Raw genomic sequence first — 194,939 nt, 5'->3', positions numbered from 1 at the left:
TCCAGGATGCACATCCTGTCGGACGCGAACGGACTGCCCTTGGTCGTCGGCGTCTCGGCGGGGAACACCCACGACAGCCAAGGGCTGAAGCCGATGGCCGAGGGCCACCAAACGAGACACGACCCTCACCGCGGCCGCTACTTCAAACCCGAGCGCCCAGCGAACGGTAAGGGCGGCGTAGATGGTGGTCGAGCGCACCATGTCGTGGCTGTCGGGCTACCGCAGACTCAGCCCCCGCTACGAACGCGACCACCGCAACTACCTGGCCTTTCCCGGACTCGCCGCCGCCATCTGCTGCTACAAGCGATACGTACGCCTCACCACATAGGACACGGTCCAAGGGCTGTCCCGGATGGCCTCCGGTGTGATGGTGGCCAGGGCGGCTCCTCGACGCGAGCACGGACTTTCCGGTGGGAGATGTTGTGGTCCTCTTTCCAGGCTGGGAGTTCGGTCTGGCCGGGTTCGCGTCGGTGCGGGATGACCAGTCCAGCGCCCCGGTAACCACCGTCGGCGATCACCGTGGTGTGACCGACAGCGGCTTTTGCGCCGGAGATTTCCCATGCCTTGCAGTCGTTGCGGTTGCCCGGGACAGGCCCGCCGACGGCGGCAACGAACCGGCTGTAGGCGTCGATGACGACCTGGTGGTTGGCCGAGTAGCGGTAGCTTTTCGACTGCTCGGCGGCGGTGTGATCGCGGGTGGGGACCAAGGTGCCGTCCGCGATCAACACGGTGCCGTCGCGGAACCGCTTACGGGTCTGGAGAGCGAGTAATGGCCCGAGGTGGTCGATGATGCGGCCAGCGGCCGACTTCGACACCCCGAACAGCGACGCCAACTGACGAAAGGTCAGGTTTGTCCGCCAATACGCGACGCCAACAGGACCCGGTCCTCCGGCGGCAAGCTTCACGGCAGGCCCCTGCATGCCTGGTCGGTGCTTTCACGCCGCAAGGCTGTGATCAGCTTGCCGAACTGCTGTGGGCTCAGCCGGTGAACGGGGCTATCCAGGATGACTTCGACGCCGTGATCACACCAGACACGTGGGAATGATCCCGGAGGTGAACAGCCACCTGACGCTGACCAGCCCGTCTCCGCCGGCAGGACCCACCGAGGCGTCCATCAGCCACCGCTACTCGGCATCCTGGTAATGATCCGCGACGCCCGACCATGCCAAGCCACGACCTGCCGGATGTGGACGGTGACGGCCGGAGCGACTTCGCGGGACGGCACCACAGCTCACCAGCCAGTGCGCACAGCGGTCTGCGCCAGCGGGCCCCGATCTCGGTGCGGCCGGATATCCCCAGTCCAGGCGTGATGCCGTTGAGTATCCCAGAATCAACGTGGCGAAGGTGAAAATTGACACCGTGTAGAATTTCTGGGCGGGGAGCAGTCGGGCTCCCCGCGAGACCTTCCTGGAGGAGCAATGCAGAGGCAGAACTGGCTCATCACCGGCGTCAGCACGGGCCTGGGGCGTGCCTTCGCCCAGGCCGCCCTGGCTGCCGGTCACACCGTTGTCGGCACGGTCCGCTCGGAGGGGGACCTGCGGGCCTTCGAGGGGCTCAATCCCGGTTACGCTCGCGGCCGCATCCTGGACGTGACGGACGACCACGCCGTCTCGGATGTGATCACGGAGGTGGAGCGAGGCGTCGGCCCCTTGGATGTCGTCATCGCCAACGCCGGCTACGGCCTGGAGGGCACCTTCGAGGAAACCCCGCTGGCCGAGGTGCGGCGGCAATTCGAGATCAACGTATTCGGGGCAGTGGCCACCCTGCAGGCAGCACTGCCCCACATGCGCCGACGCCGCCGCGGACACCTGATGGCCGTCACCTCCATGGGCGGCCTCATGGCCGTGCCCGGCATGTCCGCCTACTGCGGCAGCAAGTTCGCCCTGGAAGGCATCCTCGAAGCACTGGGCAAGGAGGTCGCACAGTTCGGGATCCACGTGACGGCGATCGAGCCCGGCTCCTTCCGCACCGACTGGGCCGGACGGTCCATGACACGCGCCGCGCGGACCATCGACGACTACGACGAGCTGTTCGATCCCATCCGTGAAGCGCGCCAGAAGGCAAGCGGGAACCAGCTCGGCAACCCGGCCAAGGCCGGAGAAGCCGTCGTGCGCATCGCCTCGGTCGACCAGCCGCCGGCCCACCTCGTCCTGGGCTCGGACGCGCTGCGGCTGGTCACCACTGCGCGCACTGCCGTGGACGAGGACATCCGCGCATGGGAGACGCTCTCCCGCACGACCGACTTCGACGAGGGTGCTCAGCTCTGATGTCCAGCCACCACCCCGCGCGGAGCCGACGCAGCACCGAACGCAAGGGCGATCTGCGGGAGCGGGCCATCCTGGACACCTGCGAAGCCCTGCTCGCGCACAAGGGCTACAACGCCATGACCGTCGGCGACATCGCCCAGGGCGCCGGCATCACACGCGGCGCCCTGTACTTCTACTTCGGCTCCAAGCAAGAAGTAGTTGTGGCACTCGTGGCGCGTACCGTCGAGCATCTGTGGGAGCGGTCCCGGACCACCGCGCAGACCGACGAGCCCCGCCAGGCCATCGCAGAAGCCATGCAGCGCACGGTAGAGCTGTGGAACGAGCACGGCCTGGTCATGCGCACGGCGATCGACCTGTCGTTGACCGTGCCGGAGATCGGCGAGCTGTGGAGCCATACAGCGGACTTGTTCATCACGGCCATCACCGCCGTCCTGGAACGGGCCGGCATCCAGGACGGCACCGAACCAGAACAAGCCTCAGCGATGGCACGCGCCCTGTGCTGGATGATCGAGCGGACGTTCTACCACGCCTCACAAGAGTCCCGCGAGACGCTGCAAGGGGCATCCGCGACCTGCGAACACATCTGGCTGACCAGTGCCGGTCTGACCACCTGACGGACGGCCGTTCGGTGCAGCGGTGGCGGCAGGTGTGGGACGAAGGCTGTCCGCGGGATCTTGGGGCGCAGGGGCCGGCGTCGCTGCCGAGGCTGAGTGAGAGGCAGTTCGTTCGGGTGGAGGCGGCTGCATCCTGTCACCGAACAGGACCGGTAGGCTCTCGCTTCCGCGGATCTGGGTTGCTGCCCTCGCGGTGGACTTCCCCTTGTGCGGCCGCCCTGCGCCATTCACCGCTGATGGTGTGCGCTGCACATTCCGTGCGGACGAGCAGCCCGCAGGCAGGAGACGCTGCCGAAGACGGGGCCGGGTTCGAAGACCAATACCGCGCCCGGTAGTCGGGGTGGACGGCAGCCAGCAACTTCTTGCACAGATCCGCCTGCTCAGCCGGCGGCGCCTTGTGGAACTGGGTGGTCTCCGAGATCTGCTGTGTCACAGCCTCACCTCCCGGCTTGCGAACCAGCCTGTGTCCTCCAGGACTCAGCGGGCGTCCTCGGTGGTGAGGTGTCCATACGTGTCAGTCGTGGTGCTGATGCAGCAGGTCCCAGGACCGGAGACCATCTCGACGGGGGCGCCGTCCGGAGCATCCTGGTGGCCGCCCCGTGTCGGAACCAGTGTGGAGCGAAGTCCAACCCCCGATGCGGATGCGTAGCACCAGGTCGGCCTCACCGTCGGGGGCACTGCGTTTTCGATCACGACGCACTTCGACCTATGGGAGTCACAGGTCCTGGAGGCGGCTATCACTCACGGCTGTTCATGATCGCGGTTCGGTGGCCCTCCGTGGCTCCGAGCGCGGAAGTGATCCAGAACCACGGTTCGGCCGACGCCGACAGGCAGCCGGGCACGAGCCGCAGAAGTGAAGGGGTGCCGGGCAGGGCGGCTGGTCACGATCCGCCCCGCCCGGCATTCCTCTCTTACCAGCCTATGGCCGTGAGGATGGGGGCGATGGCACCGAGCAGGCCGGTGGCCAGGCCCAGGATGCCGCCCGCACCGGGAAAGGTCGGAGCGTCAAGGGCCTCCAGCTCCTCCACGTCCAGAAGCAGTGCGTTAGCGCTGTTGTGGTTTTCCATCTGATTCATCTCCTTGGTATCTGACACCAGGTGCGCTGTCAGTTCGCGGCGCCGAGCTGTGCTGCTGTCGGCGACAGAGAAGAGGACATCAGGAGGCGCGGTGGGCCCGCTTCACCCGCAGCGGGTGAGATCCACCTCGAGCCACGGCAGGGGGTGTTGGCGGGTGGGCTCGCATGCAAAGTACGGCGCATTCGCGATGGAATATCGTGGTCGCCTTGAGTGGTCCCGAAGGGGCCGTCGGTTTCGGCGGTCAGTTGGGTGGCCTCCAACGCGCTGCCCGGAGACCGGAAAACGCGAGGCCTGTTTTCTGCAGGGCGAGTGCATCACTCACCCGGAGCATGATGCGTTCCCCATCGTGCTCTTCTCATTGGCAGCCGCGTGGACGGCACGGCTGCGGGACTGAGAGCGCCTGACAGCCACCGGCCACTGCGCCGTCGTCCGGCACAAGAAATCGGCGCGGATGCCATGGTCAAGGTTTGATTGAGATGTGGTCACAGGGCTTGGCGTTTCAGGGCCGGCTGGATGATTGTTCGTAGCAGAGGGCGAGTCGTGAGTACCTGGCCGTGATGCCTCGGCCTATTTCAGCAGCCCGATGCGCTTCTCGACCGTGTGTCTGGCCCTGTATTTCTCACGGTCGAAGCTGGGCGGGCGTCCGTGGGCGGACGCTGACGGGGCGAGGCACCCGGAACGGTCCACAGGCTCGGTGACCGGCTGGCCGGCGGTGACGGCGGCGGCCAGGACAGGAAAGGAGGCGTCGATGGTGAGGCGGATCTTCGCGGTCAGGTCGCCGCAGGAGCGGGAATTTGACAAGTCCGCAATCGGCCCGGAACACGTCGGCGCTCTCCTGGCGCGAGCGCGGCATTCACGCCCGGACGGTCCGGGGCGGAAACGCCACGCTATGGTACTTGTACTTCACCGTTGTCCCGTCCGCCCCCACATTCATGGACAGTCGTAGTTTCAACTCGTGCCTCCGAACGAACTGACCGGCAGCAAGACCACTGCCCGGCGCAGCGACCACGACTGGTCGTCGGATGCGACAGTCGCCCAGGCGCGCGGTCGCGCCCACTCGTGAACGACACGCGTCCTCGCTGTCCCACTGGTTGAAGCCATGACCCGATGCTGCGCATCGACCCCGGAGACGTCCACCCCGAAGGGGGCTGGTCGATATTCCGAGGCTTTCGCCTGTGGGCCAGCGGGCCACGACGGTAGCGACGGACTTCAGAAGGCGTGAAGAACTGCCGGGCGTCACCGGCATTGAGATTGGTGGTGATCATCGTGACGGTGTTGGAGCGTGCCGCGGAGCTCGATGCCTTGGCCTCGATGGTCAGGGAGTCGCTCGGTGGCGGACGGGCGGTGGCGGTGGTGGAGGGGCCTGCCGGCGTGGGGAAAAGCGCTTTGCTGGCGTGGGCAGCTCAGCACGGTCATGACCAGGGGCTGACGGTGTTGCAGGCGAGTTGCTGCGCTGAGGAGCGGGGCCTTCCGTTCGGAGCCGTCCGTCAGCTTCTTGAACCTGCTGTCCTGGCGGCCGGGCCCGATGAGCGTGCATCGCTGCTGTCCGGTGTTGCCGAGTGTTGTCGGCGGGTTTTCGAGCCGGATGCCGACCACGTGCGAATCAGCACTGATCCCTCCCCAACCTCCTTTCCACAAATTCATGCTCTGTTCATGCTGGCACTGCGGCTGGCCGAGCGTGCACCGTTGTTGCTGCTGATCGACGATGTGCACGATGCAGATCCGCTGTCGCGGCAATGGCTGACATACCTTGCACGCCGTTTGCCCAGCAGCCGCATATCGCTGGGTGTCGCCCATCGCATGGGCGCGAACAGTGCAGAAGACACTTTGGTGGCAGAGCTCAGAACTCAACCGGGGTGCCGGTGGCTGCGTCCCTCGCCGCTCTCGCCACGCGGCGCCGCCGACTGGCTCGAAGACGCACTGGGCACCGAACTCGAACCAGAGGTGCATTCCCTGTGCCGACGGGCCACCGGCGGAAACCCCTATGTTCTGGGCGCACTTGCTGATGATCTTCTACGTAGTGGCATACCCGTAGTCAGGGCCGAGTTGCTTCGGCTGGAGGCCTTGATCGCCCGTAGCTTGATGCACCACCTGCCGGTTCTGATGCGGCGGCACTCACCCTCGGTTCTCAAGGTCGCCGCCACGGTGGCCGTACTGAAACGCGTCCGCGATATGGCGCTGTTGAGTGACGTCGTCCGCCTCGATCAGGTCGCTGTGGCCGGTGCGGTCACCGTCCTCGAACATGCGGGCCTGTTCGAGCCGGGACCGCCATGGCAGTTGCCCCACCCACTGGTGGCAGAGGCCCTGTTGGCACAAGTCGGCGAGGCGGTGGGCAAGCAACTGCGAGCCCAAGCGGCGAGTTCACTCGTGGCCCTGGGCGGAAGCGATACGGAGGTTGGCGACCTGCTGCTCGCCACCGAACCGGAGGGCCTTCCGTGGCGGGTTCAGGTGCTGCGGGCAGCTGCCCAACAGGCGATGGACCGGTTCGATATGCGCACGGCCAGGGAGTATCTGGCCCGGGCTTTGCGGGAGCCGCCCGCCGAGGCCGACAGGGCGCAGATCCTCGCCCGGCTACGCATTACCGAGGTCCACACCAATCCGGCGGCTGCGGACAGGCTACGCACGGCGGTGGCAGAGGAGGCGGAACCGGCAGAGCGTGCCCGCCTGGTCCCGCACCTGGCTGGGGCTCTGACCCGCACCGGTCATGCGGAGGAGGCCATCGGCCTGCTCGACGCGTTCGCCGCCGAGATCCCTGAAGCCGATCAGGAGTCGCTCTACCGGCTGTGGGCACAAGGCATCCTGCTGCTGCTGGAGCAGAGCCCGATGCTGGCAGACATGTGGATCACTCGGGGCAGCATCGGCCAGGGCCTCAATGGGCACACCCCCGGGCAGCGCTTCCTGCTGGCCACGCTCGCGTTGCAGACGACCCTCACCGGCCGGGGTTCGCACACCGCCGTCATCCTGGCCGAACACGCCCTGGGTCGGTTCGACCCGCCTACCGACCCCATGCTCACCGGGGCCTTCGCCATCATGGCCCTGCTCCATGCCGACCGGTTGAAGGAGGCAGCGCGCTGGTACAAGGAGCTGATCGCCAATGGGCTGGAAAGGCAGCCTCCGCTGCTGCGGTCGTTGGTCCTGTCGCAGCGAGCGAAGTTGGCGTTCCGGCTCGGAGACCTCCACTCTGCGCTGGAGCTGGGCAGAGAGGCAGTCACCCTGGCGTCGGCCGATCAGCGCTACCGGCCCTACGCCGCGGCCCAAGTCGTCCATGCCCTGCTCGAACTCGGGGACATCCCGGAGGCGACGCGGGTGTGCCGCTCCGCCTTCGAGGAGCCCGTCGGCAACCACTGGAGCTGGACACCGCTGCTGGCTTCACGAGCTCAGCTACGGCTGGTTCAAGGCCAGCACGAAGCCGCCCTGGGCGACCTGGAGGAGTGCGGCCGCCGCCAGGTGGCCGGCGGCTACGACAATCCTGCGATGGCCCCTTGGCGCTCTCAGGCCGCCCTGATCCACGGTCACTTCGGTGATCTTGCAACCGGAACACGACTGGCCCGGGAAGAGCTGGAACTCGCGCGTAAGTGGGGTAGCCCGCGCACGATGGCTGCAAGCTTGCGGGTCCTCGGTATGCTCACCACAGGTCCGTCTGCCCTCGAAGCCCTCTCCGAGGCGGTCACCCTGCTGGAAACGACGCAGGCACGCACCGATCTCGCCCACGCTGTCACGGATCTGGGGCAAGCCTTGTACGAGGCCGGCCAGACCGAGCCAGCCCGTGCCCGGCTCCGACAAGCCCTCGCCCTGGCCGAGGCGTCCTGTGCCCAACCCCTGGCCGAACGTGCATTTCAAGCATTGCTCGCCACAGGAGCACGTCCACGCCGGAAACGGCAGTCAGGAATCCACGCACTGACGGACAGAGAGCGCCGCATCGCTGTGCTCGCCGCCGAGGGAATGACCAACCAGCAAATTGCTGCTGAGCTATTCATCGCCCGCCGGACCGTGGAGTTCCACCTCACCCGCGTCTATCGCAAACTCGGCGTCGATGGAAGAGCCAACCTTGCCGAAACGATGACCGAGCCCGAACAACCACTCCCACAGAACTCACCCGCGCCTCTTCTCCCATAGTGAAAGTAGACGGAACGGCCAGGTGAGCATCGAGGGGGAGCGCGGCGCACAGTGCGACCGGGGCGAGGCGGCACCGCCCGCTATACGTCATCCGCTACAACAGCCCGAGCTGTTGCGCAACGCGAACCCCCGACCGTCGATCGCCGACACCCAGTTTTCGGTAGATGCTTTTCAGATGCGTCTTGACGGTGTTGATCGACACATGCTCGCTCCCCGCCATTTCGTCCACCGTCATCATCTCTGGGAGCAAGCGAAGGAAATCAAGCTCGCGGCGGGTAAACGGCACCTCGCGCGTGCCGGACTCTGTCTTTTGCTCCGGGTGTCCAGGCTTCTCACCCATCAGGGCCAGCAGCTCCCGCACGTATTCGTTGCGGCCGAGCCGTTCACCCGCGTAGGCCAGCACCAGCTCCCGGCACCAGTGCTGACTGTCGACGAAGAGGCATCGGAGTCCGTGGGGGGCAGCCAGCAGCGCTTCCCGTAGCGCACGCAACGCATCGTCGGTGGCTTGCCGCCGCCAGTACCAGTGGGCTATCTCCAGCCACACCGTTGCCTGAAGTGTTCGCGAGATCTCCGCATCTGGCCACGGGAGCGCTTCCAAGTCGGCCAGCGCGTAGCCGACTGCACCGGACAGCAGACCCATGCGGGCCATCGCGAGCTTCGGCGCGGGGTCGAGACTCGGCCCCACTGGACCAGCGGCAAGGGCCGGGGCCGGCGTTTGAAGCCAGTCCGGTCCGGAGCCGTCGCGTGAGCTTCCATCTCCATACTCCATGAAGCGCCTTTGACTTTGTACGAGTTCTCATTTCGTGCCGTTGAGAAGTCAACGTGGCGTGCGCGCTGACCGAAAGGGCTCTTTCCTCTTCCTTCGGAAAGTCCGGTAAGGCGTTGCAGACAGCCAGGGGGGCAGCGGCAAATACCTACGGACATGTCGCGTGCATGCCATCGCCTGTGCATGCGCCACCCACGCCGAAGCTGACAGGTGGCGATGCACGACCGTTCATTTCACCCGCTGCGGGTGAGGCGAGGCTCCCCGGATCGCTGATGTGCTGTTCCCGTCGCCGACAACACAGTTCTGCGCGGTCACCAACGTCGCACCCGTGACGGCTGCCACGCCCAAGACGAGGAGTTGCCACAGATGGGTGCTGCGCACACCACGGCCCCGAACCAGCACTGGTAAGTCGAGGAATCGGAGGCGCTTGACGCCCCGACCTTCTCCGGTGCGGGGAGCCCCTCACACTTCCCGCCGGCCTGCGCGGAGGCACCCCCTCCTCAGCTTCACGGCTGGTAGGGAAGCGGCCGGGTGGGGTGGACCGTGGCCCGTCCATGTGGGGTGGATCGAGCCCCGTCCGCCCCACCTGGCATTCGCCTTCGTCCCTTTACCCCCTGCGAGAGAGCCTTTCCATGCCAGCGAGCACTTCCCCACACGAGCGCGGGACCACTGCTTCCGCGGTTGAGCAACTGCCCGCCCACCCTGCCCGGCGGGAGGGCGTGGAGATCGGCCGGGACGACGCTGAGGGAGCCGTGCTCGCGCACCTGCCCGACGGCCGTCACCTGCGGCTCGGCCGCGATGCCGCGGCGCTCCTGGCCGGCCTCGACGGTTCACGGACACGCGAGGAAGTGCTCGTGCAATGGGCCGCCGTGGTGGGCGAGCAGAGGGCTTTGGAGCTGCTGACGCGGTTCGATGCCCTGGGACTGCTTGATCTCCCCGGCCTGCCGATGTCCGCCTCAGACCGGCGGGTCAGCTACCGCAAGCCGATGTCGTTGCAGCTCACGTTGCTACGGCCGGAACGCTTCACAGGCCGCCTGCAGGCCTTGGGAAGGGTGCTGACCCGACAGCCGGTTCCGCTCCTCTACGCCGTGCTGCTCGCCGGCGGAGCGGGCGCCGGACTCGTGGGGAGGGGGAGCCTGGTCCGCGCGGTATCCGAGCCGGTCCCCCTGCACATCACCGTCATCCTGTCCGCAGCCGTCATCGCCGTCAGCGTGCTGCACGAATTCGGCCATGCGATCGCGCTGGCGTATTTCGGCGGCCGGCCGCGGCGTATGGGGGTGATGCTCTTCTACCTGGCCCCCGCCTTCTTCTGCGATGTCTCGGACGGCTGGCGGCTGGCCGCACCTAGACACCGGGCGCTGGTGGCGCTCTCCGGTGTGATCGTGAACGTCGGGGTGGCGGCGGCCTCCGCGATCGCGGGGGTGCTGAGCACCGGGGACGCGGCGACGTTCTGGTGGCTGCTGACCGTGGCCAACCTGCTCGTCACGGCGTTCAACCTGGTGCCCTTCGTCAAGCTCGATGGCTATCTCGCCCTGATGGCCATGGTGGACGTACCGTTCCTGCGCCAGCGGGCGATGGCCGACGCCCGGGGGTGGCTGGGCCGCGTGTTCTTCGGCTCGGCGTGTCCTGCGAAGAGACTCGATCGGGCGTGGTCGGTGCCGTTCGGGCTGTGTGCACTGGCTTTCCCGGTGCTGCTGGTGGGCGCTGTTCTGGCGCAGGTGTTGACGGCGGTTCTGCCGTGGGGAGCGGTCGGTGCGGTGCTCTCGCTCGTGGTTGTGCTGCTGGGCGCGGGCTGCCTGCTCTACGGCGCGGGCCGGTTCGCCGGATCTGCCATGTGCTCCCGATCGCCGAGGGCCGGCACGCCACGCCGGCTGCTCGGGGTGATTGTCCTGGTCGCGGCCGTGGTCGTGCCGCTGGCCGCGGTCCAGGTGGAAGTCTCGGCGACGGGCGGCTATATCGCGACGAAGGGAAGGACCGTGCTGGTGCTGCCCGACGAGGGGCGTGCACGCGGACTCCGGCCGGGTGACCACGTGCTCTTGAAGTCGGTCGGCCTCTTCCGCAGCCCGGTTGTCGCGACCGCCACCGTGGACAGCGGACCCTCCGGCCGGGCCACTGTCGCCACAGCCGCGCTCGGCCCGATCAAGGATCTGCCCGGTCGCACCGAAGGCACCCGTTATCCGCTGCGCAACATCAGCGACAGCAGCGGAATGCCTCTGTCCGGCACGGGCTATGCCACGGTCGCCACCGGCCGTACCAGTCTTGCCGAATGGCTCTTTCGCACCCACCTGCTGGCGCCGTTGCGCACCCTGTCGGACTGAGGCCGGAACAAATCCCGCCTCCTCAATGCGGCTCTCGCCCGCGAATCACGTAGAACCTGCCGGCGATTCCCCCCCGGCTTCGGTCGGCGATGAACCCTCCATCCCCTCTCTTCGGAATCATCCGAGCCACGTCAACTGCGAAGGAGAACACCGCATCATGGGCAACAAAGGACGACACCGCAAAGACACCAAGGTGGACCGCGTCCGAGTCCGCTCCACACTTGGCCTGGCGACTCTCGCTGTTGTCGGCGGCGGGGCCCTCGCCCCGTCCGCTCAGGCCGCTGAAGGAACATCCGCCCCGGTCAGCCAGCCCGACGGCGCCCAGCAGGCCCCTGAGGCCGCGCAGAGTCAGCAGCCGGCCGATGCGCCGGTCAATCCTGCGAGCGAGGACGGCCAGGTCGCCACGGTGAGCGAGATCCGCCCCGGCAAGTTCGGCACAGGTGGGGCCGTCGGCCAACTTGGTGAAGGCGTGGAGTTCGGCTCGAAGGAATTCATCGAGGCTGTACGCAAAGATCAAGAAACCTACGCAGAGGGACCGGAGCTCAAGCAGGCGGATCAGCTGTCCTTCGAACTGAACAACAACCAGGGTCATCCGTTCGCGGGAGGTGACCTTCCGGTGACCCAGGAATCCCTGGAGAGGGCCTGCGGAACCATGACCGTGCCGGAAACCGGGTGCAGGTTCGACATCACCAGCACCCAGCCCGCGCCGCCGGTGGACGCCATAATCCCGAAGACTGACGGCAGCGTTAACAACTCTAAAGACGGGAGACCTTACAAGTACACCAAGACTGAAGGAGAGACCACAACCAAGGGATGGGAAGTATCTGCGAGCGCGAACATCGGCGGCGAAGTCCCGGGGGCGCCCGCAACGTCTACCACACCCGCGGGCGTGAAGACGGCCATCCAAGCGGGAGTGACAGCCAAGTACGGCGAATCTACTGCGACATCAACAACCGAGGCCACTGAGCACACGTTCCAGATACCCGGCTATAGCGAGGCCCAGCTCATCCGAAGGCAGCCTCGGGTGCAGGTGGATGGGAACCTCGTGCTCCAATTCGCTGAACCTTTCCGCGGGCAGACCGAGTACTCCGTTCCCGTACAGCGCACCATGAACGATCCCAAGTCCGGGCCGCAGGTCGTCATGCAGACGCGTCCGGTCGGCTCTCAAGATCAGTGGAGCAACGGATAGATCCGGCCAGCGACTCTCACTACCTGCGCCCCGAAGCCACTCGCCATCGGGTCAGGGCACTGCCCTTGACCCCGCGGCGTGACTCCGGTTCGGCCTGACGTGGTCTTGAGAACCTGTTCCTGCGCCCGTCGTCCGTTTACAGGGGCGCAGCCGGTAACCGGCAGCGGCAGACAGGAACGCGGAAGTGCCTTCCGACCTGGGAGGCACTTTCTGCGTGCACACCACCAGGTCGCTTCCCGAGCTCGTCGTCTCGGTAGACGATCAGGGGGTGGTCTATGTCGGCACGCTGTTCAAGACATGGGGCACGTCGGCCTCTTCCCCGCGTACGTGGACGTGCTGTGCCTGGTCTCCTCCGCCGTCTACTTTCGACTGCCGGAGACTGCCCACAGCCGCCACCAGCTCGCGTAGCTCGGTGGCCGTCCGCGGCCGGTCGCCTGGGTTTCCACAGCGTCTGCGGACGGGACGCACAACCTCGCGCCTGCGAAGTTCTGTCTTCGTCTGGTGGCGCGCAGGTAGCGCAGCGCTGACCCGCGCACGCCTCGGCCCTCAGCCTGTTCCTTGTCCGTCGGTGTCACAAGTGCGCTGCGCGTCCCGGGCGCCGGTCAGCGAGGGGCCCGCCGTGTCGTCCGCGGTCAGTGCCTGGCTCAGGGCGCTGCGTCGCCGGATGCCCAACTTGCGGTAGCTGTGGGTCAGATGGGTCTCCACGGTGCGGCGGGCGAGATGCAGCAGGTCCGCGATCTCCGCGTTGGTGCGGCCTCCTGCGGCCAGTTCGGCGATGCGGCGTTCGCTGTCGGTGAGCGAGGCGGCACCGGTTCGGGTCGCCGGACGGCGGGCGCCGCTCGCGCGCAGCGCCTCCTCCGCCAGGTCCCGCAGCCGTATCGCGCCCAGCCGTTCGGCGATCTCGGCCGCCTCCCGCAGGATGTCGCGGGCGCGGGACGACTCGCCCGAGGCGGTCAGCTGACGGCCCAGGGCCAGCAGCGCCGCCACGAGCTCCAGGCCTGCCGGGCCGCCTCGCAGCAGCCCCACCGCCTCCTGCGCCAGGTCCAGGCCCTGGCGCCCGCCGATCGCGGTGCCGAGGACACGCAGAGCCCGGCCCACCGTGCGGGGGGTGTCCCACACCCGGGCCAGGCGCAGTTCCGCCTCGACCAGGGCGACCGCCTCCCGTGGGTCGCCCAGCGCCAGATGGCACTCGGCGGCGGCCGTGCGCCACGGGGTGACGACCGGGCTGAACACCTCCCGGGCCGACTGGCGGCGCCCGCACTCCAGGAAGTCGTGCAGTGCTCCCGCCGGGTCACCGGTCGCGGCACGCAGCTCCCCGCGCGCGTACAGGAACCGGATCAGCTCCCATGACCCCGGCGCCGTCCGCAAGTCGAAGGCGTCGGCGAGGCGTTCGGCTTCGGCGACGCGGCCCGTCTGGACGAGCGCCGACAGCGCGTGGGCGTGGGCGTTGGTCGGGTTGGCGGCGGCGGGCGGCGGATCGGCCAGCAGCCGCGCGTAGTCGGCCCGTGCCGCGACGATGTCCATACGGGTGTTGACCAGCGCTTCCTGCATGGGGTGCAGGACGTCGGGGCGCTGCCCGGCCAGACCGCGCTCCACCAGCCCTTCGGCCTCGTCGAGTTCGTCGGCCCATTGGGCGACCGCGGCGGCCGTCCCCAGCAGGTACGGCTCGGACAACAGGTCGGCAGGTTCCGCCAGCAGGGCGCGCAGGCGCAGCATCGCCTCCTCCGCCGAGCTCTGCCCCGCGGTGACCGCGTACTTCACCAGGAACGCGTGACCTGCCGTGCTGACCGACTCCGGCGCGCGGTCGGCCGCCTCGGCCAGCCGCTTGTACGCCTCCTGCCGCACCGCCTGGTCGGTCTCCGACAGTTGCAGAAAGGCCTGCCGTAGGACGCTCACCAGGTCGGGACGCTCGGCGAGTGCGTCGTACAGCGAGCGCAGCATCTCGACCCCCGCGCGGGTCCTGCCGCGGCCGGTCAGCGCCGTCCCCAGGGCGACCGCGGCGCGCACCCGTTCCTGCGGCGGCCCCGGCAGCCGCATCGCCTCGGTGAGCGTCAGGATCGCGGCCGAGGAGCCGGGCACCGCGTACTCCAGCGAGCCCAGTTCGGTCAGCAGGCGTTGTCTGCCCTCGTCGGAGAGGGGTTCGGCCAGAGCGCGGCGCAGGAACGCCACCGCGTCCTCGATGTGCCCCTCACGCAACGCCAGGCAAGCGGCGTCCTGAAGGACCGGCGCTGCCCAGGGCACGTCCACCACGTCGGTGAGCAGCAGTTGACGGGCGACGAGCTCGCTGGAGGCACCGAGGTGCAGCATCGCCTCGGCGGTCTTCCGGTGCGCGGCGCGCCGCCGGTCCGCGGGGACGCCGGCGAGCACCGCGTCCCGCAGCAGCGGGTGGGCGTAGCGGGCGCGGCCCATGTCGTCGGGGCGCAGCAGTCCGAGGCCGGTCATCGCGGTGATCCAGCCCGCGACCCTGGCCGGGTCGGCGCCGGAGAGTTCGGCGAGGAGGGAGGGGATGTGGAGGGCGGGGAACCCCGCGCCGGCGGAGGGCTCGTGGTCCCAGCCCTCGTCCAGGATCGCCAGGGTCCGCGCCACCTCCGCGGTGGCCGGCCCGGCGCAGTCCAGCCACCACTGTACGGCCGCCGGGAAGGCTCCCGGGTACAGCGCCGCGGAGGTGCGCGGCACGACCGGGTGGCTGCCGTCGGAGAGGTCGTCCAGCAGGGCGCGCAGCAGCAGGGGGCTGCCCGCGCCGGCCCGTACGCAGTCCTCGATCCAGGCGTCGTGAGCGTCCGGGAAGACCGAACGGGCCGCCGTCGCGGCCGCGGCGTCGGACAGCGGGGGCAGGGTGTGGGTGGTGACCAGGGCGGGGGAGAGGCTGTGGGCGAGGCCCTGTGCGGGCGGGTCGACGTCGTACTGGCTGCGCTCGGTGACCGCGAGGACGATCGGCAGCCGGTCCATGAGCCGGGCGGCCTCCGCCAGCCAGCGGCGGGACGCCGCGTCGGCCAGGTGCACATCGTCCACGGTGATCAGCAGCGGCGGCTGCTCGGCGTACGACCGCAGCACCCGCCACAGTCCGGCGGTGGTCGCCTGCTCGTCGCCGCCCGATACCAGATCGGCGAACAGGGGTACCGGGCCCTGGAGTTGCAGGAGTGCGGCGAAGGGAACCGCGGAGTCGCCGGCGGAGCAGCGGACGCGCAGCACCCGCATGCCGTGGGCGGCGGCCTCCTCGGCGGCGGCCTCCAGGACCGTGGTGCGGCCCGTTCCGGTGGCACCGCGCAGCAGGACCAGACGACCGGTGCCCGCACGAGCGCGCTCGGCCGCGGTGGCCAGCAGTCGTGCCGCATCCCGCGGTGCACCTGCCGGTCCGGACATCCCTGCCTCCTTGTGTGGACGTGAGCGTCCTCATTTACGAGGACGGATCGCGCCGGAAATGGATGCGTGATCCAGACCGTGAGAAGAACCACCAGGATCGCTCACCTGTGCGACGGAACCGGGAGGTCGCTTCCGCCATCACGTGCCCAGTGTCGTGGTGGTGGCCGGCCGATCTCGTGGTCCGTGTCGTGGTGCTCCACGATTGCCCTGGTCACAAGCGTGACATGAGTGTGAAGAGCCTCCGCCCCCTCTGGCACCACAGACGTGGCGGGCTCGCACAAAGGAGGCAGGGTGCTCAACTCGTTCCGAAGGACACACGTCGGTACAGCAGCAGGCCCCGCCACGCCGCCGGTCCGGTTTCCCATGGCGGTGCGCGCCCGGTTGGTGAAACAGCGTCAGTCTGCTTGCTCGTTACGCCCCTCGTGCCGTGTGGCAGCGGGCGAGAAGCGACCCGAGGGCGAACGCCGTGTCGCTTCTGCGGTGTTGGCCGGTCCGAGTGCCGGAGCGGTTTTTACCGTCACCACCTCCCGTCCCCAAGTGCCGTGCCCGCCGCGCCGCCTGGCGCCGTACCCGCCCGAGACGGCGCCCGGCGCCGGGCACTTGGCGGAGATCGTCATGTTTGTGTCCTTGCCGCCAAATGGTGCGGCGGGCCATGATGACCAGGTGACACAACGGCGCGTCGTCTTCCTCCTCTATCCGCAGTTCCAGGTACTGGACCTGGCAGGACCGCATGAGGTGTTCGCGCAGACCGAACAGTGGGTGCCCGAGGGGGAGGGCTACGCCGTCGAGATCGTCGCGGGCGGCGCCGGAGCGGTGCGGGCCTGTCACGGGATCGACATCGCGGCCGGCAGCGGCGTCCAGCAGTGCCAGGGCCCGCTGGACACCCTGGTGGTCGTCGGCGGACCGGGTGATCGGGAGGCGGTGGACGACGAACTGCTGGTCGGCTGGCTCAAGGAGGCGGCCGGCCGGGCCCGGCGGGTCGCCTCCGTGTGTACGGGCGCGTTCCTGCTCGCACGGGCCGGACTGCTCGACGGGCGGCGCGCGGTGACGCACTGGGCGGCCTGTGAGCGGCTGGCCCGGGAGCACCCGGACGTCACGGTCACCCCGGACCAGATCTTCGTGCACGACGGGGCGGTGTGGACCTCCGCCGGCATCACGGCGGGGATGGACCTTGCGCTCGCCATGGTCGAGGAGGACCACGGGCCCGAGGTCTCCCGGGCCGTCGCGCGGATGCTGGTGATGTTCGTCCAACGCCCGGGCGGGCAAGCGCAGTTCAGCACCCAGCTCGCCGCGCAGCGGCCCACGCGTCAACCGCTGCGGGACGTGCAGGCCTGGGTCACCGACCACCTCGCCGAGGATCTGACCGTCCGGGTGCTGGCCGAACGGGCCGGTATGAGCGAGCGCAACTTCACCCGGGTCTTCCGCGCCGAGACCGGACTCACCCCCGCCGCCTACGTGGAGACCGTCCGGGTCGAGGCCGCCAGGGCCCTGCTGGAGACGACGGACACCACCATCGACGCGATCGCCCGGTCCTGCGGCTTCGGCCACGCCGAGACCCTGCACCGCTGCTTCAAGCGGACCCTGGGTGTCACACCGGGCCAGTACCGTCACCACTTCTCCCGGGCAGGTTGAAGGAGCGCCCGGATCCTCCACCGCGGCGAGAAGCCCGCGCACCACCAGTACGTCCCGTCGGGCGCCCCCGCGCACCGCGAGACGCGGAGCACCCTCGGCCCTCGGCAGCCCCGGACGCCGTCATGACCGTGTGACGGCGTCGCGCCGGCCGCACCCGGCACGCACAGCACAGGGAGCGCGCGTGCCGGGTCGGCGCACCCGCACACCACGGCCTCGCTCTCCTCCAGGCGCGCCGCACCCTTCCTTCCGTCTCCCCTTCCGCTACACCGCTGATCGGAGCAGTCTCGATGAACGACACCACCTCGGTGGGGATCTCCCCGCCCCGGAAGACCGCGGCGGGTGGGCAGCCGTGGGACGGCGCGCCGACGTCGGCCGCGCCCGCGCCGGGCCCGGCCCCGGCCGCCCTGGTACGGCTACGCCTGTCGCGTGGGCGGGTGGAGGTCACCGGGCGGCGGTCGGCGGCGGCCGGGCTGCTGAAGGCGCTCGGCCACGCGGCCGACGGTTACGACTTATGAGACAGGTCGGTATGCGTTCCGCCCAACTTGCAAGCCGGACCACCTCGCCTGGCTGATACCCCACAGAAGCAGGTCATGCATGGCAGTCTCATCAGGTTTCGACGGCAATGGCGCAGCAGCGGCTCCCATCCGGGTGCTCGGGCCGCTCGAAGTGTGCGGCGAGCGGGGGCCGGTATCCGTGGCGCCCGGGCGTCAGGAGATCGTCCTCGGGGCGCTGGTGCTCGAACTGAACCGGGTGGTGGAGACGACCCGTCTGGTGGACGCCCTCTGGGCTCACGACCCGCCGAAGACCGCACGCGCCCAGGTGCAGATCTGCATCTCCCGCCTCCGCAAGGCACTTTCGGACGGGGGAGTGGACGCCATCATCGAGACCCGCGCGCGCGGGTACATCCTGAGGGCGGCGGAGGACGCGACCGACATCGGCACCTTCCGTCGCCTGGTGGCAGAGGCGCACGCCCTGGCCCGTGACGGCCGGAAGATGCCGGCGGTGGAGAGGCTGCGCTCGGCGACGGGCCTGTGGCGGGGCCGGTGCCTGGCCGGGCTGCCCAGCGAGGCCCTGGCCGGTACGGCGGCGCAGTGGGACGAGCGGCGCCTGGAGGCGGTGGAGACCTGCATGCGGCTGCTGCTGGAGCTGGGCCGGCACGAGCACCTGGTCGGTGAGCTGATGCAGCTCGTCGGCTGCCATCCACTGCGGGAGCGGCTGCGGGGCCACCTCATGGTGGCGCTGTACCGATCGGGCCGGCAGGCGGAGGCGCTGGACGCCTACCATCGGGGCCGCGCGATGCTCGCCGAGGAACTGGGCCTGGAGCCAGGAAGGGAACTGCGCGATCTGGCGCAGGCGATCCTGACCGACGACCCCGGCCTGGCACTGGAACCTGCCGCACCGCGGGCTGTCGCGCCGGCGCTGTGCTCCGAGGCCGCGCAGGAGCGCGGTGCCGACCGCGACCCGGTCGTCACCCCCAGGCAGCTCCCCGCGGACATCGGCGACTTCGTGGCCGACGGCACACTCGTCTCGGCGGTCGGCGACGCCGTCACCGAGGGGCAGGACAAGGGGCAGCTGAACGTGGTCCTGGTGCTCGGCGGACCCGGTGTCGGCAAGAGCACGCTGGCCAGGCATGTGGCGCACCGGCTCGCCACCGAGCACTTCCCGGACGGACAGCTCTACTGCGACCTGCGGGAGGCGGGCGGACAACTGGTGGGTCCGGCACAGGTGTTGGGGCGGTTCCTGCGCGCGCTGGGTGTCCCGGGCCAGGCCATACCCGAGGCGCTCGACGAGCGCGCGGAGATGTACCGCAGTCTGCTCGCCGGGCGCCGCATCCTGGTGCTGCTGGACGACGCGGTCAGCGAGTCCCAGGTGATGCCGCTGCTGCCCGGAACCGGCAGCAGCGGCGTGCTGGTCACCAGCCGCGGCCAGCTCACGGCGCTGCCGGGCACCCGCAGGTTCGACGTGGAGCCGCTCGGTCAGGTGCAGGCCGTCCAGCTTCTGGGGCGGATCATCGGAGAGCAGCGTGTGGAGAGCGAGCGGGAGGCGGCGGGGGACCTCATCCGCCTGGTGGGCGGGCTGCCCCTCGCGCTGCGCATCATCGGCGCGCGCCTGGTCGCGCGCCCGCACTGGTCGCTGACCTCCATGTGGCACCGGCTGGAGAACGAGCAGCGCAGGCTGGACGAGCTGGCGCACGGCGAGCTGTCGATCCGGGCGAGCCTCTCGCTCAGTTACGACGGCCTGGCGGCGGCCGACCGTCGGCTGTTGTGCCTGCTCAGCCTCGCCGAGGGGACGGAGATTCCGAGCTGGCTGGGTGCCGCCCTGCTCGACGACACCACGCCGCACCCCACCGACCTGCTGGAACCACTCATCGACATGCGGCTCCTCGACATCACCGCGACGGACCGGGACGGGGAGTTCCGGTGCGGAATGTGGCACATCGTGCGGATGTTCGCGCGCGAGCGGCTGTCCGAGGAGAGCACCGAGGCGGAACGCGCCGGAGCGGTGCGGCGCATGGTCGGTGGCTGGATGGCCCTCGTGGAACGGGCGCACAAGGAGATCTACGGCGGTACGTACACCCTCGTGGCCGGCCGGGGCGAGCGGTGGTATCCGCCGGAGGACCACGTCCGCAGCTGCCTCCGCGACCCCCTCGGGTGGCTGGAGAGCGAGCAGGGCAACCTGCTGAACGCGGTCGAGCTGGCGGCCCGGTCCGGGCTGGACGAGTTGTGCTGGGAGCTGGCCACGGCCCTGGTGACGCTCTTCGAGGCCCGCGGCTACCCGGAGCTCTGGGAGCGCACCCACCGGGTGGCGCTGGCCGCCGTGCAGCGGACCGGCAACGAACGGGGCCAGGCGGCGGTGCTCGGCTCGCTGGGGACCCTGCACCTGTACCGCGGCGAGCACGAGGCGGCGGGCCCGTACCTCAGCGCCGCTCTGGAGATCTTCGAACGGGTCGGCGAGGTGCGCGGCCAGGCGCTGTGCCTGCGCGACCTGGCCCGCATCGAGCGCCACCACGGTGACGACGACCGGGCACTGGCCCTCTACGAGAGCGCCGAGCGCCACTTCGTGCGGGCGCAGGACGTGATCGGCCGGGCGTACGTGCTCGGCGAGATGGCCCACATCACCATGCGGCGGGCGGACTTCACGCGCACCCGCTCCGCTCTCGACGAGGCCCTGGGCATCTGCCGGTCGGCCGGCTTCGGCCGGGGCCAGGCCCTCGCACTGCGGCGGCTGGGCCAGATGCTGATGTACCAGGAGCGGTACGAGGAGGCGGAGCGGACCCTGCTCGAAGTCCTCGCCATGGTGGGGGCGAGCGGCGACCTCGTCGGAGAGGGATATGTGCTGCACGACCTCGGCCGGGTCAACGCCCATCTGCGTCGCACGGACCAGGCCGTCCGGTACTACTCGCGATCGGCCAGGATCCGGGAGCGGATCCTCGATCACAGTGGGGCCGCCGCCGTCCGGGCCGACATCGTTGCCATCCTGGGCAGGCCGATGACGCCGGTCTGCTGAGGCCGAAAGGAGTGCCGGCCGGTCACGTCCACGGCGTGTTGCCGAAGGGCGTGTCGCCGGCCGGCACGGCCACCTGGCCCTGCGCCACGCCGTGCCCATGTCCTGGTGCGCCCAACACCGGTACGACAGCGGCCTCCGTGGCAGCCGGCAACTTCGTCATGGCCCTCTCCGTTCTTTTCGCCGCGCGACCCGGTTCGCGATCCGACCGGGCGTTGCTGTCATCAGCGTGCACCCGCCGCCCATCGCAGCCGCATGCTCGCGCTATCACCGCCTTATCCCGGCCCGGCCCCGCCGTGGATGCGCCGTGATGCCGGGCCGATAGGGCGGCGCCGGAGAGTGGGTCCTGCCGACCTCGGCGCCCCTTCAGGGGACGGCCTCAAGGAGTAGTGCAATGACCGTAGTGACCCGGGACGCGGTGAAGTCCGCCGCGTCCGGCGTCCCGGAAACCGAAGCGCAGCGCAGTACAGCGTCCCCCGCGACAGCGGCGACGGACCTGGTCAGGGAGTTCCCACGGAGAAGCGGGCAACCGGTGCGTGCGCACCGGGGCCGTACCTCGACCGTGGCTCAGCGGAAGGTGCACGGCCGATGACGATGGACGCGGAGTTCTACTCCCGAGTGGCCGAGCGGTTCGGCGGCTACTTCAGCGACGCGCGGAGCACCGACGTGTTCCCCGACGGCCGCCCGGACACCGCCTTCGACGAACTGGCGACCGCACTGGGAACGCCGCACGCCCGGCTGCTGGATGTCGGCTGTGCCGACGGACGCAGTCTGCTGCGCGTCGCTCCCGCGTACGGAGCCGTGACCGGGATGGACCTGTCGCCGTCGATGCTGGAATGCGCCGAACGGTACCGGGCGGAGGCGGGCCTGTCGCACGTCACCTTCTCGCTGTGCGACGCCGCCGACACGGGACTGCCCGACGGATACGCCGATGTCGTCACCTCCCGCCGCGGTCCGCTGATCGTCCGTGAGATCGAGCGGGTGCTGCGGCCCGGCGGGGTCGTGATGTACATGGGGATCGGGGAGCAGGACGCCCGCGAGCTGAAGGAGACGTTCGGCCGCGGCCAGGACTTCGACAGCTGGAAGGGCACGCCCCTGTCGGAGCGGATCGCCCAAGAACTGTCCGACGAGGGATTCGTCGTGACCCGCAACCAGGCTTTCCGGTTCGAGGAGTTCTACCACTCGCCGGAGGACCTGGACACCTTTCTGCATCAGGTGCCGATCGTCGACAACTACGACTCGGCGGCGGACAAGGAAGCGTTCGACCGCTATGTCGCCGCGGTCTCCGTCGAGCAGGGTGTCCGGCTGAGCCGGCACTGGTTCATCGTCCGGGCGCAGAAGCCGGCGGCCGTCGAGCCGTCCCCCTCCTAGGAAACGGTGCGCCATGGAACAGGAACTCGTGGTCAACGAAGTCTTCGGCCCCACCGTCCAGGGCGAGGGCCGGTCCCTGGGACGCAGGTGCTCCTTCCTGCGGCTCGGCGGGTGCAATCTGTCGTGCACGTGGTGCGATACGCCCTACACATGGGACTGGACCGGCGTCGCCGAGAGCGGGGTCGCCCACGATCCGCGCAAGGAACTGCACCGCCGCCGGGTCGACGACGTCGTCGCGGAGTTGCTCGCCTTCGACACCGACCTGATAGTGATCTCCGGCGGTGAGCCCCTGGGGCAGCAGGAGCGCCTGATTCCGCTGGTGGCGGCACTGACCGGACGTGGCAAAGAGATCGAGATCGAGACCAACGGGACGCACGCCGCGCACCCCGAACTCGTCGCCGCCGGCGTCAGGTTCAACGTCTCGCCGAAGCTGTCGCACTCGGGTGACCCCCGGCACCGCAGGATCGTGCCCGACGCGCTCACCAGCCTTTCGGCGCTGCCGGGAAGCACGTTCAAGTTCGTCTGCCAGAACACCCGCGATCTCGACGAAGTGGCCGAGCTGGTCGCCGCCTTCGACCTGTCCTCGGTGTGGATCATGCCGATCGGGCGCAGCGCCGACGACGTCACCAAGCACATGAGCGAGTTGGCCGACGCGGTGGTGGAGCGCGGCTGGAACCTCACGACCAGACTTCACACCTTGGTGTGGGACGACAAACGCGGCGTGTGAGCACGGCACGCGCGAAGCGGAAGGAAAACCGGATCGATGGCATTTCGCATCACGAAGAAATTTGAGTTCTCGGCCAGTCATCGGCTTGCCGGCCTTGCCCCTGAGCACCAGTGTGCCCGGATGCACGGGCACAACTACATGATCGAGTTGGAGCTCGGAGCCGCTGACGCGGACCTGCTGCCCGTGGGATTCGTCCGGGACTACGGAGAGCTGTCCGCGTTCAAGACCTGGCTGGACGACACTCTCGACCACCGCCATCTGAACGAGGTGATGGACGAGAACCCGACGGCCGAGAACATGGCGGCCTGGATCTACCGCACGTGGTCGGTGACGTTTCCCGAGTTGACCTGCGTGCGTATCTCGGAGACCCCCAAGACGTGGGCCGAATACCGGCCGTGACGCCGGAATTCCCGAAGCCCAGAAGAAAGGTGCCAGCATGTCGGTGACAAAATTGGACCTCAACGGTGACGCGACGGCGTCGCGGACGACCGAGGACCCACTGGTCGGTATCGCCCGCCAGCTGTTGGAGGAGATCGGCGAGGACCCGACTCGCGACGGGCTGCGCGACACGCCCGCGCGGTTCGCTCGCTGGTGGCGAGAGTTCATCAACTACGACCCGGGTTCGCTGGGCACGCTCTTCGAGTCCATCGGCACAAGCCAGCTCGTCGTCGTCTCGGGCATCCAGGTCTGGTCGCTGTGCGAGCACCACCTCCTGCCGTTCAACTGCTCCGTGACGATCGCGTACCGCCCGACCGGGCAGCTGCTCGGCCTGTCGAAGTTCGCCAGGGTCGCCCATCAGTACGCGCACCGGCTGCAGGTGCAGGAGCGCCTCGTGGACCAGATCGCGCTGGAGATCAGCAATCTGAGCGGCACCCCGGACGTCGCGGTCATCGCGAAGGGCGAGCACCTCTGCATGTCGATGCGCGGCATCAAGGCTCCCGCGCAGATGACATCGACCGCCTACCGCGGCGATTTCAGCACGGACCCGGGACTCCGGGGCGAGCTGTTCGACCTGCTCCGGGTGTGACGAGCCGCCGACCGACGCGAGCAGCGGCCCCGCCGGCTCATCCGGAGCGGGGCCGACCGCCCGCGCGTCACCGGGCCGCCGGTCGCGGCACCGGCGCCCCGGCCCGGTCGACATGAAAGGACAACGATGAACGTGGACGATTCCATGACGCCCGCGGGAGCGGCCCGGCTGCTCCCCGCGCTGGACGCCGACCGGCTGCTGGCCGACCTCATGACGGCGCGCGACCACCTGTGGGACGAGCAGAGCTCGCACGAGAACGGGCGGGTGTCCCGGTGGGCCGGGCAGGACTGGCGCTGCCTCCCGGTGCGCAGCCCTGGTGGTGACAAGACGCGCACCGACCCGGGGGGCCCCGGGAGCGCGGAATACGCCGACACCGAGTGGCTGGACCACATGCCGTACGTGCGGGAGGTCCTGCGCTCGATCCCCGCCCCCCTCTACGCGGTCCGGTTCCTCGATCTCGGACCCGGCGTCGTCGGATACCGCCACAACGACGCCAAGTTCGCCCCGGACTGGGGCGTGGCCCGGCTGCACATCCCGGTCACCACCCACGAGGAAGCCTCGCTGGACCTCGACGGAGAGATCCACCGCTGGCAGCCCGGTGAGTTCTGGTTCGGCGACTTCAGCCGCAAGCACCAGATCCAGAACCTCGGTCCCGAGCATCGGGTGCACCTCGTCGTGGACGTGCTCGTCACCCCGGAGCTCGCACGGCTCTTTCCGGCTGACTGGGCCGGCTACTTCGACGGTCCGGAGGTGCTCTACAACCGTCCGGCCGTGGCCACCACCGACCGGGAGCGGGAAGCCGCACGGTGCTCGTTCGACGCGCCGGCGCACCTGCTGGAGATAGAGGTGTTCGGGTCGCTCACCGGCCCGCAGCCGCAGGTCACCTTCCACCTCGTCGACACCGGCACCGGCCTTGCCATCCGGTCTCCCCAGGACCACCTCTTCCCGCTGGTGGCGCTCGGCGACAACGAGTACCGCCTGGTCGGCTGGAGCGAGGAGCGCACCGTCACCACGAGGCTGGACGGTCCGCGGCCCGAGGTCGAACTGACCTACCGCAAGGGCCGCCGGGCGACCCGGCTGCGCGTCCCGGCCACGCCGGCGGCGTGACGGACGCCCGGACGTCCACCGCCCGCCTGCGTGCACAGCGCACCGCTGTCCTGGCCCCTTGAGTACTGCTCTTCCCCTTCTTTCCTTCAGCCGGAAGGCGACGCATGCCGAAAACTGTTGCCATCGTGTCCGGAGGCCTGGACTCGGTCACCATGGCCTACCACCTCCGGGCACAAGGGCACACCCTCCACCTGCTGTCCGTGAACTACGGACAGCGCCATCTCGTCGAGCACGAGTTCGCCGCGAAGGCGGCCGGCGCGCTCGGGGCGTCGCACGACATCGTCGATCTCAGCCCCGTCGGCAGGCTCCTGAGCGGCTCCTCGCTCACGGACCCGGCCGTCGACGTACCGGATCACAAGAAGCCGGACCACGCGGACGGGGCGTCCGGCACGAGCCCGAACGTCGTCCCCAACCGCAATGCCCTGCTGCTGTCGGTCGCCTTCGCGGTCGCCGTCGCCCAGCAGGCGGAGGCGGTGGCCGTCGGGGTGGTCGACGACCTGCAGGCCGCGCCCGACAGCAACGCCGCGTTCATCGACTCCTTCCTCGCCATGGAGCGGATCGCGACCCGCGGCTACGCCCATCCCGACCTGAACCTGACGGCGCCGCTGGTCAGGCTGCGCAAGAGCGATGTGGTGTCGCTGGGCGAGGAACTCGGCGTCCCCTGGACCGACACCTGGAGCTGCTTCCGCGGCGGCACCCTGCAGTGCGGCCGATGCGCCGCCTGCACGGAGCGGCAGGAAGCCTTCCGGGACGCCGGTGTGACCGATCCGACGACCTACCGGACCAGCGACTCGAAGGAACTTCCATGACCGACACCTTTCCCGTGCTCGACCTCCGCGACGCCGCCGGTACGGACGAAGCCCGGGCAGAGTTCCTGAACCGGCTGCGCGAGGCCGTGCACGAGATCGGCTTCTTCCAGCTCGTCGGCCACGGCATCGAGGACGCCGACGACATGCTCGAACTCACCCGCAGGTTCTTCGCCCTGCCCGAGGCCGACCGGCTCGCGCTGAACATCCTCGACTCGCCGCTGTTCCGGGGCTACTCCGAACTCGGCCGCGAACACACCAAGGGCATTCCCGACCAGCGCCTGCAGCTGGACATCGGACCGGAGCAGCCCGCGAGCCCGCCGGCGCCCGGCGATCCCGCCTACCGGTGCCTGATCGGCCCGAACGAGTGGCCCGAGGCGATGCCCGAGCTGCGTCCGGCCATCGAGTCGTGGATCACCCGGCTGACCGACCTGTCGCATCGGCTGCTGCGGCTGATGCTGGAGGCGCTGGACGCCCCCGCCGGGTTCCTGGACGACGTGGTCGCTCCGGATCCGCAGATCCACCTCAAGCTCCTGCACTACCCCGGCCCCGCGGAGCAGAGCGATGACGACGGCTCCGGCCAGGGCACCGGCATCCACAACGACCTCGGCCTCCTCACCCTGCTCGTCCAGGACGACAACGGCGGCCTCCAGGTCGCCGTCGAGGACGACCGGTTCGCCGACGTGCCGGTGATCCCGGGGGCGTTCGTGGTCAACCTGGGAGAGCTGCTGGAGGTGGCGACGCGCGGCTACCTGCGCGCCACCAAGCACCGGGTGATCCGGCCCGCCCCGGGCGTCGACCGCTACTCCATCCCCTTCTTCTACAACCCCCGGCTGGACGCCACGATGCAGCCCCTGCCCAGCCCCTATGTCGAGGGCGCCGGCGGAGTCATCGACGTGGCCGGAAACCCGTTGTTCGCCCTCTACGGCGACAACGTCATGAAGGGGCTGATCCGCTCCTTCCCCGACATCGTGGCCCGCCACCACCCGACGCTGGCCGCGGGAGCCGGGTCCGGGAGTTCCTGACACCGGGCGGCCGGGCGCCTTCGCACCGCCCGGATCCGGTGGCCGGGTCCGGGCGGTGGCTTCGCCGGCCGGTGCGACGAGGACCGAACGAACATGAGACAGGGCGAATTTCATGAGAATCAACCTTCTCGGGCCGCTCCAGGCCTACGGGGACGATGACCGCGTCGACCTGGCGCCGGCCGCCCAGAAAGTACGTCAGACCCTGGCAATGCTCGTGCTGAACGCGGGCCGGGTGGTGCCCTTCGAGCAACTCATGGACGAGCTGTGGAACGACTCCCCGCCGGCCAGCGCGCACACCGCGTTGCAGACGTATGTGTACCAGCTCAGGAAGCGCTTCTCGCTCGGCAATCCGAGGAGCGGCGGCGCGGTGCGGGCGGCCGGGCCGCTGCTGGGCACGGTCGACGGCGGCTACCAGCTGTCGCTGCCCGCCGACCACGTGGACGTCTTCCGGTGCGAGCCGCTGCTCGACCGGGCCCGGGCCGAGTTCCGTGACGAGGACTTCGCCCGCGCCCGCGACACGGCCGCCGCGGCACTGCGGCTGTGGCGGGACGACGCCCTGGTCGACGTACGCAAGGGACCCGCCCTGCGGGCCGAGGCGCTGCGCCTGAAGGAGTTGCGCACCAGCGCACACCACCTGCGGATCGAATCCGACCTGCACCTCGGCCGGCACCACGAGGTACTCGCCGAACTCACCTCGATGGCCGGGCGGGAGCCGACGGACGAGCGGACCCAGGGCAATCTGATGACGGCCCTCTACCGCATGGACCGGCGGGCGGAGGCGCTCCAGGTCTACCGGCGGGCCCGCGAGCGGATCGCCGCCGAGCTCGGTCTCGACCCCTCGCCCCAGCTCCAGTCCCTGCACACGGCCGTACTCACCTCGAACGAGGCGCTGCTGCGTCCCGCCGGGCGGCTCACGGCCGTGACCGCCGCCACCCGGGCGCCCTGCCACCTGCCCGCCCCGCGCGAGCGGCTGGCCGGACGCGCCGGCCAGCTGGCGCGCCTGACCGCCGCGCTGGCCGGCCCGGCGCGCGAGGACCGGCCGCTCGTGATCGTCGGCGGCGCCCCCGGCACCGGGAAGAGCGAGCTGTGCCTGCACGCCGCGCATCAGGTGAGCGGCCACTACCCCGACGGACGGCTCTACGCGCGGCTGCGGGACGGCGCCGGCCGGCGGGTGCGGTCCGCCGAGATCCTCCGCTCGTTCCTGCGCGGGCTCGGCGCGACGGAGGAGCAGCTGCGCCTGGGCACGAACGACCTGAGCCTGCTGTTCCGTACCTGGACGGCCGAGCTGCGCGTCCTGGTGGTGCTCGACGACGTGTGCGACGTACGGGACGTGACGCCGCTGCTGCCGTCCGGCACCGGCTGCGGCGTGGTGATCGGCAGCCGACGGCGGCTGTTCGTCTCCTCGTCCGCGGTCCACGTCGAACTGGCCGGACTGCCCTTCGATGACTGTCTGCACCTGCTGGCGTCCTCCGTGCCGAGCCACTGGAGCACCATGGACCCGGAGGGGCTGCGACGGCTGGCCCGGTTGTGCCGGGGGCTGCCGGGCGTGCTCTTCGCGGTCGCCGCGCAGCTGCGCCGCCGCCCGCACTGGACGGCCCGGCAGGCCACCGCCTGGGTCCTCGCGTCCGGGGGCGCCGACGGCGACGCGCTGGGCGTGCGGGCCGGGTTCGACCGGACGTTCGCGGCGCTGCCCGCCGAGATGCGGCCCCTGGCGCACGCGCTGCTGTCTCCCGGGGTCCCCGACCGGCTCACCCCGGCGCTGGTCGCGACGACCCTCGGGATCAGCGGCCAGCGGGCCGAGGACCTCCTGGAGGAGCTGGCGGAGAGCTACCTGCTGCGCGCGCAGCACCCGTGCGTGGACGGCCGGTTCTCCTACGCATGGGAGCTGGGGACCCGCCCGTTCGCGGTGCGGCCGAGCAGCGCGCCCGTCATGTGCTCCGCCTGACGGTCGAGGCGCCAGGACCATCATGCCCGCCGTGCCGCGCGTCGCCGGCGCGTCGCGCGGGCCGCCGCCCCGCCGGATCGGGGCCCAACGCCCAGCTCAGCGGCGAGGCGTTCCGCAGTGCAGACCCCCTACGCAGCCGAAATCTTGGAGAACCGCATGTCACCACGCCCGAAGCTCGTCCTCGTCGGCCAACTGTCCACGTTCCCCTGGGTGTTCGAGGCCGCCGAGCGGGCCGGCATCGACGTGATCCTCGTCCCCCGGGGGGACGACACGGAGGAGTCCGCCCGGCGGGCCGCCGCGGTGGTCGAAGTGCTGCCGCTGGACATCGAGGGCAACGCGGAGGCCGCGCTGGCCGCGCTCGCCGACCGCTACCGGCAGGAGCCCTTCGACGGGATCATGGCGGGCAACGAGCAGGCCGTGCCGTTCGTGGCGCGCGCCGCCGGGGAGCTGGGCCTGCCCGGCCTGACCGAGGAGGCGGCGACCGCGGTGCGCGACAAGCGCAGCATGCGCCGGCACCTGCGGGAGGCCGGGCTGGGGGCGCCCGGCTTCGTGGTCGTCGAGGAACTGGACGACTGGACCGAGGCGCTGAGCCTGCGGTTCCCCGTCGTGGTCAAGCCGGCGAACGGCCACTCCAGCTTCGGCGTGATCCGGGTGGACGACAAGGACGCCCTCGAACAGGCCGTGGCCCACACCTGGAAGCTCGTCGAGGCCCATGTGGGCGCCGACGACGGCCTGGCCCCGGAAGCCGGCGTGCTGGTCGAGGAGTACCTCGACGGTCCGGAGATCTCCGCCGAATCCCTCGTGTACCACGGGCAGGTACGGGTCTGCGCGGTCAGCTGGAAGGGCGAGCTGACGGGGCCCTACTTCCAGGAGACCACGCTGCGGGCGCCCGCCCAGCTGCCCGCCGAGATACTCGCCGCGGTCGAGGCGGAGGTGATCGGCGCCCACCACGCCTTCGGTGTCACGGAAGGCACCACGCACACCGAGCTGCGGCTGGTCGGCGGGGTGCGCCCGGTGCTGCTGGAGATGGGCGCGCGCATCGGCGGCGGGGGCTACATGGCCCACCTCGCCCACGTCGGCAGCGGGATCGACATGGCCGTCGACGCGCTGCGCATCCACCTCGGCCGGGAACCGCTGTGCTGGGGTCAGGAGCCGGTGCCGGCCGGTCACGCGGCGGCCTTTCAGGTGCCGGTCGGAAGCGGCGGACGGATCAAGCAGATACACGGCCTGGACTCGGTGCGCGCCGACCCGCGGGTGGACTACCTGGTGCAGACCACGGGCCCCGGCGCGGTGTTGCGCCCCTACCCGGACTTCTCCGGATACCCGGTGATCGTCCTCTCCCGCCACGGGTCGGACGCCGAGGCCGAGGCGTACCGCGAGCACCTGGCCCGGACGCTGTACGTCGAGTACGAGGAGCAGGACTGAGCACACGCCACGGCGCACCGCACCGTGGCGACCCGGCCCTGCTCGTGGGCCTGAAGGCTGTTCGACCGTCCACGGCCGTGGACGGTCGAACAGCCCTTTTCTTTTGCCCGACAATCCTGTGCGTCGCACTTGAGCCGCGATTGAGCCGCCCCGGCCGCATGCGTGCCAGACTCGGCGCATGCTCCACAGGCACGCTGATACGTCCCTCGAAAGGGCAGAGCACCTCCGCGAGAGACTCGCGAGAAACCCGCTGATTCCCCTGGCGGAAGCGCAGTGCGACCTCGTGGCCGCGCTCGCATTCTGATATCCCGCCGCAGGTGGCACAGACCGCTCGGCACCATGGATCGTCGGAACCCGGCCCCATGGATTCCGGAAAAGGAATTCGGTCGAGGGAGTTCCGCCGGGCCGGCCAGTATGCCTCTCCGGACGGCCGTGACGCGCAGAAGTGCGTCACCACCGGCGAGTTGCGCGTTCGGGAGCCCGGCCTGTTTTGCGCCGCACTCCGCGTCCGGGGCCCGGGGGAAAGAGCCGCCGGCCTTCTCCCCGCCCCGGGCCCCGTGAGAGCAGTGGTGTACAAGTGAAAGAGAGAGAAGAGATGCAGCAGAGCACGACGCGGTTGAGCGGACAGCAGGCCGATCCGGAGTTCTTCCGCTTCGAGGAGCGTAGCGAACTGGACTACGAGCTCGTTCTGGACGTCCTGCACGGCCGCAGGCTGGGAGTGATCTTCCGGGACGTCATACCTCCGGCGGCGCGCAAGAGCCTGACCGAGCGCTTCTGGGCCAGCCCGGCCCGGCAGCACCGCGAGGGCGAGCCCTCGCACTACGTCGGCGCCTACCACTGGAACAAGGACGTCGACACCTACCTCGACGAGTCCGCCGCGGTCGCCGAGCACGTCCAGGAAGTGATCGACGCCCCGGACTCGCCCTGGCACGTGTTCCGTGACGGCGTGGACGAGGCCCTGCGGCGGGAGGGCGCGGCCCTGCGGGTGGCGCGGATGAACGGCCGTTCGGCGTGCGCCGCGCTGATCCGCGCGTGGGACAAGGCGGGCGACTTCTCCCTCGACCCGCACGAGGACGAGGCGCAGTGCAAGGACCCGCGTCAGCACGACTTCGAGATCCAGCGGGTCCTGGACCACCAGATCTGCGCGGTGAACATGTGCACCGAGCACACGGCCGGGGGACGGCTGGTGATCTGGAACCTCCGCCCCGACGACGCGACCCGGCGCTCGCTCGGCATCGAGCTGACGGGACTGCCCTATCAGGCCGAAGACCTGGCGGACTTCGACGAACTGCGCCTGGACATCCGGGAGGGCGACGTCTACGCCTTCAACGGTGCCTTCGTCCACGCGGTGGACGCCAACGCCGGCAACCGCACGACGGTGTCCTTCATCATGGGATTCACCGATCCCCAAACGGTCGTGAGTTGGACCTGAGGCCGGCCGGGCCGGCGGTGTGAGCGGCCGCCGCAGACCTCCAGGGCCCGCCTCTCCGCGAGCGTGTGCCGGCTTCGTACGAGGCCGGGGAAGCTCGACGGGGGAGGCGGGCCCTGGCGATGCCCACGGTGCGGTGCCCGAGGACCGAGGGGACGCACCCGCCCCGGCCACCGGGTGGACGGCGGTGGGGCCGGCCGGACACCGGCCGGCCCCGCGGACCCCGTCCCGCGACGGCGGCCGGCCTCAGCAGTACGGTCCCCAGAGCTCGCCGTCCAGGGCGGCGGACACCACGGGCGAGGAGTCGCGCAGGCCGGCGAGCAGGGCGCGGTTGTGCGCGCGGATCTCCTCGTCGTACCCGGTCAGCGGGCTGTCCTCGGACAGGTCCAGCAGCCACAGCGGCCGGAGCGACGCGCCGCGCAGCGCCTTTCCCTCCGCGGTCCCGGCGCCCGCGTGCAGCCGGCGCACCCCCGGGAGCCGCGCCGCCATGTAGTAGGTGACGTTGAAGTACTCGGCGGCTGAGACGAGCCGGTCGTGATCAAGGCCGTGCGCCCGCAGGTACACGGTGTCACCGACCCGGTAGTACAGGCAGAAGCCGACGGGCGGTTCGCCGGGGCGCGCACACAGCACCACTTGGGCCCGCGGGCCGGCGAGCTCACCCTGGATGCGGAACGACTCGGCCATCGGGGCCACCTCGACCGTCCTGCCGTAGCGGAGGAGCGAACGCGCCAGCAGCCGGGCGACGTCCTGCCAGGACTCGGTGAGCGTCCGGTGCTCCAGCTCGTATCCGGCCTTCTCGAACCTCCGCACCTCGCTGCGGACACTGCGGGCCCGACGCCCCGACAGCGATTCCAGCCAGGCGGGGTAGCCCCCGGGCGGGACCTCGATCCAGGCGTCGGTCGTCAGCGCGACCGGCGCGGTCCGCACCCCCGCCGCGCGCAGCGCCCCCACGTCCTGGGTGGTCAGGTACATCGCCACGCGGGAGATGCTGGTCTCCTCGTGCAGGGGGGAGCGCAGCGCGCGGACCGCGTCGAGCACCTCGGCGGCGGCCTCGGTGCGATCCGTTCCCGCACCGGTCAGCAGGTGCGCCAGGTAGCCGCGGCGCTGGCCGACGAGCAGGCCGCCCGGCTCGGGCGCCGGCAGGCCGCGCGCGGTCAGCAGCTCGTGCCACCGCAGGTCGGGGGTGGGCTCGTCGGTCACCGCCGCCACCGGGATCGCGGCCCGGCCGCCGCCCGGGGTGGCCACGTGCAGTCCGCCGGAGACCGCCCCGGGCTCGAGGGCGCACACCCGCAGCCACAGCGCCGACGAGTAGAACCTGTCGCCGGCGAGCCGGTCCCACTCGGCGTCCCCGAGCCCGCCGAGCGCGTCGGCGAAAGTATCCGTGGTGACCGTCATGGCGCCTCCCCTTGTCTCCGCCCGACCGTGCCCGCGAGTTCGCCGCGCGGTCGGACGCTGAGTGTGCCGAACAACTTGTGCCGGTGATGACCGACCGAAGAACAGAAGACCCCATGGCTGTGGAGCCATTTCTTTTCCGGGTGTTCGGACACTCTAGTGTCCACGAGGATGTCCGGTGTCCACAGCGGGAGTTGACGGAGAATTGCGGCGCAGAATTGAGCCGCAATTGAGTCGCGGCGGAGAGCGGGGTGAAAGCGTGGTGGCGGCGGGCCGAGGGGCCCGGTCAGCACCGAGCGGGAGCGGAGACTGCATGTCGGCGGAGTGGGTAACGGCCCAGTACAACGAGGAGTTCCGCACGCCGGGCAGCGGCTTGCCCAGGGTCGCCCAGTACGTCAAGGACTATCCGACGCTCGCACCGTGGCGTGGCGAGTATGTGGCCCGGCCCATCTTCTTCGCGGAGCGTGAGATGCGCGAGTTCGCCGACGATCTGCGGCATCTCCTCGAAATGATCTTCTCCTTGCCGGACCGGATGTTCGGCGGCGACCTGGAGGCATTCCGGTCGGTGCTCGGCATCGACGACGGCCAATGGGAAGTGATACGGCAGTTCGGTGACCTGACGCCACCCTGTTTCGGCCGGGCCGACATGTACCACGACGGCACGTCGTTCAAGCTCCTCGAAACCAATCTGGGGAGCGAGTCCGGCGGCTGGGGCCTGGTGAGTGAGATCTCCGAGGCGATGATGGAGGTCGACGCCTTCGCCGACTTCGCGCGCCGGAACCGGCTCGGCTACGTGCATCCCATTCGCGCCGTGGTGGAGGCGGTGCGCCGCTTCGGTGCCCGGGTGGCGCCGGGCCGCGAGCCGGTGGTGGCCCTGCTCGAATGGCGCGGCGGTATGAAGGACTACGGCGACCTCTGGCGCAACTTCCGGTCCGCGCTGCGCTCGGCGGGCTTCGACATCCTGCTGGCCGAGGTCTCCGACGTGCGCGAACGCGGCGGGGCGCTCTACCTCGGGGACGCGAAGATCGACGTGGTCTGCCGCGCCTTCGTCCCGGACCAGATCGCCGGGGAGCCCGACGGCTGGGACCTGGTCGCGCCCCTGCTGCGTGCGCACCAGGCGGGCGGGACGCTGCTGTGGACCCCGTTCTCCAGCAACATGTTCGCCAACAAGGCCTGCATGGCGCTGCTTTCGGACCCGGCGCGACGGCGCTGCCTCGGCGAGGACGAGCGCCGTCTCATCGACCGGGTGCTGCCCTGGACCCGGCTGATCAGCGCGGATGTGCTCCGGACCGACACCGGTCTGGTCGACGAATGCCTGGAGCGGCGCGAGCAGTTGATCCTGAAGGCCAACGCGCGCGGCGGCGGATCCGGCATCGTGGTGGGCTGGGAGACGGACGACGCGACGTGGCGGCGGGCTCTGGAGAACGCCGCCGCCGAAGGGTGCGTCGTACAGCAGCGCGTGCGGCCGCGGTCGGAGCTCGTGGTGGACCCGCTGTCCGGGGAGACCGAGGAATGGCATGCGTCCTACGGCATGTTCTACACCCCGCAGGGTGGTGCGGGAGCCTTGGCCAGGATGGTGCCGGCAGGTTCGGGCAGCGTCATCTCCCTCATGGCGCATGCCAGTGCGCGCAGCGCGGCCGTCTTCCACCAGAGCGAGCTGCCTGTCTGGGGCGAAGTGCCCGTCCTGAGCGCATCGCCCGCCGAGTCGGCGAAGTAGAGAGACAGAGAGACATGATGATGCCGCGGAACTCCTCCGAGCTTTCGGCATGGCGGCGGATTCAGACGGCCTGGGGCCTGCCGGACCTCGCGGGAAACGGCCGGTTCGTCACGGCCAACCTGATCGACAGCCTGGGCAACGGGCTGGTGATGGCGTTCACCGTCGTCTTCTTCGTGAAGACGACGGCGCTGTCACTGGTCGCCGTCGGCACCGCGCTGACCGTCGGCCAGCTGCTCGTCCTGCCCGTACCGCTCTTCGTCGGGCGCCTGTTGGACAGCTGCGGTCCGCGCACGGTGGTCGCCGCGGGCAACTGGATTTCGGCGGCCGGATTCGTCGGCTTCCTGTTCTCGCACGCGGTCTGGCAGATCGTGCTGTGGCAGTTCGTGGTGCAACTGGGTGCCACCGCCTTCTGGATGGGCAACAGCCCGCTCACCGTGCTGGTGGCCCGGGGCGCCGAGCGGGCCCGCTGGTTCGGCTTCGTCCGTGCCCTGCGCAACGTCGGCGTCGGCTTCGGCGGCGCCGCGTCCGCGGTGGCGCTGAGCATCGGCACCGTCGCCGGGCTGCGGGCGGTCATGGCGACCAACGTGGTCACCTTCGCCGTCGCGGGCTGGCTCGTGATCACCCTGCGGGGCGCGGACCCCCACGAGCCGGCCGGCGCCGTCCCCGCGGAGCCGGAGCCCGCCGGGCTTCAGCAGGCGCCGGGCCACACCACCGCACCGGCCCCGGTCGGCTATCGCGCCGTGCTCAAGGACACCCGGTATCTGCGGCTGGTCGCCACGAATCTCTCCTTCGTCTTCGCCTCCACCGTGATCGCGGTGCTGCTCGCCGTCTACGCGGTGGACACCCTCCACGTCGGCGCCTGGATCGTCGGCGTGATCGTGGTGCTGAACGCGGTCATGGTCGCGCTGCTCCAGACGCTCGCCAGCCGGTGGATCGAGGCCCGCCGTCCGGTGACGGTGCTGGTGCTGGCCCTGCTGCTGAACGCGGCGGCGTTCACCGTCTTCGGCGTGCTGCTCGTGCTGCCCGGCTGGGCCGTGATCGCCGGCTTGCTGGTCGCGGTGGTGCTCTACACCGTGGCCGAGATGCTCAGCTCGCCGCCGACCAGTGAACTGAGCGTGGTGATGGCCCCGGAGCATCTGCGGGGCCGCTATCTGGGCGTCTACCAGCTGTCCTGGTCGGTCGGCGGTGCCGTCGCCCCGGCGCTGCTCACCGCGCTGCTGGAGGGCGGGGCGGCGCTGCCGTGGGTGTTCCTCGCCGCGATCAGCGTGCTGGCCGTACCGCTGGCGCTCGGGCTCGACCGGCGGCCCCCGGCCACGGGCGAGGCCGCGCCGGCCGGGGACGTCGCCCCCGCGGGGCAGCTCGACGGCGGCTCCGCCGGCTGAGCCCGCCCGCGCCGGTCGCATGCGCACCGCGCCCGACGCCGCCCGCCGTTCGCCGCCCGTCCGCACACCGGGCGGCGAACGGCGTTTCCCGTGTCCGCGGTCCGTCGGCCCGCGGCCCCTACGACCCGCGGCCCTGCCCCGCGACCTTGCGCTGTTCCCCGCCCGCCGTCCCGGCCTCACCGGCGCCGCCGCCGGTGAGGCCGTACGCGCCGGACGCCGGACCGGCCACGGCCGGCACGACGCTCTCGCGCCGGTGCCGCGGCTCATGGCCGGGTGTCCGCCTCCAGCGCCTCGGCGAGGCCCGCGAGGGTGGGATGGGTGAAGACCAGGACCGGCGGGACCCGGCGTCCGAGCCGCTCGCCGAGCCGGCCCGCGACCGCGGTGATGGTCAACGAGGTGCCGCCGACGCCGAAGAAGTCGTCCCCCGGGCCGAAGTCCTCCTCGACGCCCAGGCACTCCCGCCACACTTCGGCGACGAGGAGCTGCTCCTTGGTGAGGGCCCGGCGGGCGGCGGGGCCGGGGTCGGGCGCCGGGCGCGGGTCGGGCAGGGCATCCCGGTCGACCTTGCCGTTCGGGGTGAGGGGGATGTCGTCGATCACGGTGTAGCTCTGCGGCAGCATGTACGGCGGCAGTTGCTCCGCCAGGTGGGCGCGCAGTGCCGCCGGGTCCGGAGCCGCCCTGCCGGGGTGCTCGGGGATCAGGTAGGCCGCCAGCTGGTCCACGCCGGTGCGGGTGCGGCGCACGGCCACCACGCAGTCGGCCAGGGCGGGGTGGCTCTGGAGCGCGGACTCGATCTCGCCGAGCTCGATGCGGAAGCCGCGCACCTTGACCTGGTGGTCGTTGCGGCCGAGGAAGACCAGATTCCCGTCGGGCAGCAGCCGGACCACGTCGCCCGTGGCGTACATGCGGGCGCCGGGGCGCGCGGCGTACGGGTCGGGCAGGTACGCCCCGGCCGTGCGGGCCGGCTTGCCGAGATAGCCGCGGCCGACCGCGCTGCCGCCGACGTACAGCTCACCGCGACAGCCCGGGGCGACCGGGCGCAGCTGCGGGTCCAGCACGTAGAGGTGCGCGTTGTCGGTCGCCCGGCCGAACGGGACGCTCGGGCGGTGGCTGTGCCGGTCGAGCAGTTCCTCGGTGATCGGGCAGAACGCGGAGGTGACGGTCGCCTCGGTGGGCCCGTACTCGTTGAAGACCTGGCAGCCCGGCGCGGTGGCGGCCAGGACGCGGCGGGCCACTTCGTGGGGCACGGCCTCGGCGCCGGTGAACACCAGGCGTACGGAGGCGAGTCGCGGAGCGGGGTCCGCCCCGGACTCCAGCAGGATCCGCATCTGCGAGGGCGTCGCGTTGAGCGTGGTGATGCCGCGCTCGGCGACCTCGCGCAGGAACTCCTCGGGGTCGTAGGCGGCGGTGGGGCCCGCCAGGTGGAGTTCGGCGCCGGACACCAGGCACTGGAAGATCTCCCAGACCGAGTTGTCGAACGCCACCGAGTGGTTGAGCAGGGCCCGGTCCCGCCCGGTGAGCCGGCACAGCCGCTGGTTCCACTCCAGGAACCCGGTGATGTTGGCGTGGGTGATCGCGACGCCCTTGGGGTTGCCGGTCGAGCCGGACGTGTAGATCACGTAGGCGAGGTGGTGCGGCTGTGCCTCCTCGGCGGGCCCGGGGTCCGCCCCGGGCTCCTGGTCCACCGGCACCAGCCGCACGCCGTCACCGAACAGGGCCGAGGTGGGGTGTCCCGGGTCCGCGACGACCAGGCGCACACCCGAATCGGCCAGCAGATACCGCAGCCGGTCCGACGGATAGCCGGGATCGAGCGGGACGTACGCGCCGCCCGCCTTCAGTACGCCCAGCAGGGCGACCACCAGCTCCACCGAGCGCTCCAGGCAGACGCCGACCAGGCTCTCGGGGCGCACGCCCCCGGCCCGCAGCTCCCGGGCCAGGGCCGAGGCCCGCGCGTCGGTCTCGGCGAACGACAGCGACCGGCCGTCGCCCACGACACAGGTGGCGTCCGGGGTGGTCCGCACCTGGCGGTCCCACAGGCGGACCAGCGTGGTCGGCTCGGGCAGCGGCTCGGCCGGGCCGCCGAGGGAGAGGGCGCGCAGCTCCTCGGCCGGGACGAGCTCCAGCTCCGACAGCTGCGCCGTCGCGCCCGACACCATCTGCTCGACCACCCGCACGAAGTGCCGGCCGAGGCCCCGGACGAAGTCCGCGTCGAACAGGTCGGTGGCGTACTCGACGGAGACGCTGAGGTCACCGGCTCCGGCGGCGTGGTCCGTCACGTCGAGGGCGAGGTCGAAGCGGGCGGTGCCGAGCCGCCCCTCCAGCTCCTTGCGGTCGTACAGCTCGGTGAGGTGACCGGGCGCCGGCTCCTCGTGCAGGGCGAACAGCACCTGGAAGAGCGGATTGCGGCTCAGGTCCCGCTCCGGGCTCAGCTCCGCCACCAGCTTCTCGAAGGGCAGCTCCTGGTGCGCGTACGCCTGCCGCGCGACCTCGCGGACCCGGCCCAGCAGCTCACGCCAGGTCGGATCGCCGGACAGGTCGGTGCGCAGCACGACGGTGTTCACGAAGTAGCCGACGACCTCGTCGAGTTCCGGACGCGGTCGCCCGCCCGTCAGGGTGCCGACGGCGACATCGCTCTCGTCGGCGTACCGGCCGAGCAGCACCTGCAACGGAGCCAGCAGGCCCATGAACAGGGTGACGCCCTCCGCCCGGCACAGCGCGCGCAGCCGGTGCGCCAGATCGGCCGGGACGCGCAGCAGTTCGCGGCGCCCACGGTGGCTCGCGACGGCCGGCCGGGGCCGGCTCGTCGGCAGCTCCAGGGCGGGGACGCCGGACAGCCGGGTGCGCCAGTGATCGAGCAGCCGCTCCAGCGCGGCGCCGGTCAGCCGGTCGCGCTGCCAGGCCGCGTAGTCGGCATACGTCACGGGCAGCGGGGCCGGGGCGGGGCGGCGGCCGGCGGCGAGAGACGCGTAGAGCTCGCCGAGCTCCCGCACCATCAGATCGACCGACGCACCGTCACACGCGATGTGATGGATCGTCAGCAGCAGGAGGTCGCGGCTCGGGGTGCTCAGCACGTCCGCGCGCAGCAGCGGTGGGCGGTCGAGGGCGAAGGGGGCGCGGATCCGCTCGGTCATCAGCGCGTCCAGGTCCTCCTCGGCGACCTCGGTGCGGCGCAGCGGCACCGGTCCCGGCTCGCGAAGCTCGGGACGGCACCGGCCGGCGACGTCGACGAGGGCCGTGCGCAGCGCCGGGTGCCGTCGCACCAGCGCGGACAGGCAGTCCCGCAGCAGCGTCAGGTCGACGCGCCCGCCGGGCACACCCAGGACGACCGGCAGGTGGTAGGCGGGCACGGAGTCGTTGAGCTGCTCGAAGAGCCAGATCCGCTCCTGGCCGAAGGAGAGTTCGGCGGTCGCGGCCGCGGGGATCGGCGCGTCGTCCGCCGGCGCCGCACCGTCCAGGGCCGCGGCGAGCGCGGCGGGCGTCGGATGGGCGAAGACCGCCTGGGCGTCGACCGGCACGCCGAGTTCCGCACGCAGCCGGGCCACGGCCCGTACCGCGGTGAGCGACTGGCCGCCCAGGCCGAAGAAGTCGTCGAACGGTGCTACGTCGTCGAGCCCGAGCACCTCGGCCCACACGCGGCACACCGCCGCGGTGCGCGGCGGCAGCGGGGCGTCGTCGGGCACCGGCTCGGCCGCCCGGACCGGGTGGTAGGGGATCCGCAGCGCGGCGCCGCGGTCGGCCTTGCCCGCGGGGGTGCGGGGCAGGGCGTCGAGCACGGCGTAGCCCTGGGGCACCATATGGGCGGGCAGCCGCCGCGCGAGGTGGTCACGGACCTGGCGGGGCAGATCCTCGGAGGCGCTCCGCGCGTCGTACGCGGGTACGAGGCAGGCCACCAGCTGGTCGCCGCCGGGGGCCTCGCGGTCGACGACCACCACCGCGTCCGCGACGAGGGGGTGGCTGCGCACACATGCCTCGATCTCCCCCAGCTCGATGCGGAAGCCGCGCACCTTGACCTGGTGGTCGTCGCGTCCCAGCACCTCCAGCGTGCCGTCGGCGGACCACCGGGCGAGGTCGCCGGTCCGGTACAGGCGCCCGGAGGCGCCCCCGAACGGGTCGGGCACGAACCGGTCGGCGGTCAGCGCGGGCCGGCCGAGGTAGCCGCGCGCCACGCCCGCGCCGCCGATCCACAGCTCACCGGTGACTCCGGGGCCGGCCTCCCGCCCCTCCTCGTCGACGACGTGGAGCCGGGTGTTGGACAGGGCCGTACCGACGGTGACCCGGTCGGCCACGGCGTCGATGCGGGCGGCGGTGGCCCACACCGTCGCCTCGGTCGGCCCGTAGAGGTTCCACAGGGTGCCGCCGGTGGCGAGCAGGTCGCGGGCCAGCTGCGGATCGAGCGGCTCACCGCCCGACAGCAGCACCCGGCCGTGCCCGTCCGTCCAGCCGGACGCCAGCAGCATCCGCCAGGTGGTGGGGGTGGCCTGGACGACGCTCACCCGCGCCTCGGTCAGGGTGGCGGCCAGCAGCTCGGGGTCGGTGTTGGCGGCGGCCGGGGCCATCACCACCGTCGCGCCCCGGGTCAGCGGCAGGAACAGCTCCAGTACCGAGATGTCGAACGACAGCGGGGTCAGCGCGAGGACCCGGTCGTCCGCCCCGAGGCCGGGACGTTCGGCCACACTCCGCAGGAACGAGGCGACCGCCGCGTGGTCCACGGCCACGCCCTTGGGCAGGCCGGTCGAACCGGAGGTGTAGATGACGTAGGCCAGGTGGTGCGGGTCCACCACCGAAGCCACCGGCGCGGCGGGCTCCGCGGGGAGGTCGTCGACCAGCAGGACGTCGGCCGCGCCGGACTCCAGGGCCCGCGCGCGGTGCTCCGCGTCGCACAGCCACAGCCCGGCCCCCGAGTCGGTGGTCATGTGCCGCAGCCGGTCGGCCGGGTAGCTCGGGTCGAGGGGCAGGTACGCGGCGCCCGACTTCAGGATGCCGAGCAGGGCCACCACCATCTCGACCGAGCGGCCGAGACACACGCCGACCAGGTCCTCCGGTCCGATACCGCGTGCCCGCAGCGCGGCGGCGAGCGCCGTGGCCCGGCGGTCCACGTCGGCGTAGTCGGCGCGGTGTGCGCCCGCGACGACGGCGACCGCGTCGGGTGTCGCGGCCGCCTGCTGCTCCCACAGTGCGACGAGGGTGGTCGGCGCCATGAACGGTCCTTTCTCAGCCCCGTGCGGGGAAGGTGCGCGTGATCATCTCTGCCAGCTCCCGTTCCGCGCCGCGCACGTACAGGTGCGGGGCGTCCGAGAACAGGTGCAGGGCGAAGGCGGCCGTGGTGTGTCCGCGCCACTCGGCGAGCTCCGACCCGTCGACGCTGTCGTCGTCCGAGCCGGCCAGGACGGTCAGGGGACAGGGCAGGGGTGCCTCGGCCCGGTGCGTGTACGTCTCGCACAGCGTCAGGTCCGCGCGCAGCAACGGCAGCAGCATCGTCTGCAACTGGGCGTCCAGGCCGTCGAATTCGGCCGTGGCGAGCAGCTCGTCGTCCGGCAGCGCGTGCCGGGGGGCGCGGTCCGGCAGGCCGGGGGCGCGCATGCCCGACAGGAACAGGTGCTCGGGCAGTCGACTGCCGAGGGCCCGGAGCCGCCGGGCGGTCTCGAAGGCGATCAGGGAGCCCATGCTGTGCCCGAAGAAGGCGTACGGCAGGTCGGTGCGGTCCGCGAGAAGCGGCGCGAGCGCGGCCACGGCCTCGTCCAGGGACGTCAGGGCCGGTTCGGTGAACCGGGTCTCCCGGCCGGGCAACTGGACCGTACAGACCTCGACGGTGTCCGGCAGGTGCGCCGCCAGTTGGTAGGCGGACGCGCCGGCCCCGGCGTGCGGGAAGACGAACAGCCGCCGCCGCGCGGTGCGCGCGCGGCTGCCGAGCCCGCGCAGCCAGGCCGCCGCGAGGCCGTCGGCCGCCCTCGTCGACGCGCGCACGGAGCGCGGGGTCAGGTCGGTCCACACCTCCTCGATGTGGTCCAGGCACTCCTGGCGGGTGCCCTGCGCGCCGGTGGCGGTCCAGCCGGCGGGCAGGGCACGATCGGCGAACCAGACCGAGTACTGCTCCTCGTCGTTCACCACGACGACGTACCGGTCCCCGGTGGGGCGCAGGGCGGGCGAGGCGCTCATGCGTCAGACCCCCACGCCGGTGAAGAAGTCGTTCTCGCGGCGGCCGCGGCCCGCGGCGACGACCCGGTCGTGCACCCACTTGCCGACGGCGAGGTCGAGCACGCCGAGCCCGAACGGCGAGAAGACCGCCGGGCGCGCGAGGTCCCGCTGCAGCCGCCCGCGCAGCAGGTCGCCGAGGGTGCCGTCGACGAAGTCCCGGTTCCCGGTGCGCTGTTCGGTCAGGTGCAGCGAGGTGCGCTCGCGTACGGCGTGGTCGACATCGTCCGTGAAGTTCTGGGCGGCGAGGATCATCTCGGGGGCGAGGTCGCGCAGGGACAGGTGCAGGACCACCGGGTTGTGCGCCAGCAGCCGGGGGTCGTGCAAATGCGGTTCGCCGGCCACGGTGGCCAGCAGCACCAGGTCGCAGTCGGTGAACGCGTCCTCCACCGTGCCGGCGACCTCGATCTCGGCGTCGGTGTGCTCGGCCATGACCGCGCCGAAGCGGCCCGCCGCCGCCGGATCGAGGTCGAAGAGCCGGAAGCCGTCGATCTCCCAGTCGAGATCACGCAGGAACCGCCATACGTGCTGGGCGATCAGACCCGTGCCCACGATGCCGACCCGGCGGGCCCGGCGCGCGCCGAGCAGCGTCTGCGCGCCGAGCACCGCGGACGCCGCGGTCCGCGTCGCCGAGACGATCGAGGACTCCATGCAGGCGAACGGATACCCGGTGGCGCAGTCGTTGAGGATCAGCGTCGCCGAGGCGCGGGGGATTCCGTGCCGCGTGTTGTCCGGAAAACTGGCGATCCACTTGTTGCCGGCGACCTCGAACTCCCCTCCCAGATAGGCGGGCAGGGAGATGATGCGCGACCGGCTCTGATGCGGGAAGCGCAGGAACGAGCTGTGCGGGTTCGCGCTCTGACCGGCGTCGTGCGTGAGGTAGGCGGCACGGACGACCTCGACGAGCTCCGGACGGTGGCGGTCCGTCTCGGCGGCGATCTCGCCCGCGCCGATCACGGTCATGGGCGGTGGAGCCAGGGGGGACACGGTTCTCCTTCAGTTGGCGGCCAGGGCTTCGACGCCGGCGGGCGATGCCGCCTCCGCGCGCAGCTGCTGGACCCAGGTGGGGTCGTAGACGGTCCGGGCGTAGGCATGGCCGCGGTCGGCGGCGAGGAAGGCGACCCGGGGGCGGTGTGCGCCGGGGCGGTGACGGGCGAAGTAGTCCTGGACGGCGGCGTAGGAGCTGCCGGTCGAACCGCCCGCGTACACGCCGTACTTGGCAAAGAGGGCGCCGCAGGCCTCGACCGCGCGCACCTCGGAGACGATCTCGACCTGGTCGATCAGCGCCTGACCGCACAGCGGCGGCACGATGCTGGAGCCGATGCCGGGGATCCGCCGCTTCTTCGGCGGGCCTCCGAAGATCACCGAGCCTTCGGTGTCGACGGCGACGACCACGCAGCCCGGGTACGTCTCCTTGATCCGGTGGGAGAGCCCGGCGATCGTGCCGCCGGTGCCTACGCCGACGAAGAGATAGTCCAGCGGGCCGGCCTGCGCGATGAGTTCGCCCGCGGTGAAGCGGTAATGCGCGTCGCGGGCATCCGGATTGGCGTACTGATTGGGCCAATAGGCCGAGTCGAGTTCGACCAGCAATTCCTGCACCCGGGACAGCCGGGTCTTGAGGTAACTGCCCGCCGAATCACGGACGGACACCTTCTCCACCCGCGCGCACAGCTGCCGGAGTTGCGCCTCGGTCGCCTCGTTGCAGTTCGGATCGATGACCGGGACGAACGAGATGCCGAGCAGGCGGCAGTAGAAAGCCAGGGCCAGCGCAAAATTGCCGGACGACGACTCGACCACCGTGGTGTCCTGCGTTATCTCCCCGCGACCGATCGCCTGTTCCAGAATCCACAATGCCGAACGGTCCTTGGTACTTCCGGCGGGATTGCAGAATTCCAGCTTGACGACGAGGTCGCACCGCTCGTCCGCCAGGGGAATCAGCGGTGTTTCCGTGAGGCCCCTGCGTATTTGCCTTGCCCGTTCGATCACGAATTGATCAGCACGCCTGTGGAGCATGGGCCGAGTGTGGCACGGGCCCTGCCGGGGCGGCTCAACCGCGACTCAAGTGCACTGCGAGGAAAGCCTGTCGGAGGAGGAAAAGGGGCCGTGGCACGTTTCGGCCGGCATTCGACCACCGTGCCGCGCGGGCCTTCAGGGGGCGGGCAGACCGCCCGGGCGGGCCGGCCGTCCGAAGCGCACCGGCACGCCGGGGGAGTACCGCACGCTCCCCGGCGGACCGGCCGGCGACGGCAGCCCGGCGGCGGTCACCAACTCGTTTGCCCGGTCGCCAGTGAGGCCTCCTGCACCGCACCACCGGTGAAACAGCCGTGCGCCCGGAGCGCCAGGAACTGCCGAGCGGGACTTCGGTGGTGATGATGTCGCCGAAGGAGTGGCCGCATAGGGACTGCCCGACAGGCCGGTGATCAGTGGCTGGTGGGGCTCGGTAAATTGGCATCCCATGGAACTTTGGGGAGCACGTCTCTATGGAAACCCCTGCCGGGATTGCGGCTTCGACTGGTCGTTGACTCCGCGCGAAGCCCTTGGGCAGGTCGAGGACCTGCCTGCGCGGTACGGGGCCTTGGTGAAGGGGCGCCGGGGCGATGAACGGCATCCGGACCTGGCGTGGAATGTCGCGGCTTACGTCAGCCACGTCACGGACAACCTGCGCAACTGGGCCGAGCGGCTGGCCGGGGCGAGGCTGGCCGGCACACGCCAAGTCCCCGGCTATGACCAAGACCTTCTGGCGCAGGCCCGCTTCTACAACGACGTTTCTCTGGCTGGTGCTTTGTGGTCGCTGAGGTGGGCGGCCGACGCCTGGGTGACCTCGGTGTCCGCCGCGCTGGAGGAGGGTGTGGCCCTTGAGCACGCGGATCGTGGGGTGCAGCGGGCCGAGGACGTGGCGCGCAACAATGCCCACGATGCCGCCCACCATGCCTGGGACATCGAGCGGATCTTGGCTCACGCTGCTCGGACGAGGGGCATGCACGGTTCTGAGGTGGTGCGGCGCAGTAACGCGCCGCACCTACCCGACCCCTCCGGCGACTAAGGAAACGCCAGATGTCAGGGCGTCCGGCGCGGCCCCGTACGGGATCTGCGACGTCTCCGCGAACACCGGGGGCGGGGGGTAGGTGTCGGCGCGGACCACGACACCGCCGCATTCGCGGTCGCCTCCATCCTCCGCTGACGGTAGGTGCGTTGCCCGTGCGACTCCCCGCGCGCCGGCCGGCTGCTGGCCGCGGCCGACGTGGGTGGCTCGAACGGTTGCCGCGCCGGCGTCTGGAGCGCATGTCGTGGCGCTTTGAAGTGAGGGGGTGGTGGATCGCTGTGGTGTGTTCATCTGCTGGACCATTTGGATGAACCGCTGTCAGGTCCATTGCCTGCGTTGGCGCTGCGGTGGGCTACAGGGGGCGAACCGGTGGGCTGCCCATCCCTCCCCAGAGATGGGTGGCCCATGGCGTGCGCTCGCGCGTGCCCGGCGGTGTGCCCTTTTCGGGAAGAGAGAGCCACAAGGCCGTGTTCCGCCCCATGTCGCGGCGCGGAACCACGGGTGGCCCCGCTCGTCTCGTGAAGGGGTTCTCATGAGTGTGAACGATCTGCCGTGGCCGCCGCAGGGGGCCTCGTCCGCCCTCCCGCCAGCAGTCGGTGCGATGCCCCAACTGTCAGGCCAGTCACCCGCTGTGGCCAGCGCCGCCATGGCGGGTGCGATGCCCAGCACGTTGCTCGCGCTGGCGTGCACCACCGTCGCTGCCGGCACCACCCCGTACGCGGTGGGGGTGGCGCCCAACGGCAACGTCTACGTCACCAACTTCGGGTCGGCCAATGTGTCGGTGATCAACAGCGCCACCAACACGGTCATCGCCACCATCCCCGTTGGCAGCCAGCCGTCCTGGGTGGCGGTGGCGCCCAACGGCAACGTCTACATCACCAACGAGAGTTCGAACAATGTGTCGGTGATCAACAGCACCACCAACGCTGTCATCGCCACCATCCCCGTCGGCACCACCCCGATCGATGTGGAGGTGGCGCCCAACGGGAACGTCTACGTCGCCAGCTTCAACTCGTCCAACGTGAGGGTGATCGACAGCACCACCAACACCGTCACCGCCATGGTTCTCGCCGGCGGTAGCCCGTACTCGCTGGACGTGGCGCCCAACGGCAACATCTACGTCGCCAACCGCGGGACGGCCAATGTGTCGGTGATCAACGGTGCCACCAACACCGTCATCGCCACCATCCCGGTCGGCACCCAGCCGACCGGGGCGGCGGTGGCACCCAACGGCAACGTCTACATCACCAACTCCACCTCGGCCAACGTGACGGCGATCAACAGCACTACCAACACCGTCATCACCACCCTCCCCGCCGGCACCAACCCGTACGAGACGGTAGCGGCGCCCACCGGCAAGATCTACGTCCCCGTCAGGCAACGTGACGGTGATCGACAGCGTCACCAACACCGTCGTCGCCACCCTCCCCGCCGGCACCAACCCGCAATATGCAGCGGTGGCACCCAACGGCAACATCTACGTCACCAACTCCAATTCGGGCAACGTCAGTGTCTTCCCGCCCTTCCCCACGCTGACCGGCATCACCCCGGCGTGCGGGCCGACCGCGGGCGGCACGGTGGTGACGATCTCCGGCACCAGCCTGGCCGGCGCCGACGTCACGATCGGCGGCGTCCCCGCTACGGGTGTCTCGGTCAACCCCGGTGGTACGCAGATCACCGCCACCACCCCCGCCGGAGTCGCCGGAGCGGCCACCGTCGCCGTCGCCACCTGTGGTGGCACCGTCAGCCTGCCGGCCGCGTTCACCTACACCGCGGTTCCCACGCTGACCGGGATCAGCCCGGCGTGCGGGCCACTGGCGGGCGGCACGATGGTGACCATCACCGGCACCAACCTGACCGGTGCCATCGTCACCATCGGCGGCAACCCCGCCACGGGTGTCTCGGTCAATCCGGGCGGGACGCAGATCACCGCCACCACCCCGGCCGGTGTTGCCGGGGCAGCCACGGTCACCGTCACGGCCTGTGGTGGCACCGTGAGCCTGCCGGCCGCGTTCACCTACACCGCGGTTCCCACGCTGACCGGGATCAGCCCGGCGTGCGGGCCGACCGCGGGCGGCACGATGGTGACCATCTCCGGGACCAACCTGACCGGCGCCACCGTCACGATCGGAGGCGTCCCCGCCACCAACGTCTTCTACAACCTCGCCGGGACCCAGATCACCGCCACCACCCCCGCCGGAGTCGCCGGAGCGGCCACCGTCGCCGTCACACCTGTGGTGGCTCCGCGAGTCTGCCGGCCGCGTTCACCTACACCGCCGTCCCCACGCTCAGCGGGATCAGCCCGGCGTGCGGGCCGACCGCGGGCGGCACGATGGTGACCATCTCCGGCACCAACCTGGCCGGCGCCGCAGTCACCATCGGCGGCAACCCCACCACGGTCCTCAGCATCAATCCCGGCGGGACCCAGATCACCGCTTTCACCCCACCCGGTGTTGCCGGGGCGGCCACCGTCACCGTCACCACCCCCTGCGGCGGCACCGCCAGCCTGCCCGCCGCTTTCACCTACACCGCGGCCCCCACGCTCACCGGGATCAGCCCCACCTGCGGGCCGACCACCGGCGGCACGGTGGTGAGCATCTCCGGCACCAACCTGGCCGGGGCCACCGTCACCATCGGCGGCAACCCCACCACGTCCGTCTCGGTCAATCCGGGCGGGACCCAGATCACCGCCACCACCCCGGCCGGAGTCGCCGGGGCGGCGACGGTCACCGTCACCACCCCCTGTGGTGGCACCGCCAGCCTGCCCGCCGCCTTCACCTACACCGCCGTCCCCACGCTGACCGGCATCAGCCCGGCGTGCGGGCCGACGACCGGTGGCACGGTCGTGACGATCACCGGCACCAACCTGGCCGGCGCCACCGTCACCATCGGCGGCAACCCCGCTACGGGTGTTGCCGTCAATCCGGGCGGGACCCAGATCACCGCCACCACCCCGGCCGGAGTCGTCGGGGCGGCGACGGTCACCGTCACCACCGCCTGCGGCGGCACCGCGAGCCTGCCCGCCGCCTTCACCTACACCGCCGCGCCCACGCTGACCGGCATCAGTCCCACCCAGGGCCCGACGACCGGCGGCACGGTCGTGACGATCACCGGCACCAACCTGGCCGGCGCCACCGTCACCATCGGCGGCAACCCCGCTACGGGTGTTGCCGTCAATCCGGGCGGGACCCAGATCACTGCCACCACCCCCGCCGGAGCTGCCGGAGCGGCCACGGTCACCGTCACCACCCCCTGCGGCGGAACCGCGAGCCTGCCCGCCGCGTTCACCTACACCAACCCCGTCCATCCCACCCAACTGACCGCCACCCCCGCCCTGATCCAGCTCTTCCCCCTCCAGCTGCACTTCCCGTTCCTGTCCGCCACGCTGATCGACAGCGTCACCGGGCTGCCCGTCCCGGGCCAGACCATCACCTTCAGCACCGGAGGCCATGTCCTGGGCACCGCGGTCACCGACGCCACCGGCACCGCCCGACACCTCGAAGTGCTCAGCCTCGCCCTGATCATCCTCAACGGCGGCTACGACGCCACCTTCGCCGGCACCCGCACCCTCCAACCCTCCACCGCCCACGCCGGCGTCCTCACCTTCTGACCACCCCCTCCCCAACACGCGGCGTCAACGCCACCGGCCGCGCCCTGAAGGAGCACCGTGCCGGAGCCAAGGCAGACGAGAAGCCGGGCCCTTCCGACTCCACCGACCCTGCCTGCGCCGCCCCCGCTGCTCCTTCTGCCCGCAGGGAACGGAAGGAGCAGCACCTGCATGATCTGCCGCATTGCATCTCGGATTCGGGTGTCGGTCCGGTTCGGGGCGACGAGCGCTAGCTTCGGCTGTGCATCATCGACATCAGCAGCCCGTGAGTCTCGTGGTCGGCGGCGACGACGAGCCCACGACCTGTCTCACCTATCGGGGCGCCGTCGATGCCGGTGACGACGCAGCCGGCATCCCGGCACAATGCGATGCCGGCCGCGAAATGCACGCTCCTGGAGAGATCGTGGCCGTCGGTGATATACGCGGCGCGCTTGCCGGCGGCCACCCAGGCCAGCGCCAGTGTCGTGGAAACGAAGCGCGGCCGAAAACGTTCGATGAACTCAGGGTGGGCCAGCAGGTCCACGGCCCGGAATCCCGGCGCACTCGGGAACGGCGGATCCAGGTTGACGTCCACCAATCGGGTAGCGGGCGTGGGCGTCAGCTGTACGTCGTAGGCCCCGTCACGCCGCACCCAGGCGATCTCCCCGTCGGTGAAGAAGACCTCGCCGCTGAACGGGTCGGCCACCGCCGCCGCCCCATCGCGCAGCGCCACGTTGACGGCCACCAGCATGTTGCCGACGGCGTAGTTCAAAGTGCCGCACAGGGGATCCACCAACCACTGGCGCACCGCTTCAGCGGCGCCCTGGTGCCCGCCTTCCTCGCCGAGCACCGCGTCATCGGGCCGTGCGGCACTGATGATGCCGAGGATCGTCTTCTCGGCCGCCACATCGGCGGCGGTGGCAAAGTCCCCGGCACCCTTGTCAATGTGGTTGAGCCGCTGGCCGTACATCCTGCGGACCACGTCCGCGCCGGCCCGCGCTCCGGCTATCGCGACTGCAACATCGCCGGAGCCCGCGTATGAGTCGATCATGCCGCGCAGGCTATCGAGGCGGTGTGCCAGGCGGACTGTGCTTGGAGGAAATGAACCGGGAGGTCGATCTCCCGGCGCGGTCGGCCGCTGTCCTCTGACAAGTGATCTTGACCGATTGCCAGGCGATCTTGACCGTTTCTAGTCACGACCGTTGGTGGTCCGCGTCATGCTCCGGCGCTCGCGTCGGCGTCGGCGTTTCTCGGAGCGACGCACCAGCTCGCTCGCGGCGAGCGTCACGGTCGCCACGCGGCGGACCCAGCGGGGTCCGCCGCGCTCCGCCCACAGCACGCATGCACACCCGCCGACGGCGAGCAGCACGACGCCGAGCAGCAGCAGATTGATCATGGTCTTCCCCCTGCGTTCAGTTGTACGGCCCTGCTGGTGGTCTCGGACCAGGAAGGGCCCCAACGGGATGTCCGACCGAAACGACATCTGACCCACTTTCTCTGAACTACGAGTGGACGCGCGCCAGCACGCTCCTGCATATGGTCGACAATGAGCGCATGGACGTCCCTGAGCTGCTCGAATCAGCCTCCCTACTGGTCCCGGAAGAGACCGCCACCGAGAACGACATCACGGTGCGAGACGTCTGGGACTACCTCGCCCATGACGAGTGGGAGATCGCTCTGGGTCTGCTGGAGGAACTCGGGGACGGTCGCTCGATCCCTCTGGCGTTTTGGGAGAAGCTCGCCGAAGCGGCTGAGCAACTCCGACTGGAGCGGAGCACGGCCTGGTGCCATTGGCGGTGCTCCGAGATCCACAACGGCGTGATCCGAGCAGATCTGAAGCTCCGCCCTGCTGGCGAGGGCCGACGCACGACATCAATCTCCGGCACCGGGGTTCTGCGCCCCATGTGGGACATCGGACACCTCTTGCCCACCGGTGAACGTGCGGTCAGCATCGCCGCGCTCTGGGTTGAGAGCATGCCCATTCTGGAGCCCGGCGGGCAGGCCACGGTTCGCCTCGTGCCCCTCACCCCCTCCCATTGGACGCACGTTCAACCCGGCCAGCAGATCACCATGCACGAGGACCGGACCGTGGCCGGGACCGCAGTCGTTTCGGAGGTTCATCGCCCCTCAGCCGTGCCCAGAGAGTGACATGGCCGGGCACTCGCGGCAGGGCGCCGATAGGTGTCCACCCCGAGCCCCAGGGGCGGCTACTTGCTGGCTTCGCTGGTGCGCGCGGTGAGCTGGGAGAGGCTGGGTGGGCCCAGGAAGATGTTGGTTCAGTCAACACGCCGCCTCTCCCCTGTACGCTGGAGAACCATCGGTCAAGCTCAAGTGGCAGTGGACTGCTGGTCGTCAAAATCTCCCGGCAAACGGCCAAGATCTCGTGTCAGAGGACAGCCAGGCGGGCCAAGGCGTCCGCCGGGTAGCTGTCCGGACTTCGACCGCAGCAACTCATCCGGGCTGCTGCCGGAGCACGATCCGTCGACTGTCGGCCAGCCTGGGGCGACCGCTGGTCGGCGGGTGTCGTGGCTTCGCGTGGGCCAGTCCCACCGGTTGCAGCGCCCCCGGGCCGGGTCATTTTCAGTGGTCGGTGAGCATGCCCTTGCGGAGCTTGGTCAGGGTGCGGGTGAGCAGGCGGGAGACGTGCATCTGGGAGACGCCGAGTTCGGCGCCGATCTGGGACTGGGTCATCTCCTGCCCGAAGCGCAGCTCGACCAGCTGACGCTCGCGGTCGTCGAGCTGGTGCAGCAGCGGGGCAAGGGTGCTCAGGTTCTCGACGGTCTCCATCGCCGGGTCATCCTCGCCCATGACATCGGCAAGCGTGCGGCTCTGTGCCGAGGAGTCGGAGTCGGTGGGCATGTCGAGCGAGCCGGCGTTGTAGCCGTTGGCCGCGACGAGCCCCTCGATGACCTCTTCCTCGGAAAGAGCAAGGTGGGCGGCGAGCTCGCGGACGGTGGGGTCGCGGTCGAGTTCGACGTGCAGCTGCTCCTTGGCCTTGGCCAAGTCGCTGCGCAGCTCCTGGAGGCGGCGGGGCACGTGGACGGCCCAGCCGGTGTCGCGGAAGAACCGCTTGATCTCGCCGAGGATGTACGGGACGGCGAAGGTGGAGAACTCCACCTCGCGCGCGAGGTCGAACCGGTCGATGGCCTTGATCAGGCCGATGGTGCCGACCTGGATGATGTCTTCCATGTCGTCGCCGCGATTGCGGTAGCGGCGGGCGACGTAGCGCACCATCGACATGTTCATCTCGATGAGGGTGTTGCGCGCGTACTGGTACTCGTGCGTGCCCTCGTCCAGGTCCTGAAGCCGGTCGAAGAACCGCTTCGACAGCTCCCGCGCGTCCCGGGGGGCCACCGCGCTCGGGCACTCGACTGCCGGCAGCTCCGTGCCCACCTCGATGGTGCGCTCGTGGGTAGCGGTGTCGTTCACGGCGGTGATCATGGTGCCCTCCCAGACGACCGTAGGGAGCGGACGTCTCGCCGCCGCCTACCCCGGCCCACACAAAGCATGCATGTGATCTGGACGCACGCTGGCGTCTGGGTAGTTCGGACAGCACCCTCAGCCTCCAACTCAGGGACTGCGGCCTGGGATTGCCCGACACGACCACACGACCACACGATCGCGAGAACGCCGCGCGGCCGTCCGTCTGCCGAGCCGGCGCCCCTGTGGCAAGTCGGACGCCAGTCCGGGGCCGCTGCTGACTCAGCAGGCTGTTAGGTGGGCACGATCACGTCAGGGATTCCTGGATGGGGTGGGAGGATGGCCGGCATGGACATCCTCCGCAGGAACAACGTGACGGTCACCGGTTCCGCGGACGGGCCGGTGGTGATGCTGGCGCACGGTTTCGGGTGCGACCAGAACATGTGGCGCCTGATCGTCCCGGCCCTGGCGGAGCGGTACCGGGTGGTGCTGTTCGACTACGTCGGATCGGGCAGCTCGGACCTGACGGCCTGGAGCCCGGAGCGGTACTCCTCACTTCAGGGCTACGCCCAGGACGTGATCGAGGTCTGCGAGGCCCTGGGGCACGAGCAGGTGGTGTTCGTCGGGCATTCGGTGAGCGCCATGGTCGGCGTGCTGGCCGCCGAGGCCGCGCCGGAGCGGATCGGGACGCTGGTGATGGTGGCTCCCTCGCCGTGCTACCTCGATGACGAGGGATACCGCGGCGGCTTCAGCGCCGAGGACATCGACGAGCTGCTGGCCTCCTTGGAGTCGAACTATCTGGGCTGGTCCTCCGCGATGGCCCCGGTGATCATGGGGAATCCGGAGCGACCGGAGCTGGGGCAGGAGCTGACCAACAGCTTCTGCGCCACCGACCCCGACATCGCACGCGTCTTCGCCCGCACCACCTTCCTGACCGACAGCCGCGAGGACCTGAAGAAGGTGAGTGTGCCGACGCTGGTGCTGGAGTGCTCCCAGGACGCCATCGCGCCGCGCGAGGTCGGCGCCTACGTGCACGCAGCGATCCCCTCGTCCCGCCTGGTCACCCTGGACGCGACCGGCCACTGCCCGCAGCTGAGCGCCCCCGAAGCCACCGCCCAGGCCCTCCTCGACTTCCTGGGTGCGCAGCGTTGATGAGCCGGGTCGACGAGGAACCGGAGCCGACCGGAACCGGTGACGAGGCGGGCACCACTGCAGCGTTCACCGCGCTGCTGGAGGACAGCGCCGAGGAACTGTACGAGTCGGCGCCCTGCGGCTATCTCTCCACGCTGATGGACGGCACCATCGCCAAGGTCAACGCCACGCTTCTTAGCTGGCTCGGCCTGGAGTGCGCGGCCGTGGTGGGCCGGGTGCGCTTCACCGACCTGCTCAGCATCGGCGGGAAGCTGTATCACGAGACGCACTTCGCGCCCCTTTTGCAGATGCAGGGCGAACTGCGCGGCATCGCACTGGAGATGAAGACCGCCGGCGGCGGCCGGCTGCCCGTCCTGGTCTCCTCCGTCGTCAAATACACCAGCGGAGGCGAGCCGCTTCTGATCCGCACCACCGTCTTCGACGCCTCCGACCGCCGCGCATACGAGCAGGAACTCCTGCGCCGTCGCCAGGAAGCCGAACAGGCCCGCGCCGAGGCCGAACAAGCGCGCATGGAAGCGGAGCAGGCCCGGCAACAGGCCGAGGCGGACCGGGGACGGCTGGCCGACGCGCTCGCCGTGCTGCAGAAGTCCCTCCTGCCCGACGCCCTGCCCGCACTGCCCGGCCTGGAGGCGGCCGGGTACTACCACACGGCCTCTCCCTACCAACTCGGCGGCGACTTCTACGACCTGTTCCCCCTGGACGAAGACCGGTGGGCGTTCTTCCTCGGCGACGTGTGCGGCAAAGGGCCGCAGGCCGCTTCCCTTACCTCACTGAGCCGCTACACCCTGCGCTCCGCCGCCCACCACGCCCCCGAGCCCATCGCCGCCCTGACCACGCTGAACACCGTCCTGCACGAACGCTTCACCAACGGCGGCGACCCCCGCTACTGCACCGTCATCTTCGGCCAGCTCGAACCCCAACCAGGCGGCCACGTGACCGTCCGCCTCGCCTCGGGCGGACACCCCTCGGCCCTCGTCCTGCGCGCCGACGGCACCGCCGAATTCCTCCCCACCCCCGGGGGGCTCCTCGTCGGCATCCTGCCCACCGCGCCGTTCGCCACCGCCGAAACCACCCTGGCCCCCGGCGACACGCTCCTGCTCTACACCGACGGGCTCACCGAAGCCCGCACCGGACCCGCCCGCGACAGCCTCTTCGGAGAGGACGCCCTACGCACCTTCGCCGCCTGCCAGGCCCCCGCCACCGCCCAGGAACTGATTACCGCGCTGAGCGGACTGCTGGAGAGCTTCGGAGACGGCCTGGACGACGACACCGCGCTGCTCGCCCTCGGCGTTCCCACCCATCCCCCCACCCGCCCCGCGACGAATCGCCCAGGATGAGCCTCCTGAAGATCACCCGTCGCGACGCCGCCACCGGGCCCGTCCTGCACGTGGCCGGCGCACTCGACTACGACCAGGCACCCGCGCTGCGGCAACAGACCGCACACCTCGCCCTGAAACCCGGGCAATGCCTGGTGATAGACCTGTCCGGCCTGGAATTCTGCGACTCCACCGGCATCACCGTCCTCCTTGCCGCCCGCCAGCAAGCCCTCGCCGCCGGCGCCGACATCGCCCTGGTGGCCGTTCCCCCCAACACCATGCGCATCCTCACCGTCGTCGGACTCGACCAGGTCTTCACCATCCGCCCCCACGCCGACAGCAACTGACCCACGGCCTTCTCCGTTCGCCCGGTCTCCGTCAAACGACACCGGCATGGGCGGCATTGCTGCCCCAACTGCCTGACATACGGGTGTGGCGCCCACACACTGCGGCCCGAGCGCGGGACTCTTAGGCGGGTGCGATCCGTTCTGTGCCCTGTCCCGGCCACCCTCACCGGCCGGCGGCCCTGTGCCCACCCCCACTCCCCGGGGGCCCGACGGGCACAGGGCCGACGACAACCCCAACGGACGCCTCCGCTCCTCGAAGTAGCAGGCTCACAGGCCACAGGTCCGGCGCACCGTGACGTGGGCCCTTCGTCAGAACGTCCGCATGCCGGAAAGTGCCCACCGTGATCGACTGAGAGCACGGCGCTTCATCGCTGCCACCACCGCCGAATGCGACATCACAGAGGAGAGGGAATGCACCACACGGGGGCAGAGCATCCCTCCCGCACCCATCATTCCCCGGCTTTTCCCCGGGGCCAGCAGCAGCCGGACCCTCCGGGCCCCGCCCGTGCCCGCGGCCCCAGGTACCGCCGCCAGATCACGTGGCGAGGAGCAGCATCCGTCGACCGGGACGTGCCGGCTGCCGTCGGTTCCGTGCTCGGTGACATCTTGCGTGACAGAACGGCTTCAGCCTCCGCCCTGGACGAGGTCTTCGGACGTGATGTCGCCGAGCGCATCGCCCGATTCACGCTCGACGGCGGCAAACGCCTGCGGTCACAGTTCCTGTGGTGGGCCTTGCGGGCCTGCGGGGGAGGCCAAGACCACGATCAGGTCCACCGCGCTCTGCGCATCGCTGCCGCACTCGAACTCATCCAGACCTGCGCACTCGTGCACGACGACCTGATGGACGCCTCCCGACTACGACGCGGCAGACCCACCCTGCATGCCGACATCACCCACCAGTACGCCGACGCTCGTCGGCCGGGAGCGAGCGAGCCTCTGGGCGCCGCTGCAGCCCTCCTGGGGGGTGACCTCGCGCTGGCCTGGGCGGACGACACCGTCGCCCACCTCGAACTGCCACCAGAGGTCGGCCGCCGGGTCCAAGACATCTGGACCGCTATGCGGACCGAGATGGCCGCAGGCCAATACCTCGACCTGCGCGCTCAAGCCACCGGAGCGACGTCCCTGTCCGAGGCGATCCGCATCGCCTACCTGAAGAGCGGCTTGTATTCGGTGGAGCGGCCCCTCGCGCTCGGCGCCGCCCTGGCCGGCGCCGACGAAACCGCCACCCGGGCGCTGCGCGCGGCCGGCCGCAGCGCCGGAGTCGCCTTTCAGCTGCGCGACGATCTCCACGGCGTCTTCGGTGACCCCGGGCAGACCGGAAAGCCCTCGGGCGACGACATCCGGGAAGGCAAGCTGACCACGCTCGTCGCCGTCGCCCGCACACGCGCCGTGGCCAACGACGACAAGGCATCCGTGGCCGTGCTGGACGGCTGTGTCGGCTCCGCCGAGCTGACGCCCGCAGACCTCGCCGAGGTACGGCACGTACTCGTCGTCACTGGTGCCCGGTCCGCGGTCGAGACGAAGATCGCCCGGCTGGTCACGCAGAGCATCCACCACCTGACCGCGGCCGGTTTGGAACCCCGTGCACGCCGCCGGCTCCACGGACTGGTGTGTACGGCGGCCGGCACATCCACCATCAGCTCGTCCACCTCGCGGCCGCCGGAAGAGCCGGGCCCGCCACCGCCCTCGTCAGACGACACCGCCGACGTCGACCGCTGGTGAACGGCAGCACACGAGGGAGCGGCTCCCTTGGTGCCGGTCCCCCCTCTCCAGTCTGCCTAGGGCCATAGCGCTCCGGAGGGGAGGAGCGGTGCGCGCTCTCGTTCTTCTGCTGGTGATCCGAACCTGAAGCTCTCGCGTCGCGCGCAAGGTGCTGACGAAGGCGCCCGGTGGTGCCTGCGAGCGGATGGGTGCAGCCTGAGAGCAGGGCTTTCGGGTGATTATCAGGAGCTCGTCATGATTGTGATTCTCGGAGTCATCCTCTTGATCGCTGCGGTAGTCGTCGGCGTCGCCGCCGTTGTGACCAACCTCGGTAGCGCACACGAGCTGACGGCAGCGTTCAAGGTTTTCGGATTCCACATGACCGGATCCACCGGCATGTTGTTCCTCTTGGGTGCCATCATCGGCGCGGTGGCCATGCTCGGGCTGAGTCTGCTGCTCGGTGGCATGCGCCGAACCACGCGCAAGAAGCACGCAATGCGCCGCGCGCTCAAGGGGGAGCGCCACGATGCAGCCGCTGCAGGCAGCACGGAGAACGAGGGCCGCGTCGACCACCCGGACACGAGGAACGATCTGGGAACGGCGGCACGGCAGGACGGCAGCTCTCCTCGGGGTGGCCGACCCGACGGTGACGGACACCGTCACAAGCGACACCTCTTCGGACATCGACCTGCCCACCGGTAGGTCATGAGCCGAGCCAGTCGTCGGGCATCATCGCGCACGAGCCGGGAGCCATTCGCTTTGATCTCACCCTGGATGTAAAAGATGGCGAGCGTGCTGAACTCCACGCCGCGCGGGGTGCCGTAGCGGTCGATGGCCTTGATCAGACCGATCGTGCCGACCCGCAACATGTCCTCGGCGGACTCCAGGCGGCCGGAGAAGCGGCGGGCGACGTAGCGCACCAGGGTCAGGTTTATCTCGATGAGGGTGTTGCGTACGTACTGGTACTCGTGGGTCATTTCCTCCAGCGCCTCGAGCCGAAGCAGGAACACCTTCGTGAGGTCGCGCGCGTCGGCGGGAGCCATGTGCTGAGGATCCTCGATCCGCGGCAGTACCGTCGGGGCCGGCACGGCAGCCACCGAACGCCCATGAGGAGGTGAGAGGCGCCGATGGTGCGCGGGGTCCGGAGAAGAGCCCGCGGTACTGCTTGGCGCTCGACAAGGTCATGGTCATGGCGCCCCCGCTCGGGTGGTCGGTGCACGGGACTTCCAGCACGCTGGACATACGGATGCACGAGTGCCCGGGAGAGCACTCTCGCCTTTCGGGCCGGAGGTGTCGATGAGCATGGGAACGATCTCGCTCACCCGGCCGTATACGCGGATGACGTTGCCCGGTGTCTATCGGCCGCAAGAGGACACGCGGCTCTTGTTGCGCGCCCTGTACCGCGAGGGTGTGGGTGCGGGGACTGAACTTCTGGACCTGGGGTCTGGTAGCGGGGCTCTCGCGGTGGGAGCGGCACGGCGTGGCGCCCGGGTCACCGCGGTCGACATCTGCTGGCAGGCGGTGCTGACCACGCGGGTCAATGCGTGGCTTGCGAGGCAGCGGCTCACTGTGTGCCGCAGCGATCTGACGGCGGCGGTCCGCGGCCGCTCCTTCGACGTGCTCGTCAGTAATCCGCCTTACGTCCCTGCCCCCGGCACCCGGATGCCCCGCGGTCCGGCACGTGCCTGGGACGCGGGGCGCGACGGGCGACTGCTCGTCGATCGCATCTGTGACGTCGCGCCCCGCGCGTTGCGCCCTGGGGGTGTGCTGCTCATGGTCCATTCCGGCCTGTGCGGCACCGAGGACACCTTGGAGCGGCTGACCTCGGCGGGGCTGCGGGCATCGGTGAGCGACCGCGCGGTTATACCGTTCGGCCCGGTCATGCGCTCCCGGCGGGCCTGGCTGCGGTGGCAGGGCCTGCTGGACGAGGTCCAGGACACAGAGGAATTGGTGATCATCCGTGCCGAGAACTTCTGAGCGGCCACGCCGCGTCACCCTCGTCCGAAACGGCCCGCTCCTGGTGGAGGGGCCGGTGGAAGTGGTGGGTGACGACGGTGCGGTAGCTGTTTCCCGCCGTTTCACTGTCGCGATCTGCATGTGCCGGCGTAGTCGCAGCTACCCCTGGTGCGACACCAGCCACCGCAATCGTTCGAAGCCCTCAGACCCCGCAGACGGTGTCGGCTGCCCGGCAGCTGGCCGGTCAAGCTGAGGAGACCGGCGATGAAGGCGAGAGTCGAAGCCGCCCGGTCCGGCCGACCGCAGCTTCCGCGGGCGCGCGGCGATCTGTCCGACTCGGTGATCTCGTGGCTCCGGGCGGGGGAGGGGCCGTTGCCGACGCGGGAGGAAGTCCGGTGCGAGGCTCCGTATGGGGCAGATCTCCAGCTCGCCCTGTACGTGCTGTACGAACTGCACTATCAGGGATTCGAGGGCGTGGACGACGACCGCGAATGGGCTCCTGCACCGCTGTCGGCGCGACGCCACCTGGAGGAGGCGTTCCTCACGGCACTCCGTTACGACGTCCCGGCGCTCGGTGCGCAGGAGGCGATGGCGGGCCTGCTCACAGAGCCCGCCGCCGACGACGGCAGCAACGTCAGCCACTACCTCAAACGCGAAGGCCGGCTGTGGCAGCTGAGGGAGTACGCTGCCCTCCGCTCGCTGTACCACCTCAAGGAAGCCGACCCGCACGCCTGGGTCCTGCCCCGACTGCGGGGGCGCCCCAAGGCCGGGATGGCCGCTATCGAATTCGACGAGTTCGGTGCCGGACGCGCCGAGGACATCCATGCCCAGCTCTTCGCCGATCTCATGGCAGACCTCGCATTGGAAACCGCCTACGGTCACTACCTCGACCTGGCGCCGGCCGAAACGCTAGCTGTCGTCAATCTCATGTCCCTGCTGGGGCTGCACCGGTCCTTGCGCGGGGCTCTGATCGGTCACTTCGCCACGGTCGAAGTGACCTCGCCGCCAGGCTCACGACGTCTCGCGGAAGCCATGCGCCGCACGGGTGCCGGCTCCGCTGCGGAGAGGTTCTACGACGAGCACGTCGAAGCCGATGCCGTGCATGAACAGGTCGTCCGCACAGAAGTGGTCGACGGTCTGCTGAAGGACGAGCCGGATCTGGAACCCGATGTTGCCTTCGGAATCGGTGCCACCACCCTTCTCGAAGGCCGACTTGCCGCATATCTCCTTGCCGCCTGGCGCGAGGACCGCAGCGCGCTGCCGGCACCGTTGCCGTACGTCCGCGCCCGCGGGCTCGCACGGAGCAGGGCCTGACAGGGCGCAGACCAGATACTGATGGACGGTGGAGGCTTGATTTCCTTCGGCGTTGAAGGTCCTGGGCGATGCTGTAGTCCAATTTCCCCGATATGAAGTCCTGGAAGATCCGGACGACGACGTCGGTCTCGTCCGGGACAAGCTGTCCCATGTGCTCGCCCTTGTGGACCCAGCCGTTGGCGATGCGGCCCTGGGCGACTCCGTTTTGGGTGGCGGAGAGATGCTGATGGGCGACGCGGCGGGCAGTGTCCTCGGAGCGTTTGAGCACCATCACGCACATCATGCGGGCTATGTGACGGTCGCTGTCGTTGATGTGGTTCATGCGGCCGCCGGTTGCGCCGGTGACCGGCCGCTTGTCGTACTCGACGATGTCGATGAGATCTTCGAGATCCCGGGGCTGGCGGACAAGCCGGTCGAGGTCTAGGCGCCGGGGCGTTTGGGTGCGTATGCCGCGAGGTGGTCATGGAGGTTGAGGGTGACTTGGCCGCCGCGGGCAGGGGCGGGGACCTCGAATTCCTCCCAGATGGTGGGGGAGTCCTCCCGGACGGTGGGGGCTGCTGTGGGTACGGTGTCGGCTCCTGGTGCTCGGTGGCTCCGATGCCGGGCACTCTCTGTCGAGCTCAGGGTTGGTGATGCCGTGGATCCGCTATGGGGTCCGTGGCCGCCTGCTGGATACTGATCAGCATGCGCACTGATTTTGATCCTGCTGAGATGTCCCGCAATGAGTTCTACCGGCTGCTGACCGCCACCGTGGTGCCGCGGCCGATTGCCTGGGTGTCCACCACGTCGGCGGACGGGACGCACAACCTCGCCCCGCACTCCTTTTTCACGATCGCCAGTGTCGCGCCGCCCGTGGTGCAGTTCAGCTCCGTGGGACGCAAGGACACGCTGCGCAACGTCGAGGCGACCGGGCAGTTCGTGGTGAACCTGGCGCCGGAGGGGCTCTTCGAGCAGATCAATGACACCGGGACCGACTTTCCGCACGGGGTGAGCGAGTTCGAGGCGGCCGGCATCGCGTCCGAGCCGAGTCTGCGGGTCAAGCCGCTGCGGGTGGCGGCCTCGCCGGTGGCGCTGGAGTGCGAGGTGCACAGCACGCTGCGGATTGGCGATGGCACCGTGGTGTTCGGACGCGTGCTGCATGCGGCGGTGTCCCAGGACGTGCTCGTCGACGGGCACCCCGAGATCTCCCGGCTGAACCCGCTGTCACGACTGGGGAAGGACGAGTGGGCCACGGTCGCCGGGGTGCGCGAGATCTCCCGTATTCGGCATGCGGACTGGAGCGGGCCGGCGGGCGACCGCTAGCGAGCGGCAGGAAGAACGGGGAGGGAAGCCAGTCGGATGGCGGCGGGCCGTCCTTTGGCCAACTGCCCGGATGGCTGTGGTGTCGGCACGTCATGGGTAATGAGTAGTTCGCGCACGGGCAGTATTCGAGCGATCACCTGCCGGTTCAGGTGCTGCTCGGCCGTGACGAGGCCGGGCCGGCCCTAATGGGTCTCCGCGTGTGGACCGCGGCGGGCGGGGGCGGAGCCGCGGATCTGGAGGCCGTCGAGGAGTTCTTGGGTCGCGGCTGTCACGGCGTCGACGGCTTGGTCGAACACCTCGCGGTTGTGGGCGGCGGGGGCGCGGAAGCCGGAGACCTTGCGGACGTACTGCAAGGCCGCCGCCCGGATGTCCTCGTCGGTGACCTCGGGGGTGGCGGGTGGACGGAGCGTCTTAATGCTGCGGCACATGTGTCCAGTGTGCCGCGTGCGTCCGGCGATGTGGGGTGGTCTCCGGAGGACGTGTCTCCCGCCGGGGGGAGGGGGACACGGCCCCCACCAGTGGGTGCCACCGGTGGGGGCGCTGGCCGGTTCCCTTCACCGCACCACGGCTGACGCCCCTATCCGTCGAGCCCGGTCACCCGCATCGTGATGTTGAGACGTCCGCTGGTCAGGCCGCAGGCCGGGTCGCCGGTGCCCGGTCGGACCTTGGTCACGCCGTGGTACGCGAAGCGGGACGGGCCGCCGAAGACGAAGAGATCGCCGGAGGCCAGCTCGACGTCGGTGTAGGGCTTGGTGCGTGTCTCGGTGTTGCCGAATCGGAAGACGCAGGTGTCGCCGATGCTGAGGGAGACGACCGGCGCGGGGGAGCGTTCTTCCTTGTCCTGGTGCATGCCGAGTTTGGCCTGGCCGTCATAGAAGTTGATCAGCGCGGTGTCCGGTGTGTAGCCGTGGCCGGCGGTGGCGTCCTGGTAGGCCGCGGCGAGTGCGTGACGGCCCAACTCGACCATCCAGTCAGGGAACGCGGCCACCCGCGCGCCGTTCACGTCGTCGGCGGTGCGGGTGTACGAGTACGGCTGCCAGTGCCAGCCGATGCACACGGTCTGGACGGACATCACGCCGCCGCGCGGGAGCTTGGTATGACGGATCGGAGCCGGGCCCTGGGCCCAGCCGCGGCAGGCGGTGACGAGCTCGCGCTGCCGCGCCAGGGGCAGCCAGCCGGGGAGATGGATGGCGCCGGGCGCGATTTCCCGGCGGGGTGCACCGGCGGCGGCGCCAGGCTGACGAGGCCCCTGGGAGGCATGGGGCGCGCGGGATCCGTGGCCGTTGCCGTGCTCGGCGCCCTCGGTCCTGTCAGCCCTGCCAGTCCTGTCGGCGCCGTCGGTGCCCCCGGGGCCCTCGATGTTCTCGAAGCCGGGAAGTGGGGTGCTCATGTGCTCCTGCCTCATCGCTGACTGCTTACAGCGTGCCACGACAGGGCCTCGTCGCCCGAGGGACCAGTGGTGGTGACAGATGGACGACCCAGCCGCGGTCGATCGACCAGATGCCGCCTTCCACGTCGGCGCCGCGCAGGCCCTGGAGCGTGCCGGGGCCGGCGAGGGCGGGGAGGCGCGAGTCGCCGAGCGCCGCGAAACCGTAGGTACGGGCCGGGTCCCAGTCGGTGCTGTGGCGCAGCCGGCGGCTCATCTGTGCCCAGCCGAGCGGGGCGGCGGCCACCACCCAGGCATCGGGGTCCCCGGCGGCGAAGCGGCCGGCCGCCCGTAGCCAGGAGGCGGCGGACTCCGGCCAGTCGACCACGGCCAGGACCGGCGGCCTGCCTTGCGCCCGCCACCCCTCGATGAAGGCCGCGGCGGCCGTACGCGACGCGTCATCCCGGCTGTGCCCGACCACCACGGTGGAGATGCGGGGCCGGGAGGAGGCCGTGAGGTCCAGCAGGGCGGCGAGTTCGGCGTCGGTGTGCGGGGCGGGGGAGGGAAGTGGGCCGTATGCGGCCGCCTCCGCCGGAGGGAGGAGGGGTGAGGTCATCGGCTGACCAGCGGCAGTGGGCTTCTGGGACTGCGGGGGCCTCGGTGGTGTGTGTGGTGCTCTCACGCTTCAAGTCTGCGGGTGCGGGCGCTGCTCGGCTGGCGGAAATCGGACGTCGTGATTCGGGTATCCGGGGGTGGCGGATAGCCCGGGGCAGGCACCCGGGGTCGAAGGGCGGCCGGGTGCGTCGGGAGGGCGTGCCTGCCCGGCGCTCATGGGTGGTAGTGCTCGGCGATCCGAGTCGCGACGCCGTCCTCGACGGTGACCCGGACCTCGACGAAGCCCATCTTGGCTGCCGTCTCCAGCTGCGCCGTGGTGCACGGGGAGGTGCCGTAGCCGCTGCTGTCCATGGTCACGTTGTCGTTGGACGCGCAGATCGTGGCCGCGCCGAGGGTCTTGGTCCCCGAGCCCACGAAGAACGCCTGCTCGGTGCCGGACTCCGGCGTCACGGTCAGTTTGCCGGGCGCCAGGTACGCGAGGACGCCGGTCCAAGTGCCGTTCGCGGCCTTGCTCCGAGGCGCCGATCCGGAACCGGCCGCAGCGCTGGAACCCGCATCGGAGCCCGCGTCGGAACCGGCTCCCTTGGCGGCGCCGGACGTGGAGCTGCCACCGTCGGCCTTGCCGCCGCTCGCCTTGGCGCTTCCCCCGCCGCCCTTCGCGGGCTCCCGGGTCTTCTGGCCCATTGCCGCGTCCTCCTTGGCCGCGGTGTCGCCGAGCGACGCCGCCTCCTTGGACGCGTCCACGGGGTCGGGGCTTGTCGAGACCTTGGTGCTCGGCTTGTGGGCGTCCTGGCCGGTGCCGCAGGCGGTCAAGGAGAACGCGGCGACGGCGATCAGCGACGCGGCGACGAGCGTGCGCCCACGGCGGAACGCGGGGGCCGAGCCGGTGCCGAGGCCGGCTGTGGCGGGCGTGGCGGTGCCGGTGGAGTCGACGTCGGTCTCGGGGTCCTTGTGCCAGGACATGAGAATCCCCTTTGTGTGCACGCTGCGGCTCCGCATTCCGGTGGAATCGCGGAGTCGTCGCCGCGCTGGCTTCGGCATTGGCTGCGCCGATGGTCGTCGGCGTTCGCTCCGCTTCGGTGCACGGAGCATGTCTCAGCTTGATGCCGGTGGCTGCCGCTCCACTAACGCTCGGCTAACGCGGCGCCGCAGCCGCCCCTTCACCCGAACGGAGATCCCTGAGGCGACGGCGATAGTCACCGATCCGGCTCCGGGGCTCGTCATCGATGCCGCTACCGACCCGGCCGTCGATCGCGTACCGCCCCCGGACGGCCGTCAGGGCTACGCGGCCTCGACGACCTGCGTCATCTCCGCGCGCACCGCCAACGTCCAGACCTCCAGCAGCACCGCATACTCCGCCATGTCCTGCGCCGACCACGCCAATCCTCGCCGGGCGCGGACGAATTGACGAATCGATTCGTTGGCCTCAGCGGCGGGAACGGGGACGTCGGTGTGGGCAGAAGGAGTTGGGGACATATGAGCCATGCTAGGGGCAGACACTGACAACGAGATTCCACGCACACCGGCCCGCCGCCCGCAGATACGGTCCGCGCCGCTGTTCTTACGCCCCCTCAACTTCCTGACCAGCAGGGACCGTCGAGCCCAAGATCGGCTCTCGCTGGCTGCATGTGTCCATTCCCACACGCTCAGCGATCATGGGGGAGGTCGAGGGAGGCGCGGGACGGGGCCTGGTGGCGTCGGTCCTCGCCCCTCAGCTCAAAGCCGAGGTTTCCCGGGCAGGGGCACTTCGTTCGCTCGACACGGCAACTACGGGGGTTGGCCCTCCGTCGGGCCGTCGTCCGGCCGTCTGCGGGTCGGCCGTCCGCCGGTCGGCCGTTGTCAGTGGTGACCCGTAGCGTGTCACCCGTAACTATCCGAGCTGCTGGCGCTTCTCGGATCCGCCCCGCTCCCGTGACAGCGCGCGGGGGCGGGGCACACCTCCGGAGCCGCCGCGGCAAGGGCGCGGCTTGCTCTCCGTAGCTCGCTCTTCCTGTGAGGCGCGCTTCCTGTGAGGCGCGGTGGGCGGGAGTGAGTGACGATGGAGAGGCCGAGGTGCAGCGGCGCATGTCCAGCGGCGTGGGGAGCGCCGCCCACAGCACCTGCCGAACGTATTCGGGAGGCCACTATGGATTACCCGGAAAGCTATGAGCTGGTATTTCAAGCGCCCGCTGTGGAGGACGACGTGGTGATCGTCCGGCGTACCGAGCGGGCGGGAGCCGGCGGATATCCGGTCTACGAGGATGAATCGGGGATCGTGCGCGCAGAGATCAGTGACCGCGGCGAGGTGCGCATGCAGGCCAGCGGCGGGCATCAGATGCTCAAGACACCCCTGCTGGCGCGGCCCCTCACCCCGTGAGCCGCTGACCTCCGGCCCCCTCCGGCGGCTGGGACCGCCCGTCGACCGTTCACCCTGCGTGGAGGGTCGGCAGCAGCATGTCCGGAGCCGGAGCCGGGGATACGGGCAGAGGATCGGCCATGACCCTCGGTGGGGAGTGGTGGCTGTTCGTGTCGCTTCCACCGGCGGTCCGTCATCGCGCCGGGGCGCGCTCAGAGCCCGCGGAGATGACCTCGCCGCGGGGGAGTGCGCTGCTCGTCCCGCCTGAGCGTGTGCTCGCTGCCGTCGACGGCCTCAGCGGAATCCGCTGCATCTGCGGACGGGGCGGCCTCGCCAGCCTCGTGGTCTCCGGCGGCGTCGGCACCGGTGTCGGCCGCGGTGCCGAGCCCGGTATGGGATTCAGAGGGTGAAGCGTGTCCTTCGAGTACGGCCATGGCGCGTTCCAGCGTCTCACCGGTGATGTGCATCCGGATCCTGGCCAGTCGCTCTAACTCGGTATTCGACACCACGTCAGCGTACCTGCCGCGGCTTCAAACCTGCTCCTGGCCAAGCACCCGAAAGCGGCGGTCAGTTGGCGATTCCGCAGCCTTCAACTCGGAAAGGGTGCGGAATGCCGGATCTGTCGGACTATTCGAACCGCCGGATCACGAGGTGCCGGCGAGCGCGCGGGTGACGGCGGCTTCGGCATGCAGTCGTGTGGTGGGAAATACCGGCACCGAGCTGTGCTCCGCCTTGATGAGCAGCTCGATCTCGGTGCAGCCCAGCACGATGCCCTCGGCCCCGGCGGCGACGAGATCCCTGATGACGGTCATGAACGACTGCCGGGACTCCTCGCGGACGATGCCCTGGCACAGCTCCTCGTAGATCGTGCGGTGGACGATGCTGCGTCCGGCGTCGTCCGGGACCAGCACCTCCAGCCCGTGACTCTCCAGCCGGCCGCGGTAGAAGTCCTGCTCCATCGTGAAGGCGGTGCCCAGCAGCCCGATGCGGCGCAGGCCGCCGTCGCGGACCGCATCCGCCGTGGTGTCGGCGAGGTGCAGCAGCGGGACGGTGACGGCCGCGGCCACCGGGTCGGCGACCTTGTGCATGGTGTTGGTGCAGATCAGCAGTATGTCGGCGCCGGCAGCCTCCAGCGCTCTGGCGGCTTCGGCGAGCGCCTCGGCGGCCTGCTCCCACTGGCCATCGGTCTGGAGCCGTTCGATCTCCGCGAAGTCCATGGAGTAGAGCACGAGGCGCGAGGAGTGCAGGCCGCCCAGACGCTCCCGCGTCAGTTCATTCAGCAGCCGGTAGTACTCCGCCGTCGACTCCCAGCTCATGCCTCCGAGCAGCCCGATCGTCTTCATGCGGGCACTATGGCACGGGGCGGAACCCGCTCCGGACTGTCGCCGGACGGGGCTGGAACGCTTCTCGGCACTGACAGGGACCGGCCAGGTCAGGGGCGCTGAAGCGGCGAAGCATCGGGCGCAATCTCAACTACTGCCCTGTGCAAGGGCTTTAGCCCCATGTGGTGGCCGGGCCGCGATCCTTCCGTACTGCCGGTCCAAGGCCCGTTGCTGCATCCCAGTTGCGCCGCGGACCGCCGTGCGCCGTCTCACCCCTTGGGCTCGGCGGCGCGCCCTCCCCGCCACGCGCCCCCGAGCCATTCACCCGAAAGTGCAGCGCGCGAAGGAGACGTACCCCTGCGCGCTCACCCCTCGGCGAGACCTTCCGCAGCATCATTGACGTCCCCGCTTGTGCCGACGGCGGCCGTGGGCTGAGCGGCACGGTCGAGGAAGGCGCCGACGGTCCGGGTGAAGTGAACGGGGTCGTCGAGCCATGGGTAGTGGCCGCCGCCCGGCTGGACGGAGAGTTCGGCGCCGGGGAGCAGTCGTGCCGCCGCGGCGGCGACATGGGGACGTGGACCGCCGTCCAGTTCGCCGGCCAGCAGCAGCACCGGCGCACTCAGAGCGGCGAGCGCGGCGCGCGTGGCGGACGGATCGAAGGCACCGGAAGCCGCGTAGACCTCGGCGGCCTCGTCGTTGGTCTGCGCCACCTCGGCGGCGGCGTGTTCCTGTGCGGTCGCGTCCCACCGGCCGTAGAAGAAGGGGGTGCCGGCGTCCCACTCGGCATCGGTCGCGGTGCCCGCCCAGATGGCCTTGTAGGCCTCGTGCGCGGAGTCGAACCACGGCTCGGACGTGCGCAGGGCGGCCGCCTCCATGCGGTGCTCATGGGTGAAGTCGATGCCGAGGGCGCGGGCCCGGGCCGTGACCAGGGTCAACGTCCGGATGTGTGCGGGGTGTCGGGCCGCGTGAAGGAGAGCGAGATCGCCGGCCGCCGAGTGGGCGAGGACATCGACGCGGTCCAGGCCGAGGTGCCGGCGCAGGGCCTCGACATCGGTGACCTGCCGGTCGCAGCGGTAGCCGGCCGGGTCGGTGGGGACGCCGGAGTCGCCGGTGCCCCGCAGATCGAGCAGGATCAACTGCCGTTGCCGCGACAGTCCACCGAGGTCTCCGAGGTACGAGGAGGCACGCATGGGTCCGCCGGGCAGGCAGAGCAGCGGCTTGCCCGTGCCGACGACATGAAAGGCGAGATCGGTGCCGTCGGGGGCGGAGAAGGTGGGCATGCGTCATCCTCACGGCCACTGGACGATCATGGCAAGGGGTTTACGGCCCCTGGGAATGTGCTGGCCGGTGCGGTCCGGCCGATGACATGCTGTGCGGCGTGAACGGTCCTGAGATCCCCTTCGTCTTCGCCCCTGAGCTGCACGTTTTCCTCTCTTCGGCGCACACCGTCGCCGGCACGCCGGTGCTGACCGACGGCTCCTCGACGCTCGGGCATGTCGTCGAGTCGCTGGGCGTCCCGCTCACCGAGGTCGGGCGGCTCGTCGTGAACGGCGCCGAGGTTCCCGTCTCCCGTGTCCCGCGGGCGGGCGAGAGCGTCGAGGTGTCCGCCGTCGAGCGGCCCCAGCGGATCCCGGGTGCGCCGCTGCGGTTTCTGCTCGACGTACACCTCGGCACCCTGGCGCGCAGGCTGCGACTGCTCGGGGTCGACGCGGCGTACACGAACGAGGACCCCGGCGACCCCGCGCTGGCGGCGCTCTCGGCGCAGGAGCAGCGGGTACTGCTCTCCCGGGACCGAGGGCTGCTGCGACGGCGGGAGATCTGGGCGGGCGCGTTCCTCTACAGCGATCAGCCCGACGAACAACTTCAGGACGTACTGGGCCGGTTCGCGCCCACCCTCGCGCCCTGGACGCGCTGCACGGCATGCAACGGCCGGCTGACCGACGCCGACAAGGAATCGGTCCGTGAGCGACTTGAGCACGGCACCCAGCGGACGTATGACGTCTTCGCCCAGTGCACCGCATGCGGTCGCGTCTACTGGAGAGGGGCCCACCACTCCCGACTGGAAGCGATCGTCGAAAAGGCCCTCCGCGACAGCGCCACCTGAGCGGGCACGCGACAGGTAGTGGATGTTTCACGTGGAACATCAGACCGCCGGTCGGAGGACCCCGTTGGGCGTATGAATTCCTCAATCCGAGTGAGAATCCTCCGCCCTTTGTGTCCGAGGGGCGGGGCCTGGAGTGCCGACCCGGGCGGGCGCTATCGGCGGTGCTTCGCCCGCCGGGGGAACGGGCCTGGGTACCCGTTGTCGCGGCAGAGCGTGGGGGCGCGCGGCCGGTGACCCGAGAGAGGCCCTGGTCGCACTCCGCCGCACGAATCACCTGATCCTGGAAGGGTGTTACGCAAACAACCAGACCAATTGCCGCCCAGTGCAAAGCACTTGCCGGCAGCTGAGTTCATCGTGGGGCAGCCCGGCTTGCCATGTGTGACTTGGCGATGACGACTCTGCCGGGCGGATGTGGACCAGGGGTGCGCTCAAGGGTGTGGGCGCAGGCGTAGGTGTGTCGCACTCGGGTACGGGCTTCCTCGTGGCTGTGCATCCGCCCGGAACATCAGGGGCGCCGGGGCGATGCCCGGTGCGCCCGGCACCCGGCCCCGAGGCGTCGCCCCCCGCCGGAGGCCGTCGACGTCTCGCCGGAGCCCCCGCTCGCAGCCGCTCCCACCCCTGCGTTCGGCCCGGAAAATCCCCGCTCTGACGGGCCGTCGAAGGCCCTTTAGCCCACTCGTTACGCGACACGCCGACGACGCGCGCCGTCCAACGGGTGAATCCACCCCCCAGGGCCACCCGAAGAGCCCAGGGCGTACCTCGAATGCGAGGTTCTCCGGTGGTGCGGGGCCGCGATCCGGCTGACGGTGATCACGTCGCCACTGCGATCCGATGAGCCGACAAAGAGTCGACCTTCGCAGTCGCGCCGAAAGGAACATGTTCCCATGCGCACTGCTCGCACCTTGTTCGCTTCGGCCGCCATTACGGCGGTGCTCGCCATCTCTGCCCCTGCTGCGAACGCAATGATCTCGGAGGACAGTGCCGCGAACAGTGGTACCACCTCCGCCAGCAATGACCACGACCGGAACGGCCGTGACCGTGACCACGGCCGTGGCGGCGACCGCGACGGCCGCGGCGGACGCGGCGACCGCGACCACTGCCGTGACCACGGCCGTGGCGGCGACCGTGACGGCCGCGGTGGACGCGGCGACCGTGACCGTGGCGGCGACCGCGACCGTGACCGCGGTGGCGACCGCGATGGCCGCGGTGGACGCGGCGACCGTGACCGTGGCGGCGACCGCGACCGGGGCCGCGGTGGCGACCGTGACGGCCGCGGCGGCTACGGCGGCTACGGCCGTGGTCACTGGGACGACTGCCGTGACGGGCGGATGCCCAGCGGTGGTGTGCACACCGGTGGTGGCGCCCTCGCCAAGGCCGTCGTGAACGACTGGGACCAGGGCAGTGGCTACGGCGACGACCACGGCCGCGGCGGCCGTGACGGCGGTCGTGACGGCGGTCGTGACGGTGGCCGCGGCGGGCGTGACGGTGGCCGTGACGGCGGTCGCGACGGTGGCCACGGCCGCGGCGGCGACCGCGACCACGGCCGCGGTGGCTACGGCGACCGTGACGGCGGTCGTGGTGGCTACGGCGACCGTGACGGCGGCTACGGTGACCACCAGCGGCCGCACGGTGGCATCCACACCGGCGGTGGCGGCATGGCGACCGGTGGCGGCATGGCTGCCGGCTCCGTGCTGATGCTCGGTGGCCTCGGCGCCGGCGCGTACATGCTGCGTCGCCGTAACGCCTCGGGCGCCTCTGCGGCCTGATCCGGCCCCTCCTCACGGAGGCCGCTCTGCTGTCGCGGCCACCGCTCCTCGTGGACGGTGGCCGCGGCGCTTTCGTTACCGCCCCTGCGTCACTCGCCGTCGCCCCGTTCATGAAAGGCACCGTCACATGACCGCCCCGCAGTCGCCCCAGCCGAATTCCCGTCCACCCCGGACCGCCTCCGCGTCCCGCCCTGTGGGCCGCGGCCTGCTGTGGTCTGCGGGAACATTCCTGCTGGGCTCTCTCCTCGTCTACAACTCCGTGGACACCTCGGCGGACCCCAAGCCGCTGACCCGCCCCGCCGTGGCCTCCTCGGCCACCCCGGGCGGTCGTACGGCCGCCGCGCCGGTCCCCGATCTGTCCCTGCCCCGCTCCGCGCCGAAGCGGGTGTCGATCCCGAACATCGCCGTCGACGCGCCCTTCACGCAGCTGACCCTCGGCCCGACCGGCCAGCTCAACGCGCCGCCCCCGGGGGACAGGAACCTCGTCGGCTGGTACAAGGACGGCGCGTCACCGGGTGAGCGCGGCTCCGCGATCATCGCCGGTCACGTGGACACCAAGACCGGACCGGCGGTGTTCCTGCAGCTCGAATCCCTCAAGCCGGGCGCCCTGGTCAACATCACCCGCGAGGACGGAATCATCGCGACGTTCAAGGTCGACTCCGTGGAGACGTTCAGCAAGTCGAACTTCCCCAACGACCGGGTCTACGCCGACGCGCCCACCGCCCAGCTGCGCGTGATCACCTGCGGTGGTGCCTATGACCGGAAGGTCAGGGACTACGTCGACAACATCGTGGTGTTCGCGCACCTCTCCTCGTACAGACGTGCCTGAGCGGTTTTCTTCGCACACCGGAGACCACCCGGGCACCGCGTGACAAGCCCAGGCCGACCCCGTCGTCGGCCTGGGCTCCGTCATGCCCGCGGGACGTGCGACGACGCCCGGGGGTGCACCCGCCGCGGACACCTCGGCGGGCGGGGGCCAACCGGGGCCAGGGTGCGTCGACGCCGGGCGGTGGATCCCTCGAGAGGCGGTGGAGCCGGGCCGGTGGGTGGCCGTGGCGCGGTTCTGACGGTCTATCGTGGGCGCATGTCCGCCCCTGAACTGATCCGTATCGTCTCGCGCGACTCGCCCATGGCACTGGCCCAGGTGGAGCGCGTCCGTGTCGAACTCGGCACGCTGCACCCCGGCATCGCCACGGAGGTCGTCCCGGTCAAGACGACCGGCGACCGCTGGATGGGCGCGCTGTCCCAGGTCGAGGGGAAGGGGGCGTTCACCAAGGAAGTCGACGCCGCCCTGCTCGCCGGTGAGGCGGACCTCGCGGTGCACTGCGTCAAGGACATCCCGGGCGACCGCCCGTTGCCGGCCGGTACGACGTTCGCCGCGTTCCTGGAGCGCGATGACGTCCGGGACGCGCTGATCCACCCCGGCGGGCTCACCCTGGACGAGCTGCCCGACGGCACCCGGATCGGGACCTCCTCGGTCCGCCGGATCGCGCAGCTCGCGGCCTCCCATCCGCACCTGCAGTGTGTGCCGATGCGTGGTAATGCCAACCGTCGCATGGAAAAGCTCGCGGCCGGGGAGGCCGACGCCCTGCTGCTGGCCGTCTCCGGACTCGAGCGCATCGGCCGCACGGACGTGATCAGCCAGATCCTGTCGGTGGACGAGATGTGCCCGCCCATCGGAGCCGGTGTCCTCGCCCTCCAGTGCCGCGCGGGCGACACCGAGACCATCGAGGCCGTCAGCGGTCTGGGCCACCCCCGGACGTTCCAGGAGACCACCGCCGAACGCATGCTCCTGCACGTCCTCCAGGGCCACTGCAACAGCCCGATCGCCGGCTACGCCAGGACCGACCGCCGCGGCGAACTGTCCCTGCGTGCCTGCGTCTTCACCCCGGACGGCAAGACGGTCCTCAACGCCCACGAATGGGCCGGCCCGCTCACCCCGGAGACGCTCGGCACGTCCGTGGCCGTCGCGCTGCTGCGCCAGGGCGCCCGCGAGCTGATCGACTCCATCGCGCACTGAAGGCCTGACGGCCTGACGGCCCGAAGGGGAGTGGCTCAGGAGTCGTCCGGCTGCACGGCCGCGCGCCGGGGCCGCAGGCTGTCGTGCTCCCACGGCACGACGACGACCTGCTCGGCGTCCTCGTAAATGATCTTTCCGGGGTCGGCGGACTCCACCCGCACGCAGCCCACGTCGTGCGCGGCCAGAAGGTCCAGGTAGCCGTCCACCCGCTCGATGAGCCGCACGGCGGAGGTCTTGAACCAGGCCACCGCTCCGGGGTGCAGTTCGTGGTCGTAGACGGTGGGATCCGTGTCGGAGGGGTTGGGGTAGTTGGCGTCGTACCAGTCGTTCCCGGCGCGCCAGAAGCGGTACTGCTCCTCGCTCAGCCTGCCGTCCCGTGCCAGGCCGTTGGCGAGGGCGAAGACGCCGGGGAAGTGCCCCCGGGGGCTGCGCCGGGTCGCCTGAAACCTCACGTACAGCGCCTCACCCACGGGATTCCCCTCAGTTGCTGTGTCGACAAGCGGCAGGGCAAGACCGGGTCCGATGGTGGCGGGCCTGACCTTGGCACGGGCCCATCTTCATTGAAGACGCTCCGGCGGGGGCAGGTTCTCGCCCATTCCGGAGGCGGGGACGCGGTCGGGCGTACGCACGCGCGGAAGAGGGCGGATCCGGCCGCACGGTCGATCGCCCCGCGCGGGCGGGAGGTTCCTCCGGATTCTCCGCAGGACCGGATTCTCCCGAGGAGTCCGACGGGAACTGTTATCTGTTTCACTTGTGTCGGCGGCCGCACCCGGATCTGGCGTCTTCACCCCGGCGCTATGCAGGCATTACCCGCCTAAACCGTGCAATGGTCAACGGTCTCAGGGGCTGAGCTGATCTTTGCGTGCTCGCCACGGTCATGACACGATGTCCAGCGCCGCACGGGGGAGCGGCGCACGTGGGGAAAACCTCCCTTTGCGCACCAGGTATTCACCGTGGTGTTCCCTAGTTCCCAGGGCGGCAAGAACCTACTGAGCCGCAGTCGAATCACAAGGGAATGGGATCGAGATGACGACCTCCACGCACACCGCCAGCCACACCCCCATCTACGAAGAACTCGTCGAGGAGCACGGCGATATCCTCGCCGAAGCCCGTGAGGCCGCGGAGCATTCGCAGCTCACCGCGTCCCAGGCGCTGGACTGGAGCGATCTCCGACGTCGCGAGTGATGCACCTCTCGCCCTCCGGGGCCGACTGCTGCCTAGTCATTTCCGGGGGAGGCGTCCAGGAGTCGCGTCGGGGCCGCTTGCTTCCATGAGTCCACGAGGATGTCCCGCAGTTCGTCCAGATCCTCCAGCGCGGACAGCCGTACCCGCACCCAATGGGAACCGGCCTCATGGGGCGGCACCCAGAACTTTTCCGGTTCCGCCGCGATCAATTCCTGCCGCTCATGAATGGGGCACCGCACGGCGAACGAGGTCTCGTCGTCGGGGACGGTGACGAACATCTTCCCGGCGACCCGGAACGTGGGCATTTCCCAGGCCACTTTCTCCACCGTCTCGGGGAGGGCGAGGGCGATACGACGGACATCGGCGGAATTGATCACGCGCACCAGCTTAAAGGTGGCGGCGTGGTCCCGGGCGGCCGTTCGCCGGCCGGACCGTTCCCGGCGGCGGCCGCCGGAGAGCAGCGGCCTCGCCGACGCGGGGCGCAGCCCCCGTGCCGCTACCGTCGGCGCAGCACGGTGATCCCGTCCTCCTCCGCCACCCGGACGTAGCCGTGTGCACGATAGAGCCGCAGCATGCGCTCCGTCTGCGCCACCGGGCACGGAGTCTTGACGGTCGGATCCTGACGGTCCGACACCACCCAGCGCGGGGGATCGGCCGGCAGGGCGGTCGGCGACGCGGGATCGGGACCGGTGCCGAAGCAGACGAGGCTGACGGTGGCCCGTCCGGTCAGCATCGGTGCCAGCCGGTTCGACGAGGCGACGGTGTCCCCGTCGGGTATGCGCGCCAGCAGCCGCTCCGCCGTACGGACATGGGCGGGGGTGCGCCATGCCGAGGGAAGCACCAGGTCGTGGAGCGGATACACGGCCGCGGTGACCGCGGTGAAGGCGGCGGAGAAGGTGAGGAGCCGGCGGCGCCGGGCCGGCGGCACCAGGTCCGTCCGCCGGTGCAGCACATCGATGAAACCGGCGAACACCAGGGGCATCAGGATCGCGTTGTAGTGGAAATTCGGCTGCCAGTAGTGCTCGTTGCCGGCCAGCAGACGCCAGGCGAGGGTGGGCACGCACAGCAGCGTCAGGGGCGAGCGCAGGCCGACGAAGGCGGTCGGCGCGGCGAGCATGAACAGCAGCAGCCACTTCATGGGCGGCCAGAACAGATGGAGCCCGAGCGAGGCGAGCCCTACGGCGCCGGATGCCGTCGAGGCCTCGCCCGGCATCTGCTGCCAGTAGTCGAAACCGCCTCTGGGGTTCATGGCGGGCAGCAGGACCAGGACCTCCAGCGCCGTCCCGGCCGCGCCGAGGCAGACGACGCCGAGGCCGAGCAGAAGCGGGGAGTTCCGCCGCGGCGCTTCCGGCCCGCGGCGCTCGCGCAGCCCCTGCCAGGCGATATAGGCACCAATGGCGGCGAGCGTCAGCCCGAGGTCCTCCTTCACCAGCAGCAGCGGCAGCGCCCAGGCAGCCGCCGCCCGCCAGCGCCGGTGTCCGAGCGCGGTCACGCTGAAGGCGAGCAGCGGGACCGCGAAGCAGATCTCGTGGAAGTCCTTGGTGACTCCCGTGACGAGCCCCCAGGAGGCCCCCAGTCCGCAGCCCACGACCAGACCGGTGACCGGCCCGACGGCCCGGTGCGCCCAGCGGGTGAGGGGATAGCAGGCCAGCGCCATCAGAGCGGCCTGCACTACCAGCAGCGTGACCGAGCCGGGGAACAGCCGGTACAGCGGGGCGACGAGCACCAGGATGGGATGGAAGTGATCCCCGAGAAGATTGAAACCCGGGCCCTTGAGTTCCACGACCGGTGCCTGACCGTGTGCGTAGGTGCGGATGGCCTGCTCGAATATCCCCAGGTCGTACCCGGCGTTGAGCATGCGGTCGTTCCGGAGCAGCGACACCAGGGTGTACACAGCAAAAAACACCGCGGTCACGGACCAGCCCAATGCCCGTGGGCCGGGGAGGTGTTTTCCGAGCGCGGTGCCACAGTCCGACAACGTCCGGTCCGAGGATATTCGCCCGAACCACGGGCCCCTGAACCGCTGCACCGTCTCCACCCTCGCACCCACCGTCGTCGACTCGGAAGATGCCCCGGCAATCCGTCCATGGATTCCGGGGCTGTCCTCGGATTCTCCGGGCTCCGGAAACCCGCCGGAACACCGCAGGTGAGTGTAACCCTGCGTCCCTCGGGGCCAGTTCGGCGAGGTAAGGGGGAGGGGGAGGCGGAGGGCGCGGGAATTGCGGCCGGATTCCGGAGCGGCGGAAAACGGCGGGTGCGGCCGTGCTTGCCGGATGCCGCGGCGGGCGGTCAGGTGGTGGAGCGCGGTCCCTTGTCCCGGATCAGGTTCTCGACGTGGTCGAAGCGCGCGTGCAGGGTGTGCAGCTCCGTGCGGAGCGCCTCCGCGTCGTCCCGCGCATGGCTCCCCACGGTCTTGCCCAGGCGGACCAGGTCCTGCTCCGCGCGGCCGACGAACCAGGTCGCCAGGGCGGCCGTGATGACGCCGAAGGCCGTAATGGCGCTGAGCATGAGAAGGGAAGCGATGATGCGGCCCCACAGCGTGACGGGATAGAAATCCCCGTAGCCCACGGTCGTGGCCGTCTCGATCGCCCACCACAATCCCTTGGGAAAGGACGTGATATTGGCGTGCGGCGCACCGGATTCGGCGACCACGACCAGAGCGGCACCCCCGAGCAGCACCGCGGTCATGACCAGCGTCACCCAGAGCGCCGCCTGTGCATGAAGCCGGCGCCACGCCTCATTACCGAAGAGGCGATTCAGTACGGACAAGAGAAACGATGGCACCAACGGGCGTCACCTTCCACCGCGGACTGAGGAAACCGGCTTTCCGCCACCGCTGACATTAACAGGAGCCGTCGCCATACTCGGATATGTCGCTCCCGGCACCGTGTTGGCCAGTTCACCCCGACGTCCCGCCTCTCCGTGCCCCCACTACCCGATATCGGGCGGTCTCCCGGCCGTGCGGCATTTCGAGCGTGCGCAGTTCGGGGCGCTCAGTTCGGGCGTCTTCCGCAGATGATTACTTCGGCTGACGGTCTTGGCTGGGCGTGGCCGGCGGATCGCCGTCGACTGCGTGTACATAGAGCGCCAGGGTGTCGATGGTGAAGTACGAACTGTAGGAGACATCCGGGAAGTCGCCGCCGGTGTGGTAGCCGCCGATGACGCCGATCAGGGCGTATCCGCTGAAGTCCCTTACTAGGAAAGGGCCGCCGGATGTGCCGCCGATGTAGCCGGCGCAGGCAATTTCCAGGAAGTCGCCGGGGGCGGCCGGGTCCGTACTGGTGTAGCGGTGCGTGGAAGAGGCGCAGTCCAGCGGTTTGGGGTGGGTGGTGTCGCTGTTACCGGGATATCCGATGAGGCGCACGTTGCGGTGGTCGTACCCCGGATAGGGGAGGAGGGTGAAGCCGCCGGTGACGTCCTCCACCTCGGCCCCGTCCTCGCGTGCGCCGAGCCGTACGACGGCAAAGTCCCAGCGCGCCCCGCCGCTCGTGCCGAGGTCGTAATACCGCTGGTCGAGGTAGATGCGGTCGACGGGGTAGATACCGTGCGGCTTGAGCCCGTCGTGGTACTGCGGCACGAACGACAGCCGGCGCTTCGGGTCGGGCGAGCGCAGGCAGTGCGCGGCGGTGACCACGAGGTCGTGGTGCGGGCTGCGGACGACCGTTCCGCCGCAGAACCGGCCGGTGTTGCTCCCGTCCGTCCAGAAGAAGGTCCCCACCTGGGGGAGGCCGTCGAACGGGTGGCTCGGCGGGGGCGGGTCCGCCGCCGGGCGCGCGGCCCCGGCAGCCCTGGTGACGATCGCGGGCTGTGCCGCCCGCATCCGCTGGGGCGTCCAGTAGGTGTCGGCGGCGGCAGCCGCGGGCGACGGGCCGTCCGGCGGATTCGCCGCGTGCGCCGCCGTCCCGGGCGGCACGGCGAGCGACAACCCGAGCAGCAGCGCGGTGAGCACGGTCTTGAGCAGCAGAGTCATGTGCGGCGGGGCGAAGCGGCCACGTACAGCGAGCGGTCTGCTCATGGTCCGGGTCCTCCAGAGGGCACGGCGTACGGAACGGGGCGTGCGCGCGAGGCGGCGTGCCATGGTCCTACGCTGGGCAGGCACCTGGCGAGAGGCGGGGCCGGAATTCATACCGGTGGGGTGGGTCGCGGGTGATCGGGTTGATGACGTGATACCTCGTCACCCGACTCACTGGCCAGGACGATGACTGCCTGTCACCCGGTGGACCGCGAACGGCCTGCGGTCAGCGCGGTGCGGGCAGATGCCGGACGAAGAACGAGTACACCTCGCTGCGCACCAGGGGCACCGATACCGCCGGATCGATCGTGCCGACCAGCGAGTTCCGCCCGGCTGCCGTCATCAGCCCGGCGGCCTGGAGCTGGGGCGCGAAGGCGGCGTAGTCGGTGAACACCCCGTGCGTGGCGTGGGCGAGCTGCCGTCTGCGAACCTGCTCGTGCCGATGGGCGAGCACGGCCGACCACACACCACCGGTCGGCTCGCCCGGCGACTGGCCGTCAGCGACGCCACCGCATCCGCCCACGCCGCCGCACTGCGCGGGGCGGGCCTGATCACCACGATCCGCGCGGGACGGTCCGTACTGCACCGGCGCACCGAGCTGGGGAGCCTGCTGGTGCGGCGGCACGGGTGAGAGCGGCCGGGCGACCGAAATGGATGCCCTGCGCGACGGGTCGTAACGCACCGCATTCGGGTCTCGTCGAGGCACACCCCTTCCTTGAGCCGAGGCCCGCCCCTCCGTGACCGGACTCGGATCCCCGGACGCCGGCACCGTCGGCGGCACCCGGATCCGCCCGGCAGTCGCTCGCTCGCCGCCCGCAACCACCCGGAGGTAACCTGAATCCACTGTTTCCGCTCCTCAGTGCCGGGGAGGTCAGATGACCGCCGGTGTGAGTCTCCGCCCCAGCAGGGCCGATGCGCTGCGGTATACGCCCATCGCCGAACACGGGCTGATCGGCGACATGCGGACCGCTGCGCTGGTCGGCACCAACGGCACCATCGACTGGTACTGCTGCACGCGCTTCGACGCCCCCAGCGTCTTCGCCGCGATCCTGGACGCCGACCGCGGCGGGGCCTTCGAGCTGGCCCCGGACGTGCCCGCCCGGACGAAGCAGTTCTACTTCCCGGACACCAACATCCTGATCACGCGCTTCTTCGCGGACAACGGTGTGGGTGAGGTCCAGGATTTCATGCCGATCGTCGACGACTCCGGTGAGGCGGACCGGCACCGGCTGATCCGGCGGGTGCTGTGTGTCCGCGGCTCGCTGCCGTTCAGCGCCCGGGTCGCGCCGCGCTTCGACTACGGGCGCAGTGAGCACACCGTGCACGACCGGCAGGGGCACACCGTATTCGAGTCGCCGGGGCTCTCCCTCGCGCTGACGTCCAGCGTTCCGGTCGTGATCGACGGCCCCGACGCCCGTTCCTCGTTCACGCTGAACGAGGGGGACACCGCGGTGTTCGCGCTCGACCGGATCGGCAACGGTGTGGAGCTGCGGGGCTGCCCGCTCATGGAGGCGGAGGAGCTGTTCAACGCGACGGTGCACTACTGGCGTGGCTGGCTGTCGAAGTCCCGCTACCGGGGGCGCTGGCGGGAGATGGTGCACCGCTCCGCGCTCACCCTCAAACTCCTCACCTACGCGCCGACCGGCGCCATCGTGGCCGCCCCCACGACGAGCCTGCCGGAGCAGGTCGGCGGCGAGCGCAACTGGGACTACCGCTACGCCTGGGTGCGGGACTCCGCGTTCTGCATCTACGCACTGCTCAGACTGGGCTTCACCGACGAGGCCAAGTCCTTTGTGCACTTCCTGTCCGAGAACATCTGCCCCCGCGGCGGACCCGAGGCCCCCTTGCAGATCATGTACGGCATCGACGGCCGCAGCGATCTGCCCGAGGTCGAACTCCGCCACCTGGAGGGCCACTTGGGCTCCTCGCCCGTGCGGATCGGCAACAACGCCGTCAACCAGCTCCAGCTGGATATCTACGGTGCCCTCATCGACTCGCTCTACCTCTACGACAAGTGGGGAGAGCCGCTGTCCAGCGACCACTGGGACACCGTCGGCACGCTCGTTGACTGGGTCTGTGACAACTGGGATCAGCCGGACGAAGGCATCTGGGAGACCCGGGGAAAGATCCAGAACTTCCTCTACTCGCAGCTGATGTGCTGGGTCGCCATCGAACGGGCGATCCGGCTCGCCACCCACCGGGGCCTGCCGGCGGACATGCTCCGCTGGTCGCAGGCCCGTGACGCGATCTACCGGCGCATCATGGAGCGTGGCTGGTCGCCCGAGCGGAAGGCGTTTGTGCAGCACGAGGGCGACGATGTGCTCGACGCCTCGGTGCTGATGATGCCGCTGGCCAAGTTCATCTCTCCCACGGACCCGAAGTGGCTCTCGACGCTGGACGCCCTGGGCGAGGAACTGGTCTCCGACTCCCTGGTCTACCGCTATGACCCGAGCAACAGTCCCGACGGGCTGCGGGGCGAGGAGGGGACGTTCTCCATCTGCTCGTTCTGGTACGTCGAGGCGCTCTCCCGCGCCGGCCGGGTGGACGAGGCCCGCCTCGCCTTCGAGAAGATGCTCACCTACGGCAACCACCTCGGGCTGTTCGCCGAGGAAATCGGCCACACCGGCGAGCAGATCGGAAACTTCCCGCAGGCCTTTACGCACCTGGCTCTGATCAGCGCCGCATTCAACCTGGATCGCGCCCTGGGCTGACGGGGACGCTTCAGGCACCACAGGTGCCCCGCACGCCGCGCCGCAGGCCCGTTGCCTGCTCCGTCCCCGCACTGCCGCGGCAGGGCCCCCTGCCGGACGCTCCGGGCGGCCCGCTTACCGTAGGGCGCATCTGTTGACGCCTGGAGAGTCATGACCTTCGAAGAATCCGCCTTCGCCGGGCGGATGCCCGCCCGGGCCGGCGACCTGGCGGTCGAGCGGCACGGGATCGAGCCGGTGCCCGAAAACAACCGCTACGGAAAGCCTGCCCGCCTTTTCACCGTATGGTTCGCGCCCAATCTGACCATGACCGGGGTGTTCTCCGGCACGGTCGGTGTGACCCTGGGGCTGGACTTCTGGACGGCGTTCACGGCCATGGTCCTCGGCACGCTCATCGGCGCGGTGCCGGCCGCGTACCTCGGCACCTGGGGCAGCCGGACCGGGGCGGGACAGCTGCCGCTGTCGCGGCTGGCCTTCGGGCGAGGCGTGGCGCTGCCCGGGATCATGCAGTGGCTCTCCTCGGTCGCCTGGGACGCGCTGATCGGCCTCTTCGGGGGTGAGGCACTGGCCCAGCTGCTCGGCTGGCCGTTCTGGCTCGGTGCGCTGGTGATCCTGCTGCTCCAGGGAGCGGTCGGCGTCTTCGGCTACGAAGCCCTCCACCGGCTCCAGACGGTGATGACCTTCGTGCTGGGCGCCGCGTTCCTGGTCCTCGGTGCCAAGCTGCTGTCCGGTGTGCCGCTGCCCCTGCACGGGTCCGTGCACGGTGCCGACCGCCTCGGCGCCTTCGTCCTGACCAGCACCATCGCCCTGAGCCTGGCCATCTCGTGGGCCCCCTACGCCTCGGACTTCAGCCGCTATCTGCCCCGTACGACGTCGGGGCCGCGGATGTTCTGGTACTCCCTGCTCGGCATGGTGCTGTCCTTCGCCTGGGTGCAGGCGCTCGGCCTGTGGGGTGCGGCGCTGTTCACCGACCAGACCGCCGCCGGGGTGCACAAGCTGCTGGGCGGCGGCGCGCTCGGCGCCTTCGGTCTGCTGGCCATCGCGGCCGCGGCGGTGTGCAGCAACGCCATGAACGACTACAGCGGCTCGCTGGCACTCCAGACGGCCGGCATCCGGGTGCCCCGGCCGCTCGCCGCGGCGGCCGCGGCCGTACTCGGTTTTCTGCTGGTGCTGTGGCTGCACGACGCGGACACCACGGTGCGCTTCCAGAACCTGCTGCTGTTCGTGGGCTACTGGATCCCCGGATTCGTGGGCATCGTGCTGGTCGACGCGCGACTGAGGGCCCGGGACCGGCAGGGTGCGCCGATCGATGTCGCGGCCGAGTTCGCCCGCCCGCAGCCGTGGTGGCCGGCCTGTGTGGCCTTTGTGGCCGCCTTCGCCGCGGCGGTGCCGTTCATGGACACCACCCTGTTCGTCGGCCCGGTCGCGGCCGCCTTGCACGGCGCCGATATCGCCTACTACGTGGCCTTCCTGGTCTCCGTCGCGGTCTATCTGCCGCTGCGGCTCCTGCTGCCCGCCCGTGCGGCCGAGCCTGCTCTGACCAGGGATGTACGGCCGGTGGACCGAAGGATGTAGCGCGTGAGCGCGGGAGATCGTGCTGCGGGACGGTTTCCCTGACCACCCGTTCCCCGGGTGCCGGAGTGCGGCTTTCATGGCCGGAGACCGAGGCACACGGAGGCCTCGACGGCCTTGGGGGGGCGGGGATGGCTGCGGGCTCGGTTGCGGGGACGGAAGCGGCGGCGCGGGGATCGGCGGTGCGGGCCTGGGGGAGGGCGCTGGGCGGCGGTGCGGTGATGGCGGGCGCGCTGGGCGCGGGGAACGTCCTGGGCGGGGCACTCGCCCGCGCGGTCGGCGCCGAGGGGTATCCGCGGCAGCTGCTGTGCGCCGTGGTGGTGAGCGCGCTGGCCGTCCCGGTGGTGCTGTGGCTGCGGGCCGGACGGCAGGCGGGACGGCGTCCACTGGGGCTCGGTCCGCCGGCCGCGGCGCCGCGCGGGTTCTTCCGCGGCGTGGCCGTCACCCTGTCCTGTGCCGTCGCCGTCCTCGGTGCCGGGACCGCGGTCGGGTGGCTGCGCTGGTCCGAGCCGGACCCCGCGGCCCTTACATCGTTCCTGGCCGGCAATGCCGTGGTGGCCGTGCTGCTGGAGGCGTTCCCGGAGGAGGTGACGCTGCGGGGGCACGCCTGGGCCTCGTTGCGCGACCGGTTCGGCGGGGCGTTCTCGGCCCTCGGCACGACGGCGGTGTTCCTGCTGGTGCCCGGGGCGTCCACGGTGGTGCAGGCCGCGGTGTCCCGGGCCATGGGCGTGGCCGCCCCGCCGGTGGGCTTCGCCCCCGCGGGCCAGGACCCCGTCGCCTACGCGGTCCTGCTCCTCGTCTTCGGGCTGACGCTGGTGGCCGCACGGACGGCACCGGGCCCCGCGCCGTTGTGGATGGCGATCGGCACGCATCTGGTCTTCCTGAGCGTCAACCGCGTCGTCTTCGAGGGCGCGGCACGCGGCGCGGGCTGGTCGGCGGAGGCCACGGCGGACCACACCGCGGTCCTGGTCCTCGGGTACCTGGCGGCCACGGCGATGATCTTCGTGGGGATGCGGGTGGTGCCGGGCCGGGGGCGACCGAGGGCTAGGAGGGCACAGGCCGCTGTCCGGAATGGCGAGTTATGACCCCTATGGGCTTTTTGTTCATGGGTGGTTTCCGCCGAGACGGCGCCCCCCGGTGCGAGCGGCCCGAAGGCCGTTGCCGTCGGCGTCCGCATCCAGCCCCGCGGAGGTCGTCCGCGGGGCTGCGGTGCGCCTCCGGGGGCGGTGGGGCGCCGTGCGGAAGACTTTCCCGGGCTGTGGGGCGGCTGGAATTGCGGCGCTCATACCCGACGCCCCGGGAAGCAAACTAGGGGATTTCCCGATTGCTGAGGGTGGAATCGGGCACGCGAATGTCCGGAGGATGATGACAGTGGCTCCCTTCTTCCGGTGCTGCCTCTGGCGCCCGCCCATTAGGCGCCTGCTTCACCAGGAAGGGTTCGGGAGGAAGGCCTCGGGGTCGTCACGGTGAGCTGAGGCGCCGTACGGCTTCCGCCCCCTCGGGGTGTTCCGTGGCGCCGTGGCTGTCCTTGTCCGCCCGGACGAGACCGGGTTCGAACTGATCTTTCCGAACCCTCGCGACGAGCGCGCTATTTCGTCCGACATCAAAGATATGTGGTTGATACCCCGGGAAGAGGGCACGCTTTCCGGTCTGAAGGAAACCCGACGCGATGAGGTGAGCTTTATCATGAGCACCGCCGAGGCTCCGCGTACGGTCACCGCGTCTTCGGTGCTGGAGCTTCAACTGGACTGCCATTCCGAAGCAGTCGGCCCCGCGCGACACCTCGTGGGCGAGTATCTGGCGCGCCTGGAGCCCTCCGTGGAACGGGATGCCCGGGAGGCCGTGATCCTGGTCGTCTCCGAGCTGGTCACCAATGCGGTGCGGCATGCCGGCGGCAAGAGCTGCACGCTGCGGCTGCTGGCCGATCCAGAAACGATCATGGTGTCCGTTGGGGATGCCAGCCCGGTGCTGCCCCGTCCGCGCACTCCCGACGTCACCGGGGAAGGCGGCGGATTCGGCTGGTCGATGGTCTGTCGGATCGCGGAGACCGTCGAGGTCAGCAGGGGGTCGAGCGGGAAGACCGTGACCGCGACCATCCCCCGCCAGGTGGGGCGGCCGGGCTCCGGCGGGTCCGCGGACGCCGCCCCGCGGCCCTCCAGTACCGCAGTCCGGCGCGGCGGCCGCCGCGGCTGACCGAGAGACATTCGCCGGCTGATCAGCCGGCCGGACAGGTGACGATGTGGCCCCTTCGACGGAGCGCCCGCCCTGTCCTTCTCGGCCCCGCACGCGGGCCCGGCCGCCTGAGGGCCAGTCGGATATACACCCGTCCCGGTCTCCCATTGCCCGCCTCTTCTCTCCCGTGTCCCGCTGTCCGGGAGACCTCCTTCGGTACCGGGTTTCACGAGGGCGCGAAACCCGCATGAGGGACGGCGGCGCCCGGTCGTCCGAATTCCCTGACGAGGAAATCGACCGCGGACCGAACGAATCGCGGGCCGGCCGAATCGCGCGACCGGTTACCCGGAGCAGGTAATTGCTTACCCGGCAAGCCGGTTGATGTAATTCCCACGCATTGACTGAGATTGGCCGAGTGCGTCGTTGCCGTCGCCGTCACCGTAGCCATCACCGGGAACTCGCCTCGTAAGTTCGGTCTGCCCCGGGAGTTCAGGAAGTGGTGTCCGGCCAGGGGATCTGAGTGTCCGTCGGGGCGGTGTAGTCGACGCCGGGCACCGCGAAACCGTAGAGCCGCTGTACCTCGGCGTGGAACCATTCGAGGTCGGCGAGATGGTTGATGGTCTCGGTGGTGGCCGTCTCCCAGCGCTCGGTGACGGCGGCCTGGACCGCGCTGTTGAGCTCCCAGGAATCGAGCCGCACCCGCCCGTCCTCGTCGACATCGAGCGGCCGCACGCCCGTGAGCTGATCCCACAGATCGGCCAGCTGGGCGATCGGCGGGACCATGCCCTCGCCGAGGGCGCCGCGCAGCAGCCCCACATAGAGCGCGATGCCCGGGATGGCGGTGGAGGACTGGGTGACCGCGGCACCGTTGACGGAGGTCACCGCGCGGCCGCCGACCAGCTTGTGCAGGCGCTCGTCGAGCGTACGGGCGGTCGCCTCCAGGTGGGACTTGGCGGCGCCGATGGTGCCCTGGCGGTAGATGCCGTCCGTCAGCGGGGACCCGATGTAGGACAGGGCGGCAGTGGTGAAACCGTCGGCGAGCAGACCGCGGTCGGCGAGGTGGTCGATCCACCGCTCCCAGTCCGCGCCGCCCATCACCGCGACCGTCTGCTCGACGTCGTCGCCCTCGGCCGGCGCGGTCTCCACCACCTTGACCTCCGGCGTTCCCGCCCCGTCAAAGACGAGCGTCTTGGTGCGGTACGCCTCGCCGATGGGCTTGAGGACGGAGGTGTGGGCCGCACCGGTGTCCGGGTCGGTGCGCCGGGGTGCGGCCACCGAGTAGACCAGATGGTCCAGGCGGCCGAAGCGCTCCCGGAGGACATCTGCGACCTGCTCCTTCATCGCGTCGGAGAAGGCGTCGCCGTTGAGGAACACCATCTCCTGACCGTGCCGGAGGGCGAGTTCCGCGATGGCGGCGGTGCGGTACCAGCCGGCGGTGGCGGTGCGCCGCTCGGTGGGGGCCTTCTCGAAGCAGACGCCGATGCCGCGGATCCCCGCCCGGGCGAGGCCGGCGATCGTCGCGGCCAGCCCGTAGCCGGCCGAGGAGCCCACGACGAGCGCCACCGGAGCGGTGTCCGGGACGTGCTCGGGGGCGGGGACGGCCCGCCACATCTCCTCCACCAGGCGCGCGCAGCCGGCCGGGTGGGAGTCGAGGAAGAGAAAGCCGCGGCTGCGCGGGGTGATGACTCGTTCGCTCATGACGCACGTCCTTCGGGTCGTCGTGGGGGAAGCGGCGGCCAGCACCGGAGCAGGTACCGCACCCGGCAAGTCTGCGACCCGGCAACTCTGGAGGACCGGCTCGGCGGGCACAGTAATGCGGGGGTGGTTTTGGAGGGTTTCCCTCGGTTCGGCCGCCCGAAGGACCCCGGAGTGGGGCGTGCGGACGCTACCGGCCGGTGTAGGTGAACTCGTCGTCCGGGCTGGTGGGAGAGGTGGCCTTGCCGACCGTCACGGTGATGTTCACCGTCTGCTGGACATCGAGCTGACCGGGCGCTGTCGCGGTGATCTGGTTGGCCGAGACGAACGTGACCGAGTCGGATGGCTTGTCCTTGAAGTGCACGGTGGCACCCGCGGCGAAGCCCGAGCCGTTGACGGTGACCGGGGTGCTGACCTTTCCGCTGGTCGGGCTGACCGAACTGACCACCACAGGTGCGGGTCCGCCGTAGGCGAACTGACTCATGGCGACAGCCGGGGAGGTGCCGAGGGTGTTGGTGACACGGACGTGGACGACACCTGATCCGTTGGGCACCTGAGCGGTGATCTTGGTACCGGAGGGGTCGACGGTGCGCTCGGTGCAGGCGAAGGTGCCGAAGTCGACCATGCTGTCCTGGCTGAAATCCTTGCCGTTGATGGTCACCCGGTCGCCCGCCGCGCCGAAGGTGGGGGTCATGCTGGTCACCACCGGCGGGGAAGGGACGTCAGGCGCCCCCACCAGCTCCAGGTAGGTGGAGTTGGCGTGCTGGTAGGCGATCTGGCCGAGGAAGTCCTGCGTGGTCTTGTTGACCAGCTTCTCGGCAAGGCTCGTGTACCCGGTGTTCATCAGGCAGAGCGAGCCGGGCTGGACGTAGACGTTGCCCTTGGTGCGCTTGGCGATCGTCTCGATGAGCAGCTTCACTTCTTCGGTCGCCAGCGGCCCCGGGCTCGGGTACCAGCCGGTGGTGATGTCGAGAGCGGCCCACGCGTGCGGGACCAGGTCGTAGGCGTTGTTCTGGCGCTCGTTGATGACCCACGGCACGGAGTCGAAGTAGTCGACGAAGCTCTGCACGCCGGCGGTGGGAGCGGCATAGGTCATCACCGCGAACTTCGGCTGCTTCGGCAAGGTCTGCGCCTGCAGGTACGGCGCGAGCATGCTGACGATGCAACCGCCCAGGCTGTGACCGGTCAGATAGACGGTCGGCTGCGGCGAGGAGGGCGCCGCCTTGAGCGCGACGCCGAGCGCCTGGGCGAGCGTGGCGTTCGGGGTGGGAGATGCGATCGAGCGGGCGGTGACCACGCGGGTGAACGCATCCTTCGCCCCCTTGGACACGGCGATGGCCGTCGGCGATCCGCTTTCGGGGAACGGGACGACGGTGCCGACATCGAGGTCCTCGAGGATGTCGGTCACATCGGCATCCGTTCCGCGCGCGACCACGGCGAACTCGTTCGAACCGTTGGTGCTGCGTACGAGGAAGGCCATATTGGCGTTGGCGTCGCTCAGCGCGAGCCACACCAGCTCCCACGCGCCTTGCGTCGCAAGGCCGGGGTCCTTCAGCTGCGCGTGGATGCCGGTAATGATGCGTGTGGTCTGCTGCTGCAGGGTTTCCCCGGACGGGCGCGGAGTGGCCCCGGTGGCCGCGAAGGCCGCCAGGGTCATGGTCACCTGGGCGATTGTCGAGTCGGATGCCATCGTCGTTCCTGCTCCTCGGATGTCGTGCCGGTGCGGAGGCGGGAGCGCCTGTCGGCAGCATCAGGGCAGATCGGTGCCGGACCGGCCGTCAGATCGGATCGCCCACCATCAGACCTCTCCGCTGCGTGGCCCGGTGCCATTCCCGGCTCCCGGCGGACCAGGTTCACCTTGTTGGCCCTCCGCCGTGCGCGTGTCCGGCTCGCCGAGCCATGTGAGGGCGCCGCACCTCCGTGTGGGCTCTCGGCCCCTGGCCGGCCCGTGCACCTCCCCGTGGTGCACCGGGCCCGGGGCACCGCTCACCCCGTTCTTCTCACCCCGCACTTCCTGGAGGAACCGTCACCGCCGCGGGTCGGGCTCGCCCTCCTTTGAGCACCGGGGCGCCGCTGTTGTCGTCGTGTGCGTGCCAGGACACCGGGGCGTCCTCGCACGGGTGCGAGTGGCTGGGGATCTGCCGCTCCGATGCGGCCTGTGCGGGGACGGTTCCGAGCAGGCCGAGGACGAGTCCGGCGCTCGCCCCCGCGATCAGCGACCTCAGCTTGTCGTTGCGATGCCTCATCTGCGTTCTCCCCCTTGCGGATTCCTCTGCGTCCTGGTCAGCGGACAGCGGCGGCGCGCGTGCTCCTCGCGGGCCCGGGCACGTCTGCCCGAGCGCCGTGTGGTCGCGCCGGTCGTCGTCGGCCGGGAGGCGGGAGCACCGCACCCTCGGCCGAGTACCGCTCAACTCAGCAAAGGTGCCGGTGATCAACGAGCGATAAACGTGGCGGCGGGGGACGGCGGTATTCGGCCGTCGTCGGTGCCGGGGCACTTCGGTGAAGGGATCTACGTGAATGCGGAGATGAGGAGGGGTAGTTGGAGACCGGTCGGAGGGGCCGCCACCCCTTCCGGGGCACGGCGGCATGCCCTCAGTGGTCTCCCCTCCCGGTCGTCGTTGCGGAACGGGTCGCGGCGTCGAAGCGGCCCGCCGCCGCACCGCACCGGTTGAACACTTTCCGCCCCACCTGCGACGCGCCCTGGAGAGCTGCTTGGTCCTGCTCGTGCTCATCGGCCGGAACTGGCTGTCGCAGTGCGCAGAGCTGGCGGAGCGACGGTTCGTGCACCCGGGAGATCACCAGCGGCGCCCCCCTCTCACGGGACTCGGCCTCTTACCAGAGCCGGTCGATCTCGCCCGGGTACAGCTCGATACGGGAGTGTGCGAAGGAGGAGCGGTGCCGACGGGCGAGGGGCGTAAAGAAGTGGGCCAGGGTGACCTTGTCGAAGCCGGGCCGGTCGCTGGGGAACGGGCCCGCCGGCGTACCGCCGATCAGCACCGCATCGGGGAGCCGCCGCCAGCCCGCGCGCTCGTAGAAGGCCAGCAGCGGCCGGTCGCAGGTGAACAGGCCGATGTCCAGATCCATGGCGCTCATCTCCGCCCGGGCGGCCGTCACCAGGCGGTGGCCGTGGCCCTGGCCGCGCGCGGCCCGTCGGGTCACCACCGTGCTCAGCCCCGCGGCCCGGAACCGCCGTCCGTCGTGGACGAGGTCCTTGCGGAGGATGTCGAGCGCGGCGAGCACCGTGGGCCCCTCGACGAGCAGCATCGACACCGGCCGCAGCGCGGGGTCGTGGGCGAACGTGCCGGGCGCCGACGCGGAGTCCGGCGGCCAGGCCTCGTCCCTGAGCGCCGACACCTGATCGTGCAGCGCGGGCGGGACATCGGCTTCCGGGAATGTCATGATCGGCACACGCCCATTGTGGCGGCCCACGGCGGAGCGACCAAGGCGTATGCGCTCCCGCGGGCCACGCCCGTCGGCTCCGGCCCGGGCCCCGGCGCCGACCGGTCCGCCGCCGGGCCCGGTGCGATCGCGGAGCAGCATCCCTGCATGTCCATGGCATCCATCGGGCAGGCGACCGTCATGGGAATGCTGAGGCGTATGGAACGTGCCGTGGAGGACTGCGAGAGCGCGCTGCTGGCCAAGATCTTCCGCACCGACCCGGTCCAGTTGTTCGATGACCTGCGGCAGGAGTGCGATGAGCACGCCGTCGTGTGCAGCAGGCATCGGGTGCTGGTACCCAACGACTACACCGTCGAACTCGCACCGGACGTGCATGACGCGCTCGCCGCGCGCGGGGGAGAGGTGGGGCGGCAGCTGACCGATGTGCTGGCCCGGCACGCGATCGAGCGGGATTACGAATGGGCGGGCCCACTGACCGTCCACGTCACCGCCGCCGAGGTGCCGAACGGGCGGTACCGCGTGTCGAGTGCCGCCCTCGCGCACGTCCCCGCTGTTGCCGCCGGCCCCCAACAGCCCGCACCCGCGGTGGGTTTCACCTGATCCGTCCGGCGCCGCCGGGGCAGGCTGGGGCAACTGTCGCACAGACCCAGGGGGGACCTGAATGGACCGGACCGCACGCCCTCAGCCCGATGAGATCACCCTGCGGCCCATCGGCCGGGTGGTGAGCCCGCGGGGTGAACTGACCGACGACCAGTGGGGCGAGGTGCCGGCCGTGATCCGGCTGGACGGCGCGGCCTACGGGGAGGAGTCGCTGGCCGGGCTGGCGGACTTCTCCCACCTGGAGGTCGTCTTCCACTTCGACCGGGTACCCGAGGACGCGATCGAGACCGGCGCCCGGCACCCGCGCGGCAACCCCGACTGGCCGCTGGTCGGCATCTTCGCGCAGCGCGGCAAGGACCGCCCCAACCGGCTGGGCGTCTCGCGCTGCCCGCTGGTGAAGGTCGACGGCCTGGACCTCCACGTCCTCGGCCTGGACGCGGTGGACGCCACCCCGGTCCTCGACATCAAGCCCTACCTCGACGAGTTCGGACCCCGCGGCCCGCGCCGGCAGCCCCAGTGGGCGACGGAACTGATGGCCCGCTACTACTGACGGACCGGCGGGTCCGGCCGGCCGACGGGTTCGATCCAGGGCGGCCGGCCGACGGTCCGGTCCAGGGGCGACCGCCCCCGTACGTTCGGGGACGTACGGGGGCGGCCGCATCCCCGACGCCGCACCCCGTGACCACCGGTGTGGCCGGGAGGTGTGCGCTGCCGGGAGGTGCCGGCGATTTACAGCGGACGGGCCCACAGGTCGTACTGGAGACCCCCGCCGTCGCAGAACGGGTCGGCCCACTTGCCGCTGCTGACCAGGTCGGTCCCGGCGGCCTGGCAGCCGCTGAGGGTCCAGAACTTCTTGCCGGTCCACACCGTTCCGGGCGGGCCGTCCATCGGCGTGACGCGGTGCTGCACCCGGGCCACCGGCGCGGCGGCGGGGGCCGCGTGGGCCTGAGCGGCACCGCCCAGTCCGAGGACCGTGAGCGTGGCGGCGGCGAGTGCGGTGGTGAGAATGCGCCTGTTTCGCATCTGATTTCCTTCCCCGTGGTTCCGGGCCCCCTGCGGGCCCGTCACCCTGCACACGGATGCGGGCCCTTCGACGTATGACACCTCCTGGTGTGAGGTGGGTCACATTGGGGGTTGTGTCGCGATGGGCGCCCCGTCCGGGTCTCGCCGTAGCCGTCGACGCGAGTGCGGCAGGCGGCGCCTGCCTTACCCGCTCCCTCATGAAGTCCATTGACTCAAAAGGTATTTGACGACGCGTCACCTCATCGCTTTCCGTGGATCCGGTCGGCTCGGTGGCCGTGGGGCCGGGCGGGCGCGCGGACGGGCGGCCGGCGGTCGGGGGTGGCCGTGCGAACTGTGCCAACTTGCCGGTTTGCCGGTTCTTTTCGGGGTGTTCGCCGGAGACGCTTGCCTTGGAAGTGTGTGGGTGGATAGCGTAACCAGCGCCTAAAGCTTTCTGGACAGCTTTAGTGAAAGCTAAAACACTGAATCGTCCCGGGTGGGGGAGAAGTATGCAGATCAAGGTTGCGGTGGCGTATTACAGCGGCTACGGCCACACCGCAAAGCAGGCGGCGGCCGTCGCGGCCGGCGCCGAGAAGGTTCCCGACACCCAGGTACGCCTGGTCTCCCTTGCCGAGCTGAACGACGAACTGTGGGAGGTGCTGCAGGAGTCCGATGCGCTGATCTTCGGCACGCCGACCTACATGGGCGGCAGCAGCGCCGTCTTCCGTGCCTTCGTCGAAGCCACCAGTGCGGTCTGGGGCGACAACATGCGCTGGAAGAACAAGATCGCCGGCGGCTTCACCAACAGCGGCAACATGGCCGGTGACAAGCTCAACGCGCTGATCGACATCGCGCTGTTCGCCGCCCAGCACGGCATGGTCTGGGTCGGCCTCGCGGAGTACGGCGGCTGGAACACCTCCACCGGAAGCCCCGAGGACCTCAACCGGCTCGGCAGCTGGCTGGGCGCCATGTCCCAGTCGAACAATGACGAGGGGGCCGATGTCACCCCCTGCGCCAGCGACCTGCGCACCGCCGAGGCGCTCGGCCGCCGGATCGCCGAGACGGCGCACATCCACCGCGCCGGCCGCGCGGCCGTCACGTTCGACGAGGTGGCCGGCTGACCATCCGCGGATCTCATTGAGGCAGCTGCGACGGGAGGGGGGCCCGATGAACAGCCGTCAGAGGCCGGTGCGCTCTGCGGACATCTCCACCACGGAGGTCCGCAGTGGCGCGCCGGTGCACCGGATACGCGACACGGCAACCGCCGTGCGGAAGAGGGCCGTTGACGGCTCGCCCGTGCGACTGTCGATCGGCCACACGCCCCGGGAGCGGGCGTGGACTCGCGTACGCCCCTCCGGCCGGACCCGGGTGCCCCCGGTCCGTGTCCGCCGCTCCCCGTGTGCGGGGCACCGTCACCTCGCAGCCGCCGCCACAGCGGCCCCCTCCTGTCCTTGCCGCCCGGCCTCCCCGGGCCCTCCCCTGCCTGCCGCCCTGCCGGCCGCACCGGAGGCGTGAGGCCTCATGCGCCACGACGCCCGGGGGGCCGTATCTCACGTGGCCTCCTGGAGCGCGGCATCGGCGCCGGTCACCGGCGCGCACCCCATCAGCTGACCCTCACCCGACGGGCCCGCCCCACCGGGTGAAGCACCACGGCACCAGGCACCACGGCGCGGAACACCCTCCGCTGCGTCTTCCCGGCGCGGCCGGAGCCGGCCCGCCCCGGTGGCGCACCCTTCCCGGCACGACCGGCACGGCGTGCGTCCCCGAACGGCGGTCCCACCACTTCCCGTGCCCGCGGGCCCCCGCGGGCACACCTGCCCTGCCGCGTACCGTCTGCGCGGCTCTCCCCTGCCATCCCGAGGAGCTCAGCCATGTTCAACACCACCACCGATGCCGAGCTGACCGGCAATCCGATCGACGAGGTGATCGGGTCGACCATCCACTACGCGGCGCTCACCTCCGCCGCCAAGCTCGGCATCTTCACGGCTCTGGAGGAGGGCCCCAAGACCCTCGACGAACTCGCCGCGTCGATCGGCGCGAGCACCGACGGCACCCGCGCGGTGGCCGACGTCGTCGCCGTCCTCGGCTGGCTCGCCCTGGAGGACGGGCGCTACCGCAACGGCCCGCTCGCCGAACGCTGGCTCGGCAAGGGCGCCGAGTACGACTTCACCCCGGCGCTGCTGTGGGCGTACGAACTCACCAACGTCATGTGGGATCTGCCGCAGGCCGTACGCGACGGCAAGCCCGCCCAGTCCCTGTGGGAGCGCTGGGCCGACAAGCCCGAGGCCGGGCGGGACTTCTCCGCCTACATGCGGATCAAGTCCCGGCTGACCGTGCAGTCCATCGTCGACGCGGTACCGGTACCCGACGGGGCCCGGCGCCTGCTGGACCTGGGAGGTTCGCACGGGCTGCACTCCATGGCCATGTGCGAGCGCCACCCCGAGCTGTCCGCGACCATCGTCGACCTGCCCGAGGCGCTCGCCGACACCGGCTCCGCGATCGAGAAGGCGGGCCTGGCCGACCGGATCAGCCTGCAGCGCGGCAGCTTCCTCAGCGGCGACCTCGGCACCGGCTACGACATCGTCTTCCTCTTCGAGATCGTGCACAACCACACCGACGAGGAGAACCGGGACCTGATCGCGCGGGCCGCCCAGGCGCTGCGGCCCGGCGGCCGGATCGTGGTCCTCGAAGACGTCCGCGGGGAGCAGCTCGACGCGCACAACGCCGCCTTCTCCCTGGCGATGTACGCCTGCTCCGGCGACCGCACCTACAGCCTGCCGGAGATCTCCGGCTGGCTGAACGACGCAGGTCTGTCGGGCGTCGAGCGCATCGCGCTGCCCTCTTCCGTCTCCCTGGTCGTCGGCACCAAGTAGAGCCGGCAGCCGGGGAAGGGGGAGCACCGTGCAGATCGATCTGGCACACCGGTCCACCAGCTCATGGCTGGACGCCGCGGACCTCGCTCGCGAGGTGTACGCCCAGGCATACGGCGCCGATGTGGCGCCCCGGCCCGACTCATTCATCGTCGCCCGCCCGGCCTGCGGCGGGACGGAGGAACCCGCGGCGCCACTGGCCTGCGCGGGGCTCACCTTCGGCAGCGACCAGGAACTGTTCTCCGAGCGGTACCTCGACACCGGTGTCGAGGAAGCCGCGCTGGCCCGTCTCGGGGTCACGGTGGACCGCAGGCGGGTGGTGGAAGTGGGGGCGCTGGCCACCCGCCGCTCCTCGGTCGGCCGCGAACTGATCAGAGCCACCCCGATCATCGCCTGGTGCCTGGGCATGGAGTACATCCTGTGCACCGTGACCAGGAGCCTGATCACGACGCTGGGCCGGACCGGCATCTGCTTCGTGCCGTTCGGCCCCGCCGACCCCCGCCGGCTGTCGCCCGAGGAGGCGGCGCGCTGGGGCTCGTACTACGACCACGAGCCCCAGGTCGGCGTCATCGCCCTGAACGCCCTGGACCGGCTCTTCTCCGACGCCACCGGGCGCTACTCCGTCACCGACCTCCAGCTGAGCATCAGCGCGATGGAGGTGGCCGGCCATGCTGGGCATTGAGCAGAGCCTGACCGGCTTCGGTGAGTCGGAGCGGCCACTGATCGAGGTGCTGGGGAACGACGGTGCCCCGGCGCGCACACTCACCTACCGGGAAGTGACGCGCCGGGCCGCGGACCTCGCCGAACGGATCGGCCCCGGGGACGGCCGGCCGCCACGAGTCGGCGTGGTCTGCGGCAACACCCCCGCCTTCGTGGTCGCCGACCTCGCCCTGATCGCCGCGCACGCCATCGAGGTGCCGGTCCCGCTCGCCTTCTCCGCCGAGCAGGCCGCCGGTCTGCTGGCGGAGACCGATCTGTGCGTGGTGGACGACGCCGGGCAGGAGCGCCTCACCCAGTGGGGCAGGGACCGGGTCCTGCCCGCGCACTGCACGGTGCTGCCGCTGTCCACCGACGGGCCCGTGCCGTCCGCGCCGCTGGTGTTGCGCGAGGCCGGGGCCGACGGCGCGGACTGGGAATGCAAGGTCATCCACACCTCCGGGACCACCTCCCGACCCAAGGGGGTACGGATCCGGGCGGGGGCTCTGAACGAACTGCTGGGCTCGCTGCGGTCGGTGATGCCCCGAGGGGCCTTCGCCCGCTATCTGTCCGTCGTCCCGTTCAGTCTGCTCATCGAGCAGGTCACCGGCCTGTACATGGTCCTGCTCGACGGCGGCACGCTCGTCCTGACGCCGCCGGGCAAGGCCCTGGTCGGCACCGCCGCGGCGGCGGCCGCCGACATGCTGCCGTATGTGGCGGCGGCCCGTCCGACCGCGCTGGTCGCCACGCCCGCACTGGTCGACGCCTTCGCCACCGCGGCGGACGAGGCCGACAAGAGCGGACAGGCGGTCGCCCGGGCCCTGTTCGGCGGCGACGAGGCGCCGCTGCTGTGCTGCGGCGGGGCGCCCGTCCACCCCGAGCTGCTGCGCCGCCTGGAGGACCACGGCCTGCCGGTCCACGAGGGGTACGGGCTGTCCGAGAACAGCTCCGTGGTCAGCTGGAACACCCCGGCCGCGCGCCGCCCCGGAACCGTCGGCCGGCCGCTGCCGCACGTCCGGGTGCGGATCGCCGACGACGGCGAACTCCTCATCCGGAGCACCTCGTTGTTCGCCGGGTACACCCGCGACGATCCCTCCAGCCTGCTCTTCGATGCCGACGGCTGGCTCCGGACCGGCGACCTGGCGCGGATCGACGAGGACGGCTTCATCAGCATCACCGGACGCAAGAAGAACGTCATCATCACCGCGGCCGGCCGCAATGTGGCACCCGAGTGGGTCGAGGCGCAGTACGCCCAACTGCCCTTCGTCCGCGCGGTCGCGGTGTTCGGAGATGGGCTGGACGCGCTCCACGGCCTCTTCCTGGTCGAGGAGTCCACCGACCTCGCGGCGGCCGAGGCGGCCGTCCGGGAGTTCGGCGCCGCGCAGCTGTCGGAGGTGGAGCAGGTCGCCGTGCCGCACCTCACCGTCGCCGACGAGCGCCTCTACCGCAGGTTCTTCACCGTCACCGGCCGGCCCATGCGGGCCGCCATCCGCACCGCCTTGTCCAACGGCACACTGTTCGACCACCAAGGAGCAGACGCATGACCACCAACGCTGACGTCCGGCCCTACGGTGCCGCCACCGGACGGCTCGTCCTGCCCACCGGGGACCGGTCGCTCGGTGCACTGGACCCCGCGTGGGTCACCGGGCTGCTCGCCGACGCCGGATTCCTGCTCTTCCGGGGCTTCGACACCGACCTGGAGGCGTTCAGCTCGTTCGTGAAGGCGCACTCCAGCCGGATCACCCTCGACCCGGCGCGCACCTTCCACGGCGGCGAGGTCGCCCAGAAGGTGGACGCGGGCACCGGAGCCGTCGGCCTCCATCTGGAGAACGGCAACAGCCCCTTCGGCCCCGACCTCACCTGGTTCCTGTGCGAGAAGGCCGCGGCCAGCGGCTCGCAGACCACCGTCTGCGACGGCTACCGCGTCTGGGACGCGGCGAGCGACACCGCCCACGCGGTCTTCGGCGTCAAGGACATCATGTACAGCCGCCGGGTGGAGGAGCCCAAGTGGAAGGCGTTCGTCTGCCACCAGTCCGACGGCCGTAAGGACCCCGAGCGCGTCACCTTCGACGACATGAAGGCGCTGGTGGGCGGCAATGTGTCCACCACCCTCCAGCTCAACGACGACGGCTCGATCCACTACGCCTACCGCACCGGCGCCGCCCACCCCACCCTCTTCGGCAGCCGGCTCGCCTGGGCCAACAGCGTCTTCGGCCCCTCGTACAACTACGAGGCCCCGCGGATCACCTTCGCCGACGGCACCGAGATACCCGAGGAGCTGCTCGCCGAGTTCCGCCGCCTGACCGCCACGCTGACCGAGGAACTCGACTGGCAGGACGGCGACGTGGCGCTGATCGACAACACCCGGGTGATGCACGGCCGGCGCGAGATCCTCGACACCGACCGGACCATCTACAACGCCCAGAGCTACCTCGACCCGGCGCTGCTGACCGCCGCCCGGCAAGGAAGGGCACAGGCATGACCACCGGACTCGACGACCCCCGCGTGACCGCCGTCCTGGACGAGATCGCCCGGACGGCCGAGAAGAGCGACCGGGCCGTGATGGAGCGCGCCTACGCCACCACGGCCGACTGGCCGCAGCCGCCGACCGCCCAGGAGGCCGCCGAGCTGTGCGCCCAGGCCGCGCTGCCGGTGCACCCGCAGGTCGGCACCTTCCTCTACCAGCTGGTACGCGGCATGCGCCCGTCCCTCGTGGTGGAGTTCGGTACGTCCTTCGGCGCCTCGACGATCTATGCGGCGGCCGCCCTGCGCGACAACGGGCACGGCCGCATCATCGGCTCGGAGCTGCACCCCGGCAAGGCGGGCCGCGCCCACGAACATCTGGAGCGCGCGGGGCTCGACGCCTGGACCGAGATCAGGATCGGCGACGCCCGCGAACAGCTCGCCGATCTCCCCGGCAGCATCGATCTGCTGCTGCTCGACGGGTGGAAGGAGCTGTACCTCCCGGTCCTCAAGGTCCTCGAACCCGCCCTGCGGGCCGGCACCCTGATCGTCTCCGACAACCTGCCGATGCTGCCGGCCGAGTTCACCGACCACGTCCGCACCGCCGGCAACGGCTACCTCTCCCAGCAGCTTCCGCTCGGAGACGGTGTCGAACTCTCCCTCCGCCTCCAGTAAACGGGACACTGCTCCCGGGCCGGCGCGCGCACCCGCCGGCCCCCGCGCCACCGTCTCTCCACGGAAAGGGCACCGAACACCTGTGAACTCCCGCACCCACCGCCGCACCCTGCTCCGGGCCGGCATGGCCGCACTGCCCCTGGCGGCGGTGACCTCGGCCGCCCGGGCCGCCGAGCCGTCCGGCCGGCTGACCACCGCCGATGTGTCCCGCTGGACCGACGCCTACCTGGAGGCCTGGCGGACCAAGAACGACGCCGCCGCGGTCCGGCTGTTCACCCCCGACGCCGTGTACGAGGCGGTGCCGGGCGTGGCCGCGCAGACCTTCCGCGGCCGCGACGCCATCGGGCGCTACTGGCGCGACATCACCTCCGGCCAGAGCGACATGACGGGCCGTCACGGCACCCCGGTCGTCACCGGCAACCGGGCCGCCGTCGAACTCTGGGTCACCCTGCGGGCCCCCGCCATCAACCCCGACGGCGACCACTGGGTGACGTTCCTGGAGAGCAACGTCCTGCTCTTCGCCCCGGACGGCCGCTGCCGCCGCAACACCGAGTACTGGAACCTGCAGATGGGCCGCCTCGACCCGCCGCAGGGATGGGGAGCCGCGTGACCACAGCTCGTACGCTGATCACCGGTGGCCGGGTCCTCACCATGGACCCGGCCACCGGTGAGCTGCCCCGCGCCGACATCCTGGTCGAGGACGACCGGATCACCGCCGTCCGCCCCGACCTCGACGTGGCGGAGGTGAGCGAACGGATCGACGCGCGCGGCTGCCTGGTGCTCCCCGGCTTCGTCGACACCCACCGGCACATGTGGCAGGCGGCGCTGCGCGGCAGCGGCGCCGACCAGACCCTCGACCAGTATTTCGCGGTCGTGCTGAACACCCTGGGACCGCGGCTCACCGCCGACGAGCTGCACCTCGGCAATCTGCTGAGCGCGCTGGGCGCCCTGGACGCGGGGGTGACCACCGTCCAGGACATCTCCAACGTCGACAAGCCAACCGAGGAACACACCGACGCCCTGCTCGACGCGCTCACCTCGTCCGGACTGCGCGGCGTCTTCGCCTACGGACACGGCACACCGGACGACGCCCGGCGGGTCCGCGAGCGGCTGCACCGCAAGGACGGCCTGGTGACGATGGCGCTCAACGCCGAGGCCGGCAGCGACGAGAGCACCAGGCGCGGCTGGGCCCTGGCCCGGGAACTCGACGTGCCGACCGCCCTGCACATCCGCGGCGGCCGCCCGGTCTCCCGGCTGCGCCGTCTCGGGGTGCTGCGCCCGGGCACGGTGTTCATCCACGGCACCGGCATGGAGCCGGGCGAGATGGGCCTCATCCACGACAGCGGCGGCGCGCTGTCGGTCGCGCCCGCCATCGAAATGATGATGGGCCACGGGCTGCCGCCGTTCGCCGCGGCGGCGGCCGCCGGTCTGCGGCCCAGCCTCAGCGTGGACGTCGAAGTGGCCGCGCCGAGCGATATGTTCACGCAGATGCGGGCGGCTTTCCAGGTCGGCCGCTTCGCCGCGCTGCACGGCCATGCGGGCCCCGAGGCGCCGTTGCTCACGGCGCGCGACGTCCTGGAGTTCGCCACCCTTGGCGGCGCGGAGGCGCTCGGCATGGCGGACCGGATCGGCTCCCTCACCCCGGGCAAGCAGGCCGATCTGCTGATGCTGCGCACCGACCGTCCGGGTGTGGCGCCGGTGCACGACGCGATCGCGGCCGTGGTGTCGTCGATGGACCGCGCCGATGTCGACACGGTCCTGGTCGCCGGGCGGACCGTCAAGCGCGGGGGAGTGCTGAACCACCCCGGGCTGCCCCGGCTGCTGGCACAGGCGGACGACCTGCGCGAGCGGCTCGCCGTCCGCTGAACCGTCCGCCGCTGACGCCTCGCGTCAGCGGCGGATCAGCACGCCCTCCTCGATGGCGGCGAGCGCGATACGCAGTTGTTCGCTGAGCGCCTTCGCCGTCTGCTCCGGAATCCGGTCGACGAGCCGCGCGTGCACGGCGGTGGTGGCGCGCACCGCCGCCTCGGCGGTCTCCACCCCGCTCGGTGTCAGCTGCACCCAGCTGCTGCGCGCATCGTCCTCGGCCGCCGCGCGGGTGACATGGCCGGCCGCCACCAGGCGCTTGATGACATTGCTGGTGCCGCCGGAGGACAGCAGCAGGGCGTGTGTCAGGTCGGTCGGCTTGAGGCGGTACGGGGCGCCGATCCGCCGGAGGGTGGCCAGCACGCCGTACTCGGCCTGGGTCAGGCCCAGCTTCTCCAGCTCGGCGCCCGCGGCGATGTCGAAGGCCGAGACCAGGAGAGCGGTCCGTTTGGCCAGTTCCAGCGGGAGACCGGCGATTTCGGGCAGCTCGTGTCCCCAGGCGGAGATGATCTCGTCTACGTGGTCAGGCTCCATGGTGAGCCGCCTTCCCTCTGCCCGATTGCTCAGTACAAAGATATCTCACTGTCCGCACAGGCTGGTTCTGACCTGGGGGGACAGTGTGCGTACCCGATGTGGACGCGGTGAAAAGCTTTCCAGCTATCTTTCAATATAGCTTTTCACAATGCTTTCTCTCTATGCTTCTCTCATGTCCCTACGTGAGTCGAGGCGTCCCCTGGTCATGGCGGCAATCCTGGCCCTGGCCCTGACCTGTGCCTCCGCCTGTACCGGCCGCGCCCCGGACACGGCCGCACAGGGGAGCGCGATGGCGGAAAACCACCGCTCCACCGAGGAAGGAACCGCCGGAATGCCAGAGTTCACCGCCGCCCCCGACCGGCTGCCGTCCTGCTTCGACGGCGTCCGGCAGGCCGGCGCCTACCGACTGCCCGGCGCCCCGGGCAAGGGCCGCCTGGTCACCCTGGGCGCCGGCCCGCGCGGCGTGGTCTTCGCCCCCATCTCCTGGGGCGACGCCTGCGAATGGGCGGCCGAGGCCAAGCGGCTCGCCGCCGGCGGCTACCACGTCGTCACCTTCGACTGGGGTCCGGACCGCCGCCGGACCGTCGCCGACGCGACCCGCCTGCTGCGCTCGCGCGGTGCCACCGACGTGGCCTGGGTGGGTGGTTGCATGGGCGGCACGGTGATGCTGGGCATGCTGGCGGACCGCGCCCAGCGCCCGTCCGGGGTCGCGGGCATCAGCCCGCTCGCCTCGCTGGGCGGCTACTCCTCGGGAAACGGCTCGTCCTACGACGGTGAACTGCTCCTGCTGGGGACCGCCGACGACCCGCTCTCCGACGAGAAGCATCTGCGCGACGTCGCCCACGGCTTCCCCGCGGCCGAGGTCACGGTCCTGCCCGGCACCCTGCACGCCGCCGAGATCTTCGCCGGCCCGCACGCCGCCGCCGCCCGCCGCAGCCTGGACGGCTTCCTCGGCCGCACCTTCACCACGGCGGGCGGCTGACCCGTCCGGTGCCGCGGACCCCGGCGGCCCGGATCCACTCCGGACCGCCGGGTGGGACCGCGGTGGCAGATCAGCGGTGGGGGATCAGGCGTCGCGGATCAGGAGTGGGCAGGTCAGGAGTGGGTGGCGAAGTCCTGCGTCCACCACGGGCCGTTGGCGCTGAGGTTGACGCCCACTCCGGTGGACTTGTAGGAGCAGTTGAGGATGTTGTCGCGGTGGCCCGGGCTCTTCATCCAGCCGTCCATCGCGGTGGCCGGGTCCTTCGGGCTCTTGAAGATGTTCTCTGCCCAACTGCTCCACGGGAAACCGGCGTTGGTCATCCGGGTGCCGGGGTCGACGCCCTCGGGCGTGTTGTGCTCGTAGTAGTTGCGGGCGGCCATGTCGTCGGAGTGCTTCTGCGCGGCGGTCGTCAGATGCGAGTCGACCTTCAACGGACCGCAACCGTGCTGCGCCCGCTGTGCGTTGACCATCTGCACGATCTTCTGCGCGAAGCGGGCGGCGGTCCCGGTCGCCGTCTGCGTGCCGCCGGGCGTGCCGGTCCCCGGCCCGGACTCGACACGGGGCGTGGTGGACGACGTGCTCGGCTCGTGGCTGGAGCGGGTCGGCTGCGGCCGGGGAGCCTTGTGCTGCTTGGTGTGCCGCGCGGCCTTCGACGGCTTGGCGGAGGGCTTGTGGGTCTTGGGGGAGTGCGAGGGGCTCGGCGCCGTGGACGGGGCGTCGGTCGGCGCGGGCGCCTCCGGTGCGGACTGGTTCGCGGCGAGCGCCTGGTCGGCTCCGGAGCCGGGCCGTATCAGCAGCACACAGGCCCCGCCCACGACGAGCACGGCCGCCGCGGCCACCAGCGTGGTGTTCCGCCGGGGGTGGGCGCCGCCGCGGTGCAGACCGCTGCGGCGTCCGTGCCGCCCGCCCGGACGGCCGGCACCCGGGGCGTCGGAACGCCGGTGCCCGGCGGGCTCCTTCGCCCGGCGGCCCTCCCCGGTCGCGGTGAGGTCGTGCGGCTCCGTCTGACGGTGGTCGTTGTTCATGGTTCCGTTTCCTGTGGGGGTCGGGGATGCGCCGGACCGCCGGGGCGCGCCGGATCCCTGCAGCCGGCGGGCCGCTGAGATCCGTCGTCCCTGTGGTCCGACACAAGGGAGAGTGGGGGCGCAGTCCCCGATAACGGAAACCTCGAAAAGATTTTCCCGGAGGCCTGCGGGGGTGCTCGTGACCGGAGGGCGTGGCCGGGGATCGAGCCGCGGGGGTGGGCGGGTGCGCACAGATTTCCGGATCCACGTAGGTTTTTCTGTTGTCGGGGTGCGCCCACCGGGTCACCTGAGTGCGGGGGCCATGGGTACGCACGGATGAACAGGAACGAAAAGGCGTGAAGCAGGAAAACGGGACGGCGGCCGTCGAGGCCGCCCAGGCCGGCGACGAACAGGCCCGCGAGCAGCTGGTCGCCGCATACCTGCCGCTGATCTACAACGTCGTGGGCCGGGCACTGGACGGCCACGCGGACGTGGACGACGTGGTGCAGGAGACCATGCTGCGCGTCCTGGAGTCGCTGACGGACCTGCGGGAGCCGGCGTCGTTCCGCTCCTGGCTGGTGGCGATCGCCATGAACCAGGTCCGCCGGCGGTGGAACACCGCCCGGCAGGCGCCCGCCGTCGGGCTCGACCAGGCGCCGGAACGGGCCGACCGCTCCGCCGACTTCGTGGACCTCACGATTCTTCGGCTGGGGCTCTCCGGTCAGCGCCGCGAGGTGGCCGCGGCCACCCGGTGGCTGGACGAGGGCGACCGCTCGCTGCTCTCCCTGTGGTGGCTGGAGGCCGCCGGCGAGATCAGCCGACCGGAGCTGGTCGCCGCCGTCGGGATCGACTCCCGCCACGCGGCCGTCCGCGTACAGCGCATGAAGCAGCAGCTGGAGGCGGGACGTGTCGTGGTCCGCGCCCTCGCGGCCGACCCGCCCTGCCCCGACCTGACCGAGCTGACGGCCACCTGGGACCACGAGCCCTGTGCCCTGTGGCGCAAGCGAATAGCCCGCCACGCCCGCCAGTGCGCCACCTGCTCCGGCCACTGGAACGACCTGCTGCCCGCCGAGGGCCTGCTGGCCGGCCTCGCCATGCTGCCGCTGCCCGCCCATCTCACCCCGCCCTCGGTCCTGACGGCCCCGACCGCCGCGACGGCGCAGGCCGTGGCCGCCCCGCCCCACGGGTCCGGCGGAGCGGGCACGCAGCACGCGCCGCCCACCCGGCCGACGGGCCCGCGCCGGATCACCAAGGGCACGGCCGTCACGGGCACCGCCACCCTCGCCGCGGCCGTCCTCGCCGCCGTGTGGTGGTCCGGCGGCACGCCCCAGGACGCGCGGAAGGACAAGCCGAAGGCGGCACGGACCGTGGTCACCCACCGCCCGTCCCCGAGCCCCACGCCGACCCCCACCCGCAAGCCGTCACACTCCCCGTCGCCGTCCCCCACCCCGACCGTCCCGCGCACCCCCACCCCGTCGGCCACCCCGCCCGACCTGGAGGAGCAGGTCACCGCCCTGGTCAACGCCCGGCGGACCCGGGCCGGTTGCCGGCCGCTGCGCATCGACCGCCGACTCCACACCGCGGCGCAGCGGCACTCCGCCGACATGGCCGCCCGCGACTACTACGAGCACGACACCCCGGACGGCACCGGCCCCGATGCCCGGATCAGCGCCGCCGGCTTCCGCTGGAGCAGCTGGGGCGAGAACCTCCACCGCGGCCCGCGCACCGCCGCCGCCGTGGTGAACGACTGGATGGGCGACCCCATGCACCGCGACAACCTGCTCGACTGCAAGTTCACGGCCGTAGGCGTCGGAGTTGTCCAGGGCGCGGGCGGACCCTGGTGGACCCAGGACCTCGCCGCACCGCTCTGACCAACGTCCCGCGCCCGAACGGCTCCGCTCACATCCCCGTTGTCCCGTCGAGCCGCTCACGCAGCAGATCCGCATGGCCGTTGTGCCGCGCGTACTCGGCGATCATGTCGATCAGGATGCGGCGCAACGAGACCGGCTCACCGGTCCGTCTGCGGATCCCCGTCTCCTCCAGCGACCCGGCCTGCGCCGTGATCCGCCGGGAGTGCGCGCACTCCGCCCGCCAGACGGCGAAGGCCTCGTCCACATCGCCGTCGAGGACGCCGAAGTCCTGGTCTGGATCCTCGTCGGAGTAGTGGAGCAGGGGGAGGTCCTCACCGGCGAACTGGATGCGGAACCACCATCGCTCCACGCCCGCGAGGTGCCGCACCAGCCCGTGCAGGGACAGGCCGGACGGCGGTATCGCCTGCCGCGAGAGGAGGGCCGGTGGCAGTCCGGCGCACTTGAGCGCGAAGGTGTCCCGGTGCCAGTCCAGGACCGCGCCCAGCGTCTCGCGCTCGCCGCCCACCGCGGGCACCGGGTCGCGGGTATCGCCCTCCCACCGCGGTGCGAAATGGCTTGGAGCGTCCTGTCCGGTCATGATCCGCCCTCCTGACCGTGCCTGATAGTGCCTGATCGTGAGGGAGCCGAGTCTGCCAGGCACCACTGACAACGGCTGGGGAATGAACCGGCGCCCGGCCGCGCTGCCGGAAGGGAAGAGTGGCCCGACGACCTCAACAGGAGAACGGCGCATGACCGGAACCGTGCAGGAGTGGCACCTGACCGCCCGCCCCGTGGGGCGCCCGACACCGGACGATTTCCGCCTCGTGGAGAGGGAGTTACCCGCACCGGGGCCGGGAGAGGTGGCGGTCCGCCACACCTACCTCTCCGTCGACCCCTACATGCGGTCCTTGATGAGCCCCGCCCAGACCGGCGCGTCGGCCTACCGGCTGGATGCGCCGATGACGGGCGGCGCCGTCGGCGAGGTGGTGGAGTCGCGGGCGGCCGGCCTCTCTCCGGGGGACCTGGTGCTCAGCGCGCTCGGCTGGCGCACCGGCGCGGTCGCCCCGGCCGACCGCTTCACACTCCTGCGGCGCGTCGAAGGCGTCGCCGACTCGGCGTTCCTCGGCGTGCTGGGCATGCCGGGTCTGAGCGCCTACGTCGGGCTGACCGAGATCGCGGGACTCCGCGCGGGGGAGACGGTCTTCGTCTCCGGCGCGGCCGGGGCGGTGGGCAGCCTGGCCGGCCAGATCGCACGGCTGCGCGGAGCGAAAGCGGTCATCGGCAGCGCCGGATCCGACGCCAAGGTCGCCTACCTGACCGACGAACTCGGCTTCACCGACGCCTTCAACTACAAGACCGCACCGGTACGCACACAACTCGCGAAGGCGGCTCCGGACGGCATCGACGTGTACTTCGACAACGTCGGAGGAGACCACCTCGAGGCCGCCATCGACGCCCTGAACCACTACGGCCGGGCCGCGCTGTGCGGCGCCATCTCCGGCTACCACGCCACCGAGCCCCCGCCCGGCCCGTGCAACATGGTCGAACTGGTCAAGAAGCGCATCACCCTGCGCGGATTCGAGGTGATCGACCACACCGACCTCCAGCCCCGCTTCGCCGACGAGATGGGCGGCTGGCTGGCCAACGGGCAGATCCGCTTCCGCGAGACCGTCGAGGACGGCATCGACCGCGCCGTGGAAGCCTTCCTCGGCCTGATGGACGGCCGCAACTCCGGAAAAATGGTGGTCCGACTCTGACCACGGCCCTCCTCCCGGCTCATCCGGCGGCGAACACCCCGCGCAGCTGCCTGCCGTTGACGAGCAGCACAACGCCGATCAAAAGAAGCCCGCAGGCGCCCTGCTCCCACTTCAGCCACACCGGAAAGGCACCGGGGACCGCGATGATGACCACGATGGCCCCCACCATCACGCCCGAGATGACCCGCAACCTGCGCCAGGCCCCGCGCGAACCCCGGGCCGCGTGGACCGCGCAACCGAACATCACCGAGGCGCTGGCGACGACGATGCTTCCCCGCACCCGAACGGCATCGTTCACCAGAGCCGGGTGGTCTCGAAACAGCACGATGGCCACCAGGGCGAGCACGCTCAGGGCGAGATAGCCCCCGACGAGCAGTTTGGTGCCACGAAACGCCGCGAGGCTGCGCGGGTAGTGCAGGTTCTCCGGCGATGTGGCGACGGGGTGCGGTCTCCGGGACATGGTGACGCTCCTCTTCCTTCGTGCACCGGTAGCCTGCGTGCCGAGACAACACGGCGCGAGGTGCCGGCCGGTGCGGTGTGACCCACTCCGACGGGTACGGGGCGGCAAAGGCAGTGCGAGTCATCCGGAGACCGCCGCAGCGGCTCCCCCTCGCGGACTGCCGCCACCAGGATCCGTCCCACCCGCCGCCAATTTCTCGCCCGCCAGGACGAGACACCACCCACGCACCGTCAGGGTCCGCCCCGTAGTGGACCTGGCCCCGTCCCACACCGCCCCGCGCCCGAAGGGGCACCAGACCGGGCGCCCGCCCACGTGAAGGGGCTTGCTGCTCAGGCCTGGCCTCACCTGAGCGATGCGTACCGTCATAGCGATCCGGCTCTGGCTCCGGGGGTAGGTCCATTCTCCCTTCGCGTAGAGGTGCCTGTCACCGTTCTTCGGAATGTTCTTTATGCCTGATAGGCGCGCTTAAGGTTGCCCACGACCAAAACAACACACCTTTCCATCCCGGGGAGTTGAGAGTGGACCACGGCGTTGCCGCGCTTGCGGTGGAGCTCACGGACATGGCTGCGGTCGATCACCGATCCGCCCCGCACGCGAACAGCCAGGATCCGGCTGAGCAGTTGGCGTGGCGCCGACTGACGGCACGGCACGGTGACCGACTCGGCGCGATCATGGATGAGTAGGGCTGGCCGACGGCAGAGCTGGTCGGTGAGGAGGTGGCACGCGCCGCGTGGCTGATCGCCCAGCACGCCGACCGTCAGCTCGACGTGCAGCGGCGCGCTCTCCAGCTCATGCAGCAGGCGGTGTTCGCAGGCGTGGCCCGCCCCCGAGATCTGGCCTTTCTGCGGGACCGCGTACTGGTCAATCAGGGCCACAAGCAGATCTACGGCACGCAGATCGCCGGTGTGCAGGACGGGGCGCCCGTTCCGTGGCCCTGTGAAGAGCCCGGGTGCATGGACGAACTCCGTGCGGAAGTCGGCATCGAGCCCTTCGACGCATACGTTGCCAAGTTCTCGGTGTCCTGACTGTCGGCCACCAGCCGTCCGTGCCCACCAGTACGCGGCCGGATACAGCTCGCACCCTCGCCTCTCCTAGGAACGCGGGCGTGAACTGTGACGGCAGTTCCTAGGCGGTGTCCGCAAAGTGGTTTGTGCTGTTGGTAAGTCGTGGTGCGTCGTCATGAGTTGACCGATGAGTCGTGGGCTGTCGTGGAGCCGTTGCTGCCTCGATCGCGGATGGGGCGGCCGGTCCGTGACCGGCGGCAGGTGAGGAACGGGATCCTGTGGAAGCTGTCGACCGGGGCGGCTTGGCGAGATCTCCCGGAGCGGTACGGGCCGTGGAAGACGGTGTACGAACGATTCCGCCGCTGGTCCGCGGACGGCACGTGGGACAGGCACCGCCTAGGTGCTCAGGCCAGGACCGCCGGCTTCAGGACCTCTTCACACCATTCGCGGAAGGTTGTCGGGCTCGCAGTCCTTGGGGTGCGCTGTACGTCGTCGTCGAGGCCCTCGTCCTTGGCGCGCATCATGTCCACGTAACCTTCGACGATCGCGTTCCCGATTCCGCGTCCGGTGAGTGCGGTGCGGAAGTCGTCGAGCGACTGCCGCTCGTAGCGGACCGGGCGGCCGAGCACGTCGGAGATGGTGCGCGCCATGTCGTTCGCCGAAAGGTCCTCGGGGCCCAGTACCGGGACCTCGCCCGTCCCCGTCCACGTGCGGTCGAGTAGCAGGCCGGCAGCGGCCGCGGCGATGTCCCGGGTCGCGGCCATCGGTGCTTTGCGGTCAGCGGTGACGGTGTCGGTGAACACGCCGTGGTCGCGGATCGGCGCCACCTGTCGTAGCAGGTTGTCCATGAAGGTCGGGTTCGCGAGCGCCCGATAGGCCACGCCTGTACTCGCGATGAGGTCGTCCATGGCCAGCGACGCTGTGACATGCCCGGCGCGGTCGGCGAGGGGGGTACCGCGGCCGAGCGCCGAGACGCCGACGACGTGTCCCACGCCGTGGGTCTTGAACGCCTCTGCGGCGGCACGAGTGAACCCGGAGTACACAGCGTCCAGGCTCGGTGCCCGCGGGTTTGACGGGACGAGCCAGAAGACGGCGTCCGCGCCGGTGAAAGCCCGGTCGACGACCGCTGCGTCGCCGTGGGAGCCGGTGACCACGTCGACGCGAGCGCGGGCCGCGGCGGGGAGTTTTCCGGGGTCGCGCATGATGACGCGCAGCTCTTCATCGCGAGTGGGGGCCTCGTGGAGCAGGATGTCCAGGAGCCGGCTGCCGATCTGGCCGGTGGGAGTCATGATGACGATCATGTTTTGAGTCTCGGCGCGGGCCACCTGTGGCGTCCAATACCTCTTCCCGGCAATTGATACCTCGATGGCATGGATCTCGACCTGCGTAAGCTCCGACGCGGCCGGCGCCCGTACCGACCCGCCGCCGGAGGCATACAGCAACGGGCCACGTCGTGAGTGCCTGCGGCGCCGCGGCATCCGGCACACGATTCCGGAGAAGACCGGCAGCCAGGCCGCCCGCCTACGCAGTCGTTCACGCGGCGGACGGCCCCCCGGCTTCGACGAGGAGCGGTACAAGAAACACAGCACCATCGAACGGGCCCTCAACCGACTCAAGCAACACCGGGCCGTGGCCACCCGCTATGACAAGCACCCGCTACGTCCACCTCGGGACCGCCACCGCCGCAGCCCTCACCGTCTGGCTCCGAACATGATCGCCCGGACAAATCCCAGGCGGTGTCCGCAAAGTCATGGGAGCCAGAGTTGTAGGCAGGCGAGGGTGACCATGGCCTGGTAGTGGGTGGCTCGTTTGTCGTAGCGGGTGGCGAGGGCCCGGTGTTGTGTGAGGCGGCCGAAGCAGCGTTCGATGACGTTGCGACGCCGGTAGATCGTGCGGTCGAGGCGGCACAGGCTTTCGCCGCGTCTGAGTCGGCCGTTGATCTGGTCGATGCGTTCAGGGATCGTGCAGGCGATCCCGCGTTTACGCAGGTAGGCGCGGATCTTCCGGGACGAGTACCCCTTGTCGGCGGCTACCCGGTCGGGCCGGGTCCGGGGCCTTCCCGGGCCCGGCCGGGCCACACGGATCCCATCCATGACGGGTTCGAACTGGGCGCAGTCGTTGGTGTTGCCGCCGGTCAGGGTGAAGGCCAGAGGCCGGTCCTGTCCGTCGCAGGCAAGGTGGATCTTTGTGGTCAGTCCGCCGCGGGACCGGCCGAGCGCCTCACCCGCCCAGGGCCCCCTTTTCGGGCCCCGGCCGCATGCTGATGGGCGCGCACCGTCGTGGAATCGACACAGACGAGGGACCAGTCGACCTGGCCGACCGCATCGGAGTGCTGCTGGACGTGGGCCAGGATCCTGTCCCACGTGCCGTCCGCCGACCAGCGGCGGAACCGTTCGTACACCGTCTTCCACGGCCCGTACCGCTCCGGGAGATCTCGCCAAGCCGCCCCGGTCGACAGCTTCCACAGGATCCCGTTCATCACCTGCCGCCGGTCACGGACCGGCCGCCCCATCCGCGATCGAGGCAGCAACGGCTCCACGACAGCCCACGACTCATCGGTCAACTCATGACGACGCACCACGACTTACCAACAGCACAAACCACTTTGCGGACACGCCCTAGTAGGAGGAGCCAACCCGCCAGGTCAACGAGCGGGACATCAGTTTGCGTATCGCGGGGTCGCGGACCGCGTGTGTGTGGTCGGTGGCTCGGGCGGTGATGTGGTGGGTGCGGCTGTCGGCGGGTACGCCGAGGGCTCGGGGGGTGATGGTGTGTCGGCCGCGGGCGGCTCGGCGTTCGTGGCCGTCGACGTACCACCTGACGCGTGCGGAGGCGGGCACGGTGATGCGGATGGGGGCGCCACGAGGCACTGCTCGGTCGGTGGTTGTCGGGCTGCTCAGCACGCTGGCGCAGCGGTAGAAGCCGGCGATCATCGCCTCGCGGCCGGGCAGGTTGAACTGTCGGCCGAGCGACCGCATGATCGAGTTTTCGGTGGGGCGGTTGAGCCCGTGCGGGTAGTAGCCGCCGCCTTCGAACGCGCCGACCGTGCCGCCGTCCGGTGACTCCTGGCCCATCCAGCGGTACCACTTCTGTTGCTGGGCGGTCATCTGGTCGGCGGACAGGGTGCTGAGATTGGCCTGGGCGGGCTCGGGGCCCGAGTACGTCCCGGACTCGCCTTCGTCGTACTCGTCGGCGAGCTTGCCGAGTGAGTGACCCGTCTCGTGCACCGCGATCTGGTCGGACCGGTCGTTGTCGGAGGAGGCGGTGGCTATGCCGTCGTAGCCGACCTGCGAGGAGATGTCGTTGTAGCCCGCGCCGCCGTATTTGGTGGAGTTCGAGAGTACGACGACGAGGTCGGCGGCCGGAGCCTTGGCGGCGTACGACTCGACCTTGTTGGTGTCCACGCACAGCAGCCGCTCGGTGCCGTCGCAGAAGAAGGCCGAGTTCAGGGCGGTGTCCCGCACCACGTCCTGCGTCGGGTCCCCGGAGACACCCGAGTCTTGGGAGACGGCGTCAACGGCCCAGACGTTGAACAGGCCGGTGTACGAGGCGTAGGGCTCGACGGCGCTCATCTTGGCCCACTTGGTGCGGACGTCCGCGTGGAAGTCCTCCTGCTGGGCCGCGGTGTAGCCGTCGCCGATGAAGACGACGTCGAGCTTGCTGCCGACCGGGCCGTTCTGCACGATCGGGGTGACGTCGCCGTCGGCGGCGATCGCGGTCCGCTCGGAGGGGGAGAGGGGCTCGGCGACGGGGACCCCGGTATGGCGGGGGTGTGCGGAGGATCCTCCGGTGAAGTACTCGACCTGCTGGGTGCGTTGTCCGTGCGGGGGTACTGCCGGGGTGGTGCTACGGGCGGTGGCGCCGGCGGCTCCCGTGACCGTGCCGGCGGTCACTGCCAGCGCGAGGATGCCGACGGACACCGCGCCGCGTAGGGGACTGCGTCTGGAGGTGTGGGTGCGCATGGGGGTTCCTCCCGGGTCCCGCCGCACGGGCGGCGGGTCGAAGCCGAATGCAGGCGCGCTCAACGTAGAGGCTCCGGGGGCATGGGGCAACGGATGGTGCCCAAGTGGCTCGGTGGAGGTGGGTTGTTCGTCGTGGCCGGGTGTGTGTTCTGCCGGCCGTCGGCCGGGCTCGTGCCGTCGTGTCAGTCGTGGCGGGAGAAGCGGAAGCCGATCAGCAGGATCGCCGCCCAGACCGGAGCCACGTACAGCGCGATCCTGCTCTCGGAGTCGAAGCCGAGCAGCACCAGAACGAGGGCGAGGAAAGCGAGGACGCAGTAGTTCGACACGGGGGCCAGCGGCATCCGGAAGGCGACCTGCCGCAGCCGTCCGGCGCGGACCGCGGCCCGGTAGCGCAGGTGCGCCCAGACGATGATGCCCCAGGTGAAGACCGCGGCGATGGTCGCGACACTGGTGACGTAGACGAACGCCTCCTTCGGCACGAAGTAGTTCGCGGCCACCCCCAGCAGCATGACGGTCATGGACGCGACGATGCCCGCGGCGGGTACGCCCTGCCGGCTGACCTTGCCGAAGACGGCCGGCGCATGCCGGTCCCGGGAGAGGGTCAGCAGCATCCGGCCGGTGGAGAACACCCCGCTGTTGCAGGAGGACAGCGCCGCGGTGAGCACCACCATGTTCACCACTCCGGCCGCCGCGGGAATCCCGACTTTCGCGAAGACGAGGACGAACGGGCTCACGTCCGGGTCCAGTTGGTTCCACGGGACCAGTGCCATGACCGCGGTGAGGGCGCCGAGGTAGAACAGCGCGATCCGCCAGATCACCCGGCGCACGGCGCTGGGCAGCGTCTTCTCCGGGTCCTTGCTCTCCCCGGCGGTCACCCCGAGCAGCTCGACCCCGACGAAGGCGAACACGACCACCTGCATCGCGAGCAGCGGGCCTGCGATGCCGTGCGGGAAGAAGCCGCCGTGCGTCCACAGGTTGCTGAGCGCGGCGGTCTTCCCCAGCGGGCCGAAGCCGAAGAGGAGGACGGCCGCCGCCATGAGCAGCAGTACGACGATGGTCAGCACCTTGATGAGCGCGAACCAGAACTCGAACTCCCCGAACAGCCGGACCGCCAGCAGATTGGCCAGCCCGAGGACCGCCAGGGCGATCAGTCCGGGCAGCCACTGGGGTACCCCGGGCCACCAGTAGCGGACGTAGATCCCGGCCGCGGTCAGCTCCGCGGTGCCGGTGACCACCCACATCAGCCAGTAGCTCCAGCCGGTGGCGAACCCGGCCCAGTCGCCGATGAACTCCTCAGCGTAGGTCGCGAACGAACCGGTCACCGGCCGGTACACCAGCAGCTCACCCAGGGCGCGCATCACGAAGAAGATGGCCACTCCGGCGACCGCGTAGCTGAGCAGCAGCCCTGGCCCGGCCTCGTGGATCGCCGCGGCGGAGCCGAGGAACAGCCCGACCCCGATCGTCCCGCCGATGGCGATCATCTGGACATGGCGGGGCCGCAGCCCCCGGCGGAGGTGTGCGGGTCCGGAGGCGTCAGGGACAGGGGAGTCGGGGTCGGGGGTGTGGTGGCCGGTGGGCTGGGGTGAGGAGGGCGGAGGCAACTGCGTCACGGAGGGTCTCTCTCGTCGGGGCCGAAGTGATCCCAGCGTGCGCGGACGTCCTCGGTGCGGGCCGTCCGACGCGCCCGCGTACGCCAGTGCGGACCGCACGACGCACCCGTGCGGGGCAGCGCCACTCCGATCCACCCCCTCCGCCCCGGCCCACCTCTCCTCCACCGCGATGACGAGTTCCGCGCGCTCCCGTTTGTCCAAGGTCATCTACGGGAACCCGAACAGACTCGGCCGCGGTCCGCGGGATGAGGCATGCCGGCGGATCGAGATGATCAAGAAAGAGGCTTTGATGAAGCAGCAAGTGGCGCGCCTGGCATACCTGTTGAAGAGGACGTTATGGGGTGGCGGCTCGCGGCTCGATCACCCCGAGTCGCACCGCACGCAGCCCCGGGGCGACGCGAATCTGATCAACCACTATGTGCCGTCGGGGCCCTCTGGGCCGTCGGCGCCGAGGGGGCAGTGACCGTCCGGCTGATCAGGACCCGGTAGCCCACTCAGGGGCCCGGCGGTCGACTCGTCGGGGCCGACCGCCGGCCGGCAACGGCTGGTCAGGCCGCTGAACGGTCACCGGAGTACGAATACTTGACGCGGGGGAGTCCTCTCCCGCTTTTGCCTTCTCGTGACAGGTATTGAACGGTGCCGGGTGTGCCTCCGTATCTTTCGGTGTCCGTGCCCCACAGGCGCTGATCCACGATGCGAGGAGGACACCATGACTCACCCCGGTATCCCGCCGATCCAGGCCCTGCCGGACGGAGACGCCGAGCTCTCCTTGGTGGTTCGCCTGCAGTGGGAGGACGTCGCCGCGCTCGGTCAGGACGCCGCCCGGCTCGCGGCCCGGTGGAAGCGCCCGGTAACCCTGGACGAGGCCGCCAGCCAGCGGCTGCGGATACGTCCGCCGGCCGCCCAGCCCAACCATGCCAAGACGGTCGCCCAGGAGCGGGCCCAGCCCGCCATGACCTCCACGACGGTCTCGCCCCTGCCCACCCGCTCGCCCCAGGAGCAGGCCCGGCAGGCGATCGAGAAGATCAACGGAACCCATGCGCACGAGACGGCGTAGCGCCGTGACGGGCTGAGGCGCGACAGAGTTCGGCGGTTCCACCGGTGGTCCGGGGGCGGCAGTCAGGGATTGCCGCCCCCGGGCCGTTGTGCGTGCGGCGGTGGCGCGAGGGCGCCCGCAACCAGCGGGTTCGCCTCGTCGAGTGGCTCACTTGACAACATGGTGCCAGAATGTAAATCTGTTGTCATGAGAGGCGGGTCCTCACCCCCCGCGCACACGCCCCCTGAACCTGCGGAGATCACCATGAGCGCTGCCCTGACCACCCTGCGGACGGCCCTGGAGCGGGCGGCCGCCGTACGGCCGAAGGTCGGCGGCTTCCCCTACCTCGCCGAAGTGCTGCGCCAGGCCGGCATCAGCCGCTGCCGGATGGCCGTCCCGTCGAACGCCATGCTCTACCTCACCGCCTCCGGACCCGTCGTGGTCCAGGAGGAGCCGCTGTGCACCGGCCCGGTCGAGGCCCCGCCGTTCGACCGTGCCGCGCTGATCGCCGCGCTGCGTGCCGACCAGGCAGGCGAGACCGAGTTCCCCGAGTTCGTCCGGGGGTGCTGGCAGGCCGGTGTGCTCTGGTACGACGTCGATCTCCACGCCCGCACCTGCACCTACTACGGAGCCGAGGGCGAGAGCTACACGGAGAACTACGCGGCGGTCTCCCTCTGAGGCGCGCCCCCACCGGGCCGAGCGCCCATGGGCCGGGCACCGCACAACGACCGCACAACCACCGCACACGCACCGGACCACCCGCCCTCCGGGAGCCCGGCTCCGCCGCCCGGGGGAAGATGCTCGGCCCAACGGCGCAACGCGGGCCCTCGGTACGTGCGCTCCCGTGCCCGGCGGTGATGCTGTGACGAGCCGGGCGCGACCGGCCGATTCGCCGTAGTCGCCGTCGCAAGGCAATGGCCCCGAGGTGCGTGGCCCGTGCTACCCGGCGTCCCGGGCAGCAACGGCACGGAGGCACGCACACACCATGGTCCCACTGCTGGCGGACGCTCCGGCTCAACTGCTCCCGGCCAGGGAGCTGATGGCCTTCACCCTGGCCTGCCACATCATCCTGGTGCCGTTCGGAGTGGCGCTGCCGCTGATCACGCTGGTGATGCACCGCCGCGGTCTGCGCCGCAACGACCCCGTCGCCCTGCTGCTCGCCCGGCGCTGGTCGGCGGTCATGGCCGTGCAGTTCGCCGTCGGTGTGGTCACCGGCACCGTGCTGTCCTTCGAGTTCGGGCTGCTCTGGCCGGGGCTGATGGGCAAGTGGGGCGGCGTCTTCGGCATCGGATTCGGGGTCGAGGCCTGGGCCTTCTTCCTCGAAGCAGTACTGATCGCCATCTACCTCTACGGCTGGCGGCGGCTGAAACCCCGCACCCACTTCCTGCTCGGGCTGCCGCTGCCGGCCGCCGCCCTGCTCGGCGCGTTCGGCATCCTGGCGGCCAACTCGTGGATGAACACTCCCCAGGGATTCACCCTCGACGCCCAGGGCAAGCCCGTGAACGTCCAGGTCTGGGCGGCGATCTTCACCCCGATGTTCGGGCCGCAGTTCTGGCACTTCGTGGTGGCGATGCTGATCACCGCGGGATACACCGTCGCCGGCGTCTACGCGGTGGGGTGGCTGCGCGGCCGCCGCGACCGCTACCACCGGCTCGGCTTCACGGTCCCCTTCACCCTCGCCGCGGTGTTCACGCCCGTGCAGTTCCTGCTGGGGGACTCCCTCGCCCGGTCGGTCTTCCACAAGCAGCCGGTGAAGTTCGCCGCGACGGAGATCGTCTGGCGGACCGACACCCGCGTACCGGAGTACATCTTCGGCCGGCTGCACCCGGACGGCAGTGTCTCCGGCGGTATCAAGATCCCCCAATTCGACTCCATCCTGGCGGGGTTCACCACCGACACCAAGGTGACCGGACTGTCCTCCGTTCCGGCGAGCGACCGGCCGACGGCCACCCAGGCGACCATCGCCCACTGGGCCTTCGACCTGATGGTCGTCATCGGCTCTCTGCTGATCCTGCTCGCGCTCTGGTACGGCTGGTGCCGGCTGCGGCGGCACCGGCTGCCCGCCTCCCCGTGGTTCTTCCGCGGCGCGGCCTGCGCGGGCGTCGCCTCCGTGGTCACCGTCGAATGCGGATGGATCACTGCCGAAGTGGGGCGCCAGCCCTGGATCGTCTACGGGCACATGCGGACCGGCGAGGCGGTGACGGCGACCCGGCCCGTCAGCCTGTGGATCATGCTGGGCCTGGTGGTCGTGGTGTATCTGTTCATCTTCGGGTCGCTGCTCACCGTGCTGCTCAAGATGCGCGCGGGCTGGCGGCTCGCCGACGGGCAGGCGGCGGACCGAGGCAGGGAGCCGGAGACCGACACCCCCTACGGGCCCCGTTCCCGCGTACCCGCCGGCCCCGCGGGCACCGATGACGTGCCGCCACCCGACGGTCCGGCGCCGCCCGGTGACACCGGATCAGGGCCGGGCGGGGGCGGGCGGCGATGATGCCCGCGGTCCTCGCCGTGGTGCTGCTGCTCGCCGTCGCCGCCTACGCTTGCGCCGGCGGCACCGATTACGGTGCCGGGTTCTGGGACCTGACCGCCGGCGGCGCCGCGCGCGGCCGGCGCCCCCGCTGGCTGATCGACCACGCCATGGCCCCCGTATGGGAGGTCAACAACGTCTGGCTCGTCTTCGTCCTCGTCCTCATGTGGACCGGCTTCCCGGTCTTCTTCCAGACGGTGTTCTCCGCGATGTGGCTGCCGCTGGCCCTGGCCGCCATCGGTCTGGTGCTCCGCGGCGCCGGCTTCGCCCTGCGCAAGCCCCTGCGCCGACTCGCCGGGCGACGCCTCTACGGCGCCGTCTTCGCCGTCTCCTCGCTGCTCACCCCGTTCTTCTTCGGCGCGGCGGTCGGCGGGATCGCCTCCGGCCGGGCGGTTCCCGGCACGGAGGCCTCGGCCCACGCCTGGGCCAACCCGACGTCCGTCCTCTTCGGGCTGATCGCCATCGTCTCGACCGCCTTCCTCGGCGCGGTCTTCCTGGCGCGCGACGCCGTCCGCTTCGAGGCCCCCGACCTGGTCGGCTACTTCCGGTGGCGGGCCCTGGGCAGTCTGGTCGCGCTCGCCGTCCTCGCGGCGATCATGCTGACCGTCACCCGGACCGACGCCCCGCACGTCTGGCACGGACTCACCCACGGCGTCGGCCTCGGCCTCGTCATCCTGGCCGGAGTCTGCTCCCTCGCCACCGGCCTGCTCCTGCTGCTGCGGTCCGGCGCCTGGTCCCGGGTCACCGCCGTCGGCGTGGTCGCGGCGGCCGTCCTCGCCTGGGGTGCCGCCCAGCGCCCGTACCTCATCCCCACCTCGCTGACCGTGGCCGACGCCGCCGCGGGTGCCAGCAGTCTGCGCTGGCTCGGCGTGGTCACCCTCGTGGCCGTGCTGCTCGTCTGCCCGGCCGTGGTCCTGCTGTACTGGCTGGACACCCACGGCGAACTGGAGCCGCTCTCCGACGCCGACCTGCACACCGCACCCGACCACGAGGATCCGGACGGGCACCGCTGACCGGGTGGGGGAGCGGTCAGCGGCGGCTCGTCCCGGTCGGAGGTGCCTCCCGGCCCACGGGGGAGTCGGGAGGCACCGCGGCCGATGGGCGATCGCGCCGCCCCTGCCGGACGTGCGACGCCGCGCGTCCGGTCAGCCGCTTGCCTGCCTCGTGGTCAGTGCTTCACCACGAACGCGAGCCCGTTCCTCGCACCCGACGAGCAGGACTTCTTCTCCGCGGCCGTCATCTTGCGGGTCTTGACGGTCACGGCGTTGCTGCGACCGTCCGTCCCGTTGGCCGCCGGGCCGGTGACCTTGTCCGGCACGAACCAGTAGTAGTGGCCCCACTTGGGGTCGTCGTAGTGCGTCTGCCAGGTGCCGGAGACGGTCTGCATCACCTGTGCGCGGGATATCCAGCCCACCTCGCCCGGCTTGACCGTCATGTTCAGGGAGCTGTTCTCGGTGTGCGAGCTCGACCAGGTGTGGTTGTAGGTCGCGGTGACGCTCAGGTCGATCAGACCGGCGATGTTTCCGCCGGCCGTGACGGACACACCGGCGGAGTCCGTGGAGCCGACGGTGTCCGACCAGCCCATCGACTGCGTGGCATCCGAGGTGCTGCAGTTGTAGAGCGAGTTGGAGACCTGGCGGAAGTCTCCGAGAAACGCCTTGCCGAGCACCGGCTCGTTGAAGCTGCACTTGCCCGCACCGGAAGCGCAGTCCGCCTTGAGCTGCTCCCGGGAGGGACCGTCATCCGCGGCGGCCGGCCCGGCCATCGCCGCGACCAGCCCCAGTGACACCGCGGTCAGCGCCATCAGCCGGCCTCCGCGACGGGTCACTCTGTTGTACGTCATCTTGCTGTTTGCCTCTCGCCCAGCCTTGTGGAAGCGACGAGCCCGTACATAGGGGGAGTTCGTCGCTGTTGTCTCCGAGCCTGGAGTGAAATCTGCGTCAACTACACCAATAATTGGCAAAGTTGTAGTTGATGATCGAACAGATGCTTTATAGAGGCGTACCGGAGGTAACGTCAGGTTGTGTGGGTGGGGTGCGATGGGCCTCCGGTGGCGCCTCGGTGGGACGTTTCGAGCCCGTCTTGGTCCGGGAGATGACTTCCCCGGTGTCGCGCCGTTCGGGGATCATGCACCATGCGCCCGGACGACTGGCACCTCACCGAAGACATCGACGACTACCACGCCCGAGCCGGAGACTTCCTGCGCTCGCGCCCCGCCCTGCACACCACACCGCTGACCGTGCTCGAAAGGCTGCTCACCCACGGAGCGGACGCGTATGGGCGGGCCCCCGTCCTCGGCCGGCTGGAGCGAGCGGGCGAGGTGCACGCCACCTTCCACCTCCTCCGCGGCCTGAGTCTCACCCGCCTCACCCCCGAGCAGGCCGACGCCCTCGCCGCCCAGCTGGCCGCCCTCGGCTACGCCTTTCCCCATGTCAGCGCGGACCACGGCACCGCCACCGCTTTCGCCGAGGCCTGGCGACGGCGCACCGGCGCCACCCCCACTCTGCGCGCCCGACTCCGCCTCTACCGCCTCGCCGCCCTCGCCCCGCCCGCGCCCCACCCGGAGGGCCGGGGCCGACTCGTGGGCGAGCGGGACCGTGAGCACCTCATGCGCTGGGTCCGCGAGTTCACCACGGACGTCGGGGAAGTCGTCACCGTGGACGCCGACTCCTGGGCCGGCACCCGCTTCGCCGACAAGCACTTCACCTTCTGGGAGACCCCGGACGGTACTCCGGTCTCCATGGCGGGCTCGACGTCGCTGGTCGGCGGCATGATCCGGGTGGATCCCGTCTACACCCCGGCCCACCTCCGGGGCCGCGGCTACGCGGGCGCCGTGACGGTCGAGGTCAGCCGGGCCGCGCTGGCCGCCGGCGCCACGGAGGTCGTGCTGTACGCGGACCCGGCCAACCCCACCAGCAACGCCCTCTACCGGCGCCTCGGATACCGCCCGATCGCCGACTGGGCGGTGTACGACTTCGGGCCTGCCGCATCGGAAGCCGGTTAGGGGTGGCGACGGGCGCGGTCGACGTCACGCCATCAGGGGGGCGACGGCGGCGTTCCTCACCGTGCGGAACGCCCGTTCAGCCGGTGCCGCGCGCTCCTTCCAGGACGGTGCGCACGGTGCGCGGCACGAAGTCCTCGTCCAACGGGAGTCGGCGGAGTACCACGCGAACCCAAGCGGCCCCGGCCAGCAGGTCCACCAGGAGCATCGGGTCTGTGTCCGCCGGGAGTTCGCCGCGCGCCACGGCCCGGGTGAAGACGGGCTGTTCGCGGGCCAGCCGGTCGGCGAAGAACTCCTGTACGTGGGCGGCGAGTTCGGTGCTGTGCGTGGCGGCGCCCAGGACGGAGACCGCGATGCCGGAGGACGGGGGTGTGGTGAGGAGCGTGGTGATCATGTGCAGCAGGGCCTCCAGGTCCCCTTGGAGGCTGCCGGTGTCGGGCGGTGCGAGGTCGAGTCGGCGGGCGCCGAGGAGCGCGGCGCCCAGCAGTGCCCCCTTGGACGGCCACCAGCGGTAGATCGTCGTCTTGTTGACGCCGGAACGCTGGGCGACGCCCTCGATGGTCAGGCCCTCGTAGCCCTTCTCCGCGAGCAGTTCCAGGGCGGCGTCGAAGATCTCCTCCGCCTTCCGTGGGCCGCTGCTCCGCCGCGTATTTCCCTGCCGCTCCTCGCTCATGAGGTAGACGCTAGCATCAAAAACAACGCAACGTTGCGTTGCATTGTCCTGTAGCGTGCCGGCCATGGAGTCCTCTGAAGCCGGGCTGCCCATCGTCTTCGTGCACGGTCTGCGTGTGAGCGGCACGATGTGGCGACCCGTGATCCACGCCATCGGACCGGACCATCCCACCGCCGCACCCGACCTGCCCGGGCACGGCAGCCGGAGCGGCGAACCGTTCAGCATGGCCGGCGACGTGGCGGCGGTCGCCGACGCGATCGACCAACTGGGCGGCCGGGCGCTGCTGGTGGGGCTGTCCCTGGGCGGGTTCGTCGCCACGGCGACCGCCGGGGCGCACCCGGAACGGGTCCGCGGCTTGGTCGCGATGGGCTGTTCCACCCGGCCGAGCGGGCTGTTCGCCGCCGCCTACCGGGGAGCGAGCCGGCTGGCGGCGAGGCACCCCCAAGGGGCCGACCGGCTGAGCGCCTTCGCCTTCCGTCGCGCACTCCCCGGACCGGCGGGCGAGGCCCTGGTCGCCGGGGGCCTCAGCTCCCGGAACGCGTCGAGCGTCCTCACCGCCGTGTGCGAGACGGACACCCTCGCGTCGCTCGCCGTGTATCCGGGCCCGGTCTGGCTGGTCAACGGCGAGCGCGACCATTTCCGCCGCGACGAGCGGCAGTTCCTCGCGGCCTGCCGCGACGGCCGGCTGCTCCTGCTGCCCCGGTGCGGACACCTCACCGGCCTCGCCGATACCAAGGCCCTCGCCGGGCTGGTCCGCGATGCCGCCGCGGTCGTCACCGCCGGCACCTCCACCGCCGCGGCGCCGGGAGGCCTGCGGTGAGCCCCCGCGAGTGGAGCGTGCAGCAGTCCCTGGAGATCCCCCTCCCGCCGCGGACCGTCTACGCGGCCCTGGCGGACGTCCGGCGGATGCCGGAGTGGAGCCCGGAGGTCATCGGGGTGTGGTCGCGCGGCGCGCGCTTCGTCGGCTTCAACCGCAAGGCCTGCTGGGTCTGGTTCACCACGTGCCGGATCGTCGTCGCCGACCCGGAGCGGGAGTTCGCCTTCGACGTCACGACCTTCGGCCTGCCGGTGGCGCGCTGGGGCTACCGCCTGACCCCGGCGGGGGAGGGGACCCTGGTCACCGAATACTGGGTTGATCACCGCCGCGGCGGAGCGCGCGGCCGGGTCGCCGAGCTGCTCGGGCTGGTCTTCACCGGCACTCCGGCGGCCCGGCGCGCCGCACGCAATCGCGCCGCCATGCGGACGACCCTCCACCGGCTCTCCGCCGCGCTCCGGGCGGCCGCCTGAACCGTCCGGGACCCGGCCCCGCCGTGCGACGACGGTGGGGCCGACCCCTGTACAGCGCCCCGCACCACGGTCCGATCACCCGGCCGAGAGAGGCGCTCCGTCCCCAAAACGCAAGATCCGCCCGGTCTTCCCCTTTCCGCCCACGGCGGGGTACTCCTGAAGACGGCACACTTCGGGCGCCCACCCCCTGCCACCGACCGGGAGGACCCCCATGACGAACGACCTGTTACCCGACACCGCACCGGACGAGGAGACCGGCGAGGGCTGGTACGTCGACGCGCGCTGCACCAACTGCGATGTCGCCCGGCAACTCGCCCCCGACGTGATCATCGAGAGCAACGGACGCGCGGAAGTGACCCGGCAGCCGCGGAACGACGCGGAGGCCCGGCAACTGGCGGCGGCCGCCTTCGCCTGCCACACCCGCTCGATCCGGCACGGAGCGCGGCCCCTCACCCCCGACCTCGACCCCTTTCCGCTCGCCTTGGACGACACCGTCCAGCTGTGCGGCCACAATTCCCGCCAGACGGCAGGCGCCAACGCCTTTCTGCTGCGCCGCGGCGCCGGCACCACGATGATGATCGACACCCCCCGCTGGAGCGAGCAACTGGCCGCCCGGTACGAGGCGTCGGGCCCGGTCACCGATGTCCTGCTCACCCACCGGGACCACGCCGCCCACGGCCGGCGCTACGCCGACCGGTTCGGCGCCCGGCTGTGGATCCACGAGGGCGATCTCGACGCGGCACCGGACGCGGACCGCGTCCTGCGGGGCACCGACCCGGTCGAGATCGGCCCGGGCGTCACGGCGTACCCGCTCCCCGGCCATACCCGCGGCAGCGTGCTCTACCTCGCCGATGAGCGGTACTGCTTCAGCGGGGACAGCTTCTACTGGTCGCGCACCACCGGGGACCTCGAAGTCGCCGCCTCCGTCACCTGGTACTCGATCGTGGAACTGGCCGCCTCCCTGGCCCGGACGGCCCCTGAGCTGCGCTTCGAGTGGGTGCTGCCCGGCCACGGTGACCGCAAGCGCCTCCCCGCGGCCGACATGGCCCGCCGCCTCACCCGGCTGGCGGCCCGTACCGCGCAATTGCGGCCGCAGCCCGTCGACTTCACCGCGGTGCGCTGGTGACGCCACGAGCCCGGCCGCCGGGGCTCGGATGCTGCGGTCACCGGGTGCGGGTGGCCACCACCAGGCGGCAGCGCGGGCTGCCGTCGGGGCGCCGGCCCAGCTCCGGCAGCGCCTGCAGCTCGACGTCGAACCCGGCCCGGGCCAGCTCCGTGCGCACCTCGGCGAGCCGGAACGTCCGGTAGTACATGACGAAGCTCGGGTGCCACAGGGCGTTGCGGACCCGCATCGCGGCGTCGAAGGCCAGCAGCGACCAGTAGGCCCGTGACCCCGGCCGGGCGGGCGCCACGATCGGGAAGACGAACCGGCCGCCCGGGCGCAGGACGGAGTGGACCTGCGTGAACAGCTGCGGCCGCTCCCGGGGCAGGAAGTGCCCGAACGCGCCGAAGCTCACCGCGAGGTCGAAGTCCGGCCCGAAGGGCAGGGCCAGGGCGTCGGCGCGCACCCACTCGACCCGTGGCGCGGTGGCCGCTGTCCCCGCGGCGGCCCGGCCGGCGGCGAGCATGCCCGCACTGCGGTCGACACCGGTGACCCGCTCGCGGCAGACCTGACGGAGTACGTCCATCCCGGCGCCGGTACCGCAGCACACGTCGAGACCGCTGTCGAACGGGCCGAGCGCGCGCACCGCGCGGGTGACCGGGCCGAGCACCGCGTCCGGGGTCCGGAACGGGGTGCGGTCGAACTTCGGGGCGAGCAGGTCGTATCCCCGCTCGACGGAGGACAGCGCCTGAACGGCGAGTTCACGGAGTGTGGGGCCCTGGGGTGCGAACATCGCCCCCAGCATAGAGGCGGACCGGCCCAGCGACGGCCGGTCATGACCTGGCCCCCGGTGACGTCACCGGGGGCCAGGTCCTCTTCGGACGGCACGGTGCCGGGGCCGGCCAGGGCCCCGGCCGACGCCTGTCCGCCGGGCGTCAGCCGCCGAAGCAGGGAGTACCGAAAGCGGGGTTGAGCGCTCCGATGACGCTGATGGTGTTGTTGCAGAGGTTGACGGGGATATGGATGGGGATCTGGATGGTGTTGCCGGCCACGATGCCCGGTGAGTCGGACGCCGTCCCCGCGGCGCCGCTGTCGGCGGTGGCCAGACCGGCACCGCCGAGGACGAGGCCGCAGGCGCCCGCAGTGACGAGGACGTTCTTGATCCGCTGAGCCATCGATCCGTCTCCCTACTGGTGGAGGAGAGGCGGCCCCTGGCGCCGGGCCCCTGGAGGCACCGGCGCCACGGCTGTGCGCCGCCCTGACAAGGCTGTCGTTCCCCGCCGGCTCCCGGTCCACGGACGACACGCCCGAAGAGCAGACCTTCAGGTGAGAGGGCCGGCCGTGTTGACGATCAGGCGGACAACGGCGCACAACGGGCGGGCCGTCGGAGGGAGTCGACGTCAGGCCGGTGCCGCGGGCAGCATGTGGGTGCCGGTCCGGTCGGTGCTCAGGCACAGGGAGCAGACGACCTGGTCATGGCGCTGGCAGGCGGTGACGTCCGGGCGCTCGAACTCCTGCCGGCACACATGGCAGGTGTACGTGACCGCGCTGGGATTGCCGTCCGCGTCCAGCAGCGGGGCATCGATCCCGTCCGTGGTGCGCCGCAGGTAGAAGCGGCCCTTGGTCAGCACGGCCATCAGCGGGGTCAGCACGAAGGCGATCAGCGCGGCCGCGACCGGTGAGTACGGCTGGAGCGCGTCTCCCAGCGCATGGAAGTACAGGGCGATCGACAGGCCCGAAGCGGCGGTGAACGACACCACGCCGACGGGGTTGACCGCATGCAGCATGCCGCGGCGGAACTCGGGGACCTTCGGGGAGAGTTTGAGCAGGTACTTGTTGACCATGATGTCGGTGGCGACGGTCACGATCCAGGCGATGGCGCAGTTGGAGTAGAACCCGAGGACGGCGTTGAGGAAGCGGAACATGTCCGCCTCCATCAGCACCAGCGCACAGGCCAGGTTGGCGAGGACGAACACCATGCGGCCCGGGTAGCGCCTGGTGACCCGGGTGAACGAGTTCGTCCAGGCCAGCGAGCCCGAGTAGGCGTTGGTCACGTTGATCTTGATCTGGCTGATCACGACCAGGACCACCGCCAGCGGGATGACCAGCCAGGAGGGCATCATGGCCGCGAAGGCGCCGGTGAACTGGTGGATCGGCTCGGTGGCCGCGGCCGGTCCCGCGGCGGCGAGCAGGTAGACGGCGAGGAAGACCCCGATGGCCTGCTTGAGCGCGCCGAACACCACCCACCCGGGGCCCGCCAGCACCACCGCCGTCCACCAGGCGCGCCGGTTCTGCTCCGTCCTGGGCGGCATGAAGCGCAGATAGTCGACCTGTTCGCCGATCTGCGCGATCAGGGACAGGCAGACGCCCGCACCCAGCAGCACCGAGGCGGCGTTGATGCCGCTGCCGCCGCGGGAGCCCGTATACGACAGGAAGGTGTGCACGGTGCCGGGGTCGGTGATGACGAGATACAGCAGCGGCCCGACCATCAGCAGCAACCACAGGGGCGTCGTCCAGACCTGAAGCTTGCTCAGCGCCTTCATGCCGTAGACGACCAGCGGGATCACCATGCAGGTCGAGACCAGGTACCCCAGCCACAACGGCAGGCCGAGGCCCAGCTTCAGGCCCTGCGCCATGATCGAGCCTTCGAGGGCGAAGAAGATGAAGGTGAAGCTGGCGAAGATGACGCTGGTCAGGACCGATCCGTAATAGCCGAAGCCGGAGCCCCGGGTGATCAGGTCCAGATCGATGTTGTAGCGCGCTCCGTAGTAGGCGAGCGGGAAGCCGGTGACGAAGATGACCACGGCGGCGACCAGGATCGAGGTCAGCGCGTTCGCGGTGCCGTGGGTCAGCCCGATGCCGGCGCCGATCGAGAAGTCGGCCAGGTACGCGATGCCGCCGAGCGCGGTGGTCGCCACCACCATCGGTGTCCAGCGGCGGTAACTGCGCGGCGCGAACCGGAGGGTGTAGTCCTCCAGGGTTTCGTTGACGGCTCTGTCGGCGGGTGCCGCGGCCTCCGGAGGCTGTCGGCTGCTGTCGGGGAGTGTCACCGCATCCGGTCCTGAGTTCATGGCCGGGACAGTAGGCAGGTCGTGTTTCCCGTGAGGTCATCGCAGATGAAGCGGGTGTTTCCGCCGGGACGCGGAACGTCCCGGCCCCGGAGACGTCAGCGGTGCGGTGGCTCCGTCTTTCCCGCCTCCGAGTGGGTAACGATGGGATCCAGCGGCACATACGACGGGGTGCACCCGGCCGGCACCCCGGATGGATCCCCCGTACCCCACCCGCAGGAGTCAGGATGACAGCGGACCGACACGGACACCCGATGAGCCACACCGGCGCCGAGGCCGTGGCCCCTTACGAACAGGCCCTGGACGACCTGCTGTTCTTCCGGCCCCGGGTGGCGGAGTCGGCACGGTCGGTGCTGGACGCCGCGCCGCGGTCGGTGATGGGTCAGGTGCTGGCGGCGTATCTGGGCGTGTTGGGGACCGAGGAGAAGGACGCGGTCGCGGCCCGGGGCGGCTTCGGCCGCTTCCGCTCCGGTCTGGACACCGAGGACCTCACGCCCCGGGAGCGGATGCACCTCGCCGCCGCGACGGCATGGCTGGACGGCGATCTGCGCGGCGCCGGCCGCCTCCTCGGCGAGATCGGCATCGCCTTCCCGCGCGATGCGCTGGCGCTCTTCGCCGGACACCAGCACGACTTCCTCACCGGGGACGCCCAGCGCCTGCGCGACCGCATCGGCGGCGCACTGGACGCCTGGCCGCAGGACGATCCGCACCTCGGGCCGCTGCTGGGCATGTACGCGTTCGGCCTGGAGGAGTCCGGCCACTACGCGCACGCCGAGGAGGTCGGCCTGGCGGCCCTCGACCGGCATCCGGGCGATGTGTGGGGCATCCACGGCGTGGTGCACACCTACGAGATGCGGGGACGCTTCACGGACGGCATCCGCTTTCTCGACGCCCGCCAACAGGACTGGGCGAGCGGCAGCCTGCTCACCGTCCACAACTGGTGGCACTACGCCCTCTACAGCCTGGAGTCCGGCGACACCGCCCGGGTGCTGGAGATCTACGACGCCGCCCTGCACCACGAGGCCTCGGCTGGGGTGGCGATGGAACTGCTCGACGCCGCGGCCCTGTTGTGGCGCCTGTATCTGGCCGAGGACGAACAGAGCGCACGGTGGGCCCGCCTCGCGGACGCCTGGGAGAGTCGTGACGACGGCCCCTACTACGCCTTCAACGACGCCCATGCGGTCATGGCCTATGTGGGGGCGGGCCGGATCGCCCGTGCCGAACGCCTGGTCCAGGAGCGGGAGGACTGGCTCGTGGGGGAGCCGGCTGTCGACAACCGGGCCATGACGGCCGTGATCGGCCTGCCCGTGTGCCGCGCCCTGATCGCGTACGGGCGGCGGGACCACGCCCGGGCCGTCGATCTGCTGCTGCCCGTCCGCCACCGGCTGCACGAGTTCGGCGGCAGCCACGCCCAGCGGGACGCGATCCAGCGGACGCTGGTCGAGGCCGCCCTGTGCGCCGGCCGTGCCGAGTTGGCCCGGACCCTGCTCAGCGAACGGAGCCGGCTGCGTCCGCTCTGCCCGTACAACTGGTCCGCCAAGGCCCGTCTGGAGGAGCGGTTCGGCGACCCGGCGCGGGCCGCGGCCGCCCGGGAGCGTGCCGCGGCGCAGGCGTCGGGCCGGGCGTGAGCGGATGCCCGGGGGCGGCCGCGGCGGGGCCGGTTCGCCCGCGCCGGGGCCGTCGGCCGTCGACGGTCAGAGCCGACCCGCCGAAAGGCCCGCCCCGCCGGTCTCCGGTACGGCGGCCGGTGCCGCCGGCGGCTCGTCCGCGAGTTCGTCGGCCGGTGCGGTGAACTCCGGGTCGGGCTCCAGGAACCGGATGGCGACCGCGGTGGCGAGGTGGAGGAGGGCGAAGATCCAGACGATGCCCGCGACACCGACCGGTCCGAGGGCGAGGGCGACGATGGCCGGTCCGGCGAAGGTGCTGGCCCCGGCGCCCAGGTTCAGGGCCGACATGGCCTGGCCCTTGTGGCGCGGTGCCAGCGCCGGGACCAGCGCGGAGATCGGTACGTAGCCGGCGAGGGCGATGCCGTACAGGGCGGCGGCCACCGCGGCGGGCAGGAAGTGCGGACCGGCCACGACGGGGACGTAGTACAGCCCGAGGCAGGTGACCGCGCAGGCCACGGCGCCGAACCAGGTCATGGTGCGCTGCCAGCCGAGCCGGTCGCCGACGGCGCCGAAGAACAGGTTGGCGAAGATGTTCGCGGCGAACATCACGCTGAGCAGCCGCAGCCAGCCCGAGGTGCTGAACCCGACCGTCTCGGTGAAGAAGAACGGCAGGCAGACCAGGAAGCCGAACTGGGAGCCGGTGCTGAAGACGCGCACCGCGGCGCCGACGGCCACCCGCGGCCGGCGCCGCATGATCGAGACGCTGCCCGCCAGGGTCGCCAGCGGACGCTCGCCGTGCGGGGCGAGCGGGGAGCGCCCGGTGGGTTCGCGCACCAGCAGCAGGGCGAGCAGCCCGCCGAGCGTCACCAGCCCGAGCGCGCACCACAGGGTGCGGTACGAGCCGATCGCGGGGATCGTGGCGCTGGCCACCAGTGAGCCGAGGGTCGGCAGCCCGCCGGTGAAGGCGAACCAGTACCAGCCGACGGCGGTTCCCATCCGCCGGGGCTCGGTCGCCGCGGTGACCCACACCAGGAACCCGTAGGCGAACAAGGGGTAGCCGAAGCCGCGCAGCCCGTAGACGAGCAGCAGCAGCGGGTAGTTCATGGCCGGCAGCGCCACGGTCAGCAGGAGCACCTGGAAGACCAGCCAGATGGCGAAGCCGGCGGTCATCACCCGCCGTGGCCCCCACAGGTCCGACAGGGCGCCCGAGAGCCAGGCCCCGATGGCGACGGTGACGCCGTAGACGGCGATGACCACCGCCGCGTCGGCCTTGCCCATGCCCTGGTCGGCCAGGTACTTCGAGAAGAAGCCGGTCTCCACGCCGTCGCCGGTCATGAACAGCAGAACTCCCACGAAACCCCAGGTCAGGGCCGGGGGTATGCCCATGCGTGCGGGCAGCGAGCGGAGCCGGCCCGGCTGCGGTGCGCCGGCGGCCGGGGTCCGTACGGGCGGGAGGTGGGCGGAGCTGCGCATGGGCTCTCCAGAGGGGGAGTCGGGCGGGGGAGCGGCGAGGTGGGCGCGGGTGGGGGAAGGGGCGCGCCCTCACCGCTCGGTGCAGGGGAAGTCCGCGCAAAGTCTTCTCGTATTTTGTGCGAAGTCAAGGGTTCACTGATAGAAAAAGAAGAGGTAGCGTGCGGAAACCGGGAGCGCCGCGCCGGCCCGCCGGCCTCGGCACCGGACCCCGCGACACCCCTCCTCTCTCCACACCCCCAGGGAGCCGTGAGCCCGCCATGACCGTCACCTCCGCGATTCCCGCCACCATGCGAGCCGCCGTCCTGCACGGGCCCGAGCAGCTGCGCATCGAGGAACGCCCCGTCCCCACCCCCGGCCCCGGGGAGGTACTGGTACGCGTCGAGGCGGTCGGGACCTGCGGCTCGGACGTGCACTACTACCGGCACGGACGCATCGGCGACTTCGTCGTCCGCGCACCGCTCGTCCTCGGGCACGAGGCGGCCGGCACCGTGGTCGCCGCCGGCCCGGGAGTCGAGGCGGAACGGATCGGCCGGCGCGTCTCCATCGAGCCCGGCACCCCCTGCGGCAGCTGCGCGGAGTGCCGCGCGGGCCGCTACAACCTGTGCCTCGACATGCGCTTCCTCGCCACCCCGCCGATCGACGGCGCCTTCTGCGCATACCTGGCCGTGCACCAGGACTTCGCCCACGAGGTCCCCGACTCCCTCACCATCGAGGAAGCCGCCCTGCTGGAACCGCTGTCCGTGGCCGTCTGGGCCTGCCGCAAGGCCCGGGTGGCCCCCGGCGACCGCGTACTGATCACCGGCGCGGGACCGATCGGCCTGGTCGCCGCCCAGACGGCACAGGCCTTCGGCGCGCGGGAGGTGCTGGTCACCGATGTCGTCCCGCACCGGCTCGCACTCGCCCGGGCCACCGGCGCCACCGTCCTCGACGTCTCCGACATCCCGCTGAGCCAGGCGGAGTTCACCCCCTCCGTCCTGCTGGAGTGCTCCGGCGTCCCCGCCGTCAGCGGCGAGGCGATCCGCACCGTCGGCCGGGCCGGCCGGGTGGTGCTCATCGGCATGGGCGGCGACGAGGTACCGCTGCCGGTCAGCCGGGTGCAGCACCACGAACTGGAGGTGACCGGCACCTTCCGCTACGCCCACACCTGGCCCACCGCCATCGCCCTGGTGCAGTCGGGCGCGGTCCGGCTCGACTCGCTGGTCTCGCACAGTTACGGTCTTGCCGAGGCCGAGGACGCACTGGCCGTCGCCACCCGCGACGCGACAGCCGTGAAGGCCGTGATTCACCCCCAGCGGTAGGCGCGCTGCCGCTGTCCGACCGGGAAGGGGCGGCCCCGATGGCTTCCACACGGTCGTCGCTGGCCGAGGTCGACCGGCGACGGCAGGACGTACTGGCCCATGTCGTCGAGCACGGCGAAGTGCGCATCGACGAACTCGCCAGACGCTTCGGGGTCAGCCTCGCGACCATGCACCGCGATCTGGACCAGCTCGCCGAACGCCGGCTGCTGCGCAAGGAACGTGGGCGGGCCGCGCCCTTCCCGACCCTCACCATGGAGACCGCCACCCGCTTCCGGCTCGGGGTGAACCTCCCGGTGAAGGAGGCACTGTGCGCCGCCGTGGCCGACGAGGTGCGGCCCGGCAGCACGGTGGTGCTGGACGACTCCACCACGGTCTTCCCGCTCGCGGCCCGCATCGCCCGGACCGAGGCGGTCACCGTGCTCACCAACTCCCTCGGCGTGGCGCGGCTGTTCGACGACACGCCCGGCGCCGATGTCACGCTGCTCGGCGGCCGCTACCGCGGGGAGTTCGGCTCCTGCGTCGGCCCCGAGGTGCTGCGCGCCCTCGGCCGCATCCACGCCGATCTCACCGTGATGTCGGCGGTGTCGGTGCTCGGCGGCCGGCTCTTCCACCCGATCCGCGACTACGCCGAGATCAAGGAAGCCATGCTGGACTGTGCGCAGCGCTCGCTGCTGCTGGTGGACCACACCAAGTTCGGCAAGGCCGCCACGCACGCCTACGGCGACATCGGCCACTACGACCGCGTCGTCACGGACCGCGGCACACCGGCCGGGGAGCTGGCCGAACTGCGGCGCAGGGGCGTGCCCGTGGACGTGGTCGACGTCTGACCGCCGCCCCCGACCGGCCCGGGCACCCCGCCCGCACCTGCCGTTTTCACGACACCGTGGCCCTTCTTCGGCCACATGCCGGCCCGCGTACAACCCCGCCACCGCCGCGCCCGTCCTACCGCACGATGCTGTGCTCGGATCTTCTCTGGAGGTAGGACATGCGACGGTGGAGGACAGTGGCGGCCGCACTCGTGCTGGCGGGCGCCGGGGTGGCGGGCACGGCCGGCGCGGCCGAGGCCGCGACCGGTCCGGTGGGCAACGCCGCGCCGACCGCGGCCTGTTCGGCCGTCTGGGGCAGCGGCGACAAGTCAGCCACGGACGCGGGCGCCGCGCCGCTCACCGGCATCAGGACCGGCCGGCACGCGTGCTACGACCGCATGGTGTTCGACACCGGCGCCGCTGGCCCGCTCGGCTACCACGTCGGCTATGTCGACGCGTTCCATCAGGACGGCTCGGGCGCGCGGATCCCGGTCAAGGGCGGCGCCATTTTGCAGATCTATGTCTCCGCGCCCAGTTATGACCCGGCGACCGGTCAGCAGACCTACGCCGGGGCCGCCGGCAAGTCGCTGCCGGGCGTGGACATCAGCGGATACCGGACATTCACCGACACCAAGTTCGGGGCGAGCTTCGAAGGGCAGACCCAGGTCGGCCTGGGCCTCCGCGCCAAGCTCCCCTTCCGGGTGCTCCAGTCCGGCCACCAGCTGATCGTGGACGTCGCCCACGCCTGGTGACCTGCCCGGTCCCCGGTGGCCCACCGCTCGGACGCACAAAGAGAAATACCCCGGACTGAATTGACAGCCGGGGTATTTCTCTGCGTATATTGAGGGCTTCTGTGTCTGCCTGAATTCAAGACCTGAGCCCAACTTCATTCCGAACCATATCCGAGCGGAGCTGAATTGTCAAACGAGGAATTGCGGCACGAGCAGGAATTCATCGACCTGCTCTATGCACGCCTCGCGGAAATGCGGACCGGGGCGGCGGCGACGGTCACCGAAGCCCTGCCGCGGGAAGGGAACAACGCCCAGGCACGCCTGGAGCGCGATGTACTGGTCGCCGAACAGTCCGGACTGCTGGCCGCGTTCGACGCCGGCGAACACGGCCTCTGCTTCGGCCGGCTGCTCTTCCGCGACGGCCGCGACCACCACATCGGCCGCATCGGCATCCGGCGCGACGACGCCGAGCGCACCCCGCTCGTCATCGACTGGCGGGCCGACGTCGCCCGGCCGTTCTACCTCGCCACCGGGCACACCCCCATGGGCCTGCGCCGCCGGCGCCACCTCACCACAGAGGGCCGCAGGGTCACCGCCCTGCACGACGAGATCCTGGACCTCGCCGACGCCGTCCGCACCGGGCACGAGGGCAGCGACGCGGACGCCGTGCTGCTGGCCGCCCTCGACGCGGCGCGCACCGGGCGGATGCACGACATCGTGCAGACCATCCAGGCGGAGCAGGACGCCATCATCCGCGCCCCGCACGACGGCATCCTCGTCGTGGAGGGCGGGCCCGGCACCGGCAAGACCGTCGTCGCACTGCACCGCGCGGCCTACCTGCTCTACGCGCACCGGGAGCAACTGGCCCGCCGCGCCGTGCTGATCGTCGGACCGAACCCGGCCTTCCTCGGCTACATCGGAGAGGTACTGCCCTCGCTGGGCGAGACGGGCGTGCTGCTCGCCACGCCCGCCGAACTCTTCCCGGGCGTGACCGCCACCGGCACCGAGACCGCCGAGGCCGCCGAGATCAAGGGCCGCGCGGCGATGGCGGACGCCCTGGCGCACTTCGTACAGGACCGCCAGACCCTGCCCGACCCGGCCATCGTCATCGACCACGACGACGGCGAACTCCGCCTGGACGCGGACCTCGCACGCGCGGCACGCCGGCACGCCCGCGCCGCGGACCTGCCGCACAACCTCGCCCGCCCGCACTTCGCCTTCCACGTCATCGACGCGCTCACCGCGCAGCTCACCGAACGCCTCGGCGCTGACCCCTACGGCGGGCCGAACCTCCTGGGCCCCGACGACATCGCCCAGCTCGGCAAGGCCATCGCCCTCAGCCCCGACGTGCACGGCGCCATCGAGGAGCTGTGGCCGGCCCTCACCCCGCAGCAACTGGTCGCCGACTACCTCGCCGAGCCCGTCCACCTCCCCGACGCCGACGCGGACGCGATCCGGCGCACCGCGGGCGGCTGGACCCCCGCGGACATCCCCCTGCTGGACGAGGCCGCCGAACTCCTCGGCGAGGACGACGCGGCCGCCCGCGCCGCCGCCGAGGCGCGGCGCCAGGAGCAGATCGCCTACGCCCAGGGCGTGCTCGACCTCTCCTACGGCTCGCGCACCCAGGAGTTCGAGGACCGCGACGACGAGGAGTCGGAGGTACTGGCCGCACGCGACCTGATGGACGCCGAACGGCTCGCCGACCGGCAGGAGGAGGCCGACCACCGCACCGCCGCCGAACGCGCCGCGGCCGACCGCACCTGGGCCTTCGGCCACATCATCGTCGACGAGGCGCAGGAGCTGTCCGAGATGGCCTGGCGGCTGCTGATGCGCCGCTGCCCGATGCGCTCGATGACGCTGGTCGGCGACCCGACGCAGACCGCCGAACCGGGCGGCTGCGGCACCTGGGAGTCGATCCTCGCGCCCTACGCCGGCGACCGCTGGCACCATGTCCGACTCGGCGTCAACTACCGTACGCCGACCGAGATCATGGAGCTCGCCGCGCGGGTGCCCCGGTCTGCGGACCCCGCCTTCGCGCCGCCGCGCTCGATCCGGTCCACCGGCGTCCGTCCCTGGGCGCGGCGCACCGACGACCTGGCCGGTGCGGTGGCCGAGGCCGTCGCACACGAGGCGTCCGAGGCGGGGCGGCTCGCGGTGATCGCCCCGCACTCCCACTGCGCAGCCCTGTCCGCGGCCCTCCCGGACGCCTCCGCCGGGGCCGCCCCGGACCTGACCAGCCCGGTGGTGGTGATCGACCCGCGCCAGGCCAAGGGGCTGGAGTTCGACACCGTGCTGGTGGTGGAACCGGCGGAGTTCGGGGCCAGCGACCTCTATGTCGCGCTTACCCGGGCGACCCAGCGGCTGGGCGTGCTCCACACCGAGCCGTTGCCCGCGGCACTGTCGGAGCTGTCGGAGCCGGGGACCGGGGCGTCCGACCGGTGACCTACGGGCCGAGGGGCGCCGCACGACGACCTGCGGTGCCCCTCAGCTACTCCCTAACTCCTGTTCGGCGTCGGGGTGTTGCTCTGGTGAGCCGCGGCGGAGATCCGGTACACCACACTCGGGCGCCGCGGGCCGTCGGCGGCCTCGGGATCGTCGAAGTCATCGGCCGGATCGCGGGTCATCCCCAGGCGGCGCATCACCGCCTGGGAGCGGAGGTTGGTGGCGGTGGTCACGGCGAGGATCTGCGGCAGCCGGAGGGTGGCGAAGCCGTAGTCCAGGACGGCGCGGCCGGCCTCGGTGGCGTAGCCGTGCCCCCAGGCCGAACGCTGCAGCCGCCAGCCGGCCTCCACCCCCGTGAACGGCATGCCGTCGTTCACCGGATCCAGCCCGGCCATGCCGATGAACTCCCCGGTCGCACGCACCTCGACGGCCCACCACCCCCAGCCGCGCCGTGCGAGATCGGCCTGGAAGGCGGCGGCGGACGCCTCGCTCCGCTCGCGGGTGAGCACCTCGGGGAAATGGGCCCGGACCTCGGGGTCGGCGTTCATCGCCGCCCAGGGCCCGAGGTCGGACGCCCGCCATTCCCGGAGGGTCAGTCGCTCGGTACGCAGTTCGGACATCGCGCCAACGTAACCGGCTCCCGGCCGCGGGGCGAGCGATATATGGCCCCGGGCCGCGCGCTCCCGGATGCCGTCCGCACGCGGTGTCCAGGAGCGCCCGGCCGGATCGGCGGCCGGGGCCGCTACTTGACCGAACCGGCCATGATGCCCTGCACGAAGTGCCGCTGGAAGGCGAAGAACACGATCAGCGGCACGATCAGGGACAGGAAGGCGCCGGGCGCCAGCACCCCGATGTTGCTGCCGAACTGCCGCATCTGCGACTGGAGGGCCACCGTCAGCGGCTGCGAGGCGTTGTCGGCGAAGAGCAGGGCGACCAGCATGTCGTTCCACACCCACAGGAACTGGAAGATGGCCAGGCTCGCGATCGCGGGGCGGCCCAGCGGCAGGACCAGCTGGGAGAAGATCCGCCACTCGCCGCCGCCGTCCATCCGGGCGGCCTCCAGCATCTCCTTGGGGATCTCCGCGAAGTAGTTGCGCAGCAGGAAGATGGCGAACGGCAGCCCGTAGGCGGTGTGGAACAGCACGACGCCGGGGATGGAGCCGAACAGCCCGAGCGCGCCGAACAGCTTGGCCACCGGCAGCAGGCCGATCTGCACCGGCACCACCAGCATGGCGACCACCACCAGGAAGATCCAGTCGCGGCCGGGGAAGTCCATCCAGGCGAAGGCGTACCCGGCCAGCGCGGCGATCACCACGACGGCCAGGGTGGTGGGCACCGAGATCAGCACGGTGTTCCAGAACGCCTGGACGATGCCCGAGTCCTTCAGCAGCGCCGCGTAGTTGTCCAGCGAGAGCTGCCCGGGCGAGGTGAACGCGGTCCACCAGCCGCTGCCGGCGTTGGCCTCCTCCGTCCGCAGGGACGAGAGGAAGAGCCCGGCCGCGGGGGTGAGCCAAATCAGACCGATGACCAGCAGGAACAGCTGGATCACGCCGCGGCTGAGCCACTTCGCCGGCCGTGCGGCCACCCGCTTGCGGGGCGCGGCGGTTCCCTGAGCGGTGGTCATGACTGGCTCCTGCGGAAGCGTCGGATGTTGAGGGCCATGGCCGGGAGCACCAGCAGGAGCAGCAGGACCCCGAGGGCGCTGCCGAGCCCCTGGTTGTTGCCGCCGCCGAAGGAGACCAGCCACATCTGCAGGGCCAGGACGTTGGCGTCCTGCTGCACGGGGCCGGGAGCGATGATGTAGACGAGGTCGAAGACCTTCATCACGTTGATCACCATCGTCACGAACACCACCCCCAGGACGGGGCTCAGCAGCGGCACGGTGATCCGGCGGAAGACCTGCCACTCGCCCGCGCCGTCCATCCGGGCGGCCTCGAGCACGTCCCGGGGCATCGAGGAGAGCCCCGCGCCGATCAGGACGAGGGCGAAGCCGGTCCAGATCCACATGTAGGCGCCGATGATGGCGGGGGTGATGAGCGCCGGGCCGAGCCAGGAGATTCCGCCGTAGGGAGCGGCGAAGTCCTTGGCGGGGAGGTGCACGGTGTAGGACCCCGGGGCCAGGTGCGGCAGCCGGTAGGAGCCGTCCGGGCCGGTGGTGGCCGTGGCCGCCACCTTGCCATGGGCGTCGAGAGCCTCGACGGAGAGCTTCGGCAGCCCGCGCTCACCGCGGTCCACGGCGCCGGGGGTGCCGTGCCCGCCGGGGGTGAAGTCGAGGTAGACCACGCCGCGCAACTCACCCGGTGCGGCAGGGGACTTGGCGGCCGGCGCGGCGGGGCGTGCCTGGCGCGGCATGTCCTTGGGGGCGACGCCGACCAGGCCGAGGTCGGCGGTGTGTCCCGGGCTCGCGCGGTGCGCCGTGCGGTAGGAACCGTCGTGGCCCTTGGTGAGCTGCCTGTTGCCCAGGCGTGCCTTGGCGGTCGGGAAGGAGGCGGACTCCCCCTGGAACCGGTCGTGGACGCCGACGGCGACCGCGTTGAGCACGCCGCGCTGCGGATCCTGCTCGTAGGTGAGCCGGAAGATGATGCCCGCGGCGAGGAAGGAGATCGCCATCGGCATGAACATCAGCAGCTTGAACGCCGTCCGCCAGCGGATCTTCTCGGTCAGCACGGCGAGCACCAGGCCGAGCCCGGTCAGCAGCGCGGGGGCGAAGACGACCCAGATCGCACTGTTGCGGATGGCCCGGAGGGTGGCCGGGTCCTGGAACATCGCGGTGTAGTTGTCCGCCCCGACGAAGGTGTCACCGGAGGCGTCGTACATGCTGCGGACGACCGAGAACACGATGGGGTAGGCGACGAGGGCACCCAGCAGCACCAGCGCCGGGAGCAGGAAGAGCACGGCGATCCGCCGCCGGCGCCGGACGGCCTGCCGCACGGCGGCACCGGGCTTGCCGGGTGTGCCGCACGGGGGGAGGGACGCGGTGCCGCGCGCCGGGGCGGGCGGCACCGCGGGAGAGGTGACAGGCATCGATCGGGCCTCGGTCCTTACTTTCCGTACGCCTTGGCCGCGGCGGCCTCGAGCTTGCGGGCGGTGGCCGCGGGGTCGGAGGGGTCGCGCAGGAAGTCCTGCAGCAGCTTCCACTCGCCGGCTCCCTGGGTGCCGCCGAAGGCAGCGGGGGCCTGATCCGACATGTCGAAGCGCACCGAGTTCCCGGCGTCGGTCAGCGACTGCGCGGCCTTGCGGGTGACCTCGTCGTGGTACGCGCTCGCCGGGACCTTCTTGTTGGGCGAGATGTAGCCGCCGGCCTTGGCCCAGACGCCGGCCGCCTCCGGGCTCGCCAGGTACTTCACCAGTTCCATGGCGGCCTTCTTGTTCTTTCCTGCCTTCAGCACCACGGCGGCGTCACCGCCGCTGACCACCGGCGCCTTGCCGCCGCCGACCGCGGGGAAGGGGTAGAACTTGGCGTCCTTGCCGACCTGTTTGTGGAGCTCGTCGGTGACCAGGGCGCTGACGAAGTCACCCTCGTAGACCGAGGCGGCCTTCGGGTCCGGGCCGAAGACCTGCTGGACGGACTCGGGGAAGTCGGTGCGCAGCGCGCCCGATCCGCCGCCGGCCACCAGGTTCTTGTCGCCGAACAGCTTGCCGAGCGCGGTGAGCGCCTTGACCACGCTGGGGTCCGTCCACGGGATCTGGTGGGCGGCGAGCTTGTCGTACTTGTCCTGGCCGGCCTGGGAGAGGTAGATGTTCTCGAACCAGTCGGTGAGCGGCCAGCCGGCCTCACCCGCGACGGCGAACGCGGGGACGCCCGAGTCGGAGAGCGTGCGGCCGGACTTCAGCATCTCGTCGTAGGTCTTCGCGGGCTTGACCCCGGCCTGCGCGTAGGCCTCCGGGCTGTACCAGACCGTCGACTTGTGCGAGGCCTTGAAGTACAGGCCGTAGTAGGTCTTGCCGACCGTGCCGTAGTCCTTCCACACCTGCGCGTAGTTCTTCTGGGCCGCGGCGGCGACCGCCGGGGACAGGGGGGTCAGCCAGCCCTTCTTGGCGAACTGCTGGAGCACGCCGACCTGCGGGACCATCACCACGTCCGGGGCGTTGCCGCCCTCGACCTGGCTGCCGATGACCGTGGAGACGTTGTCGCCGGTGGAGGAGAAGCTCACCTTCGCGCCGGTCTTGCGGGAGAACGCGTCCAGCACCTTCTTGAAGTTCTGCTGCTCCACGCCGGTCCAGACGCCGGCCACGGTCACGTTCTGGCCGCTGAGTTCCTGCTTGCCGCCCCCGGCGGACGCGCCGCCGCCGCACGCGGTCGCGGAGAGGGCCAGGCCCAGCACGGCCGCGCCGGAGAGGGCGGCACGGGTGTGTCGTACTGCGGGTCGTCTCATGGTGGGTGTTCCCTTCGGGAGGACTGCGGAGGTCGGGGGAGGGGTGGGGGTGGGGCTATCGGGCGTCGGGAGCGTGCATCCACCAGGCGGCGGTGGAACCGGGGAGCGTGCCCGCCGGGCAGTCGCCGCTCGCGAGCAGGGGGAGTCCCGGTGCGGGGGCGGCGACCGGCTCGGTGCCGAAGTTGACGGCGCAGACCAGGCCGTCGCCGCGGACGAACGCCAACACCTGGGGCGGGGAGTCCAGCCAGCGCAGGGTGCCCTCGCCGAGCTGGGGGAGGCTGCGGCGCAGGTGCAGTCCCTCGCGGTAGAGGTGCCAGAACGAGCGGGTGTCGGCCAGCGCCCGGTCGGTGGCGTGCTCGGCGAACCAGTCGGGCTGCGGCAGCCATGGCCGGGCCGCGTCCGTACCGCTGGTGAAGCCGAACGGTGAGGCCAGGCCCGACCACGGCAGTGGCACCCGGCAGCCGTCGCGGATGTGCTCCCGGCTGCCGGTGCGGTGGAAGATCGGGTCGGTGAGGGCCTCGTCCGGCAGGTCGACGACCTCCGGCAGGCCCAGCTCCTCGCCCTGGTAGACGTAGGCCGCGCCGGGCAGCGCCAGCATGAGCAGGGCGGCGGCCCGGGCACGGGCCGGGCCCAGTCCGCTGCCCAGGCCCTCGGTGGTGTGGCCGGGGTCGGTCGCGTAGCGGGTGACGGTCCGGACCTGGTCGTGGTTGTTGAGCACCCAGGTGACCGTGGAGCCGGTGTCCGCGATGTCGGTCAGTGCCTCGCTGATCACCCGGCGGAAGGTGGCCACGTCCCAGCGCGCGGTCAGCAGATGGAAGAAGAACGCCTGGTGGAGTTCGTCGGGCCGGACGTACGCGGCCTGTTCGGCCGGGGTCCGTACGGACACCTCGCCGACCAGCAGCCGGTCGCGGCCGTCGCGGGCCGTGTACTCCTCGCACAGCGCGCGCCACTCCCGCCACACCCCGTGGACCTCGGGCTGGTTCCAGGCCAGCGGGTTGACCGAGTCGCGGGTGCGCTCATCGGCCGCCGGGTCGGGGGAGTCGGGCAGCTCGGGGTGCTTGAACAGCCCGGCGGCCACGTCGATCCGGAAGCCGTCGACGCCGCGGTCCAGCCAGAAGCGCAGCACGTCCTCGAAGTCGGCGGCCACGGCCGGGTTGCGCCAGTTCAGATCGGGCTGCTCGGGCGTGAACATGTGGAGGTACCACTGGCCCGCCGCGGCCCCCTCCTCCTCGACGCGGGACCAGGCGGGGCCGCCGAACATCGCCCGCCAGTTGTTGGGCGGCAGCTCCCCGTCCGGCCCGCGCCCGTCGGCGAAGTGGAACAGCGACCGCGCCGGGCTGCCGGGGCCGTCCTTGAGGGCGGCGCGGAACCACGGGTGCTCGCTGGAGCAGTGGTTGGGGACGATGTCCAGGAGCACCTTCAGGCCCAGCCGGTGGGCGTCGGCCACCAGGCGGTCGAACTCGGCGAGGTCGCCGTAGACGGGGTCGACATCGCGGTAGTCGGCGACGTCGTAGCCGTGGTCGTGCTGCGGGGAGGGGTAGAATGGGCTGAGCCAGATGCCGTCCACGCCGAGCTTCTTGAGATACGGCAGTCCCGTGCGCACACCGGCCAGATCGCCGATCCCGTCGCCGGTGGTGTCCAGGAAGCTGCGGACGTAGACCTGGTAGATCACCGCGTCGCGCCACCAGTGCCGGGCGGCTTCCCCGGACCGCGGCGCGGGGACGGCCGAGGGCGCGGTGGAAGCCGGACCGGGGAGCGAGGGGGAGGGCGCGGAGTCGGCCGAGGAGCCGTTCCCTGCCGTGGCTATGAGCATCTGCCGTGATCCCGTTCTTGCCTGGGCATGCCGTGCGGCTGCGATCGCTGTTATGCATGCATGTTAAGTAGGGATGACTTTTCGATGTCAACGAAATGGTCGAAACTCGCTGCGAGATGCCCCGATTTATGGGATATTGGAACGGCAGGCTGTACCTAACAAGTAAGTATGAGTGAGGTGGCCGTGGCCGGACGCGACGTGAAGAGATCAGCCGCGGTGGACGAGGGCGCCCAGCTCGCGCGTCAGCCGCGCGACGGTGGCCGAGGTGCTCCGGTGGTGCAGCAGCGCCTCGTGCATGACGGCCTGCACCGCCAGGCTCACCTGGTCGTACTGCGGGCTCTTCAGCCGCGGCTTGGCCGCCAGCACCGCGCGCCGGAGCGTCGGCAGATACGGGAAGCGCCGCACCAGCGCCGGGTCCGTGTACAGACCGGCCCACACCGGCGGCAGCGCGCCCTTGGTGAGCACCCGGCGCTGGACGGGCTCGGACGTCAGATACGAGATCAGGTCCGCGGCCGTCCGCTGATGCCGGGAGTGCGCATTGATGGCCAGGTTGGAGCCGCCCAGCACGCTGGAGCCCGGCCCGTCGGGACCCGGCAGCGGCACCGCGCCGAACTTCCCCGCCACCTTCGAGGACGGGGCGTTGCCCAGTGCGTACGCGTACGGCCAGTTCCGCAGGAACAGCAGTCGGCCGTCCTGGAAGGCCTGGCGGGACTCCTCCTCCTTGAAGGACAGCGCCCGCCGCGGAATCCAGCCCTCGCGCACCCCGTCCAGCAGGAACGACAGGCCCCGGCGGGCCGCGGGGGAGTCCACCGTCACCCGCGAGCCCTCGCCCGCGAGCACCGTGCCGCCCGCCGACTGGACGGCCTCGGTGACATTGGCGGTCAGCCCCTCGTACGGCAGGAACTGCCCCGCATAGCCGTCCAGCCCGTACTCGGGCGCGACCGTCTTCGCCAGCTGCTCCAACTCGGCCCAGGTGCGCGGCGGCCGCGCCCCCGCACGGTCGAGCACGTCCTTGCGGTAGTAGAGCAGCCCCGCGTTCGTCACGTACGGGACCGCGTAGAGCCGGCCGCGGAAGGTGGCGGTGTCCACGACGGGAGGAAGGAAGTGCTGCATTGGGAACCGCGTGCCGTCCACCGGCTTGATCCAGCCCGCGGCCGCGAACTCCGACGTCCAGGCCACATCGATGTTGAGCACGTCGAAGCGGTCACTGCGGGAGCGCAGCTCGGTGACCATCTGGGCGCGCACCTCGTCGGCCGCGTCCGGCAGTTCGACCAGGGTCACCTTCTCGTGCGGATGCCGGTCGTTCCAGCCGCGCAGGACACCGCGCAGATAGCCCGTGAGGTCTCCGCCCGTCACCAGGGTGAGGGGGCCGCGCCCGTCCGAGCCGTCGCCCGGCTCGCCGGCCCGGGCGCCGGCACTGCCCGCGAACAACAGGCAGCAGACCAGCAGGGCCCGTCCCGCGGCATGCTTCCACCGCATGGGCTCCTCCTCCACCAGGCGTCGACGGGACACGGGCCGACAGCCCGCCCCATGTATACCTGTTAGCCATGCGGGATACTAGATGCCGCAGGAAGATGCGAAAGCGACCCGGCTCACAGCCGGACGAGCCCAGATGACAGGCAAGTAGGGCGGGGAGGGAGAGCGAGAGCGTGCGGCTGCCACTCCTGGCTCTGCTGGTCGGCGGACCCGCCCACGGCTACGAACTCAAGCAAGCCCTTGAGAACCTCCTGGGCGCGGCATACCCTCAGCCGAACGTCGGCCAGATCTACGTCACTCTCGGCAGGCTGGAGAAGGCGGGCCTGATCGAGGGAGAGGACGTCGAGCAGTCGGACCGTCCGAACAAGCGCATCTACCGGATCACCGCGGCGGGACGCGAGACGGTCGACGCCTGGTTCGAGGAGTCCACCGCCGAACCGCGGGTACGGGACGAGTTCTTCATGAAGCTCGCCCTGGCCCCCCACACCGGGGCCGCCCACCGCATCGCCCTGATCAACAAACAGCGCCGCCACTACCTCAACACCATGCGTGACCTCTCGAAGCTCGCCGCCGGCGAGGACCGGGACAACCGGGTCGCGCAGCTGCTGATAGAAGGCGCGATGCTGCATCTCCAGGCGGATCTCGACTGGCTGGAGCGCTGTCAAGAGGAGTGGGAATGAACCGGGACGAGGCGTCCGGCCCGATAGTCCGGGCAGCCGGCCTGGTCAAGACCTACCGGCCGGAGGGCGCCGCGCCCGTCCACGCCGTACGGGGCGTCGACCTGACCGTCGAACCCGGCGAATTCGTCGCCGTCACCGGCCCCTCGGGAGCCGGCAAATCCACCCTCCTCCACCTCCTCGGCGGCCTGGACCGCCCCGACAGCGGCTCCCTGTGGCTCGACGGACGGCAGGTCGACGGCTACCGCGAGGCCCGCTGGGCCGAACTGCGCCGCAACCACATCGGGATCGTCTTCCAGTTCTTCAACCTGGTCTCCAACCTCTCCGTCGCCGACAACGTCGAACTCCCCGCCCTGCTGGCCGGCCGGTCCCCCCGGCAGGCCCGGGCCGCCCGCGGCGAGCTGCTCGACGAGCTGGGCCTGACCGGCAAGGAGAACAGCACACCGGGCGAGCTGTCCGGCGGTGAGCAGCAGCGCGTCGCCCTGGCCCGCGCCCTGGTCAACACCCCCAGCCTGCTGCTCGCCGACGAACCCGCCGGCAGCCTCGACAGCAAGGGCACCAGGGAGGTGCTGCGGCTGCTCGCCCGCTTCCACCGGCGCGGCCAGACCATCGTGCTGGTCACCCACGACGCCCGGATGGCCAGCGCCGCGGACCGCGTGATCAGCTTCTTCGACGGCCGGGTGGTCGACGACGCGCACCTCGGCGGCGGCACGCAGCGCCCCGGGGCCGGGGTCGCCGACGTCCTCAAGCTCAAGGGCTGACCGGCGTGCGAGCGGCGGCCCGCTGGACCCAGGCGCATCTGCGCGCACACCGCCCCGCGGCGGTACTCATCGTGCTGGCCACCGCCGGGATCACCATCTCGCTGCTGCTGGCCACCGCCCTGTTCGCCTACGCCACCGACCCCTGGCAGCGGGTCTTCACCCAGTCCTCCGGCGCCCACGTCTGGATCCACACCCGTGCCGGCGCCCCGGCCGGATCGCTCGCCGGCCTCGACGAGGTCCGCGCCACCTCCGGACCCTTCCGCACGGTCCGCAGCACCGCGAGCCTGCAGCCCGGCGGCGCCAGGGCGACGCTGGAGCTGCGCGGCACCGACCGGAAGCCCACCACTGCGGCGCCCCGGATCGTGGCCGGCCGCTGGCTCGACCCGGCGGCCGACGCGGGCACCGCCAAGGGCATCGTCCTGGACAGCTCGGTGGCCCGCGCGATGTGGGCCAAGCCCGGCGACTCCCTGGTGCTGAGCGGATTCCCGGCACAGCTGCGCGTGGTGGGCGTCGCCGACACCGCCGAGGTCGGCTTCCGGGCCGGCGAGTCCCCGGGCGTGGCCTGGGTGCTGCCCAGGACCCTCGCGGCCTCGACCGCGGGCCAGGACCAGCGCGGGCGCACCATCGGACTGCGCCTGGCCGACCCCGCGGACACCGATTACGTGGTCCAGCGGGCCGTCACCCGGCTCGGCGCCGAGCAGATCACCGACGTCTCCACCTGGCGGCAGGCCAGGGCCGAGGCCGAGGGCGACAACCAGCTGCTCGGCCGGCTGCTCGGCGGATTCGGACTGGGTGCGCTGCTCGCCGCCGCGCTGGCCGTGGGCGGCGCCATCAGCACCCGGATCCGCGGGCACCTCCGGGACATCTCGATCCTCAAGGCCATCGGGTTCACCCCCGGCCAGGTCGTCCGGATGTTCCTCGCCCTGCATCTCCTCTTCGCCCTGCTCGGCGTCGCCCTCGGGGCCCTGGTCACCCAGCTCCTCGGCGGTCTCGTGCCCGGCCGGATCGGGGAGGCGATGGCCGTGTGGCGGCAACTGCCCGGGCACGCCTGGCTGACCCTGGTGATCTCCGGGGGTGTGGTGGTCTTCATCGGCTCGGCGACCTGCCTGGCCGCCTGGCGGGCCGGCCGGGTACCGCCGGTGCCCGTCGCCCGGGCCGCCGCGGCCACCGGCGCCCGCGGTCCCGGCCTCACCCGGCGGGCGCTCGGCCTGCGCGTCCCGCCGGCCCTGGTGCTCGGCTGGCGCGGCGCCTTCCACCATCCGCTGCGCTCCTCGGCGGCCGTGGCGCGACTGGCCGTCCCGCTGCTGCTCATCACCGTGGCACTGGGCGCCTGGACCACCCTGGACCGCTTCTCCGCACACCCCGAGAACGTCGGCCTGCCCGCGGCCCTCACCGCGCGCACCGACGCCCTCGGCGACCGGGAGCTGCGCCAACTCCTGCGTAACCAGGGGGACTTGACCGCCTACCCCGGTTCCGAGGTCCAGGCCCTGGTACCGGGACAGACCGGGACGATCACCCTGCGGGGAGTGGGGACGGACGCCCGGCCCTACCCCTTCGCCGTCGTGGAAGGGCGCGCGGCCCGCGGCCCCGACGAAGCGGTCGCCGGACAAGGGCTGCTGGACCTTCTGGACGCCCGGGTCGGCGACTGGGTCCGGATGACCGTTGCCGGCCGCCCGTACGTGCTGCACATCGTCGGCCGCACCATCGAGACGGCGGACAGCGGCCGGGTCGTCTCGACCTCGCTGGACACCCTGCGCGACGGCGCGAGCGGCGCCGGCACACCCGGGGCGCTCCCGTCCCGCCCGGACTTCTACCACCTGGTCCTGCACCACGGCGCCGACCCCGCCACCGTGCGGAACGCCCTGACCAAGGCCTCCGCCGGCCGGCTGGAGGTACGGCAGACGCCCAACCCGGCCGACCAGCTGTCGGTGGTCCGCGCCGTCGCCGTCGGCCTGATCGCCGTACTGATCCTGATCGGCCTGGCGGAACTGGCGACCACGGTCGGCGCCGGCGTCCGCGACCGCAGCCGCGATCTGCTCGCGCTGCGGGCGGTCGGCCTGACGCCCCGGCAGATCACCGCCGTGATCGTCTCGGCCACGGCCTTCGTCACCCTGGCCGCCGCGCTGGCCGGCACGGGGCTGGGCGTCCTCGCCTCCCAGTGGCTGATCAACCTCCAGGGAAGTGCCAGCGGCTGGGGGGCCGGCATCGCCCAGCGCCCGGCCGTCCCCGTACTGCTGCTGGTCGTCGCCGTCGCCGTGCTCATCGCCGCGACGGCGTCGGCCCTGCCCGCCGCCCGTGCCGCCCGCCGCCGCCTCGCGGACTCGGCCACGGACCTGCTCTAGGGATCTGCACCAGGGTTCTGCTCGGCGGAGGGCACGGGACGGCCGGGGGAGTCCCGGCCGTCCCGTGCCCGCCATCGGGCTGTGCCCGCCATCGGGCCGTGCCCCCGCTATCGGGCCGTGCCGAAGTCCTGCGTCCAGTAGTCGCCGGGCTGTGCGTGGCCGACGCCGATCTCCTTGAAGGAGCAGTCGAGGATGTTGCGCTTGTGGCCGGGGCTGTTCATCCAGCCCTTCATCACGCTCTCGGGGGAGCTGTAGCCGTAGGCGACGTTCTCGCCGTAGGCGCCCCAGCTGTAGCCGGCGCGGGTGATCCGGTCGCCGGGGGACGAGCCGTCGGAGCCCGTGTGGGACATGTTCTTGTGGCCGGCCATGTCCTTGCTGTGGTCCTGGGCGGCCTTGGTCAGCTCGGCGTTTACCTTCAGCGGTGCGCAGCCGGCCTTGCCGCGCTCGTCATTGACGAGCTTCACGACCTGGGCGGTGTCCCCGGAGGCCGAGGCGGAGGCTTTCGCGGTGCTCTTGCTCGGGGAGGCGGCGGCCGCCTTCGCGGCTCCCGCGGTCGGCTTTCCGCTCCCGTCGCTCTCTCCGGACCAGTGGTGGTGGCGGTACGCCGCATTCTGCCAATGGCCCTGGTGGCCACCGCCTGCCTGTCCGGGATCGTTGATACAGGCCATGGCCGCGGAGGGCACCGCCACGGCGCCGACGGCGAATGCGGCGACGGCTGCCTTCCGGTAGCGCCGCGTCCTGCGATGTTTCGTCATGCGTGACCTCACTCGGTAATTGCGGAGCGCCCTTCGTGACGCGGGCGAGCTCCCTGCAATCCCGCGTCTGAACTGCAAGGACGCCGTGCGGTTCGCATTCTTGGGAAGCCGTGAACACAAGGCAACAAAGGCTGGCTACTATCGCGCTTCGTAGGCTTGCGCGACCCTTGTCATAGGTGGGTGCGCATGCTGATTCGCTCGCCGGTGCCACCGGCTTCTCCTGTCGCCCCGTCAGAATTCGTCATGCGCGCGATACGAGGGCGGAAAGGGCGGACGGATCGCATACCCCCGCGCCGGGTGCGGGATATGCGGGGGCCAAGGCGGACAAATCTCTTATGTCCCCGCGGCGTGCACTACTACTCGGCTTAGTAAGAGTGTGGACGCGCTATGACGGATGTCACGGGAGTGTGAAACCGGGTCGCTATGGGCGGAGAGTCCGCGCTCGCGCCCCGCCCGCGCCTCGCGCTCGCACCGCGGGCAGGAGCGGGTGCGGCCGCTCCTGCCCCGGAATCCGTGAGGTCAGCCGGCCCCGTTGCCGGAGCACCCGGCCGGGGTCGACGCCGCACCCTGCGAGTACTTCCACTCCGGGTCGAGCAGCTCGGTCTTGAGCTGCTTCGCCGCGGTCGGGCTCTCCACGATGTAGCCGAAGTCCTGCAGCCACGCCGGGTAGAGGTTCTTCGACCCGATGTAGAACGCCGAGTCGTCCACCGACACCAGCTTGTGGTGCAGCGCGTACGGCTTGCCGTCGGCCCAGGTGGGGCTGTCGGAGCTGCGGAACGAGGCGAGCTGGAGGTTGCTGCACATCGCCCGCGACGCCTTCTCGTTGTCGCCGGTGCGGGCCACCAGGCGCTTGCGGAGGGTGTCGCTGATCTCGTCCAGGGACTTGATCTGCGAGTAGCCGCCGCTGCCGACGGCTCCGCGGTTGGCGGGGTCGCTGACGACGATGCGGACCTTCACCCCCGCGGCCAGCTTCGCCGCGAGCGTGTCGTACGTCCGGATGTCATAGCGCGGCAGCGGCGGACAGGTCGCGTTCATGTCCTGCTGCGAGATCTCGACATGGTTGCGCGCACTCGCGATGAGCGAACGCAGCGCGGTCTCCTCGGGGTTGACCGTGTCGTAGTCGCGATCGGCGTTGGTGTTGTCGTGCAGCCCCACGGTGCACTTGGTGTCCGGTGCCGTGGGCAGCTCCGGGTGGTACCCCGAGGAGGGGTCGGATTCCTTGATGCCCACGCCGAGCCCGCCCACCGCGAGGACCGGTACATCGCCGGCCGGTGCGGCCGGGGTGGAGTCCTCCTCCTTCTCCAGCGACGGCATGCAGGAGGCGCCGTTCGAGGTGGCGAGCCAGACCTTGGCCGGGTTGGACGAGTTCTGACAGGTCCAGCCCCACAGCGTGTCGAGGTACTTCCCCGCGGAGCGGGCGGCCGGCCCGGTGAGCGCCATGTCCACATCCGACACCGGGTGGGCGGTGTCGAGGTAGTCGTCCTTCCAGCCGTTGATCCCGCCCGTGACGGCCGTCGTCCCGTCGACCACGAGGAGCTTGGAGTGGTTCCAGGAGAAGGACGTCTTGGACGTGGTCATCGACGCCACGTTCAGCGTGACCTTCCCGGCCGCCGAGCCGAGCTTGCCGAGCAGTTCGTCGCGGTAGCGGGAGGGGATCACATTGAGGTGATAGAGCGGTGCGGCCCCGACCAGGATGCGTACCCGGGGCGAGTGCCCCGCCGCGACGGACGCCTTCAGACCGGCGACGATGGCGTCCTCGAACCCCCCGTTGGGGAAGGGGGCCAGCGAGGAGATGTCCACCGTGCGCTTGGCGTCGGCGATGTTGCGGGTCATCTTGTCGAGCAGCCGCCGGGACCCCGCGCGGTCCTTGCAGGCGGGGTCGCCCCAGCAGCCGGGGGTCTGCAGCAGCCAGCCGGCCGGGTCGTCCCCCGGGGCGTCCAGCCGGTTGCCGTTGGTGCGCTGCCACACCGAACCCTCAAGTCCGGGCGAGGTCTCGCGCAGCGAGCGCTCGATGGAGTCCAGATGAGGGGTGGGCGGGGTGTCCGCCGCGTATGCCGACGAGGTCGGTAAGGCCGCGCACACGGTCGTCAGGGCGACGGACGCCGGTATGAGGCGGCGGAGGCGGTGAGGAGCCAAGAGCTTTCCTTCTCACGGTGATGAGGAGAGCCGGGCGCTGACCAGCAGCCCGGCTCCGGTTGCCACCAGAAGGTATCGGCTCCCGCCGTTCTCCTCCGCGCAGGAGACGATCTTCGCTACAACTCCTGTGCCGGGCATGACGTGGCGGAAGCCGGGTACCGGGCCTGGACACCCGATCCACACGCCAGCGAGGAGGCGCGCCCACTGATGGCCCGTAACGACACGACCGGCGACGACAACGCCCCGCTGCCCCACGACCTGCCGAGTCAGCAGGCCGATGCCGACAGCCAGGTCCCCGACCCGTGGGACCCCGAACTGTCGGAGCACGAGTCCGACGGTCCGGACGCGACGATGCCCGACACCGACCAGGCCGGAACCGGGCGGGTCGGCGAGACCAAGGCCCCGGGCGTCCACCCCGACCAGCCGATCCCGCATGAGCCGGTCGACTGACGGCGCACCGGCCACCCCGTCCTGATTCCGCTTCCGTCTCCGGCTGCCCCCGAGCGCTCCCGCTCGGGGGCAGCCGTGCGTGGTGAGCCTCTCCACGGATCGTCGTCGTGGCGCGGCCAGGTGAGTCCGCCCCGACCCGGCACTGTGCTTCCGGTTCCGTCCCGCACCGCGTCGTACATTGCCGCTGAGGCCCGCGCCGGCCCTTCCCACGAGATCGGAATGCGCATGAACTGCTACGACTGTGTGCCGGACAGCGGCACCGCCGCGGTGGCGATCTGCCGCAACTGCGGCGCCGCGTTGTGCCAGGAGCACGCCTTCTCCGCACCGCAGACGGTGGTGCAGGTGCACGGTGTCGGCAAGACCACCATGCCGGAGATGGCCCGCCGCATCGTGTGTCTGATCTGCCGGGGAGCGACCCAGCTGGAGTGAGACGGCGGCGGTCCGGGGGCGGGAGATGCCTGCGGCCACCCCCCCCCGCGTGCCGCCGCGCGGCCCACCGCACCCGTACGTGCGGTGGGCCGCGGTGCTCAACTCACCCGGGCGGAAGCCGCGTTCGGGAAGGGGAGCCGGGCCAGTGCGGCGATCAGCGGCACCGGCAGATACGCGGGCCAGTGCGGCCGGGTCGCCAGGTACGTGACGTAGCCGAGTGCCCCGGCGGCCTGCACCTCGTCCTTCGTCTCGGCCTGGTAGACCACCCGGCAGGGGCCCGCGGCCTTTTTGGCGCGTTCCCACAGTGCGGGTGCGGGCTTGCGCTCCGCCTCGGTCCGCGGGGTGAAGATCCGGTCCCCGAAGTCGGACCAGGCGAACGGACGCTTGTCGGCCCAGTCCTTGTCGATCACTTCCTTCAGCTTCGCCGCACGCTCCGCGTCCGTCGTGCCCCAGGAGGAGGGCACGTTGGTGATCAGGCCGACCGGAATGTGCCGGGCGCGCAGCGCGCGCAGGTGCTCCGCGGCTCCCGGCATGTAGCGCACGCTCTCGTCCTTGGCCGTGTGCACCAGCGTCTCGCCGAGGTCGAAGTACACCATGACGCACCCTCGTGCGCGTCCGGTGTCGACGGTGGTGCGCGGTATGCGCGTGGCCGCACTCGCGGTCGGCACGCTTAACGCCGCCAGGCTGCCCAGGGCGAGCAGCAGGAGCCAGCTGGTTCTGCGACCGGTGGTCTTGTTCATGGGGGATGGCCTTCCCGTAGGGGGGACATCCGATCGTATATGCGCCATGTGCACGTCACCGGGAACACCGCGACAGTCAAGCCAGTGTTTCCGGCCGTTGTGGCGGGTCGGGCTGACGGGGCGAGGTGTGTACGGAGACGGCGGGCCCGGCGCCGCGGGAACGAGCCGCGGGGCGCCGGGCCTCAGCCGGTCAGGACTGCCGGGCGCGGGCGGTCAGGACTCCAGGAGCTTCCGCTTCTCCGCCTCGAATTCGGCGTCGGTGAGCACTCCCTGCGTCTTGAGCTCGGTCAGCTTCTTGAGCTGCGCGATCTTGGCGCTCATGTCGTCGGCGGGGTCTGTGGCGGACGGCCCGGCACCGGAGCCGCCGTCCTGCCTCTCCTGCTCGTAGTCCTGGTCACTCACGGGGACACCTCGCTCACTCTCCGGCCTCGCTCACTCATCGGTGCGCACCATCTGCCCTGGCGGGCGCACCGGGCCGGCAGCCGCGGCCCACGGTCTCCATTGCACCGCCCCGCGCAGTCGGCCGCACGTCGGTGGCGGGAGGAAGAGGGGAAAGGCCCTACGGGGATCGCTCCGGAAAAGGGGAAAACAGTTCTCGCGGGACAGCGGAGATTCCCCCGGACGGCCGGATGGCGCATATCGCTTTTCCTCCTCGCCCGGTCGCCCCGGTGTGCGGGACCCCTTGCCCGACCCCTGTTCATAGCCGCGTGTGAGCCCGGCCCGACCCGCCCGATGAGATGCGCCGCGCACCTGCCCGTGGAACCTTGGAAGGGTTCTCAGCGCACCGGGCAGGTCGCCGGTCCACAGCTACTCTTCCTCGACGAGGCGGGCCATGACCAAAAGGAAAGCCGTCACCAGGTGGACGCAGTTCGCCGCGGTGCTGCTGGTATTCGGTGGCGCCATGACGATTCTCGCGGGCATTTCCGCCATCGCCAACGACCGGATTTTCTTCACCACCCGGCACTACGTGTTCAGCTTCGATGTCATCGGCTGGGGATGGGCCCATCTCATCCTGGGAATCGTCATCCTGCTGGCCGGCCTCTCGCTCTTCAAGGGGGCGACCTGGGCCCGCATCGTCGGTGTGATCCTGGCGGGCCTCGGCGCGGTCGCGAATTTCCTCTGGATTCCGCACTACCCGCTCTGGGCCCTCACCCTCCTGGCCATCGACATCGTCATCATCTGGGCGCTGTGCGCGGGCGACCGGCGCTCCCTCACCTGAGCCGCGCACCCCGGACGGAGCCTGGCACGCGGGCCGCGGCCGACGGCTGATGCCCCGACGGAGGCAGCCGGGAAGATCACGAAGGCCGGGAACGACGGAATTGCCGGACGGTCACCGTCGCGCCGCGCACCTTCACACCCCCCGGCACGGAACTGAGTAGCGGTACTCATGACACCCTCCGGCCCGCGCCGGAGGGTGAAACGCATGAGTGCGCGGCGGAGGGTTCGGTCCCGTACGGGGCGCTGCGCGACGGCCGCCGGCCCTCGCGTGTGCCGTACGGGGGCACCGGACTGCCCGCTCATCCCTGGGCCGAGCCGCGCCGAACCGCCCCCCACGTTTCGAGGCTTAGCCATGAAGGCCCTGACCGTTTCCCGCATGCTGCCGCCGGTGCTGGCCGCGGCCGTCCTCCTCGCCCTGGCCCTGTCGGGCATCGGCCCGCACGACCGTCCCACCTGGCTGATGGAGACCTGCTGGGTGATCGTCGGCCTGCCGCTGCTGGTCGTGCTCTGGCGGCGCTTTCCGCTCAGCCCGCTGCTGTGCTGCCTGCTGGCCGTGCACGCGCTGATTTTGATCGTCGGCGGCTACTACACCTACTCCGAGGTGCCGCTGGGCCACTGGCTGGAGGAGGTCCTCGGCCTCTCCCGCAACCCGTACGACCGCATCGGGCACCTGGCCCAGGGCTTCGTGCCGGCCATCCTGGTCCGCGAGATCCTGGTCCGCACCTCGCCCCTGCGCAACAGCTCCTGGCTGGCGCCGCTGACCGTCTGCGCCTGCCTGGCGTTCAGCGCGTTCTTCGAGCTGATCGAGTGGTGGGCGGCGCTGGTGCGCGGGGCCGCGGCCGATGCCTACCTCGCGACGCAGGGGGACCGCTGGGACACCCAGTGGGACATGGCCTGCGCACTCCTCGGGGCGATCGTCTCGCTCCTGCTGCTCAGCCGGCTCCACGACCGCCAGCTCGCCCGCCAGGGCGTGCTGCGGGCGGCGACCGCCTGACGGGCGCCACGGTCACCGGTCGCTGCCGGGCCCGGCAGCGACCCGGCGGGCCGGGCCGATCGGGGCGGGCCGTACGTCACGCGGAGCAGGCGGCTCAGACCCGGGCGGAGAACGGACACGCCCAGTCGGCCGGCTTGGGACGGCCCGAGTAGCGGCGGGCCTCGGAGAGCTTCTCGTACTCCAGGAGGTTGGGGTTGATGTCGCCCTGGAGCTCGATGTCCTGCTTGCGTATCTTCTCCTGCAGCCGGTCCCACAGGCCGGCGGCCTTGATCCGGTTGAACTGGTCGTGCGAGTTGAAGGCCAGCATCGGGAAGGGCGGACGGCGCCCGATGCGGCGGTGGGTCTCGTGCAGCCCGATCACGAAGAACGGGTGCCCGGCGACGCTGTAGGCGAAGGCGCCGGACGACGGGTCGGGGTCGTAGCCCTCCGCCCAGGTGTGCAGCCGGCTGTCATGGTCGTGCACCGCCTGGAGGTGCTGCCACAGCAGCGCCTCGAACTCCGTCTCCTCCAGCTGCAGCGGTCCCGAGAAGGTGGCCACGAAGCTGGTGAAGGGCTTGGCGGCCCAGTCCACCGACGCCACATACGCCTGGAGATCGGCCGCCATCTCCGCGGCCGCCGCGTCATCCCCGAACCAGGTGTAATGGCGGTGCGTGATGCCCCCCTGCCGCCAGGCCGAGCGGCCGGCAAGGCAGGCAAAGGAATCGCCGAGCAGGAACTGCCCGACTTCGGTGGCGGCGGTGGCGGCCGGAGTGGCGATGGCGTCAACCGTCATGTTCGTGACCTTCGGTGAGAGGGGCGATACCCGTGGTGGGGCCCGGCGGGGAGGGACCCTGGCAGTCAAGATCGGTCGAGGCCGGTTCGTCAAGATACTTCCTCCGAGCCCCCGGGAAGTACCCCCGCCGACGGGGCCGGCAACCCGGCCGCGGCGGTCTGATCGCCCTGGTCACACCACGCCCCGGACCCGCCCCGCACCCCGTGGGGCACCGCGCGTCCGGAGCCGTCGGCACGCGGTCTTCGGGGCCGCGCCGCCGGGCCGTACTCCGCAGTGTGCCACCCCGGCACACCCCGCTCGTCCACGCGATTGCCGGGGCCCGCACGCCCCGGTCATCGGTCGGTCGGTCCGAGCCCTGCGCCGGTGACTCGGACGGTCGGCTGCCGCTTCCCGTCCGCCTGCCGCGGGCGGCCGGTGAGGGCCGCGGGCGACGAGGCCGCAGACGGGAGCGAGGGCGGGTCAGACCGAGGCGGGCGCGGCTTCCTCGGCGGCCTGCTCGGTGTCGTTCGCCTTGGCCGCGGTCGCGGACCCGGCGGCGGGACGCGAGTAGAACACGCTCCGGCCCTGCTTGCTGCGGTGGGCCAGTCCCCTGGAGACGAGCGAGGTCTCCAAGGTGTTGCGCACGGCGGTCTCCGGTGCGGTGTGCTCCGGGTGCTCCCGCGTCAGCAGCTTCGTCATCTCCGCCACCGTGCGCGGCTGCTCGTCGAGCAGGGCGAGCACGCGGTCGGCGCGCGTGGTGTTCTTCTGCCGCGCCTTGACCCGGGCCGTCGTGGCCTTGCGCGTCTTCTTGCTGCTGCCTGCCACCTTGGCCGGGGGCTTCTTGGCGCTCCGGGCTGCCTTGGCCGGGGCCTTCTTCGCGGGCTTCTTCGCCGCCCGGTCCGCCGCCTTCTTCGCGGGCTTGGCCTTCGGCGCGGCGGGAGCCGGCCGGCGCGCCGCGGGCACGGTCACCGGAGTTGCCGCGGCCTTGTCGGCCTCAGCGGGCTGCGGTGCGGCGGTTTCCTCCGGTGCCTGGCTGTCGAGAAGCTGGATGTCCTCCAGCTTCGCCTTGAGTTTCTGCAGTTCGTTGATCTGTTGTGTGACGCGCTCCAGCTTGGCGGCCACCTGCGCAGTGAACTCCGAGTCTGACATGACAACAGCCTGCTCTCTCTCGCCTGATCGATCTGCGGTTGGCTGGATGTTACTCATCTCTCTCAGCAATTAACCCCAGGTCTCTTGTCCTTGTCCTGGGAAGTGTGCCGCAGGGGAGTATGGTGGCCGCCGAACGTGCCTTCGTCCATGGGGAGTTGGGCTCTTCTTCGGCCTGTCCGGGCAGAGAAGAAAAGAGTCAGTAATGAGCCATCCGAGAGACGGCCGGGGTCCGTGACGGCTGCCGCTCGGATCCGAACTCCATCCGTTTTTCACTCCTTTGAGGCTTATGCTCGGCGCCCGGTGATGGTGTGGTGGAGTGTGGGCGAGCGGCCCGGGTGACGGTAACGACATCGGTGGTGCGTGAGTGTGGCCGTCGGAGGTGGTGCGGGTGTGCGCGTCGGCGTCCAGGTTCCCGCGCGCGCCTGTGCTCGTGTCCGTGCCGTGTGGGAGTGAGTGCCGGTGCGGGGGAGAGGATCGGCCACCCCGGTCCACGGGCCGCTTTCGCCGGTCACCACCCTGCGCAACCCCCCGAATGGCCCAGCGCTCACTGCGTCGCACCGGGAGCGGCGATAGACAGGGGGGACGGGTATGGCGCGGCACCGGTAGTGGGAGGAGCGGCTCGGGATGCATATCGTCGTCGATCTCAATCGGTGTCAGGGCTATGCGCAGTGCGCGTTCCTCGCCCCCGGTGTGTTCACGATGCACGGCGAGGAGAGTCTGCTGTACACCCCGGTCGTTCCGGAGGAGCAGCGGGAACGGGTGAGGCGGGCGGTGGCCGCCTGCCCGGTGCAGGCGATCCTCGTGGGCGAGGAGGCGGGCACCGGTGCTCGGTGAACCGCGTGCCGACCGGATCGTCATCGTCGGAGCCTCGCTCGCCGGGCTGCGGGCGGCCGAGACGCTGCGCGCGGAGGGGTTCACCGGCTCGCTGACCCTGATCGGGGACGAGACGCATCCCCCTTACGACAGACCGCCGTTGTCCAAACAGGTCCTGCTCGGGAAGGTGGCCGCGGACCGGACCGGACTCCCGCAGCGCCGCCGGCTCGACGCGGACTGGAGACTCGGGGTGCGGGCCGGCGGGCTCGACCCGGTCGGGAAGCGGGTGCTCCTCGACGACGGTGCGGATGTCCCCTTCGACCGGCTGCTGATCGCCACCGGAACCCGTGCCCGGCCCTGGCCCCACCCGGACGAGGCCGCCCTGGACGGGGTGTTCACCCTGCGCACCAGCGGCGACGCGGCCGCGCTCGCGGCGCGCCTGGACGCCGGACCGCGCCGGGTGCTCGTCATCGGCGCCGGGTTCACCGGCTCGGAGATCGCCTCCGCCTGCCGGGAGCGCGGACTCGAGGTGACGGTCGCGGAGCGCGGGCCGGCGCCGCTGGTCGGCGCGCTCGGCGGGACGCTGGGCGAGCTGGCGGCGAAGTTGCAGCGGGCGCACGGGGTCGACCTGCGCTGCGGAGTGACGGTCACCGCCCTGGAGGGCGACGGCCGGCTCACCGGCGCGCAGTTCTCCGACGGGACGCGGATCGACGCCGACATCGCGGTGATCGCCCTGGGCGCGGTCCGCAACACCGAGTGGCTCGCCGAGTCGGGGCTCGCCGCCGGGCCGAGGGGCGTGACCTGCGACGCGGGGTGCCGCGCCTTCGACATGTACGGCATCGTCACCGACGACATCTTCGCCGCCGGTGATGTGGCCAGGTTCCCGCACCCGCTCTTCGAGTACCAGCTGCTGTCCCTGGAGCACTGGGGCAACGCCGTGGCGCAGGCGGAGGTGGCGGCCCACAACATGGTCAGCCCCGGGCCGCGCCGACGCCCGCACCTGACCGTGCCGGCGTTCTGGTCCAGCCAGTTCGGCCTCAACATCAAGTCCGTCGGGGTGCCCACGTTCTCCGACCAGGTGGTCATCGCGCAGGGGTCGCTCAAGGACGCCCGGCTGGTCGCCGTCTACGGCTACCGCGGTCGGGTCACCGCGGCGGTGAGCGTGAACCAGGCCAGATCGCTGGACTACTACCGGCACCTGATCGAGACGGCGGCGCCCTTCCCGCCCGCGCCGGGAGCCGCCGACCAGAGAGAGTCCCCGGTGCCCGTCCCCTCCGACGTACCGGACCCCAAGCTGCTCTCGCACGGTCCGACGGTCGCCCTGACCGGTCATCTGCCCGACCGGCGCCTGACCGTGGTGCAGCCGGCCCGCTGAGACCACCGCCACTCCCTAGCGACGAGGAGCTCCCGAGCATGGCTGCGGACACCCTGTTCCAGCGGATCACCGACTACGCGAACCGCGCCGACCCCTATCCGCTCTACGCCGAACTCCGCGAGAACGGGGTGGCGCGTCAGGACGACGGCAGCTACCTGGTCGGCACGTACCACGAGATCGCGGCGCTGCTGCACGACCCGCGGATCTCCTCGGACCGGCGGCAGCGCACCGTGCCGGACGGGGCCGCGGGCACGGACGAGGGGGTGCCGCCGTCCTTCATCGGACTCGACGACCCCGAACACCACCGGCTGCGCGGCATGGCGATGCGCTCCTTCGGCCCGCCCCACACCCCCGACCGGATCGACGGGATGCACGAGGACATCACCCGCATCGTGCGGGACCTCCTCGCCGGCCTCGCGGACAAGGAACGGATCGATGTCGTCGACGACTTCGCCTATCCGCTGCCCGTCACCGTGATCTGCCGGCTGCTGGGCGTACCGGCCGAGGACGAGCCGCGCTTCCGTGAGTGGTCGGACGCGATCGTCGCGGGGTTCGACCCCACGCCCGACGAGGACCCCGCGGAGCGGCAGCGCGCGGGCACCGAGGCGCGGAAGACGATGGCGCTGTACCTGGGCGATCTCGCCGAGCGGCGCCGCGGCCACCCCTCCGGCGACATGCTCTCCGCCTTCGTCAACGACGCGGGCCCCGAGGGGCAGCTCACCCCGCTGGAGACCATGGCCACCGGGGTCCTGCTGCTCATCGCCGGCCACGAGACGACCGTCAACCTGATCACCAACGGCATGCTCACGCTGCTGCGCCACCCCGACGCGCTGGCGCGCCTGCGCAGGGAACCCGAGCTGATGCCGCTGGCGGTGGAGGAGTTGCTGCGCTTCGAGCCACCCGTCCAGATGCTTCCGCAGCGCACCCCGCTGGCCGACATCGAGGTCGCGGGCCGCACGATTCCCAAGGGTTCGCCTCTCATCCTGATGCTGGCAGCCGGGAACCGCGATCCCCAGCGGTTCGCGGACGCCGACCGCTTCGACCCCGCACGCGAGGACAACCAGCACCTCGGATTCGGCAGCGGGGTGCACAGTTGCTTCGGCGCGCCACTGGCCCGTCTGGAGACGCAGATCGCCCTGCACGAACTCATCCGGCACCTCGACACGCCCCGCCTGATCGAGGACCCGCCCGAGTACCGCCGCAGCCCGGTGCTGCGCGGCCCGCGGCATCTGCTCATCGGGCGCGGCTGACGAGTGACGCCATGTCTGCCGCGGATGCGGCGAGGGCCCTGTCCGGCTTGAGTAGTCTCACCGTTGTCATCGCCCGCACAGGAGGAACACGTGGCTCAGCTCCTGAGAGTCCAGAACTTCAGCGTCTCGAGTGACGGCATCGGTGCCGGCGAGGACCAGACCCTGGAGCGGCCCTTCGGCCATGTCGATCCCGGGAGGCTGTTCGCCTGGGCCGGGGCCACGGCGAGTTGGCCCATGCGCACCGACTCCGGGGGGAGCCGGGGCCTGGACGACTACCTCACGCGGGACTACGCACGCAACATCGGCGCCGAGATCATGGGCCGCAACAAGTTCGGGCCCCAGCGCGGCCCCTGGAAGGACCATGAGTGGCAGGGCTGGTGGGGCGACGAGCCGCCGTTCCACACTCCGGTTTTCGTGCTGACCCACCATCCGCGTCCGTCGTTCACGCTCTCCGACACCACGTTCCACTTCGTCGCCGGCGACCCGGCCGCCGTCCTCGCGCAGGCGCGGGAAGCGGCGCAGGGCAAGGACGTGCGGCTCGGCGGCGGAGTCAGCACCATCCGGCAGTTCCTGGACGCCGACCTCGTCGACACCCTGCATGTGGCGGTCTCGCCGGTGGCGCTCGGGTCCGGGCTGCGCCTGTGGGAGTCCCCCGACGAGCTGCTCGACCGGTTCCACCTCGATGTGGTGCCCAGTTCGAGCGGCGTGACGCACCACCTGTTCTGGCGGCGGTGACCGGCCCTCAGCCCGTGGCGGGCGCCGGCCGGCAGGAGCCGGTGCGGGTCAGGGCGTAGGGAGTCCCGGCCCCGCGCAGTGCACATCCGAGTGCGGCACCCTGCCGTCGACCAGATAGGCCGCGGCCGCCTCGTCCACGCAGCGGTTGCCCCGGCTGGCGAACACCCCGTGGGAGTAGTCGTGGTGCAGGGTGACCAGACGGGATACGGGCAGCCGCCGCTGGAATGCGCGGGCGCCGGCGAGGGGCGTGACGGGGTCGTGCGCGGAGGCGATCAGCAGGACCGGCGGGGTGCGGGGGCCGCCGAGCGGGGTGCGGTGGGCGGGGCGGTGGTGCCAGTAGGCGCATACCGAGGCCTCCATCCCGGTGAGGACGGGATGCGGGGTGAGCCGCCGCATCCGCCGCAGGTCGGCCAGGACACGGGAGGGCGCGGGCGGCGGGCCGTCGGCGCACTTGACGGTGCGGTTGGCGGCTTCGTACGTGCGTGACGCGGCGCCGTCGAAGGGCTCCGCCGGGCGCAGCGGCCCCACACTGCCGTCGCGCAGCCAGGCACGCAGGCCCTCGGCGAGACCGGCCCAGCGTTCGGTGCGGCCCAGCGCCCGGTACACGGCGCGGTCGAACTCCGCCGGGCCGAAGCCGTCCACGGGGTGGCGCGCGAGGCCGGCCCGCACCCGCAGATACGCGGCCCGGACCGCGGCCCGGTCGGTGCCGAGCCCGAAACGGTCCGAGCCGCGGGCCGCCCACGCGAAGAACACCGCCCGCTGGCGCACCATCGCCCGGGCCTGGCGGAGGTCGAAGTCGTACCAGTCCCAGGGGCCGACGACGCTGTCCAGCACCATCCGGCCGGTCCGGTGGGGGAAGCGGGCGGCGTAGGCGGCCCCGAGGTAGCTGCCGTAGGAGACGCCGAGGAAGCCGATGCGGCGTTCGCCGAGCGCCGCCCGGATCGCGTCCATGTCGCGGGCGGTCTCCGTGGTCGACAGAAACGGCAGGGCGTCCTCGACGCCCCGGGCGCAGTCGTCCGCGGTCCGCCGCAGCCCGTCGAGCGCGGCCCGCTCCGCCGCCCGCCCCACCGGCACGGGATCCGGCCCCGGACTCTGGAAGAGGCCGCCCATCGGCCCGCAGTCCGCCGGTGCGCTGCCGCCCGTGCCGCGGGGGTCAAAGCCGATCACGTCGTACGAACGGCGCACCCGCTCGGGCAGTTTGGCGCGCTTGGTCACGGCGTAGGCCAGGCCCGGGCCGCCGGGCCCGCCGGGGTTGACCAGCAGGACGCCGCGGTGTTCGGACGCCGGTCCCGAGGCGCGGACGCGGGATATCGCGAGCCGGAGCTGCTTGCCGTCCGGGTGGCTCCGGTCCAACGGGACGTGCAGGTGGGCGCATTCGACGCGGTCGGGGGCCGGCGGGGCGGGGACGGAGTGCGGGCAGGCGCCGAAGTGGAGGGCGGGGGCCGGGGGAGTGGCATGGGCCGGGGCGGCGGGCAGGACGGCGGCGGTGGCCGCGAGGGCGCAGAGCAGGGCGGTGCGGCGCGGTGAGGGCATCACGGATCTCGCATTCGGAGGGCGGAAGGGGAGGGAGGGCGCTGCGGAGGTTGGTGTTGAAAATGATTATCGTTTACAGTGTGGCTCGGTCAAGCCCGCCGGTCCCCACCCGGGCTCCACCGCCCCCTGGGCGACCGCCACCACCACGCCCGCACACCGCCCGCGACGAAGGGACACCGTGGCTCATCTGCTGATGGTCGAGAGCTGGGTCGGAGCGATGAGCAGACTGCTCCCGCGCGCGATCCGGGAAGCCGGACACGAGTTCACCTTCCTCACCCGCGACCTGCACCACTACCTGCGCGCCGCGCCCGAGGGCACCGCCCACCCGCTGCTCGGCGCCCGCCACGTACTGACCGCCGACACCAACACCCCCGACACCCTGCTGCCGTACATCGAGCAGCTGCAGCCCGTCCTCGGCTTCGACGGGGTGCTCACGTCCTGCGACTACTACCTCCCGACGGCCGCGCGCATAGCGGACCGCCTCCGGCTGCCGGGGCCCGCGCCCACCGCGGTCGAGCACGCCTGCCGCAAGGACACCACCCGGCAACTGCTCGCCGCCGCCGGGCTGCCCGGCCCGCGCTTCGCCCGCTGCGCGGACCGCTCCGAGGCCGCCGCCGCGGCGGCCTCGATCGGATACCCACTGGTGCTCAAGCCCGTCGACCTGTGCGCGGGCATGTTCGTCCGGCGCATCGACGACGAGGCGGAGCTGGTCAGCGCCTGCCGCGCGCTGGACGACTTCCCCGTCAACGCGCGCGGCCAGCGCCGGACCCCCGTGTTCCTCCTCGAAGAGCTGCTGCACGGGCCCGAAGTGAGCGTCGAGACCGTGACGTTCGAGGGCCGCACCCAGGTCGTCGGGGTCACCGACAAGAGCGTCGGCGGCGCACCGGCCTTCATCGAGACCGGCCACATGTTCCCCGCCGCGCTGCCCGCGCAGGACGCGGCGGCGGCCGGGGAGACCGCCTGCCGGGCGCTGGCGGCGCTCGGGCTGGACGGCGTCGTGGCCCACACCGAGATCAAGCTGACGCCCGACGGGCCGCGCCTGGTCGAGGTCAACCCGCGGCCCGCCGGCAACCGCATCACCGAACTCATCCGGCACGTCGGCGGCATCGACCTCGCCGCCGCCGCGGTGGACCTGGCCCTGGGCCGGCGGCCCGACCTGCGGACCCGGGAGACCGGGCTGTCCAGTGCCGCGATCGGCTTCCTCGTGCCCCGGACCACGGGCGTGCTGGCGGCGATCGAAGGCGACGACCTCGTACGGCAGGCGCCGGACCTGCTCGAACTCCACCTCGCCGCGCCCGGCCACACCGTCAAGGAGGCCGGCAGCAACAACGCCTACCTGGGACACGTCATGGCCGGCGACGCCGACGGCCCGGGCGCCCGACAGCGGGTCGAGGCCCTGCTGTCCGGACTGCGCCCGCGGGTGGTGACCCCATGACCCCGGCCCTCACCCGCACCCCCGCCCGCAGCACCCCGGCCCCCGCCGCCTCGTACGACGAGCTGGTGGCGCGCGTCCTCGACGGGGAGTTCGGCCCCGACCCGCGCACCCGGCGCATTGCCGTGGCCTTCAGCACCCGGCAGGCCGTACGCCACGAGGGCCGCGCCGGCGGCTACCGCAACGAGGTACTCAGCCTGCGGCTCGGCGCGGCGGTAGGCTCCTGCGCGGTGGAGCCCGGCGCGCTGCCGGACGCCGCCGTCGAGGACTGTGTGGGCGCCGACATCGCCCGCCTCCTGGACCACCCGCTGCGCCCGGTGCGGGTGGCCGCCCTGGACGCTTATCTGACCCAGGCGCTGCCGCACACCCCCGCCAACGGCGCCCGGCCCTGGTCCCTGCCGGCCGGGTCCTCGCTGCGGAAGTCGCGGGCCCGGGCGCGGGCCGTCACCGGACTGCTCGACGCCCCGCCCGGCGCACGGGTGCTGGTGGTCGGCGTGGTCAACTCGCTGCTGGAGGCGCTGCGTACCCGCGGCCTGTCGTACGTGCCCTGCGATCTCAAGGGCGGCACGACGGAGTGGGGCGAGCCCGTCCGCACCGACGCGCTCGCCGAACTGGCGCACTGCGACGCGGTGCTCGCCTCCGGGATGACCCTGGGCAACGGCAGCTTCGAGCCGCTGCGGGAGGCGGCGCTGCGGCACGGCCTGCCGCTGGTGATGTTCGCGCAGACCGGGAGCGCGGTGCTGCCGCGCTTCCTCGGCGCCGGGGTCAGCGCCGTATGCGCCGAGCCCTACCCGTTCTTCTGGCTCGACGGCGGACCCGGCAGCATCCACCGCTACCGCGCCCCGGCACCCGGAGCCGCCCGGTGACCACCGCACTCCTGCCCACTGGCAACCGGGAGCTGCTCGGCCTGCTAGGCCGCACCCCGCTCGCCCGCGTCACCACCGGCCTGCCCTGCCCGCACCCCGGCTTCTGGGCCAAGCTCGAAGGGCTCGGCGCGGGCGGTATGAAGGCGCGCGCCGCGGTGGCCATGCTGCTCGGCGCCCGCGAGCGCGGCGAACTGCCGCCCGGCGCCCCCGTGGTGGAGTCCACCTCCGGCACCCTCGGCATCGGGCTGGCCTTCGCCGGCCAGGCGCTGGGCCATCCCGTCGTGCTGGTCGGCGACACCGAACTGGAGCCGTCGATGCGGCGGCTGCTGCGGACCTACGGCGTCCGGCTCGAACTGGTCGACCGGCCGGCGGCCGAGGGCGGCTGGCAGGCGGCCCGGCTGGCGCGGCTGCGCCGACTGCTGACCGAGCTGCCCGGCGCCTACTGGCCCGACCAGTACAACAACCCCGACAACGTGGCCGGTTATGCCTCCCTCGCCGCCGAGCTGGCCGCCGCGCTGGACCACCTCGACATCCTGGTGTGCAGCGTCGGCACCGGCGGCCACAGCGCGGGCGTCATCGGCCCGCTGCGCCGGCACTGGCCGCGCCTGCGGCTGATCGGCGTGGACGCCACCGGCTCGACCATCTTCGGCCAGCCCGCCAGGACCCGGCTGATGCGCGGCCTCGGCAGCAGCATCCACCCCCGCAACGTCGCCTATGACGCGTTCGACGAGGTGCACTGGGTCGGTCCCGCCGAATCCGCCGACGCCTGCCGCCGGCTGGCCGCCGGCAACTTCGTCAGCGGCGGCTGGAGCACCGGCGCGGCCGCCCTCGTCGCAGCCTGGGCCGCCCGCGTCCACCCCGGAGCCGTGGTCGCCACGGTCTTCCCCGACGGGCCGCAGCGCTACCTCCACAGCGTCTTCGACGACGACTTCACCACCGCCCACGGCCTGGACCTGGACCGTGCCGCCACCCGCCCCGTCGAGATCCCGCACCCGCGGGCCGCCGAGGCGACCGGCTGGACCCGCTGCCGCACCGTCACCGACCCGCTGGCGGCCGACGGCCCGCCCGCCCCCGCCGGCCGGCGGCGCTCACCGCCCGCACCCACCGCCGCCGCGCACCGCCCCGCCCGCCGAACCCCCCGGAAAGACACCCCGTGAAGGTCCGCCACCGCACCGTACGACTCCCCCTCGCCCAGCCCCTGCGGATCTCCCGCGCCACGATGGCCGCCCGCGACGCGGTCTGGCTCGCCGTCGAGCACCGCGGACACCGCGGCTACGGCGAGGCCGTCAGCAGCACCTACTACGGCCTGGACGCCCGCACCATCCGCCGCCTGCTGAACGACACCGCCGGCGCCCTCGCCCGCTACCGCACCCCCGAGACCGCGCTCGACGCCCTGCGGGCCGGCGCACTCCCCGCGCCCGGCACCCCGCCGGCGGTGACCGCGGCGGTGGAGTCCGCCCTGCTCGACCTCGTCGGCAAGCGCGCCGGCCGCCCCCTGCACCAGCTGCTCGGCGCCCCCACCGCGCCGAGCGCCACCACCGCCCGCACCCTCGGCATCGGCGCCCCCCGCGCCGGGGCCGAACAGGCCGCCCGGCTGGCCCGGCAGGGCTTCTCCGTCCTCAAGGTCAAGGTCGGCCTCCCCGACCCCGAGGACGACCTCGACCGGGTCCTGGCGATCCGCGGCGCGGCCCCGCACGCCCGGCTGCTGCTCGACCCCAACGGCGCCTGGACCACCGCCCAGGCCGACAGCCTCCTGCCCCGCTACGCGGCCCTCGGGGTCGAGGCCGTCGAGCAGCCGCTGGCCCCGGGCGACCCCGAGGCGCTGGCCGCCCTCGCCGCCCGCTCACCCCTGCCCGTCATCGCCGACGAGGACGCGGCCAACGAGGAGGACGCCCGGCGGCTGGCCGGACGGGTGCACGGCATCAACGTCAAACTCGCCAAGTGCGGCGGCGTCACCGCGGCACTGCGCATCGCCGGACTGCTCGCCGGCAGCGGCACCGCGCTGATGCTCGGCTGCCTGACCGCCAGCACCCTCGGCCTCGCGCCCGCCGTCCACCTCGCCGACCGGGCCCGATGGGCCGACCTCGACGGCCATCTGCTGCTCGCCCACGACCCCTGGACCGGCATCGGCGGCACGGACGGCACCGTACGCGCCGGCCGGCTGCCGGGCCTCGGCATCCGCCCGGTCCACCGCCCCCGCCCGCACCGGGCACCCGTACGCCACGAAGCGGAGGCACCGCGGTGAAGACCTGGCACGAGCTGCGCGGCTTTCCGCTCGCCGTCCGCCTGCTGCTGATCAACCAGCTCGGCGTGAACATCGGCTTCTACCTGCTCATTCCCTACCTCGCGGTGCACCTGAGCAAGGACCTGGGGATGTCCGCCGCGGTCGTCGGCATCGTCCTCGGCGTCCGCAACCTCAGCCAGCAGGGGCTCTTCCTCATCGGCGGCTCGGCGTCCGACCGGCTGGGTGCCCGCGGCGTCATCATCGCCGGCTGCGCGCTGCGGACCGTCGGCTTCGGGCTGTTCGCGCTCGGCGACGGCCTGGCCGTGCTGCTCGCCGCGTCCGTCCTCAGCGGGCTGGCCGGTGCCCTGTTCAACCCCGCCGTGCGCGCCTACCTCGCACAGCGCGCGGGCAGCCGGCAGGCCGAGGCCTTCGCCCTCTTCAACGTCTTCGCCACCACCGGCGCCCTGGTCGGGCCGCTGCTCGGCAGCGCCCTGCTGCTCGTCGACTTCCGCATCGCCGCACTCACCGCCGCCGCGCTCTTCGCCCTGCTCACCGTCGCCCAGGCCCTGGTGCTGCCGCCCGTCGAGGTGCCGCCGGCCGAGGGCGGTGTCCTCGCCGACTGGCGCGAGGTCCTCGGCAACCGCGCCTTCCTGGCCTTCGCGCTGGCCATGGTCGGCATGTTCACCCTGCAGAACCAGCTGTACCTGCTGCTGCCCGGCGGCGCACAGCGGGCCACCGGCTGGGACGGCGCGGCCGGCCTGGTCTTCCTCGTCGGCACCCTCGCCAACCTCGCGCTCCAGATGCGCCTGACCCGGGCGCTCAAGGAACGCGGCGCGCGGACGCGGTGGATCGCCGCCGGGCTGGGGCTGATGGGCCTGGCGTTCGTCCCGCCGATGGCCGTCGCCGGGCTGGAGGCGCCGCCCGGCAGCGCGGGAGCCGCCGTGCTGCGGGCTCTTCCGGTGCTGGCCGGTGCGCTGCTGCTCTACCTGGGCGTCATGATCGCCCAGCCGTTCGTGATGGAGCTGATCCCCGCCTTCGGACGCACCGGACTCACCGGCACCTACTTCGGGGTGTTCTACGTCGTCTCCGGCATCGCCGCGGCGGCGGGCAACACCGTCGTCGGCTGGGCCATGGACACCGGCGATCGGATGCGGATGCCGTGGCTGCCGTGGGCGTGCTGTCTGGCCTTCGGACTGCTCTCCGCGGCCGGCGTCGCCTGGCTGCACCGGCGGCGCGCGCTGCCGGAACGGACGACCGCGGAGCCGGAGCCGGAGCGGGAGTTGGAGCGGGCGTCGGAGCCGGAGCCGTCCGCGCCGGACGAGGAGACGGCCACGGACCCCGACAAGACCCCCGCGAACGGCGCCAACCTGCTCACCGACAACCCGGAGCTGTACGAGGCACGCTTCCCCGACGCCGACCGGCTCGCCGGCCGCTGGGCGGAGGACTGCCTGCGCCGCCACCGTGCGGGCCGCCGCGTCCTGGACCTCGGCTGCGGCACCGGCCGCGACGCCGCCCAACTGCACCGGGCCGGCCGCCGGGTGGTCGGCGCCGACCTCTCCACCGCGATGCTGGCGTACGCCCGCACCCACCACCCCGGCCCGGAATACCTGCGGGCCGACCTGCGCGGCTTCGACCTGCCCGGGGCACCCTTCGACGCCGTCGTCTGCCTGGACAGCGCCCTGCTCTACTGCCACACCGACACCGAACTCGACGGCTTCCTCGCCTCCTGCCGACGCGCCCTGCTGCCCGGCGGCCTGCTCGTCGCCGAAATGCGCAACGGCGCCTTCTTCCTCGGCCGCACGGAACTGCTCGACGACCCGGCCGTCCACGGCTTCACCTGGCAGGGCACCGCCTACACCTCCACCACCACCCTGTCCGTCGACCGCACGGCCCAGCTGCTGCGCCGCACCCGCCGCTGGAGCGCCGACGACGGCTCCCCGCCCCATGAACAGGACTCCGCCTGGCGGTTGCTCTTCCCGCAGGAACTGCGCCGAGCCCTCACCGCACACGGCTTCCAGGTCCTCGAACTGCACGACGGACCGGGCCCGCGCACCGAGCCCGCCTGGCAGGAGGGCACCGCCCCGGGAGCCTTTGCCGACGGCGACCGGCTCCACCTCGTCGCCCGGCTGACCCCCACCGACTGACACCCCGCCACCGCCCCCGCCCACACCAAGGACACCGCCATGCACGACGGCCCCGCTCCCGACTCCCGCTTCCCCGGCCTGCGCCGCCGCGGCTTCCTCGCCGCCGGGGGCGCCGCCGGCCTCGGCGCGCTCGCCCTCACCGGATGCACCGGAACCGCTCCCTCCGGCGACGCCGCGGGCGGCCGGCCACGGCGCGGCGGCACCCTGCGCGCCGCCTTCGCCGGCGGCGGCGCCGAGGAGACCCTCGACCCGCACCGGGCCAACCTGTTCGCCGATGTCGCCCGCGCCAAGGCGCTGTTCGACAAGCTCGCCGACTTCGGCGCCGACCTCTCCGCCCGGCCCCGGCTCGCCACGTCCTGGGAGCCGAACGCCGGGCTGGACCGCTGGACGGTGCGCCTGCGCAAGGCGGTCTTCCACCACGGCAAGCCGGTCACCGCCCGGGACGTGCTCTACAGCTACCGGCGCATCGCCGACCCCCGGCAGGCCTTCCGCGCCAAGGCCTCGCTGGCGCCCCTCGACCTCACCGCCAGCCGGGCCGTGGACGAGCGGACCGTCGAATTCGTCCTCAAGCACCCCACCGCCGAATTCCCCAACCTGCTCGCCGCGTTCGGCGCCTATATCGTCCCCGACGGCACGAAGGACTTCACCGCGCCCGTCGGCAGCGGCCCGTTCCGCTTCGTGTCCTTCACCCCCGGCCGCTCCGCCGTCTTCCGGCGCCACGAGGACTACTGGGACGGCCCGCCCCACCTGGAGCGACTGGAGTTCCTGGTCGCCAACGAGGAGTCCGCGCGGCTCAACGCCCTCCTCGGCGGCCAGGTCGAATACGCCCATGAACTCACCCCGACGACCGCCCGCACCCACGAGGGCAAGGGGCAGATCGAGATCGTACGGCTGCGCAACAGCACGATGCAGTCGTTCGCCATGAAGACCGACCGGCCGCCGTTCGACGACCGGCGGGTACGCGAGGCCTTCTTCCTCCTCGCCGACCGCCGGGAACTCGTCGCAGGCGCGCTCTCCGGCGCCGGCGAGATCGGCAACGACCTGTTCGGCAAGGGCTATCAGTACTACGCCGACGGCCTGCCGCAGCGCCGCCCCGACCCCGACCGGGCCCGGCATCTGCTCAAGAAGGCCGGCGCCGAGGGCCTGCGCGTCACCCTGGACACCTCGGCCGTCGCCGCCGGATTCACCGAGGCCGCCGCCATCTTCCGCGACCAGGCGGCCAAGGCCGGCGTACGGGTGAAGGTGGCGATGGGCAGCAAGGACAGCTACTGGCAGGACACCCTCGACTCCGGCACCCTGTGCTGCTACCGCTCCGGCGCGATGCCCCTCGAATCGCACTTCTCCCAGCGGCTGCTGAGCACCTCCACCACCAACGCCACCCACTGGCGGCACAAGGACTTCGACGCCCTCTACCAGCAGGCCCAGTCCACCCGGAACACCGAGGACCGGGCCGCCGTCTACGCGCGGATGCAGCGCCGGCTGTACACCGAGGGCGGCTTCCTGGTCTGGGGCTTCGCCGACTGGATCGTGGGCACCGCCCGCACCGTGCGCGGCGTGGACCGCCGGGCCCCCGCCAACACCCTCGACTGGGCCCGCTTCGACCGGGTGTGGCTCACATGACCGGCCTGCGGCCCTGGCTGCTCCGGCGGCTGCTGCTCGGCGCCGGGCAGACCGTCGCCGTCGTGCTGCTCGTCTTCGCCCTCACCGAGGCGCTGCCCGGCGACGCCGCGGTGGCGCTCGCCGGCGACCAGCCCGACCCCGCACGGATCGCGGCCCTCCGCGAGACCATGCACCTGGACCGGCCCGCCGCCGAACGCCTCGTGGACTGGGCGGCCGGGCTGGCGCACGGCGACCTCGGCAGCTCCCTGGTCTCCGGCCGCCCGGTCAGCTCCTACCTCGCCGACGGCTTCGGCCCCACCCTGCTGCTCGCCACCCTCACCCTGCTGCTGCTCGTCCCCCTCGCCGGCGGCCTCGGCGTGCTGGCCGCCCGGCACGAAGGACGGCTCGTCGACCGCCTGATCAGCGCCGTGACCCTGGGCGTCTACGCCGTACCGGAGTTCGCCCTCGGCGTGCTGCTGGTCACCGTCGTCGCCCTGCGGCTGGAGTGGCTGCCGCCGACCGCCGTCGGCCACGGCGACGACCTGACGGCCCACCCCGCGGTGCTGGTGCTGCCCGTGCTGGTGCTGCTGTCCCGGCCCGTGTGCTCGCTGGCCCGGCTGGTGCGCGCCGGCATGATCGACGCACTGGCCGCGCCCCATATCGCCCACGCCCGCCGCTACGGCATCCCCGGCGCCCGCCTCCGCTACGCCCACGCCCTGCCCAACGCCCTGGCCCCCGCCGCCCAGCAGCTCGCCCGCACCGTCGACTGGCTGCTGTGCGGAGTCATCGTCGTGGAGGCCCTCTTCGTGATCCCCGGACTGGGCACGGTCCTGATGAACGCCGTGGCGGAACGCGATGTCCCCGTCCTGCAAGGACTGGCGGTCGTGTTCGCCGTCACCGGCGTCGTCCTCAACCTCGCCGCGGACACGGTCATCTACCGCTGCACGCCCCGGGCCGGGGTGGCGGCATGAGGCGGCGGCGCTGGGCCTGCGCCCTGATCGTCCTCGCCGTACCCCTGCTGCTGGCCCTGCTCGGCCCGCTGTTCGCGGGGGAGCCCGGACCGCGCGGCGCCTCCTTCACCACCGGCGGCGGGCACGGCGCCGGCACCGACTTCGTCGGCCGGGACGTCTGGCGCCAGGTACTGCTGGGCGGACGCCCGGTGGTCCTGGCCGCCCTCGCGGCGACCGCGCTGGCCTACGCGGTGGCCCTGCCGTTGGGCCTGTGCGGCGCGTTGACCCACCGCCGCTGGCTGGACGAGCTGCTGACCCGGCCGCTGGACGTGCTGCTCGCGGTGCCCTCGCTGCTGCTCGTCCTGCTGGTCGCGGCGGTCGTCCGGCCCGGCGCGGCGGGCATCGCGCTGCTGGTGGCCCTGGTCAACATCCCCGATGCCGCCCGCGCCGTCCGGGCCGCCGCCGCCGAGGCGGCCGCCCGCCCCGTGGTCGAGGCGCTGCGCATGCAGGGCGAGTCCTGGGCGCGCACGGCCCTGGGCTGTGTGGGCCGTGCCGCGCTGCGCACCCTGGCGGCCGACGCCGGGGTACGGCTGACCGGCGTGCTCTACCTGGTCGCCACGGCCTCCTTCCTCGGCGTCGGCGCCGCACCGGACGCCGCCGACTGGGCGGTGATGGTCGACCGCAACCGCACCGGCATGTTCGTCCAGCCCTGGGCCGTCGCCCTGCCCGCCCTGCTGATCGTGGCGCTGACCATGGGCACCAACCTGCTCTTCGACGCCGCCCTCGCCGGACGCACGCCCCGCCCCGCACCGGGCCGGGAGCGACCGCCCGCCCCCGAACCCCCGCCCGCCGACGCCACCTATCCCGCACCGGGGCCCAACGAGAAGGACGAGCCGTGACCGTGCACACCGCCCACGAGATTGCCCGGATCCGGGATCTGCGGGTCGAGGTCGACGGCCGCGCCCTCGTCGACGGCGTGAGCCTGCGGCTGGCACCCGGCCGGATCACCGCACTCATCGGCGCCTCCGGCAGCGGCAAGACCACCACCGGACGCGCCCTCCTGCACGCGTACCCGCCCGGCGCCACGGTGACCGGCGAGGTGTCCGTCCCCGACACCCCCGTCGGCTACGTCCCCCAGCACCCGGCCACCGCCCTCAACCCCGCCCGGCCGGTGGCCGCGCTCCTCCAGGACATCGCCCGCCCCCAGGTACGCCACCTGCCGCGCCGTGCCCGCCGCCCCGCCCTGCGCCACCGGGTACTGGACGCCCTCGCCCGAGCCCAACTGCCCGACGGTGAGACCCTGTTGAAGCGCTACCCCCACCAGCTCTCCGGCGGCCAGCAGCAGCGGGTGGTCCTCGCCCAGGCACTGCTGGCCGGCGCCACGGTGATCGTCGCGGACGAACCGACCACCGGTCAGGACGCCCTGACGAAGCGCGAGATCACCGGCCGGCTGGCCGCCGTGGCCCGGCAGGGCATCGCCGTCCTGCTGCTGAGCCATGATCTGGACGTCGTCCGCGCGCTGGCCGACGAGGTCCATGTCCTGCACGCCGGCCGCCTCGTCGAATCCGGCCCGCCCGAGCTGCTCCGACACGCCCCGCAGCACCCCCGGACCCGCGCCCTGCTCACCTCGGCCGACCCCACCGCAGCGGCCGCTCCGCCCGCCCCGTCCTCTGCCCTCCCGGCCCCGTCCTCTGCCCTCCCCGCCCCGGACGCCGTCCTCCGCGTGCGCGGCCTCACCGCCCGCCACGGCAGCTCCCGCGTCCTGCACGTCCCCGAACTCCGGCTCGTCCCCGGTTGCCTGGCTGTCGTGGGCCGCTCCGGCAGCGGCAAGACCACCCTCGGCCGCTGCCTGGCCGGACTCCACCGGACCCACGACGGACAGCTCCGGCTCGACGGCGCCGCGCTGCCCCGCAGCCTCCGCGACCGTACCCGCGCCCAACTCGCCGCGGTCCAGTACGTCTTCCAGGACGCCCACGCCTCCTTCGATACCCACCGCACGATCCTCGACCAGGTGGCCCGCAGCGCCGTCCGCCTGCGCCACCGCCCCCGCGCCGAGGCCACCGCCGACGCCGTCCGCACCCTGCGCTCCCTCGGCCTCACCGGCGACCTCCCGCACCGCACCCTGGCGGAGCTGTCCGGCGGCGAACTGCAACGCGCCGCCCTGGCCCGTGCCCTGCTGGCCCGCCCCCGGGTCCTGATCTGCGACGAGATCACCTCCGGCCTGGACCCCGTCACCCGGCGCGGCCTGCTGACCCTCCTGGAGGGCTTGCTGCGGGCCGACCCGGACCTGTGCCTGGTCCTGATCACCCACGACCGCGACACCGCGGCCCTCGCCACCACCCTCGCCGTGCTCGACGCCGGCCGGCTCGTCGAGCACGGCCCGGCCGCCCGCCTGCGCACCGCACCCCGACACCCCCTCACCGCCGGGCTGCTGCAGGTGCCCGGGCCCGCCCCGCAGCCGTCCCCGGTCGGCCCCGACCCGCAGCACCAGTAGCGCACCGGCCCGGCCCTTCCCTCCCCCTACGCCGGGCCCACGTCCAGCAGCCGCAGCGGCAGCGACTTCAGCCCGTGGATGAAGTTCGACACCAGCCGCCGCGGCGGCCCCGCCACGGCGAGGGCGGGCACCAGGCGGCAGGTCTCCTCGTACAGCACCCGCAGTTGCAGCCGGGCGAGGTGCGCGCCCAGGCAGACGTGCGGCCCGTCGCCGAAGGAGACATGGGGGTTGGGGGAGCGGGCCAGGTCGAGACGGTGCGGGGCGGCGAAGACCCGCTCGTCGAAGTTCGCCGCACCGTGAAAGACCACCACCTTGTCCCCGGCGCGCACGGCCTGCCCCGCCAGCTCGGTGTCGTGCGCCGCGGTCCGGCGGAAGCTGAGCACCGGCGGATGCCAGCGCAGCAGCTCCTCCACCGCCGCCGGCATCCCCAGGGCCCCGGTGCGCAGCCCGCGGTAGGCCTCCGGGTGCCCGGCCAGGGCCAGCAGCCCGCCGGGAGCCGCGCTGCGCACGGTGTCGTTGCCCGCGATGGTCAGCAGGAAGAAGAACATCTCCAGCTCGGGCACGGCCAGTTCCCCGTCCGTGGCGAGCGTGGTCATCACGTCGTCGGCCGGCTGCCGCCGCTTGTGTGCGGCCAGCTCCCGCGCGAAGGCGAACATGTCGTGCAGCATCGCGGGGGAGCGGGGGTCGGCGGGCCGCCCGTCCGGACCGGCCCGGTCCGGGGCCGCCTCGTCCGGGTCCTGGTAGCCGATGACGCGCCGGGTCCAGTCCAGCAGCAGCCCCCGCTCGGCGGCCGGCACCCCCAGCAGATCGGCGAGGTTGAGCAGCGCGAAGTCATCCGTGACGGCCTCGACGAGGTCGCACACCCCGTCCCCGCCGCGCGCCGTGTCGATGGCCGCGGCCAGCAGCGCACGGGCCCGCTCGCGCACCACCGCCCCGAACCGCTCGACCCGGCCCCGGGTGAACGCGCGGCTGACCGCCCGCCGCAGCCGGCCGTGGTCCGGCGGATCCTGATTGAGCATCATGCGGCGGATGAACGGCAGATCCGCCGGGTCGGGGTCCCGGATCTGGGTGGCGCCCAGACAGGACGAGAAGGTGCGGGCGTCCTTCAGGACCCGTACGACGTCCTCATGGCGGGTGACCGCCCAGAAGCCGGGCCCGGCGGGCCACCCGAGCACCTCGTGCTCCTCCTGCCAGGCCACCGGATGCCGGTCCCGCAGGAGCCGGTACGCCGCGTGCGGCAGACCGTCCGCATAGCCGCGCGGGTCGAACACGTCCGGCAGACCCGGCTCCGCGCCCCCGGCCACCGGCGCCGTCATCCCGCCTCCGGGCCGCCGTCGCCGTCGGCCCGCAGGAAGTCCTCCACGGCCCGGATCAGCTCCAGCGGCGTCTCGTCCATCGCGTAGTGCCCGGCCGAGGCCAGCTCGATCAGCGCGCTGTTGGCGTACCACCGCATCCAGGTCTGACGCGTCAGCTCGGCGGTCAGCGCCGGATCCAGGGCCCCGGTCACCGCCAGCGCCGGCACCGCCGACCCCTCGACCTGCGCCGCGAACCCCTCACCGGACCACGAATCCAGCCAGGCCCGGAAGGCCGCGGGAGCGCTGCACGCCACCGAGTGCCGCACCATCCGGTCCAGCCAGGCATCCGGACGGCGCCCGCCGGACGTGAGGTCGATGATGGCCCTGCGGTTCCGCGGGACGTGCACGGCGGTGGAGAACAACTCCCACTGCTCCGGCGGCAGGGGCAGCCCGGACGCGGGGACGGGGGAGATGCCGACCAGCCGCCGCACCCGCTGCGGGGCCGCGGCCAGCACCCGTTGGGCGACGCTGGCCCCCATGGAGTGCCCGACCACCGAGAACCGCTCCCAGCCCAGCCGGTCGGCGAGCGCCAGCACATCGCCCGCCCCCTCGCCGGTGGTGAACGCGCCGTCCGCGCCCTTCGCCTCGCCGTAGCCGCGCAGATCGACCAGGGCGTACTGGAACGCCTCCCGGTCGAGATCCGGTAGGACCGGGTCGAAGGCCGACCGGTCGCTGAACCACCCGTGCACCGCGATGACCTTGTGCGCCCCCGTGCCGTGCAGGGCATGAGGCAGAACGAAAGAAGTCACGCTCACTCCAGACCTGTTGCGGAACGCCCCGACGGCCGAGGGCCACGCCCGTCCACAGTGGCCATCGCCCGCCCGTCCGGCAAGAGCGCCCCACGCGGCGCGGGTCACTCCCCGCGAGCCGGTGGGAGGCTCTCCAGGCGCTGCCGCAGGAACCGGCGCTCGGCCGCGTTCTCGGCGCGGTCGAGGGCCCGCTCGTAGGCCTCGGCCGCCTCGGCGGTGCGGCCCAGGCGCCGCAGCAGATCGGCGCGGACCGCGTGGAAGAGGTGATAGCGGTCGAGGCCGAGGCCGTCGACGCAGGCGAGCGCCGCCGCCGGCCCCTCGACCTCCGCGACCGCGACCGCGCGGTGCAGGGCGACGACCGGGCCGGGGGACAGCGCCAGCAGCTGGTCATAGAGCCGGAGGATCTGCCACCAGTCGGTGGCCGCCGCGGTCGGCGCGTCACTGTGCACGGCGTTGATCGCCGCCTGGAGCTGATAGGGACCGGGCCGGTCGCGCCGCAGGCACTGCCGGACCAGGTCCTGGCCCTCGTCGATGATGGCCCGGTCCCAGCAGGCGCGGTCCTGGTCGGCCAGCAGCACCAGCTCCCCTCCCGGACCGGTACGGGACGCCTGCCGCGACTCGGTCAGCAGCATCAGCGCGAGCAGGCCCAGCACCTCGGGCTCGTCGGGCATCAGCCCGGCCAGCAGCCGCCCGAGGCGGATCGCCTCCCGGCAGAGGTCCGCGCGCACCAGCGACTCACCCGAGCTGGCCGCGTACCCCTCGTTGAAGATGAGGTAGACCACGGCCAGGACGGCCCGCAGCCGGTCCGGCAGATCGGCCTCGGTCGGCATCCGGTAGGGGATCCGGGCATCGCGGATCTTGCCCTTGGCCCGGACCAGCCGCTGCGCCATGGTGGGCTCGGCCACCAGGAACGCCCGGGCGATCTCCGCCGTGGTCAGCCCGCCCAGGAGCCGCAGCGTCAGGGCGACCCGCGCGGCGGGAGCGAGCGAGGGATGGCAGCAGGTGAAGATCAGGCGGAGCCGGTCGTCACGCACGGGTCCCTCCTCGGCCGGCTCCCCGGCGGCGTGCAGCACGGCGGCCTGCGCCTGCCGGTCCTCCCGGGAGCGCTCTCGGCGCAGCCGGTCGATGGCCCGGTTGCGGGCCGTGGTGATGATCCAGCCGGCCGGGCTCGGCGGCGGTCCGGCGGACGGCCACCGTTCGAGCGCCGTGGCGAAGGCGTCCTGGACCGCCTCCTCGGCGAGGTCGATGTCGCCGAAGACACCGACCAGGACGGCGACCGCGCGGCCGTACTCCGCGCGGAACACCCGTCCCACGTCCGCCGCAGTCACCGCCGGCCCGCCGGATGTCACCCGCAGGACCCGTACTGCAACGGCCTGACCTCGATCGGGAGGGTGGTGGCGCGGGCGAGCTTGCGCCCCCATTCGAGCGCGGCGTCGAGGTCGGGCGCCTCGATGACGGTGAACCCGCCGATGTGCTCCTTGCCCTCGACGAACGGGCCGTCCGTCATCAGCACCTCCTCGTCCTTCTGCCGCACCACCGTCGCCGTGCTCGGCGGGTGCAGCCCCCCGGCGAAGACCCACGCGCCGGCCGCCCGCAGCTCGTCGTTCACGGCCGCCACGTCCCGCATGATCGGCTCCAGGAACTCCGGGGACGGCGGCGGCCCGTCGGGCTGGTAGATGCTGAGCAGGTACTGCGTCATGGTGTGCCTCCTTGGCCGATGTCTCCGCCGGCGCCCCGCCGGCCTCTCACCCTCTATACGAACGGCTCCGCCCCGGATCGACAGGAGGACGCGACCGGCCGGGAGAAATTTCCGCCGCCCCCGCCCTGCCTCGCGCACCCGCTCCGCCCGGCGGCCGCCTCCTGCCGCCTGCCTTCGGGGGAATGCGTGCCCGCACACGTTCCAAGACCGCCGCGAGGTGATACCCGTCTGGTGTACGCGCGGAGTGCGGACGCCTGCCTCCCGCGGGCAGTCGTCCCCCGTCCGGTCCCCGGCGGCGGGGTGGGAGGTGGTGGCGACCAGGTGCAACACCGATCCGGCAGCGAGCCTGCACGCTCCTCCTCGATCCGCCGCATCAGGGCGGGGCGGCGCGGGACCGGCGCACCCCGTACGGCCCGCGCCGCGTGGGCAGCGGGCGGCCGACGACCGTCCGCCGGTGCCCCGGGCGGCGGCTCGCGGGAGGCGCCGGAGATCTCCCCGACCCTGCGGCTGGCGGCCGCCTACGGCTGGCGCCTGATCGTCGTCGGAGTCGTCGTCTACCTGATCTTCGCCGCGCTGGGCCGGTTCCATCTGGTGACCCTGGCGGTGTTCCTGGCCCTGGTGGTCACTGCGCTGCTGGAGCCGCTGGTCAGCGTGCTGGACCGCTGGATGCCGCGCTCGCTGGCCGTCGTGGTCGGCCTGCTGCTGGCCGTCCTGCTGCTCTTCGCCGTCCTGAGTCTGATCGGGGCGAACGTCGCCGGTGAGTGGGACGGGCTGCGCCGCGAGTTCGACGGCGGGGTGAACCGCATCGGGCGGTGGCTGGAAGGCCCGCCCTTCCATCTGCGGCCGGGGACGCTCGCGGAGGTGCAGGCGCAGGTCTCGCGGTTCGTGGCGAGCCACCGGACCACCCTGATCAACACGGCGCTCACCGGGGTGGGCCGGCTGGTGGCGGTGCTGACGGTCGGGGTGCTGGCGGTGTTCTGCTCGGTCTTCTTCCTGTACTCGGGCGACCGGATGTGGACGTGGTTCGGCGGACAGCTGCCGCTGCGCAGCCGTCGGCCGGTGCGGCTGGCGGGGCGCGCCGCATGGGTCACCTTCACCGGCTACACCCGCGGGATCGTGGTGGTGGCCGCGACCAACGCGGTGCTGGTGGGCGTGGCCCTGTTCGTGCTGCGGGTCCCCCTGGCCGTGCCGCTGGCCGTCCTGGAGTTCTTCGCCGCCTTCATCCCGCTGGTGGGCTCGCCCGTCGCGCTGGCCGTGGCCGCCGTGGTGGCGCTGGCCACGCGGGGCCCGCTGGTGGCGATCGTCGTGGTGCTGCTGATCGTGGTCATCGGGCAGCTCGAAGGCCATGTGCTGCACCCGCTGGTGATGAGCCGGGCCGTGCGGCTGCATCCGATGGTGGTCGCGCTCTCCGTCATCTGCGGCAGCGTCGCGGCGGGGGTGGCCGGCGCGGTGGTCGCCGTCCCGCTGGTCTCCGTGGTCTGGTCGGTCTACGGCGTGCTGCGGGTGCACCCGCCCGCCCTGCCCGAGAGCGACTGACCGGGCGCCTCCGGCGGAGGCCGCGGAACCCACCCGTCCGGGCCTGTGGGACGATTCCGGCCGGTGCGCACGGCGGAGAGCGGGAACGATCCGTGCCGCAGGGAACGCAGGGACAACGGCCTACGGGCGGGACGCGGGAGACTTCAGGTGTTTGCGATATCGCTGGGTGACGACGGTGCCGAGCTGCGGCCGCTGGAGCCCCGGCACGCCGAGGCCTACCTCGCGCACATCGACCGCAGCCGTGCCTACATCGGCCGGTACATCGCGCTGCCCGACTTCGCCACCGACCTCCCGTCCGCCACGGCGTTCCTCCAGTCCTACGCGGACAAGGCGGCGACCGACAGCGGCCGCCTGTACGGCATCTGGCAGGGCCCGGAGCTCGTCGGGGGCGTGCTGTTCCGCACCTTCGACGCCGCGTCGGGCACCTGCGAGGCCGGCTGCTGGCTGGAGGAGGCGGCCGCCGGACGCGGACTGGTCACCCGCGCGATGCGGCTGCTGATCGACTGGGCGGTGGACGAGCGCGGCATCCACCGCGTGGAGTGGATCGCCGCCTCCGCCAACACCGCGAGCATCAACGTCGCCAAGCGGCTCGGCATGGTCCGCGACGGCGTGCTGCGCGAGAGCTACCTCTACCGGGGCGTGCGGCACGACATGGAGGTCTGGTCGGTCCTCGCCCCGCAGTGGCGCGAGCTGCGGGACTCCGGCCGGTTCGAGCCGCCCGCGGCGCAGCGGTAGCCGGGCCGCGCCTCAGGCTTTCCCGCTGCCCCGCTCGGCCAGCCGCTCCACCGCGGTCAGGACCCGGCCGGCGCCGTCCTCGGCGTCGAGCAGCGCCGCGAGCTGCCGTGCGCGATGGCCGTAGCGGGGCTCCTCCACGGCCTTGCGGAGGGCCGCGGCGAGCCGTTCGGCGGACAGCTGCCGGAACGGGATCCGCCCCGGGCTGACCCCGAGCGCGGTCAGCCGCGACGCCCAGAACGACTGGTCCAGCATCAGCGGCACCGGGACCGCCGGCACCCCGGCGCGCATGCCGGCCGCCGTGGTGCCCGCGCCCGCGTGGTGGACGACGGCCGCCATCCGCGGGAACAGCCGCGCGTGCGGGACCTCGCCCACGGTCAGGACGTCATCGCCGTCGACCGACAGCCCCGCCCACGCCGTCTGGACCACTCCGCGCATCCCGGCGAGCCGCAGGGCCCGGCCCACCAGGCGTCCGAAGCGCTCCGGGTCACCGAGGGCCATGCTGCCGAAGCCCACATAGACCGGCGGCGGACCGGCGTCGAGGAAGTCCGCCAGCCGGGAGTCCGGGGCCCAGCCCGGGGCCTCCCACGGCCACCAGTAGCCCGCCACCTCCATGCCGGGCCGCCAGTCCACGGGCCGGGGGACCACCACCGGGCTGAAACCGTGGTGCACCGGCCAGGTCGCCTTCCGCCGGGCGAGCGCGCCGGGCGTCACACTCAGCTGCCGCTGGAGGTGCTTGATGCCGGGCGCGAACGCCCGGTCCAGCAGGGACAGCGCGCAGCGTCCCGCGGCCCGGTTGCCGAACGGTCCCAGCGACGGCAGGTCGAAGATGACCGGCGGGAACTCCCGGGTGGGGGCGAGGGGTTGCAGGAAGACCCCGGCGCTGGGCAGGCGCAGTCCCTCCGCCGCGACCACACCCAAGGGGGCCAGGCTGCTGGAGAACAGCACGACGTCGGCGCCGGAGGTGCAGGCCTCGACCAGCGCGTCGGCCATCTTGGGTGCCAACTCCCGGGCCAGCTTGATCTGTTCGGTCTTGGAGGGCATCGTCCCGTGACTGCTGCCGCCCTGCCCGTCGGGTCCGGCGCCCACGGTGGCGTACCGGTCGAGCGGCAGTGGATGGAACCCCAGACCGCTGCGGCGGACATGGACGGCCGAGCGGGTGTGCGTGGCCATCACCACCGTGTGGCCGGCTTCCTGGAGTCTGCTCCCGAGGCCGGTGTAGGGAGCCACGTCCCCGTGCGAGCCTGCGGTGGCGATCAGGATGTGCATGGTCAAAAGTGTCCCGTCTCGCGGGAGGCGGGGAGGGTGAGTGCGCACCGCGTCACCCGGGCGGACTAATGTGCGTATCCCTCGCACTCCGCACCTTCCCCGCACTCCGGGCATGTGCGGTCAGTCCCGCCGGGCGATCACCCGGTAGGCGTTGGACAGTCGAGTGCGCCGGGTCAGCGGCGCCAGCAGCAGATCCACCCCGAGCAGGACGAGCAGTGCGGGCGTGGCCGCCAGCAGGGCCAGCGCGCGGATGCCCCGGCCGAGCGGGCCGGGCTTCCTCGGCAGCCACGGCAGATCCTCGCCCGGCAGCACGGAGTTGAGCACATTGACCGCCGCGGAGGTGAGGTCGGTGGGGATGTGCGGCTCCTTCCGGTCGACGGCCACGACGGTGAAGCCCTGCTCGGCCAGTTCGCCGCGGAGGTTGTCCAGCGGCACGAGGTGCAGGTGCTGGGGCTGGAGCCACGGACCCCACCAGCGGCCCAGCAGCCGGGCGGCGGCGGACTGCGGGTCGGGCACCTCGACCAGGAGGTGACCGCCGGTGCGCAGCACCGTCCGGGCGGCGGCCAGTTCGTGCCGTGGCGCCAGGGTGTGCTCCAGGTAGTGGTACATGCTCACCACGTCGTACTGGCCGGCGAGCTGACCGGCCAGGCCCGGGAACGAGCCCCGGAAGGCGCGCGCGATACGGCCGTTGCGGGCGGCGATCTCGACGCCCTCGCCCCAGTCCAGGCCGTGGAACTCGGTGCCCGGGTGCAGGCGCTGGGCCTCGGCGCAGAAGTGGCCGTGGCCGGTGCCGACGTCCAGCCAGCGTCCGGGACGGCCGTAGGGGAGCATCGCGCGGGCGCGGGTCCGGTAGAGCTTGACGGCCAGGGGGGAGGACGCCATCCGCGCCATCGTGGCCTCCCCGAGGCCGTCGTAGCAGTCGCGGTAGTAGAAGTCCAGGCCCTCCGCGCTCAGTCGGGGGTTCTGGAAGACGTGGCCGCAGCTGTGGCAGGTGTCGAGGACGAAGCTGCCCGGCTTGCGCTGGGGGTGATTGGTGGTGCGCAGGCGCTCGCGCAGAAGATGGGAGGCGCACCAGGGGCACGTACGGCGCGGTGGCTCGAAGAACCGTGCCAGCCCGTGCGCCAGCTCGTCCTGGTAGTGCGGCCGGTGGGCGGCGACTTGCTCGCTTCGCGTCTTCATCGGGAGCCTCTTTCAGCTGTCGTCCTGCGGGGGAAGCGTGCTGCGGGTGGGAGGCGCGGGCGACACGCGAGGGCGGCGGTTCGTGGACGGTCCCCCGCCGTTCGGACCGGGCCGGGCCGGACGACGGGACCGACCTCCGCTACGGGGCCACCGCCGGCCGGTGACGGTCACGGCGGTGGGCGCGGGACGTGGAGAGGTGCCGCATGCAGGGGCGTTCCACGCCCGCGTAGACCAGCCAGGAGAGCAGGAAGATCACCGGAAGGGCGGCCAGGATCGCCGCGAGCGCGCTCCAGCCCAGATGCGTCAGACCCACGAACATCAGACCCAGCACCACGAGATGCACCAGATACATCGCGTAGGAGATCTCACCGAGGAACACCAGGGGAGCGGTGCGCAGCAGCGACGGTCCGCCGCGCAGATCCAACTCGGCGGTGGCATGGACCAGTACGGCCAGCGGCGCCACGGTCGAGGCCGCGTACATGAACTCGTGCGGCAGGAACGAGCTGTTCACGATGATGGCGCTGATGACGCCCAGCGCGGCCGGCAGCACCCCGATGCGCGGTAGTCGGATTCCCTCGGCCGAGATCCGGGCTGCGATCATCCCGAGCACGAACTCCGGCAGCCGCGTGATCGGGAGCATGTAGAGGAACCAGTAGCCGGTGAAGAACCGCCCCTCGGGGTTGAGCACCAGGGCGCAGAACACCGGCCAGATCCAGACGAGGGCGATGGCCGACACGGCGCCGATCAGCAGCCCCCGCCGCGACAGCCGCCTGATCCACGGCAGCAGGACCGGGAAGAGCAGGTAGAAGAACCCCTCGGCGGCCAGCGACCAGGAAACGGGATTGCCCGCGGAGAGGAAGCGCTGGCTGGGCACCCAGGTGTTCACCAGGAACAGACTGGCGAGGTGGGCCACCATCCCCGAACCGGCGCCGGAGGCCGCCGTCCCGGCGAACGCCAGGGCGCCCACGACGACACACCAGGTCAGTACGTGATTGGGCAGGATCTTGGCGGCCCGCCGGCGCCAGAACGACCGCGCGGTGTCGGTCGGGCGGGCCGAGTGGGTCAGGACGTACCCGCTGAGGATGAAGAACAGCGAGACCGCACTCGCGCCCACCCAGACCTCGGGCCCCAGCGTCCTGGCGAGGCGGGGGCTGGACAGCAGGGCGCAGTGCGTGAAGACGACCCCGGCCGCGGCGGTGAAGCGCAGGCCGGTCAGCGAGGGCAGCCGCCCGCCGGATCTCCTGCCGTCCCCCGCCGGCCTCCCCGTTTCCGTACGGGCGGCCGGGACGCGCCCCGCCCTGGTGGCGGACCGCGGTGACAGCCTGGAGAGATGGCGCATGGGAGGCCTCCTGCGAGAGCACGCCCGAGCCCACGACCACCGCGTACAGGGAGCGAGGCGCAGGGGGCGGGGCCCGTCGGGGATCGGACGGCATGACTGATCCTGGCCCGAGCAAAGGAATGGGCGGCCCGTCGCGCGGCTGGCACGATTGACCCATTGCCGGACACCCGGGCAATAGGGGGCCGGGCCGATTTCACCCGTACGGCCCAGCTCCGGGCCGATGGCCGGTGGTGCCGCGCACGGGATGTCACGAGGGTGCCGGGAGCGCCGCTGTGTGCGGGAAGGCGGCCGATGTGCGCTCTGCCGATCGGGTGACGTGGCGTCAGGACTCTTGCTGGCATATGACCCCCGATGGATTACTGGCCTCATCCAATCCGGTGGGCCGCCCGTTCCTCTCCGGGGAGCGGCAACTGGCCTGCCCTCAATGACTACTTGAGTGCGGGCAACGGTGCGGCCCTGGCACCGTCACATGCACGCTCCGCGTGGAGGAGGTGCATTCCTCGACCCGTGCGGTGCGCGGCATCAGGGTGCCCGGCGGTTCACGCCATCTCATTCCGGGGGCGTACATGCCAACTGTCCGTACTCTGCGATCCCTCCTCGGCGCCTGTGTCCTTGCCGTGGGACTGGCCCTGGCGCCGGCCCCGGCCCACGCACAGACCTCGACCTCCGTGCTGTGCGGCGAGTCCGCACTGGTGAACGCAATCACGACGGCGAACGCCAAGGGCGGGGACACCTTGGCACTGTTCCCGTTCTGCACCTACCGGATCACCAGCGCCCACTATTGGGGTGCCAGGGGGCCGGTGGGGCTGCCGGCCATCACCACCCCCATCAAAATGCTCGGCATCGGCAACATCATCGAGCGTGACCCGGGCGCTCCGCAGTTCCGTGTCCTTCAGGTCGAAGGATCCGCCAACGTGCCGGGCACGAAAGGGCAGTTGACCGCGCAGGGGATCACCGTCCGCGGCGGAAGCGCCGTGTCCCCCTATCCGGGAGGCGGCATCTCCAACCTGGGCGGCACCGTCTCCCTGAGCCTCAGCGACATCAGCGGCAACACCGCCGTCGCCGGCGGCGGCCTCTACAACGACAACGGCGTCATGGTCCTGTCCAACACCCACGTGCACAACAACTCGGTCCCGACCACCGGCGGCGGGATCTACCTCAACTCCGGCAGCGTGCTGTTGACGGACTACCTCACCTACGTGCGGGACAACACCCCGGACAACTGCGCTCCGCCCGGAAGCGTCGGCGGCTGCGTCTGAGGGCCGGCCGGGCCATCGGCCCGTGCTCCACCAGGCGATCCACACCCCAGCCCGCCGCACCCGCGGCTTTGCCGCCGCGGTTCGTCACTCCCTTCACACACCGCTCCACACACGCCATCAAGGAGGAAACGCCATGCCCATCAGCCCCAATCAGGGGTCGACCGCGGGTGGGACCACGGTCACCATCACCGGCACCAACCTCGCCAACGCGTCATCCGTGCACTTCGGCTCCAAGACAGCCACCATCACGGCCAACACCCCCACCTCGGTCACCGTCACCTCGCCATCCGGCACCGGCACGGTACCGGTGACGGTCACCACGCCCGCCGGCACCAGCAACCCGCTGTCGTTCTTCTACATCGGCGCGCCGTTCAAGTCGAGCCTCAGCCCCATCACGGGCGTCACGGCGGGCGGCAACACCGTCACCATCAACGGCACCGGGCTGAGCACCGCCACCACCGTGCACTTCGGCGCCGCCACCGCGACGCCGACCGTGATCAATGACGGGCAGCTGACCGTCGCCGTTCCCGCGGGCACGGGCCCCGGGCCGGTGAGCGTCAGCGTCACCACCGCCGGCGGCACCAACAACGGTTTCAGCTACACCTACGTGGACGCTCCCACCGTCACCTCGCTCAACCCCAACTCCGGTCCGGCGAGCGGCGGAACGGTGGTGACCGTCACCGGCACCAACCTCAGCACCACCCAGTCGGTCACCTTCGGCGGCGTGCCCGCGGCGTTCTCGGTGATCAGTGACACCAGTCTCTCGGTCGTCTCCCCGCCCACCCCGGACGGTCAGCCCGGCCCCGCCGACGTCGTCGTCACCACCACCGGGGGTTCCGCGAACATCGGCTTCACCTACCTCGCCGGACCCGGTATCTGATCCCCGGTCCGGTCCGCCGACCGCCTGGATCTCTTCACCAGGCGTGCGGACAGCTGCCCGGACAGGTGCCTCGCGCCTGTCCGGGCCCAGCTCATCTCCCTTGACGCGCCCGCTGCGGCACTGCCCCTCCGGTGCCCGGCCCGGGCGCCCGCCCTCGAAGGACCATGGCTGTGAAACCCTCAGAGAATCTGCCGTCCGACTCCGCCCCGCAGTCGCTGGCCGCCGCCCCGCCCGCGGTGCTCTCGGTGTCACCCACCTCGGGTGCCACCGGGGGCGGTACCGTCGTGACGGTGAACGGCACCGGCTTCACCGGCGCCACCGCCGTGCGCTTCGGCGCCACCCAGGGCACCGCGGTCACCGTCGTCTCCGACACCCAGATCACCGTCACCTCCCCGCCGGGCACCGGCACCGTCCAGGTCACCGTCACGACCCCGGCCGGTACCAGCAACCAGTTCGTCACCTTCGGCTACACCGCCACCCCTGCGCCCGTGCTCAGCGCACTGAGCCCGAATACGGGTCCGGCGGCGGGCGGAACGGTGGTGACCCTGTCGGGAACGGGCTTCACGGGTGCGACGGCGGTGCGGTTCGGTTCGGTCTCGGCCTCGTTCACGGTGGTGTCGTCGACGCAGATCGCCGCGACGGCACCGGCGGGTTCCGGCACCGCCCAGGTAACGGTGACGACCCCTGGGGGCACCAGCAACGGCCTGCCGTACACCTACAGCGCGGTGTCCGCTCCCGTGCTGTCCTCGGTGAGCCCGAACACCGGTCCCGCGGCGGGTGGGACGGTGGTGACCCTGTCCGGAACGGGCCTCGCGGGTGCGACGGCGGTGCGGTTCGGCTCGGTGTCGGCCTCGTTCACGGTGGTGTCGTCGACCCAGATCACCGCGGTCGCGCCTGCCGGGACGGGCACGGTGCAGGTGACGGTGACGACGCCTGGCGGTACGAGTAACGGGGTGGCGTTCACCTACGTCTCGGTGTCCGCTCCGGTGTTGTCGTCGGTGAGTCCGTCGTCGGGTTCGTCGGCGGGTGGGACGGCGGTCACGCTGACGGGTTCGGGGCTGACCAATGCGAGTGCGGTGCGTTTTGGTTCGACGCCGGCGACATCGTTCACCGTGGTCTCCGATACCGTCATCACCGCGGTTGCGCCTGCTGGGACCGGCACGGTGCAGGTGACGGTGACGACGCCTGGCGGTACGAGTAACGGGGTGGCGTTCACCTATACGTCGGTGGCTGTGCCGGTGTTGTCGTCGGTGAGTCCGTCGTCGGGCTCGTCGGCGGGTGGGACAGCGGTCACTTTGACGGGTTCCGGGCTGACCAATGCGAGTGCGGTGCGGTTCGGTTCGACGCCGGCGACATCCTTCACCGTGGTCTCCGACACCGTCATCACCGCGGTCGCGCCTGCCGGGTCCGGCACGGTGCAGGTGACGGTGACGACTCCGGGCGGCACCAGCAACGGTCTCTCCTACACCTACGTGGTGGCGCCGACTCTGACCGCCGTCAGCCCCAACCAGGGGCCCACCTCGGGCGGGAACACCGTCACGCTCACCGGCACCAATCTCACCGGAACCACCGCGGTCGCCTTCGGTACCACCCCGGCGGTGTCCTTCACCGTGGTATCGCCGACTCAGATCACGGCCGTGGCTCCGGCGTCGGTGGCGGGGGTGGTGAGCATCACCGTGACCGGGCCGGGAGGGAGCAGCACCCTTCCGAACTCCTACTTCTTCGTCAACGCCCCCGTTCTCACCGCTGTGACACCGCTCTCGGGGCCGCTGGCGGGCGGCAACACCGTCACCCTCGTCGGCAGCTCCCTGGTCGAGGCCACGGCGGTCCGCTTCGGGAGTACCGCTGCCACGTCCTTCACGGTGGTCTCGGATTCCCAGATCACCGCCGTGGTCCCCGCGGGGCTCGCCGGGCCCGTTCAGGTGACCGTGACCACCGTCGGCGGCACCAGCAACCCGGTGACCTACACCTACCTCACGCCTCCCGTCATCACCTCGCTGTCACCGACACAGGGGTCCACCTCCGGCGGCAGCACCGTCACCCTCACCGGCAGCAACTTCTCCCAGGCCACCAAGGTGTTCTTCGGCAGCCAGCCGGTCGGCTTCACTCTCGTCTCCGACACCCACCTGGTGGCCGATGTCCCGGCGGGCGCCCCCGGACCGGTGAACGTCACCGTGGTCGGCCCCGGCGGCACCAGTGCCCCGCAGACCTACACCCGGCTGTCCTCGCCCGGTATCTGAGGTACGGGTGGGCGGGTCCGGCCGTCCCTGATTGCCAGCGGCCTGTCGGACAGGGCACCCTTGCGTCATGTCGCACGTGAGACTCGAAGCCTGGATCGGCGGAGAGTGGCTGGAAGTGGATGCCGTGAGTGTCTCCGTCATGGATTCCGCGCTGACCCTCTCCTTCGAACGCCAGAAGTCCGAGTCCGGATACCGCAGCCTGATCTGGGAGCCCCTGGAGAGATTTCTCCGGGAATACCGCGAGGAGCCGGTGGTCGTCGTGCCGCTGGGGCGCAGCCTGCCCGTGATGTTCGGCCCCGGTGCCGCGGGGCCCTTCCGGCTGTCCGAGATCTCGGACAGCTGACCGGCGGTCTTCCCGGAGGGGGCTGACCCGTCAGCTCGTCTGTGCGGCGCGGCGGATGAGGTCGGCGGCCTTCTCCGCGATCATGATCGTCGCGGGGTTCGTGTTGACCGAGACGATCGTGGGCATCACCGACGCGTCCGCCACCCGCAGGCCCGTCAGCCCGTGCACGGTGAGATCCGGAGCGACCACCGCCTCCGCGCCGGTGCCCATCGCGCAGCTGCCCACGGGGTGGAAGTACGTGCCGGTGGCCCGCGCCAGGTACGCACGCAACTCGCCCTCCTCGGTGACGCCGTCGCCGGGGAGGACCTCACGCGTGCGCCACTCCCGGAACGGAGGTGCCGCCGCGATCTCCCGCGCCACCTCGATGCCGTGCAGCATGCGCCGCACGTCCGACTCCGTACCGAGGTAGTTCGGGTCGATCAGCGGCGGGGTGTCCGGATCGGCGCCGGCCAGCCGCACCGAGCCCCGGCTCTGCGGCACGGTCGCCAGACCGAGGGTGAAGCTGTTCGCCGGGGCCCGCATCGTCGGCGGGTGGTAGGGGATGTGAATGAACATCAGCTGCATGTCGGGCCCGGACAGCGCGGTATCGCTGCGCCACAGCAGTGAGGACTCCGAGAGGTTGGTGCGTCCCGCGGGAATCGGGCGGCTCGCCTCGTGGACGAGCGGGCACAGCGGGTGGTCGTGCAGATTGCGTCCCACGCCGGGCAGGTCGTGGTGGACCTCGACACCGGTGCGGCGCAGTTCGTCGGCGGGGCCGATGCCGGACAGCAGGAGCAGCCGCGGGGTGTCGACGCTGCCGGCGCTGACGATCACCTCGGCACGGGCGTGCGCGGTGACCGTCTCGGTTCCCCGGCGGAACTCCACTCCCGTGCACCGGTCGCCGTCGAGCAGCAGCCGGCGTGCGCGGGAGCCGGTCGAGACGGTCAGGTTCGGCCGCTGGGCGCGGACCGGGTGCAGATAGGCGTCCGCGGTGCTCTGCCGCCTGCCGTCGGCGATGCTCAGATCGTGCCGGCCCGCGCCTTCCTGGTGGCGGCCGTTGAAGTCGTCGGTGGCCGGGTGGCCGGCCGCGACGGCGGCGTCGACGAAGACCTGGGAGAGCGGGTTCGCCACCTCCGGCTGCGCCGGGGCGGGGCGCATCGGGCCGCTGCCGCCACGGAACCCGGGGTCTCCGCCGGCGACCGTCTCCATCCGCCGGAAGTACGGCAGGAGCGCGTCGAAGTCCCATCCCGTGCACCCGGCGGCGGCCCAGCGGTCGAAGTCGTTGCGGTGCCCGCGCAGGAACACCATCGCGTTGGTCGCACTGCACCCGCCCAGCGTGCGGCCCCGCGGGTAGGCGTGGGCTACTCCGCCGGTGCCGTGCTGGGGCACGGTGGTGTAGGCGTGGTCGACCTCGCTGCCGAGCAGCGCGGGCCACGCGGGCGGTGTGGCGAGGTCCGCCCGGGTCTTCGCGGGCCCGGTCTCCAGCAGCAGGACCGTGCGGTCCGCATCCTCGGACAGCCGCGCGGCCAGCACGCAGCCCGCCGACCCCGCACCGACCACGATGTAGTCGAACTCCTCCGGTATCACCACTGTGCCCTCCCCTTCGTCACCTGCGGGGCCGGTCGCGGAGGCCTGCGCCAGTGGGCGGTGACCGTGGTGCGACGGTGCCCTCGTCCACGGCATCGTAGCGTCGCCCGCGCCGTTGATGATCTAGGGAAAACCGTCAACTCCCGCCGTGCGCACCGAAGATGGCGCAGGCGGGAGTCGGGAGGCGGTGGCCCGAGGCCGGGCCCGGACGGTCAGGGCGCGGCGAGCCGCGCGGACACGCAGGGGTCCTCGTTGCGGTAGCCGAGGCGGGTGTAGAGCCGCTCGGCGGGCGCGTTGTCGGCGAGCTGCCACAGCGTGCAGTACCCGTACCGGCGGACCGCGTAGCGGGTCAGCCAGGAGGTCAGGGCGGCGCCCAGGCCCTGGCCGCGCTGTGAGGCGTCGGTCGCGACGGACGCCATCAGCGGTGCACCGCTGTCCGGCAGACTGCTCATGGCACCGCAGGCCACCAGCCGCCCGTCGGGGTCGCGGATGCCCGCCCACACGCTGACGTCGGAGGAACCCGGGCCGGTGGAGTGGGCCGGGCTGTGGACGTTGAGGAAGGCCAGCAGCTCGTCGTGGTGGGACTCGTCGAGGACGATCACCCGCTCCTCGGCCCGCTGGACCGGCGGCTCCTCCAGCGTCCAGCGGAAGATCCACTCGACGACATCGGTCACCGGCAGCAGCCGGCCGGCCAAGGCCTCGGTGCCGCGCGGGCCGGTGAACTCCCGCACCTGGTCGGGACGGCCCAGCGCGGCGCGCAGGACGAGCCCGGCGGCGGCGTCCGGTTCGCCGACGCTCCACATGTGTCCGCGGCCACCGTCGAGCCAGGCCACGGCGCCGTGGCCGGTCCAGCTGATCCGGTCGGCCGGGTGCTGCCGCGCGGCGCCGAAACGCAGCAGGGCAGCACCGGTCCGGAGTTCCAGGCCCTGGGTGAACAGGTCCGCGGTCGGGGGAACAAGAGTCGTTGCCTGCATCGCTCTCTGGGGAAGGCCGTAGGGGAGGGGCTCGGCCCGGACGCGCGCAGGACGCGGCCGGAACCGTCTGTTCTGAAGTGTGGGGATCCCGGCAGCGGCTGCGCACGCGCGCGCCCGGCCGACCGGGACGGCCCACTGTTGCACACTGCCCCCGGCCCGGAGCAAATCCCGGCGGAACCCCTGGGTGAACATGGTGTGGCCATCCCGGGCAGAGGTGCCTCGCCGGGCCTGATGTGGGGCGAATCACCTGGTCGGGCGGGGTGCGGAGCACCGGGACGGGCTGCCGGGCGGGGCGCCGTGACGGCCGTCGCGGCGGCGCCCGGGTCCCGAGGGCGGGAACCCGGCAGCCCCGCGGTCCGACTAGTGGGCTGTGGAATGGAGCGAGAAGAGGCGGACGGGGCCGGGGCCCGCTGTGGCGCGGCACGGAAGCGAGCAGAGTGGGTTGGAGGTACGGCTGCGCGGCGTGGTGTGCCGGCACGGCCGCCTGGAAGCGGTGCAGGGCGTCGATCTCGATGTGGCGGCCGGTGAAAGAGTCGCGCTGACCGGCACCAACGGCTCCGGGAAGACCACCTTGTTGCGCGCCGTGCTCGGTCTGCACCGCCGGGTCGACGGGCAGATCCTGGTCGGCGGGCGGGGCAGCCGCACCGCCGCCGAGTGGGCATGGCGCCGGCGGGCCTGCGCCTGGATTCCGCAGCGCCCGGCGGCCGGGCGGTTCCCGCTCCTCGCCGGTGAGCTGCTGGCGAGCAGCGGGGCCCCGGCCGAGGCCGCGGAGGCGGCCGGGCGGCTGGGCGTCGGGATGATGGCGGACCGGCCGCTGAGCAGCCTGTCCGGCGGCCAGTTGCAGCGGATGCACCTGGCGCGCGCGGTGGGCTGCGTCGCCGCCGGGGCCGGGGTGCTGCTCGCCGACGAGCCGACCGCGGCGCTGGACTTCGCGGGGCAGGAGGAGGCCGCCGAGGTCCTCACCACGCTGCCGGTGACGCTGCTGGTCGTCACCCACGACCGGGCGATGGCCGCGCGCTGCGACCGCACCTGGGAGATGGCCGCCGGACGTCTGCGGGAGGTGTCATGAGCGCCCTCGCGCAGATCGCCGAGCTGTGGCAACTGGTCCCGGTGCAGCGGGCCGGCGGCGGACTGCTGCTCGCGGCCTTCGGCCTGCCGATCGTCGGAGTGGTGATCGTCGGCCTCGACATCATGCCGGTGCGCTTCGCCATGATGCACGTCGCGCTGCTGGGCATCGCCGTGGGACAACTGCTGGGACTCGACCCGATGCTGTGCGCACTGGTCGCGTGCGCGCTGGCCGGCGCGGGAGTGGCACCGCTGGCGCGGACCGCGGAGGGGCTGTCGGGGGCGATGGGGCTGCTGATGAGCCTGGCCATCGCCGTCGCGCTGCTGCTGCTCGCGCTCTCCGGGGTCAACGCCAACGGTGCCTTCGCGCTGCTGTGGGGCTCGATCCTGGCCGTGCGCCCGGCCGATCTCGCCGTGCTGGGGGTGCTGGCGGTGGCCGTCCCCGCGCTCTTCGTCTGGCGCCGCCGCGACCTGGCCCTGCTGCTGCACGACCGGGAGCTGGCGCAGTGCTCCGGGGTCGCGGTGCAGCGGCTGACCGTGCTGCTGCTGGTCCTGGTGGCGGTCGCAGTGGCCGGCGCCATCCGGCTGACCGGCGCGCTGCTGGTGGACGCCCTGACCCTGCTCCCGGCGCTCGCCGCTCGCCGCCTCGGCCGCTCACTGGTGTCGATCACGGTGTGGGCGGTCGGCATCGGCGTCGTCGTCAACGTCCTCGGATTTCTGCTGTCACTGGCCTGGGACCTGCCGCCCGGCCCGGTACTCGTCCTCGCCGCGGGGGCCGTCGCCCTCGTCGCCCACCTCCTCCCCGAACGGAGAACCCGCTCATGGCGCCTGCCCGCCACGTCGTCCGCCCCCTCACCGCACTGAGTGCGGGGGTGCTCCTGCTGACCGGCCTGACCGGCTGCACAACCGGTTCCGGCAAGGACGGGCCGTCCGCGAAGGGGGCGTCCGGGCCCGTCGTCGTCGCCACCTCCAGCTGGGAGGCGGCACTCGCGAAGGCGGCCGGGGCCAGGAACGTCCGGTCCCTCGTCCCGCCGTCGGTCCGGCACGCGCCCGACTACGACCTCAAGCCGTCCGACCTGGCGGCGGTCGCCGACGCCGACTACGTCCTGTACGCCTCCTTCGAACCGTTCGCGGGACGCATCAAGGAGGCCGCCGGCTCCAAGGCGAAGCTGATCGAACTCAACCTGGACAACGCGCCCGACACGACGAAGGGCCAGGTCACCAAGCTGGGACGGAAGTTCGGCACCGAGAAGGCAGCCGCCTCGTGGAACGCCACGTTCACCGCACGGTGGAACTCCCTGAGCCGCCAGGTCAAGGCGAGTCGGCCGGCCGGCAAGCCGCCCGTCGTGGCGGCGCAGAAGTTCACCACCTGGGCGGCCGATCTCGCCGGCGCGCGGGTGGTCGGCACGTACGGTCCGGAGGCGGTCACCCCAGACCAGCTGTCCTCCCTGACGGCCAAGAAGCCCGCGTACGTGCTGGAGAACGAGAACATGTCGACCGGCACCGTCCTGCCCGGCTCGGGAGCCGAGCAGCTGAACATCGCCAACTACCCGGGCAAGGACCTCGACCTGCTGGGCGTGTACCGCAAGGCCGCCGCACAGATGGAGAAGGCGTTCTCGCGCGGATGAGCGGATGAGCGGATGAGCGGATGAGGGGTGAAGGGGGGCAGGACCGTCCGGTGCGGTCCTGCCCCCTTCACCCACTCCTGCTTCAAGCGCCCTCGCCTGACCCGTCCTCGTGCGGGTGTCAGCCCGCCCGGGTCCGGTCGGCGGGGAACGCCTCGGCGGCCCGGGCCCGTAGTGCCGCACGGTCGGGCTTGCCTGCCGGGGTGAGCGGCAGAACGCCGGTGAGCAGCAGCAGATGCTCCGGGTGCTTACGGCGCTCCAGCCCGAGCCCGTCCAGGTGCGCGCACAGGCCCGCCAGCGCCGGCGTCCGGCCGGGGCGGGGAACGACGCAGGCCGCGAGGCGTTCCCCCATCAGCGGGTCCGGGACGCCGACGCACAGCACGTCCCGTACGTCCGGATGGGAGGAGAGCGCGCCCTCGACCTCGGCGGGGCTGACGTTCGCGCCGCCGCGGATCACGATGTCCTTGAGGCGGCCGACCACCCGCAGGCTGCCGTCGTCGGTGAAGCGCCCGAGATCCCCGGTGCGGACCCAGCCGTCGGCCGTGCGGTAGCGCATGTTCAGCTCCGGCGCGCCGACGTAGCACAACGGGGTCATCGGGCCGCGGGCCAGGATCTCTCCCGCGTCGCCCGCGGCGCCGCCCTGGAGGGGAGCGATCCGGATCTCGCAGACACCGGGGTCGGGCCGGCCCACCACGATCCCCGGACCGGTCTCCGGCCCGGCGGGACCGGCCAGCCCGCCGTGGCAGTGGACGCCGTCGGCGGAACCGTAGAGGTTGACGACGGCGCAGCCGAAGGCCCGCCGGGCCTCCTCGCGGGTGGCCGCGTCGAGGGCGGAGCCGCCGAGCACCAACGCGGTGGGGGCGGCGGGCCGTTCGTGCTCCGCCGCCGGACGGTCGAGCATCATCCGCACCATGGTGGGCACGGCCATCACATGGGTGGGCCGGTGGGCGCGGATCGCCTCCAGGGCCGCGTCCGGGGTGAACCGGTCGAGCAGGACCAGGCAGCCGCCGTGCCGGGCGAGGGTCACCGCCGTGCCGCTGCTGCCGAAGGCCGAGGCCAGCGGCACCAGGAACAGGCAGCGCGGGGGAGTGCCCGACCGCAGCAGCGACGCCAGCGAGTTGCCGCGGCCGCCGGCGAGCGCGTTGTGGGAGTACGCCACCATCTTGGGCTCGGCCTCGGAACCGGAGGACACCAGGATGCGGGCGGCCGCGTCCGGGTCGGGCCGCGCGGGCCGGAAGTCGTCCGCCTCGGTCTCCAGCAGCTCCGCCAGCGACAGACAGCCCTCGGGGGCCGGGCCGGGACCGGCCGCGATCACCGTGTGCAGCGCGGGAAGTTCGCCGCCGGATCCGGCTCGTTGGCCGACTGCGGCCGGCTGCCGTGCGTGCGTGATGCCGCGGTGCGCGGTGGCGGCGATCACGGCCCGCGCGCCGGAGCGGCCGAGCAGCGACGCCGCCTCCCGCCCGCCGCGCCCGACGGGGAACGGCAGGACGACGGCGCCCAGCGCGGCAAGGGCCAGATCGGCCGCCACCGCCTCCCTGCTGTTGGGGAGTTGGACGCCCACCGTGTCACCCGGGCCGATGCCGGTGCGGGCGAGCCCCGCGGCCAGGGCTCGTGCCAGGCGGTCCAGGTCCGCGTAACTGATCCCGCCCCGGTCGTCGATCACGGCGAGGTCATCGGGGCGGGCGATCCGCCGGGCCCGGAACAGGCTGTACAGATCCAGGTCGGGGCAGTGTCCTTCGGCGGCCCAGATGCGGCGCAGCGGAGCCGGGACGAGGTCGTGGAACCGGGGTGTCACAGGAACCTCCAGGGCGAAGGGACGGCCAGGGAGCCATGGGCGTCGCGGGTCAGGGCCGCGGCCACCCGCGGGTCGGACGGCAGCGCGGCCAGATCGGTGGTGACGCTGGTGGCCGTCAGGCCCCGGGCCCGCAGGGCGGCCACCGCCTGCTCCGCGGGGACGTCCCGCAGCCCGCGGAAGGCGGCGGCAGCGGCACGGGCGGCGTCGTCGGACGGGGCGAGCCAGCCGTCGGCGGTCGGCAGCGGACGGCGGAAGCCGGCCGGGCGGCGCAGCGTTCCACCGGCCGCGGCACGGTCCAGGGCCGGGGCGGTGAGCAGCTCCGCGGCGCCCAGCAGCGAGGACTCCACCCGCACCCCGCACCCGGTGCGTTCGCGCAGCAGCAGACCGGACAGCACCGCCCCCGCGCCGAGCAGTCCGCCGAGCACATCGAGCAGCGTCATCAGCGAGGGCGCGGGCGGCTCGCCGTCGGTGCGGGCCACCTCCCCGACGCCGGTCCGGGCCTGCACCATGAAGTCGGTGCCCATCGGGGCACCGGGCGGCGGACGGTCCGCCCAGCCGCTGGTGTACGCGTACACCAGGCCCGGGTTGACCGAGGCGAGGCGCTCGGCGTCCAGCCCGAACCGCTCCGCCTTGCCCGGCGCCCAGTTGTGCAGGAACACCGACGCACCGGTGGTCAGCTCCCGCAACTCCTCCTGCCCGGCACGGGACTTGATGTCGATCTCGACGGCCCGCTTGCCCCGGTTGAGGGCGAGCCAGCGGGCCGAGACGTCCGTACAGCAGGGCGGCATGCCGCGCAGCGGATCCCCGCCCGGCGGTTCGATGCGCAGCACGTCGGCGCCGAGCAGCCCGAGCAGATGGGCGGCGAGCGGTGCCTGGACCCGGCGGCCCGCCTCCAGCACGGTCAGACCGGCGAGGGGGAGCGCTGCCGGGGGAGGCGTGCCGCCAGTCGGCGCGCCGCCCGGCTCGTCGCGCGGTGTGACGGTCCACGGCCCGCCGGCCCGCGATGCCGGGTGGGCCGGCGGATGCAGGGCGCACACCTCGGCCCCCGCCTCGTCGGCGGCCTGCCGCACCCGCGCCCAGGAGACGGCCCGCGCGGTCTCCCGCAGCGCTGTGGGCAGCGGTGCGCGGGCGGTGGCGTAGCGGAACTGGAACGGGCGCCAGCCGCTGCGTATCGCGTCCTCGGGTGCGCCCAGCGCCCGCCAGAACCGTGCCCACGGGCCGGGCTCCAGCGCCTCCAGTTCGAACGCCGTGCCGCAGGACGCGGTGAACGGCGGGCCGCCGGAGGCGGACGGCACGGCCTCCGCCTCTGGCGCGTTCGCCGCGGCGAGGTACTGGGACAGCGTCAGCAGCGCGGCCCGGTCGGCCCCGGTGCGCAGCTCGACGGCGCCGCTGACGCCACGGACCCGGCCCAGCAGCCCGGCCAGCAGGCCCTGCACCGAGAGCACCGACGCACAGGTGGCGGCGTAGTCCACGGCGAGCCCCCGCGGAGCCCCGTCGCGTCTGCCGTGCACGTGCATCATCCCGGTGGCGGCCTGCACGGTGGCCTCGTCGGCGGCGTCCGCCGCCGGCAGCACATCGGCCCAGGCGGTGTGCGCGGTGACCCGGCCCAGCCGGCCGGTGGCCGCGAGGCGCGCGGGGCCGGACGGCGGGCCGGTGGCCCCGGCCGGGCAG

General features: G+C 71.6%; 172 protein-coding genes and 7 pseudogenes. 106 read left to right on the top strand and 73 right to left on the bottom strand.

What is annotated here, in order from left to right; all coding sequences use genetic code 11:
• Positions 1 to 328 (top strand): annotated as a pseudogene (locus IEY78_RS16120) (transposase family protein); the annotation flags it as partial.
• A gap of 58 nt (positions 329 to 386) precedes the next feature.
• Here IEY78_RS16120 and IEY78_RS16115 read toward each other — a convergent pair.
• Positions 387 to 1,035: pseudogene (locus IEY78_RS16115) on the bottom strand (transposase family protein); the annotation flags it as partial.
• 383 nt (positions 1,036 to 1,418) lie between these two features.
• Here IEY78_RS16115 and IEY78_RS16110 point away from each other — a divergent pair.
• Positions 1,419 to 2,267, top strand: a complete 849-nt coding sequence (locus IEY78_RS16110) for an oxidoreductase (protein WP_189098791.1) — start codon at positions 1,419 to 1,421, stop codon at positions 2,265 to 2,267.
• The gene (locus IEY78_RS16105; RefSeq protein WP_189098789.1) at positions 2,267 to 2,881 is read left to right on the top strand and encodes a TetR/AcrR family transcriptional regulator; all 615 of its coding nucleotides are present in this window, start codon (positions 2,267 to 2,269) and stop codon (positions 2,879 to 2,881) included. Before IEY78_RS16110 ends, IEY78_RS16105 begins: the two co-directional genes overlap by 1 nt.
• Before the next feature lie 911 nt (positions 2,882 to 3,792).
• Here IEY78_RS16105 and IEY78_RS16100 read toward each other — a convergent pair.
• Both IEY78_RS16100 and IEY78_RS16095 read right to left on the bottom strand, forming a co-directional pair.
• On the bottom strand, positions 3,793 to 3,957 hold the full coding sequence (locus tag IEY78_RS16100) for a hypothetical protein (RefSeq protein ID WP_189098787.1): 165 nt from the start codon (positions 3,955 to 3,957) through the stop codon (positions 3,793 to 3,795).
• 567 nt (positions 3,958 to 4,524) lie between these two features.
• Entirely contained in the window at positions 4,525 to 4,758 is a 234-nt protein-coding gene (locus IEY78_RS16095) for a hypothetical protein (protein ID WP_189098785.1), read from the bottom strand.
• Between the two features lie 456 nt (positions 4,759 to 5,214).
• On the opposite strand from IEY78_RS16095, the gene IEY78_RS16090 reads away from it, so the two are divergent.
• Entirely contained in the window at positions 5,215 to 8,073 is a 2,859-nt protein-coding gene (locus IEY78_RS16090) for an ATP-binding protein (protein ID WP_189098783.1), read from the top strand.
• Positions 8,074 to 8,167: 94 nt separating this feature from the next.
• Here the strand turns inward: IEY78_RS16090 and IEY78_RS16085 are convergent, their stop codons facing one another.
• Entirely contained in the window at positions 8,168 to 8,713 is a 546-nt protein-coding gene (locus IEY78_RS16085) for a helix-turn-helix transcriptional regulator (protein ID WP_189098781.1), read from the bottom strand.
• Positions 8,714 to 9,591: 878 nt separating this feature from the next.
• On the opposite strand from IEY78_RS16085, the gene mpaP reads away from it, so the two are divergent.
• On the top strand, positions 9,592 to 11,157 hold the full coding sequence (gene mpaP / locus IEY78_RS16080) for a daptide biosynthesis intramembrane metalloprotease (protein WP_189098779.1): 1,566 nt from the start codon (positions 9,592 to 9,594) through the stop codon (positions 11,155 to 11,157).
• Positions 11,158 to 11,314: 157 nt separating this feature from the next.
• Positions 11,315 to 12,346, top strand: coding sequence for a hypothetical protein (locus tag IEY78_RS16075; RefSeq protein WP_189098778.1), 1,032 nt, complete (start codon positions 11,315 to 11,317; stop codon positions 12,344 to 12,346).
• A 546-nt stretch (positions 12,347 to 12,892) separates the two neighbouring features.
• On the opposite strand, the gene IEY78_RS16070 is transcribed toward IEY78_RS16075, so the two are convergent.
• The gene (locus IEY78_RS16070; RefSeq protein WP_189098776.1) at positions 12,893 to 15,709 is read right to left on the bottom strand and encodes an AAA family ATPase; all 2,817 of its coding nucleotides are present in this window, start codon (positions 15,707 to 15,709) and stop codon (positions 12,893 to 12,895) included.
• Positions 15,710 to 16,372: 663 nt separating this feature from the next.
• Here IEY78_RS16070 and IEY78_RS16065 point away from each other — a divergent pair.
• The 3 genes from IEY78_RS16065 to IEY78_RS16055 all read left to right on the top strand — a co-directional run bounded on the left by IEY78_RS16065 (position 16,373) and on the right by IEY78_RS16055 (position 20,848).
• Complete coding sequence (locus tag IEY78_RS16065) at positions 16,373 to 17,341, top strand: GlxA family transcriptional regulator (RefSeq protein ID WP_229699983.1); 969 nt, start codon at positions 16,373 to 16,375, stop codon at positions 17,339 to 17,341.
• 287 nt (positions 17,342 to 17,628) lie between these two features.
• Entirely contained in the window at positions 17,629 to 17,856 is a 228-nt protein-coding gene (locus IEY78_RS16060; protein WP_189098772.1) for a hypothetical protein, read from the top strand.
• A 79-nt stretch (positions 17,857 to 17,935) separates the two neighbouring features.
• A complete protein-coding gene (locus IEY78_RS16055; protein ID WP_189098770.1) occupies positions 17,936 to 20,848 on the top strand; it encodes an AfsR/SARP family transcriptional regulator in 2,913 nt (970 codons plus the stop codon).
• Between the two features lie 22 nt (positions 20,849 to 20,870).
• Here IEY78_RS16055 and IEY78_RS16050 read toward each other — a convergent pair whose 3' ends face one another.
• Positions 20,871 to 21,008: a hypothetical protein gene (locus IEY78_RS16050; RefSeq protein WP_189098768.1), complete on the bottom strand. Its 138-nt coding sequence runs from the start codon at positions 21,006 to 21,008 to the stop codon at positions 20,871 to 20,873.
• Positions 21,009 to 21,433: 425 nt separating this feature from the next.
• Here IEY78_RS16050 and IEY78_RS16045 point away from each other — a divergent pair, with 425 nt between their 5' ends.
• From IEY78_RS16045 to IEY78_RS16000, 10 genes are all read left to right on the top strand, one after another.
• A complete protein-coding gene (locus IEY78_RS16045) occupies positions 21,434 to 22,216 on the top strand; it encodes a class I SAM-dependent methyltransferase (protein WP_189098766.1) in 783 nt (260 codons plus the stop codon).
• A 13-nt stretch (positions 22,217 to 22,229) separates the two neighbouring features.
• A complete protein-coding gene (locus IEY78_RS16040; protein WP_189098764.1) occupies positions 22,230 to 22,943 on the top strand; it encodes a 7-carboxy-7-deazaguanine synthase QueE in 714 nt (237 codons plus the stop codon).
• Between the two features lie 36 nt (positions 22,944 to 22,979).
• On the top strand, positions 22,980 to 23,342 hold the full coding sequence (locus IEY78_RS16035; RefSeq protein WP_189098762.1) for a 6-pyruvoyl trahydropterin synthase family protein: 363 nt from the start codon (positions 22,980 to 22,982) through the stop codon (positions 23,340 to 23,342).
• 37 nt (positions 23,343 to 23,379) lie between these two features.
• Positions 23,380 to 23,970 carry a GTP cyclohydrolase I gene (gene folE / locus IEY78_RS16030; RefSeq protein ID WP_189098760.1) on the top strand — a complete coding sequence of 197 codons (591 nt, stop codon included), beginning with the start codon at positions 23,380 to 23,382 and terminating at the stop codon, positions 23,968 to 23,970.
• Between the two features lie 126 nt (positions 23,971 to 24,096).
• Entirely contained in the window at positions 24,097 to 25,077 is a 981-nt protein-coding gene (locus IEY78_RS16025; RefSeq protein ID WP_189098758.1) for an aspartyl/asparaginyl beta-hydroxylase domain-containing protein, read from the top strand.
• Positions 25,078 to 25,181: 104 nt separating this feature from the next.
• On the top strand, positions 25,182 to 25,886 hold the full coding sequence (locus IEY78_RS16020; protein WP_189098756.1) for a 7-cyano-7-deazaguanine synthase: 705 nt from the start codon (positions 25,182 to 25,184) through the stop codon (positions 25,884 to 25,886).
• On the top strand, positions 25,883 to 26,908 hold the full coding sequence (locus tag IEY78_RS16015; protein ID WP_189098754.1) for an isopenicillin N synthase family dioxygenase: 1,026 nt from the start codon (positions 25,883 to 25,885) through the stop codon (positions 26,906 to 26,908). Before IEY78_RS16020 ends, IEY78_RS16015 begins: the two co-directional genes overlap by 4 nt.
• Before the next feature lie 112 nt (positions 26,909 to 27,020).
• Positions 27,021 to 28,853, top strand: a complete 1,833-nt coding sequence (locus tag IEY78_RS16010) for an AfsR/SARP family transcriptional regulator (protein WP_189098752.1) — start codon at positions 27,021 to 27,023, stop codon at positions 28,851 to 28,853.
• 156 nt (positions 28,854 to 29,009) lie between these two features.
• Positions 29,010 to 30,278, top strand: coding sequence for an ATP-grasp domain-containing protein (locus tag IEY78_RS16005; protein ID WP_189098750.1), 1,269 nt, complete (start codon positions 29,010 to 29,012; stop codon positions 30,276 to 30,278).
• A 595-nt stretch (positions 30,279 to 30,873) separates the two neighbouring features.
• Complete coding sequence (locus IEY78_RS16000; RefSeq protein ID WP_189098748.1) at positions 30,874 to 31,710, top strand: 2OG-Fe(II)-dependent halogenase WelO5 family protein; 837 nt, start codon at positions 30,874 to 30,876, stop codon at positions 31,708 to 31,710.
• Positions 31,711 to 31,953: 243 nt separating this feature from the next.
• On the opposite strand, the gene IEY78_RS15995 is transcribed toward IEY78_RS16000, so the two are convergent.
• Positions 31,954 to 33,102, bottom strand: a complete 1,149-nt coding sequence (locus IEY78_RS15995) for a GNAT family protein (RefSeq protein ID WP_189098746.1) — start codon at positions 33,100 to 33,102, stop codon at positions 31,954 to 31,956.
• Positions 33,103 to 33,412: 310 nt separating this feature from the next.
• Here IEY78_RS15995 and IEY78_RS15990 point away from each other — a divergent pair, with 310 nt between their 5' ends.
• Together IEY78_RS15990 and IEY78_RS15985 are read left to right on the top strand one after the other, a co-directional pair.
• Complete coding sequence (locus tag IEY78_RS15990) at positions 33,413 to 34,816, top strand: hypothetical protein (RefSeq protein ID WP_189098744.1); 1,404 nt, start codon at positions 33,413 to 33,415, stop codon at positions 34,814 to 34,816.
• A 14-nt stretch (positions 34,817 to 34,830) separates the two neighbouring features.
• Entirely contained in the window at positions 34,831 to 36,198 is a 1,368-nt protein-coding gene (locus tag IEY78_RS15985) for an MFS transporter (protein ID WP_229699982.1), read from the top strand.
• 263 nt (positions 36,199 to 36,461) lie between these two features.
• On the opposite strand, the gene IEY78_RS15980 is transcribed toward IEY78_RS15985, so the two are convergent.
• From IEY78_RS15980 to IEY78_RS34450, 5 genes and pseudogenes are all read right to left on the bottom strand, one after another.
• Complete coding sequence (locus IEY78_RS15980) at positions 36,462 to 41,396, bottom strand: non-ribosomal peptide synthetase (RefSeq protein ID WP_189098742.1); 4,935 nt, start codon at positions 41,394 to 41,396, stop codon at positions 36,462 to 36,464.
• Positions 41,397 to 41,409: 13 nt separating this feature from the next.
• Entirely contained in the window at positions 41,410 to 42,354 is a 945-nt protein-coding gene (locus IEY78_RS15975; RefSeq protein ID WP_189098739.1) for a thioesterase domain-containing protein, read from the bottom strand.
• Positions 42,355 to 42,357: 3 nt separating this feature from the next.
• Entirely contained in the window at positions 42,358 to 43,353 is a 996-nt protein-coding gene (sbnB, locus tag IEY78_RS15970; protein WP_189098833.1) for a 2,3-diaminopropionate biosynthesis protein SbnB, read from the bottom strand.
• 33 nt (positions 43,354 to 43,386) lie between these two features.
• The gene (gene sbnA, locus IEY78_RS15965; RefSeq protein WP_189098732.1) at positions 43,387 to 44,403 is read right to left on the bottom strand and encodes a 2,3-diaminopropionate biosynthesis protein SbnA; all 1,017 of its coding nucleotides are present in this window, start codon (positions 44,401 to 44,403) and stop codon (positions 43,387 to 43,389) included.
• Positions 44,404 to 44,538: 135 nt separating this feature from the next.
• Positions 44,539 to 44,661 (bottom strand): annotated as a pseudogene (locus IEY78_RS34450) (DUF2071 domain-containing protein); the annotation flags it as partial.
• Between the two features lie 184 nt (positions 44,662 to 44,845).
• Between IEY78_RS34450 and IEY78_RS15960 the strand changes: the two are divergent.
• The 4 genes and pseudogenes from IEY78_RS15960 to IEY78_RS34440 all read left to right on the top strand — a co-directional run bounded on the left by IEY78_RS15960 (position 44,846) and on the right by IEY78_RS34440 (position 49,043).
• Positions 44,846 to 45,433, top strand: coding sequence for a hypothetical protein (locus tag IEY78_RS15960; protein WP_189098730.1), 588 nt, complete (start codon positions 44,846 to 44,848; stop codon positions 45,431 to 45,433).
• A 307-nt stretch (positions 45,434 to 45,740) separates the two neighbouring features.
• Positions 45,741 to 46,601: pseudogene (locus IEY78_RS35160) on the top strand (YncE family protein); the annotation flags it as partial.
• A 214-nt stretch (positions 46,602 to 46,815) separates the two neighbouring features.
• Entirely contained in the window at positions 46,816 to 47,772 is a 957-nt protein-coding gene (locus IEY78_RS34445) for an IPT/TIG domain-containing protein (protein WP_229699980.1), read from the top strand.
• Positions 47,766 to 49,043, top strand: a complete 1,278-nt coding sequence (locus tag IEY78_RS34440) for an IPT/TIG domain-containing protein (RefSeq protein WP_229699979.1) — start codon at positions 47,766 to 47,768, stop codon at positions 49,041 to 49,043. The genes IEY78_RS34445 and IEY78_RS34440 overlap by 7 nt, the downstream gene beginning before the upstream one ends.
• Before the next feature lie 226 nt (positions 49,044 to 49,269).
• On the opposite strand, the gene IEY78_RS15950 is transcribed toward IEY78_RS34440, so the two are convergent.
• Both IEY78_RS15950 and IEY78_RS15945 read right to left on the bottom strand, forming a co-directional pair.
• On the bottom strand, positions 49,270 to 50,070 hold the full coding sequence (locus IEY78_RS15950) for an inositol monophosphatase family protein (RefSeq protein WP_189098726.1): 801 nt from the start codon (positions 50,068 to 50,070) through the stop codon (positions 49,270 to 49,272).
• 138 nt (positions 50,071 to 50,208) lie between these two features.
• On the bottom strand, positions 50,209 to 50,502 hold the full coding sequence (locus tag IEY78_RS15945; protein WP_373294166.1) for a hypothetical protein: 294 nt from the start codon (positions 50,500 to 50,502) through the stop codon (positions 50,209 to 50,211).
• Positions 50,503 to 50,555: 53 nt separating this feature from the next.
• Here IEY78_RS15945 and IEY78_RS15940 point away from each other — a divergent pair, with 53 nt between their 5' ends.
• Positions 50,556 to 51,167: a hypothetical protein gene (locus IEY78_RS15940; protein ID WP_229699978.1), complete on the top strand. Its 612-nt coding sequence runs from the start codon at positions 50,556 to 50,558 to the stop codon at positions 51,165 to 51,167.
• 432 nt (positions 51,168 to 51,599) lie between these two features.
• Here the strand turns inward: IEY78_RS15940 and IEY78_RS15935 are convergent, their stop codons facing one another.
• Entirely contained in the window at positions 51,600 to 52,460 is an 861-nt protein-coding gene (locus IEY78_RS15935; protein ID WP_189098724.1) for an RNA polymerase sigma factor SigF, read from the bottom strand.
• Between the two features lie 327 nt (positions 52,461 to 52,787).
• Here IEY78_RS15935 and IEY78_RS15930 point away from each other — a divergent pair, with 327 nt between their 5' ends.
• The 5 genes from IEY78_RS15930 (at position 52,788) to IEY78_RS15910 (ending at position 57,657) form a co-directional block, all read left to right on the top strand.
• Complete coding sequence (locus IEY78_RS15930; RefSeq protein ID WP_189098722.1) at positions 52,788 to 53,591, top strand: alpha/beta fold hydrolase; 804 nt, start codon at positions 52,788 to 52,790, stop codon at positions 53,589 to 53,591.
• Entirely contained in the window at positions 53,591 to 54,928 is a 1,338-nt protein-coding gene (locus tag IEY78_RS15925) for a PP2C family protein-serine/threonine phosphatase (protein ID WP_189098720.1), read from the top strand. Before IEY78_RS15930 ends, IEY78_RS15925 begins: the two co-directional genes overlap by 1 nt.
• Positions 54,925 to 55,254, top strand: a complete 330-nt coding sequence (locus IEY78_RS15920) for an STAS domain-containing protein (RefSeq protein WP_189098718.1) — start codon at positions 54,925 to 54,927, stop codon at positions 55,252 to 55,254. Before IEY78_RS15925 ends, IEY78_RS15920 begins: the two co-directional genes overlap by 4 nt.
• Before the next feature lie 606 nt (positions 55,255 to 55,860).
• Entirely contained in the window at positions 55,861 to 56,976 is a 1,116-nt protein-coding gene (locus IEY78_RS15915; RefSeq protein ID WP_229699977.1) for a polyprenyl synthetase family protein, read from the top strand.
• Between the two features lie 234 nt (positions 56,977 to 57,210).
• Positions 57,211 to 57,657 (top strand): hypothetical protein, encoded by a 447-nt coding sequence (locus IEY78_RS15910; RefSeq protein ID WP_189098714.1) that lies wholly within the window; start codon positions 57,211 to 57,213, stop codon positions 57,655 to 57,657.
• On the opposite strand, the gene IEY78_RS15905 is transcribed toward IEY78_RS15910, so the two are convergent.
• A complete protein-coding gene (locus IEY78_RS15905; RefSeq protein WP_189098712.1) occupies positions 57,615 to 57,998 on the bottom strand; it encodes a sigma factor in 384 nt (127 codons plus the stop codon). The two genes, IEY78_RS15910 and IEY78_RS15905, sit on opposite strands and share 43 nt — an antisense overlap.
• Positions 57,999 to 58,251: 253 nt before the next feature.
• Between IEY78_RS15905 and IEY78_RS15900 the strand changes: the two genes are divergently transcribed.
• The 5 genes from IEY78_RS15900 to IEY78_RS15880 all read left to right on the top strand — a co-directional run bounded on the left by IEY78_RS15900 (position 58,252) and on the right by IEY78_RS15880 (position 61,527).
• Positions 58,252 to 58,932 carry a HemK2/MTQ2 family protein methyltransferase gene (locus IEY78_RS15900; RefSeq protein ID WP_373294165.1) on the top strand — a complete coding sequence of 227 codons (681 nt, stop codon included), beginning with the start codon at positions 58,252 to 58,254 and terminating at the stop codon, positions 58,930 to 58,932.
• Entirely contained in the window at positions 58,916 to 59,164 is a 249-nt protein-coding gene (locus IEY78_RS15895; protein WP_189098711.1) for a CDGSH iron-sulfur domain-containing protein, read from the top strand. The genes IEY78_RS15900 and IEY78_RS15895 overlap by 17 nt, the downstream gene beginning before the upstream one ends.
• Before the next feature lie 11 nt (positions 59,165 to 59,175).
• Positions 59,176 to 60,225 (top strand): iron-containing redox enzyme family protein, encoded by a 1,050-nt coding sequence (locus IEY78_RS15890; RefSeq protein ID WP_189098690.1) that lies wholly within the window; start codon positions 59,176 to 59,178, stop codon positions 60,223 to 60,225.
• A 52-nt stretch (positions 60,226 to 60,277) separates the two neighbouring features.
• The gene (locus tag IEY78_RS15885; RefSeq protein WP_189098688.1) at positions 60,278 to 60,649 is read left to right on the top strand and encodes a hypothetical protein; all 372 of its coding nucleotides are present in this window, start codon (positions 60,278 to 60,280) and stop codon (positions 60,647 to 60,649) included.
• Between the two features lie 260 nt (positions 60,650 to 60,909).
• Positions 60,910 to 61,527 (top strand): flavin reductase family protein, encoded by a 618-nt coding sequence (locus IEY78_RS15880; RefSeq protein ID WP_189098686.1) that lies wholly within the window; start codon positions 60,910 to 60,912, stop codon positions 61,525 to 61,527.
• 182 nt (positions 61,528 to 61,709) lie between these two features.
• Here IEY78_RS15880 and IEY78_RS15875 read toward each other — a convergent pair whose 3' ends face one another.
• The 5 genes from IEY78_RS15875 to IEY78_RS15855 form a co-directional block, all read right to left on the bottom strand.
• On the bottom strand, positions 61,710 to 61,955 hold the full coding sequence (locus IEY78_RS15875; protein ID WP_189098684.1) for a DUF2277 domain-containing protein: 246 nt from the start codon (positions 61,953 to 61,955) through the stop codon (positions 61,710 to 61,712).
• A 149-nt stretch (positions 61,956 to 62,104) separates the two neighbouring features.
• Complete coding sequence (locus tag IEY78_RS15870) at positions 62,105 to 62,917, bottom strand: alpha-ketoglutarate-dependent dioxygenase AlkB family protein (protein ID WP_308426905.1); 813 nt, start codon at positions 62,915 to 62,917, stop codon at positions 62,105 to 62,107.
• 25 nt (positions 62,918 to 62,942) lie between these two features.
• Complete coding sequence (locus tag IEY78_RS15865) at positions 62,943 to 63,509, bottom strand: hypothetical protein (RefSeq protein ID WP_189098682.1); 567 nt, start codon at positions 63,507 to 63,509, stop codon at positions 62,943 to 62,945.
• A gap of 212 nt (positions 63,510 to 63,721) precedes the next feature.
• Positions 63,722 to 64,471 carry a hypothetical protein gene (locus tag IEY78_RS15860; protein WP_189098680.1) on the bottom strand — a complete coding sequence of 250 codons (750 nt, stop codon included), beginning with the start codon at positions 64,469 to 64,471 and terminating at the stop codon, positions 63,722 to 63,724.
• Between the two features lie 318 nt (positions 64,472 to 64,789).
• On the bottom strand, positions 64,790 to 64,984 hold the full coding sequence (locus IEY78_RS15855; protein ID WP_189098678.1) for a hypothetical protein: 195 nt from the start codon (positions 64,982 to 64,984) through the stop codon (positions 64,790 to 64,792).
• A gap of 649 nt (positions 64,985 to 65,633) precedes the next feature.
• Between IEY78_RS15855 and IEY78_RS15850 the strand changes: the two genes are divergently transcribed.
• A complete protein-coding gene (locus IEY78_RS15850) occupies positions 65,634 to 65,864 on the top strand; it encodes a DUF6296 family protein (RefSeq protein ID WP_189098676.1) in 231 nt (76 codons plus the stop codon).
• Between the two features lie 191 nt (positions 65,865 to 66,055).
• Here the strand turns inward: IEY78_RS15850 and IEY78_RS15845 are convergent, their stop codons facing one another.
• The 3 genes from IEY78_RS15845 to IEY78_RS15835 all read right to left on the bottom strand — a co-directional run bounded on the left by IEY78_RS15845 (position 66,056) and on the right by IEY78_RS15835 (position 68,445).
• Complete coding sequence (locus tag IEY78_RS15845; protein WP_189098675.1) at positions 66,056 to 66,349, bottom strand: hypothetical protein; 294 nt, start codon at positions 66,347 to 66,349, stop codon at positions 66,056 to 66,058.
• A 138-nt stretch (positions 66,350 to 66,487) separates the two neighbouring features.
• The gene (locus IEY78_RS15840; RefSeq protein WP_189098673.1) at positions 66,488 to 67,186 is read right to left on the bottom strand and encodes an aspartate/glutamate racemase family protein; all 699 of its coding nucleotides are present in this window, start codon (positions 67,184 to 67,186) and stop codon (positions 66,488 to 66,490) included.
• 344 nt (positions 67,187 to 67,530) lie between these two features.
• Positions 67,531 to 68,445, bottom strand: coding sequence for an alpha/beta fold hydrolase (locus IEY78_RS15835; RefSeq protein ID WP_189098671.1), 915 nt, complete (start codon positions 68,443 to 68,445; stop codon positions 67,531 to 67,533).
• Between the two features lie 98 nt (positions 68,446 to 68,543).
• On the opposite strand from IEY78_RS15835, the gene IEY78_RS15830 reads away from it, so the two are divergent.
• The 5 genes from IEY78_RS15830 (at position 68,544) to hemC (ending at position 73,055) form a co-directional block, all read left to right on the top strand.
• A complete protein-coding gene (locus IEY78_RS15830; RefSeq protein WP_189098669.1) occupies positions 68,544 to 69,269 on the top strand; it encodes a Mut7-C RNAse domain-containing protein in 726 nt (241 codons plus the stop codon).
• A gap of 1,032 nt (positions 69,270 to 70,301) precedes the next feature.
• Positions 70,302 to 70,652 carry a hypothetical protein gene (locus IEY78_RS15825; RefSeq protein WP_189098667.1) on the top strand — a complete coding sequence of 117 codons (351 nt, stop codon included), beginning with the start codon at positions 70,302 to 70,304 and terminating at the stop codon, positions 70,650 to 70,652.
• The gene (locus IEY78_RS15820) at positions 70,598 to 71,035 is read left to right on the top strand and encodes a hypothetical protein (protein WP_189098665.1); all 438 of its coding nucleotides are present in this window, start codon (positions 70,598 to 70,600) and stop codon (positions 71,033 to 71,035) included. Before IEY78_RS15825 ends, IEY78_RS15820 begins: the two co-directional genes overlap by 55 nt.
• Positions 71,036 to 71,162: 127 nt before the next feature.
• The gene (locus IEY78_RS15815) at positions 71,163 to 71,864 is read left to right on the top strand and encodes a class F sortase (protein ID WP_189098664.1); all 702 of its coding nucleotides are present in this window, start codon (positions 71,163 to 71,165) and stop codon (positions 71,862 to 71,864) included.
• A 255-nt stretch (positions 71,865 to 72,119) separates the two neighbouring features.
• Positions 72,120 to 73,055, top strand: coding sequence for a hydroxymethylbilane synthase (hemC, locus tag IEY78_RS15810; RefSeq protein ID WP_189098662.1), 936 nt, complete (start codon positions 72,120 to 72,122; stop codon positions 73,053 to 73,055).
• 35 nt (positions 73,056 to 73,090) lie between these two features.
• Here hemC and IEY78_RS15805 read toward each other — a convergent pair whose 3' ends face one another.
• Positions 73,091 to 73,525: a hypothetical protein gene (locus IEY78_RS15805; RefSeq protein WP_189098660.1), complete on the bottom strand. Its 435-nt coding sequence runs from the start codon at positions 73,523 to 73,525 to the stop codon at positions 73,091 to 73,093.
• Between the two features lie 556 nt (positions 73,526 to 74,081).
• Between IEY78_RS15805 and IEY78_RS15800 the strand changes: the two genes are divergently transcribed.
• A complete protein-coding gene (locus tag IEY78_RS15800; RefSeq protein WP_189098659.1) occupies positions 74,082 to 74,240 on the top strand; it encodes a hypothetical protein in 159 nt (52 codons plus the stop codon).
• A 32-nt stretch (positions 74,241 to 74,272) separates the two neighbouring features.
• Here the strand turns inward: IEY78_RS15800 and IEY78_RS15795 are convergent, their stop codons facing one another.
• The 5 genes from IEY78_RS15795 to IEY78_RS15775 form a co-directional block, all read right to left on the bottom strand.
• Positions 74,273 to 74,617: an MmcQ/YjbR family DNA-binding protein gene (locus IEY78_RS15795; protein ID WP_189098656.1), complete on the bottom strand. Its 345-nt coding sequence runs from the start codon at positions 74,615 to 74,617 to the stop codon at positions 74,273 to 74,275.
• Between the two features lie 119 nt (positions 74,618 to 74,736).
• Positions 74,737 to 76,146, bottom strand: coding sequence for a DUF2079 domain-containing protein (locus tag IEY78_RS15790; protein WP_229699976.1), 1,410 nt, complete (start codon positions 76,144 to 76,146; stop codon positions 74,737 to 74,739).
• Positions 76,147 to 76,529: 383 nt separating this feature from the next.
• Positions 76,530 to 77,027: a potassium channel family protein gene (locus IEY78_RS15785; protein ID WP_373294164.1), complete on the bottom strand. Its 498-nt coding sequence runs from the start codon at positions 77,025 to 77,027 to the stop codon at positions 76,530 to 76,532.
• A gap of 232 nt (positions 77,028 to 77,259) precedes the next feature.
• Entirely contained in the window at positions 77,260 to 78,255 is a 996-nt protein-coding gene (locus IEY78_RS15780) for a trypsin-like serine peptidase (protein ID WP_229699975.1), read from the bottom strand.
• Between the two features lie 223 nt (positions 78,256 to 78,478).
• Positions 78,479 to 78,706 (bottom strand): hypothetical protein, encoded by a 228-nt coding sequence (locus IEY78_RS15775; protein ID WP_189098653.1) that lies wholly within the window; start codon positions 78,704 to 78,706, stop codon positions 78,479 to 78,481.
• Here IEY78_RS15775 and IEY78_RS15770 point away from each other — a divergent pair.
• The 5 genes from IEY78_RS15770 to IEY78_RS15750 all read left to right on the top strand — a co-directional run bounded on the left by IEY78_RS15770 (position 78,695) and on the right by IEY78_RS15750 (position 84,725).
• Positions 78,695 to 78,883, top strand: a complete 189-nt coding sequence (locus tag IEY78_RS15770) for a hypothetical protein (protein WP_373294163.1) — start codon at positions 78,695 to 78,697, stop codon at positions 78,881 to 78,883. The genes IEY78_RS15775 and IEY78_RS15770 overlap by 12 nt on opposite strands.
• Positions 78,884 to 79,127: 244 nt before the next feature.
• Positions 79,128 to 80,963, top strand: a complete 1,836-nt coding sequence (locus IEY78_RS15765; RefSeq protein WP_189098652.1) for a glycoside hydrolase family 15 protein — start codon at positions 79,128 to 79,130, stop codon at positions 80,961 to 80,963.
• 150 nt (positions 80,964 to 81,113) lie between these two features.
• Positions 81,114 to 82,535, top strand: coding sequence for a purine-cytosine permease family protein (locus tag IEY78_RS15760; protein WP_229699974.1), 1,422 nt, complete (start codon positions 81,114 to 81,116; stop codon positions 82,533 to 82,535).
• A gap of 179 nt (positions 82,536 to 82,714) precedes the next feature.
• A complete protein-coding gene (locus IEY78_RS15755; RefSeq protein ID WP_189098651.1) occupies positions 82,715 to 83,617 on the top strand; it encodes a CPBP family glutamic-type intramembrane protease in 903 nt (300 codons plus the stop codon).
• 433 nt (positions 83,618 to 84,050) lie between these two features.
• Complete coding sequence (locus tag IEY78_RS15750) at positions 84,051 to 84,725, top strand: ATP-binding protein (RefSeq protein WP_229699973.1); 675 nt, start codon at positions 84,051 to 84,053, stop codon at positions 84,723 to 84,725.
• A gap of 468 nt (positions 84,726 to 85,193) precedes the next feature.
• On the opposite strand, the gene fabV is transcribed toward IEY78_RS15750, so the two are convergent.
• The 4 genes from fabV to IEY78_RS15730 form a co-directional block, all read right to left on the bottom strand.
• Positions 85,194 to 86,402, bottom strand: a complete 1,209-nt coding sequence (fabV, locus tag IEY78_RS15745) for an enoyl-[acyl-carrier-protein] reductase FabV (RefSeq protein WP_189098650.1) — start codon at positions 86,400 to 86,402, stop codon at positions 85,194 to 85,196.
• Positions 86,403 to 86,589: 187 nt separating this feature from the next.
• Positions 86,590 to 88,056 (bottom strand): IPT/TIG domain-containing protein, encoded by a 1,467-nt coding sequence (locus IEY78_RS15740; RefSeq protein WP_229699988.1) that lies wholly within the window; start codon positions 88,054 to 88,056, stop codon positions 86,590 to 86,592.
• 343 nt (positions 88,057 to 88,399) lie between these two features.
• A complete protein-coding gene (locus IEY78_RS15735) occupies positions 88,400 to 88,645 on the bottom strand; it encodes a hypothetical protein (protein WP_189098648.1) in 246 nt (81 codons plus the stop codon).
• A 586-nt stretch (positions 88,646 to 89,231) separates the two neighbouring features.
• The gene (locus tag IEY78_RS15730; RefSeq protein WP_229699987.1) at positions 89,232 to 89,798 is read right to left on the bottom strand and encodes a GNAT family N-acetyltransferase; all 567 of its coding nucleotides are present in this window, start codon (positions 89,796 to 89,798) and stop codon (positions 89,232 to 89,234) included.
• Between the two features lie 180 nt (positions 89,799 to 89,978).
• Here IEY78_RS15730 and IEY78_RS15725 point away from each other — a divergent pair, with 180 nt between their 5' ends.
• Entirely contained in the window at positions 89,979 to 90,398 is a 420-nt protein-coding gene (locus IEY78_RS15725) for a DUF3662 domain-containing protein (protein WP_189098817.1), read from the top strand.
• A gap of 61 nt (positions 90,399 to 90,459) precedes the next feature.
• Complete coding sequence (locus IEY78_RS15720) at positions 90,460 to 90,948, top strand: SAM-dependent methyltransferase (protein ID WP_189098646.1); 489 nt, start codon at positions 90,460 to 90,462, stop codon at positions 90,946 to 90,948.
• Between the two features lie 179 nt (positions 90,949 to 91,127).
• Here IEY78_RS15720 and IEY78_RS15715 read toward each other — a convergent pair whose 3' ends face one another.
• A complete protein-coding gene (locus IEY78_RS15715) occupies positions 91,128 to 91,421 on the bottom strand; it encodes a hypothetical protein (RefSeq protein WP_189098644.1) in 294 nt (97 codons plus the stop codon).
• Between the two features lie 488 nt (positions 91,422 to 91,909).
• Between IEY78_RS15715 and IEY78_RS15710 the strand changes: the two genes are divergently transcribed.
• From IEY78_RS15710 to IEY78_RS15675, 8 genes are all read left to right on the top strand, one after another.
• Positions 91,910 to 92,521 carry a flavodoxin family protein gene (locus IEY78_RS15710; protein ID WP_189098642.1) on the top strand — a complete coding sequence of 204 codons (612 nt, stop codon included), beginning with the start codon at positions 91,910 to 91,912 and terminating at the stop codon, positions 92,519 to 92,521.
• 750 nt (positions 92,522 to 93,271) lie between these two features.
• The gene (locus tag IEY78_RS15705) at positions 93,272 to 94,273 is read left to right on the top strand and encodes a methyltransferase (protein ID WP_189098640.1); all 1,002 of its coding nucleotides are present in this window, start codon (positions 93,272 to 93,274) and stop codon (positions 94,271 to 94,273) included.
• Positions 94,274 to 94,301: 28 nt separating this feature from the next.
• Positions 94,302 to 94,952: a thermostable hemolysin gene (locus tag IEY78_RS15700; RefSeq protein ID WP_189098639.1), complete on the top strand. Its 651-nt coding sequence runs from the start codon at positions 94,302 to 94,304 to the stop codon at positions 94,950 to 94,952.
• The gene (locus IEY78_RS15695) at positions 94,939 to 96,510 is read left to right on the top strand and encodes an AMP-binding protein (RefSeq protein ID WP_189098638.1); all 1,572 of its coding nucleotides are present in this window, start codon (positions 94,939 to 94,941) and stop codon (positions 96,508 to 96,510) included. Before IEY78_RS15700 ends, IEY78_RS15695 begins: the two co-directional genes overlap by 14 nt.
• Positions 96,507 to 97,448, top strand: coding sequence for a TauD/TfdA family dioxygenase (locus IEY78_RS15690; RefSeq protein WP_189098637.1), 942 nt, complete (start codon positions 96,507 to 96,509; stop codon positions 97,446 to 97,448). The genes IEY78_RS15695 and IEY78_RS15690 overlap by 4 nt, the downstream gene beginning before the upstream one ends.
• Positions 97,445 to 98,104 (top strand): O-methyltransferase, encoded by a 660-nt coding sequence (locus IEY78_RS15685; protein WP_189098636.1) that lies wholly within the window; start codon positions 97,445 to 97,447, stop codon positions 98,102 to 98,104. Before IEY78_RS15690 ends, IEY78_RS15685 begins: the two co-directional genes overlap by 4 nt.
• A gap of 82 nt (positions 98,105 to 98,186) precedes the next feature.
• Entirely contained in the window at positions 98,187 to 98,714 is a 528-nt protein-coding gene (locus IEY78_RS15680; RefSeq protein ID WP_189098635.1) for a nuclear transport factor 2 family protein, read from the top strand.
• Entirely contained in the window at positions 98,711 to 99,970 is a 1,260-nt protein-coding gene (locus IEY78_RS15675; protein ID WP_189098634.1) for an amidohydrolase family protein, read from the top strand. Before IEY78_RS15680 ends, IEY78_RS15675 begins: the two co-directional genes overlap by 4 nt.
• A 24-nt stretch (positions 99,971 to 99,994) precedes the next feature.
• Here IEY78_RS15675 and IEY78_RS15670 read toward each other — a convergent pair whose 3' ends face one another.
• Complete coding sequence (locus IEY78_RS15670) at positions 99,995 to 100,504, bottom strand: MarR family winged helix-turn-helix transcriptional regulator (protein WP_189098633.1); 510 nt, start codon at positions 100,502 to 100,504, stop codon at positions 99,995 to 99,997.
• A 331-nt stretch (positions 100,505 to 100,835) separates the two neighbouring features.
• On the opposite strand from IEY78_RS15670, the gene IEY78_RS15665 reads away from it, so the two are divergent.
• Positions 100,836 to 101,486 carry an alpha/beta fold hydrolase gene (locus tag IEY78_RS15665; protein WP_189098631.1) on the top strand — a complete coding sequence of 217 codons (651 nt, stop codon included), beginning with the start codon at positions 100,836 to 100,838 and terminating at the stop codon, positions 101,484 to 101,486.
• A gap of 113 nt (positions 101,487 to 101,599) precedes the next feature.
• Here IEY78_RS15665 and IEY78_RS34435 read toward each other — a convergent pair whose 3' ends face one another.
• The gene (locus tag IEY78_RS34435) at positions 101,600 to 102,511 is read right to left on the bottom strand and encodes a CAP domain-containing protein (RefSeq protein ID WP_229699972.1); all 912 of its coding nucleotides are present in this window, start codon (positions 102,509 to 102,511) and stop codon (positions 101,600 to 101,602) included.
• Between the two features lie 335 nt (positions 102,512 to 102,846).
• Between IEY78_RS34435 and IEY78_RS15655 the strand changes: the two genes are divergently transcribed.
• Positions 102,847 to 104,361: a sigma-70 family RNA polymerase sigma factor gene (locus IEY78_RS15655; protein ID WP_189098629.1), complete on the top strand. Its 1,515-nt coding sequence runs from the start codon at positions 102,847 to 102,849 to the stop codon at positions 104,359 to 104,361.
• Between the two features lie 28 nt (positions 104,362 to 104,389).
• On the opposite strand, the gene IEY78_RS15650 is transcribed toward IEY78_RS15655, so the two are convergent.
• Entirely contained in the window at positions 104,390 to 104,938 is a 549-nt protein-coding gene (locus tag IEY78_RS15650; RefSeq protein ID WP_189098627.1) for a DinB family protein, read from the bottom strand.
• Positions 104,939 to 105,089: 151 nt separating this feature from the next.
• Here IEY78_RS15650 and IEY78_RS15645 point away from each other — a divergent pair, with 151 nt between their 5' ends.
• Entirely contained in the window at positions 105,090 to 106,097 is a 1,008-nt protein-coding gene (locus tag IEY78_RS15645) for an NADP-dependent oxidoreductase (RefSeq protein ID WP_189098625.1), read from the top strand.
• Between the two features lie 19 nt (positions 106,098 to 106,116).
• Here the strand turns inward: IEY78_RS15645 and IEY78_RS15640 are convergent, their stop codons facing one another.
• Positions 106,117 to 106,557 (bottom strand): hypothetical protein, encoded by a 441-nt coding sequence (locus IEY78_RS15640; protein ID WP_189098623.1) that lies wholly within the window; start codon positions 106,555 to 106,557, stop codon positions 106,117 to 106,119.
• A gap of 560 nt (positions 106,558 to 107,117) precedes the next feature.
• Here IEY78_RS15640 and IEY78_RS15635 point away from each other — a divergent pair.
• Both IEY78_RS15635 and IEY78_RS15630 read left to right on the top strand, forming a co-directional pair.
• A pseudogene (locus IEY78_RS15635) lies at positions 107,118 to 107,582 on the top strand (DUF6624 domain-containing protein).
• Between the two features lie 141 nt (positions 107,583 to 107,723).
• A pseudogene (locus IEY78_RS15630) lies at positions 107,724 to 107,951 on the top strand (transposase); the annotation flags it as partial.
• A gap of 14 nt (positions 107,952 to 107,965) precedes the next feature.
• Here IEY78_RS15630 and IEY78_RS15625 read toward each other — a convergent pair.
• The 4 genes from IEY78_RS15625 to IEY78_RS15605 form a co-directional block, all read right to left on the bottom strand.
• Positions 107,966 to 108,862, bottom strand: coding sequence for an NAD(P)H-binding protein (locus IEY78_RS15625; protein ID WP_189098813.1), 897 nt, complete (start codon positions 108,860 to 108,862; stop codon positions 107,966 to 107,968).
• A 447-nt stretch (positions 108,863 to 109,309) separates the two neighbouring features.
• Positions 109,310 to 110,139 (bottom strand): IS5 family transposase gene (locus IEY78_RS15615; protein WP_373294162.1). Its coding sequence is split into 2 segments (ribosomal slippage): positions 109,310 to 109,800 and positions 109,800 to 110,139, totalling 831 coding nucleotides; the frame shifts between segments, so codons are not numbered across the junction.
• Positions 110,140 to 110,179: 40 nt separating this feature from the next.
• Positions 110,180 to 111,523, bottom strand: coding sequence for a M64 family metallopeptidase (locus IEY78_RS15610; protein WP_189098620.1), 1,344 nt, complete (start codon positions 111,521 to 111,523; stop codon positions 110,180 to 110,182).
• A 182-nt stretch (positions 111,524 to 111,705) separates the two neighbouring features.
• Positions 111,706 to 113,133 (bottom strand): amino acid permease, encoded by a 1,428-nt coding sequence (locus tag IEY78_RS15605; RefSeq protein ID WP_229699971.1) that lies wholly within the window; start codon positions 113,131 to 113,133, stop codon positions 111,706 to 111,708.
• Between the two features lie 709 nt (positions 113,134 to 113,842).
• Here IEY78_RS15605 and IEY78_RS15600 point away from each other — a divergent pair.
• From IEY78_RS15600 to IEY78_RS15585, 4 genes are all read left to right on the top strand, one after another.
• Positions 113,843 to 114,190, top strand: a complete 348-nt coding sequence (locus IEY78_RS15600) for a hypothetical protein (RefSeq protein ID WP_189098616.1) — start codon at positions 113,843 to 113,845, stop codon at positions 114,188 to 114,190.
• Positions 114,191 to 114,433: 243 nt separating this feature from the next.
• Entirely contained in the window at positions 114,434 to 114,847 is a 414-nt protein-coding gene (locus IEY78_RS15595; protein ID WP_189098614.1) for a DUF1398 family protein, read from the top strand.
• A gap of 307 nt (positions 114,848 to 115,154) precedes the next feature.
• Positions 115,155 to 116,657, top strand: coding sequence for a cytochrome ubiquinol oxidase subunit I (locus IEY78_RS15590; RefSeq protein ID WP_189098612.1), 1,503 nt, complete (start codon positions 115,155 to 115,157; stop codon positions 116,655 to 116,657).
• Positions 116,654 to 117,706: a cytochrome d ubiquinol oxidase subunit II gene (locus IEY78_RS15585; RefSeq protein WP_189098610.1), complete on the top strand. Its 1,053-nt coding sequence runs from the start codon at positions 116,654 to 116,656 to the stop codon at positions 117,704 to 117,706. The genes IEY78_RS15590 and IEY78_RS15585 overlap by 4 nt, the downstream gene beginning before the upstream one ends.
• A 155-nt stretch (positions 117,707 to 117,861) precedes the next feature.
• Here the strand turns inward: IEY78_RS15585 and IEY78_RS15580 are convergent, their stop codons facing one another.
• The gene (locus tag IEY78_RS15580; RefSeq protein WP_189098608.1) at positions 117,862 to 118,536 is read right to left on the bottom strand and encodes a hypothetical protein; all 675 of its coding nucleotides are present in this window, start codon (positions 118,534 to 118,536) and stop codon (positions 117,862 to 117,864) included.
• 291 nt (positions 118,537 to 118,827) lie between these two features.
• On the opposite strand from IEY78_RS15580, the gene IEY78_RS15575 reads away from it, so the two are divergent.
• On the top strand, positions 118,828 to 119,697 hold the full coding sequence (locus tag IEY78_RS15575) for a GNAT family N-acetyltransferase (protein WP_189098606.1): 870 nt from the start codon (positions 118,828 to 118,830) through the stop codon (positions 119,695 to 119,697).
• Between the two features lie 76 nt (positions 119,698 to 119,773).
• Here IEY78_RS15575 and IEY78_RS15570 read toward each other — a convergent pair whose 3' ends face one another.
• Positions 119,774 to 120,367, bottom strand: coding sequence for a TetR/AcrR family transcriptional regulator (locus IEY78_RS15570; protein ID WP_189098604.1), 594 nt, complete (start codon positions 120,365 to 120,367; stop codon positions 119,774 to 119,776).
• Between the two features lie 64 nt (positions 120,368 to 120,431).
• On the opposite strand from IEY78_RS15570, the gene IEY78_RS15565 reads away from it, so the two are divergent.
• The 3 genes from IEY78_RS15565 (at position 120,432) to IEY78_RS15555 (ending at position 122,780) form a co-directional block, all read left to right on the top strand.
• Positions 120,432 to 121,187: an alpha/beta fold hydrolase gene (locus tag IEY78_RS15565; RefSeq protein ID WP_229699970.1), complete on the top strand. Its 756-nt coding sequence runs from the start codon at positions 120,432 to 120,434 to the stop codon at positions 121,185 to 121,187.
• On the top strand, positions 121,184 to 121,654 hold the full coding sequence (locus tag IEY78_RS15560) for an SRPBCC family protein (RefSeq protein WP_189098603.1): 471 nt from the start codon (positions 121,184 to 121,186) through the stop codon (positions 121,652 to 121,654). Before IEY78_RS15565 ends, IEY78_RS15560 begins: the two co-directional genes overlap by 4 nt.
• A gap of 211 nt (positions 121,655 to 121,865) precedes the next feature.
• Positions 121,866 to 122,780, top strand: a complete 915-nt coding sequence (locus IEY78_RS15555) for an MBL fold metallo-hydrolase (RefSeq protein ID WP_189098602.1) — start codon at positions 121,866 to 121,868, stop codon at positions 122,778 to 122,780.
• 37 nt (positions 122,781 to 122,817) lie between these two features.
• Here the strand turns inward: IEY78_RS15555 and IEY78_RS15550 are convergent, their stop codons facing one another.
• The 3 genes from IEY78_RS15550 to IEY78_RS15540 all read right to left on the bottom strand — a co-directional run bounded on the left by IEY78_RS15550 (position 122,818) and on the right by IEY78_RS15540 (position 125,827).
• A complete protein-coding gene (locus IEY78_RS15550) occupies positions 122,818 to 123,549 on the bottom strand; it encodes a class I SAM-dependent methyltransferase (protein WP_189098601.1) in 732 nt (243 codons plus the stop codon).
• Positions 123,550 to 123,691: 142 nt separating this feature from the next.
• Complete coding sequence (locus IEY78_RS15545; protein ID WP_189098600.1) at positions 123,692 to 123,931, bottom strand: chaplin; 240 nt, start codon at positions 123,929 to 123,931, stop codon at positions 123,692 to 123,694.
• A 225-nt stretch (positions 123,932 to 124,156) separates the two neighbouring features.
• Positions 124,157 to 125,827, bottom strand: a complete 1,671-nt coding sequence (locus IEY78_RS15540; RefSeq protein ID WP_229699969.1) for a purine-cytosine permease family protein — start codon at positions 125,825 to 125,827, stop codon at positions 124,157 to 124,159.
• A 224-nt stretch (positions 125,828 to 126,051) separates the two neighbouring features.
• Here IEY78_RS15540 and IEY78_RS15535 point away from each other — a divergent pair, with 224 nt between their 5' ends.
• Positions 126,052 to 127,452 (top strand): tetratricopeptide repeat protein, encoded by a 1,401-nt coding sequence (locus IEY78_RS15535; protein ID WP_189098599.1) that lies wholly within the window; start codon positions 126,052 to 126,054, stop codon positions 127,450 to 127,452.
• Between the two features lie 66 nt (positions 127,453 to 127,518).
• Here the strand turns inward: IEY78_RS15535 and IEY78_RS15530 are convergent, their stop codons facing one another.
• Complete coding sequence (locus tag IEY78_RS15530) at positions 127,519 to 128,904, bottom strand: MFS transporter (RefSeq protein WP_189098598.1); 1,386 nt, start codon at positions 128,902 to 128,904, stop codon at positions 127,519 to 127,521.
• A 257-nt stretch (positions 128,905 to 129,161) separates the two neighbouring features.
• Here IEY78_RS15530 and IEY78_RS15525 point away from each other — a divergent pair, with 257 nt between their 5' ends.
• The 4 genes from IEY78_RS15525 (at position 129,162) to IEY78_RS15510 (ending at position 134,181) form a co-directional block, all read left to right on the top strand.
• The gene (locus tag IEY78_RS15525) at positions 129,162 to 130,202 is read left to right on the top strand and encodes an NAD(P)-dependent alcohol dehydrogenase (RefSeq protein ID WP_189098596.1); all 1,041 of its coding nucleotides are present in this window, start codon (positions 129,162 to 129,164) and stop codon (positions 130,200 to 130,202) included.
• 38 nt (positions 130,203 to 130,240) lie between these two features.
• Positions 130,241 to 131,029 carry a DeoR/GlpR family DNA-binding transcription regulator gene (locus IEY78_RS15520; protein WP_189098595.1) on the top strand — a complete coding sequence of 263 codons (789 nt, stop codon included), beginning with the start codon at positions 130,241 to 130,243 and terminating at the stop codon, positions 131,027 to 131,029.
• Positions 131,030 to 131,187: 158 nt separating this feature from the next.
• Positions 131,188 to 131,760 carry an AMIN-like domain-containing (lipo)protein gene (locus IEY78_RS15515; RefSeq protein ID WP_189098594.1) on the top strand — a complete coding sequence of 191 codons (573 nt, stop codon included), beginning with the start codon at positions 131,188 to 131,190 and terminating at the stop codon, positions 131,758 to 131,760.
• A 180-nt stretch (positions 131,761 to 131,940) separates the two neighbouring features.
• The gene (locus IEY78_RS15510; RefSeq protein WP_189098808.1) at positions 131,941 to 134,181 is read left to right on the top strand and encodes a HelD family protein; all 2,241 of its coding nucleotides are present in this window, start codon (positions 131,941 to 131,943) and stop codon (positions 134,179 to 134,181) included.
• A gap of 53 nt (positions 134,182 to 134,234) precedes the next feature.
• On the opposite strand, the gene IEY78_RS15505 is transcribed toward IEY78_RS15510, so the two are convergent.
• From IEY78_RS15505 to IEY78_RS15480, 6 genes are all read right to left on the bottom strand, one after another.
• Entirely contained in the window at positions 134,235 to 134,801 is a 567-nt protein-coding gene (locus IEY78_RS15505) for a GNAT family N-acetyltransferase (RefSeq protein ID WP_189098593.1), read from the bottom strand.
• Between the two features lie 122 nt (positions 134,802 to 134,923).
• Positions 134,924 to 135,805, bottom strand: coding sequence for a carbohydrate ABC transporter permease (locus IEY78_RS15500; protein ID WP_229699968.1), 882 nt, complete (start codon positions 135,803 to 135,805; stop codon positions 134,924 to 134,926).
• The gene (locus tag IEY78_RS15495; RefSeq protein WP_229699967.1) at positions 135,802 to 137,205 is read right to left on the bottom strand and encodes an ABC transporter permease; all 1,404 of its coding nucleotides are present in this window, start codon (positions 137,203 to 137,205) and stop codon (positions 135,802 to 135,804) included. The genes IEY78_RS15500 and IEY78_RS15495 overlap by 4 nt, the downstream gene beginning before the upstream one ends.
• A 17-nt stretch (positions 137,206 to 137,222) precedes the next feature.
• The gene (locus IEY78_RS15490; RefSeq protein WP_189098592.1) at positions 137,223 to 138,557 is read right to left on the bottom strand and encodes an ABC transporter substrate-binding protein; all 1,335 of its coding nucleotides are present in this window, start codon (positions 138,555 to 138,557) and stop codon (positions 137,223 to 137,225) included.
• A gap of 55 nt (positions 138,558 to 138,612) precedes the next feature.
• Positions 138,613 to 140,370 (bottom strand): glycoside hydrolase family 13 protein, encoded by a 1,758-nt coding sequence (locus IEY78_RS15485; RefSeq protein ID WP_189098591.1) that lies wholly within the window; start codon positions 140,368 to 140,370, stop codon positions 138,613 to 138,615.
• 207 nt (positions 140,371 to 140,577) lie between these two features.
• Positions 140,578 to 141,849 carry an ABC transporter substrate-binding protein gene (locus IEY78_RS15480; protein WP_189098590.1) on the bottom strand — a complete coding sequence of 424 codons (1,272 nt, stop codon included), beginning with the start codon at positions 141,847 to 141,849 and terminating at the stop codon, positions 140,578 to 140,580.
• A 170-nt stretch (positions 141,850 to 142,019) separates the two neighbouring features.
• Between IEY78_RS15480 and IEY78_RS15475 the strand changes: the two genes are divergently transcribed.
• The 3 genes from IEY78_RS15475 to IEY78_RS15465 are packed head-to-tail and all read left to right on the top strand — an operon-like array spanning position 142,020 to position 145,626.
• On the top strand, positions 142,020 to 142,526 hold the full coding sequence (locus IEY78_RS15475; protein WP_189098589.1) for a PadR family transcriptional regulator: 507 nt from the start codon (positions 142,020 to 142,022) through the stop codon (positions 142,524 to 142,526).
• Positions 142,523 to 143,284, top strand: a complete 762-nt coding sequence (locus IEY78_RS15470; RefSeq protein WP_189098587.1) for an ABC transporter ATP-binding protein — start codon at positions 142,523 to 142,525, stop codon at positions 143,282 to 143,284. The genes IEY78_RS15475 and IEY78_RS15470 overlap by 4 nt, the downstream gene beginning before the upstream one ends.
• Positions 143,285 to 143,289: 5 nt before the next feature.
• Positions 143,290 to 145,626: an FtsX-like permease family protein gene (locus tag IEY78_RS15465; RefSeq protein ID WP_189098585.1), complete on the top strand. Its 2,337-nt coding sequence runs from the start codon at positions 143,290 to 143,292 to the stop codon at positions 145,624 to 145,626.
• 107 nt (positions 145,627 to 145,733) lie between these two features.
• On the opposite strand, the gene IEY78_RS15460 is transcribed toward IEY78_RS15465, so the two are convergent.
• Entirely contained in the window at positions 145,734 to 146,381 is a 648-nt protein-coding gene (locus IEY78_RS15460) for a CAP domain-containing protein (RefSeq protein ID WP_189098583.1), read from the bottom strand.
• 519 nt (positions 146,382 to 146,900) lie between these two features.
• Complete coding sequence (locus IEY78_RS15455; protein WP_229699966.1) at positions 146,901 to 148,517, bottom strand: phospholipase D-like domain-containing protein; 1,617 nt, start codon at positions 148,515 to 148,517, stop codon at positions 146,901 to 146,903.
• A 207-nt stretch (positions 148,518 to 148,724) separates the two neighbouring features.
• On the opposite strand from IEY78_RS15455, the gene IEY78_RS15450 reads away from it, so the two are divergent.
• Together IEY78_RS15450 and IEY78_RS15445 are read left to right on the top strand one after the other, a co-directional pair.
• Positions 148,725 to 148,967, top strand: coding sequence for a hypothetical protein (locus IEY78_RS15450; RefSeq protein WP_189098581.1), 243 nt, complete (start codon positions 148,725 to 148,727; stop codon positions 148,965 to 148,967).
• A gap of 225 nt (positions 148,968 to 149,192) precedes the next feature.
• Positions 149,193 to 149,396 (top strand): DUF2180 family protein, encoded by a 204-nt coding sequence (locus IEY78_RS15445; RefSeq protein ID WP_189098579.1) that lies wholly within the window; start codon positions 149,193 to 149,195, stop codon positions 149,394 to 149,396.
• A 98-nt stretch (positions 149,397 to 149,494) separates the two neighbouring features.
• On the opposite strand, the gene IEY78_RS15440 is transcribed toward IEY78_RS15445, so the two are convergent.
• Both IEY78_RS15440 and IEY78_RS35010 read right to left on the bottom strand, forming a co-directional pair.
• Positions 149,495 to 150,136, bottom strand: a complete 642-nt coding sequence (locus IEY78_RS15440; protein WP_229699965.1) for an HAD family hydrolase — start codon at positions 150,134 to 150,136, stop codon at positions 149,495 to 149,497.
• Positions 150,137 to 150,349: 213 nt separating this feature from the next.
• Positions 150,350 to 150,538: an SHOCT domain-containing protein gene (locus IEY78_RS35010; RefSeq protein ID WP_308290153.1), complete on the bottom strand. Its 189-nt coding sequence runs from the start codon at positions 150,536 to 150,538 to the stop codon at positions 150,350 to 150,352.
• Positions 150,539 to 150,968: 430 nt separating this feature from the next.
• Between IEY78_RS35010 and IEY78_RS15430 the strand changes: the two genes are divergently transcribed.
• Both IEY78_RS15430 and IEY78_RS15425 read left to right on the top strand, forming a co-directional pair.
• Positions 150,969 to 151,355 carry a DUF7144 family membrane protein gene (locus tag IEY78_RS15430; RefSeq protein WP_189098577.1) on the top strand — a complete coding sequence of 129 codons (387 nt, stop codon included), beginning with the start codon at positions 150,969 to 150,971 and terminating at the stop codon, positions 151,353 to 151,355.
• 351 nt (positions 151,356 to 151,706) lie between these two features.
• Complete coding sequence (locus IEY78_RS15425; protein ID WP_189098575.1) at positions 151,707 to 152,348, top strand: DUF2238 domain-containing protein; 642 nt, start codon at positions 151,707 to 151,709, stop codon at positions 152,346 to 152,348.
• A gap of 94 nt (positions 152,349 to 152,442) precedes the next feature.
• Here the strand turns inward: IEY78_RS15425 and gntA are convergent, their stop codons facing one another.
• On the bottom strand, positions 152,443 to 153,120 hold the full coding sequence (gene gntA, locus IEY78_RS15420) for a guanitoxin biosynthesis heme-dependent pre-guanitoxin N-hydroxylase GntA (RefSeq protein WP_189098573.1): 678 nt from the start codon (positions 153,118 to 153,120) through the stop codon (positions 152,443 to 152,445).
• Positions 153,121 to 153,579: 459 nt separating this feature from the next.
• Positions 153,580 to 154,248, bottom strand: coding sequence for a hypothetical protein (locus IEY78_RS15415; RefSeq protein WP_189098571.1), 669 nt, complete (start codon positions 154,246 to 154,248; stop codon positions 153,580 to 153,582).
• Positions 154,249 to 154,872: 624 nt separating this feature from the next.
• Between IEY78_RS15415 and IEY78_RS15410 the strand changes: the two genes are divergently transcribed.
• The 4 genes from IEY78_RS15410 (at position 154,873) to IEY78_RS15395 (ending at position 158,421) form a co-directional block, all read left to right on the top strand.
• Positions 154,873 to 155,082, top strand: coding sequence for a ferredoxin (locus tag IEY78_RS15410; RefSeq protein ID WP_189098569.1), 210 nt, complete (start codon positions 154,873 to 154,875; stop codon positions 155,080 to 155,082).
• Positions 155,072 to 156,436: an NAD(P)/FAD-dependent oxidoreductase gene (locus IEY78_RS15405; RefSeq protein WP_189098567.1), complete on the top strand. Its 1,365-nt coding sequence runs from the start codon at positions 155,072 to 155,074 to the stop codon at positions 156,434 to 156,436. Before IEY78_RS15410 ends, IEY78_RS15405 begins: the two co-directional genes overlap by 11 nt.
• Positions 156,437 to 156,474: 38 nt before the next feature.
• Positions 156,475 to 157,686 (top strand): cytochrome P450, encoded by a 1,212-nt coding sequence (locus IEY78_RS15400; protein WP_189098565.1) that lies wholly within the window; start codon positions 156,475 to 156,477, stop codon positions 157,684 to 157,686.
• A 90-nt stretch (positions 157,687 to 157,776) separates the two neighbouring features.
• Entirely contained in the window at positions 157,777 to 158,421 is a 645-nt protein-coding gene (locus IEY78_RS15395) for a dihydrofolate reductase family protein (protein ID WP_189098563.1), read from the top strand.
• A 48-nt stretch (positions 158,422 to 158,469) separates the two neighbouring features.
• On the opposite strand, the gene IEY78_RS15390 is transcribed toward IEY78_RS15395, so the two are convergent.
• On the bottom strand, positions 158,470 to 159,954 hold the full coding sequence (locus IEY78_RS15390) for an alpha/beta fold hydrolase (protein WP_189098561.1): 1,485 nt from the start codon (positions 159,952 to 159,954) through the stop codon (positions 158,470 to 158,472).
• 178 nt (positions 159,955 to 160,132) lie between these two features.
• Between IEY78_RS15390 and IEY78_RS15385 the strand changes: the two genes are divergently transcribed.
• The 10 genes and pseudogenes from IEY78_RS15385 (at position 160,133) to IEY78_RS15340 (ending at position 171,663) form a co-directional block, all read left to right on the top strand.
• The gene (locus tag IEY78_RS15385; protein ID WP_189098559.1) at positions 160,133 to 161,389 is read left to right on the top strand and encodes an ATP-grasp domain-containing protein; all 1,257 of its coding nucleotides are present in this window, start codon (positions 160,133 to 160,135) and stop codon (positions 161,387 to 161,389) included.
• Positions 161,386 to 162,252: a hypothetical protein gene (locus tag IEY78_RS15380; RefSeq protein WP_189098557.1), complete on the top strand. Its 867-nt coding sequence runs from the start codon at positions 161,386 to 161,388 to the stop codon at positions 162,250 to 162,252. Before IEY78_RS15385 ends, IEY78_RS15380 begins: the two co-directional genes overlap by 4 nt.
• Positions 162,249 to 163,409, top strand: coding sequence for a PLP-dependent cysteine synthase family protein (locus IEY78_RS15375; protein ID WP_189098555.1), 1,161 nt, complete (start codon positions 162,249 to 162,251; stop codon positions 163,407 to 163,409). Before IEY78_RS15380 ends, IEY78_RS15375 begins: the two co-directional genes overlap by 4 nt.
• Positions 163,406 to 164,497: a dipeptide epimerase gene (locus tag IEY78_RS15370; protein ID WP_189098553.1), complete on the top strand. Its 1,092-nt coding sequence runs from the start codon at positions 163,406 to 163,408 to the stop codon at positions 164,495 to 164,497. The genes IEY78_RS15375 and IEY78_RS15370 overlap by 4 nt, the downstream gene beginning before the upstream one ends.
• Positions 164,494 to 165,741: pseudogene (locus IEY78_RS15365) on the top strand (MFS transporter); the annotation flags it as partial. The gene IEY78_RS15370 and the pseudogene IEY78_RS15365, both read left to right, overlap by 4 nt.
• Positions 165,742 to 165,843: 102 nt before the next feature.
• The gene (locus IEY78_RS15360) at positions 165,844 to 166,620 is read left to right on the top strand and encodes a class I SAM-dependent DNA methyltransferase (protein ID WP_229699985.1); all 777 of its coding nucleotides are present in this window, start codon (positions 165,844 to 165,846) and stop codon (positions 166,618 to 166,620) included.
• Between the two features lie 39 nt (positions 166,621 to 166,659).
• A complete protein-coding gene (locus IEY78_RS15355) occupies positions 166,660 to 168,240 on the top strand; it encodes an ABC transporter substrate-binding protein (RefSeq protein WP_189098551.1) in 1,581 nt (526 codons plus the stop codon).
• Positions 168,237 to 169,190 (top strand): ABC transporter permease, encoded by a 954-nt coding sequence (locus IEY78_RS15350; RefSeq protein WP_189098549.1) that lies wholly within the window; start codon positions 168,237 to 168,239, stop codon positions 169,188 to 169,190. Before IEY78_RS15355 ends, IEY78_RS15350 begins: the two co-directional genes overlap by 4 nt.
• Complete coding sequence (locus IEY78_RS15345) at positions 169,187 to 170,068, top strand: ABC transporter permease subunit (protein WP_229699964.1); 882 nt, start codon at positions 169,187 to 169,189, stop codon at positions 170,066 to 170,068. Before IEY78_RS15350 ends, IEY78_RS15345 begins: the two co-directional genes overlap by 4 nt.
• Positions 170,065 to 171,663: an ABC transporter ATP-binding protein gene (locus IEY78_RS15340; protein WP_189098547.1), complete on the top strand. Its 1,599-nt coding sequence runs from the start codon at positions 170,065 to 170,067 to the stop codon at positions 171,661 to 171,663. The genes IEY78_RS15345 and IEY78_RS15340 overlap by 4 nt, the downstream gene beginning before the upstream one ends.
• A 26-nt stretch (positions 171,664 to 171,689) precedes the next feature.
• Here the strand turns inward: IEY78_RS15340 and IEY78_RS15335 are convergent, their stop codons facing one another.
• The 4 genes from IEY78_RS15335 to IEY78_RS15320 all read right to left on the bottom strand — a co-directional run bounded on the left by IEY78_RS15335 (position 171,690) and on the right by IEY78_RS15320 (position 175,466).
• Positions 171,690 to 172,979, bottom strand: a complete 1,290-nt coding sequence (locus tag IEY78_RS15335) for a cytochrome P450 (RefSeq protein ID WP_189098546.1) — start codon at positions 172,977 to 172,979, stop codon at positions 171,690 to 171,692.
• Positions 172,976 to 173,767, bottom strand: a complete 792-nt coding sequence (locus IEY78_RS15330) for an alpha/beta fold hydrolase (protein ID WP_189098544.1) — start codon at positions 173,765 to 173,767, stop codon at positions 172,976 to 172,978. The genes IEY78_RS15335 and IEY78_RS15330 overlap by 4 nt, the downstream gene beginning before the upstream one ends.
• 104 nt (positions 173,768 to 173,871) lie before the next feature.
• A complete protein-coding gene (locus tag IEY78_RS15325) occupies positions 173,872 to 175,095 on the bottom strand; it encodes an RNA polymerase sigma factor (RefSeq protein ID WP_229699963.1) in 1,224 nt (407 codons plus the stop codon).
• Between the two features lie 17 nt (positions 175,096 to 175,112).
• Positions 175,113 to 175,466, bottom strand: a complete 354-nt coding sequence (locus IEY78_RS15320) for a YciI family protein (RefSeq protein ID WP_189098540.1) — start codon at positions 175,464 to 175,466, stop codon at positions 175,113 to 175,115.
• A 321-nt stretch (positions 175,467 to 175,787) separates the two neighbouring features.
• On the opposite strand from IEY78_RS15320, the gene IEY78_RS15315 reads away from it, so the two are divergent.
• The gene (locus IEY78_RS15315) at positions 175,788 to 177,002 is read left to right on the top strand and encodes an AI-2E family transporter (RefSeq protein ID WP_189098538.1); all 1,215 of its coding nucleotides are present in this window, start codon (positions 175,788 to 175,790) and stop codon (positions 177,000 to 177,002) included.
• Positions 177,003 to 177,149: 147 nt separating this feature from the next.
• Entirely contained in the window at positions 177,150 to 177,737 is a 588-nt protein-coding gene (locus IEY78_RS15310) for a GNAT family N-acetyltransferase (RefSeq protein ID WP_189098536.1), read from the top strand.
• Positions 177,738 to 177,749: 12 nt separating this feature from the next.
• Here IEY78_RS15310 and IEY78_RS15305 read toward each other — a convergent pair whose 3' ends face one another.
• The 3 genes from IEY78_RS15305 to IEY78_RS15295 form a co-directional block, all read right to left on the bottom strand.
• Complete coding sequence (locus IEY78_RS15305) at positions 177,750 to 179,003, bottom strand: glycosyltransferase (RefSeq protein ID WP_189098534.1); 1,254 nt, start codon at positions 179,001 to 179,003, stop codon at positions 177,750 to 177,752.
• 120 nt (positions 179,004 to 179,123) lie between these two features.
• A complete protein-coding gene (locus tag IEY78_RS15300) occupies positions 179,124 to 180,182 on the bottom strand; it encodes a class I SAM-dependent methyltransferase (RefSeq protein WP_189098532.1) in 1,059 nt (352 codons plus the stop codon).
• Positions 180,183 to 180,321: 139 nt separating this feature from the next.
• The gene (locus IEY78_RS15295) at positions 180,322 to 181,521 is read right to left on the bottom strand and encodes an acyltransferase family protein (RefSeq protein ID WP_229699962.1); all 1,200 of its coding nucleotides are present in this window, start codon (positions 181,519 to 181,521) and stop codon (positions 180,322 to 180,324) included.
• Between the two features lie 566 nt (positions 181,522 to 182,087).
• On the opposite strand from IEY78_RS15295, the gene IEY78_RS15290 reads away from it, so the two are divergent.
• From IEY78_RS15290 to IEY78_RS15275, 4 genes are all read left to right on the top strand, one after another.
• The gene (locus IEY78_RS15290; protein WP_229699961.1) at positions 182,088 to 182,780 is read left to right on the top strand and encodes a hypothetical protein; all 693 of its coding nucleotides are present in this window, start codon (positions 182,088 to 182,090) and stop codon (positions 182,778 to 182,780) included.
• A gap of 133 nt (positions 182,781 to 182,913) precedes the next feature.
• Positions 182,914 to 183,660 (top strand): IPT/TIG domain-containing protein, encoded by a 747-nt coding sequence (locus IEY78_RS15285; protein WP_189098530.1) that lies wholly within the window; start codon positions 182,914 to 182,916, stop codon positions 183,658 to 183,660.
• 170 nt (positions 183,661 to 183,830) lie between these two features.
• Positions 183,831 to 185,900, top strand: a complete 2,070-nt coding sequence (locus IEY78_RS15280; RefSeq protein ID WP_189098528.1) for a beta strand repeat-containing protein — start codon at positions 183,831 to 183,833, stop codon at positions 185,898 to 185,900.
• A gap of 67 nt (positions 185,901 to 185,967) precedes the next feature.
• The gene (locus tag IEY78_RS15275; protein ID WP_189098526.1) at positions 185,968 to 186,243 is read left to right on the top strand and encodes a hypothetical protein; all 276 of its coding nucleotides are present in this window, start codon (positions 185,968 to 185,970) and stop codon (positions 186,241 to 186,243) included.
• 30 nt (positions 186,244 to 186,273) lie between these two features.
• Here IEY78_RS15275 and IEY78_RS15270 read toward each other — a convergent pair whose 3' ends face one another.
• Both IEY78_RS15270 and IEY78_RS15265 read right to left on the bottom strand, forming a co-directional pair.
• On the bottom strand, positions 186,274 to 187,809 hold the full coding sequence (locus IEY78_RS15270) for a GMC family oxidoreductase (protein ID WP_229699984.1): 1,536 nt from the start codon (positions 187,807 to 187,809) through the stop codon (positions 186,274 to 186,276).
• 212 nt (positions 187,810 to 188,021) lie between these two features.
• Positions 188,022 to 188,783, bottom strand: coding sequence for a GNAT family N-acetyltransferase (locus IEY78_RS15265; protein WP_189098522.1), 762 nt, complete (start codon positions 188,781 to 188,783; stop codon positions 188,022 to 188,024).
• A gap of 442 nt (positions 188,784 to 189,225) precedes the next feature.
• On the opposite strand from IEY78_RS15265, the gene IEY78_RS15260 reads away from it, so the two are divergent.
• From IEY78_RS15260 to IEY78_RS15250, 3 genes are read left to right on the top strand one after another with little or no spacing between them, the layout of a single operon-like run.
• Positions 189,226 to 189,852, top strand: coding sequence for an ABC transporter ATP-binding protein (locus IEY78_RS15260; protein WP_229699960.1), 627 nt, complete (start codon positions 189,226 to 189,228; stop codon positions 189,850 to 189,852).
• Positions 189,849 to 190,712: a metal ABC transporter permease gene (locus IEY78_RS15255; RefSeq protein ID WP_189098520.1), complete on the top strand. Its 864-nt coding sequence runs from the start codon at positions 189,849 to 189,851 to the stop codon at positions 190,710 to 190,712. Before IEY78_RS15260 ends, IEY78_RS15255 begins: the two co-directional genes overlap by 4 nt.
• Complete coding sequence (locus IEY78_RS15250; RefSeq protein ID WP_189098518.1) at positions 190,670 to 191,476, top strand: metal ABC transporter substrate-binding protein; 807 nt, start codon at positions 190,670 to 190,672, stop codon at positions 191,474 to 191,476. The genes IEY78_RS15255 and IEY78_RS15250 overlap by 43 nt, the downstream gene beginning before the upstream one ends.
• A gap of 118 nt (positions 191,477 to 191,594) precedes the next feature.
• On the opposite strand, the gene IEY78_RS15245 is transcribed toward IEY78_RS15250, so the two are convergent.
• Together IEY78_RS15245 and IEY78_RS15240 are read right to left on the bottom strand one after the other, a co-directional pair.
• Positions 191,595 to 193,268 (bottom strand): class I adenylate-forming enzyme family protein, encoded by a 1,674-nt coding sequence (locus tag IEY78_RS15245; RefSeq protein WP_189098516.1) that lies wholly within the window; start codon positions 193,266 to 193,268, stop codon positions 191,595 to 191,597.
• Positions 193,265 to 194,939 (bottom strand): CoA transferase (locus IEY78_RS15240; RefSeq protein WP_189098514.1); only part of this gene is annotated, 1,675 nt, incomplete at its 5' end. The genes IEY78_RS15245 and IEY78_RS15240, both read right to left, overlap by 4 nt.

Source organism: Streptomyces kronopolitis (assembly GCF_014646275.1).
Classification (GTDB): Bacteria; Actinomycetota; Actinomycetes; order Streptomycetales; family Streptomycetaceae; genus Streptomyces; species Streptomyces kronopolitis.
This window is presented reverse-complemented; position numbering and strand designations above follow the sequence as displayed.

Coding starts and splice junctions, on each gene's coding strand:
- IEY78_RS16110 (WP_189098791.1), top strand. CDS start 1,419: ATGCAGAGGCAGAACTGGCTCATCACCGGCGTCAGCACGGGCCTGGGG.
- IEY78_RS16105 (WP_189098789.1), top strand. CDS start 2,267: ATGTCCAGCCACCACCCCGCGCGGAGCCGACGCAGCACCGAACGCAAG.
- IEY78_RS16100 (WP_189098787.1), bottom strand. CDS start 3,957: ATGAATCAGATGGAAAACCACAACAGCGCTAACGCACTGCTTCTGGAC.
- IEY78_RS16085 (WP_189098781.1), bottom strand. CDS start 8,713: ATGGGTCTGCTGTCCGGTGCAGTCGGCTACGCGCTGGCCGACTTGGAA.
- IEY78_RS16075 (WP_189098778.1), top strand. CDS start 11,315: ATGGGCAACAAAGGACGACACCGCAAAGACACCAAGGTGGACCGCGTC.
- IEY78_RS16070 (WP_189098776.1), bottom strand. CDS start 15,709: ATGTCCGGACCGGCAGGTGCACCGCGGGATGCGGCACGACTGCTGGCC.
- IEY78_RS16060 (WP_189098772.1), top strand. CDS start 17,629: ATGAACGACACCACCTCGGTGGGGATCTCCCCGCCCCGGAAGACCGCG.
- IEY78_RS16055 (WP_189098770.1), top strand. CDS start 17,936: ATGGCAGTCTCATCAGGTTTCGACGGCAATGGCGCAGCAGCGGCTCCC.
- IEY78_RS16050 (WP_189098768.1), bottom strand. CDS start 21,008: ATGACGAAGTTGCCGGCTGCCACGGAGGCCGCTGTCGTACCGGTGTTG.
- IEY78_RS16045 (WP_189098766.1), top strand. CDS start 21,434: ATGACGATGGACGCGGAGTTCTACTCCCGAGTGGCCGAGCGGTTCGGC.
- IEY78_RS16040 (WP_189098764.1), top strand. CDS start 22,230: ATGGAACAGGAACTCGTGGTCAACGAAGTCTTCGGCCCCACCGTCCAG.
- IEY78_RS16035 (WP_189098762.1), top strand. CDS start 22,980: ATGGCATTTCGCATCACGAAGAAATTTGAGTTCTCGGCCAGTCATCGG.
- folE (WP_189098760.1), top strand. CDS start 23,380: ATGTCGGTGACAAAATTGGACCTCAACGGTGACGCGACGGCGTCGCGG.
- IEY78_RS16025 (WP_189098758.1), top strand. CDS start 24,097: ATGAACGTGGACGATTCCATGACGCCCGCGGGAGCGGCCCGGCTGCTC.
- IEY78_RS16020 (WP_189098756.1), top strand. CDS start 25,182: ATGCCGAAAACTGTTGCCATCGTGTCCGGAGGCCTGGACTCGGTCACC.
- IEY78_RS16015 (WP_189098754.1), top strand. CDS start 25,883: ATGACCGACACCTTTCCCGTGCTCGACCTCCGCGACGCCGCCGGTACG.
- IEY78_RS16010 (WP_189098752.1), top strand. CDS start 27,021: ATGAGAATCAACCTTCTCGGGCCGCTCCAGGCCTACGGGGACGATGAC.
- IEY78_RS16005 (WP_189098750.1), top strand. CDS start 29,010: ATGTCACCACGCCCGAAGCTCGTCCTCGTCGGCCAACTGTCCACGTTC.
- IEY78_RS16000 (WP_189098748.1), top strand. CDS start 30,874: ATGCAGCAGAGCACGACGCGGTTGAGCGGACAGCAGGCCGATCCGGAG.
- IEY78_RS15995 (WP_189098746.1), bottom strand. CDS start 33,102: ATGACGGTCACCACGGATACTTTCGCCGACGCGCTCGGCGGGCTCGGG.
- IEY78_RS15990 (WP_189098744.1), top strand. CDS start 33,413: ATGTCGGCGGAGTGGGTAACGGCCCAGTACAACGAGGAGTTCCGCACG.
- IEY78_RS15985 (WP_229699982.1), top strand. CDS start 34,831: ATGATGATGCCGCGGAACTCCTCCGAGCTTTCGGCATGGCGGCGGATT.
- IEY78_RS15980 (WP_189098742.1), bottom strand. CDS start 41,396: ATGGCGCCGACCACCCTCGTCGCACTGTGGGAGCAGCAGGCGGCCGCG.
- IEY78_RS15975 (WP_189098739.1), bottom strand. CDS start 42,354: ATGAGCGCCTCGCCCGCCCTGCGCCCCACCGGGGACCGGTACGTCGTC.
- sbnB (WP_189098833.1), bottom strand. CDS start 43,353: ATGACCGTGATCGGCGCGGGCGAGATCGCCGCCGAGACGGACCGCCAC.
- sbnA (WP_189098732.1), bottom strand. CDS start 44,403: ATGCTCCACAGGCGTGCTGATCAATTCGTGATCGAACGGGCAAGGCAA.
- IEY78_RS15960 (WP_189098730.1), top strand. CDS start 44,846: ATGGAACTTTGGGGAGCACGTCTCTATGGAAACCCCTGCCGGGATTGC.
- IEY78_RS34440 (WP_229699979.1), top strand. CDS start 47,766: ATGGTGACCATCTCCGGCACCAACCTGGCCGGCGCCGCAGTCACCATC.
- IEY78_RS15950 (WP_189098726.1), bottom strand. CDS start 50,070: ATGATCGACTCATACGCGGGCTCCGGCGATGTTGCAGTCGCGATAGCC.
- IEY78_RS15945 (WP_373294166.1), bottom strand. CDS start 50,502: ATGTCGTTTCGGTCGGACATCCCGTTGGGGCCCTTCCTGGTCCGAGAC.
- IEY78_RS15940 (WP_229699978.1), top strand. CDS start 50,556: ATGGTCGACAATGAGCGCATGGACGTCCCTGAGCTGCTCGAATCAGCC.
- IEY78_RS15935 (WP_189098724.1), bottom strand. CDS start 52,460: ATGATCACCGCCGTGAACGACACCGCTACCCACGAGCGCACCATCGAG.
- IEY78_RS15930 (WP_189098722.1), top strand. CDS start 52,788: ATGGACATCCTCCGCAGGAACAACGTGACGGTCACCGGTTCCGCGGAC.
- IEY78_RS15925 (WP_189098720.1), top strand. CDS start 53,591: ATGAGCCGGGTCGACGAGGAACCGGAGCCGACCGGAACCGGTGACGAG.
- IEY78_RS15920 (WP_189098718.1), top strand. CDS start 54,925: ATGAGCCTCCTGAAGATCACCCGTCGCGACGCCGCCACCGGGCCCGTC.
- IEY78_RS15910 (WP_189098714.1), top strand. CDS start 57,211: ATGATTGTGATTCTCGGAGTCATCCTCTTGATCGCTGCGGTAGTCGTC.
- IEY78_RS15905 (WP_189098712.1), bottom strand. CDS start 57,998: ATGGCTCCCGCCGACGCGCGCGACCTCACGAAGGTGTTCCTGCTTCGG.
- IEY78_RS15900 (WP_373294165.1), top strand. CDS start 58,252: ATGAGCATGGGAACGATCTCGCTCACCCGGCCGTATACGCGGATGACG.
- IEY78_RS15890 (WP_189098690.1), top strand. CDS start 59,176: ATGAAGGCGAGAGTCGAAGCCGCCCGGTCCGGCCGACCGCAGCTTCCG.
- IEY78_RS15880 (WP_189098686.1), top strand. CDS start 60,910: ATGCGCACTGATTTTGATCCTGCTGAGATGTCCCGCAATGAGTTCTAC.
- IEY78_RS15875 (WP_189098684.1), bottom strand. CDS start 61,955: ATGTGCCGCAGCATTAAGACGCTCCGTCCACCCGCCACCCCCGAGGTC.
- IEY78_RS15870 (WP_308426905.1), bottom strand. CDS start 62,917: ATGAGCACCCCACTTCCCGGCTTCGAGAACATCGAGGGCCCCGGGGGC.
- IEY78_RS15865 (WP_189098682.1), bottom strand. CDS start 63,509: ATGACCTCACCCCTCCTCCCTCCGGCGGAGGCGGCCGCATACGGCCCA.
- IEY78_RS15860 (WP_189098680.1), bottom strand. CDS start 64,471: ATGTCCTGGCACAAGGACCCCGAGACCGACGTCGACTCCACCGGCACC.
- IEY78_RS15855 (WP_189098678.1), bottom strand. CDS start 64,984: ATGTCCCCAACTCCTTCTGCCCACACCGACGTCCCCGTTCCCGCCGCT.
- IEY78_RS15850 (WP_189098676.1), top strand. CDS start 65,634: ATGGATTACCCGGAAAGCTATGAGCTGGTATTTCAAGCGCCCGCTGTG.
- IEY78_RS15840 (WP_189098673.1), bottom strand. CDS start 67,186: ATGAAGACGATCGGGCTGCTCGGAGGCATGAGCTGGGAGTCGACGGCG.
- IEY78_RS15835 (WP_189098671.1), bottom strand. CDS start 68,445: ATGCCCACCTTCTCCGCCCCCGACGGCACCGATCTCGCCTTTCATGTC.
- IEY78_RS15820 (WP_189098665.1), top strand. CDS start 70,598: ATGCCCAGCGGTGGTGTGCACACCGGTGGTGGCGCCCTCGCCAAGGCC.
- IEY78_RS15815 (WP_189098664.1), top strand. CDS start 71,163: ATGACCGCCCCGCAGTCGCCCCAGCCGAATTCCCGTCCACCCCGGACC.
- hemC (WP_189098662.1), top strand. CDS start 72,120: ATGTCCGCCCCTGAACTGATCCGTATCGTCTCGCGCGACTCGCCCATG.
- IEY78_RS15800 (WP_189098659.1), top strand. CDS start 74,082: ATGACGACCTCCACGCACACCGCCAGCCACACCCCCATCTACGAAGAA.
- IEY78_RS15780 (WP_229699975.1), bottom strand. CDS start 78,255: ATGAGCAGACCGCTCGCTGTACGTGGCCGCTTCGCCCCGCCGCACATG.
- IEY78_RS15770 (WP_373294163.1), top strand. CDS start 78,695: ATGGGCGAGCACGGCCGACCACACACCACCGGTCGGCTCGCCCGGCGA.
- IEY78_RS15765 (WP_189098652.1), top strand. CDS start 79,128: ATGACCGCCGGTGTGAGTCTCCGCCCCAGCAGGGCCGATGCGCTGCGG.
- IEY78_RS15760 (WP_229699974.1), top strand. CDS start 81,114: ATGACCTTCGAAGAATCCGCCTTCGCCGGGCGGATGCCCGCCCGGGCC.
- fabV (WP_189098650.1), bottom strand. CDS start 86,402: ATGAGCGAACGAGTCATCACCCCGCGCAGCCGCGGCTTTCTCTTCCTC.
- IEY78_RS15740 (WP_229699988.1), bottom strand. CDS start 88,056: ATGACCCTGGCGGCCTTCGCGGCCACCGGGGCCACTCCGCGCCCGTCC.
- IEY78_RS15735 (WP_189098648.1), bottom strand. CDS start 88,645: ATGAGGCATCGCAACGACAAGCTGAGGTCGCTGATCGCGGGGGCGAGC.
- IEY78_RS15730 (WP_229699987.1), bottom strand. CDS start 89,798: ATGACATTCCCGGAAGCCGATGTCCCGCCCGCGCTGCACGATCAGGTG.
- IEY78_RS15725 (WP_189098817.1), top strand. CDS start 89,979: ATGGGAATGCTGAGGCGTATGGAACGTGCCGTGGAGGACTGCGAGAGC.
- IEY78_RS15720 (WP_189098646.1), top strand. CDS start 90,460: ATGGACCGGACCGCACGCCCTCAGCCCGATGAGATCACCCTGCGGCCC.
- IEY78_RS15715 (WP_189098644.1), bottom strand. CDS start 91,421: ATGCGAAACAGGCGCATTCTCACCACCGCACTCGCCGCCGCCACGCTC.
- IEY78_RS15710 (WP_189098642.1), top strand. CDS start 91,910: ATGCAGATCAAGGTTGCGGTGGCGTATTACAGCGGCTACGGCCACACC.
- IEY78_RS15705 (WP_189098640.1), top strand. CDS start 93,272: ATGTTCAACACCACCACCGATGCCGAGCTGACCGGCAATCCGATCGAC.
- IEY78_RS15695 (WP_189098638.1), top strand. CDS start 94,939: ATGCTGGGCATTGAGCAGAGCCTGACCGGCTTCGGTGAGTCGGAGCGG.
- IEY78_RS15690 (WP_189098637.1), top strand. CDS start 96,507: ATGACCACCAACGCTGACGTCCGGCCCTACGGTGCCGCCACCGGACGG.
- IEY78_RS15685 (WP_189098636.1), top strand. CDS start 97,445: ATGACCACCGGACTCGACGACCCCCGCGTGACCGCCGTCCTGGACGAG.
- IEY78_RS15670 (WP_189098633.1), bottom strand. CDS start 100,504: ATGGAGCCTGACCACGTAGACGAGATCATCTCCGCCTGGGGACACGAG.
- IEY78_RS15665 (WP_189098631.1), top strand. CDS start 100,836: ATGCCAGAGTTCACCGCCGCCCCCGACCGGCTGCCGTCCTGCTTCGAC.
- IEY78_RS34435 (WP_229699972.1), bottom strand. CDS start 102,511: ATGAACAACGACCACCGTCAGACGGAGCCGCACGACCTCACCGCGACC.
- IEY78_RS15650 (WP_189098627.1), bottom strand. CDS start 104,938: ATGACCGGACAGGACGCTCCAAGCCATTTCGCACCGCGGTGGGAGGGC.
- IEY78_RS15645 (WP_189098625.1), top strand. CDS start 105,090: ATGACCGGAACCGTGCAGGAGTGGCACCTGACCGCCCGCCCCGTGGGG.
- IEY78_RS15640 (WP_189098623.1), bottom strand. CDS start 106,557: ATGTCCCGGAGACCGCACCCCGTCGCCACATCGCCGGAGAACCTGCAC.
- IEY78_RS15625 (WP_189098813.1), bottom strand. CDS start 108,862: ATGATCGTCATCATGACTCCCACCGGCCAGATCGGCAGCCGGCTCCTG.
- IEY78_RS15610 (WP_189098620.1), bottom strand. CDS start 111,523: ATGCGCACCCACACCTCCAGACGCAGTCCCCTACGCGGCGCGGTGTCC.
- IEY78_RS15600 (WP_189098616.1), top strand. CDS start 113,843: ATGACTCACCCCGGTATCCCGCCGATCCAGGCCCTGCCGGACGGAGAC.
- IEY78_RS15595 (WP_189098614.1), top strand. CDS start 114,434: ATGAGCGCTGCCCTGACCACCCTGCGGACGGCCCTGGAGCGGGCGGCC.
- IEY78_RS15590 (WP_189098612.1), top strand. CDS start 115,155: ATGGTCCCACTGCTGGCGGACGCTCCGGCTCAACTGCTCCCGGCCAGG.
- IEY78_RS15585 (WP_189098610.1), top strand. CDS start 116,654: ATGATGCCCGCGGTCCTCGCCGTGGTGCTGCTGCTCGCCGTCGCCGCC.
- IEY78_RS15580 (WP_189098608.1), bottom strand. CDS start 118,536: ATGACGTACAACAGAGTGACCCGTCGCGGAGGCCGGCTGATGGCGCTG.
- IEY78_RS15575 (WP_189098606.1), top strand. CDS start 118,828: ATGCGCCCGGACGACTGGCACCTCACCGAAGACATCGACGACTACCAC.
- IEY78_RS15570 (WP_189098604.1), bottom strand. CDS start 120,367: ATGAGCGAGGAGCGGCAGGGAAATACGCGGCGGAGCAGCGGCCCACGG.
- IEY78_RS15565 (WP_229699970.1), top strand. CDS start 120,432: ATGGAGTCCTCTGAAGCCGGGCTGCCCATCGTCTTCGTGCACGGTCTG.
- IEY78_RS15555 (WP_189098602.1), top strand. CDS start 121,866: ATGACGAACGACCTGTTACCCGACACCGCACCGGACGAGGAGACCGGC.
- IEY78_RS15550 (WP_189098601.1), bottom strand. CDS start 123,549: ATGTTCGCACCCCAGGGCCCCACACTCCGTGAACTCGCCGTTCAGGCG.
- IEY78_RS15545 (WP_189098600.1), bottom strand. CDS start 123,931: ATGGCTCAGCGGATCAAGAACGTCCTCGTCACTGCGGGCGCCTGCGGC.
- IEY78_RS15540 (WP_229699969.1), bottom strand. CDS start 125,827: ATGAACTCAGGACCGGATGCGGTGACACTCCCCGACAGCAGCCGACAG.
- IEY78_RS15535 (WP_189098599.1), top strand. CDS start 126,052: ATGACAGCGGACCGACACGGACACCCGATGAGCCACACCGGCGCCGAG.
- IEY78_RS15530 (WP_189098598.1), bottom strand. CDS start 128,904: ATGCGCAGCTCCGCCCACCTCCCGCCCGTACGGACCCCGGCCGCCGGC.
- IEY78_RS15525 (WP_189098596.1), top strand. CDS start 129,162: ATGACCGTCACCTCCGCGATTCCCGCCACCATGCGAGCCGCCGTCCTG.
- IEY78_RS15520 (WP_189098595.1), top strand. CDS start 130,241: ATGGCTTCCACACGGTCGTCGCTGGCCGAGGTCGACCGGCGACGGCAG.
- IEY78_RS15515 (WP_189098594.1), top strand. CDS start 131,188: ATGCGACGGTGGAGGACAGTGGCGGCCGCACTCGTGCTGGCGGGCGCC.
- IEY78_RS15505 (WP_189098593.1), bottom strand. CDS start 134,801: ATGTCCGAACTGCGTACCGAGCGACTGACCCTCCGGGAATGGCGGGCG.
- IEY78_RS15500 (WP_229699968.1), bottom strand. CDS start 135,805: ATGACCACCGCTCAGGGAACCGCCGCGCCCCGCAAGCGGGTGGCCGCA.
- IEY78_RS15495 (WP_229699967.1), bottom strand. CDS start 137,205: ATGCCTGTCACCTCTCCCGCGGTGCCGCCCGCCCCGGCGCGCGGCACC.
- IEY78_RS15490 (WP_189098592.1), bottom strand. CDS start 138,557: ATGAGACGACCCGCAGTACGACACACCCGTGCCGCCCTCTCCGGCGCG.
- IEY78_RS15485 (WP_189098591.1), bottom strand. CDS start 140,370: ATGCTCATAGCCACGGCAGGGAACGGCTCCTCGGCCGACTCCGCGCCC.
- IEY78_RS15480 (WP_189098590.1), bottom strand. CDS start 141,849: ATGCGGTGGAAGCATGCCGCGGGACGGGCCCTGCTGGTCTGCTGCCTG.
- IEY78_RS15470 (WP_189098587.1), top strand. CDS start 142,523: ATGAACCGGGACGAGGCGTCCGGCCCGATAGTCCGGGCAGCCGGCCTG.
- IEY78_RS15460 (WP_189098583.1), bottom strand. CDS start 146,381: ATGACGAAACATCGCAGGACGCGGCGCTACCGGAAGGCAGCCGTCGCC.
- IEY78_RS15450 (WP_189098581.1), top strand. CDS start 148,725: ATGGCCCGTAACGACACGACCGGCGACGACAACGCCCCGCTGCCCCAC.
- IEY78_RS15445 (WP_189098579.1), top strand. CDS start 149,193: ATGAACTGCTACGACTGTGTGCCGGACAGCGGCACCGCCGCGGTGGCG.
- IEY78_RS15440 (WP_229699965.1), bottom strand. CDS start 150,136: ATGAACAAGACCACCGGTCGCAGAACCAGCTGGCTCCTGCTGCTCGCC.
- IEY78_RS15430 (WP_189098577.1), top strand. CDS start 150,969: ATGACCAAAAGGAAAGCCGTCACCAGGTGGACGCAGTTCGCCGCGGTG.
- IEY78_RS15425 (WP_189098575.1), top strand. CDS start 151,707: ATGAAGGCCCTGACCGTTTCCCGCATGCTGCCGCCGGTGCTGGCCGCG.
- gntA (WP_189098573.1), bottom strand. CDS start 153,120: ATGACGGTTGACGCCATCGCCACTCCGGCCGCCACCGCCGCCACCGAA.
- IEY78_RS15415 (WP_189098571.1), bottom strand. CDS start 154,248: ATGTCAGACTCGGAGTTCACTGCGCAGGTGGCCGCCAAGCTGGAGCGC.
- IEY78_RS15410 (WP_189098569.1), top strand. CDS start 154,873: ATGCATATCGTCGTCGATCTCAATCGGTGTCAGGGCTATGCGCAGTGC.
- IEY78_RS15400 (WP_189098565.1), top strand. CDS start 156,475: ATGGCTGCGGACACCCTGTTCCAGCGGATCACCGACTACGCGAACCGC.
- IEY78_RS15390 (WP_189098561.1), bottom strand. CDS start 159,954: ATGCCCTCACCGCGCCGCACCGCCCTGCTCTGCGCCCTCGCGGCCACC.
- IEY78_RS15380 (WP_189098557.1), top strand. CDS start 161,386: ATGACCCCGGCCCTCACCCGCACCCCCGCCCGCAGCACCCCGGCCCCC.
- IEY78_RS15355 (WP_189098551.1), top strand. CDS start 166,660: ATGCACGACGGCCCCGCTCCCGACTCCCGCTTCCCCGGCCTGCGCCGC.
- IEY78_RS15350 (WP_189098549.1), top strand. CDS start 168,237: ATGACCGGCCTGCGGCCCTGGCTGCTCCGGCGGCTGCTGCTCGGCGCC.
- IEY78_RS15345 (WP_229699964.1), top strand. CDS start 169,187: ATGAGGCGGCGGCGCTGGGCCTGCGCCCTGATCGTCCTCGCCGTACCC.
- IEY78_RS15335 (WP_189098546.1), bottom strand. CDS start 172,979: ATGACGGCGCCGGTGGCCGGGGGCGCGGAGCCGGGTCTGCCGGACGTG.
- IEY78_RS15320 (WP_189098540.1), bottom strand. CDS start 175,466: ATGACGCAGTACCTGCTCAGCATCTACCAGCCCGACGGGCCGCCGCCG.
- IEY78_RS15305 (WP_189098534.1), bottom strand. CDS start 179,003: ATGCACATCCTGATCGCCACCGCAGGCTCGCACGGGGACGTGGCTCCC.
- IEY78_RS15300 (WP_189098532.1), bottom strand. CDS start 180,182: ATGAAGACGCGAAGCGAGCAAGTCGCCGCCCACCGGCCGCACTACCAG.
- IEY78_RS15295 (WP_229699962.1), bottom strand. CDS start 181,521: ATGCGCCATCTCTCCAGGCTGTCACCGCGGTCCGCCACCAGGGCGGGG.
- IEY78_RS15290 (WP_229699961.1), top strand. CDS start 182,088: ATGCCAACTGTCCGTACTCTGCGATCCCTCCTCGGCGCCTGTGTCCTT.
- IEY78_RS15285 (WP_189098530.1), top strand. CDS start 182,914: ATGCCCATCAGCCCCAATCAGGGGTCGACCGCGGGTGGGACCACGGTC.
- IEY78_RS15275 (WP_189098526.1), top strand. CDS start 185,968: ATGTCGCACGTGAGACTCGAAGCCTGGATCGGCGGAGAGTGGCTGGAA.
- IEY78_RS15265 (WP_189098522.1), bottom strand. CDS start 188,783: ATGCAGGCAACGACTCTTGTTCCCCCGACCGCGGACCTGTTCACCCAG.
- IEY78_RS15255 (WP_189098520.1), top strand. CDS start 189,849: ATGAGCGCCCTCGCGCAGATCGCCGAGCTGTGGCAACTGGTCCCGGTG.
- IEY78_RS15250 (WP_189098518.1), top strand. CDS start 190,670: ATGGCGCCTGCCCGCCACGTCGTCCGCCCCCTCACCGCACTGAGTGCG.